Source organism: Klebsiella sp. JB_Kp042, from assembly GCF_040065275.1.
GTDB classification, from domain to species: Bacteria; Pseudomonadota; Gammaproteobacteria; order Enterobacterales; family Enterobacteriaceae; genus Klebsiella; species Klebsiella quasipneumoniae.
In genome coordinates, this window is sequence record NZ_JBEAJL010000026.1 from 165,917 (window position 1) to 328,073 (window position 162,157).

Here is a 162,157-nt window from a genome sequence, read left to right on the forward strand (position 1 = left end):
ATTACACCGACAGCGTAGGCAACATTCTGCGCAGCACCGGTCGTTATCTGGTGCTGTATCTGATCATCGTGGTGGGTATGGCGTGGCTGTTCGTTCGTCTGCCGAGCTCGTTCCTGCCGGACGAAGACCAGGGGGTGTTCCTGAGTATGGCCCAGCTGCCTGCCGGCGCCACCCAGGAGCGCACGCAGAAAGTGCTGGATGAGATGACGAATTACTATCTCACCAAAGAGAAAGACAACGTGGAATCCGTGTTTGCGGTTAACGGCTTCGGCTTCGCCGGCCGCGGCCAGAACACCGGTATCGCGTTCGTCTCGCTGAAAGACTGGAGTCAGCGTCCAGGCGATGAAAACAAAGTTGAAGCGATTACCGGTCGGGCGATGGGCTACTTCTCGCAGATTAAAGACGCGATGGTCTTCGCCTTTAACCTGCCGGCTATCGTTGAACTGGGTACCGCGACCGGCTTTGACTTCCAGCTGATTGACCAGGGCGGCCTGGGACACGAAAAACTGACCCAGGCACGTAACCAGCTGTTTGGCATGGTGGCGCAGCATCCTGACGTGCTGACCGGCGTGCGTCCTAACGGTCTGGAAGATACACCGCAGTTCAAAGTCGATATCGATCAGGAAAAAGCCCAGGCGCTGGGCGTCTCCATCAGCGACATTAACACCACGCTGGGCGCCGCCTGGGGCGGAAGCTATGTCAACGACTTTATCGACCGCGGCCGCGTGAAGAAAGTGTACATCATGTCCGAAGCGAAATACCGTATGCTGCCGGAAGACATCGGCAAGTGGTATGTTCGCGGCAGTGATGGTCAGATGGTGCCGTTCTCCGCCTTCTCCACCTCGCGTTGGGAATACGGTTCGCCGCGTCTGGAACGCTACAACGGTCTGCCATCAATGGAAATTCTTGGCCAGGCAGCGCCAGGCAAGAGTACCGGTGAGGCGATGAGCCTGATGGAAGAGCTGGCGGGTAAACTGCCGTCGGGTATTGGCTACGACTGGACCGGGATGTCTTATCAGGAGCGGCTGTCCGGTAACCAGGCCCCTGCCCTGTATGCCATCTCGCTGATTGTCGTCTTCCTGTGTCTGGCAGCGCTGTATGAGAGCTGGTCGATTCCGTTCTCGGTCATGCTGGTCGTACCGTTGGGTGTGGTCGGCGCGCTGTTAGCCGCCACCTTCCGCGGTTTAACCAATGACGTTTACTTCCAGGTTGGCCTGTTGACCACCATCGGCCTGTCGGCGAAGAACGCGATACTGATCGTTGAATTCGCCAAAGACCTGATGGAGAAAGAGGGCAAAGGGCTGATTGAGGCGACGCTTGAAGCGGTACGTATGCGTCTGCGTCCGATCCTGATGACCTCCCTGGCGTTTATCCTTGGGGTTATGCCGCTGGTTATCAGCTCCGGAGCGGGCTCCGGTGCGCAGAACGCCGTAGGTACAGGCGTAATGGGCGGGATGGTGACCGCGACGATCCTGGCAATCTTCTTCGTGCCGGTGTTCTTTGTGGTGGTGCGACGCCGCTTTAGTAAGAAATCGGAAGATATTGAGCACAGCCATCAGGTTGAGCATCATTAATCTGCACTGATGAACAAAGGGCCGCTACCGCGGCCCTTTTTTTGATCATTACCCACAGGGCACATATTGCCATTGTTTATTTTTCGCGCTGCATTTAATATATATTGATGTGTTCCCGGCTATATCTATCACGCTGTTTAGCCCTTAGGATCTTCTTACGCTCATTTACCAGGAATAATCCTAATATCATCATCACGGCCGGCGGTTTCTGAACGCGACGACTGCCTGCCTTAAGCCAATGATTGATAAGACATCTCTATTTTTCAGGCTGCGCGCCCGGGTCGGAGAATTTAATTCGTCTATTTTTAAGATAATTTCTCTCTGATAATTGTAATTTTTCGTAATAGCACGATGAAATCTGTTGGAGAGTGGATTATAGTTAAATCAGCAGGATTACTCAGTTAGTGTCAGGTCAGTTAGTCGTGTTCATCCCACAACGGTGTTTGTTAGTCGTCGTTTAAACCACTCAAAAGGGGATGCGTTATGGACGAATACTCGCCAAAAAGACATGATATCGCACAACTACGCTTTCTCTGCGAAACGCTGTATCATGACTGCCTTGCAAACCTGGAAGAGAGCAACCATGGCTGGGTCAACGACCCGACATCGGCTGTCAATCTCCAGTTAAATGAACTGATCGAGCACATTGCCACATTCGCCCTTAATTATAAAATTAAGTACGCTGAGGATAATAAGCTGATCGCTCAGGTTGACGAATATCTGGACGATACATTTACATTGTTCAGTAACTACGGCATTAACTCTACGGATTTGCAAAAGTGGAAAAAATCCGGTAATCGGTTATTTCGTTGTTTTGTCAACGCCAGCCGGGAAAATCCGGCCAGTCTTTCGTGTTAGGATTATTACAATCAAAAGGTGGAATTATGTCTGATAAGCCATTAACTAAAACAGACTATTTGATGCGCTTACGCCGTTGCCAGACAATTGACACGCTGGAGCGCGTCATTGAAAAAAACAAATATGAACTTTCTGATAATGAGCTGGCGGTATTTTACTCAGCCGCCGATCATCGTCTGGCTGAACTGACCATGAATAAGCTGTACGATAAGATCCCGACGTCCGTGTGGAAATTTATCCGCTAATTACCGCGCCCGACGCGGTCTGCTGACCGGACGGTAATCGCCAGCCTCAGCAGGGTATCTTTGTGATAGTCATCACATCATTTAGCCAACAGCAAACCTGTAACCGGTTTCTTTTTTATACTGCTGCGGCCATCTAACGTCAGGTATAAGGAAGACCAATGAGTGAAGAAAAACGCAAAATGATCGCCGGTGAGCTCTATTTATCTGGCGACCCAACGCTACGCGCCGATCGTCTGCGCGCCAGACAGCTGCTGCACCGTTACAATCATTCCGCCCCGGATGCGCAGGAAGAACGTCAGCGTATTCTCGCCGAGCTGCTCGGTCGCGCTGGCGATGCGTATATCGAGCCAAGCTTTCGCTGCGACTACGGCTACAATATCTTTCTCGGCGCCGGTTTTTACGCCAATTTTGACTGCGTGATGCTGGACGTCTGCCCTATCCATATTGGCGATAACTGCATGCTGGCCCCGGGCGTCCATGTCTATACCGCCACCCATCCGCTGGATGCTGAGGCCCGAAACAGCGGCCAGGAATATGGCAAACCGGTGACCATTGGCCACAATGTGTGGATTGGCGGTCGGGCGGTGATCAATCCCGGGGTGACCATTGGCGATAATGCGGTCATCGCGTCCGGAGCGGTGGTCACTAAAGACGTCCCCGCCAGTACCGTTGTCGGCGGCAACCCGGCGCAGATCATCAAGCGCCTTCCGCCGCCAAATGCGTAACTGTTATGCTTTTCTGTAACTGATCTGTTACTTTCTCCGCAGAATACTGCAACATAAAATAGCCTTCAGGCTGAGCCTGCCACGCCCGAGCCACCGGGCGCACGGGGCAGGCTTATTGCAGAATTCGGGGACCAAGATGACAGAAATACAACGCCTGCTAACTCACACCATTGACGAACTGAACGTGCAGGAAAAACGCGATAATCGCCCGCGTTTTAGCATCAGTTTTATCCGTAACCATCCGGGCCTGTTTGTTGCCATGTATGCCGCGTTTCTGGCGACGCTGGTGGTGATGCTGCGCTCTGAAACGCTGGTGGATTCGGTCTGGTTGTTGGTGGTGCTGTTCATCCTGTTCAACGCTTTTTTCTTCTTTGACGTCTATCCACGCTATCGTTACGAAGATATCGATGTCCTCGACTTTCGCGTGTGTTACAACGGCGAATGGTACAACACCCGCTTTGTCCCCCGACAGCTGATCGACCGTATTCTGCAGTCGCCGGACGTCGATAGCGAGCAGAAGGCGCAGCTTAAAAAAATGGTCGACACCAAAGGCGATCTCTCCTTTTACGATGTCTTTACGCTGACCCGAGCCGGTACTGCGCAATAAGACGATTCAGCGTCCGCAGCGCCAGCGGATAGCGGGAAGCAGAAGTATTGCCATACCCCAGCACCAGCCCGCTCCGCCCCCGCCGCGGGTCGAGATAGAAATGACTTAGCGCAGCGGGCGCCAGCTGAAACTGACGCGCCTGCTGCGCTATCGCGCGATCGTCGATCCCCTCGATGGCCAGCGTCAGATGGAGCCCCCCTTCCCCACCAAGGACTTCGCACGGCACGGTGATCTCTTGCGCCAGCGCCTCGCGCAGCAGCTGCTGACGTTTGCGGTACAGACGACGCATCGCCGCCAGATGACGCGCATAGTGCCCCTTCTCGATAAAGCTGGCCAGCGCCCGCTGTTCAGCGCGGTGCCCTCCGCGCAGCAGCGCGCCAATGGCCCCCTGAGCGGCATCCGCCAGCGCGGGCGGCATTACCATAAAACCGATACGCAGCGCCGGAAAAAGGGTTTTGCTGAAGGTGCCGAGATAGACCACCGGGGCATCCGGGACCATTCCCAGCATCGCCGGGATCGGCTCTCCGCTGTGGCGAAACTCGCTGTCGTAGTCATCCTCCACAATCCACGCGCCGTGCCGATGGGCATACTCCACCAGCGCCAGACGCCGCGCGGCGCTCATAACGCTCCCAAGGGGATACTGATGAGAGGGAGAGGTGAAAATCAGCCGGGGTGGCTCTGCCGCGCCGTTGGCCATACACATCCCTTCATGATCGACGGCCATCCCACAGACCTGCAGCCCCGCCCGCTGGAAACCACTCCTGGCGCCCAGGTATCCCGGCTCTTCCTGCCACACGGTGTCGCCCGGGTTGGTCAACAGCGAGGCGCATAAGTTGACCCCTTCCAGCGCCCCCTCGGTGATGACGATCTGCCGGATGTCGCACTGAATACCCCGGGAGAGCGCCAGATGGCGAGCGATCGCCTCCCGCAGTTGGGGATCGCCCGCGGCCTCACCGTAACCCAGCAGCATGCTGCCCTCGTCGCGCAAAGCCTTATCCATTAACCGCCGCCACAGCGGCAGCGGGAAATAGTTCACCGCCGGCATGCCAGGGGTAAACGGCAGCGCCGGCGAGTCACGGCGCATAGCGGCTGGCAGCCCCTGCAGCCGCTCAGACAGCACAACGGGTGGCGCGATTACCTCCTGCCGGCGGCTGGCGGCGAGCGGCACAACCTGCGTCCCCTGACGGCTTCGCGTCAGGTATCCTTCCAGCGTCAGCTGCTCCAGTGCGGCATTCACCGTATTGCGCGACAGATGCAGTCGACCGGCAATCACGCGCGATCCTGGCAAACGGCAGCTGGCCGCCAGGGTTCCCTGCAGGATGGCATGGCGCAAAGTGTGGTAAAGGGCGCGCTGCAGGGTTTCGTCCGTTCGCTGCCGCATCCCCTGCGTCACCAATCCATAAAACGCATCGTCCGGTATGTTCATGTCACCTCCTCGTGGATCCATAAGAACATACTCTGGTGGCACTTTTTATGGAACCAGACAGCGCGTACGCTGCCTGTACATCCCCAATAAGGAAACCGCAATGTGTGAATACAATCAGTTTGGACAGGCGCTCGGCGCCGCGCTGCCCGACTGGCAACCCCGCCCCTGGCCAACGCGGCAGGTACTTCAGGGCAGCCGCTGTCGGCTCGAACCGCTCACCCTCGCCCACGCCAGCGATCTGTTTGCTGCCCACCAGCTGGCGCCCGACGCCCGCAGCTGGACGTGGCTGCTGCGCGAACCGGAAACCAGTCTGGCTGAATTTAGCGCCTGGGTGGCGCAGGTTGCGACGCTGACCGATCCTATCCATTTCGCCGTCGTTGACCAGCAGCGCGGGACGGCGGTCGGGTCGCTGGCGTTAATGCGTATCGATGCCAACCACGGCGTGGTCGAGGTGGGGCATGTCCATTTCTCTCCATTGCTGAGCCGAACGGCTATGGCCACCGAAGCGCACTGGCTGTTGATGCAGTATGTTTTCGGGACGCTCGGCTACCGTCGCTATGAATGGAAATGCAATAGCCTCAATACGCCGTCAGGCCGGGCGGCAAGGCGACTGGGATTTCAGTACGAAGGACGTTTTCGTCAGGCGCTGGTGAGCAAAGGACACAACCGGGACACGGACTGGTTTTCAGTGATTGATGGCGAATGGCCGCAGCTGGATAGCGCCATGCGCCAATGGCTGGCCGCCGACAATTTTACCGCCGACGGCCAGCAGCGCCGTCCCCTGGAAAGCTTCCGTTAACGACGTTTTTTGCGCCCCTGCACCGCTTTAAAGCGGGGGTTGCTCTTACAGATCACGTACAGCCGCCCTTTGCGTTTGACCAGTTGGCAATCCGGGTGGCGCTGTTTGGCGCTGCGTAATGAGTTAACGACCTGCATCATGCCTTCCTTTTTGCATCAATAAAGCCGCCGAAACGCTGGCGGAAACGGGCCGCGCTACCCTCGCTGGCGAACGTTTTTTGTTTGCCGGTGTAGTAAGGATGCGATTTCGATGAGACATCGATCGTCACATACGGATACGTCTCACCGTCGAGCTCAATCACGCGTTCGGTGCGGATGGTTGAGCCAACTTTAAAATATTCATTGGCGCTGGTGTCGTGAAACACCACCGTGCGATAGGGAGGATGGATATGGGCTTTCATGATGATCTCGCAATTATGTTATAACATAACAATTAAGTTACGCCGTTCCACGACAAAGATCAACCATGGTTATAGCAGGGGTAATAACAAAGAGGCGAGTTTCCTCGCCTTTGGCTTCAGGGCGCCAGACGGTGAGCGATTGCGCGAAGTTGCTCCGCGATGGCCTGCAGATCTTTCCCCTGCTCGACTCTGGCGCCGCTGGAATGGCGAATCACCAGGCGCGCCGGCAGGATGGATGAGGTATGCGCCGCGCCGCTGGTACTGGCGAGGATCCGCCGCACCGCCTCTTTACCCTGCAGGTCGAGGTCCAGCGATACCGTACTCAATGCCGGATAGAAAAAGGAGCTTTCATAGGTATCGTCATAGCCAATCACCGATTTCTCTCCCGGCACCGCCACCTGATGCTGATGGAAGGCGCTGAGCACCCCCAGCGCCATTTGGTCATTGCCCACCAGCACAGCGCTGAAGTTCGGCGTTTCACGCAGCATCTGCAGCGCGCCGGCGTAGCCGCTTTGCGCATCCCAGTTGCCGTGCAGGACGGTCACCGGCTTCAGGCCGTAGCCATCCAGGGTCTCCAGCCAGCTTTTCAGCCGCAGTTTGGCCGATACGGAGCTGTCCGGCCCCGCCAGCAGCGCGATCTCCCGATGCCCCATCTCGTAGAGATATTTGACGCTGGCCCGGGTGCCGTCCGCCGGGTTAAACGAAACGTTAAACACGGAGCTGTAGGGATCAACATCGAGAAACAGGCAGACGATATCATCGTTGTCAGCGGCGATTTTCTGCGCCTGTTCGGTCTCCAGCGGCACGTTGATAATGACCTTATCCACCCGCTGAGACTTCAGCTCATTGATGGAATCCTGGATGCTTTGGTTGACGCTCTCATCGATCATCGAAATCAGGACCTGGTAACCTTCCAGGTTGGCATAGCGTTTTACCGCCGCCGCCACCTGGGAGGGGGCATGCCAGGCCAGCGAAATCGTCACCAGCCCCACCGTCTGGCTCTCCTTCCCCACCAGCTGCTGCGCCAGCCGGTTGGGCACATAGCGTAGAGCCTCTATCGATTTCTCCACCTTGCGGCGCGTCGCTTCGGATACATTGGCAGATTTGTTGAGTACCCTGGACACGGTCTGGTAAGAGACACCCGCATGACGTGCGACGTCTTCCAGAGTAGCGCTTTTAGACTTCATGGTCCGGTTCCTTATGTTGTTATCCCATGATTGTAACAGGGGCCATTTGAAAAAACGCTCACCGCCACTTCTCACCGCAAAATTAGACCACAAAAAGTATTACGTTCACAACCAGGTTAATTGTGAATCACCTCACTCATCACAACAAAAACCAGCGTTATTATTTGCACTTAGTCACACAATAATCATATCTCGTTTGCCTGAAGTTACATTTAGGCATTTTATGACATCAGTTATGTGAACGTAATACAAAACAATAAGAGGATAGAGATGAATACGACACTGCGCGCCCTTTCCACAGCATTAGCCGCTGCGCTAATCACCCCTTCCGCCTTTGCGGCTACCGCTGCGATCCCGACCGTTGATTTTCATGGCTATTTGCGCGCCGGGGTTGGGGTCTCCGGCGACGGTAGCGAAGCGGAATGGCAAAAGAACAAGCTGGGCCGGTTGGGGAACGAATCGGATACCTATGGCGAACTGGAATTGGGCTCCGAGGTCTACAAAAAAGATGATGTCAGTTTCTATCTCGACAGCATGGTCAGCATGGTCTCCGATGGCTCTAACGATAATGAAACCACGTTGAACGATGACGCGCAGTTCGGCTTACGTCAGCTGAATCTGCAGATCAAAGGGCTGATCCCGGGCGATCCGAATGCGGTGATCTGGGGCGGCAAACGTTACTATCAGCGTCACGATCTGCACATCATCGATACCAAATACTGGAACATTTCCGGCTCCGGGGCCGGGGTGGAAAACTACACCCTTGGCCCGGGCGCCGTCTCGCTGGCGTGGATCCGCGGCGATGCCAACGACGTTGACTATCGCGTCGATGGCGACAGCAACGTCAATATCAACTATATCGATTTACGCTATGCGGGATGGAAGCCGTGGTCCGGGTCGTGGACCGAATTCGGCATCGACTACGCCATGCCGAACACCACCAAAAAACAGGACAGCTACGGCGGGCTGTACGATGCCGAAAATGGCGTGATGCTAACCGGTGAAATCAGTCAGGATATGCTGGGCGGCTATAACAAAACCGTGCTGCAGTATGCCAACAAAGGGCTGGCGCAGAATATGGTCTCCCAGGGCGGCGGCTGGTACGATATGTGGAACTACGTGAATGACGCCACCGGCTATCGCGTGATTAACACCGGTCTGATCCCCATTACCGAGAAGTTCTCCATCAACCACGTTCTGACCTGGGGCTCGGCGGATGATATTACCGACTACACCGACAAAACGCGGATGCTGTCGCTGGTCGCCCGCGGGCAGTATCAGTTCACCGACTACGTGCGCCTGATTGGCGAAGTCGGCGGTTTCTATCAGAAAGACAGCTACAACAATGGCACCAGTTACAAACAGGCCGGTGAGAAATATACCATTGCGCTGGGTCTGGCGGACGGGCCGGACTTTATGTCACGTCCGGAATTACGTATTTTCGCGTCGTATCTGAATGATTCCGAAGATGGTAAACCATTTGAAGACCAGACGGCGAATAATACCTGGAATTTCGGCGTGCAGGTTGAAGCCTGGTGGTAATATCGCTCTGGTAAGAAAAATACGTTATTGATATCTCCAACGCTAAGGTCATTAATTACCCTCCGGTAATCATTATTGCCACTGCTGTCTTTGTCTTATTTTCGGGATAACCTGTTTTCAGGTTATCCCATTTTATTTATTTCCGCGCGGCAAAATGGTCATCCAGCAATTGACGTAGCGCATCGGACTGCTTACCGAAAATAGCATGAACCTGCTGACCAAGAATAATGACGCCCAGCGCGCCCTGCTGCTGTAATGCGTCAGAGTCCACGGCCGCCAGATGACGAACCGTTACCCGCAGACGGGTAATACAGGCGTCCACTTGGGTAATATTCGCTTCACCGCCGAAAGCCTGAATCAGCGCCTCGATTTGCTGTTTTTCCGCTTCGCTTAACGGCTGTGCCGGACGCGCAGGCGAGAAATAGTGCAGGAAAGATTTTAAACTCACCATCATAAACTCCAGGGTAATAGATAAAAAAAAGCCTGCTCGGCAGAGCAGGCGTGGAGAAAAAGGATTACGCGTGGCGACGGAGAATACGGCAATCCCATGCTGACAGGGTCAGCGGGTCCGCCACCGCCGCGTCGGTCAGGCAATCCCGATACCCTGGCGGCAGGCTCAGGGTATGGCTTTGCGCGCTGTAGTTCTGCAGGAAGACAAACGTACTCTCACCGTCGGTGCGCGCGGTGGCCACCACTCCGGGCGGTAAATCCGCCGCGATCGCCCGCGGCAGCGCCAGCTCCTTGCTCAGGGCGGCAAAAAAGTCGCGCTGGAAGGCCAAATCGTTGCGGGAGGCCACATGCCAGGCTTTACCTTTCCCGAAGCCGTTCACCGTCACCGCTGGCCTTCCGGCATAAAAATCATCTCGGTAGGTGGCCAGCGTCTGCGCGCTTTCGGTATGGATCAGTTCACAGAGATGGCGCACCTGATAGGGGCCCTGAAGTCCGCACTGATTCCCGGCCAGGCCCTGCACCAGATTAAACTCGCCGTCATTCAGACAGTCGATCTCCTCCGCCCAGATGCCCAGAAGATTGCGCAGCGGGCCCGGGAAGCCGCCGAGATAGCAGAGATCGGACTCGTTGACGATGCCGGTCCAGTAGGTGGTCACCAGATGGCCGCCGCTGGCGACGAACGCCTCCGCCCGCCCGGCAAAGCCGTCGCGCACCATGTATAACATCGGGGCAATCACCAGCCGATACGGCGTTAAATCAGCGTCGGCGTCAATCACATCGACGGCGATGCCCTGCTCCCAGAACGGACGGTAGTGCTCATTGACCGTCTTCTCATACTCCATACCCAGATTGCGCGGCCCCTGGGCGTCATCAAGCGCCCAGCGGTTCTGCTGGTCGAAAATAATCGCCACTTTCGCCTCGGTGCGACACCCCCTCACCGCCGGCAGCTTGCTGAGGATCTCGCCGAGCTGGCTGACTTCACGGCCAATGCGGGTATCAATATGCCCAACGTGGTCGACCACCGCGCCGTGGAATTTCTCAACCGAACCACGGCTCTTGCGCCACTGGAAATACTGCACCGAGTCGGCGCCATGCGCCACCGCCTGCAGCGAAGAGAGAATATGCATCCCCGGTTTCTTCAGTTTGCTGGTCGGCTGCCAGTTGGTGGCGCCCGGCGTGGACTCCATCAGCACAAACGGCTGGCCGCCCTTCAGGCTGCGCATCATGTCGTGATACATCGCGGTATAGCAGGCCAGCGCGGTTTCGTCTTTGTCGCGGTGCCACATCGGATAGCTGTCCCAGGAGATAAAGTCCAGCACCTCCGCCAGCTGCCAGTAGTCGTAATCGTAAAAATACTCCATAAAGTTGGTGGTCACCGGCAGGGCGGCATTCGCCGCCTTCAGCGGGGCGATTTCATGGCGGCAGAAATCGGTCACCTGGGCGGTATTAAAGCGATGCCAGTCCAGATTCAGGCCGTGGATCGACACCTCGCCCTGCGGCGCAGGCGATTCAATCTGCGACCAGTCGCTGTAGGTATGGCTCCAGAAAGTGCTCCACCAGGCCTGGTTGAGATTCTCCAGGGTCTGGTACCGCGCCTTCAGCCAGTCGCGAAAGCGAGTCTGGCAGCGCTCGCAATGACATTCGCCGCCATATTCATTGGAAATATGCCAGCCCAGCACCGCCGGGTGCGCAGAATAGCGCTCCGCCAACAGGGTATTGATTTTAAGGGTCTTCTCACGATACACCGGCGATGACATACAGTGGTTGTGACGGCCGCCGTGCAGGGCTGGCACCCGATCGCGCCCCACCCGCAGAACCTGCGGATAGCGCTGTGACATCCACGCCGGACGCGCGCCGCTCGGCGTGGCCAGAAAAACATGAATGCCGGCGGCATACAGTTTATCGAGGATAGTATCCAGCCAGGCGAAATCAAATACCCCTTCGCACGGCTCAAGTTTCGCCCAGCTAAATATTCCCACCGACATCACATTACATTTTGCCTGCTGCATCATGGCAATGTCTTTATCAATAATATCGGGGTCATTCTCCCATTGTTCCGGGTTATAATCTGCGCCATGCAGCAGCGTATTAACCTTTGGATGTAAAGGTGCAAATTTATTCATAATAAACTTCCTGAAAAGAACGACAAAAAATTAATTAAATACTTTTACCGACGGCAATACTTTTCCCTGGCAATCAAATAGCGCCTGATTTTCACGCGCATTGCCCTCTTTCCATTCGTCATGGATATATTTCATCCCCGCCGGGGTGGCCCAGGTATTTCCCGGAACGGCAATCCACGTGGGCTCCCAGTAAAAAATCCCTTTGCCGCGCTGGTCGGGAACATCGATAACCGCCTGCATCAGATCGTGGATATAGCGATATTGTCCCTGCACGCTGGCGGGATATCCCCCGTCCTTTTCCTCTTTGGCCTGGAAACTATTTTCCGCGTTATCGCAATTGGCCAGGGTATAGGCATAGGCCGCCTCGACGACAATAACGTCTTTGTTATAGCGTTTGCTGATGTCATCCATATTGGCCTTCAGGGCGCTGATCGGCCCGTTCCAGTAGGTGTACATCGACAAACCGATCACGTCATACGGCACATGGCGTTTCTCTATTTCGTCAAACCACCAGCGGAAGGTATCGTTTTTGGTCCCTTCAGCCAGATGCAGCATGATTTTCACCTGTTCGCCGTTGTGCAGGTTCGCCTTCAGGCCATCAATGGCCGCGTTCAGCAGACCAGCCAACCGGTCGAACTCTCCGCCCCCTTGCCCCCAGCTTTTCCCTTCCGGCCACAGCATACCGCCATTGATCTCATTGCCGATCTGCACCATATCCGGCAGGACGCCCGCCTGCTTAAAGCGGGCGATGGTATCCCGGGTATAGTCATGAATCGCCGTTTTCAGCTGCGGGTAATCCATCTTTTCCCAGGCCTTCGGTTTGAACTGCTTGCCGGGATCGGTCCAGAAATCGCTGTAATGAAAGTCGAGCAGCAGCTTCATTCCCTGGGCTTTCGCGCGTTTCGCCAGCGCCAGGGTCGTGGCCAGATCGTTATTCCCGCCGCCATAGCCCTCGCCGCTTGCCGAATGCGGATCCACCCACAGGCGGAGGCGAACATAGTTGACGCCGTTCTCTTTCAGAATGGCGATCGGATCCTTACGCTGGTTATTCTGGTCGTAGAAGGTCGCCCCGTGCTTTTCAGCATCCAGCAGCGTGGAGATATCCGCGCCTTTAATAAAGTCCGCCGGCATGCCCTGAAAGGCGCGGGTTTCAAGCGCGTCCGCCGCCAGCGAAGGGGGGGAAAAACTGCATGCCAGACAAACCGCAAGCCATGCGGGTGTAAATCTTTTCATGTGCTTATCCTTTAGTACTGCCCGAGGTCAGGCCGGAGACGAAGTATTTTTGTAACGCCAGATAGAGGATCGCGACCGGCACGGCAATCAGCACCGCCCCCGCCGCGTAGGTGGTGTAGCTGGCCCCCATTTTTTGCGCCACCAGGTTATACAGACCGATAGGCAGGGTGTATTTATCCGGGGTACGCAGGATGGTGCTGGAGAGGATGAAATCCCCCAGCGGGCCGGTGAAGGAGAACAGCGCCACCACCGCGAGGATCGGCCTCGACAACGGCATGATGATCTCGATAAAGATGCGAAAGCTGCTGGCGCCGTCCATGCGGGCGGACTCATCCAGATCTTTGGGGATCGCGTCGAGATACCCCTTCATCAGCCAGGTGTTCATCGGGATCATTCCCCCGACGTAGATCAGCACCAGCGCCAGATGGCTGTTAATCAGGCCAAGCAGTTGCGACAGCACAAAGATGGCAATCAGCGCGGAAAACTGCGGGATCATCTGCAGCAGCAGGAACAGCATCAGCCCGTTCTGCCGCCCTTTAAAGCGGAAGCGGGAGAAGGCGTAGGCGGTAAAGCTGACGCTAATCAGGGTCAGCACCATGGTCAGGAAGCTGATTTTCATCGAGTTCCAGTACCAGGTAAGGTAATTCACATTGCCATTGAACAGATCGGCATAGTGCTGGAACGACAGATTTTCCGGAATGATCGAGGTACTCAGCAGGCTATTGCCGGCGTTCAGCGACGCCCCGACGGTCCAGACCAGCGGATAGATAATCACCACCGAGACCAGGATAACCACCAGCCAGGTGAGAGAGAGTCGGATCCACTTTTCGCGTTTAATACTGGGTGATTGAGCCATGTTGCTTCCCTTACGCCATGTCGTCATTTTTGAAGGATTTGGTGGCGCGGAACTGCCACAGCGCCAGGCCGACGACGAAGATCGACAGCAGGATAGTGATGGTCGCCGCGATGGCGTACTGCGACGAGGACATCGTCAGCTTATAGATCCACGACACCAGAATATCCGTCCCGCCGGCGTTAGATCCCGCCACCGCAGGGCCGCCGTTGTTAAACAGATAAATGATGTTGAAATTATTAAAGTTGAAGGTGTACTGGGTGATGATGATCGGCGCGATCGCGTACAGCACCAGCGGCAGGGTGATGGTGCGCAGGCGGGTAAAGGCGCTGGCGCCGTCCATCGTCGCCGCTTCATACAGATCGTCCGGGATCGCCTGCAGCACGCCGGTGGTCATGGCAAAGACAAACGGGAAGCCAAGCCAGGTCTGCATCATGATCAGCGCGGTTTTGGTCCAGAACGGGTCGGTCAGCCATGCCTTTGGACTGATGCCGAAGAATGACAGGATCGCGTTGTTAATCACCCCGAAGGAGTCATTGAACATCCCGGCAAAGACGAGGATGGTGACAAACCCCGGCACCGCCCACGGCAAAATAAAGATAGTGCGGATCAGCGGCTTAAAGCGCAGATCTTTTTGGTTCACCAGAATCGCCAACAGCACGCCCACCGTACACTGCAGGGTGGTCGCCAGCAGCGTCCACACCACGGTCCACTGCAGCACATCCAGGAAGGTGGAGCGCCAGATGGAGAGGGTGAAAATATTGACGAAGTTTTTCAGGCCCACCCAGTCCACCAGCTTCGCCGGCGGCGTGTGGTACAGGTTATAGTTGGTGAAGGCGATGGCGAAACCAAACAGAATGGGAAAGATCACCACAAAGACCAGCAGAATAAAGCCTGGCGTGATCATCAGGTACGGGAAGCCGTCGCTCAGCAGCATCTGGTACTGCTTACGCACGCTGTTCAGCGCGACTCCCTCATCGCGTTTTTTGCCGTTCAGCCACGCGTCCCGCAGCGAGAGAAAATAGATCAGCACGCCAAAAGCGACGATCAGCACGCTGATAATCCCCTCCGCTAACAGGAAGATAGAGTTATCCCGGGGCACCTCTTCACCCAGGGTATAGAGCCCCCACAGCCCCTCGCGCAGGAAATCATAAAAAATACCCAGAAAGCTGCTCAACAACACCAGGAAGACCAGCCCCTTCAGCCACTGGCGATGATAAAACTGGCCGAAACCCGGCACGATTGCCAGCAGCAGGCCGCACCACGCATGGCGCCCGGGCCCGCGCGCGTCGCTAAAATTTTCGCTGGAATGGATGCTCACACTCGACTCCTTCTACAAACGGGAGGTCCCCCTCCCGCTCGGTGACTTCACGTGACGGTAAATTACTGATTGCTGGCCTGCATCGCTTCGATCTGCATCTTGATCTGTTTCACCGCGTTATCGAGCGCGGCCTGCGGCGCCTGCTTGCCGGTGAGGCTCAGTTCAAGCGCGGCATTAGCCGGCCCCCACACTTCCCCCATCTCCGGAATGCCCGGCATGGCCATCGCCCGCGCCGACTGTACGGCGACGGCGCTGGCCTTTTCGTCATTTTTAATCACCGGGTCGTCAATCATCGCCTTCAGCGGCGGGATTTCGCCGGTGGCGACATAGCGGGCTTTTACATACTGCGGCTGGTTGATGAACTCGATAAACTGTTGCGCCAGCGCCTTGTCTTTACTCCAGGTCGATACCACGTAGCCCTTAACGCCGAGGAAGGAGCTCATCGGCTTGCCGTCCGGCAGGGTCGGCAGCGGCACCACGCCATAGTTGATACCGGCGGCTTCATACGGCTGGAAGGCCCAGGGGCCGTTGATCACCGCCGCCGCTTTTTTCTCGGTAAACAGCGAATCAATGGCGTTCAGCCCGTTATCGCCGAGGATCCCTGCAGGGAAAGCCTTCTCGGCATAGAATTTTTTCAGGAAGGTCACGGCTTCCACAGCGCCGGGAGTATTGAGCCCCACCTGCTGCGGGTTGAAACCGCCGCCGTCGTTCTTCGCGAAGATATAGCCGCCCATCGGGCCAATGGCTCCCCAGCTGTAGTAGATCTGATCAAACTTCGCCAGCAGGCCGTATTTGTTCTGCTCGCGCTGGGTCTTCGAGTAGTCCAGCCAGGCCTGCAGGCTGTCCAGCGGTTTGTCGATCAGGTCCTTGTTGTAGATAAGCACCAGGGTTTCCACCGCTTTCGGGATGCCGTACAGCGCGTTGTCCATGCGGAAGGCATTGATAGAGGCTGGCGTAAAGGCATCCTGTTTCGCCTGCTCGACGTTGAGCGGCGAGAGAAGCCCCTGAACGACGGCGCCGCCGAGTTGGTCATTCGGGATCACCAGCACGTCCGGCCCAATGCCCGCCGGGCCGTCGAGGCGCAGTTTTTCCAGCTGCTGGGCATAAGGCATCTCCTGCAGATTGACCTTCACGTTGTACTGCTTCTCAAAATCGCTGACCGCGGTTTTGATGCCAGTGGATTTTTTAATGTCTTCCCAAACGTTGAGCTGCCCGGCGGCATGCGCCTGCAGGCTGGTAAGTTGCCCCGCCGCGAGGGTGGTAAGGATCAGTGCAGCAAGCGTGTTCTTTTTCATTATCAACCTCATGTGAAGGTATAACAATTTAATGGTTTTTATTTGAATTACATCTGACAGTTAGAAAAAAAATCATTTCAAACTGCGTTGTTACATAGAAAACAGACGCTGATTCGCTTTTGTTATACGCTACGCTTTGATTAGGGATAAAACTACCATAAGCTGCCAGTTGTGTGATCATCCTTGCAGAAATGAAACGCCGCTGTATGGCGCAAAATCCGCGGAAGTTATAGTCAGGACATGATTTTAGCGCTGTTGAATATCGTCACGCTGTTTTGTTACACGTAATACAATTTCACTCAACTCAGCGACACGCCAACGGCAAACAACGGCTACTCACTTCGGGGAATGTGGATGTCCAATATACGACTGAGGAATGTCACCAAAAGGTTCGGCAGCACGGTGACGCTGCACCAGGTCAATCTCGATATTGAAGATGGCGAGTTTGCGGTCTTCGTCGGCCCTTCCGGCTGTGGAAAATCGACGCTGTTACGTATGATTGCCGGGCTGGAAGAGGTTAGCGACGGGGAAGTGCTGATCGGCGATGAGGTAATGAACGATGTGGTCCCCGCCCGCCGCGGCGTGGCGATGGTTTTTCAGTCCTATGCGCTCTACCCACACATGACGGTGGCGGAGAATATGGGCTACGGGCTGAAGGTGAATAAAGTGCCGAAAGCGGAGATCCGTCGCCAGGTGGAAATGGTGGCCAAAACGCTGCAGCTCTCTCACCTGCTGGACCGTAAACCGAAGCAGCTCTCCGGCGGCCAGCGGCAGCGCGTGGCCATTGGCCGCGCTATCGTGCGTAATCCCCGGGTGTTTATGTTCGATGAGCCGCTTTCTAACCTCGACGCGGAACTGCGCGTCGATATGCGCCTGCATATTGCCCGCCTGCACCAGGAGCTGAAGACCACCATGGTGTATGTCACGCACGATCAGGTGGAGGCGATGACTCTCGCTGATAAAATCGTGGTCATGAACTACGGAAAGGTTGAACAAATGGGTTCGCCGATGGCGCTTTACTACAATCCGGTCAACAAATTCGTCGCCGGTTTTATCGGCTCGCCAAAGATGAACTTTTTACCCGCCACCGTCAGCGACTGGCAGCCAGAGCGTTTAACGGTCACCCTCGCCCAGGACCATCAGCTCACCCTGAACGTTGCCACCCAACCGCTTAACCCCGGCGCCGCGGTAACGCTGGGGATCCGGCCAGAGCACCTCACGCCTGAAGTCTCCACCGGTACCGTGGTGGAGTTTCAATGTGAAGTGGTGGAACGTCTGGGCAACAATACCTACCTGTTCGGCCAGTGCTATGGTCACGATAACGTCAAGGTTCTGCTGCCCGGCGACGTCCATTTCCGCCCGTGGCAGAAGATTAATCTGGCCTTCGATGACCGCTTCTGCATGGTGTTTGATGAGAACGATCTGCGCATCAGCGCCGATATCACGGCACCAGACGCGCACTAAGCCAACATATTGCTGTCATCTGCGCAGCGTATGCTGCGACTGAATGCCGGAATACATCCTGCCCGGCATTCACACCCTCATTTTTATTCTGCTGCATCGGAATCGTCCTTCTCTCCCGGCATCGCAGGCTATTGTGATGCCGGTTTTTTTCCCCACACAGCGCGATTTCTCCCACTGCGCCCGGTTTATCTTTCGCATATACTGATGACACCCGGCGAACGATAAGGACACAGGCATGAGGACCCGGCATCTGATGGCGCTGTTTACAGGGGTGCTGATACTGGCCATCATCCTGCCCATCTCGCTCAGCATCTGGCAGGCGGCGCGGCAGGCCAAAATGCAGTTCTATCGTGAACTGGATGATTATTCCAACCGCATCGTCGTCCGCACGCTGCAGGTCGCCGATCAGGCCCGGGAAGCGCTGCGGGAGGCCGATGCACATACAGGCTCGTCCTGTAGCCCTGAACATCTGCTCATGCTCCGCCGGATCGCCTATACCCACCGCTACGTTCAGGAAGTGCTCTGGCTGCTGAATTCCGTACCGCAATGTTCCTCGCTGGAAGACCATAGCGTCGCGGTGACCTTCCCGCCACCGGACCACATTGCCTCCGACGGCTATCGCACCTGGCTGACCTCGATTAACGATCTTGGCCTCAATCACCAGATGACGGCCATGGCCAGCCAGCAGCATATGGTAATGATCGATCCCATCTCCTTCATTGATGTGGTGCCCGCCAGCGAGGAGAAGATCCATACCATGCTGTTTGGTTTGGACCATCTGAAAATGGTGATCAGCAGCCAGCCGCTGCCGGCGAAGGTCTGGCAACGGATTAAAGACCCGCACCTGAATATGCTTACCCTGGATAATACGGTCTACCGGATCCAGCGCATTCCTGAGCTGGGATCCGGCATTGTGACCTGGTCATCCACCCTGCCCCTGCAGCAGCACATACGGCAGCAGTTGATCTTCTGGCTCCCGGCCGGCATCTTCACCAGCCTGCTTGCCACCTGGCTGCTGCTGCGCCTGCTGAGACACCTGCGTTCACCGCGCAACAGTATGCTTGACGCCCTCAATTCCCAGGCGATTCAGGTTCACTATCAGCCGATTATTTCATTGCAGGACGGGAAAATCGCCGGAGCCGAAGCGCTGGCGCGCTGGCAGCAACCCGACGGTACCTATTTATCGCCGGATATCTTCATTCCCCTGGCCGAGCAGACCGGACTGATCACCCAGCTGACGGAAGATATCGTCAGGAAAATTTTCGCCGATCTGGGCCCCTGGCTGAGGCAGCGGCCGGAAGTGCATATCTCCATCAACCTGTCGGTGGATGACTTACGCTCTCCCACCCTGCCCACGCTGTTACACGATCAGCTGCAGCACTGGGGGATCGCCGCCGAACAGATCATCCTTGAGATCACCGAGCGCGGGTTTGTCGACCCGGAGACCACCATGCCGGTGATCGCTCACTACCGTCAGGCTGGCCATCGGATCTCGATTGACGATTTCGGTACCGGCTACTCCAGCCTGAGCTATCTGCAGAAGCTGGACGTCGACACGCTGAAAATCGATAAATCCTTTGTCGATACCCTCGAGTACCGGCCGCTGACGCCGCACATTATTGAAATGGCCAAGGCGCTCAATCTGACCACCGTCGCCGAAGGGGTGGAAACCGAAAGCCAGCGCGACTGGCTGCGACAGCATGGCGTTCAGTACGCCCAGGGATGGCTGTACAGCAAAGCACTGCCAAAAGAGTCATTTATTCAGTGGGCGGAAGATAATCTCCATGCGCATTAAGCGGCAGGCAGCCTGCGCAGAAGGTCAGCGGGCGCAGCCTCTTCGCCGCCCTCTGCCGGAGGCTACTTCAGATAGGATTTAATCACCTGCATCACCGTCTCCAGATCCGCTTCACGCTGCGTCTCATCTGGCTCTTTCACCACATGGTCGGTCAGATGCCCCTGGATAACCTGCAGCATCATGCCATTGACCGCGCCGCGGATCGCCGCCAGCTGCTGTAGCACCTCAGCGCACTCATGCTCGCGATTAAGCATTTTCTCTAATGCGGTACTCTGCCCCTGAATTTTCTTCAGCCGGGTCAGTAACTTCTTTTTGTCTCTCACTGTGTGTGACATTGCGCGATCCACCGTTTTATTCTGCCGTCATTGCCCGACCTTCGACGCCGGCAACGCTTGCCAGCATAGCATGATCCCTTTTATCAGCCTCTTTTTCTACTGGGGGGTAGTATTTTACTACTGGGGGGGAGTAGCATAGAGCCACTTTTGGCAAGGATCCCGATATGAACGATTTCACTTCCCTTCTGCAGCAGGGCAATGCCTGGCTGTTTATTCCCAGCGCGATACTGCTCGGCGCGCTGCACGGCCTCGAACCCGGCCACTCAAAAACGATGATGGCCGCCTTTATCGTGGCGGTACGGGGAACCTTAAAGCAGGCGGTTCTGTTGGGGCTGGCGGCGACGGTCTCGCATACCGCGGTGGTCTGGCTGATCGCCATGGCCGGCCTGTGGTTTGGCCGCGGCTGGAACGCCCAGACTTCTGAGCCCTGGTTTCAGCTGATCTCAGGGATTGTCATTGTGTTGATTGCCTGCTGGATGCTCTGGCGCACCTGGCGCGAATCGCGGCCCCACGCCCACCACCATCATCCTCAGCACGGGCACGACCATGACCATGACCATGACCATGACCATGACCATGACCATGACCATGACCATCATCATCATCATGAACATCATGACCACCATCATTCTCACTCCCCTGGCGCGCCGCTGGTGGCGGAGGAGTGGCAGGACGCGCATCAGCGGGCCCATGCTCAGGAGATTAACCGGCGCTTCGATGGCCGCCAGGTGACGACCGGGCAGATTGTGATGTTTGGCCTGACCGGCGGGCTGATCCCCTGCCCGGCGTCCATTACCGTGCTGCTTATCTGTTTACAGCTGAAGAAATTCTCACTGGGCGCCACGCTGGTACTCGGCTTTAGCGTCGGTCTGGCGCTGACGCTGGTGGCTTCCGGGGCTATCGCCGCCCTGAGCATGAAACATGCCACCCGCCGCTGGCCGTGGCTTAACGACATCTCGCGCAAAGCGCCCTGGATCTCAGGCTTACTGATTATTGTGGTGGGGATCTACATGATGCTTCATGGCCTGAGCGGCCTGTAAACCACAATGCGCCCTCTTCTTGACGACGAGGGCGCGGGTTCCCTTCAGGAGACGCTCTCCCGGGGAGTGCTGACCGCCCGGCGGCGGACGGGCTGGCTGAACCACGGCAGGCACAGCTGGATCAGCGGCCCAATCGACAGCGCGTAAATGACGGTTCCGACGCCAAACTTGCCCCCCAGCAGACAGCCAATCAGCAGCACGGAGAGCTCGATCGCCGTACGGATACCGCGCAATGACCAGCCGGTGCGAGCGTGCAGGCCGGTCATCAGGCCATCGCGCGGACCCGGGCCAAAGCCCGCGCCAATGTACATCCCGGTGGCGATAGCGTTCATCACAATCGCCACCACCAGCAGCGCACTGCGCGCCACCAGCGACTCCAGCGGAGGCAGGACGGCCAGCGTGGCGTCCGCCGCCAGCCCCAGCACGATAACATTACTCACCGTGCCGAGCCCCGGCATCTGCCGAATCGGGATCCATAGCAGCAGCACCGCGGCGCCGGTCAGGATAATCACGGTCCCGAAACTGATCCCCAGCTGTTTAGCCACCCCAAGATGAAAAACGTCCCACGGATCGGCGCCGAGATTAGCATGCACGAAGAGCGCCGTGGACACGCCGTAGAGCACAAGACCGATATATAACTGCAGCAGGCGACGAAGCATATTTTTTCCTCAACATCATTGCGAATGCCCTCATCATCAGCAAAAATGGACTGATAATTAATGGCCAGTTTTGGAAAAGTGGATCGCTATGTCAGCCCGACGCTTTGGAACACAGTCCCTGGTACGCCTGCTTGGCAACTGGCAGGAGTCCAGTTCCCGCACACCGCTATGGCGCCAGCTGGCGGAAGCGCTCCGCCTGCTGATCCTCGATGGCCGTCTGACGCTACAGACGCGCCTGCCCGGCGAGCGCGAGCTGGCGGCAGCCCTCAACGTCAGCCGGACGACCATCGCCAGCGCCCTCGGCCAGCTGCGGGAGGAGGGGTTTCTCCATAGCCGCCAGGGGAGCGGGTCGCGCATTGTCCTGCCGGAACGCCCTGCCGATCTGCCGCCGCACTCTGCGACCCCCTCGACGATCAATCTCTCTACCGCTGCCCTCAGCGCCGGTCCGGAGGTCCATCAGGCCTTCCAGCACGCCATGACCCTGCTGCCGCCCTATCTCACCCAGACCGGCTACGATCAGCAGGGGCTCCCGGTGCTGCGGGAAGCGATTGCCCGGCGCTACAGCGAACGTGGCCTGCCGACGCGGCCCGATGAAGTGATGGTGGTCAACGGCGCGCTCAGCGCCTTCGCGCTGATCCTGCGTCTGTTCACCGGCCCCGGTGACCGGGTGGTCATTGACGCCCCGACCTATCCAATGGCCATCAGCGCCATTCAGGGCGCCTCCTGCCGGCCCGTCGGGGTCGCACTCCCCCAGCAGGGATGGGACTGCGATGGATTAGCGGCGACCATTGCGCAGACCGCGCCGCGTCTGGCATGGCTGATGCCGGATTTTCACAACCCTACCGGGCGCTGTATGGATGCCCCTACCCGCCAGCGGGTCGCGGACATCGCGGCCAGGACGCGAACAACGCTGGTGATCGATGAGACCATGGTCGACCTCTGGTATAACGCCCCGCCCCCGCCGCCGCTGGCCTGCTTTAATCCCGACGCCGCGGTGATCACTATCGGTTCGGCCGGGAAAAGTTTCTGGGGGGGACTGCGCATCGGCTGGATCCGCGCCAGCGCGCGAACGATCGCCTCGCTGATTCAGGCCCGCGACTCTCTGGACCTGGGTACGCCGCTGCTGGAGCAGTTGGCCTGCAGCTGGCTGCTGGCAAACGCCGCCACGCTGCTGCCGCCGCGACGGGAGATGCTGCAGGCGCGCCGGGACATGTGCGAAGTACTGATGAAAGAGTATTTTCCCCGCTGGCGCTTTACGCCACCGGAAGGCGGACTCTCTTTTTGGGTGGAACTCCCTGACATGCTGGCCACCCTGTTCTCTGCGCGGGCGGAAAGCCAGGGGATCCATATCGGCACCGGGACGCGGTTTGGTCTGGAGGGCGCGTTCGATCGCTATTTACGTCTGCCGTTTACCTTGCCGGACGAAGCATTGCGCCAGGCCTTCTCCACGCTACAACCATTGTGGCATAGCCTTGCAGAACAGCGGGAAAATACGCGTTTGCGGAAAATAATATAAGAAAATATCGACGGGCTGGCTTCAGCCCGTCAAAAGTCCGTCATCCATGAGGTATATGAGATGTTTTTATAAAATTGCCTGAGTATCCTGCCATCTGGTTATGGCAACCCGGTGACGGAAATAAGGCAATTTCATTAATGCTGGCGCGGAATAGGAAACCCTTTCAGGGAAATAATAAAGCCATCTTCATCTTTTTTAATTTTAGCGCCGGTGTCGCACCAGTCGGAGGCAATGCGAAAGAACTCATCACTACCGATATTCCAGTTCAGGCGAACGTGTTTTACGTATCCTGAGCGCAACATATCGCAGGCTTCGCTATAGTTGCTGGCTGTAGAGAATTGTTGTTTCATTTTTTCTTCTTCAGAAGTTTTCTTAATGCTTTGATTTCTTTAGGGGTTAATGGCGTCGCTTCCTCTTCGGTATGCTGGCTGTCAATGTCCTCTTCCGTCACCCCCGCCTCACCTGCTGATGCCTCCAGCTGAAAAGCCAGCTGCAGCAGCTTTTCCGTTGCCGTACCCAGGTTCTCGTTATTCACTTCCGCATAATGACGCAACTTCTCTTTTAACTCAGCGTCAATTTTTACATTCAAAACCACTGTGGTCATAGCTACGCTTCCCGTGCAATAAAATCATCATAATTAATACACGAAGTTAACATGCTGATCCAGAGATATATTTTATAGCATGGATCTGGCAACAAATTCCCAGCTATAAGATGCGCTTTGTTTATGACACGAAAATGACATTAATATTGCAGTAGCATTTCAGATTTATGACAAGTCAATATTATGGAATAAAAACGGGTTGTTTTAGCAACAAAAAATAATATGTGATCTGTATCAGGTATTAAATATAGCAGGAATAAAGACCGGGAAAATATAAGGGATATATCATGAGGGCGAAATGGGTGGGGGCCCTGCCAGCTACATCCCGGCACACACGTCGTCTGCTCTGGCTGCTTCCTTCCGGACCTGACCTGGTAAACAGAGTAGCGTTGCGGGAGAACCAACAGAGCCCCCATTGAGAGCGTTGTTACCCAACGCGCTGGCGCATTATCCCTGCTGACCTGGTGAATTGCAAGCGCGCCCCGACTGCCTGCTGGTTTATTGCGCAATAACGCGAATAAAACCAGTCACTCACGCTCAATCTGTGAGAGTGAGAGCGTGCGCTCAGCACACAGCCGGGATATCCACCATACTTATCCACCTTATGTTCTCTTTTATCATCAGCGCATTGTCTCTACGGTAATCGAATGACTGACTCATCACCACAGACCATCACTCTGCCTTTACCCGCCATTGAAGGGATGACCATCGCCTTTCAGGGGGTGAATTATCTGCGCCCTGAAAAAATGCTCGACTTCGTGACTATCAGTCAGGCGCCGGTGCGGGCGGTCACGCCGCTGGCGCTGCTCTATTCCACCGTCGGCGTGCTGCGTCAGGTGGAACTGCGCAAGCTACCGGTCTACATCAGCGGTCGGGTGGTCTACCCCATCTCGTCGCTGACCATGCCGGGCCTGCGCGCGAAGCTGATCATCAACGCCACCTCGCAGCGGTTAAAATTCCTGGAGAGCCTCATCGCCAGTTCACCTTCCGACAATGTCCATGGCATGCAGATCCTCGGCCTGGCCCTGACGTTCACCGTCGAACAGCCCGCCTGATCTGCAGGCTGTACAGCCTGCAGATCAGCGCTTATGCTGGCGTTTTTCGGGTAACAGGACTAAATATGGATCCGCTCGATACATTTCCCCAACGTGTCTGGCACATTGTGGCGTCAATACCGGAAGGGTATGTCACGACCTATGGCGATGTCGCCAGGCTGGCCGGTTCTCCGCGCGCGGCGCGCCAGGTGGGCGGTGTGCTGAAGCGTCTGCCGGAAGGGTCCACTCTGCCCTGGCATCGGGTGGTCAATCGCCATGGCGATATCTCCCTCACCGGCCCCGATCTGCAGCGGCAGCGTCAGGCATTGCTGGCCGAAGGGGTACAGGTCTCCGGCAGCGGCCATATCGATCTCCAGCACTATCGCTGGGTTTACTGAAGACAAAAAAAAGCCCCCATCCGGGGGCTCATCGAGCTTACTGTGCGACAGGCACGGCGGTCTGCTGAACCGGAACCAGCGTCAGGTCGGCATGGGTGCCCCCCTGATTGATCACCGTCTGCACGGTATCGGTAATGAACATCAGCTGGCCATTAACCGTAATCGCTGCGCTCAACAGAATGCGGGCGTTCGGTTGAATATCTGCCGGGTTGTAAGGCAGGGCAAAGTTAAATGGCGCCTGCTTGCCTTCGGTACGCACCGCTTTTTGCGACAATACGCGGGCTGGCGCATCTGCCAGAGAAGCATCCGACAGGGTCACCGTCAGCACCGCATCCGGCGGTAATGCGATTCTCTGGCGGATATTAATCGTCCCCGTGACGCTCGGCTGCTGCTGCGCCACGCTCAGCGTCGCAATACCGTAAGGGTCGGGTGCGGCTGCCTGAGCGGAAGAACTGGCGGAGTGGTGATTAGCACAGGCGGTCAGCGTCGCGGCGACGGCTAAGGCACTAAACATATAGGCAAATTTCATGATGTTCTCCTTATCATCCCTTTATACCCAGGAGGATGTTCCGCCGCTTCGCCGGCAGGAACTTTCGTGTCGTCAATAAGTGTGGCACAGATCTCAGATTTCTTCCTGTTGACCGGTTGTTATTCAGATTATTACACCCATCGGACCACTTGCGATTCCAGGTTATACTTTGCCACATTACGCGCACGGCGCCGCCATTGTTAATTGAGGATAAGTATGAGTCAGGCACTCTCTAACCTGCTGGCATTATTAGATCTGGAAAAAATTGAGGAAGGGTTGTTCCGTGGACAGAGCGAAGACCTGGGATTGCGCCAGGTTTTTGGCGGCCAGGTGGTGGGCCAGGCGCTGTATGCCGCAAAAGAGACCGTGCCCGTTGAACGTCTGGTGCATTCGTTTCACAGCTACTTTCTGCGCCCCGGCGACAGTCAAAAACCGATCGTCTACGATGTGGAGGTCCTGCGCGACGGCAACAGCTTTAGCGCCCGCCGGGTCGCCGCTATCCAGAACGGGAAGCCGATCTTCTATATGACCGCCTCCTTCCAGGCGCCAGAGCACGGCTATGAGCATCAGAAAGCGATGCCGGCCGCCCCCTCCCCTGACGGACTGCCTTCGGAAACCGACATCGCCCGCAAGCTGGCGCATCTCCTGCCGCCGCAGGTGAAAGACAAATTCCTCTGCGATAAGCCGCTGGAGATCCGCCCGGTGGAATTTCATAACCCGATGAAAGGCCATATCGCCGAGCCGGCGCGCCAGGTCTGGCTGCGCGCCAACGGCGCCGTTCCCGACGATCTGCGCATTCATCAGTATCTGCTGGGCTATGCCTCGGACTTTAACTTCCTGCCGGTGGCGCTGCAGCCGCACGGCGTTGGTTTCCTTGAGCCCGGCATGCAGGTCGCCACCATCGACCACTCAATGTGGTTCCATCGGCCGTTTAATATCAATGAGTGGCTGCTGTACAGCGTTGAAAGCACCTCGGCCTCCAGCGCCCGCGGCTTCGTTCGCGGCGAGTTTTACACGCAGGATGGCACGCTGGTTGCCTCAACGGTCCAGGAAGGGGTGATGCGCAACCGCAACGCATAAAAAAGCCTCCCTGACGGGAGGCTTTTTGCTACATGGAGAAGGGTTTTCTGTCAGGCGTTGTAGGCGTTTTCGCCATGGCTGTTGACGTCCAGCCCTTCGCGCTCCTGCTCTTCCGGTACGCGCAGCCCTACGGTCATATCCGCCACTTTGTAGCCGATGAAAGCGACGACGCCGGACCAGACCACGGTAATGCCGATACTTTCCAGCTGCACCAGCAGCTGATGGCCCATGGTGACGCCTTCCGCATAACCGACGCCGCCCAGAGAAGTCGCCGCGAAGATACCGGTCAGGATACAGCCGACGATGCCGCAGACGCCGTGGACGCCGAAGACGTCGCAAGGGTCATCCACACGCAGCCAGCGTTTCAGCGCAGTCACGCCCCAGATACCCGCCAGGCCAGAGGCGATACCGACGATCAGCGCGCCGCCGACACCGATATAACCACACGCCGGCGTAACGCCAACCAGACCGGCAATTGCCCCGGAGCAGGCGCCCAGCAGTGAAGGTTTGCCGCGCAGAGCCCATTCGCCAAAGGTCCACGCCAGGATAGCCGCGGCGGTCGCCACGACGGTGTTAACGAACGCCAGGGCCGCGATTTCATTCGCTGCGCTGGCAGAGCCGGCGTTGAAGCCGAACCAGCCCACATAGAGGATAGCGGTGCCGGTGAACACCATCGGCAGGTTATGCGGTTTGAACGCTTCTTTGCCGAAGCCCACGCGTTTGCCCATCATATAGGCGCCCACCAGCCCGGCGACCGCGGCGTTGATGTGCACAACGGTGCCGCCGGCGAAATCCAGCGCGCCATGGGTCGCCAGCAGACCGCCGCCCCAGACCATATGCGCAATCGGCACGTAGGAGAGCGTCATCCACACCACCACGAAAATCAGCACCGCAGAGAAACGGATACGTTCAGCCAGCGCGCCGACGATCAGCCCGACGGTGATGCAGGCGAACGAGCCCTGGAAGGCGACGTGGATATACTGATAGAAGGTGCCCATCAGCGCTTTCAGTTCAATATTTTTCAGCATTACCCAGTCAAAGCTGCCGAAGAAGCTGCCGCCGGTGCCGAAGGCCAGGGTATAGCCATAAATGACCCACAGTACGCAGACGAGGCCAAAGGTGACAATCACCTGCGTCAGCATGGAAAGAACGTTCTTACCGCGGATCAGCCCGCCGTAAAACAGCGCAATCCCCGGGATAGTCATAAACAGAACCAGCGCGGTGCAAATCATCATAAACGCATTATCGGCTTTGTCCGCCACCGCAGGCGCGGCCATCGCCAGCCCCGGAAGAAGGGCTAACGCCCCCAGACCCGATTTCATTGTTGCCATTTTCATTGTTTCGTTCCCCATCACTGTGTGGTCTGGAAATTACAGTGCCGCTTCGTCAGCTTCGCCGGTACGGATGCGAATGACGCGCTGCAATTCAGCGACAAAAATTTTGCCGTCGCCAATTTTTCCGGTGTAAGCCGCTTTGCTGATGACATCGATAACTTCATCCAGCTGATCGTCGGCGATCGCCACATCAATCTTCACTTTTGGCAGAAAGTTGACGCTATACTCGGCGCCGCGGTAGAGCTCCGCATGACCTTTCTGACGGCCAAATCCTTTGACTTCAGTGACCGTCAGGCCCTGAATGCCGATGGAAGACAAGGCTTCACGCACGTCTTCCAGTTTGAATGGTTTGATTACCACGGTAACCAGCTTCATAAGTCCCCTCCAGTCAGTATTCGGTAATGGCCGCAGCTAACACGATGGATATAAAGCAAGGGCTATGCCAGAAATGAAAAAAGGCCGCTGAGCGGCCCTTTGATGGCAAAAAACAGGCGAGAGGTCAGGCATTAGCCTGCGTAAAGGCGTTTAACGGGCAAAAATGCACCACGGCGGTGCATTTGATGTAACGTTTTTGCACCACGACAGGCCGACCCGCCTTCGCTGCCTGCTGGTGGTGCATCAGGCGCTGAGCGACTCTTCTCTGGCGCTGGCCGCCAGCTCTTCACCAGCCAGCTGTAGCTGATACATCTGCCAGTAGCGGCCTTTCGCCGCCAGCAGTTGCTGATGGTTGCCCCGCTCGACGGCCTGACCGCGATGCAGGACCAGAATGGTATCCGCCTCAACGATGGTCGACAGACGATGGGCAATGACCACCAGAGTGGTATGCTGGCGAACCTTCGCCAGCGCCTGCTGGATCGCCTGCTCGGTGCCGGAGTCGATGTTCGCCGTCGCCTCATCCAGAATCAGAACCTGCGGGGTCTCCACCAGCACGCGCGCCAGCGCCAGCAGCTGCTTCTGTCCGACGGAGAGATTATTGCCCTGCTCGCCCAGCTGGGTGTACAGGCCGTCGCTCATGCTGCGCGCCACCGCCGCCAGCTGCACCGCCTCCAGCGCTTCCCAGACCTGTGTTTCGCTGATGTCCCGGCCCAGCGCGACGTTGGCGTAGAAGGTATCCGCCAGCACCACCGGATCCTGTTGCACCATCGCGATGCCCCGACGCAACGCGCTGTGGCTGAGAGAAGAGAGCGGCCGGCCATCGATGCGGATCTCCCCGTGGGTTAACGGGTAATAGCCCATCATCAGACTGGCGAGGGTACTCTTCCCACTGCCGGTATGCCCGACCAGCGCCACAAAACTGCGGGAAGGTATATCCAGCGTGATATCCTGGAGGACCAGACGATCCCCGCGGTAGGCAAAGGAGAGATGGTCGATTTCCACCCGACCGCTGCTCAGCGGCGCGTCATCGGCGCCCCACGCCTGGCGCGGACGGTCCATCAGTTCGAAAACGCGTTCGCCGGCGACCACCGCCTGCTGCAGCATCGACTGCTGGGTGGTCAGCTCAATGAGCGGCTCGTTGAGGCGTCCGAGATAGCTGATAAACGCGTACAGCACCCCGACCTCAATCGTGCCCGCCGCGCTAAAGCCGAACAGCATCAGCAGCCCGCACAGCACCAGCGAGGAAAAGAGGCTCAGCAGCGGACGCAGCAGAAAACCGTCCAGGCGCAGCGTCTGCATCCGCGCCAGGTAGTGGGCGTAGCTGGCCTCGCGCATCCGTTCGCCAAAGCGCGCCTGCTGGCGGAACTGCTGGATGACCCCCATGCCGTTGATCACTTCATTAAAACCATCGTTGATGTCGGCAAGCCAGGCGCGCACCCGGCGCACGATCGGCGTGCTATAGCGCTGATAAATGATCATCACGATCAGCACCGCCGGGAAAATCGCGATCGCCACCAGCGCCATCCGCCAGTCGAGGCTAAACATCGCCACCAGCATCGCGCCGATCAGCGCCGCGCTGCGGAGCACCGTCGCCACTACCGTCACATACAGGTCACGAATGACTTCGGTATCGTTGGTCACGCGTGAGATCAGCTGCCCGACCGGCTGAGTATCAAACTCGCTGAGCGGCTGATGCAGGGCGGCATCCATCACATCGCTGCGTAACTGCTGGACCACGCCGACCGCGGCGCGGTTAAACAGCAGCGACTGGTTATAATGCAGTAGCGCCGCCAGCAGCTGCAGACCGATATAGGCTGCCGCCAGGCCTGCCACCAGCTTCAGCGGCAGAGTCTGTTTCGCCACCATATTGTCGATGAAATAGCTGATAAGCAGCGGGCCGCTCACCTCCGCCGCCGCCGCGATCCACATCATCGCCACCGCGATGGCCAGCGGCTTACGCCACGGTGAACCATAGGCCAGCAGGCGTTTAAGCGTCGGCCAGAGTTCGGTAAAGCTACGCATCCAGGGCCTCCTCTTGCTCCTGGGGAACCTCGTCGAGCGCGGCTTCCAGCTGCTGATACCGATACATGTCGCGGTACCAGCCGGGCTGCACCGCCAGCGCCTCATGGCGGCCGCGCTGGGCGACATGCCCATGCTGCAGCACCAGGATTTCGCTGGTCTCAGTCAGCGCCGACAGGCGGTGGGCGCTGATGATCACCGTCCGCCCCTCTCCCCACTGGCGCAGGTTATGCAGGATCTGGTGTTCGGTGCGGCCATCCACCGCGGATAAAGCATCATCAAGGATCAGAATTTCGGCCTCCAGCAGCAGGGCGCGGGCAATCGAGATGCGCTGTTTCTGGCCGCCGGAGAGCATCACGCCGCGCTCGCCTACTTCGGTATCGTACCCCTGGGGCAGACGCAGAATGTCGTCATGCACGCTGGCCAGCCGCGCCACCCGCTCAATCTGTTCCGGCGTCGCGTCCGGTTTTCCCAGCGCGATATTATTGGCGACGGTATCGGAGAATAAAAACGGCGTCTGATTGACCACCGCCAGCCGTTCGCGCCAGCTGTCGAGCTGCAGACGCGGTAGCGGCAGATCGTGAAAGCGGATCTCGCCGCTGGTGACGTCAAAATGGCGCTGCAGCAGGGCCAGAATGGTGCTTTTGCCAGCGCCCGTCGGCCCGCAGATGCCCAGCATTTGCCCCGGCTGCAGGGTAAAATTAACCTGTTCCAGCGAAGGCTTGCTCGCCTGCGGATAGATGAAATCGCGGATAGCGACCTGCAGGACGCCGCGGCCAGCCGGTACCGTCTCGGTCCCGTCGTCCACCGCCGGCGCCTCTTCGAGCATGGTGCGAATACGGCCATAGGCCGCGCTACCGCGCTCCACGATGTTAAACATCCACGCCAGCGCCAGCATCGGCCAGATCATCAGACCAAGGTACATCACAAAGCTGGTGAGCTGACCCAGCGTCAGGCTACCGTGGATCACCATCCAGCTGCCGCCGCCGATGGCCAGCAGATTCGCCGCCCCGATGGCGATATAGATAGTAGGGTCGAAGCGAGCGTCAATGCGCGCCACGCGCATATTTTTCGCTCCGGTATCGGCCGCATCGGCGGCAAACTGCGCCGACTGGCGATCCTCCAGCCCGAACGCCTTAATCATGCGGATGCTGGTCAGACTCTCCTGCGTGCGATCGTTGAGGCTGGAAAAGGCCGCCTGGGCAACGCGAAAACGTTCGTGAAGGGCATCGCCGTTGCGTTTGATCGCCAGGGCCATCAGCGGCATCGGCAGCAGCGCCAGCAGGGTGAGCTGCCAGCTAATCTGCGTCGACATCACAATCAACACCGCACAGCCCATCACCAGGGAATCCACCAGGGTTAACACCCCTTCACCGGCGGCAAACACCACCCGGTCCACGTCGTTGGTGGCGCGGGCGATCAGATCCCCGGTGCGATGGCGCAAATAGAACGCCGGATGCTGGCGGCTCAGCTGCCGGTAAAAGTCTTCCCGCAGTTCAACCGCCAGCTGGTAAGAGGCGCCGAACAGCAGCACGCGCCAGACATAGCGCAGCAGGTAAACCATCACCGCGATCAGCACCAGCGCGCCGATCCACATCCACACCTTCTCCGCGGTGTAATGTTGTTGCGTCACGCCGTCGACCACAATGCCCACCACCTTCGGCGGAACAAGCTGCAGGACGGCAATAATGGCCAGCAGGGCAATGGCGCCAAGATAGCGGCGCCACTCCCGGCGGAAATACCAGCTGAGTTGTGCAAATAATCGCAAGCAGTAAGATCCTGATTTTGTTATGGGTTACGGCGCAATACCGTTATTCGACAGGCAAGGCGGTGGTGTATTTTATCTGTTCCATGGCAAAACTCGAAGTGACATCCGACAGCCCCGGCACGCTGTTCACCAAACGTTTATAAAAGTCGTCATAGCGCTTCATATCGGCCACCTGCACCCGCAGCAGATAGTCATATTCCCCCGCCATCCGCCAGAAGCCGAGCACTTCAGCCATCTGCGTCACTTCGCTCACAAAATGGCAATACCAGTCGCTGCTGTGATGTTGGGTCTTGATCAGGACAAACGCCGTCAGCCCCAGCCCCACCTTTTCCGCATCCAGTAAGGCGACGCGCCCGCGGAGAATACCGTCATCCTCGAGTCGTTTCAGGCGTTTCCAGCAAGGGGTCGTGGTCAGATTAACGGCATCAGCCAGCGCCTGCAAAGAGAGGGTGCAATCTTCCTGCAGCAGCGCCAGCAGCTTACGGTCAATTTTATCTAACATAAGGCCACCAGAGAGAATAATTTACTCCCGCAATTGTAATTGAAAGGCTAAATAGCAACAATTTTTCCCGCACAATCCGCTAAGCTGGGCACAAAATGACAAACAGGAATCCGAGATGAATAGCGCCTGGGTAAAACACGCCATTAGTGAAATTAACGCCGACTATCAGCGTTCCGCCGATACACACCTGATTCGCCTGGCGCTGCCTGGTTTTCTCGGGATCCCGATTTATCTGAAGGATGAAAGTACGCATCCGACCGGTAGCCTCAAACAGCGTCTGGCGCGGTCGCTGTTTCTCTATGGCCTGTGCAACGGCTGGATCAAAGAAGGCACCACGATTATCGAATCGTCTTCGGGTTCGACCGCGGTTTCTGAAGCCTATTTCGCCCGCCTGCTGGGGCTGCCGTTTATCGCCGTGATGCCCTCCTGCACCGCCAGACGCAAAATCGAACAGATCGAGTTCTACGGTGGACGCTGCCATTTTGTGCAGAACGCCTGCGAAATCTACGCGGCTTCCGAAACGCTGGCGCGCGAGCTGAACGGTCACTATATGGATCAGTTTACCTTCGCCGAGCGGGCCACCGACTGGCGCGGCAATAACAATATCGCCGACAGTATTTTCCGCCAGATGAGCCATGAGCCGCACCCGCAGCCATCGTGGATCGTGATGAGCGCCGGCACCGGCGGCACCTCAGCGACCATTGGCCGCTATATTCGCAGCCAGGGCTACGAGACGCAGCTGATGGTTGTCGACCCGCAAAATTCGGTGTTCCTCGATTACTGGCAGACTCGCGACGCCAGCCTGCGCAGCCCGGTCGGCAGCAAAATTGAAGGCATCGGCCGCCCGCGGGTCGAGCCATCATTTATTCCCGACGTTGTCGATGAGATGCTGCGCGTGCCGGATGCGGCGAGCGTGGCCACTGCTTTGTGGCTGGAAACGCAGCTTGGACGAAAAGTCGGCGCCTCGACCGGGACCAATATGTGGGGGGTGCTGCAGCTGGCCGCGCGGATGCGCGAGGAAGGACGCACGGGTTCTCTCGTGACCCTGCTGTGCGACAGCGGCGAGCGTTATCTGGAAAGCTATTACAACCCACAGTGGGTGGCGGCCAACATCGGCGATATCGCCCCCTGGCAGGCGAAGCTCGCCCGGCTGGTCGGCAGAACATAAAAAAAGCCAGATAAAATGCTATCTGGCTTGCTGGAAGGGTCTCTCTATTCGGGGGAATAAGGAAGATCAGGATTATCCAGCCAATGCGTTAAAAAATGGGAGACCGCCTGATGCCGGCAGTCGCCGATAACCGGGAGATGCGGCAGCTCGGCTTTCAGCTGCGGCATCGCGTTGCCCATGATGAACCCCCGCCCGACGCTGCGAAGCATCTCGCGATCGTTCATCGCATCGCCGAAGGCCATGCACTCCTGTAGGGTGAGGCCCAGATGCTGGCTCAGCCTCGCCAGCGCCGCGCCTTTATTGCAGCCAACCGGCAGCACTTCCAGACAGTCCATCGCCGAGAAGCAGAGAAACGCGCGCTGGCCCAGCGCCTCATTCAGTTGGATCCGCAGGCGGCGCAGATCGTCATGATCGCCGCAGAAGCAGATCTTGGTGACATGATGCGCCGACATACGTTTCGGATCGCACAGTTGATAGCGAAACCCGCTAAAGACATGCGCCTTCAGCAGCTCAGGCCTTGCCTGGCCGGTGAACCAACCGCCGTCATTAAACACGTGCATGCTGGCCCGGGTATCCCATCGACTATGCAGCACTTCTTCCGCTACCTCGGGATTGAGATCCTGACGGTACAGCTCCTCCCCTTCCAGCGAGTGGATGCGCGTCCCGTTGCCCGTGATCAGAAAGGCGTCCAGGGAAAACTCACCCATCACATGGTGCATCTCCAGCGCATGGCGGCCGGTGGCGAACGTCAGGGTGATATCGCGTTCCCGCAGCCGTTTCAGCGCGGTGAGCGTCTTTTCTCCGAGACGATGGTCCGGCATCAGCAAGGTGCCGTCCATATCAAATGCTGCCAGTTTTGCCATGGTGTTTTCCCCAATGTGTGATGGGCTTCGCTTGTGTTGCAGTATCACCTGGGATATACGGAAGTAATAGTGAATAGATAATATAAATTGTTCCGGGTTTATTACGGCCCGGTGGACGACAGCGCTTATGCGACTCTTACACCGTTTAAATCAGTACCAGCGGCTGTGGCAACCCTCAGCCGGGGCGCCGCAGCAGGTCACCGTCGGCGAACTGGCGGAACGCTGTTTTTGCAGCGAACGCCACGTCCGTACCCTGCTGCGTCAGGCGCAAGAGGCCGGATGGTTAAGCTGGCAGGCCCGCTCCGGGCGCGGCAAGCGCGGACTGCTCTCTTTTTATAAAACGCCGGAACGTCTGCGCAATGAGATGATGGAGCTGGCGCTGCATAAAGGTCAGCAGCAAAACGCGCTGGAGCTGGCGCAGCTGGCCCCGGTGGAGCTGAAAGCCCTGCTCCACCCCTTTCTGGGCGGTCAGTGGCAAAACAATACCCCGACGCTGCGTATTCCATACTATCGCCCGCTGGAGCCGCTACGCCCCGGCTTTTTGCCCGGACGCGCCGAGCAGCATCTGGCCGGGCAGATCTATGCCGGGCTGACGCGCTTCGACGAAGGCGACACTATGCCGATCGGTGATCTGGCGCACCACTGGCAGGTCTCCCCTGACGGCCTGCGCTGGCAGTTTTATATCCGCTCCACGCTGTGCTGGCACAACGGCGATGCGGTGGAAACCGCACAGCTGCGGCAGCGCTTACTGCTGCTGCTGGATCTGCCCGCCTTGCGGACCCTCTTCGCCAGCATCAGCCACATCGATGTCACTCACGCCCAGTGCCTCACCATCACGCTGCATCGTCCTGACTACTGGCTGCCGTTCCGCCTCGCCAGCTATTGCAGCGTGCTGGCCCATCCTGACGATCCGGCTATCGGCTGCGGACCGTTCCGCCTGAAGCGGTTTAGTCCGGAACTCGTCCGCCTGGAGAACCATCCCCGCTACCATCTGCGGCATCCGCTGATCCAGGCGGTGGAGTACTGGATCACCCCCCAGCTCTTCGATCGCGATCTCGGGACCAGCTGCCGCCACCCGGTGCAGATCACGATTGGCGATCGCGAAGAGCTCCATAACCTGCGCCAGGTCAGCAACAGCATCAGTCTTGGCTTCTGCTATCTGACCCTGCGTCACAGCCCTCAGCTTAGCAAAGCGCAGGCCCAGCGGCTGGTATCGATAATTCACCGCTCATCGTTGCTGGAAACGCTGCCGCTCGACGAGGATCTGATTACGCCAAGCCATGAGGTGTTGCCGGGATGGTCCATCCCGCAGGGGCCGGAAAACAGCGCGGTGCCGCTGCCGGCCAGGCTCACGCTGCTCTACCATCTGCCGGTCGAACTCCACGCCATGGCCGAACAGCTGAGACAGCGGCTGGCTGTGCTGGGCTGCGAGCTGACGCTTCTGTTTCATGACGCCAAAAACTGGGAGGGCTGCCAGCATCTGGGGCAGGCCGACCTGATGATGGGCGACCGCCTGATCGGCGAAGCGCCAGAGTATGCCCTGGAGCAGTGGCTGCGCTGCGATATGCTGTGGCCCAATTTGCTGACCGGGGCGCAATATGCCCATCTGCAGGCGACATTAGACGCGGTACAGGCGCAGCCGGAAGCCCGCAGCCGCAACGATGCGCTGCGCAACGTATTTAACACACTGATGGAAGACGCCATCATGACGCCGCTGTTTAAATACAACTATCGGATCAGCGCCCCGCCGGGTGTCAATGGCTTGCGCCTCAACGCCCGCGGCTGGTTCGACTTCGCCAGCGCCTGGCTGCCGGCGTCGACGTGAGAGAGCTGGTGGTGGCGGGCGTCTGGCGCTACCATATCGCCTTTACTCATTAAGTCAGGAATTGCCATGAAACGCGCCGTAGTTGTCTTCAGCGGAGGACAAGATTCAACCACCTGTCTGGTGCAGGCTCTGCAACAGTATGATGAAGTGCATTGCGTCACTTTTGATTATGGCCAACGCCACCGCGCGGAAATCGACGTTGCGCGCGAACTCGCCCTGAAACTTGGCGCCGTCGCGCATAAAGTGCTGGACGTTACCCTGCTCAATGAACTGGCGGTCAGCAGCCTGACCCGCGATAACATTCCGGTACCGGACTATCAGCCTGATGCCGAGGGCATTCCCAATACTTTTGTCCCGGGGCGCAATATTCTGTTTTTAACCCTGACGGCAATCTACGCCTATCAGGTAAAAGCCGACGCTATCATCACCGGCGTGTGCGAGACCGATTTCTCCGGCTACCCGGACTGCCGCGATGAGTTTGTCAAAGCGCTGCACCACGCCGTCAGCCTTGGGATGGCGAAAGACATTCGCTTTGAAACCCCGCTGATGTGGCTGAACAAAGCCGAGACCTGGGCGCTGGCCGACTACTGGGGTCAGCTGGATCTGGTGCGCCGGGAAACCCTCACCTGCTACAACGGCATTAAGGGCGATGGCTGCGGCCAGTGCGCCGCCTGCAACCTGCGCGCTAACGGGCTCAACCAGTATCTGGCCGATAAGGTCGGGGTAATGGCGGCGATGAAGCAAAAAACCGGCTTGACACAGGCATAGCCTCCGAAGAGGTATCTGCCCGAAGCTTCAGTCCAAATTCCCCGGTGGCGCTACGCATACCGGGGCAAGGGGTTCATCACTCTCCGGAGGTCGAGGCGCGCCACCGCCCGGCACGCACGCGACGGTTGTCAGCGCAAGTTCATCTGGTCGAGTTTCTCACGCAGTTCCCCTTCCAGCGGCAGCGCCTTCTGGGTTTTCAAATCAATACAGACGAAGGTGATCAGCGCATCGGCCACCACCTCGCCATTGGGGTTGAGGGTGACCACCTGGCTGAGCGTGCCGCTTTTGCCGTTGAGTTGCTCCAGTTTGCTGCTCACCGTCAGCACATCGCCCAGGACCGCCGGACGGCGGTAGTTGATATTAATATTCACCACCACGAAGGCGATGTTTTTCTCGGTCATCCACTGAAACGCCGGACTATTTTCCAGACCATCCCAGCGGGCCTCCTCAAGGAACTCCAGGTAGCGTGCGTTATTCACATGCTGGTAGACGTCCAGATGATAGCCGCGAACTTTAATTTGTGTTTGCATAGCATCAATGCCTTTCTGTTATTGTTGTTTATGAGGTAAGAGGTCACACCACTTAATGCAACCTCTTTATCCTGGCAAAAAATCACCGCTGTGCAAGCGCTGGCATAAAATTTACAGCGTCAGATGGGCTAAATTCCGCTCCACCAGCGCACTGCCCATCCCCGGGACCTGCTTCAGGTCATCAAGGGTTTTGAATGGCCCATACTCCTCACGGTAGCTGACAATCGCCTGGGCTTTTTTCAACCCCACGCCATTCAGAGCCTGCGCCAGCTGCTCGGCGCTGGCGTGGTTAATGCTGACTTTGGTCGCCCCGTTGTCGGCCTCGCCGGGTTCCGCTTTCGCTTTCGCCGAAGAGGACCCCGGGACATGCTCTTTGGTTACCACCGCTTTGCCGCTGGCGGGGGCGGCCAGCGCGCCCTGTGCGCCTACCGCGAAAACCAGAACGCCCGCGGCCATCAGTGCTTTTATTCCATATTTCATGCTGATATCTCCTTGTGTGTAGACAGCAAGGCTACGATAGCGTCAGTGCGGATGGCCGACAAAAGGCAAATCACAGAAATGGAAAGGGCCGCGAAAGCGGCCCCTGAGGATTACATGGTGTTGCGTATTTTTGCGAAACGACGCGAAATTACTGCTGCTGGTCGATGCTGTCGCCCAGCTTAATTTTCGCCGCCTTGCGCAGGTTGCTCATCAGCGCTTCGAAAGCGATTTGGGCATTGTTCTGGGTAATCCCCTGAACCATAGCCTTCTTCTGCTCTTCCGGCATGCTGCCTGCTTTCACTTCATCCAGCGCCACCAGCACCACATCGCCTTGCATGTTGCTGCCAACGCCATAGACCGGTTTGCCCTGCTGCGGCAGCGGCAGAGTGAATGCCAGCTGGCTCAGCGGATCCTGGCCGGTACGGGAAAGCGTCTGCGGCGCGCCAAAGCTCAGGCCAGCCGCCTTCATCGCCTCATCGCCTTTGCCGTCTTTCAGCGCCGCCAGCAGCTTATCGGCATCCAGCTTCGCCTGCTGTTCCGCTTTATTGTGCTTAACGATATCGCTGACCTGCGCCTTAACTTCGGCCAGCGGTTTCACCGCCTCGGCTTTGTGCTCGCTGATACGCAGAACAAAAGCGCGATCGCCATCAACGGTAATGATGTCAGAGTTGCTGCCCGGCGCGCCGTTCACGCCGACCAGACCGCCGTTGAAGATAGCGTCAGCGACCGGTTTAAAGTTCAGCTCTTCCGGCAGGTTATCGCGGCCAAACCAGCCGGTTTCCACCACCTGCACTCCGGCGACCTGCGCCGCGCCCGCCAGCGATTCATTATCGTTGCTGGCCGCATCGCTCACCTTCTGCTGCAGCGCATAGTAAGCATCCAGCGCTTTCTCCTGCTTCACTTTCGCCGCAATGTCATTGCGCACGTCAGCCAGCGGTTTGACCTGCGCCGGCTGGACGTCGTCCAGACGGGCCACCAGGAAGCCAACCGAGGATTTGATCACCCCGGAGAGCTGGCCTTTCTCTTTCAGGCCGGCCTCTTTCAGCTCAGGCACGGTAGAGGCATCTTCCATCCACCCCATATCGCCGCCGTTGCGGGCAGAAATAATATCGGTCGATTTTTCTTTTGCCAGCGTGGCGAAATCAGCGCCTTTTTGCAGCTCGGCCAGCACCGCTTTCGCGTCGGCTTCAGTTTTAGTCTGAATCACGCTGTAGCGATTACGCTGCGGCTGAGTGAACTGATCTTTATGCTGGTCATACCATGACTGGATTTCTTCGTCAGAGGCGTTTTCCTGCATGCTGGCGGCATCCATCTTGATGTAGCTCACGCGGAACTGCTCCGGCGCCATAAAACGGGCCTGATTCTGCTGCCAGAAAGCGTTGATTTCCTCATCGCTGGCGGTCTGTTTTGCCGCCAGAGCGTTGACGTTGATGGTCGCTTCGCGGACGACACGCTGCTGAGACACCAGCGCCGCCAGCTGATCGGACTCGCCCGGCAGCATGAAGTCGGTACCCGCAATGGCGTTAATCAGCTGCTGCGTGGTCAGCTGGTTACGCAGCGCCTGGGCGTACTGATCGGTGGTCATTCCCATCTGGGCGACAATACCGCTGAAACGCTGGTTGTCGAACTTACCGTTCGTCTGGAACGCCTGGGTCTGGAAGATCGCCTGCTTCACCTGCTCATCGCTGATGCTGAGGCCCAGCTCGCGGGCATACTGATCCAGAAGCGACTCATCGATCAGGCGGTTCAGCACCTGCTGGCGCATGGTTTTCATGTAGTTTTCGTTCGCCGCCAGCTCGGAGAACTGGTCGCCAAGCTGCTGCTGCATACGGTTACGTTCGCTGGCGACGGCGTTTTCAAACTGCCCACGGCCAATCTCCTGGCCATTCACTTTTGCGGCATAGTTTTTGCCACCGCCAATCAGGTAACCACTCACCCCGGTCAAAATGAACGAGACGATAATGATACCGAAAATAATCTTGAGCACGACGCTGTTGGCGGCCGTGCGTAGGTTGTCCATCATGGTGTAACAACGCTCCGCTGTAGATGACTTTAGCTCGCGCAGCATAGCACGTGATGGCCGCCGCGCGTGAGGACGTATTTTGACAAGAAAACAGGGTGATTGTCAGCCCACAAGTGGCGATAAACACACATAAAGTGGTCTGAAAAGGCAATAAAAAAGGCACATCTCACGATGCGCCCTTGTACTTCGTCACATTCCCTGACGGGAAAGCCGATCAGTTCACCGCGTCTTTCAGCGCTTTACCAGCACGGAAGCCCGGCACTTTTGCGGCAGCGATAGTAATTTCTTTACCTGTTTGTGGGTTGCGACCAGTACGGGCGGCACGTTCTTTAACAGCAAAGGTACCGAAACCTACCAGCGCAACGTCATCCCCAGCCTGCAGAGATTCAGTAACAGAAGCGATTAAAGCATCTAACGCACGTCCAGCTGCAGCTTTAGAAATGTCCGCACCCGCAGCAATTTTGTCAATCAGTTGAGATTTATTCACTGTTCTCTTCCTCTCTTTATAATTTATATCGCACCAGAGTCCTTCATAGTGCGACCGCGCAGCAGTTATATCAGGACTGTCATGCCCTTACAACAGCAGTTGTCGATGACCCCCCTGCCAGCGATCTAAGTTAGCTACACAAAAAAAGGCTGGCAAGTCCGAAATGACTTACCAGCCCTATTTTTATTAGCGCAATTTGCGCAGAATCACTATTTCGCGGTCACAACCTGCATGCCGAACGGTTCGTTCTGCAGCGCAAGTGTCAGAACTTCCTCGATTCGTTTCACCGGATGGATATCCAAATCGGCGATAACGTTATCCGGAATTTCTTCAAGGTCGCGTTTGTTCTCATCAGGAATCAGAACAGTCTTAATACCGCCGCGATGCGCCGCCAGCAGTTTTTCCTTCAGACCGCCGATCGGCAGCACCTGACCACGCAGCGTAATCTCCCCGGTCATCGCCACATCGGCGCGAACCGGGTTGCCGGTCAGGCAGGAGACCAGCGCCGTACACATGGCGATACCCGCGCTCGGGCCATCCTTCGGCGTCGCCCCTTCCGGTACGTGGACGTGAATATCACGCTTCTCGTAGAAGTCGGCGTTAATGCCCAGCTTGTCCGCCCGCGAACGTACCACGGTCAGCGCAGCCTGAATCGACTCCTGCATCACCTCGCCCAGCGAGCCGGTGTAGGTCAGTTTGCCTTTACCCGGTACGCAGGCGGTTTCGATGGTCAGCAGATCGCCGCCCACTTCCGTCCACGCCAGACCGGTCACCTGACCGACGCGGTTCTCACTATCGGCGCGGCCATAGTCGAAGCGCTGCACGCCGAGATAATCATGCAGATTCTCACCGTTAATTTCGATGTGTTTCAGCGTCTTATCCAGCAACAGCTGCTTAACGGCCTTACGGCACAGCTTGGAGATTTCACGCTCCAGGCTACGAACGCCCGCTTCACGGGTGTAGTAACGAATAATGCCGATAATGGCGCTATCGTCGACGGTCAGTTCACCTTTCTTCAGCGCGTTGCGTTCGATCTGCTTCGGCAGCAGGTGACGCTTGGCGATGTTCAGTTTTTCATCTTCGGTGTAACCCGAGAGGCGAATTACTTCCATACGGTCCAGCAGCGGCGCCGGAATGTTCATGGAGTTGGACGTCGCCACGAACATCACGTCGCTGAGATCGTAATCCACTTCCAGATAGTGGTCGTTAAAGGCCACGTTCTGTTCCGGATCCAGCACCTCAAGCAACGCGGAAGCCGGGTCGCCGCGCATGTCGGAAGACATTTTGTCGATCTCATCCAGCAGGAACAGCGGGTTTTTCACCCCCACTTTCGCCATTTTCTGGATCAGTTTGCCCGGCATCGAGCCAATATAGGTCCGACGATGACCGCGAATTTCCGCTTCATCGCGCACGCCGCCCAGCGCCATGCGGACGTATTTCCGGCCGGTCGCTTTGGCGATAGATTGACCCAACGAGGTTTTACCTACCCCCGGCGGTCCCACCAGGCAGAGGATCGGCCCCTTGATTTTGTTCACCCGGCTCTGCACCGCGAGATACTCAAGGATGCGGTCCTTCACGCGCTCCAGACCATAGTGATCGGTATCGAGGATCTCCTGGGCCTGACGCAGGTCTTTTTTGACCTTACTGCGCGCATTCCACGGCACCTGCACCATCCAGTCGATGTAGCCACGCACGACGGTCGCTTCCGCAGACATCGGCGACATCATCTTCAGCTTCTGCAGTTCCGCTTCGGTTTTCTCTTTCGCCTCTTTCGGCATTTTCGCCGCGTCGATCTTGCGCTTCAGCGCTTCGTTTTCGTCCGGGGCGTCGTCCATCTCGCCGAGTTCTTTCTGAATCGCTTTCATTTGCTCGTTCAGATAGTACTCGCGCTGGGATTTCTCCATCTGCTTTTTGACGCGGTTGCGAATGCGCTTCTCAACCTGCAGCAGATCGATTTCCGATTCCATCATCGCCATCAGATATTCCAGACGTTCGTTGACGTCGGACATCTCCAGCACGGACTGCTTGTCCGCCAGCTTCAGCGGCATATGCGCCGCGATGGTATCCGCCAGGCGCGCCGGATCGTCGATGCTGTTCAGCGACGTCAGCACTTCCGGTGGGATCTTTTTATTCAGCTTGATATAGCCTTCAAACTGGCTGATAGCGGTACGAACCAGCACTTCCTGCTCACGTTCGTCAATCGCCGGCGAGTCGAGATACTCCGCTTTCGCCGAGAAATGCTCGCCATTATCAGACAGCGCAGAAATGCGTGCACGCTGTAGCCCTTCGACCAGCACCTTCACGGTGCCGTCCGGCAGCTTCAGCATCTGCAAAATAGACGCCACGGTTCCAACGGTGAAAAGATCGTTTACACCCGGCTCATCCGTCGACGCTTCTTTCTGCGCAACCAGCATGATTTTTTTATCATGGTCCATGGCCGCTTCGAGGCAACGGATAGATTTTTCCCGCCCTACGAACAGGGGTATGACCATGTGCGGATAAACCACCACATCGCGCAACGGCAATACGGGGATTTCAATGCGTTCAGAACGCTCAGGATTCATAGAGCTCTCTCTTAGTTTAAAGTCCGCCAGGTAGCCGACGACGCCACACTCCACTGCATCGTCGTTAATATGTAATCCAGTATATGGGGATGTATTCCACACATTCAACGGCGGGAATGCAGGAAAAATAAAAGGGGAGATAAAATCCCCCCTTTTTGTTAACTGCTTGAGTGAAATGGCTAATTATTCGCCAGATGCCTGCTGAGCTTCCGGTTTGCCGTAGATCAGCAACGGTTTGCTCTGCCCGGCGATAACCGACTCATCAATGACCACTTTTTCGACATCTTCCATCGAAGGCAGGTCATACATGGTGTCCAGCAGCGCCGCTTCCACAATGGAACGCAGGCCACGGGCCCCGGTTTTACGCGCCATCGCTTTCTTGGCGATGGCATCCAGCGCTTCGTCGCGGAATTCAAGCTCTGCGCCTTCCAGGCTAAACAGCGCCTGATACTGCTTGGTCAGGGCGTTTTTCGGCTCTTTCAGGATCTGGATCAGCGCTTCTTCGCTCAGCTCGTTCAGGGTTGCCACTACCGGCAGACGGCCAATGAATTCCGGAATCAAACCAAACTTGATCAGATCTTCCGGCTCGACCTGGGCCAGCAGTTCGCCTTCGCTCGCTTTGTCGGACTTCGCTTTAACCGTCGCGCCAAAACCAATGCCGGAGCCGGTTTCCACACGGTGGGAAATCACTTTATCCAGACCGGCAAACGCGCCGCCGCAGATAAACAGGATCTTGGAGGTATCAACCTGCAGGAACTCCTGCTGCGGGTGTTTACGCCCGCCCTGCGGCGGAACGGCGGCGACGGTGCCTTCGATAAGCTTCAGCAGCGCCTGCTGCACGCCTTCGCCGGAGACGTCGCGGGTAATCGACGGGTTGTCGGATTTACGCGAAATTTTGTCGATTTCGTCGATATAGACGATACCGCGCTGCGCTTTCTGCACGTCGTAGTCGCACTTCTGCAGCAGTTTCTGAATGATATTTTCGACGTCCTCACCCACATAACCGGCTTCGGTCAGGGTGGTGGCGTCCGCCATGGTAAACGGCACATCCAGCAGGCGCGCCAGCGTTTCCGCCAGCAGCGTTTTACCGGAGCCGGTCGGCCCGATCAGCAGAATGTTGCTTTTACCCAGCTCTACGCCATTGCTGGTATCGCCATTGCGCAGACGTTTGTAGTGGTTGTATACCGCGACCGCCAACACTTTTTTCGCCTGTTCCTGACCGATGACGTAGTCATCAAGGTGGTGGCGAATCTCGTGCGGCGTCGGCAGCGCGCTGCGCTCGCGGTGCGGCGCAACTTCTTTAATCTCTTCGCGAATGATGTCGTTACATAAATCAACGCATTCGTCGCAGATATACACGGATGGCCCGGCGATCAGCTTACGCACTTCATGCTGGCTTTTGCCGCAAAAAGAGCAATACAACAATTTGCCCGATCCATCTTTGCGTTTATCTGTCATGAGTCCAAACCTCTTTTTAAGTTCTTTGTGCCGCACACGACGACGCAAATGCCATTCTCAGGCGCAAGCCGCCATATAGCGTTGTGCCGCCCTTCATTAGTATATACACAAAATCCTTCGCGCTACATCGAGGCGGTAGCGAAGCTACCGGCCGCCTGCCTGCCCGGCAAGCCTCCGGAAAAATGCCAACCGCTTAGCAGACGTGGCGAGAAGGATGCAGCGTAAAGCGGCACCCTTGCGCCTCGGGCATCAATTACGATGGGTCAAAATAGAGTCGACCAGTCCGTACTCCACGGCTTCCGCAGCAGAGAGGAAGCGGTCACGCTCGGTGTCACGCTCAATCTGCTCAAGAGACTGGCCGGTATGATGCGCCATCAGCTCATTCATGCGTCCTTTCACTTTCAGGATTTCACGGGCGTGGATCTCAATATCCGTCGCCTGCCCCTGATAGCCGCCCAGCGGCTGGTGGATCATTACGCGGGAGTTCGGCAGGCAGAAACGCTTGCCCTTCGCCCCGGCGGTCAACAGGAACGCGCCCATGGACGCGGCCTGTCCCATACAGATGGTGCTGACGTCCGGCTTGATGAACTGCATGGTGTCATAGATCGACATCCCGGCGGTGATCACCCCGCCCGGAGAGTTAATGTACAGGTAAATGTCTTTTTCCGGGTTTTCCGCTTCCAGAAACAGCATCTGCGCCACGATCAGGTTTGCCATGTGGTCTTCGACCTGGCCGGTCAGAAAAATGACGCGTTCCTTAAGCAGACGGGAGTAGATATCAAAAGAACGTTCACCGCGTGAGGTCTGTTCAATGACCATCGGCACCAGGGCCATATGGGGTGCAAAGTTGTCTCGTTCGCCACTGTATGACATTTCCGTCTCCTGGAGTAATTTTAAAATACCTGCTGCACTGATTGTAACCTTACGGACGGATTATCAGCCACAGTTTCTATCCGCTGAACGCGTCACCGCCTCTTCAACACGCGTGCAATTGCGGATGCAGTTGCCTCCCCCGGTAATGGGGATGGCGTTGCCATATTTCAAGCATAACAAGCTTTTGCTGTAACGCTATCATGGTAAATGCGTTTTAGCACCGTGCCTGAGGCTGGCATTATCCTAAAAAAAAACCCGCCGCCTTTCGGCAACGGGTTTTTGCCCGAACCTTACACCATCGCGGCGAAATTACGCCTGCTGGTTCATCAGTTCGTTGAAGGAAGTGGCTTTTTCAGACACTTTGGCTTTCGCCAGCACGGCTTCAACAGCCTGCTCTTCCAGCGCCACGTTGCGCATGTTGTCCATCAGCTCTTTGTTCTTGCTGTAGAACTCAACCACTTCTGACGGATCTTCGTAAGCAGAAGCCATCTCTTCGATCAGGCCTTTCACGCGCTCTTCGTCAGCTTTCAGCTCGTTGGTGCGAATCACTTCGCCCAGCAGCAGGCCAACCACTACGCGGCGTTTAGCCTGCTCTTCGAACAGCTCACGCGGCAGTTCCAGAGCCTGTTTCTCGTTGCCACCGAAACGCTGAGCAGCCTGGCGACGCAGCACGTCGATTTCGCTGTCGATCAGGGCCGCCGGAACGTCGATTTCGTTAGCTTTAACCAGACCTTCGATAGCCTGAGACTTCACGCGGTTACGCACGGCGCCTTTCAGCTCGCGTTCCATGTTTTTACGCACTTCAGCGCGCAGGCCAGCGACGGAACCATCTTCCACGCCGAAACGTTTGATGAATTCTTCGGTCAGCTCCGGCAGTTCACGTTCTTCAACTTTCTTCAGGTTGATAACGAACTTAGCCGCTTTACCTTTCAGGTTTTCAGCGTGGTACTCTTCCGGGAAGGTCACGTCGATGGTGAACTCGTCACCCGCTTTGTGGCCTTTGATACCGTCTTCGAAGCCCGGGATCATACGACCCTGCCCCATCGCCAGTACGAAGTCAGACGCTTTGCCGCCTTCGAACTCTTCGCCGTCTACGGAACCGGTGAAGTCGATGGTTACGCGATCTTCAGCGTCAACTGCGCCTTCTTTGTCTTTCCAGGTGGCCTGCTGCTTGCGCAGGGTTTCCAGCATGGTGTCAACGTCAGCGTCGGTCACTTCAACAACCGGTTTTTCTACTTCGATCGCTTCCAGACCCTGCAGTTCAACTTCCGGGTACACTTCGAACTCTACCGCGTAGGTGAAGTCTTCGCCCAGTTTGTATTCGCCCGGAACGTAGTTCGGCGCGCCGGCCGGATTGATTTTTTCTTTGATGATCGCGTCAACGAAATGACGGCTCATCAGGTCGCCCAGCACGTCCTGGCGAACGGATGCGCCATAACGCTGAGCAACAACATTCATCGGCACTTTGCCTTTACGGAAGCCGTCAATGCGAACTTTTTTCGCTACGTTGACCAGCTCGCTTTTGACAGCATTCTCGATGCTGTCAGCGGCGATAGTAATCGTTACACGGCGCCCAAGGCCCTGAGTGGTTTCAACTGAAACTTGCATCTTGTTACCTCAAAAAAATCACAGTGCTCGGTCAACTCTGGAAGCGCGTGTAGGTGGCTTCGCAGAACCGGGATGCCCTCTTCAAATCAGAAACACATTCCCTGTCGTCAGAATCATCCCGAAGACATTCATATATAAGACGCGGCATTATAGCGGCATCACTTTTGTGAGTCGAGAACGGTTGTCGCCTGGTGCTGCGGCATTTTTCACATTTCCCGCTCAATTTTGTCCGCAAAAGCGCTGACTTTGCGCATTTTCCAGGCAAAACAAAACGGCCCGTAGGCCGTTTTTGCTAAATCTGCAAGCAACATACTGGAAAAGCGCCAGCGGTTGCAAATGGGATTTCTAGGCGATGCTCCCCGCGCCGCGGCACGGCGGCGAGGCGAAAACCGTATCCTGTAGCGCTTCCCATTCTTTAATCGTGTAGGTGTGCAACGCCAGGGCGTGCACCGTATTCGACAGCTCCTCGGTTAGCGTGCCGTAGATCATACGGTGGCGATTAAGGAAACGCTCGCCAGTGAAGCGATCGCTCACTAACACCACTTTAAAATGACTTTCAGAGCCCGCAGGGACGTTGTGACGATAACTTTCATCCACGACTTCGAGATACATCGGGTCGAACGCTGCTCTAAGTTTTGCTTCGATCTGTTCACGTATCATCATGAATTTTCTCCTCCGACAACGCTGAGATGCCGCCACTCCTTTTAAATGTTAGCCGCTTTTACCGCTTCCATTAGGAGAAAACAACAAAAAATTAGCATTGTTCTGATATTTTCATTCAAAAGTATCACGTTTACTGGCTCTGGTCGCCAGATCCGCCGGTGAAAGAGCGATTAACCGTAGCGGGGCGCTCAGAAAACCGCCAGGGCGATGGATTTACACGCGTTGCCACTTCCCCTTGCCGTTGGCAATGCTATGATGGCGGTAATTTTCCTTATAACAACACCATGCGTTGAGACCTGAACATGCTTAAGAAGATCCTTTTCCCGTTGGTCGCCATGTTTATGCTGGCAGGATGCGCCACGCCGCCGACCACCATTGAAGTATCGCCGAAAATCACGCTGCCGCAGCAGGATCCGAGCCTGATGGGCGTGACCGTCAGCATCAACGGCGCCGACCAGCGTCCGGACCAGGCGCTGGCGAAAGTGACGCGCGACAACCAACAGGTCACCCTCACCGCCTCCCGCGACCTGCGCTTCCTGCTGCAGGAAGTGCTGGAGAAACAAATGACCGCGCGCGGCTATATGATTGGCCCGAACGGCGCAGTCGATCTGCAGATCATCGTCAACAAACTTTACGCTGACGTCTCCCAGGGCAACGTGCGCTACAACATCGCCACCAAAGCCGATATCGCCATCATCGCCACCGCAGCAAACGGCACGAAGATGACCAAAAACTACCGCGCCAGCTACTCGGTTGAAGGCGCCTTCCAGGCCTCGAACAAAAACATCGCTGATGCCGTCAACAGCGTCCTGACCGATACCATCGCCGATATGGCGCAGGACACCAGCATCCACGATTTCATCAAGCAAAACGCGCGTTAATGCCACCACGAACCCGGCCTCCGCCGGGTTCGTGCTTTATGCTATGTCCAGTCACTACTTACGCATTTTTCAGCAGCCTAAATCAGCGATTTTGCTGATCCTCGGCTTCGCCTCCGGTCTGCCGCTGGCCCTCACCTCCGGTACCCTGCAGGCCTGGATGACGGTGGAAAATATCGATCTGAAAACGATCGGTTTTTTCTCGCTGGTCGGCCAGGCCTATGTCTTTAAATTTCTCTGGTCCCCGCTGATGGACCGCTACACGCCGCCGTTTCTCGGCCGACGTCGCGGCTGGCTGGTCACCACCCAGATCCTGCTCCTGTTGGCCATCGCGGCGATGGGCTTTCTTGAACCCGTCTCCCAGCTGCGCTGGATGGCGGCGCTGGCGGTGGTGATCGCCTTCTGTTCAGCGTCGCAGGACATTGTCTTTGACGCCTGGAAAACCGACGTTCTGCCGGCGGAAGAGCGCGGCGCCGGCGCCGCGATCAGCGTGCTGGGCTATCGCCTCGGGATGCTGGTCTCCGGCGGTCTGGCCCTGTGGCTCGCCGACCGCTATCTCGGCTGGCAGGGGATGTACTGGCTGATGGCGGCGCTGCTGGTGCCCTGCATCATCGCCACGCTGCTGGCGCCCGAGCCGAGCGACGTCATCCCGGTTCCCCGATCGCTGGAGCAGGCGGTGGTTGCACCGCTGCGCGATTTTTTCGGCCGCAACAACGCCTGGCTTATTCTGTTGCTCATCGTTCTTTATAAGCTTGGCGATGCGTTTGCCATGAGCCTGACCACCACCTTTCTCATCCGCGGCGTCGGTTTTGACGCCGGTGAAGTGGGGATGGTGAACAAAACCTTAGGCCTGTTCGCCACCATTCTCGGCGCCCTGTACGGCGGCGTCCTGATGCAGCGGCTGACGCTGTTCCGGGCGCTGCTGATCTTCGGTCTGCTGCAGGGGGTCTCCAACGCCGGCTACTGGCTGCTGTCGATTACCGATAAGCACCTCTATTCCATGGCGACCGCGGTATTCTTTGAGAACCTGTGCGGGGGAATGGGCACGGCGGCGTTTGTGGCGCTGCTGATGACGCTGTGCAACAAGTCGTTCTCCGCCACCCAGTTCGCGCTGCTCTCGGCGCTGTCCGCGGTTGGCCGCGTGTACGTCGGGCCGATTGCCGGCTGGTTCGTCGAGGCCCACGGCTGGTCCACCTTCTATCTCTTCTCTGTGGTCGCGGCGGTGCCGGGGATCGCGCTGCTGCTGCTGTGCCGGCAAACGCTCGAGCATACCCAACGCACGGCAAGCTTTATACCGCGTAGCGAATATCCGCAGGCCTATGCGCTGGCGCTGGGGATCCTGACGCTGGGCTGCCTGCTGCTGGCGGTATGGCTGGGTCTGCTGATCCTCAACGCGCTGGATTATACGTCGTTCAGCTTCCTGTCCGGCCTGCTGGAGGTTGCCGCGCTGACGGCCGTTGGCGGTATTTTGCTCGGCGGCCTGCTCGACTACCTGGCGCTGCGTAAAACCCACCTGATTTAAGGACGCTGCATCATTATTAGCCGTTGTAATTACGAAACGTAATTATAACGGCTTATTAACGCTTTTATATTGCCCGCCGCGCTATTTGTTGTTTTGTGCGTTTTTGTTTTCTGGAAATTATTGACAGTTTTTATTCGATTCTTTAAATAATTTAACCGATTCAGCTAAGCCGATTTTATTTTACGTTTCCACAATGTCTTTTATTTGATAATTAAATGTTAAACAATTGTTCTAATTTTTGGGTGGTTATGCCCATTCGCCGCTAAGCACTCCTTTTCTTATCCCTTTCGTTATCGATCCCACGAAAATCAGGCTTTGCAAGCGATTACGTAACACTACGTAACATATGTGACAAAGCAAGCAGAAGCCGCTAACACAGAACTGACAGAGATCCAATCATGTTTACAGTAATGCAACCTTACCGTAAAATGCCCGTACACTTTAAACGCCACCAGATCCCGTGGAATTGAGGTCGTTCAATGAGACTCAGGAAATACAATAAAAGTTTGGGATGGATGTCATTAATCGCAGGTACTGTATTACTCAGTGGTTGTGATTCTGCACTCCTTGACCCAAAAGGACAGATTGGACTGGAGCAACGCTCTTTGATTCTGACGGCCTTCGGCCTGATGATGATTGTCGTTATTCCCGCCGTCTTGATGGCAGTAGGATTTGCCTGGAAGTATCGCGCGAGCAATAAAGATGCGAAGTATAGCCCGAACTGGTCACACTCCAATAAAGTGGAAGCTGTGGTCTGGACGGTACCTATTCTGATCATCCTGTTCCTGGCCGTTCTGACCTGGAAAACCACTCACGCACTGGAGCCAAGCAAACCGCTTGTCCATGACGAGAAACCAATCACCATCGAAGTCGTATCGATGGACTGGAAATGGTTCTTTATCTATCCGGAACAGGGTATTGCTACCGTTAACGAAATCGCCTTCCCGGCGAACGTACCGGTACACTTCAAAGTGACCTCTAACTCGGTGATGAACTCGTTCTTTATTCCGCGCTTAGGCAGCCAGATCTACGCAATGGCCGGGATGCAGACTCAGCTGCACCTCATTGCTGACGAAGCTGGTACTTATGACGGTATCTCCGCTAGCTACAGTGGCCCGGGCTTCTCTGGTATGAAGTTCAAAGCGATTGCTACCCCGGATCGTGCAACTTTCGATCAGTGGGTTGAAAAAGCGAAACAGTCTCCGAACGCTATGGACTCTATGGCCGCGTTCGAGAAAGTGGCTGTGCCTAGCGAATATAACAAAGTGGAATACTTCTCTAACGTGAAGCCGGATCTGTTCAAAGATGTTGTGAACAAATTCATGTCTCACGAGAGCATGAACATGTCCAAACCTGAAGGCGAGCATGCCGCTCACGACGGGATGGAAGGCATGGACATGAGCCACGCGGAAACCGCTCACTAAGGGGCCGAGGAAGAAAACGATGTTCGGAAAACTTACACTGGATGCAGTGCCCTACCACGAACCTATTATCGTGGTAACGGTGGCTGCGATTATCATTGGGGGACTGGCGCTTCTGGCGGCCATCACTTACTTCGGTAAGTGGTCCTACCTATGGAACGAGTGGCTGACCTCTGTCGACCACAAACGTCTCGGTATCATGTACGTTATCGTGGCAATCGTCATGCTGCTGCGTGGCTTTGCTGACGCCATCATGATGCGTAGCCAGCAGGTGCTGGCCTCGGCCGGGGAAGCAGGCTTCCTGCCGCCTCATCACTACGATCAGATCTTTACCGCCCACGGCGTTATCATGATCTTCTTCGTGGCGATGCCGTTCGTTATCGGTCTGATGAACCTGGTGGTTCCGCTTCAGCTCGGCGCACGCGACGTAGCCTTCCCGTTCCTCAACAACCTGAGCTTCTGGTTCACCGTTGTGGGCGTGATTCTGGTTAACCTGTCTCTGGGCGTCGGTGAGTTCGCGCAGACCGGTTGGCTGGCCTATCCGCCGCTGTCGGGAATTGAGTACAGTCCTGGCGTAGGGGTCGACTACTGGATTTGGGCGCTGCAGCTCTCCGGTATCGGTACTACCCTGACCGGTATTAACTTCTTCGTGACCATTATCAAGATGCGCGCCCCGGGCATGACCATGTTCAAGATGCCGGTATTCTCCTGGGCATCTCTGTGCGCTAACATCCTGATTATCGCCTCTTTCCCAATTCTGACCGTCACCATCGCGCTGCTGACCCTGGATCGTTACCTGGGCACCCATTTCTTTACCAACGATATGGGTGGCAACATGATGATGTACATCAACCTGATTTGGGCCTGGGGTCACCCGGAAGTGTACATCCTGGTTCTGCCGGTGTTCGGGGTCTTCTCCGAAATCGCCGCGACCTTCTCGCGTAAGCGTCTGTTCGGTTACACCTCTCTGGTGTGGGCAACCGTCTGTATTACCGTTCTGTCGTTCATCGTTTGGCTGCACCACTTCTTCACCATGGGTGCCGGCGCGAACGTAAACGCCTTCTTCGGTATTACCACCATGATTATCGCGATCCCGACCGGGGTTAAGATCTTCAACTGGCTGTTCACCATGTATCAGGGTCGCATCGTCTTCAACTCGGCGATGATGTGGACTATCGGCTTTATCGTAACCTTCTCCGTAGGTGGGATGACCGGCGTGCTGCTGGCGGTACCGGGCGCGGACTTCGTTCTGCACAACAGCCTGTTCCTGATCGCGCACTTCCATAACGTTATCATCGGCGGCGTGGTATTCGGTTGCTTCGCAGGTCTGACCTACTGGTGGCCGAAAGCCTTTGGCTTCACCCTGAACGAAACCTGGGGCAAACGCGCTTTCTGGTTCTGGATCATCGGCTTCTTCGTGGCGTTTATGCCGCTGTACGTGCTGGGCTTCATGGGTATGACCCGTCGTCTGAGCCAGCAGATCGATCCGCAGTTCCACCCGATGCTGGTTGTTGCAGCTTGCGGTGCGGCGCTGATCGCTTGCGGTATCCTGTGCCAGCTGATTCAGTTCTACGTCTCTATTCGCGACCGCGATCAGAACCGTGACCTGACCGGTGACCCGTGGGGTGGCCGTACGCTGGAGTGGGCAACCTCTTCTCCACCGCCGTTCTACAACTTCGCTATCGTTCCTCAGGTTCACGAGCGTGACGCCTTCTGGGAAATGAAAGAGAAAGGTGAAGCGTACAAACAGCCTGCTCACTATGAAGAAATTCATATGCCGAAAAACAGCGGCGCCGGCATCGTCATTGCCGCCTTCGCGACGGTATTTGGTTTCGCCATGATCTGGCATATCTGGTGGATGGCGATCGCCAGCTTCATCGGCATCGTAGCGACCTGGATTATTAAGAGCTTTGACGAGGACGTGGATTACTACGTACCGGTTGCAGAAGTCGAAAAACTGGAAAAACAGCATTTCGATGAGATTAACAAAGCAGGGCTGAAAAATGGCAACTGATACTCTTGCGCATACTGCCCACGCGCATGAACACGGGCACCATGATACAGGACCGATGAAGGTATTCGGTTTCTGGATCTACCTGATGAGCGACTGCATTATCTTCGCTACGCTGTTTGCTACCTATGCCGTTCTGGTGAACGGCACGGCCGGCGGACCGACTGGCAAAGATATTTTCGAACTGCCGTTCGTTCTGGTTGAAACCGCACTGCTGCTGTTCAGCTCCATCACCTACGGCATGGCGGCTATCGCCATGTACAAAAACAACAAGAGCCAGGTGGTTTCCTGGCTGGCGTTGACCTGGCTGTTTGGCGCCGGATTTATCGGGATGGAAATCTATGAATTCCATCACCTGATCATGGAAGGCTTTGGTCCGGATCGTAGTGGCTTCCTGTCCGCGTTCTTCGCGCTGGTCGGCACCCACGGTCTGCACGTGACCTCTGGCCTTATCTGGATGGCGGTGCTGATGTTCCAGGTTTCACGTCGTGGCCTGACCAGCACTAACCGCACGCGTATCCTGTGCCTGAGCCTGTTCTGGCACTTCCTGGACGTCGTGTGGATCTGCGTGTTCTCGGTTGTCTATCTGATGGGGGCGATGTAATGAGTCATTCTACCGATCATAGCGGCGCTTCTCACGGCAGCGTGAAGAGCTACATGACAGGATTTATCCTGTCCATCATCCTGACGGTCATTCCGTTCGCCATGGTGATGAGTGGCTCCGCCTCGCATGCGGTTATCCTTGGCACCATTCTGGTGACCGCTGTGGTGCAGATCGTGGTACACCTCGTGTACTTCCTGCATATGAACAGCAAGTCCGATGAAGGCTGGAACCTGACCGCATTTATCTTCACCGTAATCATCATTGCGATCGTGGTTGTCGGCTCCATCTGGATTATGTGGAACCTGAACTACAACATGATGATGCACTAAGAGCGGCGAGTATGTTTAAGCAATACCTGCAAGTTACGAAACCAGGCATTATTTTTGGCAACCTGATCTCCGTGATCGGCGGTTTCCTGCTGGCCTCCAAAGGCCACATCGACTATCCGCTGTTCGTCTGGACGCTCCTTGGAGTATCCCTGGTGGTCGCCTCGGGTTGTGTATTCAACAACTACATCGACCGGGACATCGATCGTAAGATGGAACGGACGAAAAACCGGGTGCTGGTCAAAGGGCTGATCTCGCCAGAAGCTTCGCTGGTGTACGCCACCTTGCTGGGTATTGCTGGCTTTATGCTGCTGTGGTTCGGCGCAAATCCGCTGGCCTGCTGGCTGGGGGTGATGGGGTTCGTGGTTTATGTCGGCGTCTACAGCCTGTACATGAAACGCCACTCTGTCTACGGCACGCTGATTGGCTCACTCTCCGGCGCAGCGCCGCCGGTGATTGGCTACTGCGCGGTCACCGGTGATTTCGACAGCGGTGCGGCGATCCTGCTGGCTATCTTTAGCCTGTGGCAGATGCCTCACTCCTACGCCATCGCGATTTTCCGCTTTAAGGATTATCAGGCGGCGAATATTCCGGTGCTGCCGGTGGTGAAAGGCATTTCGGTCGCCAAAAACCATATTACGCTGTACATCGTCGCCTTTGCCGTTGCGACCCTGATGCTCTCGCTGGGCGGCTACGCCGGGTATAAATACCTGGTCGTGGCGGCAGCGGTCAGCGTCTGGTGGCTGGGCATGGCGCTGCGTGGCTACAAAGTGGCAGATGACAAAGTCTGGGCGCGCAAGCTGTTCGTCTTTTCCATCGTCGCCATCACTGCGCTGTCCGTGATGATGTCCGTTGACTTTATGGTGCCGGATTCACATAGCCTGCTGGCTTACGTGAGATAATCTCGCTCTCCAGTACGATATAAAGCCCCGTTTTGACGGGGCTTTTTCTTTTCTGTTTCAAATTGGTTCCTTTCTCATTTCATACTTCCCCTCCCCTCCCCCGCATCGGTTTCGCTATCTCACGCCCAAAAAATGAGGAAAAAATGAGCTTGTGCTAACCGGGTATCGCTCGCGCCGCACGCGCCCGCGATGCTACTTTTCGCCTCGGGTTTACACCCGTTTGGGAAATATTCACTACAAGGAATCGCAATGAAAGAATTAACACTGAACGAAATGGAGTACATCTCCGGCGGCTTTAACCTGTTCGGCGCGGCCAACGGCTTCGCCAGCTTTGTCGCCAACTCTGCCGTCGGCTTCACCTCGTTTGTCCTCACCTCCGGTACCGCCTTCGCCTCATTCGTTGGCGACAGCGCGATGGCGTTTGGTTCCTTCCTGACCGGTCAGACAAACTGGGAAACCTTTGTGACCACCGGTAAGGAAAACTGGGGTAGCTTCGTCAATACCGCCGGCACCAGCTGGAACACCTTTGTCGATAACGCCGCCAGCGACTGGAGCAGCTTCCTCAACAAAGCGTCAGCCTAAACGACGTCTCGCCGAGGGCAGCGCATCGGCTGCCCTGTTTAACCCACCAGCATCGCCTGCGCGCTATAGAGCAGATCAAGGTGGTCGCGGCATAACGCGTCCAGCGAAGTCCGCGATTGATGACTGGTCAGACTTAACGCTCCCCACCAGGTCCCTTCCCTGTCGGTTAACGGTACCGCCAGCACCAGCATACCAATCTCAAACTCCTGCTCGATAGTGGCATACCCCTGACGCCGCACCTGGGCAATCTTCTCCATCAACGACGCGACGTCGGTCACCGTATAGGGCGTGCGTTGTTCCCGGGTAATGCGCTGTAGAACCGCTTCACACTCTGCTTCCGACAGCGAAGCCAGCCATAACCGTCCCCCGGCGGTACAAAAGATGGGCACCCGCTCCCCAAGCCGAACCGACGTGGAGTTAAATGGCGTGTGACGGCTGCGGGCGATATAGACCAGTTCATCTTCATCCACCACCCCGACCGAGGCGTGCTCCTCGGTCCGGCTGGCGATGTATTCGACAATCGGCCGCACCATGCGGGGAAACTGCGCCGAATCGACGTAGGCCTGACCAAGCCGCAGAGTCTTCGGGGTAAGCCAGTAATAGCTCCCATCGGTTTGCACATAGCGCTCATGCAGCAGCGTCAACAGAAAACGTCGTGCCGCGCTTTGCGTCAGGCCGCTCATTTTCGCCGCCTGAGCGACGGTGAGCTTTGGGCAGGTTTTAGAAAAAAGCTGGATGAGCGCCAACCCTTTTTGTAAACCGACGATCAGATCGCGAGGATGAATGGTGTTTTGCATATTCGCTCACATTTTTGCAACATCATTATCGATTTCCTGCGATTATCGCAGCGATCGTGCGATTAACAACCGACATGTCCGAATTCTGCGTTGTCGCTCCCAGCTTCCACTGAAATACTTTCACAACATTCATTTAACAAATGAGGTTTGCAATGGTCAGTGGAACTACCCAGGTTGTCGCCGTGATTGGTCATCCGATCGCCCAGGTGAAATCACCGGATAACTTCAACCGCTACTTTGCCGAACAGCACATGGACAGCGTCATGATCCCGGTGGATATCGCCCCGGACGCGGTGGCCGCCTACCTCAACGCCCTGCGCGGCTGGCAGAACATGAGCGGCGTGCTGGTGACGGTGCCGCATAAACAACGCGCCGCCGCGCTGGTCGACGAGCTTACGCCGCGCGCCCGCCGACTCAACGCCATCAATGTGATCCGCAAGCTGGCGGATGGCCGGTTACAGGGCGATATGCTGGACGGCGTCGGCTTTCTGCTCGCCGCCGAGGCACAGGGTTTTCAGCCGGCGGGTAAGCAGGCGCTGCTCTCCGGTTGCGGCGGCGTCGGCAGCGCCATCGCCTGGGGATTGTGCGAGGCGGGGCTCCGTCAGCTGGCTCTGCACGATCAAAACCCCGCCACCCGGCAACGCCTGCACGACCTTCTGGCTGAAGCCTTTCCGGCGGTGCGACTGAGCGCGCTGCCGGACACCCTGCACGGCGTCGATCTGCTGGTCAACGGCTCGCCGGCCGGCATGGCCGGATTTGATGCGCTGCCCCTGCCGCAGGCGCTGCTGGAGACCCTCGACAGCGCCACCCACGTGGCTGACGTTGTCACCGCCCCGGTGATGACGCCGTTGCTCACCTTCGCCGCCGCCCGCGGCTGCCGGGTACAGACCGGGCCGGAAATGGCGCTGGCGCAGATGACGCTGATGGGCCAGTTTATCGGCGCCATCCCGCCGGCGCAGGGAGCGGCGGCATGAAGAGCTGGGACGTGATCGTCATCGGCAGCGGCGCCGCTGGCTTTGCCGCCGCGGTCACCGCCAGCTGCAAAGGGCTGTCGGTGCTGATGTTGGAGAAAGCCGGTCAGTTCGGCGGCACCTCGGCCATCTCTGGCGGCGCCGTGTGGCTGCACGATACTGACCAGGCGCGCGCCGCGGGCAAAAGCGGTAGCGCCGAAGCGATCAAAACCTATCTGCGAACCATTATCGGCGAGGCCCACTACCGCGAAGATATCGCCGAGGCGTTTATCAGCGCCGGGCGAGAGGCCCTCGCCTTTCTGGAGCGCGAGGGGGCGGTGAAATATAGCCTGCGCCCACTCTCACCTGATTACTATCCGGATGAGCCCGGCGCCGTCGACGTCGGTCGGGCGCTGGAGGTGGTGGAGTATGACGGCCGTGAACTGGGGGACGCGTTTCGCGACCTGCGTTCGCCGCCGCCGGGGATGCTGCTGTTTGGCGGAATGATGGTCAACCGCGTCGACATTCAACATTTTCTCGATATGCGTCGCTCGCTGCGCTCCCTGGCCCATTGCACCCGACTGCTGCTGCGCTACGCCCGCGACCGGGTGACATACCCTCGCGGCACCCGCCTGGCGATGGGCAATGCGCTGATTGCCCGCATGGCGACCACGGCGCTGCGTAAAGGCATGAGCCTGCGGCTGAATGTCAATGTTCTGGCGCTGCGCGAAGCGCAAGGCGCGGTCACCGGGGTAGAGATCGAGTGTCAGGGGCAAAGAGAGACGCTGCACGCCCGGCGCGGAGTGGTGCTGGCCGCAGGCGGTTTTGCCGCTGGCGCGCTGGCGGCGCGCTATCGGCCTGACACCCGAGAGCACTTCACCATGTCGCCGCCGGCCAATGATGGCGCTGCGCTGCGTCTCGCGGCGGCGCTTAACGCTCGCGAGGGAGCCGATCGGGCATCCAACTTTTTCTGGGCGCCGGTATCGGTGCTGACCCGGGCCGACGGCAGCGAGGAGCGCTTCCCCCACCTGGTGACTGACCGGGCCAAGCCGGGCGTGATTGCCGTCAATCAGCGGGCGGTACGCTTCGTTAATGAGTCCAGCTCCTATCACCATTTTGCCGGCGCGATGCAGCGTGCTGCGGAGAATGCCCCCTGCTTTTTACTGTGCGACGCCCAGGCGATGAAGCGTTACGGCCTCGGGCTGGCGCGCCCGGCGCCGGTGAACAATGACGCCCTGATCGCCGCCGGCTATCTGCACAAAGCCGACACCCTGGCCGCGCTGGCGCAGCAGCTTGGGCTGGATGCCCACGCCCTGAGCGAGACGGTCGCCCGCTACAATCGTGACGCCGCGCAGGGCGTGGACCGTGAGTTTGCCAAAGGCGGCAACAGCTATAACCGGGCGATGGGCGATCCGGGCCATCACCCTGACGCCTGCAACGCTCCCCTGCTCAGCGCGCCTTTCTATGCCATCAAACTCTATACCGGCGATCTGGGGACTTCCCGGGGTCTGGTCACCACCGCCGATGCCCAGGTCGTCAACGCCGAAGGAAAGCCTATCGCGGGGCTGTACGCGGTGGGAAACGACATGGATTCGCTGATGGCCGGCACCTACCCGGGTCCCGGCATCACCCTTGGCCCGGGGCTGACGTTTGGCTACCTCGCCGCCTGCCATCTGGCGCAACCCGCCACCCACTAATCAGGAAAACATCATGATCTACGAAAAACGCACCTACACCATCAATCCGCTGAAAATGGCCGACTGGCTGGCGCTGTACCAAAGCGATGCCCTGGCGGTGCAAACTGACCATCTCGGCAAACTGATCGGCTTCTTTTTTACCGAGATCGGCGTGGTCAATCAGGTAGTGCACATCTGGGCTTACGAAAGCCTGGACGATCGCCTGGTACGCCGCGCGCGGATGGCCCAGGACGAGCGCTGGCAGACCTTCTCGCGGAAAAATCGCGAACTGGCCGCCGTGGAGCGCCTCGAGTCGGTGCTGATGCGCCCCACCGCTTTTTCACCATTGCAGTAAGGAGTCCATCATGAGCGGGCCTGTGAAGGTGGATATGCTGGTGGTCGGCTCCGGCGCGGCGGGACTCTCTGCCGCGGTCACCGCGGCAATGCACGGCGCCAGCGTCATGGTGGCGGAGAAAGCGTCAGTGCTCGGCGGAACCAGCGCCTGGTCCGGCGGCTGGCTGTGGATCCCCCGCAACCCGCTGGCGCGGGCGGAGGGCATCGACGAAGCGGCCGATGCTCCGCTGACCTATCTGCAGCATGAGATGGGGGGCGAAGCCGCCGACGTTCGCCTGCAGACTTTCCTCCGTCACGGGCCGGAAATGGTGGATTTTTTTCATCAGCGGACGGCGGTGAAGTTTCTGTCGGGCAGCGCCATGCCGGACTTTCACGCGTCGCCGGGCGCGGCGAACGGTGGGCGGTCGGTCACCGCTCAGCCCTACGATGGCCGCCTGCTCGGCGACTGGCTCCACCGACTGCGGCCGCCGCTGGAGACCATCAGCCTGGCCGGGATGGGCATCGCCGGCGGCGCGGACATGGCGCATTTTTTTAACGCCACCCGCTCGCCGCGCTCCGCGCTGTATGCCGCCCGCCGCCTGCTGCGCCACGGCTGGCAGCGGCTGCGCGCCGGACGGGGGCAGCATCTGGTCAATGGCAATGCGCTGGTCGCCCGTCTGCTGCGATCCGCCCTCGACGCCGGAGTGCGCTTTCAACTCAATGCGCCTGCGGTTCGGCTGCTGCAGGGGCCGCAGGGCGTGTCCGGCGCGGTGCTGCGCAGCGATGACGGGGAGATGCACGTCGAAGCGGGCGCCGTGGTGCTGGCCTGCGGCGGTTTTCCCCACGATCGGCAGCGCCTGGCGCAAGTGGTGCCTCACGCCGCGGAGGGCTACGGCCATTTCTCCGCCGCGCCGCCTGACAATCAGGGCGAGGGGATCCGTCTTGGCGAATCCGTCGGCGGCCAGTTCGATACCCGCCTGCGCCACCCGCTGGCCTGGGCGCCGGTGTCCCGCGTCACCCTCGCCAGCGGCCAGCAGCTGATGTTTCCCCATCTGGTGGAGCGAGCCAAGCCCGGGGTGATCGCCGTCCTGCCTAACGGCAAACGCTTTGTTAACGAGGCCGACTCCTATCACGACTTTATCGCCGCCCTGCTGGCGGCGACGCCCGTGGGCGACACGCCGCAGGCCTGGCTGCTGGCCGATCGGCGCGCGCTGCGCCGCTATGGCCTGGGCCACGCCAGGCCCTTCCCGTTCACCCCTACCGCCTGGCTGCGTACCGGCTATCTGCTGCGAGGAAACACCCTGGCCGAGCTGGCGAAACGGTGCGCCATCGATACCGATGCGCTGGCGGAAACCGTTGAACGCTTTAATCACTTCGCCAGCACCGGTGAAGACGTCGATTTTCACCGCGGCGCATCGGCCTATAACCGCGCGCAGGGTGACCATCAGGTGACGCTCGGACCGCTGCGCGAAGGGCCGTTCTTCGCGGTGCGCATTCTGCCCGGCTCACTGGGCACCTTCAGCGGATTGCAAACCGACGAACACGCTCGGGTGCTGGACGGGCAGCAGCAGCCGATACCGGGCCTGTTCGCCATCGGCAACGACATGTCGAGCGTGATGCGCGGCTATTACCCCAGCGGAGGGATCACCCTCGGGCCGGCGATGACCTTCGGCTACCTGGTGGGCAAAAAACTGGCAGAAAACACAATAAAAACAAAGCAATAAAAACCAGGGACGGCAATACCCCTGGCTAACTTCACCTGCAACTGAACCGGAGCCATTTATGAACATGCGTACCCTATCGCTCGCCGCGCTGAGCCTGCTCGATGTCTCTCCCCCCGAACAGGTGCGGATAGCGGCCAGAACCGGTTTTACCCACGTGGGTCTGCGGCTGCTGCCCGCCACCCCCGCCGACCCGGACTACGATATGCTGGGCGATACCCCCGCCGTCCGCGCGACCCTGGCCGCGCTGATGGAAACCGGCATCCGCGTCTCGGACGTGGAGATCGTCCGCCTGAGCCCGGGGTTTACCCTCGACGATCGGCTGCAGCGCTTTATGGAGACCGCCGCGCGGCTTGGCGCCGGGCAGGTGTTAGTCGCCGGGAATGACGACAACCTGCAGCGCAGCGCCGACAACCTGGCCACTCTCGCCGCGGCCGGCCGCCCGTTTGGCCTGACCATGAACCTTGAGCCAATGCCCTGGACCCAGCTGCGCACGATCGCCGATGCGCAGGCGCTGATCGCCGCCAGCGGGCGGGAGGATATCGGCATCCTGGTGGACGCCCTTCATTTCTGGCGCGCGGGAGAATCGCTCGCCGCCCTCTCCAGCCTGCCCGCGCATCATCTGAACTATATGCAGCTCTGCGATGGCGCGGCGCAGCGGCCGGAAAGCGAGCAGGAGCTCATCCGCCAGGCCCGCTCAGCGCGCAACGTGCCGGGGGAAGGCGGTTTGGATCTGCACGGTCTGATGTCGGCTCTGCCGGCGATGCTGCCGGTCTCCCTCGAGGTGCCGCTCGACGGCGAGCAGGGCGCCCTGCCGCCCCTCCAGCGGGCGCAATTACTGTTCAATGCCGCGCAGCCCTACCTGCGCTCCTGCGCATAAGGAATCCGCTATGACACAGACTCAACGCCTGGATGTCAGAGAGTTAATTAACCGTAACCCGCTGAGCCGCTTTCAAAAGCAGATTATTTTTCTCGGCTTTTGCGTTATCGCTCTCGATGGGTTTGATATCGCGATCATGGGCTTTATCGCCCCGACGCTGAAGCTGGAGTGGGGGGTAAGCAACCACCAGCTGGGCCTGGTGATCAGCGCCGCCCTGATCGGCCTCGCGCTGGGCGCTATTTTCTCTGGCCCGCTCGCCGACTGGCTGGGACGCAAAAAGATCATCATCAACAGCGTCTTCTTCTTCGGCTTCTGGACCATCGCCACCGCCTTCTCGCACAACATTGAGCAGATGATGTTCTTCCGCTTTATGACCGGCCTTGGACTGGGCGCCGCGATGCCGAACATCGGGACGCTGGTGTCGGAATACGCCCCGGAACGCCAGCGCTCATTTATTATTACCGTCATCTTCTGCGGCTTCACCTTCGGCGCGGCGGCCGGAGGATTCACCGCATCATGGCTGATCCCGCAGTTTGGCTGGCACTCGCTGATGGCGCTCGGCGGCATTCTGCCGCTGCTGTTTGCCCCCCTGCTTATCTGGCGGCTGCCGGAATCGGTTCGTTTTCTGGTGATCAAACAAGCGCCAGCGGCGCGCATTCGCGCCATCCTTAATCGTCTTTATCCCGGACAAATCAGCGACAACGTGACGTTTATCCTGCCGGCGCAGCCGGCGGCCGGCAACGCGATGCGCATTGTGCTCTCCCGCCAGTACGGCTTTGGCTCGTTGATGCTATGGCTGGTCTACTTTATGGGGCTGTTCCTGGTCTATATTCTCGGCAGCTGGCTGCCAACGCTGGTTAAGGAGGTCGGGCTTACCGTCAGCCAGGCGGCCGTGATGACGGCGATCTACCAGGCGGGAGGCACACTCGGCTCGCTGTTTGCCGGCTGGCTGATGGACCGCATCAATCCCCATCGCGCGCTGGGAATGATCTACGCCGTCGGCGGCCTGTTTACCATGGCGATGGGCTACGCCGCGGGCAGCTTTGCCTTGCTCTGTATGCTGGCGTTTATCAGCGGCGCCTGCCTGAACGGCGCCAATACGGGCATGAACGCCCTCTCCGCCCGTTACTACCCCACGCAGGCGCGGGCGACCGGCTCCAGCTGGATGCACGGCGTCGGGCGGATCGGCGCGATCCTCAGCGCCTTTGCCGGCGCTGAGATGATGGCGCTCAACCTGCCCTTCGAAAGCGTCTTTTTGATCCTCGGCATCCCGGCTGCCCTCACCGTCGCAGGCCTGGCGGCGAAAGGCATCTTCGCCGCGGGTAATCCTCCCGCCGCTTCGCCAGCCCCCGCGTCTGTGCGCGGAGCGTAATGCGGTATCCTTCCTCCGGTGCAATCTGCGGATTGCACCGCGCGCTGCGGCTAAAAAGAACATTTATTTCATCTTGCCGTGTAACGAAAAGTACTCCACAACCGTCCGGCCTGCACCCATTGCCGTTGTTTCCCCTCTCCTCTTTTCAAGCCAGCAGAAAATAAACTTCTGCTTATTCGATCCCCTTCGCATATATGAAAAATAAATTCCACATAACAATTGAAACAGAACAAACATTTCCTTAAGTTTAGGTCAGTTTATCCGGATGCGCGTTGCCGCAGGCGTCGGCATTGAGCGCCTCAGAGTGCGAATGATTTCAAAAAGGAGAGCACCATGTTAAACGGTCTGAAACCCTTATCCCGTTCCCTGCGTTGGGGCATGGTCGGCGGCGGGGGAACCAGCCAGATCGGCTACAGCCACCGCTGTGCGGCGCTGCGTGACAATGTTTACATCCTGCTGGCCGGCGCGCTTGACGTTGATGCCGAGCGCGGGCGCGCGTTTGGTGAGCAGCTGGGCATCGCGCCGGAGCGCTGCTACGCCGACTACCAGACCCTGTTTCGTGAAGAAGCCCGCCGTCCTGACGGGATCGAGGTCGTCTCGGTCACCACCCCGAACAATACCCATTTCGCCATCACCAAAGCGGCGCTGGAAGCGGGCCTCCACGTCATCTGTGAAAAGCCCCTCTGCTTTACCGCCGAAGAGGCGCGCGAGCTGGTGGACCTGAGCAAAAAACAGAACAAAATCGTCGGCGTCACCTACGGCTACGCCGGCTATCAGATGATCCAGCAGGCGCGGCAGATGATTGCCGATGGGCTGCTCGGCGAGATCCGCATCGTCAATATGCAGTTCGCCCACGGCTTTCATAACCAGGCCGTCGAGCTGCAGGCAGAATCCACCCGCTGGCGCGTAACGCCGAAGTTCGCCGGGCCCAGCTATGTGCTGGGGGATCTGGCCACCCATCCGCTGTTTGTCGCCGAAACCATGGCGCCGCAGCTCAATATCAAACGGCTGATGTGCTCCCGCCAGAGCTTTGTCACCTCCCGCGCGCCGCTGGAAGATAACGCCTTTGTCCTGATGGAGTATGACAACGGCGCGGTTGGCTCGATGTGGACCAGCGCGGTGAACAGCGGCGCCATGCACTCGCAAAAAGTGCGCATCGTCGGCGAAAAGGCGAGTATCGAATGGTGGGATGAGCATCCTAACCAGCTCAGCTATGAGGTGCAGGGCGAGCCGGCGCGCATTCTGGAACGCGGGATGCCCTACCTGAGCGCAAACGCGCTGGCGGACGATCGCATCGGCGGCGGCCACCCGGAAGGGCTGTTTGAAGCCTGGGCCAATCTCTATCGCCGCTATGCGCAGGCGATTGACGCCACGGACCGTGACGATCGCGCCTTCCTGCAAGACTTCTGGTATCCGGACGTCGAAGCCGGGCTGCACGGCGTCTACTGGGTCGAGCAGTGCGTCAAATCGGCTGATGCCGGCAGCCAGTGGGTTGACTTTACTTTACCTTAATTTTCCCCCTCGCCAGTGGAGTCCCCCTCCACTGGTATATTGATTTTTACCAACTTGTCGCATCACGCAACAGCCCCGTAATATCTGTTAAACAAACATTTATTTACGCTTCTTACCCCCGCCGCTACACTAGGCGCAGTTTTTATATTGAGGTGGTAATGAACGATAACAAAATGACGCCAGGGGAACTGCGCGCGACCTGGGGTTTGGGGACGGTATTCTCCCTGCGCATGCTTGGCATGTTTATGGTCCTGCCGGTTCTGACCACGTATGGCATGGCATTGCAGGGCGCCAGTGAAGCGCTGATTGGCCTGGCGATCGGCATCTACGGTCTGGCGCAGGCGGTGTTCCAGATCCCCTTCGGACTGTTATCTGACCGTATTGGCCGCAAGCCGTTGATCGTCGGCGGCCTGCTTATCTTCGTGCTCGGCAGCGTCATCGCCGCGCTCACCGACTCCATTTGGGGCATCATTCTTGGCCGCGCCCTGCAGGGCTCCGGCGCCATCGCCGCCGCGGTCATGGCCCTGCTCTCCGATCTCACCCGTGAACAGAACCGCACCAAAGCGATGGCGTTTATTGGCGTCAGCTTCGGCGTCACTTTCGCTATCGCCATGGTGCTGGGGCCGATTATTACCCATCAGCTGGGCCTGCACGCCCTGTTCTGGATGATTGCCATCCTGGCGACCGTCGGCATCCTGCTCACCCTGTGGGTGGTTCCCAACAGCCAGAATCATGTGCTTAACCGCGAATCCGGGATGGTGAAGGGCTGCTTTAGCAAGGTGCTGGCGGAGCCGCGCCTGCTGAAGCTCAACTTTGGCATCATGTGCCTGCACATCATGCTGATGTCCACGTTTGTCGCGCTGCCCGGACAGCTGGAGGCTGCCGGCTTCCCGGCCGCCGAGCACTGGAAGATTTACCTGGTCACCATGGTTATCTCCTTCATCTCGGTGGTGCCGTTTATTATCTACGCCGAAGTGAAGCGCAAGATGAAGCGCGTCTTTTTGCTCTGCGTGGCCATCCTGCTGATTGCGGAAATTGTCCTCTGGGGCGCCGGAGGCTACTTTTGGGAGCTGGTAGCGGGCGTTCAGCTCTTCTTCCTGGCGTTTAACCTGCTGGAAGCGCTACTGCCGTCATTGATTAGCAAAGAGTCGCCGGCGGGCTATAAAGGCACCGCGATGGGCGTCTACTCCACCAGCCAGTTCCTCGGGGTGGCGATTGGCGGCGCCCTTGGCGGCTGGGTCGATGGTTTCTTTGATTCACAGACCGTGTTTCTGCTGGGCGCGCTGCTGGCGATGCTGTGGCTGCTGGTGGCCAGCACCATGAGCGAGCCGCCCTACGTCAGCAGTCTGCGGGTGGAGGTACCGGACGGCGTGGTGGTCGACAGCGCGCTGCAGGCGCGTCTGCTCAGCGCCAGCGGGGTTCATCAGGCGCTGGTGGTGCCCGAGGAGCGTTCGGTGTATATCAAAATCGACAGCAAGGTCACCAACCGCTTCGAGATAGAGCAGCTCATCAAAGGGGTATAAAAAAAGCGGGGAATTCCCCGCTTTTTGCTGTCAGTCTGCCGCCTTAGTCGCGGAAGTTTTTGAACTGGAACGGTTGTCCCAGATCGCCACCGCGCACCAGCGCCATCACCGACTGCAGATCGTCGCGGGACTTACCGGTCACGCGGATCTCTTCGCCCTGAATCTGGGCCTGCACTTTCAGCTTGCTGTCTTTGATCAGTTTAACGATCTTCTTCTGCACCGCGCTTTCAATGCCCTGTTTCAGCTTCGCTTCAACAAACCAGGTTTTACCGCTGTGTACGATATCTTCCGGCACGTCGAGGGAGGTGCCTTCAATGCCGCGCTTGAGCAGCTTGGCGCGCAGGATATCCAGCAGCTGATTCACCTGGAAGTCAGACTCGCTCAGCACTTTAATGGTCTTGTTGGCGTCGTTTAATTCAAACGTGGCTTCAACGCCACGAAAATCAAAACGCGACTCGACTTCGCGGCTCGCGTTGTCCACCGCGTTACGGGCTTCCTGAAGATCAACTTCAGAGACAATATCGAAAGATGGCATCTTTTCCTCTCCTTCCGTTTCTTTTGCGTTGCATAATACCTGCAACGCGGCATAACTCAACTTGTTATCCCGGAAGCTTAGCTGATTACGCAACGCTCGCGCTATTTTCCCCATGCTGCCCGACGACGCCGAAACCCCCTTTCCGTCCGACGATGCGAAAAGCGACGAGATATACTTTAGCCATCAGCGCCTGGGGTAGCGGCAGATGAGGAGGAACAATGAAAGTAACCGTACTGGGATGCGGTGCACTGGGACAACTATGGCTGACCGCGTTGTGCAAACAGGGACATGAAGTCCAGGGCTGGCTACGCGTACCGCAGCCATTCTGTAGCGTCAACGTCATTGAAACCGACGGCTCGGTGTTCAACGAGTCGCTGACGGCCAACGACCCCGATTTCCTTGCCAGCAGCGAGCTGCTGATTGTCACCTTAAAAGCCTGGCAGGTTTCAAACGCGGTGAAGCACCTGGCCGCGATCCTGCCGGTCACCACGCCGATTGTGCTGGTGCATAACGGCATGGGAACCGTCGAGGAGCTGCGCAGCGTGAAACAGCCGTTGCTGCTGGCCTCCACCACCCAGGCGGCGCGCCGCGACGGGAATGTCATCATCCACGTCGCCCAGGGCACCACGCATATCGGGCCGGCGAAAAGCTACGAAGAGGACTACAGCTACCTCGCTGAAGTGCTGCAGAGCGTGCTGCCGGATGTCGCCTGGCACAACAATATCTTCTCGGCCACCTGGCGCAAGCTGGCGGTTAACTGCGTGATTAACCCCCTGACCGCGCTAAAAGGATGTAAAAACGGCGATCTGCGCGACTATCCGCAGGAAGTTGCGGCCATTTGTCGCGAGGTGGCGGCAGTGATGGAGCGCGAAGGTATTCATACCTCGGCGGAAAACCTGCTATTTTATGTCGAACAGGTGATTGAAAGTACGGCAGAAAATATCTCATCCATGCTGCAGGACGTTCGCGCCCAGCGGCACACGGAGATCGACTATATCACCGGTTTTCTGCTCAACCGCGCCCGCGCCCACGGCGTTGCCGTACCGGAAAACGCCCGCTTATTTGAACTGGTCAAGCGTAAGGAGAATGAATATGAGCGCGTCGGCACTGATTTGCCTCGCCCCTGGTAGCGAAGAGACCGAAGCGGTCACCACCATCGACCTGCTGGTCCGCGGCGGAGTCAAAGTGACCACCGCCAGCGTCGCCAGCGACGGCAATCTGACCATCCTCTGCTCGCGCGGCGTCAAACTGCTGGCGGATGCCCCGCTGGTCGAGGTGGCCGATGGCGATTTCGATATCATCGTCCTCCCGGGCGGTATCAAGGGCGCAGAGTGCTTCCGCGACAGCCCGTTGCTGGTGGAAACCGTCCGACAGTTCCATCTCTCCGGGCGCATTGTGGCCGCCATCTGTGCCGCCCCGGCGACCGTGCTGGTGCCCCATCAGCTGTTCCCGATCGGCAACATGACCGGTTTTCCGGCGCTGAAGGATCATATCCCCGCCGATCAGTGGCAGGATAAACGGGTGGTCTGGGATCCACGGGTGAATCTGTTAACCAGCCAGGCGCCGGGAACATCGATTGATTTCGCCCTGAAAATGATCGATCTGCTGGTGGGGCGCGAGAAAGCGTATGAGGTCGCCTCGCAGCTGGTGATGGCCGCCGGCATCTATAATTACTACGAAGCCTGATAGCCGGTCCGCGCCGCGGACTGGCTCCCCCTTTTCCTGAGGAGTCGTAGCATGTCCCGAAGCGCAACCGATTCTCGCGATCTTGTTATCAGCCGCCTGCTCAGCGCGCCCGTCCCTGCCCTGTGGCGCGCGTGGGCCGACCCGGCATTACTCAAAACCTGGTGGTGCCCGAAGCCCTGGCAAACCGAGGTGCTGGCCTTTGATTTTCGCGCCGGCGGGGCCTTTCACACCGTGATGCACGGCCCTGACGGTGAACGCAGCGATAACCCCGGCTGTTTTCTTGAGGTTATCCCGCAACAAAAAATCGTCATGACCTCGATGCTGACGGCGGATTATCGTCCCGCCGTTTCCCCCTTCGCGATGACGGCCATCATCACCTTTGCCGATGAACAGGGCGGGTGTCGCTATACGGCCACGGTGCTGCATGCCGACGATGAAACCCGCGAGCAGCATGAGCAGATGGGATTTTTCGAGGGCTGGAATATTGTCATCGATCAGCTGAATGACCTGGCGCTGACCCTGCGCTAATACACGCCCCTGCCAATAGTAAAAAGGCCTTCCATCAGGGAAGGCCTTTTGCATCATAACAACCTGTTACGGGCGATAAACTTTTACGTTGCTGAAACCCTGCTCGCGCAGATAAAGCGCCTGCAGACGGCTCATCACCCCGCGTTCGCACCACAGCAGCCAGGTTTTGCTCTGATCAAGATCGCCAAATTTGGTGCTCAGCTTATAGAACGGCAGGGAAACGACCTCAACCCCCTCGACCTTCAGCGGCTTGTCTTCCTGCTCGTCGATGGAGCGAATATCGAGGATCGCATCGTTGGCGCCAAAGCCGGTCACGGTTTCCACTTCCACCACCGTCTCTTCCGTCTGCTGGGCGATTTCGCGGATATCGATATTGCTCGCCTCTTCCACCACTTTATCGAGGATGCTGAAATCGAAGTGTTCTTCTTCCGCTTCAATCTTCGCCTTCACCGCCTTCACGGTCGGGCTTTTGGAGATCACGCCGCAGTACTCCGGCATGGTGCGGGCGAAATCTTCCGTGCCGATCTCGCGGGCCAGGTCGATGATGTGCTCTTTATCGTGCGAAATCAGCGGACGCAGGATCAGGGTATCGGAGACGTTGTCGATAAGGCGCAGGTTGGTGAGGGTCTGACTGGAGACCTGGCCCAGCGCTTCGCCGGTGACCAGCGCCTGCACGCCGTAGCGTTCGGCGACCTTTGACGCGGCGCGGACCATCATGCGCTTGAGCACCACGCCCATCTGACCATCATCCACTTTTTCGAGGATTTCGCCGACCACCGGCTCAAAGTTAATCGCCACAAAGCGAACGCGGTGCGAGCTGCCGAAGCGGTTCCACAGATAATGCGCGACCTGGCGGACGCCAATCTCATGGGCGGCGCCGCCAAGGTTAAAGAAGCAGTAGTGCACACGGCAGCCGCGGCGCATCAACATGTAGCTGGAGACGCCGGAGTCAAAGCCGCCGGAAATCAGCGACAGCACATCTTCCTGCGTGCCGATCGGGAAGCCGCCGATACCTTCATAGCGGCCTTTCACCAGCAGCAGGCGATCGTTTTCAATCTCAAGATTGACGGTGACGTCCGGGTCGGTCAGCTTCACGCGCGCCGTTTCAATATGCTGATTCAGGCCGCCGCCAACGTAGCGCTCCACCTCAATTGAGGTGAATTCATGTTTGCCGCGACGCTTCACCCGCACGCAGAAGGTTTTGCCTTCCAGCGCCTCGCGCCACAGCGGCAGCGTCTGCTCAAAAATATCGTGCAGCGAGGTGAACGGTACGTCTTCGACTTCCAGAATATGGTGGATGCCGGGAATACGGGTCAGCGCATCGCGAATAGCCGGGCGCTGATTTTCATCTTTCGCGCGAACTTCGATATGATCCCAATGACGAACCACGGCCAGCGTCTCGTCATAGTTTTTGAGAACGTTACGAATGTTCCCGGTTAAGATTTTAATGAAGCGCAACCGCACAGATTGGCTTTTGATGGTGATTTCCGGGAACAATTTAATGATAAACTTCATGGCGACAATAGTTCGTTGGCAAGCCCGACGGGGCTTTAAGCAAAAGTTGTAAAGCAGCGCACACCGGTGCCTGCATCCTGGGCGCGGAGTATATCACCATTGCGCGTTATTTGCTTACACGCGTGACTTCGTTACCATACCCGGTATTGCCGTCGCGACATAACAAGAGTCTACATTCACTATGCCAAAGAAAAATGAGGCCCCGGCCAGCTTTGAAACTGCGCTGGGCGAACTGGAGCAGATCGTTAACCGTCTGGAAAGCGGCGATTTGCCGTTAGAAGAAGCGCTCAGCGAATTTGAGCGCGGGGTCCAGCTGGCCCGCCAGGGGCAAAGCCAGCTACAGCAGGCCGAACAGCGCGTGCAGATCCTGCTGGCGGATAGTGAAGATTCCCCGACCACGCCTTTTACGCCGGACGCTGAATAAATGGATTTCCCGCAACAATTGCAGGCCTGTGTGGAACAGGCTAACGAGGCGCTGCGCCGTTTTATCGCGCCGCAGCCCTTTCAGAACACTCCGCTGGTGGAAGCGATGCATTATGGCGCACTCTTAGGCGGTAAACGCCTGCGTCCCTTCCTTGTCTACGCTACCGGCGAGATGTTCGGCGTGAGCCGCACCACGCTGGACGCCCCTGCCGCCGCGGTCGAATGCATTCATGCTTATTCCCTGATGCATGATGATTTGCCGGCGATGGATGATGACGATCTGCGTCGCGGACTGCCGACCTGCCATATTAAATTTGGCGAAGCCAACGCAATTCTTGCGGGAGATGCCCTGCAAACGCTGGCGTTTTCTATACTCAGTGATGCGCCGATGACGGACGTCCCTGACCGGGATCGTCTGGCGATGGTTTCCGAACTGGCGCAGGCCAGCGGCGTGGCGGGCATGTGCGGCGGCCAGGCGCTGGATCTGCAGGCGGAAGGACAGCAGGTGAATCTGCAGGCGCTGGAGCGTATCCACCGCCACAAAACGGGCGCGCTGATCCGCGCCGCCGTCCGCATGGGGGCGCTGAGCGCCGGCGAACGTGGGCGCGCCGCCCTTCCCGCGCTGGATCGCTATGCGGAAAATATCGGCCTGGCCTTCCAGGTCCAGGATGACATTCTCGACGTGGTAGGGGATACTGCGACCCTTGGCAAACGTCAGGGTGCCGACCAGCAATTGGGTAAAAGCACCTATCCCGCCCTCCTGGGCCTTGAGCAAGCCCGGAAGAAAGCGCACGACCTGATCGCTGATGCCCGCCGGTCGTTAGATGAACTGGCCGCACAATCTCTGGATACTTCGGCACTGGAAGCGCTCGCGAATTACATTATTCAGCGCGATAAATAAACAATAAATGAGTCTCTGATGAGTTTTGATATTGCCAAATACCCGACCCTGGCGCTGGTAGATTCCACCCAGGAGTTGCGCCTGTTGCCAAAAGAGAGCCTGCCGAAGCTGTGTGATGAGCTGCGGCGCTACCTGCTGGACAGCGTCAGCCGCTCCAGCGGTCACTTTGCCTCTGGCCTCGGCACCGTGGAACTGACCGTGGCGCTGCACTACGTCTATAACACGCCCTTCGATCGCCTGATCTGGGACGTCGGCCACCAGGCCTACCCGCATAAAATTCTGACCGGCCGCCGCGACAAAATCGGCACCATTCGCCAGAAAGGCGGCCTGCACCCCTTCCCGTGGCGCGGTGAGAGCGAGTACGACGTACTGAGCGTCGGTCACTCCTCCACCTCCATTTCCGCTGGCATCGGGGTGGCTATCGCCGCCGCGAAAGAGGATAAGCAGCGGCGCGCGGTGTGCGTGATTGGCGACGGGGCGATCACCGCCGGCATGGCGTTTGAGGCGATGAACCACGCCGGAGATATCAAACCCGATCTGCTGGTGGTGCTGAATGACAATGAAATGTCGATCTCCGAGAACGTCGGCGCGCTGAACAATCATCTGGCGCAGCTGCTCTCCGGTAAGCTCTACTCCACCCTGCGCGAAGGCGGCAAAAAGGTCTTCTCCGGCGTACCGCCGATTAAAGAGCTGCTTAAGCGGACCGAAGAGCATATCAAAGGCATGGTGGTGCCTGGGACGCTGTTTGAAGAGCTGGGCTTTAACTACATCGGCCCGGTGGATGGCCACGATGTGCTCGGTCTGGTCAGCACTCTGAAGAACATGCGCGACCTGAAGGGCCCGCAGTTCCTGCATATTATGACCAAAAAAGGCCGCGGCTATGAGCCCGCCGAGAAAGACCCGATCACTTTCCACGCGGTGCCGAAGTTCGACCATACCAGCGGCGTGCTGCCCAAAAGCAGCGGCGGTCTCCCCTCCTACTCGAAAATCTTCGGCGACTGGCTGTGCGAAACGGCGGCCAAAGACAGCAAGCTGATGGCCATCACCCCGGCGATGCGCGAAGGTTCAGGGATGGTGGAATTTTCGAAGAAATTCCCCGATCAGTACTTTGACGTCGCCATCGCCGAGCAGCATGCGGTCACCTTCGCCGCCGGACTGGCGATTGGCGACTACAAGCCCGTCGTCGCCATCTACTCCACGTTCCTGCAGCGAGCCTACGATCAGGTGATCCACGATGTGGCTATTCAGAAGCTGCCGGTGCTGTTTGCCATCGACCGCGCCGGGATTGTCGGCGCAGACGGCCAGACGCATCAGGGGGCGTTCGATCTCTCCTTCCTGCGCTGTATTCCGGATATGGTGGTGATGACGCCGAGCGATGAAAATGAATGCCGCCAGATGCTGCACACCGGCTACCACTACAGCGACGGACCCTGCGCGGTGCGCTATCCGCGCGGCAGCGGCACCGGCGCGACGCTGGAGCCGCTGGCATCGCTGCCGATCGGCAAAGGGGTCGTGAAGCGCCAGGGCGAGAAGGTCGCGATCCTTAACTTCGGCACCCTGCTGCCGGAAGCCGCGGCGGTGGCGGACAAACTCAACGCCACCCTGGTGGATATGCGCTTTGTGAAGCCGCTGGATACCGCGCTGATCCTGCAGCTGGCAGGCGAGCACGACGTTCTGGTGACGCTGGAAGAGAACGCCATTATGGGCGGCGCCGGCAGCGGCGTGAATGAAGTGCTGATGGCCCATCGCAGGGCGGTACCGGTGCTCAATATTGGCCTGCCGGATGTCTTTATTCCGCAGGGCACTCAGGAAGAGATCCGCGCCGACCTCGGCCTTGATGCCGCCGGCATTGAAGCCAAAATCCTCGACTGGCTGGCATAATCGCCCCTCCCGCTCCTGCTATGCTTAAGGGATACCCTTGATGAATAGCAGGAGCGCACTATGCACTATATCCCCCTCGGCGATACTGCCTTACGTGTTTCCCGACTCTGCCTCGGCTGCATGACCTTCGGCGAGCCGGACCGCGGCAGGCACGCCTGGACGCTTCCGGAAGAGAGCAGTCGCCCGCTCATTCAGCACGCCATTGAAGGCGGCATCAACTTCTTCGATACCGCCAACAGCTACTCCGACGGCAGCAGCGAAGAGATCGTCGGCCGCGCCCTGCGCGACTTTGCCCGCCGCGATGAGGTGATTGTCGCCACCAAGGTCTATCATCAGGTCGGCGATCTGGCGGAAGGGCTTTCCCGGGCGCAGATCCTGCGCTCCATCGACGACAGCCTGCGCCGTCTCGGGATGGACTATGTCGACCTGCTGCAGATCCACCGCTGGGACTACAGCACCCCGATTGAAGAGACGCTCGAAGCGCTGGACGAGGTGGTGAAAGCCGGCAAAGCGCGCTATATCGGCGCCTCGTCCATGCATGCCCGGCAGTTTGCCCAGGCGCTGGCGCTTCAGCAGCAGAACGGCTGGGCGCGCTTCGTCACCATGCAGGATCACTACAACCTGATTTACCGGGAAGAAGAGAATGAGATGCTGCCCCTGTGCCAGCGTAACGGCGTGGCGGTGATCCCGTGGAGCCCGCTGGCGCGCGGCAGGCTGACCCGCCCATGGGGTGAGACCACCGCCCGGCTGGTCTCGGATGAGTTCGGCAAATCGCTTTACAGCACCAGCGAAGAGAACGACGCGCAGATCGCCGGGAATCTCGCGGACGTGGCGGAAGAGCTCGACGCCAGTCGCGCACAGGTCGCCCTCGCCTGGCTATTAAGCAAGCCCGGCGTCGCCGCGCCGATTATCGGTCCGTCGCGTCAGGAGCAGCTCGATGACCTGCTGCAGGCGGTGGATTTGACGCTATCTTCGGAACAGATCGACAAACTGGAGGCGCCCTATCAGCCGCATCCGGTGGTGGGATTTAAGTGACGGGCGTGATTTCCCCGACAGCATGGCGCTGCCGGGGAGCAGCGGTCAAAGCAGACCGATCGGCCAGTGATGGCCAATAACATACAGCACGCCGGCGGAGATCACGCCGGCGACGATATCGTCCACCATGATCCCCATTCCGCCGTGAATATTGCGGTCAAACCAGCGAATCGGCCACGGTTTCCACATATCGAAGATACGGAAAATGACGAAGCCGGCGGCCACCCACTGCCAGTCCAGGGTCGGCAGCGCCATCAGGGTGATCCACATCCCGACGAACTCGTCCCAGACGATGCTGCCATGGTCATGGGTGCCCATATCTTTGGCCGTACGATGGCACAGATAGACTCCGATACAGATGCTCATCATCACTACCAGCGAGTAGAGCTGCCAGGGGAGAAAAGTCATCAGATACCAGAACGGGATCGCCGCCAGCGAGCCCATCGTCCCCGGCACCACCGGGCTTAAGCCGCTGCCAAAGCCGGTCGCCAGCAGATGCCACGGATTACGCATACTCAGGCGGCTAAGCGCCTCGTCTCGACTACGCAAAGTGATCGTATCCCTTTAAATCAAGCATGACCGGCTTACCGTCACGGATAAACTGCAAACCTTCGCTCTCCGGCGCAATCTGTCCGATACAGGTAAAACGCGCGCCTAGATGGCCAAGGGCCACGTCCAGCGCCCCGCGGTTCAGTTCCGGTACGGTAAAGCACAGTTCGTAATCTTCTCCACCGGCGAGCGCCCAGCGCAGCGCCTGCTCGGGCTCAACCTGGCGCAGCATGGCTTCGGAGTACGGCATGGCATCAAGATCGATGCGCGCGCCGCAGTCGCTGGCTTTGAGAATATGACCCAGATCGGAGATCAGGCCGTCGGAGAGATCGATGGCCGACGTCGCCAGGTCGCGCAGCGCCTGGCCCTGCAGCACGCGGGGCATCGGACGCAGGTGACGGGCCAGCAGGTAATCGGCATCCGTCGACGCATCCACCGTCAGACGGTTCTGCAATAGCGCCAGGCCGGCGGCGCTGTCCCCCGGAGTGCCGGTGACATAGATCCAGTCTCCCGGCTTCGCGCCTGAACGTTTCATGGCGCGCCCTGGCGGCACAAAGCCGTGGATACCCAGGGTCATGGCGAGCGGGCCGCGGGTGGTGTCGCCGCCAATCAGCTGCATATCGTAGTAGTCAAGCTGGACAAAAAGGCTGTCGCTGAAGGCTTCCAGCCAGGCTTCATCCACCTCCGGCAAGGTCAGCGCCAGGGTGAGCCACGCCGGCTCCGCGCCCATCGCCGCGAGGTCGCTCAGGTTTACCGCCAGCGCTTTATAGGCGAGGTCGGCCGGGTCGATATCGGGTAAGAAGTGATTGCCCGCCACCAGAGTGTCGGTGCTGATTGCCAGCGTTTTTTTCTCGGGAATATTCAGGAGAGCGCAGTCGTCGCCGATACCGGTTTCGACATCAAGACGAGCGCTTTTAACGCGATCAAAATAACGGGCAATCAGGGAGAATTCGCCACATGCCATACGTTATGCCTCAGCAAAATAATAAATAAGGCCGGGTTGCGAGGCGACCCTCGCAAAACCCGGCCTGCAGTTTACTTCTTGTGGGGACGAATTACCGGAGCCGCTTTGTCCAGCACGCCGTTGACGAACTTGTGGCTATCTTCAGCGCCGAAGGTTTTCGCCAGTTCGATAGCTTCATTGATGGCCACTTTATACGGTACGTCATCACGTTTGGATAGCTCAAACAGCGCGATACGCAGCACCGCTTTTTCCACCTGACCCAGCTCTTCCAGCTGACGGGACAGGTAGGGCTTCATCAGGCCGTCGAGGTACGCGCTGTTAGTCGCCACTCCGGACAGCAGTTCGCGGAAATACAGAACATCAACATCTTTTACGTCCTGTTCCGCCAGGAACTGGTATTCGACATCAGCGATGTCGTTGTGGGACAACTGCCAGGAGTAGAGCGCCTGAACGGCACACTCACGGGCGCGGCGACGAGCAGCAGGTTTCACGGAATTCCCCTTACAAAAATCAGGCCTTGATGGCTTTCAATACGTTAATCATTTCCAGCGCGGTCAGCGCAGCTTCTGCGCCTTTGTTACCGGCTTTGGTGCCAGCGCGCTCGATGGCTTGTTCAATACTTTCAGTGGTCAGAACACCAAAGGCTACCGGGATTTCGCTGTCCTGAGCGACGTGCGCCAGGCCATTGCTGGCACCGCCAGCCACATATTCAAAGTGGGCGGTACCGCCGCGAATCACCGTACCCAGCGCAATCACCGCGTCATATTTACCGGTTTTCGCCAGTGCGCCAGCCGCCAGCGGCAGCTCGTACGCGCCTGGAACCCAAACAACGGTGATGTTTTCATCTTTTACCTGACCAATGCGTTTCAGGGCGTCAATCGCACCTTCCAGCAGGCTGTCATTGATAAAGTTGTTGAAACGCGCAATGGTGATGGCGACGCGAGCGTCCGGGGTAGCAACGTTAGCTTCAATAATGTTCATACTCTTCCTTCGGGTTCATGTGCCCCGCAAGGGGGGCGGATTTTATCATATTATTCTGAGCGCTGCTTCCTAATAATCAGGAAAGCCTCACGCAGTGGTTAAATGCAGGCAGACATCCGGGCCAACCTGACGTATCTCATTGAATTTGAAATGGGGCGCCTGACTCAGTTCTTCAAGCCCCGGCAGCGCGCATAATCCACGCGCCGCATTGCCTAACAGTTTAGGCGCAATATAGACGATGAGCTCGTCGACCAGGCCCGCCTGCAGCAGCGCCCCGGCAAGCGTGGCCCCCGCCTCCACCCAGACGCTGTTGATCTGCTGTTTGCCGAGCAGCATCATCAGCAGCACCAGATCGAGATGGCCGTTATGTTCCGGAACCAGTAGCGTGCGCACGCTGTCCGGCCACTGGCGCTCATCGGCGCTCAGGCGGGCAAACAGCGTTTCCCCCGCCTGCTGCACAATACGATGCTCGGGCGTGACGCGGTTCTGGCTGTCGATAACGACGCGCAGCGGCTGGCGCAAATTCGCTTCGGGATACAGCGCCTGGGTATCGGCGCTCAGCTCCTGCCAGCGCACGGTCAGCGCCGGATCGTCCGCCAGCACGGTGGCGCTGCTGGTCAGGATAGCATGGCTCTGGGCGCGCATACGCTGCACGTCGCGTCGCGCCTGCGGGGAGGTGATCCACTGGCTTTCGCCGCTGGCCATCGCCGTGCGGCCGTCCAGCGAGGCGCCCAGCTTGAGCTGGACCCAGGGAAAACCGGTGCGCATCCGCTTCAGGAAGCCCTTATTCAGCGCTTCCGCCTCGTTCATCATCAGCCCGTGGCTGACGTCAATACCGGCCTGCTGCAGACGGTACAGGCCGCGCCCCGCCACCTGCGGGTTCGGATCCTGCATCGCGGCGACCACGCGGCTGACGCCGGCGGCAATCAGGGCGTCGCAGCACGGCGGCGTACGACCGTGGTGGCTGCAGGGCTCGAGGGTGACGTAGGCGGTGGCGCCTCGCGCCTTTTCCCTGGCCATCCGCAGGGCGTGCACTTCGGCATGCGGCTCGCCGGCGCGATAGTGAAACCCTTCGCCGACGATCTCGCCGTCTTTAACAATGACGCAGCCAACGTTAGGGTTAGGATGGGTGGTAAAGCGACCGCGGGCGGCGAGCTTGAGCGCACGCGCCATGTACATTTCGTCCTGCATGGCTTAGTCCTGTAAGCGGGCGATCTCTTCGCCGAATTCTTTGATATCTTCGAAGCTGCGATAGACCGACGCGAAGCGAATATAGGCGACTTTATCCAGTTTTTTCAGCTGCTCCATCACCAGGTTGCCGATCATTTTGCTGGCCACTTCGCGCTCGCCGGTGCCGCGCAGATGGGTTTTGATATGGTTGACCGCCATTTCGACGTCATCGGCGCTGACCGGACGTTTCTCCAGCGCTTTCAGCATCCCACTGCGCAGCTTGTCTTCGTTGAAGGGTTCACGCACATCGTTACTCTTCACCACCCGCGGCATGACCAGCTCCGCCACTTCGAAGGTGGTAAAGCGCTCATTACAGACCAGACACTGCCGACGGCGACGCACGGAAGAGCCTTCCCCTACCAGACGAGAGTCGATCACTTTGGTATCCACGGCGAAACAGAAAGGGCAATGCATAGCGCGTCCTGACAGGTAGTTAAACTGAAGGGTAGTTTACCGCGAAGTGACCTGACTACAAAGAAAGAGCTTTTGAGACAAAGGATCTATGGGAGAGTCAGGCGGTTTGGCTACCATTAAGCATCCTCTGCAAACGGAATCCTGACCATGACAAGACGTTACCTGAAACTCGCCATCGCGGGCAGCCTGTTTACCCTGACCGCCTGCGCCCAGCAAAGCGAAATCCGCCAGATGCACCAGAGCGTGAGTACGCTGAGCCAGGAGATGACCCAGCTCAATCAGCAAACGATCAAAATTACCCAGCAAAACGCGCTGAACGCGAAATCCACCCGCGGCGTCTATCTGCTGCCGGAGGCGAAAACCCCGGCGCGGCTGGAGAGCCAGATCGGCACCCTGCGCATGTCGGTGGCGAGCATTACGCCGGATGGCGACGGGTCACGCCTGACCTTACGTATTCAGGGCGAATCCAACGATCCGCTGCCGGCCTTTACCGCCACCGTCGCCTCCGGACAGATCACCGGCACTACCCACAGCTACCAGGAAGTGAATGTTCAGGATCAATTGATCAGCGCCCCGGCCAGCATTCTCGCCCCCAGCGATGTCGATATCCCGCTGCGCCTGAACGTGACGCCGGACAAAGTCGGTTTTATTCGCGTCCACGATATCCAGCCCGCCGCCGCGCAGTAAGCCTCGCCGCCGGGCTTCCCCCTGCCCGGCGACGCCCTGTCCCGTTATTCTTATCCACTTACAACTTTTCGCAAGAGTTCATTAGAAATCGTTCTGCATCGCGATTTTCAGTAGCATTTTGTCAAGAAATGCATAGAATCGTGAACGCAATCGATTACGCATGTTCTGGTTATGTGAAACAACACGTATTTTTGTGAGCAATGATTCCTATAATAGACCCCCACAGAAACACGAAATATTTAGAAACGCTTCGGCACTTCTTTTAACGCCTTCAGGCTCAATTTAAACAGTGGCATTACTATGAAAAAAACATTACTGGCAGCGGGTGCGGTTGTGGCGCTCTCCACTTCTTTTACCGCGGGCGCGGCAGAAAACGACAAACCGCAGTATCTGTCTGACTGGTGGCACCAGAGTGTTAACGTGGTGGGCAGCTACCACACCCGTTTTGGACCGCAGATCCGTAACGATACCTACCTGGAATACGAAGCGTTCGCCAAAAAAGACTGGTTTGATTTCTACGGTTATATCGATGCCCCGGTATTCTTCGGCGGCAACAGCACGGCAAAAGGTATCTGGAACAACGGCTCCCCGCTGTTTATGGAGATCGAACCGCGCTTCTCTATCGATAAGCTGACCAACACCGACCTGAGCTTCGGGCCGTTCAAAGAGTGGTATTTCGCGAACAACTATATCTACGATATGGGCCGCAATGACTCCCAGGAGCAGAGCACGTGGTATATGGGTCTGGGTACCGATATCGACACCGGCCTGCCGATGAGCCTGTCGCTGAACGTCTACGCCAAATACCAGTGGCAGAACTACGGCGCGTCCAACGAAAACGAGTGGGACGGTTACCGCTTCAAAGTGAAATACTTTGTGCCGCTGACCGACCTGTGGGGCGGTTCGCTGAGCTACATCGGCTTCACCAACTTCGACTGGGGCTCTGACCTCGGCGATGACAACTTCTACGATCTGAACGGGAAGCACGCGCGCACCAGCAACTCCATCGCCTCCAGCCATATCCTAGCGCTGAACTATGCGCACTGGCACTACTCGGTGGTGGCCCGTTACTTCCATAACGGCGGCCAGTGGGCTGACGATGCCAAGCTGAACTTCGGCGATGGCGATTTCAGCGTCCGCTCAACCGGTTGGGGTGGTTACTTCGTGGTTGGTTACAACTTCTGATTGCTGAAACGGCAGGACAGCGCCCGGGCCTCCCGGGCGTTTTTATTTCTCCTACACGTCGCAGCGGACCTTGCGCAGAAAATCGCTTAACGAGCGGTCGGCGCACTCGCTGAATCGACGCTCGGTCGCCCTGACCGCCAGACAGCGGTCGAGGCGAAAGTTGCGATAATCATTGCGCAGCTCGCACCAGGCCACCAGCAGCCAGCGCTCCCCCCAGAAAAACAGCCCCAGCGGCAGCACGTCGCGCTCGGTCACCCGACCGGACTCATCCTGATAGCGCAGCGCCAGCACCTGCTGGCCGGAGACCGCCTGATGAATGACGTCAAAGAAGGTTTTGGCATAGCGATGGGCGCCGAGATCGGGGGCAAACAGGCGGGTCTGCTCCGCCTGGCGCCGGCGCGCCTCCGGCAGGATCGCCAGCATCTTCTCCTGGGCAGACTCCAGCGATTGCGACAGCGCCTCGCCGCCCCAGGTTTTCAGCAGCCGGATCGCGGCGATCAGCGCTTCGGATTCTTTGGTGGTCAGCATTAGCGGCGGCAGATCATAACCCGCCAGCAGGCGATAACCACTCCCCGCCTCGCCCTCCACCGGCACGCCGGAGAGGGAGAGATCGCGAATATCGCGATACACGGTGCGCTCCGACACGCCCAGCCGCTCCGCCAGCAGCGCGGCGGTGGTGAGCCGCCTGCCGCGCAGGATCTGCACAATCTGAAATAAACGGTCGGCGCGTCGGGTCATGTCTCACTTCACAAAAAGTTCAGGTTAAGCCGGTTGGTGCAGGCCGACGCGGTTGCCCTCACTGTCAGTAAACAGCGCGATGGTGCCAATATCATTCGGCAGCGTCAGCGGCCCGAAAACACATGCCCCACCCGCCGAGGCAACGCGGTCGAGGGTGGCGGCAAGATGGTCTGTATGCAGGTAAATAATAGCGCCCTGCGCAGAGGGCGCGATACCCTCAAATTTGGCCAGCGCGCCGCCGGGGGCCGGATCCTGATGCGGGAACACCGCCAGCTCGGCGCAGTCCATGGTTTCGCGACGCAGCGTCACCTGCATCACCGGCTCATAAAACGCGACGGCGCGATCCATATCGGCGACCGGAATTTCAAACCAGTTAATCACGTTATTCATACTTCCTCCTGCTCGTTAGTGAGTTCAGAAGGAGTGTATGGGAGGGCTCCTGACAGCATACTGTCAGCAGGTTTTCTCGCGGGCAAAAAAAATCCCGGCGCCTGGCCGGGATTGCGTTATTTCAACTGAACTGTATTACGGCAGAATAGACGGCTGGTCCGCCCCTTCTTTTTCGACCTTCTGCTGCAGCAGATGCTCGCGCTTCATGCCCAGCTTCAACGCCAGCGCGGAGGCGACGTAGATAGAAGAAGCCGTACCGATGGAGACACCGATCAGCATGGTCAGCGAGAAGCCTTCCAGAATAGGGCCGCCGAACAGGAACAGCATCAGGATCACCATCAGGGTGGTCCCGGAGGTGATCAAGGTACGGTGCAGCGTCTGGGTCAACGACACGTTGAAGATCTCGTACGGCGTACCGCGGCGGATCTTACGGAAGTTTTCACGGATACGGTCCGATACCACGATACTGTCGTTCAGCGAGTAGCCGATAACCGACATCAACGAGGCCACAATGGTCAGGTCGATCTCGATATGGAATAGCGACAGCACCCCCATGGTGATCACCACGTCGTGCGCCAGGGCGATAACCACCCCCGCCGCCAGACGCCATTCGAAGCGGAAGCCGACGTAGATCAGGATACAGACCAGCGCGGCAATCAGCGCCAGGGCGCCGGTTTGCGCAAGGTCCGCGCCGACGCTCGGGCCGACAAACTCAATACGCTTCACCGCCGCGTTCTGGCTGGTCGATTCGTTAATCACCGTCACGACCTTGCTGCCCAGCTCCTGGCTGACGTTGGCGTCATGCACCGGCGGCATACGTACCATGATGTCGCGGCTGCTGCCAAAGTTCTGCACCTGCGGCTCTTCAAAGCCCGCTTTCTGCAGGGAATCGCGCATCTGGTCCAGATCGACCGGCTTCTCAAGGGTAATTTCGATCACCGTACCGCCGGTGAAATCGAGACCCCAGTTAAAGCCGCGGACGCCGATGATGGCGATCGACACAATCAGCAGAAAGCCTGAAATGCCGAAGGCCCAGTAGTCCCAGCGCATAAAGTCCCAGACTTTACGGCCGTGGTTCAATTGTTCAACAGTATATTCCTGTGCCACAACGCACTCCTCAGATAGACAGCTTTTTAACGCGCTTGCCGCCGTACAGCAGGTTCACGATGGCACGGGTGCCGACGATAGCGGTAAACATTGAGGTCGCGATACCGATACCGGTGGTAATCGCAAACCCTTTAATGGCACCGGTACCGACCGCGTACAGGATGATCACTTTGATAAGCGTCGTCACGTTGGCGTCGAAGATCGAGCTGAACGCGCCGCGATAACCTTCGTCAATCGCCTGCTGAACGGTACGCCCGTTGCTCAGCTCTTCTTTGATACGCTCGTTGATCAGAACGTTAGCATCGACCGCCACCGCAAGGGTTAACACGATACCCGCGATGCCCGGCATGGTCAGCGTCGCCCCCGGGATCAGGGACATAATGCCGACAATCAGCACCAGGTTGGCAATCAGCGCCGAGGTCGCAATCAGACCGAACTTCTTATAGAAGAGGATCATGAACAGGATAGAGACCACCAGACCGGCCAGACAGGCTTCCAGACCCTGCTTGATGTTCTGCATGCCAAGGGTTGGGCCGATAGTCCGCTCTTCGACGATCTGAATCGGCGCAATCAACGCGCCGGCACGCAGCAGCAGCGACAGCTGGCGAGCTTCGTTCGGGTTGCTGATACCGGTAATACGGAAGCTGTTGCCCAAGCGCGACTGGATGTTGGCGATGTTAATCACCTCTTCCTCTTTCGCCAGGATAGCGCGACCGTTGGCGTCTTTCTTACCGCTGTCTTTATACTCCACGAACAGGGTCGCCATCGGCTTGCCGATGTTGTCCTTGGTGAAGTTGGACATGATGTTGCCGCCCGCGCTGTCCAGCGAGATGTTGACCTGCGGCTGGTTGTACTCATCCATGCTGGAGGTCGAGTCGGTGATATGGTCACCGGTCAGGATCACCCGCTTGTACAGCACCACCGGCTGGCCTTCACGCGTCTCTTTCACTTCCGAGTCGCCCGGCACGCGGCCAGAGGCGGCGGCGGACTGGTCCACGTTGGTATTGACCAGACGGAACTCGAGGGTCGCGGTCGCGCCAAGGATCTCCTTCGCCCGCGCGGTATCCTGGATACCCGGCAGCTCAACCACGATACGGTCAGCGCCCTGACGCTGAACCAGCGGTTCGGCGACGCCCAGCTGGTTCACACGGTTACGCAGAATGTTAATGTTCTGCTGGACCGCATACTCACGAGCTTCTTTCAGGCGCTCATCGGTCATCACCGCTTTCAGGCTGTTGTCACCCTGAGAGGAGATCACCAGATCGCGATGGCGAGGGCTGAGATAAGAGATAGCCTGGTCGCGCGCCGCGCTGTCGCGGAAGACGATGCTCAGACCATAGTTGTCTTCCTTGCGCACGGTCGCGTAAGGAATGCCTTTGTCGCGCAGCTCGCTGCGCAGGCTATCGATGTTCTGTTCCTGCAGTTTGCCTAACGCGGTGTCCATGTCGACTTCCATCAGGAAGTGCACGCCGCCGCGCAGATCAAGACCCAGCTTCATCGGCTCGGCATAGAGTGCCGCCAGCCAGCGTGGGGTTGCCGGAGCAAGGTTTAGCGCCACGACGTATTTGTCACCCAACACGGTAAGCAGCGCTTCACGCGCGCGCAGCTGGGTATCAGTGGTGTCGAAGCGCGCAAGAATAGCGCCCTCTTCCAGTGCCACAGACTTCGCGGTAATTTTTTCTTCTTGTAAAGTTTTCTGGACCTGGATCAGCGTTTGCTCACTGGCGGCGACGCCGCGCGCGCCAGTGATTTGAACAGCCGGATCCTCACCATACAGGTTGGGAAGCGCATAGATCAGGCCGACGACAATGACGACGACCAGCATGACATACTTCCACAAAGGATAACGGTTTAACACGGCAGTTCCCTTTGGGAAAAGTTAGATTACAGCGCCTTCATGGTGCCTTTCGGCAGAACGGCAGCAACGAAGTCACGTTTGATAACCACTTCAGTGGTATCGTTCAGCGCGATAGCAATGTAGCCAGTTTCCGCTACTTTGGTCACGCGACCGACCAGACCGCCGTTGGTCAGCACTTCATCACCTTTGGCGATGGAGTTCATCAGGTTCTTATGTTCCTTGGTGCGCTTCTGCTGTGGACGCAGGATCATGAAGTAAAAAATCAGACCGAACACCACCAGCATCAGAATCAGAGACATCGGGCTGCCCTGCGCCGGTGCACCCGTTGCCGCTACCGCATCAGAAATAAAAAAGCTCATTGAAATTCCCTCATTATTAAAATTAATCAACGTTCAAAGGAGGCACGGTGCGCCCCTGACGTTGGTAAAAATCGGTCACGAAGCTCTCTAATTTACCCTCTTCGATAGCCTTGCGTAAACCAGCCATTAAACGCTGATAGTAGCGCAGGTTATGAATGGTATTGAGACGCGCGCCCAATATTTCGTTGCAACGGTCAAGGTGATGCAAGTAAGCGCGTGAATAATTGCGACATGTATAGCAATCACACTCGGCGTCCAGCGGCGCGGTATCGCTTTTGTGCTTCGCGTTGCGGATTTTCACCACGCCGTCGGTGACGAACAGGTGGCCGTTACGCGCGTTGCGCGTCGGCATGACGCAGTCGAACATATCGATACCGCGACGTACCCCTTCCACCAGATCTTCCGGCTTCCCGACGCCCATCAGGTATCGTGGTTTATCGGCCGGGATCTGCGGGCAGACGTGCTCCAGAATACGGTGCATGTCTTCCTTCGGCTCGCCGACCGCCAAACCGCCGACAGCGTAGCCATCAAAGCCAATCTCTACCAGACCTTTCACCGAGATATCACGTAAATCTTCGTAAACGCTGCCCTGAATGATGCCGAACAGCGCATTTTTATTGCCAAGGCTATCGAAACGGTCGCGGCTGCGCTTCGCCCAGCGCAGAGACATCTCCATCGAGCGCTTGGCGTAATCCCAGTCCGCCGGGTACGGCGTACATTCGTCGAAGATCATCACGATATCGGAACCGAGATCGTACTGAATCTCCATGGATTTTTCCGGATCGAGGAAAATCGGATCGCCGTTGATCGGGTTACGGAAGTGGACGCCCTGCTCGGTGATCTTACGGATATCGCCAAGGCTGAACACCTGGAAGCCGCCGGAGTCGGTCAGGATCGGTCCTTTCCACTGCATAAAATCGTGCAGATCGCCGTGCAGCTTCATGATCTCCTGACCCGGGCGCAGCCACAGGTGGAAGGTGTTGCCGAGAATAATCTGCGCGCCGGTGGCTTCCACCTCTTCCGGCGTCATCCCTTTGACGGTGCCGTAGGTGCCAACGGGCATAAAGGCCGGTGTTTCCACCACGCCGCGCTCAAACACCAGGCGACCGCGGCGGGCGCGACCGTCGGTGGTATCCAGTTCAAATTTCATGCTTGCTCCTGCGTCAGAAAAACAGTCCGACGTTTTGATACTCGCCACGGAATGATTCCGTGGCTAAAAATGCGTCATGGCGTGCCAAAAGCCGGCGGGCCGGCCTTTTCAGGGACGCTCAGAAATAGCCTGCGGATTGTACGTGATAAACATCGCATCCCCGTAGCTAAAAAAGCGATATTTCTGCTCCACCGCTACCTTATAGGCGTTCATGGTGTGCTGATAACCCGCAAACGCCGACACCAGCATAATCAGTGTGGATTCAGGGAGATGGAAGTTGGTCACCAGCGCATCGATCACCTGGTACTGATAACCCGGATAGATGAAAATCTGCGTATCGTCGAAGAACGGCGCGATCAGGGCGTCTTTCGCCGCCTGCGCCGCGCTCTCCAGCGAGCGTACCGAGGTGGTGCCCACCGCGATCACGCGATTGCCGCGCGCTTTCGCCGCCAGCACCGCATCGACCACCTCCTGCGGCACTTCCGCATATTCTGAGTGCATAGTGTGCTCTTCAATGCTGTCGACGCGCACCGGCTGGAAGGTACCCGCGCCCACGTGCAGGGTGACAAACGCCATCTCAACGCCTTTAGCGCGCAGTTTATCCAGCAGCGGTTCGTCGAAGTGCAGACCCGCGGTCGGGGCGGCTACCGCGCCCGGCCGGGTACCGTAGACGGTTTGATAGAGCTCGCGGTCAGCGTCTTCGTCCGGGCGATCAATGTAGGGCGGCAGCGGCATATGGCCGATCCCGTTAAGGATCTCCAGCACCGGGCGCTCGTCGTTAAATTCCACTTCAAACAGCGCGCCGTGACGCGCCAGCATGGTGGCCTGAATGCTCTCGTCGTCGCCCAGCAGCAGCTCGGCGCCCGGCTTCGGCGCTTTCGAGGCGCGAATATGGGCGAGGATGCGCTTATCATCCAGCATCCGCTCCACCAGCACTTCAATCTTACCGCCGCTGGCCTTGCGGCCGAACAGACGCGCCGGGATCACCCGGGTGTTGTTAAACACCAGCAGATCGCCGGGATTGAGCTTATCGAGGATGTCGGTGAAGGTGCCATGCGTCAGCGCGCCCGTCGGCCCGTCCAGGGAGAGTAAGCGGCAGCTACTGCGCTCAGGCATCGGATAGTGGGCGATCAGGGATTCGGGTAGTTCAAAAGCAAAATCGGTAACGCGCATGACGATAACTCAGACTGAATAAAGAGGCGGGTAGTCTAGTGCCGGGGCGGTCTGCCTGCAACCTTTACCCCTCCGGATGAATGACATAATCTATATTCCAAATCATTCCGAATGCCGCCATGCGGCAGCCGAATGCATCACCGGTGGCAGAGGGCCGCGCGCGGCCAGACAGCACGCCATCCGGGCACCGGGGCTGCCGTTCAGGGCGACGCGCAGCGCTACACCGCTCACTCTGCCCGCCAGAAAGTATTTGAAGGATGTCGTCACTATGAATTTTCTCGCCCACCTGCACCTGGCCCATCTCGCCGACAGTTCGCTGCCCGGCAATCTGATGGCCGACTTTGTGCGCGGCAACCCGCAGGGCGACTATCCGGCGGAGATTGTTGACGGCATCTATATGCATCGGCGGATTGACGTGCTGACTGACAACCTGGCGGAAGTCAAAGAGGCGCGGGAGTGGTTTCGCCCGCAGACCCGCCGCGTCGCCCCGATCACCCTCGACGTCATGTGGGATCATTTCCTGTCGCAGCACTGGGCGCAGCTCTCCCCTGACCTGCCGCTGGAGGAGTTCGTGCGCTACGCCGAGCGGCAGATCGTCCCCATCCTGCCCGACTCGCCGCCCCGCTTCGTCAATCTCAACCAATATCTCTGGTCGGAGCGCTGGCTGGAACGCTATCAGGAGATGGATTTTATTCAGCGCGTGCTTAACGGCATGGCCAGCCGCCGCCCGCGTCTCGAGGCGCTGCGCGACTCCTGGCAGGATCTGGATACCCACTACGACCGGCTGGAGGGGCAGTTCTGGCGCTTTTATCCGCAGATGATGCGTCAGGCGAAAAACAAACAGCTGTAATCGCTGCGACATTGATAGGTAAAAGCTGGCTGAACGATTGTCGGTGCCTCTTTGTGTTATTGGCGGACAGGCTCTATACTTGCCCGCGTTGCGTTCCAAATAACCTTAGTAATTACAGGAGAATCAAATGGTTCTGGTCACTCGTCAAGCGCCGGATTTTACTGCAGCCGCTGTGCTGGGTAATGGTGAGATCGTTGAGAAATTCAATTTCAAACAGCACACCAACGGTAAACCTACCGTTCTGTTCTTCTGGCCGATGGACTTCACCTTCGTTTGCCCGTCTGAGCTGATCGCGTTCGACAAACGTTACGAAGAATTCCAGAAACGCGGCGTGGAAGTGGTTGGCGTTTCCTTCGACTCCGAGTTCGTGCACAACGCATGGCGTAACACCCCGGTAGACCAGGGCGGTATCGGCCCGGTTAAATACGCGATGGTTGCTGACATCAAACGTGAAATCCAGAAAGCTTACGGTATCGAGCATCCGGACGAAGGCGTTGCCCTGCGTGGTTCCTTCCTGATCGACGCTAACGGCGTGGTTCGCCACCAGGTGGTTAACGACCTGCCGCTGGGCCGTAACATCGACGAAATGCTGCGTATGGTTGACGCGCTGCAGTTCCACGAAGAGCACGGCGAAGTTTGCCCGGCGCAGTGGGAAAAAGGAAAAGAAGGTATGGCTGCCTCTCCGGAAGGCGTTGCAAAATACCTGACCGAAAACGTCTCCAGCCTGTAATCGGCACACGTTTTTATAAAAGGCTCGCTCAGGCGGGCCTTTTTTGTTAGCGACGTCAAAATTTAGAAAAATGACCCGGCGATATTTGTGACCAGGAATACACTTCTGCCGAAAAATTTCGCTCTGCCTCTCATTTTTTCTCTGTCAAATTTCAGCGCCAAATCTCAACCACTCCATAACCCACTGAAAATCATATAAATTATTTATATGGTTTTCTGCCGGCACTTTGCCGTCGATGTGATCGCCATCAATATTTAAAACCGCGGATGTGATCTCATCCATCATTTTTATCAATGTATTTGGTCATGATTTTACTCAGGAACAGGAATACGTTCAGGAGAAGAGAATGGATATTATTTTTGACCCGACGTTAATCGCCCTGAAGCAGAATATTTCCCATGCGGAAGAGGCCATCGAACTGGCGGGTTCATTACTCGCCAGGCGTCAGATTTGCAGCGCCGAATATGTCAGCGAGATGCTGACGGTATACGAAGATTTTGGCGCCGCCATCGTGATAGATGACGGGATTGCCATGCCGCACGCCCGCCCGGAAAAAGGGGCATTGCAGACCGGATTTTCGCTTGTCACCACCGCCACGCCAGTGACCTTCGGCCACGATGAGTTCGATCCGGTTAACGTCGTCATCGCCATCGCCGGCGCCGATGCTGACAGTCATATCAAAATGATCCAACTGATAGCCTCGCTGATCGAGTCAGATATCGTGACCTTTCTTCAGCAGGAAACTGACGTGAATTCAGTCTTACATTTCATCCAAAAACAAATGGAGTAGTCATTATGTTAGTTATCAGAACGGTTTGTGGTAACGGTATTGGCAGTTCATTGATGGCTGCGAATAATGTGAAGAAGATCTGTGAAGAATTAGGTATCAAAGCGGACGTCGCCTCGGTCGATTTTGCTAACGCCGTCGGGGAAAAAGCCGACCTTTATGTCACGATCAAAGAACTGGCAAATCAATTTCCGGCCCACTGTCATGTCGCCATTATTCGCAGCTATGTCCATAAAGCAAAAATCGCCGAGGATATTACCGACGCGCTGATGAAAATTGCTGCGACTCACTCTTAATCAGCATAGAGGGAACGACCATGCAGGCTATTCTTAGTTTCTTAACGGAAATATTCAGTCAACCCGCTTTTTTAATGGGGCTTATCGCCTTCGTTGGCTTAGTGGCGCTGCGCTCCCCCGGCAACAAACTCCTTACCGGCACATTAAAGCCGATTTTAGGCTATTTGATGTTGAGCGCTGGCGCAGGCGTTATCGTTGCCAATCTCAACCCGTTGGGCGGCATTATCGAAGCGGGATTTAATATCCGCGGCGTTATTCCGAACAATGAAGCCATTGTCTCCGTCGCCCAGAAGATGCTGGGCGTGGAAACCATGAGTATTTTGCTGTTGGGCTTTATTTTCAATCTGATCATTGCCCGCTGCACAAAATATAAATATATCTTTCTCACCGGTCATCACTCATTCTTTCTCGCCTGCCTGTTCTCCGCCGTCCTGCAGGCGGCGGAGTTCCAGGGCTGGATGTTGATCCTGATCGGCGGATTCCTGCTGGGCTCATGGTCGGCCATCTCCCCCGCCATTGGCCAGCGTTACACCAGGCAGGTGACCGAGGACGGCGGGATCGCCATGGGCCATTTCGGCTCTCTGGGCTACTACCTCTCGGCGTGGATCGCCAGCCGGACCGGTAATCCGGCAAACTCCTTCGCCGATACCGAAATCTCAGAGAAATGGGGTTTTCTGCGCGATACCACCGTCACCACCGGTATCGTGATGTTTGTTATCTACTTTATCTGCAGCGCTGTCGCCGGGTCGGCGTACCTGAGCACCATCACCGACCAGAACATGCTGATCTTCTCCGTGCTGACCGGTCTGCAGTTCGCCGTTGGCGTAGCCATTGTCTACAACGGCGTGCGCTTGATCCTGGGCGATCTGGTGCCGGCATTCCAGGGCATCAGCCAGAAACTGATCCCGGACTCCATCCCGGCCGTTGACTGCGCGGTGTTCTTTACCTTTAGCCCCACCGCGGTGGTGGTGGGATTCATCAGCTCCTTTGTGGGCGGGCTGGTCGGGATGCTCATGCTCGGCGGTCTGGGCATGGCGCTGATTATTCCCGGCATGGTGCCGCACTTCTTCTGCGGCGGTACCTCCGGGGTCTTTGCCGACAAGCTGGGCGGTAAGCGCGGTTGTATCATCGCCGCCTTTATCGGCGGGATCTTCCTGGCCTTCCTGCCGGCGATGCTGCTGCCGGCGCTCGGCAACCTCGGGTTTGAAAACAGCACCTTCGCCGATTTCGACTTCGCGGTGTGGGGCATCATTATCGGTAACGCGTTTACCCAGTTTGGCCAGGTCACTATCTACCTGATTTGTCTGGCGCTGCTCGTCGCGCTGCTGGCGCCTTTCTGCTTCCGTCAGGTTCGGGTGGTGGGCAACACGCTCAGCTATGAGGAGCTTATCGCCAAGCAGAAAAATGAATAAGCGAGGTCATTTTTCCCGGCGGGACGGTCAAGCTTCCCGCCGCTGACAAATAATCAGGAGTGGTTATGGCTATTTTGTCCATTGGATTTGCTTGTTTCGATCAGTTTTTCTTTCTCAATGAATGGCCCCAGGAGAATACTAAAAACTTTTGTCATGATTTTATCGAAAGCGGCGGCGGCCCGGCGGCCAATGCGGCCTGGCTGCTGGGATTATGGGGGGAGGAGGTCTATTACATCGGCCATCTGCATCAGGATCTTTACGGTCAGCGCATTATCGATGAGTTTGCCGAAGCGGGCGTGGATACCAGCCAGGTGGTTTTCTCCGATGACATGATCACCCCGCTGGCCTCGGTGCTCGTCAATCGCTTAACGGGTTCGCGGACGATTATTACCCGCAAGATGCAAACACCGCCTTCCCTGACCTACGATCAAAAGCTCAAACTGGACGATCTCGCCGAGCGACTGATTGCCGCCGAGGAGCCAGTCACTATTTTAATTGACGGCCATGAGGCGGAAATCAGTGAATATTTAATTAAGAAACTGCCCAACGCCAGAGTCGTGATGGACGGCGGGTCACTGCGTGCCAGCAATATTAAACTGGCGGCCTGGACCGACTATTTTGTGGTGAGCGAACATTTTGCCCGCGACTATATGAGCTATCGCTCGCTGAGCACCGAAGCAGAAATTAAAGCGGCGCTGATTGAGCTGAATAAAATTTGCCGCGGCGAGGCATTTATTACCCTTGGCGAAAAAGGCTGCGCTTTTTTAAAAAGCGGAATGCTGCAGATCGTTCCTTCCTGGCTGTGCAATGCCGTGGATACCACCGGAGCCGGGGATGTATTTCACGGCGCCTTCACCTATGGCGTCCACTACTCATGGCACATAGATAATATTATTTTATTTGCCAGCCTCACCGCCGCCATTTCTATTGAGAAAAAAGGGGTACGGGAATCTATGCCGGACCTGGCGGTCGTCCACCACTCGTTAAATAGCTACGAGAGAAACTTAAAGCAATATTTTGAAGAATAACTGTATTTAATAAATATCAAGAGGTGAATATGTTAGTGTCGATGAAGGACATGCTTCAGCATGCCCTGAGGGACGGCTACGCCGTCGGTCAGTTCAACATTAATAATCTGGAGTGGGTTGGCGCCGTATTAAGCACCGCCCAGCAGTGCCGCTCACCGGTTATTTTGGGCGTGTCCGGCGGCACGGTTAAGCATATGCTCGGGTTAAAATGTATTCATGGCATCGTGGTTAACGCCATGGAGTATTTACATATTGATGTTCCGGTGGCGCTGCATCTGGATCATGGCACCACCCGGGAGGCCTGCGAAGCGGCGATCGCCGCCGGCTTCAGTTCCATTATGTTTGATGGCTCACATCTGCCGTTCAGGGAAAACCTGGCCATTACCCGCCACCTGGTGACGCTGGCGCACAGCAAAGGTATCTCCGTGGAGGCCGAACTGGGGACTATCGCCGGTAGCGAAGACGGCATTGTCAATTCCGAAGTCATCTATGCCGATCCGCAGGAGTGCTACACCCTGGTGACAGAAACCCAGGTGGACTGCCTCGCCGCCGCGCTGGGCTCCACCCATGGCCTGTATAAAGGCAAAGCCAGGCTGGGATTTAGCGAGATGAAAGCCATTGCCGAGCGGGTGAAGGTTCCGCTGGTGCTGCATGGCGGCACCGGTATTGCCGATGAGGATATGCGCCGGGCGATTGCCTGCGGCACCGCCAAGATTAACGTTAATACCGAAAATATGTACGCCTGGTGCCAGCAGGTGAAGGCGATCTTCGCTGCCGATACCGGGCACGATGTGAACGATCCGCGGAAAGTGATCGCCCAGGGGCTGCAGCCGGTACGCGAGATGATTGCCCGCCGCATGGCGCTATTTGGCTCACAGCAGCGCTATTGATGCGGGAAAGGTGGCTGAGACCTCCGCCCCTTAGCTACCGGGGCGGAGGCGTCAGGCATCAGAAGGCAAAGCAGGAGCAGCCCAGCACGCCCCAGAAGGCCTGCTCGTCGGAGACCGGGATCGACGATTTCCGCGCGATATCATGCTGATGGCCGTGAACGCCGCAGCTACCGCAGCACTGGTGCATCTGTACCATGGCGCCAATTTTAGCCGCCGCCGGCGGAGCGGAACGGTAATGGCCCGGGACCTTCACCACCGGCGACCACTCCGGCAGCACCGGAATGGGCGGCGGCGCCAGCGGCGAGAAGTGACCGGCGGCATACACCACTTTGCCGTCAACCACCGTCAGCACCGACTCAATGCCTTTGATCTCCTCTTCCGCGACGCTGAAATAGTCCTTCGACAGCACCACCAGATCGGCAAGCTGACCGGCGGCCAGACGGCCCTTTTTCCCCTGCTCGCTGGAGAACCAGGCGCTGCCCGCCGTCCACAGCTCCAGCGCGACATCGCGCGGCAGCCGGTTGTTATCGTCATACATCGCCATCCCGCCGACGGTGCGCCCGGAGACCAGCCAGTACAGCGCGGTCCACGGGTTATAGCTGGCGACGCGGGTGGCATCGGTCCCCAACCCTACCGGTACGTCCAGCTCCAGCATCTTCGCCACCGGCGGCGTATGTTTCACCGCCTCTTTGCCGTAGCGATCGACAAAATATTCGCCCTGGAAGGCCATCCAGTGCTGCACCGCAATGCCGCCCCCCAGCGCCTTCACCCGCTCAATGTTGCGCTCGGTAATGGTCTCGGCATGGTCGAAGAACCAGTGCAGGCCATTAAACGGAATGTCGCGGTTCACCTTCTCAAACACGTCCAGCATCCGGCTGATGGACTCGTCGTAGGTGGCATGCAGGCGGAACGGCCAGCGATGTTCCACCAGGTGGCGCACCACCCGCTCCAGCTCATCCTCCATGCCTTGCGGCAGATCCGGCCGCGGCTGCAGGAAATCTTCAAAATCCGCCGCCGAAAATACCAGCATCTCGCCGGCGCCGTTGGCGCGATAGAAGTCGGTCCCCTGCCCCGGCTTCAGCATGTCGGTCCAGCGTTCGAAGTCCTCCAGCTCCTGCTTCGGCCGCTGGGTAAACAGGTTGTAGGCGATGCGCACGGTCATTTGCTCTTTCGCGTGCAGCTGTTCGATAATTTCGTAATCTTCCGGGTAGTTCTGGAAACCGCCCCCGGCGTCGATGGCGCTGGTCAGCCCCAGCCGGTTCAGCTCGCGCATAAACTGGCGGGTGGAGTTCACCTGCAGATCCAGCGGCAGCTTCGGCCCTTTGGCCAGGGTGGCATAGAGGATCATGGCGTTTGGTTTGGCGATCAGCATCCCGGTCGGGTTGCCGTGGCTATCGCGGACGATCTCGCCGCCCGCCGGATCCGGCGTCTCTTTGGTATATCCCACAGCTTTCAGCGCCGCGCGGTTCAGCAGCGCGCGATCGTAGAGATGCAGCACAAACACCGGCGTATCGGGCGCCGCGTCGTTTAGCTCTTCCAGGGTCGGCATCCGTCGTTCGGCGAACTGGAATTCGCTCCAGCCGCCGACCACCCGCACCCACTGCGGGGAGGGTGTGCGATCCGCCTGCTCCTTGAGCATTCGCAGCGCATCGGCCAGCGAGGGCACCCCCTCCCAGCGGAGCTCAAGGTTGTAGTTCAACCCACCGCGGATCAGGTGCAGGTGAGAATCGTTGAGGCCCGGGATCACCGTATGCCCTTTGAGATCGACGATCTGCGTCCCCTCGGCGGCAAAGCTCATGATCCGATCGTGGCTTCCGGTGGCAACAATTTTTCCGTCGGCGATGGCCACGGCTTCCGCCAGCGGATTCGCGCGATCGAGGGTATGAATCTGGCCGTGGGTCAGAATCAGTGTGGCAGTTTGCGACATAACGCACTCCTTGGGGAGGCTGACTCAGTTTTTCTTCAACCAGCCAGCAAACAGGCGGGTCACGATGGGCATCCAGAACCAGACCACCAGCGCAACCACGCAGGCATCATTGATCAGGTGCAGCAGCAGGCTCCCCTTAAGCGACGGCAACAGCATGCCGGTCACCGCCGGCACCAGGTTGGTGCTGGGGAAAATCACCAGCAGGGTGATCAGAAACTGTTTCCAGCGCCGCGGCTGGCGCACATTCGCCACCGGCGGGGTAAACCAGAAGGCCGGTTCGGTCCGCACCTCCGTCCGATCGCCCTCCGTCAACAGCGGGGCAATCTCCGCCACCAGCTGACGACGGGTTTCCGACTGCGTCCAGGCGTAGAGATGCTCCAGGGTGTCGAAGCGGATAATCACGCTCCACAGATTCTGCCCTGCGGCGGGCCGGATCACATTCGCCCCGAGATGGCCGGGAAATTCAGCCGCGATGGGCATGATTTTGCCGAGCCACTCTTCGTAGCGCTGGCCGTGTTGCGGATCGAGCAGATGGCTGATGACCAGGGTCACCGATTTTTGCTGCGCCATAAAGAGTTCCTTGCTTCAGGGGAATGGCAGGATTGCTCCTGCCATTCGCGATAAATGGCTCTGCACAACATCATTCATGCTGCGTCTGGGCGGACAAACGCAGCCAACAAAGAGGCAGCTTGAAGGATGAAGTGAGTTACGCTTTACGCTCTGGCGCGCCGTGCACCATGGTATAAGCGTAATCCACGCCCATCCCGTAGGCGCCGCTGTGTTCGCGCACCAGGTCCATGACCGCATCGTAAGTCGCTTTGCGCGACCAGTCGCGCTGGTACTCCAGCAACACCTGCTGCCAGGTCACCGGCACCGCACCCGCCTGCACCATCCGGTCAATAGAACGCTCATGGGCGTCGACAGAGGTACCGCCGGAGGTATCGGTGACCACATACACTTCGTAGCCCGCCTCCAGGGCCATCAGCGCCGGAAACGTCAGGCAAACTTCGGTCCACAGAGCGGAGATCACCAGCTTTTTACGGCCGGTCGCTTTCACCGCCGCGACGAAGGCATCGTCTTCCCAGGAGTTCATTGAAGTACGCTCAATCGGCTTGACGTCAGGATGCACGGCCAATAATTCCGGCCAGATATAACCGCTGAAGCTTTTGGTCTCTACGGAAGTGTAAATCACCGGTACATTAAAAATTTTGCCAGCTTTGGCCAGCGCCACGGTGTTATTTTTGAGGGTCTGGCGATCGATATTCGCCACGCCAAATGACATCTGTGGTTGATGATCAATAAAGATAAGGGCGGAATTAGTGGGATCGAGCAGTTCACGAATAGACATTAAATACCTTCTTAATCAATGAGTTAAAAAGATGACATGATGGTTAATGCGTCGTGTAGATCCTGACTGATAAAGCATGGTGAGTATAGCCAGTTATTTCTAACAAGTTATTAAAGTTTTTTTGTGATTTATATTTTGTCGGCGGTGAGTATTGACTCATGCCAGCTTTCATCAAATTTTTACGTCAAACTGTTCTGATTTATTCACTGGCATTGATTATTGCGCTTAGGTACAACAAGGGGAAAATAAATTAATGGAACCCCCTGATGCGCGTAAACTTTGATGTTCTGATGATCCTTGATGCGCTGGACCGACACGGATCCTTCGCCACCGCCGCGGAGTCGCTGTATAAAACCCCCGCCGCGCTGAGCTATATGATCCAGAAGCTGGAGAACGATCTGGATATTGTCTTATTGGATCGCTCCGGTCACCGGGCGAAGTTTACCGATACCGGGCGATTGATGCTCGAGAAAGGACGCCAGCTGTTGAGCGCCGCCAGAGATCTGGAAAAGCAGGCCCAGCAGCTAAGCGCCGGCTGGGAGCGAGAGCTGGCGATCGCCCTCGACGCCTCGTTTCCCTTTTCAGCCCTGCTGCCGCTGATCGCCGAGTTCTACGCGCAAAACCCGCAGACGCGGCTGAACTTCAGTCATCACACCCTCGCCGGTTCGTGGGAAGAGCTGACCCACCATGGCGCGGATATTATCCTCGGCGCCATCAATGAGCCGCCTACCTCCGCCGAGTGGTCATGGCAAACCCTTGGCGCGCTGGATAACATTTTCGTGGTCGCCCCGACCCACCCGCTGGCCGGCGCGGAAGCGCCGCTCAGCAATAAGCAGCTCAGCCAGCACCGGGCGGTAGTGATCCGCGACAGCGCCCGCTATTGCCATCCGCTGAACAGCAACCTGCTTGATGAACAACCGCAAATTGGCGTCGATGATTTCGCCAGCAAAGTCGAACTGCTGTGCGCCGGGCTGGGCTGCGGCTTTCTGCCGCGTCATATCGCCCGCCCGTGGCTGGAAAAAGGCTGTCTGGTGGAGAAAAGCGTCGCCTGCTGGCGGGAAAAAGATATCACCTACATGGCCTGGCGCAGCGGGAATGACGGGCTGGCTCAGCGCTGGTGGCGGGAGGCGCTCCTCCGCGACGACCTGCTGAGCCAGCTCTATCGTTAACGGCCGGACCAGACGCAGGCGGAGATAGCCGGGAGGGTCAGCACCCCGTCATGGAAGGCGCCAGCGCCTTCCTGCAGCGTCCAGGCCCCCACGTCCAGCAGCGGCGAATCCTCAATAACCACCTCGCAGGCTTCGCCGCGGTTAATCGCCACCAGCACCCGCTGCTGTTTATAGACGCGGACAAACACCACCACGTTATCCTCGGCGTAAATCACCTGGCAGCCGCCGTAGCGCAGCGCCTGCTGGGCTTTACGCAGTTTCGCCATCCGCTGATACAGCGCCAGCAGCTGGGTATCCTGCAGCGCCGGATCCCACGGGAACGGTTTACGGCAGAACGGATCGTTATTGCCATCCACGCCCACCTCGTCGCCGTAGTAGATGCACGGTACCCCCGGCCAGCTGAACAGCCACACCACCGCCAGCGGCAGGCGCGCTACGTCTTTGCCAAGGAGAGATTTAAAACGCGCCGTATCATGGCTGTCGAGCTGATTGAACATCCGTAGCTGCTGCTGATGCGACAGCCCGGCGCGATAATTATCCATCCACGCCATACAGGTCTGGGCGTCTATCTTCTGCGGATCGTAAGAGATATCGGTATTGGCAAGGAATCCCCAGATCGGGAAAGTGAAGCCGCGGTAGTTCATTGCCGAATCTTCGGCATCCGCCTGCAGCCACTGGCGCGCGTCGCCAAAATGTTCGCCAAAGACAAAGGCTTCCGGCTGCGTTTGCTTCGCCGCCTGGGTGATGCCGGCGATATGCCGCAGGTTATTTCGCGCCCCGCCGCCTTCGCCGAGCATATGCACCACGTCCAGACGCCAGCCGTCCATGCTCCACGGCGCCTTCAGCCAGTGGCGTACGATGCTGTCCTCGCCGGCATAGATCTCGTTGACCAGGCTGGTCGACCGATAGTCGAGCTTCGGCAGACTGGCATAACCCAGCCAGTTGTGCGCCTGCCCCTCCCCGGAGAAGGTAAACCAGTCGCGCCACGGGGAGTCCGGATGATGGCCGGCGCCGCCGCTGCCCTGCTGGTGACGGTCGAACCAGGGATGGGAATCGCCGGTATGGTTGAACACGCCGTCGAGGATCATGCGCATTCCCGCCCGCTGGGTGTTATGGCGCAAGCGGAGCAGCGCCGCGTCGCCGCCAAACTGCGGATCGACGCGCCGATAATCCTCCGTGTCATATTTATGCACGCTGGGGGCGGCGAAAACCGGGTTCAGATACAGGGCGGTCACGCCGAGCTGCTTCAGGTACGGCAGTTTTTCGCTGATGCCGTCGAGATCGCCGCCGTAGAACGTCGATCCGCCCGCCTCGCCGGTAAGCGGTTCGTCCCACGCCTTGCGCACAATCTCCCGTCCCGCCGCGTGATGGTAATAGACCGCATCCTGTTCGCCGTCACGCGCAGCGCTGCGGGCAAAGCGATCGGGGAAAATCTGATAGAAAACCTGATCGGCCACCCACTGCGGGCCGGCGTCCGGCAGGTCGACGGCGAACTGCTCCAGCCTGGCCGGCGGAAAACGGCTGAAGCCCTGCGGCGTAAACCAGCGCTGATGGTCGGCCCACAGCAGCTTAAAGCTGTAGCGGCGGCGCGGCTGACCGCTGGCGAGATGGATTTCACCGCGCCATGCCACCACCCCCGGCCTCGGCGCCTGGCGGAGGCGCTGCATCGGCAGCGACAGCTCTTCGTTATCTTCTTCCGCGCGCAGCGTGATCCGCTGCGGCAGCGACTCACCGCTTAACCACAGGGTAATAAACAGTCGGTCCGGTTGCACCTTGATAAAGGGTGCAACCGGAAGGTGCCATGCCTTCAACATCGTGAATCCTCATTGTGCAGAATGGGCACACCTTGCCATAGCCGTCAGGCACAGAACTCATCGTCACAGGATTTTTTGGGGGAGGATAACGGGGGAGGACGCGGGTCGGCAAGCCGCCCCGGTCGCGCGATGCTGACCGGGGCGATGTCGATTACTGAGCCTGCGCCAGGCGGCGCTCGCGACGGGTCTTAAAGACCCAGCCCAGCAGCAGCAGCGCAATCCACGCCATACCGACATACAACGAAATGCGGGTGTCCGGATGATAGCCGATCAGGGCGATAATAAACGCCAGGAACACCAGGCCGACAACCGTGGTCGCCACCCCGCCGGGGACTTTGAATTTCAGGGCCTTGACCTCCTCCGGCGACAGACGGCGGCGGAAGGCAATCTGCGACAGCAGGATCATAATCCACACCCACACGGTGGCGAAGGTGGCCAGCGAGGCGATCACCAGGAAGACGTTTTCCGGCATGATGTAATTGAGGTATACCGCAAACAGCAGCGCAATAGTCATCACCATCACCGTCACCCACGGAATACCGCGACGCGAGGTTTTGGCGAACACCTTCGGCGCGCTCCCCTGCTCGGCCATGCCGTGCAGCATACGGCCCACACCGAACACGTCGGAGTTAATCGCCGACAGCGAGGCCGTCAGGACCACGAAGTTAAGAATGCTGGCCGCGAAGGTAATGCCCAGATGCTGGAAGGTCAGGACAAAGGGGCTGCCGTCGGTACCCACCTGGTTCCACGGATAGATAGACATAATGACGAACAGCGTGCCGACATAGAACACCAGAATGCGCATCGGCACCGAGTTGATGGCGCGTGGAATGGATTTCTCCGGATCTTTCGCCTCACCGGCGGTAATGCCGATGATTTCGATACCGCCGTAGGCGAACATCACCATCTGCAGCGACATCACCATTCCCAGCCAACCGTTGCTGAAGAAGCCGCCGTTGCTCCACAGGTTATGAATCCCCGTCGGCTGGCCGCCGTTGCCGATCCCCCAGATAATGATGCCGAACCCGGCGAGGATCATGATGATGATGGTGGCCACTTTGAAGAACGAGAACCAGAACTCCAGCTCGCCAAACACCTTGACGCTCATCAGGTTGACGGCGCAGATGATCAGCACCACGCTGAGCACCCAGATCCAGTGCGGCACCGTCGGGAACCAGACGCCCATGTAGATCCCGAAGGCGGTGACGTCGGCGATGGCGACAATCAGGATTTCAAAGCAGTAGGTCCAGCCCGTGATATACCCCGCCAGTCCGCCGAGGTTTTCCTGGGCATAGCGGGAGAATGAGCTGGCGGAAGGGTTATGCACCGACATCTCACCGAGCGCGCGCATAATGATATATGCCGCAACGCCGCCGATAATGTAGGCCAACAGTACGCTGGGTCCGGCCATTTTAATCGCGTCGGCTGAACCGTAAAAAAGCCCGGTGCCGATGGCGGAACCCAGGGCCATAAAGCGAATGTGCCGGGTGCTTAGCCCGCGCTTAAGCTTGTTACTACTTTCCATCGTGGTTTTTCAATGCCGTTTAACACAAAAAATAAAAAACCACGGAACCCGAAGTCCCGTGGTTAAACGCTTGTCCTCAACGCCGGTTAGTGCGCGCTGGAGGTCACCTGACGTCCGGCGGCACGGTCCCAGATCACCGCGAGAATTGCCATCACGGCGGTCGGCATCAGCCAGGCCAGGCCCTGCTCCGCCAGCGGCAGACGCGCGGTCCAGGCCGGCAGGATAGCGGCAAACGCCGATGACTTAATCCCGTCAATGATACCAAACATCAGACTGATAAACATGGCCGGCGCGATAACACGGGACGAATTATGCCACCAACTGCGGGTAAAGCTTAATACAACCAGTGCGATACACGGCGGGTAGATAGCGGTCAGCACCGGAATCGACACCTGAATCAGGTGGCTCAGACCGAGGTTGGAGACCGCCATCGAGAACAGGCCGAGGATAAAGACCAGCGTGCGATAGGAGAACGGCAGATACTGGGCAAAGAATTCGGCGCAGGCGCAGGTCAGGCCCACCGCCGTCACCAGGCAGGCGATGAAGATCAGCGCCGCCAGCAGGAAGCTGCCCGCCCCGCCGAAGGTATGCTGCACGTAGGCGTGGAGGATCGCCGCGCCGTTAGCGGACTGGTCCACGAGGGTGGCGCTATCAGAGCCCAGACGGAACAGCGCCAGATACAGCAGGGTCAGACCGACGCCTGCCATCAGGCCCGCCCAGACGGTGTAGCGGGTCAACAGACGCGCTTCGCTGACGCCGCGGGAGCGTGCGGCATTAACAATCACGATCCCGAACACCATCGCGCCGAGGGTGTCCATGGTCAGGTAGCCGTTGACGAAGCCATTGGAGAATGGCGCGGTACGATACGCTTCCAGCGCGTCGCTGATCGGGCCTGCCGGCCAGACAATAGCGGCGACCGCCAGCACAATCAGGGCGATAATTTTCAGCGGCGCCAGGAAATTGCCCACCGTATCCAGCAGTTTGCCCGGATAGAGCGAGACCAGGATCACCAGCGCGAAGTAGATAACGCTGTAGATCAGCAGCGGCAGCGGGCCGTCGCCGGTCAGCGGCGCAATCCCGACTTCAAAAGAGACGGTCGCGGTGCGCGGGGTCGCGAACAGCGGTCCCACCGCGAGATAACACACCACCGCCAGCAGGATACCAGCCACTTTACCAATCGGGGTGCTCAGGCTTTCAACGCCGCCGCCGACTTTCGCCAGCGCCACCACCGTCAGCACCGGCAGACCCACCGCGGTGATCAGGAAGCCGATCGCCGCCGTCCAGACGTGCTCGCCCGCCTGTAAGCCAACCATCGGCGGGAAAATAATGTTGCCTGCGCCAACGAACAACGCGAAGGTCATAAAGCCCAACGCTATGATGTCGCGAGATTTTAACTGATGGGTCATAAATTCATTACTGCCTGTGGATGTGGTGTTGTAAAAAATGGAAAAATACCGCGCTACCCTCTCAGGGACGATACAGCGGCGATTGCCGGTAAACTCAGCGAGATATGCTCCCGAAGCGGCGTGGGAAAGAATTGTTTTTGGTATTACCACGCAAAAGCAGTCTGTCATCGACTGCGCAGGCGCAATTTAAACGCTTATAACGTTTTAAAGCAAGGCACGATCGCAAAAGCAGATGATTATGCTGGTTATCAGTTTCACACCAGAATAATTTACCATATTGATGGAAAACCCGTGGCTTATCATGCGAACAAAAAAGCAGCGCGCGTTCATTAAATAGGCGAGAGAAAAACGACTGCCAGGGAAAATGACCAGCCGAAGCTGGTCATTGGCAAGATAAGCTGACAGCGCGCCGCTCAGGCGTCGTTTCTGGCAATTAATCGTTCCGGGAGCAGGAAGCTAAAACGGGTTCCCTTGCCCACCGTGCTGTCGATCTCCAGCCGGCTGTCATGATGGTTGACCGCGTGTTTGACGATCGCCAGCCCCAGGCCGCTGCCCCCGGTTTGCCGGGAGCGAGCCTTATCCACCCGATAGAAGCGCTCAGTCAGACGGGGAATATGCTCCGGCGCAATGCCCGGCCCATTATCCTCGACGCTGAACAGCGCCCCCTGGGGCGTTCGCTGCCAGCTGACGCGAATTTCGGTGCCCGGCGGGGTGTGGTTCACCGCGTTATAGACCAGGTTAGAAATGGCGCTGCGCAGTTGTTCCTCGTTGCCCAGCACCTTGAGCTGCTCATCGACGGTAAAAATCAGCGTCTGCTTATCCTGGCTGAGGGTCTGCGCCTCGCGCTCCACGACCCGCAGCATCATCGGCACGTCGATGCGGTCATTCATCGCCAGCGCCGGCGCGGCTTCAATACGCGACAGCGTGAGCAACTGCTTCACCAGCCCCTCCATACGCTGGGTTTGCTCACGCATGGTGTGCAGGGCCTTTTCACGGGTCGCCCCTTCCAGCACCTGCTCCTGCATCATCTCCAGATAGCCCTGCAGCACCGTCAGCGGGGTGCGCAGCTCATGGCTGACGTTGGCGAAAAAGTTACGCCGCGCCCCTTCCAGCTGATGCATCTGCGTCACGTCGCGCGCCACCATCAACCACTGTTTGTCGCTGTAGGGCATCACGCGAATTTCCAGATGACGGGCATTATTCAGCACCAGATTGAGCGGCTTTGAAAAATCACGCTGTTTCAGGTAGTTGGCGAACTCAGGATAGCGCAGAAGGTTAAGAATGTTTTGCCCACTGTCGTCCGGCCAGCGCAGGTTTAAAATCTGCTGCGCCAGGCCGTTGCACCAGAAAATGGCCCCCTCTTCCGTGGTCAGGACCACCGCGTCCGGCAGGGATTCCGCCCCGCTGCGAAAGCGTTTGATCAGGCTTCCCAGCTCACGTCGACGCTTTTTATTACGCATCTGCATCTGGTGCAGACCATACAGCAGCGGCTCCCAGCTGCCGCGGCCGGGCGGAGGGGTCATGCTCCGGTCCACCCACAGCCACCACGACAGGCGCATCAAATTCCAGAAATGCCAAATCAACAAACCGGTCACTGCCGCCAGTAAAAACCACGGCAAATGACCCACAAACGCCCCCAGAATCAGGGCCGGAATACACGCTAAAAAGAGCTCCAGCGCCAGCCTTTTCCATGACAGCCGTTCCAGCACGGGTCACACTCCTGTCAAAATTCAGAAACGGGCGGAGAAACGATACCCCGTGCCGCGAACCGTTTGCACCATGCGATCATGGCCACTGTGTTCCAGCGCTTTACGCAGGCGGCGAATATGGACGTCTACCGTGCGGTCTTCCACATAGACGTTGGTTCCCCAGACGTGGTTCAGCAGCTGCTCGCGGCTGTACACCCGCTCCGGATGGGTCATAAAGAAGTGCAATAATTTAAATTCCGTTGGCCCCATGTCCAGCGGACTCTCGCCGGTCATCACCCGGTGCGATGAGGGATCGAGGCTCAGCCCCTGCATTTCAATCACCTCTTCCACCGCCATCGGCGAAATACGGCGCATCACCGCTTTGATTCGCGCCACCAGCTCCTTCGGTGAGAAAGGCTTGGTAATGTAGTCGTCCGCCCCGGTCTCCAGGCCGCGAACGCGATCCTCTTCTTCTCCGCGCGCGGTCAGCATCACCACCGGAATATCCCGGGTCATCGCCTCGCGCTTGAGCAGCTTAATAAACTGCAGCCCCGAACCGCCCGGCAGCATCCAGTCAAGGAGAATCAAATCAGGCCAGGGTTCATTGAGTTGATTCACCGCGCTGTCATAATCTTCCGCTTCGACAGGCTGAAAGCCATTTTGCTCCAGAACAAAGCAGACCATTTCGCGGATTGGAGCTTCATCTTCAACGACCAGAATTCTTCTCGCCATTATTTACCCTGTGTTTTTTAGCCATCAGTATAGAAGTGCGGCGTCATTATGCGTCACTTTTGTGACAGATTTATGAAAAAAATGACCGTCTGACGATCGGGTATTTTGAAGCATGACGCGGACTTACCCCTCTCCGACAAATGGTATACTGCCGCTCATGCTTTTTTCGCTAGGGAAGATTTATGCGCATCCTTCACACCTCCGACTGGCACCTGGGCCAGAATTTTTACAGCAAAAGCCGTGCGGCCGAACATGACGCTTTCCTGACCTGGCTGCTGGCCCGCGCGCAGGAGCATGAAGTCGACGCCATCATCGTGGCCGGCGATATTTTTGATACCGGATCGCCGCCGAGCTACGCTCGCGAACTGTATAACCGCTTTGTCGTCCAGCTGCAGCAGACCGGCTGTCGCCTGGTGGTGCTGGCGGGCAACCATGATTCGGTGGCGATGCTCAATGAATCCCGCGATATCCTCGCCTTTTTACACACCACCGTCGTGGCGAACGCCGGCTGCCCGCCCATTGAGCTGCCGCGGCGCGACGGCACCCCAGGCGCTATCTTCTGCCCGGTGCCGTTTTTACGCCCGCGCGAGCTGGTCACCAGCCAGGCCGGCCACTCCGGTCGGGAAAAACAGCGGCAGCTGCTGCACGCCATCAGCGACTATTATCAGGAGCAGTATCAGCAGGCCTGCGCCCTGCGCGGCGATCGCCCGCTGCCCGTGATTGCCAGCGGCCATCTGACCACCGTCGGCGCCAGCAAAACCGATGCCGTTCGCGACATTTATATCGGCACGCTGGATGCCTTCCCGGCGCAGCACTTCCCCCCTGCCGACTACATTGCGCTGGGCCATATTCACCGGGCGCAGGTGGTTGGCGGCTGCGAGCACATCCGCTACAGCGGCTCGCCGCTGCCGCTGAGCTTTGATGAAACCGGTAAAGCGAAATCGGTGCATCTGGTGAGCTTTAGCGATGGGCGACTCAGCGCCGTGGAGACCCTTGAGGTGCCCGTCACCCAGCCGCTGGCGGTCATCAAAGGCGATCTGGCCGCCATCACCGCCCAGCTGGCGCAGTGGCGCGGCGTTGAACAGGACCCGCCGGTGTGGCTGGATATCGAAATCACCACCGAGGAGTACCTGCACGATATTCAGCGTCATATTCAGGCGCTGACGGAGGATCTGCCGGTGGAAGTATTGCTGGTGCGCCGCAGCCGCGAGCAGCGCGAGAAAATACTGCTCAACGCCCAGCGGGAGACCCTCAGCGAACTGAAGGTGGAAGAGGTGTTCGAGCGCCGGCTGGCGCTGACCGAGATTGACGATGAGAAGCGCGCCCGGCTGCACGAGCTGTTCGCCCATACGCTGCATACGCTCACCGCGGAGGACGAAAACGCATGAAAATCCTCAGTCTGCGTCTGAAAAACCTCAACTCCCTGAAAGGGGAATGGAAGATAGACTTTACCGCCGAGCCGTTCGCCAGCAACGGCCTGTTCGCCATTACCGGCGCCACCGGCGCCGGGAAAACCACCCTGCTCGACGCCATTTGCCTCGCGCTCTATCACGAGACGCCGCGCCTGAATAAAGTCTCCCAGTCGCAAAATGACCTGATGACCCGCGATACCGCCGAGTGTCTGGCGGAGGTGGAGTTTGAAGTGAAAGGCATCGCCTACCGCGCCTTCTGGAGCCAGAACCGGGCGCGTAACCAGCCAGATGGCAACCTGCAGGCGCCCCGCGTCGAGCTGGCGCGCTGCGCCGACGGCAAAATCCTCGCCGATAAGGTCTCGGATAAGCTGGAGCAAACCGCGACGCTCACCGGCCTCGACTATGGCCGCTTCACCCGCTCGATGCTGCTCTCCCAGGGGCAATTTGCCGCCTTTCTGAACGCGAAGCCGAGCGATCGCGCGGAGCTGCTGGAGGAGCTGACCGGCACGGAAATCTACGGTCAGATTTCGGCGATGGTCTATGAGCAGCACAAAGCCGCTCGCCATACGCTGGAGAAGTTCGAAGCCCAGGCGGCGGGCATCGTCCTGCTGACGGAGGCCCAGCAGCAGGCGTTGCAGGAAAGTTTGCAGGTACTTACTGACGAAGAGAAAGCCCTGCTGGCGCAGCAGCAAAACCAGCAGCAGCAGCTTCAGTGGCTAACGCGTCGCGATGAGCTGGCGCAGCAGCAGCAGCAGGCGGTCAGCGGCCAGCAGCAGGCCCGTCAGGCGCTGGCCGACGCCGCGCCGGCGCTGGCCAGGCTTGAGCTGGCCCAGCCCGCCGCCCAGTTGCGCCCCTTATGGGAGCGGCAACAGGAGCACGCGGCAGGCCTGGCGCAAACCCGCCAGCGAATCAATGAAGTGAATGCTCGCTTACTTACCAGCACGGCGCTGCGCGCGCGCATTCGCCGTAGCGCCCTGCATACCCAGCGGCAGCGTCAGGCTGAACTGGCCGACCTGGCGCAGTGGCTGGCGGCCCATGAGCGATTTCGCTTATGGGGCCAGGAGATCGCCGGCTGGCGGGCGCAATTTTCGCAGCTGACTCGGGATAAACAGCAGCTGACGGCCCAGACCACCCGCCTGGCCGCGCTGCGCCAGAAGCTGGCCGATCTGCCGGCCAGCCCTCTGTCGCTGACCGCCGATGACGTTGCGGCGGCGATGGCGCAGCAAACCCAGTCGCGACCGCTGCGCCAGCGGCTACTCTCCCTTCATGAACAGCATCAGCTGCTGCGCAAGCGTCTGCGCCAGAACGCCGAAAGCGTACAGCAGGCGCAGGCGGAGCAGGCAAAACTCAACGCCACACTGGCGCAGCGCCGGGAGCAGTACAAAGACAAAAACCAGCACTATCTCGACCTGAAGGCGCTCTGCCAGCGGGAAGAAACGATTAAAGATCTGGAAGGTTACCGCGCCCGGCTAGAGGCCGGTAAGCCCTGCCCGCTGTGCGGCTCCTGTGAACACCCGGCGATTGAACAATACGCCTCGCTGACGGTCACGGATAACCAGCGCCGCCGCGATGCGCTGGAAAAAGAGGTCGCCGCGCTGAAAGAAGAAGGTTTGCTGATCCTCGGGCAGGTCAACGCCCTGACGCAGCAGCTCCAGCGTGAAACCGAAGCGGCCGGGCGGCTCGCTGAGGAAGAGCAAGCGCTCACTAAAGCGTGGCAGGAAACCTGCGCCTCTCTTCAGGTCACGCGGGATATTGCGCAAGAGATAAACGACTGGATACAGGAGCAGGAGCGCTACGAGCAACAGCTCTACCAGCTCAGCCAGCGCCTGATGCTGCAAGGCCAGCTTAACGATCAGGAGGCGCTGGCGCGCCAGGCTCAGCAGCAGCTGACGGCCACGCACCAGGGACTGGAAAGCGCCCTGCAGGCCCTGACGCTCAACCTGCCGGAAGAAGGGACAGAAGCCGCCTGGCTGAACGCTCGCGAAAGCGAATTTGCCCAGTGGCAGGCGCAACAGACCCGGCATGGCGCCATTCAGGAGCAGATTGCCGCCCTGCAGCCGCTGCTGGAGACGCTGCCAGCCAGCGACGAGGCAAAGGCTGAAGCTGAGCCGGTGGTTCCCGACAACTGGCGCGCTATCCATGAGGAGTGCCTGGCGTTGCACAGCCAGCTTGTCGCCCAGCAGCAGCTGGAGACCGAAGAGAAGGCGCGCCTGGACCAGTCGCAGGCGCAATTTACCGCCGCCCTGGCCGCCAGCCGCTTTAGCGATCGGCAGGCGTTTCTCGCCGCGCTGCTGGATGACGAAACCGTCCAGCGGCTGACGCAGTTAAAACAGACGCTGGAGCAGCAGCTCCAGCAGGCGACGGCGCTCTGCGAGCAGGCGACCCGTCAGCAGCAGGCGCACCTGGCGCTGCGTCCGCAAGGGACGGACGCGGACATCCCCGCCCTGCAAACCCAGCTGCAGGCCCTGGCGCAGCGGCTGCGGGACAACACCACCCGCCAGGGCGAGATCCGCCAGCAGCTCAGGCAGGACACAGAGAGCCGTCAACATCAGCAGGCGCTGGGGCGACAGATTGCAGAGGCGGCGCAGCGGGCGGATGACTGGGGCTATCTCAATTCGCTGATCGGCTCCAGCACCGGCGACCGGTTCCGCAAATTCGCCCAGGGGCTGACGCTGGATAATCTGGTCTGGCTGGCAAACCAGCAGCTTAACCGCCTGCACGGGCGCTATCTGCTGCAGCGCAAAGCCAGCGAAGCGCTGGAGCTGGAGGTTGTCGATACCTGGCAGGCCGACGCCGTGCGCGACACCCGCACCCTCTCCGGTGGCGAAAGTTTCCTCGTCAGCCTGGCGCTGGCCCTGGCGCTGTCAGATCTGGTGAGCCATAAGACGCGGATTGATTCCCTGTTTCTTGATGAAGGCTTCGGCACCCTCGACAGCGAAACGCTGGACACGGCGCTGGACGCGCTGGACGCGCTGAACGCCAGCGGCAAGATTATCGGGGTGATCAGCCACGTGGAGGCGATGAAAGATCGCATTCCGGTGCAGATCAAAGTGAAGAAGATCAATGGTCTGGGCTACAGTCGGCTGGACAGAGCGTTTGCGGTGGAGTGAGGTTTGAATCATTGCGATGTCCCCTCACCCTAACCCTCTTCCGGAGCGAGAGAGTCGGGGTGAGGGGGAGCGGTTCAGGTCCCCTGGAGCGGCCACAGCCATGCCGCGCCGCGTACTCCGCTGGAGTCGCCGTGCATCGCTTTGCAGATCGGTGTTGCACACTCGCCGCCGAAGACCCACTGTTTCACCAGGTCCGGCACCGTCTGATACAGCCGCTCGACGTTGCTCATCCCGCCGCCCAGCACGATAACGTCCGGGTCGAGGATATTCACCACGTGGGCCAGCGATTTCGCCAGCCGCTGCTCGTAGCGGCTCAGCGCCAGTTCGGCTTTTTCGTCACCTTCCCCCACCAGGCGCATAATCTCGCTGCCGGTTAACCCCTTGCCGCTCAGCCGCTGGTAGTCAGTGGCAAAGCCGGTGCCGGAGATAAAGGTTTCGATACATCCCTGTTTACCGCAGTAGCAAGGCACTTCCGCACGGTAGCGCAACTCATCGTCGTTCATCCACGGCAATGGGTTATGTCCCCACTCGCCGGCGTTACCATTGCCGCCGATATGCGCCCGCCCGTTGAGCGCCACGCCCGCGCCGCAGCCGGTGCCGATAATCACCGCGAACACCGTGTGCGCCCCCGCCGCCGCGCCGTCCACCGCTTCCGACACCGCCAGACAGTTGGCGTCGTTAGCCAGCCGCACTTCACGGTCGAGGCGCAGGCTGAGGTCCTTATCAAAGGGCTGTCCGTTGAGCCAGGTCGAGTTGGCGTTTTTCACCACCCCGGTATAGGGCGAAATCGTGCCCGGGATCCCCATCCCCACGGTGCCACGCTGTCCGGTCGCCTGCTCGGCCATCGCCACCAGGGTGGCGATAGTCTCGATGGTTTGCCGGTAATCCTCCCGCGGCGTGGGTAACCGATGGCGAAACAGCTGCTCTCCCTGGTCGCTCAGGGCTATCACTTCGGTTTTTGTGCCACCTAAATCAATACCAATACGCACGCTCAGCTCCTCACCCCGATTAACAATGCAAGCATAGCGACAATTCGCTATCATGCCCGCCTGATTTAACGACAAAGCCGTGGAAATTATCATGCTGTGGTTCAAAAATTTAATGGTTTACCGTCTCAGCCGCGATATCGAATTGCGCGCCGAGGAGATGGAAAAACAGCTGGCCGAGCTGACATTTACCCCTTGTGGCAGCCAGGATATGGCGAAAACCGGTTGGGTATCGCCGATGGGATCGCACAGCGACGCGCTGACGCATACGGCGAACGGCCAGATCATTATCTGCGCGCGTAAAGAAGAAAAGATCCTGCCGTCACCGGTGATCAAGCAGGCGCTGGAGGCGAAGATCCAGAAGCTGGAAGCCGATCAGGGGCGCAAGCTGAAGAAAACTGAGAAAGATTCCCTGAAAGATGAAGTGCTGCACTCGCTGCTGCCGCGCGCCTTCAGCCGCTTCAGCCAGACGATGATGTGGATCGACACCGTCAACGGCCTGATCATGGTGGACTGCGCCAGCGCGAAGAAAGCGGAAGATACCCTGGCCCTGCTGCGTAAAACCCTCGGCTCGCTGCCGGTGGTGCCGCTGACCCTGGAGAATCCGATTGAGCTGACGCTGACTGAGTGGGTCCGCTCCGGCACCGTGGCGCAGGGCTTCCAGCTGCTGGACGAAGCCGAGCTGAAAGCGATGCTGGAAGATGGCGGCGTGATCCGCGCCAAGAAGCAGGATCTGGTGAGCGACGAAATCGCTGTGCATATTGAGGCCGGGAAGGTCGTCACCAAGCTGGCGCTGGACTGGCAGCAGCGTATTCAGTTTGTGATCTGCGACGACGCGTCAATTAAGCGCCTCAAGTTCTGCGATGAATTACGCGACCAAAACGAAGATATCGATCGGGAAGATTTCGCCCAGCGCTTTGACGCCGACTTTATATTAATGACCGGCGAACTGGCTGCCCTGATCCAAAGCCTGGTGGAAGGGCTCGGCGGCGAAGCGCAGCGCTAAGCGCCGCTTTCCTTCCTGCCTGGCAGGAAGGAAAAATACAACCCGGCGGCAAGCGCCGGGCGTTACGCTGGCTTACAGATAGCGGCACAGATAAGAGGTTGGCTCAGCCACCTGCAGATGGAATTCGCTGTTGCCTGGCACATTGAAGACTTCGCCGGCGGCGTAAACTTTCCACTCAGTCTCACCCGGCAGCAGGACATTCAGCGCCCCGCTGACCACCGTCATCTCTTCCGGCTGCGCCGTACCAAAGGTGTATTCCCCTTCCGCCATCACGCCAACGCTGGCGCGACCGGTACTGCTGCTGGTGAAGCCAATGGATTTCACTTTTCCGTCAAAGTATTCATTGCTTTGAAGCATAAACAAGCCCTTCTGATCGTCGTTGAAAGGCTCAATATAGGGGGCGCTCCTTGCCCCTGTCACGTGAAATTAACACATTAGACTAATAGTTCTGCCGCCAGTCGGGAAACCAGCACATTCGACAGCAAAACCGGGACATCAAGGGCTTTTTGTAACACATCGCGATGATGCTGATAGTAACCAAGACAGTCGAGGACCAGCACGTCGGCGCCCTGCTCCAGCAGCGCTTTACCGGCGGTTAACAGCTCGCTGTCGCTACCGGTAAACGGGTTGGCCAGCGCGTAGTACGGCGACTTCTCCAGTGAATGCCACTTTTGTCGCTGCATGGGCATGATCTCTTCCACCGGCACGATCACCCCGACCTGGTGCCCATCGACGATCGACGCCACCAGCGGCGGAATGATCCGCTGCGGCTCGAGGAGGATCGCGTGGTGGGTGGTAAAACCGGTCAGCTGTTCGGAGCTGAGCAGCAGGATCACATCAAAATGCTGTCGATCCAGCATGGCGATCACGCTGCGAACATCACGTTCAATTTTTTGTCGCGACACCATCACCAGCTGGTTATCGCTGAGCAGGGTCAAGAGACCCTGTTCGCCGTCACCCACGGCGTACTCTGCCATCACGTCGTCACGCGTCATCTCGCCCAGCAGGCTGATGTGAGCGATCTGTTCTTCCCTGATATGTTCGGTCAGGAGCGGTAATACTCCCGCCAGCGGCACAACGCCGATGGTCAAAATTGCCATCGTTGCACTACTCATATCATGTACCTTTTCACTACCACTGCTTCAACACAGGCTTACCACACACAGCATTCGCCCCCCTGGTGAGTAAAAATCAACCGTCGAGAAGCGTAGCAGCTCCACGCCGCAGTAGAATGTAAAGATTGCTCGGCGGCGGCGGCGCGCCTGAAAAATCCGTGTGTTAGATATTCATTAGTACGACTGATAAATAAAAAGTGTGAGATATGCCCGATACTGCCCGCAGAGCAGGCAATCCGGGCTCAGGGGTTACGACTTGTCAGGATCTTCGTAGCGCCGCTTGGCATCCACGGCTTCCTGCTCGGTAGGATGTTCGCTGATCAGCGAATTGGGTTCAGGATAGTCCGCGCGAAGTTGATACCAAGTGACCGTCTGACCCTGCGGGCCTTTCTCTACCGCAACCACGCGCGCTTCTCTCGGATATGGGGGCCTGTTTGGCATAGTTCTTCCTTCTTCTGGTATCAGAACTATCAAGTATAGGCGCCCCTCGCCGCCTTAATGTAAGTAAATTCTTAACTTACCGGGGTGGCCGCCGCGCCGCACAGCATGGTCATAATCTGTTCCACCACCCGATCCGGGGCGGCCGTAGCATCGACAATATGATGGGCAGCGTCACGGTATAACGCTTCACGCTGCGCCAGCACCTCGCCCACTTCCTCACGCACCGGTTTCCCGGTGAGCGTCGGCCGCTGTTCGGCTTTGGGGTAGGCTTCCAGACGGTCAATCAGCGCCGATACCGACACCTGCAGATAGATCACCACGCCGTTCTCCCGCATAAACTGACGGTTACATTCCGCAAGGATGATGCCGCCGCCGGTGGCGATCACCGTATTCGGCAGGGTCACGGCCTTCAGCGACAGGGTCTCCAGCTCGCGAAAGCGCGCCCATCCTTCCGCCTGCACGATCTCCGCCACCGTCCGCTGCTCATGGGCCTGCAGCCGATGATCGGTATCGGAGAACTGAAAATGCCGCGCTCGCGCCAGCGCATGGCCGACGGTGGTTTTACCGCAGCCGCGTGGCCCGATAAGAAAGATTGGCTGTGTCATAACCGAAGACCCCCTGGTTCCGTCTGTCGCAAAAAAAGGAAAACGAAAGAACGTATTATCGCTGTCTGTTCCGCAACGCATACGTAAAGAAAACGTTACACAACTTCTTTACACCCCATCACCACAGTGAGACAAGGGGTTCTTAATGTAAACTTATCATTGCATGTACTGTTTAACCAGCTTTACTTTCTGCCGGGCGTTATTTTTTATCCGCTGCTGGCGTAAACGGTAACACATTTATGCATAGCTTTACGAAGCAACATATTTACAACATCGTGTTTCAGACGCACCCTGATGCCTATTCGACAGTGTGACAGAGGAATGTAACATGCAATCTGAAGAACAACGCCTTATTGATGGACTGTTTTCCCGGCTGAAAGAGGCTGAGGCGCACAGTGCATCGCGCGATGCCAGCGCCGAGGAGCGGATTGCCCAACACGTGAGCGCGCAGCCGGCGGCCCCCTACTATATGGCGCAAACCATTCTTATCCAGGAAGCCGCGATTAAACAGCTCAACGATCGCATCCAGGCGCTGGAGAGCCAGGTCAGCCAGCTGCAGGCGGCAAAGCCCAGCAGCGGCGGATTCCTCTCCGGCCTGTTTGGCGGCGGCGGCTCGTCACGCGGTTCTGACCCGATCCCGGGCGCGGAGCAATACGGTCGCCCGCAGGCCAGCGCGCAGCCGCAGTATGCCCCACAGCAGCAGCAGAGCTATGCCCCGCAGGCTGCCGCACGCGGCGGCGGCTTTATGGCAGGCGCGCTGCAAACGGCCGCAGGCGTAGCGGGCGGCGTGGTGCTGGGCAATATGCTGACCAATATGTTCAGCGGCTCGCACCCGCAGGAGATTGTTAATATCATCGAAGAGAAGCCGCAGCCTGATGCCGCCGCGCAGGACGCCGCCGCAGGTGACGATCCGTTCCGTCAGGGAGACGATCAGTTCCTTGCCGACAACACCTGGAACGACGACTTCGACGCCGGCTTTGGCGATGATGATATCGGCAGCGATGACGACAGCTGGGTTTAACCCTGCTGACGTTTAACCGCCAGCAACCACTTCTCCAGCTCGGCGGCAAACTGTTGCCGATCGCGCTGCGATAAACTATCCGGGCCGCCGGTCTGAACGCCGCTGGCCCGTAATGTCTCCATAAAATCCCGCATCGTCAGCCGCTCGCGGATCGTCGCCTCGCTGTAGCGCTCTCCGCGCGGATTGAGCGCCGCCCCGCCCTTCGCCAGCACCTCCGCCGCCAGCGGAATATCGGCGGTGATCACTAAATCCCCCGCCGCGCACTGACGGACGATTTCGTTATCCGCCACGTCAAAACCCTGCTCAACCCGCAGGGTGCGGATGAAACGCGACGGCGGTACGCGCAGCGGCTGGTTCGCCACCAGCGTCAGCGGCGTCTGGGTCCGCTCTGCCGCGCGGAACAATATCTCTTTAATCACGTTCGGACACGCGTCTGCATCCACCCAAATGGCCATGCCAGCTCCTGTTACCTGCAATAAGTGCCGCCAATGTTACCTGCTTTTCTCCCCCATGAAAGCGCCAGGATGATAAGCTAATCAGATCGTAACGAAAAAAGCAGAGGGGAATGGTGATGGATAAGAAAATTGGCTTTATCGGCTGCGGCAATATGGGTAAGGCCATTCTGGGTGGACTGATCGCCAGCGGCCAGGTACAGCCGGGACAAATCTGGGTCTACACCCCGTCGCCGGACAAGGTTGCGGCTCTGCGCGACCAGTACGGCATCAACGCCGCCGATAGCGCCCAGGAAGTGGCGCAGATTGCCGATATCGTCTTCGGCGCGGTGAAGCCGGGGATCATGACCAAAGTGCTGGGCGATATCGCCTCCAGCCTGAATAAAGAGTCTCTGGTGGTCTCTATCGCCGCCGGCGTCACGCTTGACCAGCTGGCGCGCGCGCTCGGCCACGATCGCAAAATTATTCGCGCGATGCCCAATACGCCGTCGCTGGTTAACGCCGGCATGACCTCCGTTACGCCAAATGCGCTGGTGAGCAGCGAAGATGTGGCCGAAGTGCTGACCATTTTCCGCTGCTTTGGCCAGGCGGAGCAAATTGCCGAACCGATGATCCATCCGGTGGTCGGCGTTAGCGGCTCGGCGCCGGCCTATGTCTTTATGTTTATCGAAGCGATGGCCGATGCCGCCGTGCTCGGCGGAATGCCGCGCGCTCAGGCTTACAAATTCGCCGCTCAGGCGGTGATGGGCTCCGCCAAAATGGTGCTGGAGAACGGTGAGCATCCGGGGGCGCTGAAAGATATGGTCTGCTCTCCTGGCGGGACCACCATCGAAGCCGTGCGCGTGCTGGAAGAGAAAGGCTTCCGCTCCGCGGTTATCGAAGCCATCACCCAGTGCATGGAAAAATCTGAGAAACTGAGCCGCTCCTGAAGCTGAGCAGGCGGGCTGCAAGCCCTGAGAGGTCAAAGAACAAGGGAGCGCGCGAGCGCTCCCTTTTTTTCAGGCTTTCTTCAGGCAGCTACTCATGAAGGTGTTGCGTTCATCGCCCTTCAGTGATTTTGCCGAAGCCGCTTTGTTGCAGTCGCTCATCTTCTGCTGCTGAGGCGTGAGGGTCTTTCCTTGCGGCGTGGTGGTCTCTTTTTTCAGGCACTGGCTCATAAAGGTTTTGCGCTCATCCCCCTTCAGCGCCTTGGCTGACGCTTGCTGATTGCAGTCCGTCATCTTTTGCTGCTGGGGAGTAGGCGTTTTTTCTGCCGCGCCAACCGCGCTGATAAAGATCAAGCCAAACAGTAGGGTCATCAGTAAGGTTATTTTCATCGCACCATCCTTCTGTGAGTGGAACGTTGTAAGTCTGGACGCAGATAGAAAAAAAACCAGCCGGTGACGCGAATTCGCCACCGGCAGCGACTTATTTGAGACTCAGGGCCGCTTTCATGGTCGAGAAGAGGTCGGTCTGGTCGGTCAGGCCGACGACGTTAGCCGCATGCGGACCGTAGGCCGCAATGCGCAGCTGGGTGCCGGTGTGCTCCATCGACTCTTCCTCGGAGTTACCGTAACTCATCACCATCACCGCGCCATCGTGCGTGTTCAGGGCCTGGGTCAGCCCCGGGGCTTTGCTATCCGCAGGGATAATCTGGCTGGCGTGCGCATGGTCGGCGGTGACGATCACCAGGGTATTGCCGTCTTTTTTGGCAAATTCCAGCGCCTTCTGCACCGCCTCGTCGAGGTCCACGGTTTCGCCGATCTGGCCGCACGGATTCGCCGCATGATCCTGCTTATCGATGGAGGCGCCTTCCACCTGCAGGAAGAAGCCTTTCTCGTTGCGGCTCAGCAGGTCAATCGCTTTCTCCGTCATCTGCGCCAGCGTCGGCACCGAGGCGTCGCGCTTCGGGTTTGGCGTACAGGTCACCGGCGGCTTATCGATATTACCGTGATAAGACGCCTTCGGCCCTTCCCAGCGTACCGGCATATTGCCGTCGGCGAAGAGTCCCAGCAGCGGTTTATCCTGGCTGGCTGCCGTCGCGGCGGCAAGAGAGGCCGCGTCGGTCACAATCTGGTAGCCGCGCGCTTCCGCCTGCTCGCGCAGGGTTTTGCCCTGCCACTCGCCCGCCGTCGCCGTTTCGGCAAAGGTCTTCGCGCCGCCGCCCAGGGTGACATCCGGCCGGGCGTTCAGCAGCTGTTCGGTAATGGAGCCTTTGCCCCCTTTCTCCAGCGCATTGCTGGGGCATTTTTCGCTGGTGACCGTGGGGCCGTAGCATTTACGCGATGTCACATGCGCCACCAGCGCCGCGGGGGTGGCGTCCTGCAGCTCGGCGGTAGAAACGTTGCCGGTGGCCAGGCCCGCCGCTTTCGCCAGCTCGAGGATGGTCTGATGCGCGTTCTCATGAATATCGACGCCCAGCGCGCCGTTATAGGTCTTCACGCCGGTGGTCCAGGCGGTGGCGGAGGCCGCCGAGTCGGTGACGTAGTCCGGTTTACCGGTTTTTTTATCCAGCGAATAGTGCGTGTACTGCCCGGTTAACGGCAGGGCGTCAATGCCTTTAAAGAAACCGCCCGCCCCTTCCGCATAATTTCGCGCAGCGGTAATTTCAGAATCACCCATGCCATCGCCAATCAGCAAAATAACGTTTTTGGCCGGCTTATTGATTATCGAGGCGCGTAGCGCTTCGGTTTGATCGCCCGTTAAACGACGCGCGCCGCCGGGAGTGGTGATATCTCCCTGGGCAGCGCGATTTTCCAGAACCGGCGCGGCAGTAGTTTCCGCATGAATAACCGGCGAGCCCAGCAGAGGCAGCAGGGCAATAAACAGGGCGCTTAATTTCACTTTTGTCATCTCCATGTAAAAAATACTTAAAAAAACAAAACGTGGGAGACTTTATAAAAGGGAGATGACAGAAAAATGACGGCATCCTTGTCGCGTCGCAAAGATTAGCTACGAGGATGCCGCAACAGCTTCTTTAGATATTGCTGCAGCAGGATGGCATCCTGGTCGTTGACCGGCGGACAGGGCGTCACCTGGTCTATCGCCTGCTCAATATCCTGAATCAATGCCTGCTGGGCATCATGCTCCATATGGCGCAATAATGCGGTGACCACGATCTCCAGCGCTTCAACCTGCACCGTCAGTTCCTTTGCTTCTTCTTCTTTTTGCGCCAGTTTAACCAGTAACTCAGCAATGAGATTCTTCATAGCACCAGTTCCTTATGCGAGGTCTGTTTTTCGATTGAGATGTCATACCCGATGACGGACCTCAGAATTACTTAAAATAAGAATCGTCGCAACACCCAATATACAGCGAAACGTTTTACCACAACAAAATACCACTATAAATAGTATTGTTTAATCATGAGCGGCGCTGTTTATAACCAAAGTACGTCGGAAATAATAAAACGGAATAGCGCTCACGCCATGGCGATAACAAAAAGTAATGATAAATCTACTGTCGGTGAAAAACGCTGACGGTATGGCGTTAAATACCGTCAGCCGAGGTTCAGGCCTTCGCCCGGCGGGTGCGGCGCAGCATCCATGCCAGCTGCCAGAGGTTGATGAAGACGATAATGGCAGTGGCAATAAATACCCAGCGGAAGCCGGCCATCGCCGATACGGAGGCGCCAATCAGCGGCCCGGCGACGTTGCCCAGATACATAAACGACTGGTTATAGCCAAAGATGCGCCCGGTGACGCTGTCGCTACTGTATTTCAGCAGCAGGGTCTGCACCGCCGGAAGCATCGCGCCATCGGCAAAGCCGAGCAGAAAACGTAGCGTCCCCAGCTGCAGCGGGGTGGTGACAAAGGACATGGCGAAGAACATCACCACCGCGCAACAGAGCGTCGCCAGCAGGATCCGCGAAGTGCCGATGCGGTCGCCAAGCTTACCCAGCCGTGGGGCAGAGATCAGCGCCGACACCCCGGGCACCGCGGCGATCATCCCGGCCAGAAAAGCGATATTGTTGCTGTCCGGCGCCATCGACTTGATAAACAGCGCCAGGATCGGGCCAATTGAGCCGTTGCACAACTGGATCACCAGGGTGGTGAAAAAGAGGCTGATCACCAGCCCCGGATAGGGCAAGGAGGCAAAGACCTGTTTCCCGGTGAGACGATCGGTTTTGCTGACCGGCGGGCGGCCCCCCTCTTTGATCAGAAACAGGGTGACCAGAAAACTGATGGTCAGCAGGATCGCCGTAATAAAAAAGACCATCCGCAGCCCGACGTGGTCCGCCAGGAAACCGCCCAGCAGCGGGCCGCCGATCACCCCGCTGATTTGCGCCGTCGACAGGGTGCTCAGCGCCCAGCCGCTACGCTCGCGCGGCACCTGGGAGGCCACCAGCGCCATGGCGTTGGGGATATAACCGGAGGTTAAGCCCATGATCGCCCGCAGGATAAACAGCTGCCAGACGTTGGTGGCGAAGGCCTGAAGTAAAATGGCGATCGCCATTCCCAGCGAGGCGCGCAGCAGCATCAGCTTGCGGCCTTTGCGGTCCGCGAGGCTCCCCCACATCGGCGAGACGATCGCCGAGACCAGAAAGGTGACGCTGAAGGTCAGCCCTGACCACATCGACAGCGCTTCATGCGAGGTGACGCCCAGCTGGGAGACGTAGAGGGGTAAAAAGGGGAGAATTTGACTGATCGCCAGGCCGGTAAAAAAGCACCCAAACCAGACGGAGATGAGATTAACCTTCCAGGATTCCATAACTACGCGTATTCATTAATGATTTGCCAATTATTACCTAGCTTAGCAATTTCATTCCACTGGTGTACTACCATAGATGCGCTGGCGGTGAGTTTGGTGTTTTATGAATGCGCATGAGAGGCTGACGAAGTATTTTCTGGTCATTCAGGCTGCTCACAGGGCTTTATGCTCAAAAGCAGAAGCCCTGCCCGCGCATGCCAAAGTGAAAATGGTTGGCGTGCGCCGCGTTGTACTCCGGCCCCAGCGCGTTGCCGAAGTAAGGGCAGCTGTTGCTTAGCAGCGCCGCCAGCCAGGGGTGAGAGCGCTCGCTGCGCCAGCCCTGCAGGACGCTGATGCGTCTGCCGTCCGTCAAGCGGAAGCCGCTAACATCAAGGGCATCCGCCGTCGCGTGTTCACTGCGCCGCGCCTGTTCCCGATGGTAGATATTACGGCAGGCGAAGCTGCCGAGATGATCGATCTGGCGCAGATCGCTGGCCATCAGCTGACGGGTCAGCGGCTTCGCCTGCTGTTCGACGTACAGCGCGCTGCTGAGCGCCAGCGGGCAGCTGGCGAGGAAACTGCTGCTCAGCTGCACCGAGCCAAAATTAGCCACCCGCACCACGTTACGCAGCGGGCAGGCGCCCTCGCTGTCGGCCACCGGCTGGCTGGCGATGAACCGCCGGCGGTTGGCCTCCGCCAGCAGAGAGGCGCACTGGTCGGCCGTCAGGCTGCGCAACTTGAACGACGTCAGCCAGCCCGGGGGATCGTCAAGGGCCAGCGGCGCCAGCGGATTCAGGTGTGGCGGCAGATAGCGATATCCCACCAGGCCCGCGCCGAGCAGCCCGGCCAGCACCAGCAGCGTCTTTCCTCTCACGCCCGCTCCCGTCAATTGATCAGGTAAATATTATGGCAGGCAGGCGGCGGTTTCACATGGTATGTTATGCCCTTTGATGTAATCTGGATGGAAGTTGAAATGGCAAAGATGAGGGTTGGGATCGTTTTTGGCGGTAAGTCGGCAGAGCATGAAGTGTCGCTGCAGTCAGCGAAGAATATCGTGGAAGCGATTGATAAATCACGCTTCGATGTGGTTCTGTTGGGGATTGATAAACAGGGACTATGGCACATCAACGACGCCGGCAACTACCTGCTCAATGCTCAGGATCCTGCCCGCATCGCCCTGCGCCCTTCAACGGTGACCCTGGCGCAGATCCCGGGCCGTGAAGCGCAGCAGCTGATTAACGCCGAAAGCGGCCAGCCGCTGGCGGCCATCGATGTGATTTTCCCCATCGTCCACGGCACGCTGGGCGAAGATGGCTCCCTGCAGGGGATGCTGCGCATGGCCAATCTGCCTTTCGTCGGATCCGATGTGCTGGGCTCTGCGGCCTGTATGGACAAAGATGTGACCAAACGCCTGCTGCGCGACGCCGGGCTCGCCGTCGCGCCGTTTATCACCCTGACCCGCGCCAACCGCGCGCAGTTCAGCTTTGCCGATGTCGAAGCGAAGCTGGGCCTGCCGCTGTTCGTTAAGCCGGCCAACCAGGGATCGTCGGTTGGCGTCAGCAAAGTTAAAAACGAAGAGCAGTACCATCAGGCGGTGGCCCTGGCCTTTGAATTTGACCATAAAGTGGTGGTAGAGCAAGGCATTCAAGGCCGGGAAATTGAGTGTGCGGTGCTGGGTAACGACCACCCGCAGGCCAGTACCTGCGGCGAAATTGTCCTCAACAGCGAGTTTTACGCTTACGACACCAAGTATATCGACGACCAGGGCGCGCAGGTGGTGGTCCCCGCCGCTATCGCCCCGGAGATCAACGACAAGATCCGCGCTATCGCGGTGCAGGCTTACCAGGCCCTGGGCTGCAGCGGCATGGCCCGCGTCGACGTCTTCCTCACCGCCGACAACGAGGTGGTGATCAACGAGATCAACACCCTGCCGGGCTTCACCAACATCAGCATGTATCCGAAGCTGTGGCAGGCCAGCGGCCTCGATTACACCAGTCTGATCACTCGCCTGATTGAGCTGGCGCTGGAGCGCCATGCCGCGGACCGGGCGCTGAAAACCTCCATGAACTAAAACGCGTTTACCCCGCCTGGCAGCGGCGGCCTCAGGCCTCTTCTGCCGGGCGGCGGCGGATCACAAAGCCCGCGATCCAGAAGCTTATCACCCAGGTGACCAGACCGACGGCGTAAGATTGCCAGCCCTGCGTCTCAAACCCCAGCAGCCCCACCACGCCATTTAGAATAAAAATTAACCCCAGCGCCACCGCGTAGTAGTGCCAGTCGCGGCGAATTTTATCAGTGAGCTTCATGCGGCCTCCAACAGCAAAAAATGCATCTTCGCATAGCCGCCCGCGGCGGTCTGTAGCGATATGGAGAATGTTGCTGGATTGCGACGCCGGTCTCCCTTTTCCCTTCCTGTGGCGCGGTTAACACAACGGCGAAAACAGGATTATTCCTGGAGGGCAATTACCAGCAATCTGATACTGGCGACGGCGTCGCACTGCCAGAATACCTGCCATAGAGCTGGAGAAAAAACCAGCAGTACAGAGGTGGGAGGGCCTATGGCTGAATTCAGTTTTTCAAAATCGCTTTTGGGAAATAAAAAAAGAGGGGCGCTGACCGGCAGCCATGTCGCTTACGGACTGTTCGTCCTGATCTGCTGCTGGGCCGGCGCGCAGATGCTCAGCATGCTGATCCACGCCCCGGGAGTTTTTGAGCGCCTGATGCAGGCCCAAGACGCCAGCCGTCCGCAGGTCGATATCAGCCTCGCCGTTGGCACCCTCTTTGGCCTGATCCCTTTTCTGATCGGCTGCTCGTTCATCGGGCTGCTGGCGCTCATTGTGCGCTGGCGTCGGCGCCGTTAACGCCGCGCCATACAGCTTGCCCGCCGCTCATCGACCCGTTTCGCAAACCACGCCGTCGTCAGATTACGGGTGATTTTCGGACTCTCAAGCTGGATCCCCGGCAACATCTCCCGCGGCAGGGTTTTGCCCGTTTTTTTATCCGCGAGGCGGAAAACCTGTTGATAGAGGTCGGTCTTCTCAAACGCCAGGCTGTCGCCCTTTTTCAGCTGGCTATGGATCTCGCTGTCGCTCATCCCCAGCTGGCCCGCCAGGCGGCGCACCGCCAGCTCGGTGCTGCCCGGCTCATCGCTGTCATAGCGGATAAGGTCGCCGTCGAGCGCCAGTTTCACCCCGCTGGCTTTCACCACCGCGTTCTGGAAGGCGGCGTTACGGCTGGCATACCAGCCGGCGTTAAAGTCGGCAAAACGGTACAGCGGCACGCTGTAGCTGGCCGGGTAGTTCAGCAGATGATAGGTGCCAAACCACAGGCCGCCGCGCAGGCTGAAGACCTCCTGGCGCACCGTACCGTTCATTTTCCACGGGTAGCCGGAGGTGTGCTGCTCGGCAAAGGCGATGCTGACCTGCATTGGGCCGCCGGTGTGCACCGGGTTCAGGGAGCCGAACAGCTTCTGCCCCATCGGCACCATCCCGATAAAGTCATCAAAAATAGCGCTCAGCTGCTTTTCCGTCTTCACGTTGTCCAGACGGTCGCTGTAGCTTTTGCCGTTTGGCGAGGTGATCTTCAGCGCGGTATGGACCAGAAACAGCGGAATGTGCATTTTTTCCGCCCGGCGGTCGATCTCCTGCCAGGCGATTTTATTCAGCCCCGGCACCACCGGGTCGGACTGATAATTGGACTCCTGCTGCGCGACCGCCAGCACCGAGCAGACGTTCTCTTCCGTCGGCGCCAGCTTCTGGCTGTCAAAGGCGGTGGCGATGGCTTGCGCCCAGGCCTCCCGATCCTTGACGCTGGCGGGCATTTTCTGCCGCACCACCGACGCCACGTCAACGGGCTTCTCGCCCTCTTTCAACACCGGCGCCTGTTGGCTGGTACAGGCGCTTAGCACCACGGCCGCCAGCAGCGTCAATGAACCGGGTATTATGCGCGATAAACGTGCGGCCATCCTGCTTCCTTGTCTTGATTAACGTAATGTCGGGATCGCTTCCTGCAGCGGCTTGCCGTCCAGTTCGCGCTCAAAGCTGCGCAGACGTTTGTAGATGGACATCAGTTCCACCAGCGTCGTCCACGAGCTGATCAGGTACTGGAACGAACCGCGCACCTGGCCGAAAACGTTGGTAATTTGCGTCATCAGCCCGAGGGTAATCGTACCGGCAACGATCGACGGAAACAGCAGGAAAAGGCCGAAAACGTTATCCACCTGCAGATAGAGAATGCGGGCGATATTGAAATACATATAGTGGAAATAGAGACGGAAATAGTTGCGACGCACCGCGCTGAACAGCTCGCGCACCGTCGGCGGCGTGGCGCGGGTTTCATCGTCCTCGCCGTAGACCAGCTCTTTACGATAGGCCGCTTCCACGCGCTGGTTTTTAAACTCCAGACCCGGCAGCTTAATCCCCACCACCGCCAGCAGGCCGGTCCCCATCAGCGACCAGACGATCGCGGCAATCACCAGGCCATACGGCAAGTGACCGACGATAGGCAGGTCGGGAACGTGTTGCGAGAGCGTCACCAGCACCGGCAGGAAGGCGATCAGGGTCATCACCGCGTTGATAAAGCTCACGCCCATATCCTCCAGGGTGGAGGCGAAGCGCATGGTGTCTTCCTGCACACGTTGCGCGGCGCCTTCGATATGGCGCAGATGCTGCCAGTGGGCCATGTAGTGTTCGTTCATCGCCGTGCGCCAGCGGAAGACGTAGTGGCTGACGAAAAAGTTGTTCATCACGCCGATGATCACCGCGATGAGCGCGATGCCGAGAAAGATGCCGATCTCATGATAAAACTGGTTGATGCTGACCTTATGCGGGGTGGCCAGCGCGCTCTGGATCAGGTCATAGAACGGCGCATACCAGGCGTTGATCGCCACCCCCACTTCCACCAGAAACCAGGTGACGAAGATGATGAGCGACGTGCCGAGAATCGACCAGTACTGCCAGCGATGCGGGCAGTAGACAAACCAGAACAGCGCAAACACGCCGACGCAAAACAGATAGTAAGCGTAGAACACCAGATAGTTGAGCGACCAGAAGCGCGCCGCGCTGATCGCCACATCCTGCGATGCCCCGGTGACCCGCAGCAGCCAGTCGCCGCCGCCCGCCTGCCAAAAGATCACCGCCAGCAGCGACCAGATAAAGGCAGAAATAAAAAACGGCCCCGGTTTGGGGAAAAAAGATTTAAACATCATTGTCTCCTGCTAACTTCTTATCGTTCTGCTATTGCTGTATACGACGCATACGTCGGCCGCCGCGTGAAAGCGTTCTCGCGGGGCAGACGGATGATAAGACCGGATATCAACAGCTTAGTTCTGCTGCCAGGCGTGCAGAATTGTTTCTGTGGGTTTCACCTGTAAAGGATTGCCAGGAACGGTCAGCGTACGCCACACCTCATTGTAGTGGGCGATGAGCGTCGCGGCCTGCGCGGCGGGGCGGTTGGCGGTGGTGTGGGCATCTTCCGCGATAACAATGCCGTACCCGCGGCTGGCGCCGTTTTTAATGGTGGTGTCGAGGCAGTAGTCGGTGGCGCAACCGCAGATGACGAACTGCTGAATGTCGTGTTCCCGCAGCACCTGCTCCAGCGAGGTGTGGTAGAAGGCGTCGCAGGCGGTTTTGGTGACATACAGCGCGCCGGCCGGCTGTTCCAGCTCAGGGAGCAGGGCGAAGCCTTCGCTGCCGGCTTCGAGGCCGCCGGCCTCATCATGCTGAATAAAAATCACTTTATCCGCCGCGCGCACCAGACGATTAATTTGCGCGACGCAGCGCTCGCGCGCCAGACGCGGCGTGGCGAACACGCCGTTTTGCATATCCACGACCATCACTACCCGTTGAGCCGCCATTGTTTTCTCCCGCAAACCTTCAGCCAAACGGTCATCATACGCGCCGGCGAAAAAAGCCGGTATCCGAAAGCGTAAAAAAGTCTTTTTTACGCACCGTTACCTTTTTCCTGCAGGAATGTCGTGAATCCCGCTTTGTTCTGCGCCACTTCGTAGTATAAATACCCTCTTCTTTTTTATTTATTTAATGGATGATCTCCGTTGAAACGTAGTTTGCTCATTTTTGCTGCGCTGTGCGCGGCGTCGTGGACCTCGGTGCAGGCCGCACAGCCTACCGTTGACCCGGTTTTCGCCTCGGATGTGGTCGATCGTTACGCCAATCATATCTACTACGGCAGCGGCGCCACCGGCATGGCGCTGGTGGTGATCGATGGCAATCAGCGTGTGTTTCGCAGCTTTGGCGAAACCCGCCCGGGGAATAATCAGCACCCGCAGCTCGACTCGGTGATCCGTATCGCCTCCCTCAGCAAACTGATGACCAGCGAGATGCTGGTGAAGCTGCTCGACCAGGGGGTGGTGAAACTCAACGATCCGCTGAGCAAATACGCTCCGCCGGGCGCCCGAGTGCCTGACTGGCAGGGAAAACCAATCACTCTGGTGAATCTCGCGACCCATACCAGCGCCCTGCCGCGCGAACAGCCTGGCGGCGCCGCTCATCGTCCGGTGTTTGTCTGGCCAACCCGCCAGCAGCGCTGGAACTGGCTCTCAACCGCCACCCTGAAGACCGCGCCCGGCTCGCAAGCGGCCTACTCCAACCTGGCCTTCGATTTACTGGCGGACGCGCTCTCCACCGCCGCCGGCAAACCTTATCCGCAGCTGTTTGAAGAGCAGATCACCCGGCCGCTGGGGATGAAGGACACTACTTTTACCCCATCGCCGGATCAGTGCCAGCGGCTGATGATCCCGGAGAAAGGCGCCAGCCCGTGTAACAACACCCTGGCGGCGATCGGCAGCGGCGGCGTCTACTCGACGCCGGGGGATATGATGCGCTGGATGCAGCAGTTCCTGTCATCCGATTTCTATACCCGCAGCCAGCAGGCCGACCGGATGCAGACGCTGATTTATCAGCGTAACCAGCTGACTCGGGTGATCGGTATGGACGTGCCTGGCCGCGCCGACGCGCTGGGGCTTGGCTGGGTGTATATGAAGCCGAAGAATGGCCATCCGGGGATTATTCAGAAAACCGGCGGCGGCGGCGGGTTTATCACCTATATGGCGATGAATCCGCAGGCTAACGTCGGCGCTTTTGTGGTGGTGACCCGCTCGCCGTTAACCCGCTTCAACAATATGAGCGATGGCATCAACGACCTGGTCAGCGAGCTGAGCGGCGCGCAGCCCAACATGCAGACGGCCAGCCAGTAAGCCCGGGGGAGGTTTCGCCGATGCGACATAACGATCGTTTTGGCGAAACATCCCGCTGCCATTTCAGTTACACTACCGTCTTTCATTTCACAAAATCAGGCAAACCATGACAGATTTAATCACTCGCCCCCGCCGCCTGCGTCAATCCGCTGCGCTGCGCGCCCTGTTTGAAGAGACAACACTGAGTTTGAACGACCTGGTGTTGCCGATCTTTGTTGAAGAAGAAATTGATGATTACAAAGCGATCGAGGCTATGCCCGGCGTGATGCGTATTCCGGAAAAATATCTGGCGCGTGAGATCGAACGCATCGCCAATGCCGGCATTCGCTCGGTGATGACCTTTGGCATTTCTCATCACACCGACGCCACCGGCAGCGATACCTGGAATGAAAATGGTCTGGTGGCGCGTATGTCGCGGATCTGTAAGTCCACGGTGCCGGAGATGATCGTCATGTCCGATACCTGCTTCTGCGAATACACCTCCCACGGCCACTGTGGCGTGCTGTGCGACCACGGGGTGGACAACGACGCGACCCTGGAAAACCTCGGCAAACAGGCCGTTGTCGCCGCCGCCGCCGGCGCGGACTTCATCGCCCCTTCCGCCGCGATGGATGGTCAGGTGCAGGCGATTCGCCGCTCGCTGGACGCTGCCGGCTTCACCAATACGGCGATCATGTCCTACTCGACCAAGTTCGCGTCTTCCTTCTACGGCCCGTTCCGCGAAGCGGCCGGTACCGCGCTGAAGGGCGATCGTAAAACCTATCAGATGAGCCCGATGAACCGCCGGGAAGCCATTCGCGAGTCGCTGCTCGATGAAGCCCAGGGCGCCGACTGCCTGATGGTGAAACCGGCCGGCGCCTACCTGGATATTCTGCGCGATATCCGCGAGCGCAGCGATCTGCCGCTCGGCGCGTATCAGGTCAGCGGGGAGTACGCGATGATCAAATTCGCCGCCCAGGCGGGCGCTATCGATGAAGAGAAAGTGGTTCTGGAAAGCCTTGGCGCGATCAAACGCGCGGGCGCCGACCTGATCTTCAGCTATTTCGCCCTCGACCTGGCCGAGAAAAAAATCCTCCGTTAAGCCTCCCTCTCCCCGGTGGCGCTGCGCTTACCGGGGCGACCAAACCTCATCCCCGGTGCGCTGTATTTATCGCGACCACCACACCGTAGCCCGGATAAGGCGCTTGCGCCGCTATCCGGGGACAGGCGCTAACCAATATCTGTAGCTAAAACTTTGCGCGCTGCTTTCCACCTTCTGCGCCTTCTCCTTGGCGTACCGGATTTCGCCTTCTAACGTGTTAAACCACATCATAAATACCGAATTCCAGGAGATCCTGTGGTGGCTTATCGACGTTATTACATTAAGGGGGGAACCTGGTTCTTCACTGTTAACCTTAAAGACCGTAGAAGCATGCACCTAACTGAAAACATAGAATTATTGCGCTACTCTGTCGCCGTTGTTAAACAACATCGCCCCTTTATTATTGATGCCTGGGTGGTGTTGCCTGAACATCTGCATTGCATCTGGACACTACCTCATAATGATGACGATTTTTCTTCACGCTGGAGAGATATCAAAGGCTGTTTTACCAGAACGTTAAAACGACAACCCCTCTGGCAACCGCGCTTCTGGGAGCATGCCATACGCGATGAAGATGATTACCGCCGACACGTTGATTACATCCATATCAATCCACTTAAGCATGGCTGGGTCACCCGGGTGATCGATTGGCCATTTTCAACCTTTCATCGCGATGTCCAGCGCGGGCTATATCCCCCAAATTGGGCTGGCGATAGCTTTGATCTTAGCTGCGGTGAACGCCGATAGCCTCTCCCCGGTGGCGCTGACGCTTACCGGGGCTACAAATCGGCGCCAACCGTAGCCCGGATGAGGCGTTAGCCGCTATCCGGGAAACCTCGCTTGCTGCGACCGAATCTTCACCCAACTGTAATCTGAACGACATCTCTACCTTCTACTGTCTGGGCAGGACGGAGGAGGAGCCACTATGTTTAGTCTCGACAACGTACTCGATGACCTGTGGCCTCAGGCGAGGCCCGCACCCTGGCAAAAGAAACTGTTAAAAAAGCTATTTTATGAGGAAGAGTTTCAACAATTTGCCGACCGTCACCGCCACCTGAAGGGGCTTGATACGGTCGAACAGGTGCTGGAATACCTCAATATCCGCTGCGCCATCCCGGCGCACGATCTCGAACAAATCCCCGAATATGGCCCGCTGGTCATTATCGCCAACCACCCCACCGGCACCCTCGACGGCCTGGCGCTCCTGTATGCGGTATCCCGCGTGCGACGCGACGTCAAAGTGGTCACCAACCGCATGCTCACCCACCTTGAGCCCCTGAGCTCGCTGTTTATCCCGGTGGATAATATTCATGGCCGCACCGCTAAAACGGCGCTGCAGCAGATGGACCAGCAGCTACAGGCTGGTGGGGTGCTGATCTTCTTCCCGGCGGGGGAAGTCTCTCGCCTTACCCGTCGCGGCATTCGCGATAAAAAATGGCACTCGGGCTTTATTAAGCTGGCGGCGAAATATCGCGCCCCGCTGCTGCCGGCGTGGATTCATGCCCACAACAGCGCCCTGTTTTACGCCAGCACCCTGGTCTCCGACAACCTGCCGCTGCTCCTGCTGATGCAGCAGATGTTTCGCCGGCGCAACAGCAGCCTGCCGGTGCGTATCGGCCAGCAGATCCCCTGGTCGAGCTGGTTCGATGCCCAGTCCAGCGCTCGCGAACTTACCGGCCGCTGCTATCAGCACCTTGAACAGCTGCGCAAAGGGCTGCCTGGGCAGTTCAAAACTGAAAGCGCCATCGCCCGCCCGGAAGATCGGGCGCGGCTCAAACGTGAACTGCACAAGGCCGAATGCCTGGGCCGCACCGCCGATGGCAAAGTGATTTACCTCTGGCAGCGCAACGGTCAGGAGGAGGCGCCGTTGCTGCGCGAGCTGGGACGCCTGCGGGAAATCGCCTTCCGCGCGGTTGGCGAAGGCAGCGGCAAACGGCGGGATATCGACGGGTATGACGACGACTATTTGCATCTGATCCTGTGGGATGAAGAAGACCTCGAGATCGTCGGCGCTTACCGCTTTATGCCGACGGCCATCCAGCTGGCAAAGCGCGGCCTGGAGGGGATCTACAGCTCCAGTCTGTTCCACTACGACGGGCGAATGGACGACATCCTGCAGCACGGCATTGAGCTGGGGCGCAGCTTTATCCAGCCGCGCTACTGGGGTCGACGCGGGCTGGACTACCTGTGGTCCGGCATCGGCGCTTATCTGGCGCGCTACCCGCACTATCGCTATCTGTTTGGCCCAGTATCGATTTCTGGTGGGCTGCCGCCCGCCGCTCGCGATCTGCTGGTGGCGTTCTACCGGCTGTGGTTCCCGGCCACGCACCCGCTGGCGGAGTCCCGTCGCCCTTATCCGGCGTCGCTGCCCGATGTGCTGGCGCAGTTTGGCGGGGAGGATTACAACGACGACCTGGCCCGGCTGAAGTCCCTGCTCGGCAACCTCGGCTGCGCGATCCCGCCGCTGTATAAGCAGTACTCGGAAGTGTGCGAGCCGGGCGGCGTGCAGTTTATCGATTTCGGCAGCGATCCGGATTTCAATAACTGCGTGGATGGTCTGGTGCTGGTGGATTTGACCTATCTGAAAGCGAATCGCTATCAGCGCTATATTGGCGCGCATTTAGCTTTGCAGGCCGGATAGCCGGTTTACCCTGCCATCCGGCCAGGATGGCGGATGGCAGGGGTAGTCCTGCAGGCAACATTAACCGCGGCTACGACGCCCGGAAATACGGCTTATCGCCGAGGATCGTCGCCCGGTGCATAATGCGCCGCTGCGGCAGATAGTCGGCATTGGCGTAATGCTGGGTTACCCGGTTATCCCAGATAGCGACATCGTTCGGCTGCCAGCGCCAGCGCACCTGAAACTCCGGTTTGGTGATATGGGCAAACAGGAAGCTCAGCAGCGCCGCGCTCTCTTTCTCGGTCACGTCGACAATCCGCGTGGTAAAGCCTTCATTAACGAACAGCGCCTGCTTGCCGGTCACCGGGTGGGTACGCACCACCGGGTGCAGCAGGGGTGGATGCTTCGCCACCGCCTCCTGCCAGCGCCGATGCTCGGCTTCCGTGTGGTTGTACTTATACTCCTGGAACGATTTACGGAAATCGTGTTCCGCATGCAGGCCGCTCAGCAGCTGCCGGAAGGGTTCTGACAGCGCTTCCCAGGCGGCAATGCCGCTGGTCCACAGAGTATCCCCGCCGGTCGCCGGCAGCTCTTTCGCCGCCAGAATGGCGCCGGCGGGCGGCGTGTCGATAAAGGTGACATCGGTATGCCAGTTGTCATTATCCGGCGGATTATCGTTGTGGGTATCGAGGACGATAATCTCTTCCACGCCAGGGGCGTGAGGGTAGACCGGATGAATATGCAGGTCGCCAAACCGCAGCGCCAGGTCGCGCTGTTGCGCCGGGGTGATATTCTGTTCGCGCAGGAATACCACCTGATGACGCAGCACCGCGTGATACAGCTGCTCAAACTGGTTGTCGCTCAACGGACGGGTTAAATCCGCCCCGGTCACCAGCGCGCCAATATACGGCCCCAGCGGGGTAATGCTCAGACGTTCACTCATTGTACTTCTCCATGCCAGGGCGTCAGGCGGCGCTGCAGCGCGCGCAGCCCCAGTTCCAGTAAAAAGGCGATAATGGCAATGACTGCGATCCCCGCCAGCACCACATCGGTGGCGAGAAACTCGCCGGCGGACTGCACCATAAACCCTAACCCACGGGTGGCGGCGATCAGCTCGGCGGCTACCAGCGTTGACCAGCCCACCCCGAGACCAATGCGCAGCCCGGTGAGGATCTCCGGCAGCGCGCCGGGCAGGATCACCAGCCACAGCACCTGCGCCCGGCTGGCGCCCAGCGAACGGGCGGCGCGAATCCGCACCTGCTGCGCGCTTTTCACCCCCGCCAGCGCCGACATCGCTACCGGGGCGAAAATCGCCAGGTAGATCAGCAGGATCTTTGACGTTTCACCAATGCCAAACCAGATCACCATCAGCGGTAAGTAGGCCAGCGGCGGCACCGGACGATAAAGCTCGATCAGCGGATCGAGGATCCCGCGCACCGTTGAGTTGAGCCCCATGGCGATCCCCACCGGTACGCCGATCAGCACCGCCGCCAGCAGCGCGATAACGATCCGCGTCAGGCTCGCCGCCAGGTGCTGCCAGAGCGTCGCATCCATAAAGCCCTGCGGCCCGGCGATGGTGATAAGCTTCTGCAACACCTGTCCTGGCGGCGGCAGAAACAGCGGGCTAATCAGCTGCAGCGCCGCGACCGCCCACCAGACGGCCAGCAGCACCGCCATGGTCGCCACGCTGAGGGTAAGCTGACGGGAGAGCGGCCAGCGCCATTTCAGCGTCGTCTGACGCGGTTTGTCGTTCAGTACCACGCTCATGAGAAAGCCTCCCGTTGGTCAAACACCCGGCTCAAAATGTATTCCCGCTGTTCAATAAACCGCGGGTCGGATTTGATGCTGCGGCAGGGTTCGCCCGCGACAAAGCGGCGGCTGAAATCTAGCGGCAGCCGCTCCACCACCCGCCCCGGCCCGGGCGACAGCAGCACCAGCTCGGTGGCCATAAAGATGGCCTCTTCAATGTCATGAGTGATCAGCAGCACCTGTTTGCCGGTCTCATGCCACAGTTTCAGCAGCAATGTCTGCATCTGCTCGCGGGTAAAAGCGTCAAGCGCGCCGAAGGGCTCATCCAGCAGCAACAGCTGCGGATTCGCCGCCAGCGCCCGGGCGATGCCCACCCGCTGGCGTTGACCGCCGGACAGCTGCCAGATAAAGCGTTTTTCCGCCCCTTCGAGACCCACCTTCTTCAGCATCTGCGCCGCCGCTTGCCGGCGCTGCGCTTTATCCACGCCCGCCAGCTGCAGACCCAGCGCCACGTTATCCTGCACATTGCGCCACGGCAGCAGACCTTCATTCTGGAAGACCACGCCGCGCTCTGCGCCCGGCCCGGTCACCCGCTGACCTTCGAGGGTGATGCTGCCGTGCTGATAGGGCACGAATCCGGCAATCAGGTTCAGCAGGGTAGTTTTACCGCAGCCCGAAGGCCCCAGCACCACCAACAGCTCCCCACTCTCCAGCGTCAGGTTGATATCCGCCAGCGCCGGTTTACCGCCGTAGTCGGCGGAAAGATGCGAGATTTGCAGCATCGCCGCCTCCTTTACTTCACAAAGCGGTCAGTGACGTACTGACGATAATCGGTTCCCGCCGCAGGCACTTTGCCCTGCTCTTTCAGGAAGCGCGCGGTATCCACGATGGCCTGATTGACCGGCCCGTTCAGCGCCTGCGCCTGCTCAGCGGCGGTGAGATAGGTATTGCCCTTCACCAGCCCCGGGACATCGGCTTCCGGCACCCCGCTCAGGCGCGCCAGCTTGCTGATGTTGTCCGGCTGTTTCAGCCATGCCTCCGGGTTGGCGATGTAGGGCTGCTGGGCGTCGATGGCGCTTTTAGCGAACGCTTTGACAATCTCCGGATGCTGCTCGGCGAAGTCCTTACGGACCACCCAGACGTCCAGGGTCGGCGCGCCCCACTCCCCAACCTGCGCGGAATCGGTCAGCACCTTGCCCTCTTTTTCCAGTTCATTAACCGCTGGCGCCCAGACGTAAGCGCCATCGATATCCCCGCGCTGCCAGGCGGCGATAATCGCCGGCGGCTGCAGGTTAATAATCTGCACCTGGCCCGGCTTGATGCCCCAGTGTTTGAGCGCCGACAGCAGGCTATAGTGGGTGGTGGAGATAAACGGCACGGCGATGCGCTTGCCGATCAGATCTTCCGGTTTGGTGATGCTTTTCTTCACCACCAGCGCTTCGGAGTTGCCGAGCTTTGAAGCGAGCAGGAACACTTCAATCGGCACCTGCTGGCTGGCGGCCACCGCCAGCGGGCTGGAGCCGATATTGCCGATCTGCACATCGCCGGAGGCCAGAGCCCGCACCACGCTGGCGCCGCTGTCAAATTTCCGCCAGTCGACGGTCGCCCCGCTGGTTTTGGCGAAGGTGTTGTCCGCCTGGGCGACTTTCGCCGGCTCAGCGGAGGTTTGATACGCCACGGTAACGTTGACCGCCTGCGCCTGGAAGGCGGCGACGGCCAGCGCCGCCAGAAGAGTAATTCGCGATGTGAATGCCATAATGTCTGCTTCCCCTGAGTTGTTATAGGTGCAGTATTTCCGGCATCAGGATGGAGATGAAGTAATTAAAAATTCTGGCTAATAGCGAATCGTTTTTAGAACAAAAGCGGGAAAGGATAGTTGATTTTGAGCGATTGGTTGGTGGCAGATGGTTGGCGCCGGGTGGCGGCTGCGCCTTGCCCGGCCTACAGATCGCGCAAGGTGTAGGCCGGGTAAGCGCAGCGCCACCCGGCACAAAACTCAGCGCTTCGCGTTAAGCTCAGCGATATCCTTCGGCGTGGTGCGGCAGCAGCCGCCGATCAGCCTCGCCCCGGCCGCCAGCCACTGCGGCAGATAATCCGTCAGGCTGGCGCAGGCTTCGCCATGATGGTGCCAGGTCTTGCTCACCGCATCATAATGCTCACCGGAGTTAGGATAGACCACCAGCGGCAGCGCCGTCAGGCTGTGCAGATGCGCCAGCGCCGCGGGCGTATTTTCCAGCGCGATACAGTTGATGCCCACCGCCACCACCTGCGGGTTATCCGCCAGGGCGGCCATCACCTCGCGCAGCGGCGTGCCATCGCTGAGATGTTCGGCGTCGCGCAGCGTGAAGGAGTACCAGGCGCGGGCGCGGGGATACTCCTGCAGCAGGGCTGTCAGGGCCTGGATCTCGGCGAATGACGGCAGGGTTTCACAGGCCAGCAGGTCGGCGCCCGCATCCAGCAGCGCTTCGACGCGCGGGCGGTGGAAAGCCTGGAACTCTGCCGCGCTGCGCCGATAATCGCCGCGATACTCCGAGCCGTCGGCAAGAAACGCGCCATACGGCCCCACCGAACCGGCGACCAGCAGCGTGCCGGCCTGCGGGTTCTCGGCGAGGTACGCCTCGCGCGCTTTGCGCGCCAGCTCGACGCTTTTGCCGATCAGCGCCCGGGACTGCGCATCATCCAGGCCGCGCGCGGCAAAGCCGGCGGGAGTGGCCTGATAGCTGGCGGTGATCGCCACCTGCGCTCCGGCGCGAAAGTAGTCGAGATGCACATCGCGGATCAGCTGCGGGTTCTCCAGCAGCACTTTCGCCGACCACAGGCTGTCAGCCAGATCGCAGCCGCGGGCCTCCAGCTCGGTGGCCATGGCGCCGTCCAGCAGCACAAAAGGCTGGGCGGCAAGCAGGGCGGTAAACGGATTAGTCTGCGACATGTTGAGGCTCCTGAGTCATTTTCCGTGAACGAGTAAGATACCAGGCACCATAGCACAGGGCCACAAAGGGGATCCCGCACCACAGCGCAATTCTCTGGCTCGGGTCAAAAGCGAGGCCCACGCAGGCCACCAGGCACAGCACAAAGCCCAGAATCGGCACCACCGGATACCAGGGGGCGCGATACTGCAGATCGCTCAGCGCCTTACCCTGCTGCAGATGGCGGCGGCGGAACATAAAGTGCGAGGCGCAGATGCTCAACCACACCGCCACCACCGCAAAGCCGGAGATCGCCGACAGCGCCACAAACACCGTATCGGGCGCCACCACGCTGGAGAACAGCGCCAGCACGCCGCCCAGCATACTCACCGACAGCGCGGTCACCGGCACGCCCCGTTTATTGACTTTGGCAAAGCAGGCCGGCAGCGTCTTCTCGTTCGACAGCGACCACAGCATCCGCCCGGAAGCGTACAGGCCGGAGTTGGCCGCCGAGAGGATCGCCGTCAGGATCACGAAGTTGAAAATATCCGCCGCGTAAGGGATGCCCACCTTTTCAAACACCAGCACGAAGGGGCTTTTCTCCACCCCCGCCTGCTGCATTGGGATCAGCGCCGCCAGCACAAACACGGTGCCGATAAAGAAAATAATCAGCCGGGCGATGGTGGTGCGAATGGCGACCGGAATGACCTTATGCGGGTTTTCCGTCTCTCCGGCGGCAATGCCGATAAGCTCCGTCCCGGAGAAGGCGAAGTTCACCGCCACCATGGTCATCAGGATCGGCAGGCCGCCGTGCGGGAACCAGCCTTCGGCGGTGAGATTGCGCAGGCCCGGCGCCGGGGAGCCATCCTGCATCGGAATGATGCCGAAAATGGCCGCGCCGCCGAGAATAATAAACGCGATGATGGTGATCACTTTCACCAGCGAGAACCAGAACTCGCCTTCGGCGAAGAAGCGGGTCGAAATGATGTTAAGACCGAAAATCACCGCGCAGAACACCACGCACCAGATCCAGACCGGCACCTGCGGGAACCAGTACTGCATACAGAAGCCGGCGGCGGTGAAGCTCGAACCCAGCGCCACCGTCCACGTCAGCCAGTAGAGCCACGCCACGGTATAGCCCGTCGCCGGGCCAAGGTAGCGCGCCGCGTAAACGTGGAAGGCGCCGGTCTCCGGCATCGCCACCGACAGTTCGCCGAGGCACTGCATCACCAGCCAGACCACCAGGGCGCCAATCAGATACGCCAGCAGCGTTCCGGCCGCGCCGGTGGTGGAGATGATATAGCCGGTATTAAAGAACAGGCCGGTGCCAATCACGCCGCCCAGCGACAGCATGATCAGATGGCGCGTTTTCATGGTGCGCTTCAGTTGCCCACCTTGTTGTTGTGTTGTGCTTTGCATTTTATTTTCTCACGCCAGCCCGCTTGCCCGGGCCATGATGCGTATAAACGTATAGACATCTAAACATCCAAAAGAAGAAGTGTTATACCGTGCCACCGCGGAAAAAGCAAAGCCGCTGCACCAGGTCGCGCGCCGACAGCGTGCAGCCTGCCCCATTTTTGCGCAGCGCCGGTGAGCGCGTCACGGGCTGGCGCCTCATCGCGGCGGACAACGTTCTGGCACTCTCTTTGCAGCCTGTCGTTCAGAACCTTTCTATCTGGCGAGGCAACACGTATGACAGAGCACACCACCACCTTAAAAAGAACGCTCGGCAGTTTTCGTTTATGGGGGATCGCCGTCGGACTGGTGATATCCGGGGAGTACTTCGGCTGGAGCTACGGCTGGTCGCAGGCGGGCACGATGGGGTTTATGGTCGTCGCCCTGGCGGTCGCCGCCATGTACTGCGCCTTTATTTTCAGCTTTACCGAGCTGACCACCGCCATCCCGCACGCTGGCGGCCCTTTCGCCTACGCCTACCGCGCCTTCGGGCCCACCGGCGGCTTTATCGCCGGTTTTGCCACCCTGATTGAATTCGTCTTCGCCCCGCCGGCCATCGCCATGGCCATCGGCGCCTACCTCAACGTGCAGTTTCCGGCGCTGGATCCGAAATGGGTCGCCTGCGGCGCTTACGTGATCTTTATGACGCTCAATATCCTCGGCGTCGGCATCGCCGCCACCTTCGAGCTGATCGTCACCCTGCTGGCCATCTTCGAGCTGCTGGTGTTTATGGGCGTGGTCGCCCCCGGCTTCTCCTGGAGCCACTTCACCGCCAACGGCTGGGCGGGCGCGGAAAGCTTTAGCGGCCTGGCGCTGCCGGGGATGTTCGCCGCCATTCCGTTCGCTATCTGGTTTTTTCTCGCCATTGAGGGGGCTTCCATGGCCGCCGAAGAGGCCAAAGATCCGCAGCGCACCATTCCGCGCGCCCTGGGCGGCGGCATTCTGACGCTGACGGTGCTGGCGATCGGCGTGATGGTCTTCGCCGGCGGCGTCGGCGACTGGCGCGCGCTGTCCAATATCAACGACCCGCTGCCTCAGGCGATGAAGACGGTGGTGGGCAACGGCAGCGGCTGGCTGCATATGCTGGTGTGGCTGGGGCTGTTTGGCCTCGTCGCCTCCTTCCACGGCATCATTATGGGCTACTCGCGGCAGATCTACTCCCTCGCCCGCGCCGGCTATCTGCCCGCCGGGCTGGCCTCCCTCAACCGCCGCACCCGCACCCCGCATCTGGCGATCCTCGCCGGCGGCGTGGTGGGTATCGCCGCGATCTTCTCCGACTCGCTGATCACCATCAGCGGCATGCCGTTGACCGCCTGCATCGTCACCATGTCGGTATTTGGGGCTATTGTTATGTATATCACTTCCATGGCGGCGCTGTTCAAACTGCGCCGTAGCGAGCCGAAGCTGATCCGTCCGTTCCGCGCGCCGCTCTACCCGCTGGCGCCGGCCTTTGCCCTCGGCATGGCGGTGATCTGCCTGGTGGCGATGGTCTGGTATAACCTGCTGCTGGCGCTGATTTTCGCGGCGATGATGCTCGGCGGCTACCTGTGGTTCCGCAAAACCGCAGCGGCCCGTGAGCGGGCGCCAGTGGATCCTCAACTGCGCACGGTCTCCTGAGGAGGCGGCATGTATAAAACCACGCTATCGGGCCAGGTATGGCGCTTTGATAGTCTGAAAACGCTGATGGCGAAAGCGTCGCCGGCCCGCTCCGGCGACGCCCTGGCGGGCGTTATAGCCCACTCGGCCGAAGAGCGGATGGCGGCGAAAATGACCCTCGCCGAGGTGCCGCTGACCGACATTCTCGACAATCCGCTTATCCCCTACGAGCAGGACGAAGTGACCCGCCTGATCCTCGACACCCATGATGCGCAGGGCTTTGCCGCCCTGCGTCACCTGACGGTCGGCGATTTCCGCGACTGGCTGCTGGACGATGCCACCGATACCGCCACGCTGCAGCGGGTCGCCCGCGCTATCACCCCGGAGATGGCGGCGGCGGTAAGCAAGCTGATGCGCAATCAGGATCTGATCCTCGCCGCCAGCAAATGTCAGGTGGTGACGCGCTTTCGCAACACCATCGGCCTGCCCGGCCACCTCAGCGTGCGCCTGCAGCCCAATCATCCCACCGATGACCTGAAAGGCATCGCCGCCAGTATGCTCGACGGACTGCTGTACGGCGCCGGGGATGCGGTGATCGGCATCAACCCGGCCAGCGACAGCTTACCGGTGCTGGCGCAGCTGAACGTGATGCTGGACGATATTATCCAGCGCTTCGCCATTCCCACCCAGTCCTGCATTCTGACCCACGTCACCAATACGCTGCAGCTGATTGAGCGCGGCGCGCCGGTGGATCTGGTGTTTCAGTCGGTGGCGGGAACCGAAGCGGCCAACAGCGGCTTCGGCATCAACCTTGCCATGCTGCAGGAGGCCCGCGAGGCGGCCCTCAGCCTCGGTCGCGGCACCCTCGGCAACAATGTAATGTATTTTGAGACCGGCCAGGGGAGCTGCCTGTCGGCCAACGCCCACCACGGCGTCGACCAGCAGACCTGCGAGGCGCGGGCCTACGCCGTCGCCCGCCACTTTGAACCGCTGCTGGTCAATACGGTGGTCGGCTTTATCGGTCCGGAGTATCTCTACGACGGTAAGCAGATTATTCGCGCCGGGCTGGAGGATCACTTCTGCGGCAAACTGATGGGCCTGCCGATCGGCTGCGACGTCTGCTATACCAACCATGCGGAAGCGGATCAGGATGATATGGACACCCTGCTGACCCTGCTGTGCGCCGCCGGGCTCACCTTCCTGATCGGCGTGCCAGGGGCGGACGATATCATGCTTAATTACCAGAGCACCTCGTTCCATGACGCGCTCTACGCCCGTCGTCTGCTGGGCTTAAAGCATGCCCCGGAGTTCGCCGACTGGCTGGCGAAGATGCAAATTATCGATCCGCACGGCGCGCTGCGGCTCACCGACGCCCGCCATCCGCTGCTGTCCGTTCTGCCGCAAGGAGCCCCCGTATGAACCGTCCCGACGCCTGGAACCCGCTGCGTGAATTTACCGATGCGCGGATCGCCCTGGGCCGCAGCGGCGCCAGCCTGCCGACCCGCGAAGTCCTTAACTTTGGTCTGGCCCACGCCAGAGCGCGGGACGCCATTCATCAGCCGTTCGCCAGCCAGCAGCTGGTGGCGCCGCTGGCGGCGCTCGGCCTCGACACCCTGACGGTGCACAGCGCCGCGCCGGACCGTCATACCTATCTGCGGCGCCCGGATCTCGGGCGGCAGCTCGCCGACGAGAGTCGCGCCGACCTCGCCGCCAGCGGCGTCCGCCCCGCCGACCTGCTGCTGGTGATCGGCGACGGCCTCTCTTCCTGGGCGGTAGAGCGTCAGGCGGTGCCGTTGATCCGCGCCCTGCTGCCCTGGCTGCAGACGCTGGGGATCGGCCTGGCGCCGGTGGTGCTGGCCCATCAGTCGCGGGTGGCGCTGGGGGATGATATTGGCGAAACCCTGAAAGCCCGCGCGGTGGCGATCCTGATTGGCGAACGACCGGGCCTCTCCTCGCCGGACAGCCTCGGCGTCTACCTCACCTGGCAGCCCCATCGGCAGCGGCTGGAGTCAGAGCGCAACTGTATCTCCAATATTCGCCCGGAAGGGCTGAGCCATGACGCCGCCGCCTTTAAACTGGCCTGGCTGCTGGAGCAGGCTTTTTTACGACGGCTTACCGGCGTGCGCCTGAAAGATGAAAGCGATAATCCGGCGCTGCATGGAAAAATAAAACCATTGACCCCTTTAAAATAATAAGTCACGCGAGCCGAAGAATAGATTTTTAATATTACCTGGCGCACCTGAATATTATATTCGGGTGCGCTGAAATCGCCCGGCGGCGCTTCGCTGGCGCGAGCCTGTGGAAACCGTTCAACCGGTTTATATTGCTTTTTTTCCAGGCCGGATAAGGCGCCAGTCGCCACCTGGGAAAATACGTTCAGCGTATCAAAAGCCGTGTTGTCACCAGCCTTATGCCCATGCCTGCAGGTAATAAGAATATTGCATGAGTAAAAACGAAACGGACGTTGTAAGGTAATTCAGCGCCTTAAAAATACCCGTCATACTTTAAGTTGCATGTGCGTTGGCTGCGTTCTCTCCCCCCAGTCACTGACTTCTGCAAGCGCCTGGGGAATCGCTCACATGCCGCCTTCATGCGACTCGAATTATTTAGGGTATATATCTCGTTATCTATTCAACATAACAGCCAATAATTCGCCAGATACGCTGGCGAATTATTCCTCAATGTTATGCAGTCATTGATGGTTAAAGATAAATAATCGACCGACGGAGAAATACCAATGAAATCGTTTTCCGGGAAAGCGTCTTTAATGGCCACGCTGGTAGCCGCGCTGGCCGGCGCGAGCAGCGCGCAGGCAGCGGAAATTAAAATCGGGGTGGTATTACCCCTGAGCGGCGCCCTCAGCGGCTATGGTCAGCCGTCGCAGAAAGGGCTGGACATTATTCAGACCATCACCCCGACGTTAAAAAATGGCGATACCATCAAGCTTATCGTTATCGATGATAAAAGCGACAAAGTCGAAGCGGCCAACGCCATGCAGCGGCTGGTCTCCAGCGATAAAGTGGATGCCGTGATCGGGGAAGTCACCTCCTCCAACACCCTGGCGATGACCAAGATCGCCGACGACAGCAAAACGCCGCTGGTCTCCTCCACCGCCACCAACGACCGCGTCACCCGCAACCATCCGTACGTCAGCCGGGTCTGCTTCTCGGACAGCTTCCAGGGGGTGGTCGGGGCCAATCTGGCCTCCCGCGATCTGAAAGCCAAAACCGCCGCCATCGTGTTTGACAGTAGCAACGATTACTCCGTCGGCCTGGCGAAAGCGTTCCGCACCCAGTTCCTGAAAAACGGCGGCACCATTCCCATCGAGGTACAGGCCCCGGGCGGCAGCAAGGACTTTAAAGCCCAGCTGGCGAGCGTCAAGGCGAAGAATGTCGACATGATTTATATGCCGATCTACTACACCGAAGGGGCGCTGATTGCCGTGCAGTCAAAACAGCTGGGGCTCAACAAACCGGTGGTGGGCGGCGACGGTCTGGCCGCAGATCAGGTCTTCTTCGATGTGGGTAAAGACGCGGTCAACGGCTATATGACCACCGATTACTACTCGCCGAACGCCAAAGAGCAGACCCCGGCCGGGGAAACCTTCATCAAAGCCTGGGAAGCCAAATACCAGCAGCCGACCCATACCTGGGGCGCAATGGCGGCGGACGCCTATAACGTTATCGTCAACGCCATGAACCAGTGCAGCGATCCCCACGATCGGGTCTGCGTGAATGAAAAAATCCGCGCCACCAAAGATTTCCAGGGCGTGACCGGCACGCTGACGTTACAGAACGGCGACGCCATTCGCAGCGCGGTCATCAACGAAGTGAAAGATGGCAAGCTGGCGTTTCGTACCGTGGTTAACCCTTAAGTTGTGACGAGGCTACAAAATGGACGGCGCCATTTTTCTCCAGCAAGTGGTCAATGGAATGAGTCTTGGGGGCATGTACGCCCTGATTGCCATCGGTTATACGATGGTTTATGGCGTGCTAAGGCTGATCAACTTCGCCCATGCGGACGTGATGATGGTCGGCGCGTTTAGTACGCTGTTTTTATTTTCTTCGGTTGGGCTACCCTTCGGGGTAGCCGTTTTCCTGACCCTCGGGCTGTGCGGCCTGTTTGGCATGCTGATTGACCGGGTCGCCTATCGTCCGCTGCGCCAGGCCTCGAAAATTTCCATGCTGATCACCGCCATCGGCGTCAGCTTCTTCCTCGAAAACCTGTTTAACGTGCTGTTTGGCGGCAGCTCGCGCTTCTTCTCCGCCCCTGACTTTTTCAACCAGACCCGGGCCTTCGGCAGCGTCATCATTACCAACGTGGCGTGGATTGTGCCGCTGATCACCGTCCTGCTGCTGCTGGCGATCCTCTGGCTGCTGTACCGCACCCGCTATGGAATGGCGATCCGCGCGGTAGCCTTTGACGTCAACACCGTGCGTCTGATGGGCATTGACGCCAACCGGATCATCTCCCTGGTCTTCGCCCTCGGCAGCAGCCTCGCGGCGCTCGGCGGCGTGTTCTACTCCATCAGCTACCCGACGATCGATCCCCTGATGGGCGTGCTTATCGGCCTGAAGGCCTTCGCCGCCGCCGTGCTGGGCGGGATCGGCAGCGTCACCGGCGCGGTGCTGGGCGGCTTTATCCTCGGTTTTACCGAGGTGGTCGCGGTGGCGATCTTCCCCGAACTGGGCGGCTATAAAGACGCTTTCGCCTTCCTGTTCTTGATTCTGGTCCTCTTGTTCCGCCCGGTCGGCATTATGGGCGACGAACGTCTGGAAAGGAGCCGTTTCTGATGCTCAACGCGACGACCACCGCCGGGGCGCAGCTGCGCAACCTGGCCATTATTGTCATCTGTATCGCGCTGCTGGCCGGAATCAACGTGGTTTTCAATGACTACATTGTTCGCGTCATCAGCACCATTTTTATCTTTATGATCCTCGCGGTCAGCTACAACCTGATCAACGGCGTGACCGGCCAGCTGTCGCTGGAGCCGAACGGCTTCGTGGCGGTGGGCGCCTACGTCACCGCCCTGCTGATCCTCTCCAGCGACAGCAAGGTAGACATGTTTGAAATGGCCGCCCCCAGCCCGTGGATCCTCAGCCTGCACGCGGGCTTCCTCCCCGCCCTGCTGATAAGCGGCCTGTGCGCGGCGGCGCTGGCGGTGTGCCTCGCCGTGCCGGTCTTCCGGGTGCGCGGCGACTACCTGGCCATCGTCACCCTCGGCTTCGGGTTTATCATCAAGATCCTCGCCATTAACAACCCGCAAATCACCAACGGCGCCATCGGGCTGAACGATATTCCGCAGCAGCCGCATCTCCTGTTCTGGTGCGGCCTGTTCGCCCTGCTGGCTACCGGCATGATCCTCCAGCTGGTGTGGTCGAAGTATGGCCGGATGATGAAAGCCATTCGCGACGATGAAGATGCGGCGATCGCCATGGGGGTCAACACCTTCCGCATTAAAACCTGCGCCTTCGCCACCAGCGCCTTCTTCGAAGGGATCGGCGGCGGTCTGCTGGCTTCCCTGCTGACCACCATTTCCCCGGGGCTGTTCGACTTTATGCTCACCTTCCAGCTGCTGATTATTATCGTCCTCGGCGGGCTCGGCAGCACTACCGGCGCCCTGCTCGGCACCGTGCTGGTGGTCGGCAGCGGCGAGTGGCTGCGCTTTCTCGACCAGCCGCTGCAGTTCTTCGGTCACGATCTCGGCGCCTATCCGGGCCTGAGAATGGTGGTCTTCTCCCTGCTGCTGCTGATCATCATGCTTTTCGCCCGCGAAGGGCTGCTGGGGAAAAAAGAGATTTGGCAGATGGGAAGAAGGAACAGCAGCTATGGCGGAAAATAAAATCATCCTGCAGGTGCAGGACGTCACCATGCAGTTTGGCGGCCTGCGGGCCATCGACAACGTCAGCTTCCATGTAGACGAGGCGGAGATCTTTGGCCTTATCGGCCCGAACGGCGCGGGCAAAACGACCCTGTTTAACGTCATCACCGCCAACTATAAGCCCACCAGCGGCTGCGTCACCCTCGCGGGCACGGCGCTGAAGGGGCTAAAGCCCAACCAGGTGGTGAACGCCGGGATCGCCCGCACCTTCCAGAATATCCGTCTGTTTAACTCGATGACGGTGCTGGAGAACGTGATGGTCGGGCTCGACCGGGCCAGCCGCTATTCGCTGCTGGAGGCGGCCCTGCACATTGGCCGCTACTTTCCGGCCGAGCGGGCGGCGAAGGCCAAAGCGATGGCCATTCTGGAAGACATCGGCATCGCCCACTTCGCCCATATGCAGGCCACGAACCTGAGCTATGGCAACCAGCGCAAAGTGGAGATCGCCCGCGCGCTGGCCACCTCGCCGAAGCTGCTGCTGCTCGATGAGCCGGCCGCCGGGATGAACCCGAAGGAGACCGAGGATCTGGCGGAGCTGATCTTCCGCATGCGCCATGACTATCAGCTCAGCGTCCTGTTAATCGAGCACGATATGCCCTTCGTCAACCGCCTGTGCGAACGGGTGATGGTCCTGGAGTATGGTAAGCCATTGTTCAGCGGCCTGATGGCCGAGGCGATCCAGCATCCGGACGTCATTTCCGCTTATCTGGGAGAAGCCAATTATGCTTAACGCCAGGGAACTGAAGGTCTTTTACGGCGTGATCCAGGGACTGAAAGGCGTCGATATCGATGTTTATGACCGGGAGATCGTCACCCTGATCGGCAGCAATGGCGCCGGTAAAACCTCCACCCTCAATGGGATCGTCAACCTGGTGCGCTCCAGCGGGCGCGTCAGCTTCCTCAACGACGATATCTCGCGCAGCCAGACCCACCAGATCGTACGTCGCGGGCTGGCGCTGGTGCCGGAGGGACGCCGGGTCTTTACCAACCTGACCATCGAAGAGAACCTGCGCATGGGCGCTTACAATAATCTCGCCGGCTACACCCGCCTGCGCGATCGTATGTACGCCCTCTTTCCACGGCTCAAGGAGCGGCGCCATCAGATGGCGGGCACCATGAGCGGCGGCGAGCAGCAGATGCTGGCCATCGCCCGGGCGCTGATGAGCGAGCCGGTGTTATTGATGCTGGATGAACCGAGCCTCGGGCTGGCGCCGAAAATTGTCGGCGAGCTGTTCGGCATCATTAAGCAACTGCGCGAAGAGAATATGACGGTGCTGCTGGTGGAGCAGAATGCGACGGCCGCGCTGGCGATCGCCGATCGGGCGTATGTCCTGGAGAATGGCCGGATCACCTTGTCAGGCGCGGCGCGGGAGATGCTGACTAACCCGGAAATTAAGCGGATGTATCTGGGGGGATAAGGGTGGTTAAAACTGCCTGGGCTGCGGCGGCGCCTCCTGCGATGCCGCAACCTCAGGCAGTCTCTTGCTACACAAAGCACACCTCGTTCCAGTAGGCTTCTCGCGTCCTGCGTCGCTCAGTATGTCTTATCATGACGGAACCACCGGGTTTCCACGTTGCCAATGTCCACGCCGTAGAGGCTGGCCACCGGCAGGATCGCCTCCATGACGCGTTGAGTATCTTGCTGTCCGGCTTCACCGTTGGACAAAAAAGCCAGCCAGCCCGTTAACCGTTGCCACAATGCCACTTTCGTTTTCTCCTCTGTCGGGAAGCGAATCGCCTGGGTCTATTTCAACCACAGTTGGCCGGGCGCGGGAAATATTAATTCCGAATTTGCAATCCTGGCTGGCGCATATTACGCCCGGTCCTGTCACCCTCACCCTCTCTCCGGAGGGAAAGAGGGCCGTTCGGCACTCGTGACTGCGCCGGTAAAACGCTACCAGCGCATAAAGAATACCCACAGGTTTGTTAAGTTCTTTTTCGTTATAGATAAGAATTTTTTCTTCTTTGCCGCCGACGGGCAATGTGTGGGAGCGTGATGTCCACAAAACAAAACAGGGATTCAGGGGAAAAAATATGCGCAACAAAACCACAAAAATCGCACTGGCGCTGGGTATGCTGCTGCTCGCCTCGCAGGCGCAGGCCGACCAGCTGGCTGACATCAAAGCCGCCGGCGTCGTGAAAGTCGCCACCTTTGACGCCAACCCGCCGTTCGGCTCCGTGGACGCCAAAACCCACCATATCGTCGGCTACGACGTCGACTTTGCCCAGGCGCTGGCGAAAGCGCTCGGCGTCAAACTCGAACTGGTGGCCACTAACCCGGCCAACCGTATTCCGCTGCTGCAGTCCGGCAAAGCCGACCTGATCGTCGCCGACATTACCATCACCCCGGAGCGGGCCCAGGTTATTGATTTCTCAACGCCGTATTTCGTCACCGGCCAGCAGTTCCTCGTGCCGGCCGGCTCTCCGGATAAGCTTGATGAGTACAGCAAAGCGCGCATCGGCGCGGTGAAAGGCACCACCGGCGAACAGGCGCTCCACCAGCGTTTCCCGCAGGCTCGCGTCCTCTCCTATGACGATATTCCGCTGGCCCTGACCGCCCTGCGCAACGGCAACGTCCAGGCCATCACCCAGGACAGCACCATCCTTGCCGGTCTGCTGGCGGAAGCGCCGGATAAAGCCAAGTTTAAAATTCTGCCCGACCTGCTCAGCAAAGAAGAGATTGGCGTGGGAGTGAAGAAAGGCGAACCGGCCCTGCTGAAGGCCGTCAACGATGAGCTGGTGAAGCTGGAGAAAACCGGCGAAGCCGCGAAAATTTACGATGTCTGGTTTGGCCCTGCCACTAAAACGCCGCAGCCGCGCGCCTTTACCATAGAAGCGAAATAATATGTTCTCGGGTTTATTCTCCCACTCCGCGGCTCCGGCCGCGGATTTTTCACGTCTGCAGCGCGCCAGCATTACCTTTCGTGAGGTGGCCAAGCGCTACGGCGATCATCAGGTGCTTAACGCCATCAACCTGCAGGTCGATCCCGGCGAAGTGGTGGCGATCCTCGGCCCTTCCGGATCGGGAAAATCGACGCTGATCCGCCTGATCAACCAGCTCGAATCCTTAAGCGGCGGCGAGATCCTGATCGACGGCAAACCCACCAGCCGGCTGAGCGGCAGCGCCTTGCGCCAGCTGCGCAGCCGCGTCGGCTTTGTCTTCCAGCAGTTCAACCTTTACGCCCACCTGACGGCGCAGGAGAACATCACGCTGGCGCTGGAGCGCGTCCACGGCTGGGGAAAAAGCGCGGCACAGGAGCGGGCGCTGGCGCTGCTGCGTCAGGTTGGGCTGGAGGAGAAAGCGCAGCAGATGCCGGCGCAGCTCTCCGGCGGCCAGCAGCAGCGGGTGGCGATCGCCCGCGCCCTGGCCTCCTCGCCGCAGATTATCCTGTTCGATGAGCCCACTTCAGCGCTCGACCCGGAGATGATCGGCGAAGTGCTGCAGGTGATGAAAAACCTCGCCCACAGCGGGATCACCATGCTGGTGGTGACCCACGAGATGCAGTTTGCCCGCGAAATTGCCGACCGGGTGGTGTTTATCGACGGCGGCGACATTCTCGAGGTCGCCCCGCCGGCTGAGTTTTTCGCCCATCCGCAGCATGCCCGCGCGCGGCGTTTTCTGCAGAAGGTGCTGGATCCGCTGCACCAGGAGAGCCTCGAGTGACGCCGATGCTTGACTGGCACGGCGTCCTGAGCGGACAGCCGTTGCAATGGATTATCTCTGGTTTTCTCACCACCGTCTGGGTCAGCGTCGCCGGGATCCTCCTCGCCACCCTGCTGGCGGTTCTGCTGCTGGCCCTGCGTCTCGGCGGCGGCCGCGCGGGGCGCGGGCTGGTGGCCGCGTGGGTCTCGCTGTTTCGCTATACCCCGCTGCTGGTCCAGCTGCTGTTCTGGTACTTTGCCGCCTGGAACCTGCTGCCGCTGGCGGTGAAGAACGTGGTGAACGACGAGCACGCCTGGTCCATTCTGCCGGGCAACGTCTGGTGGCTGACGCCGGAGTTCCTCTGCTCAATGTGGGGGCTGGGGGTTTTTACCTCCGCCTTTCTGGTGGAAGAGATCGCCTCCGGACTGCGCGCCGTCAGCCACGGGCAGCGGGAAGCCGCGCTGTCGCAGGGCTTTACGCCGTGGCAGGAGCTGCGCTTTATCCTTCTGCCGCAGGGGCTGGCCAACGCCTGGCAGCCGATTGTCGGCCAGTATCTCAACCTGATGAAACTCTCATCGCTGGCCAGCGGCATCGGCTTTGCGGAACTGACCTATCAGGTGCGGCAGATTGAGAGCTATAACGCGCACGCCCTGGAGGCTTTTGCCGTCGGCACCGCGCTGTACCTGGCGCTGGGGGTGGCGATGGGCGTGGCGCTAACGCGTCTCGGCCCGGGAAGAAAACTGCAACGGAGCGCCCAACATGAACGCTAATCTGGCGGTGATCGCCGATAACCTTGATTACCTGCTGTGGGGCCGGCTGGCGGAGGGCCAGCCCGGCGGCGTGGCCCTGACCCTGCTGATGGCTATCGGCGCCACGCTGCTGGCGCTGCCGGGAGGCATTGCGCTGGCGGGCCTGGCCTGGCGCTACGGCGGGCTGACGCGGCGTCTGCTGTTTCTGTGGGCGGAAATTATCCGCGGCATCCCGCTGATATTTGTCATCTTCTGGCTGTGGTATCTGCTGCCGATGCTGACCGGCGGCGATCTGCCCGGCGCGGTGACCGTGACCCTGGCGCTGGCGTGGTTTACCGCCGCCTCGGTGATGCACTCGGTGCTGGCCGGGCTGCAGTCGCTGCCGAAAGGTCAGTATGAGGCGGCGCTGACCCAGGGCTTCGCCCCCGGGCAAACGCTGCGCCTGGTGCTGCTCCCGCAGGCGCTGCGCAACGTTCAGCCGTCGCTGGTGGGGATCTTTATCGGCCTGCTGAAGGACACTTCGCTGGCGTTTATCGTCAACGTCCCGGAGCTGACCACCGTGGCCGGCCAGGTCAACAACCGGGTGCAGATCTATCCCCTGGCGATCTTCGTCTTCACCGGCGCGGTGTACTACCTGCTGTGCTGCGGTCTGAGCCTGCTGGCCAGCCGGCGCTTTACCCGCCGCGCGACCGCCGGGTAAGGTTCACTCCGCGGGGTGGGGCTTCAGCGGGCAGGTATCGCTGATCTTAATAAATTTGTCGTTATAGACCAGATAGTGGTTCCCTGGCTGGCGCAGCGCCGGCTGGCGAACCACGTCCCCGGGACGCAGATACCACGCGTCCCCCTCCTCTTCGGTCGAATCGCATCCTGGCTTAATCAGCAGCTTAAACCAGGTATTGCCGGTGTTGCTCACCGTCCCGGCCACTTTATCGAAAGACCATTTAAACTGCACCTCGCGCGGGCGCACCACCAGAATGGTATCCATCACCACCACCGGCTCCATGCTGACCTCGCCGCCGGTCGGGCTGCGCCTCGTCAGGTTGCGGGTGGGGATTTCGCGAAACGAGACCCGATAATAGCGCTCGCGGTTGTCCCGCGGGCCATGATAGTAAAATTTGAAGTATTCGCTCTCCCCGGCCTGCAGCGCCAGCTGACGAGGGGCGAACAGCAGCTCGCCATCCACCGGCCGGGAGCGTACTTCGCTGCCGCCCGGGCGATCGATGGCGCTGACGGCGATGCGGTACAGCCGCGCGCTTTTATTGTTGTTGACCACCCGTTTGCTGGCGAAATCCGCTTCAGCCGGCAGGGAAAAGGTCAGGTTGCCGACCGAGATAGCCTGCGCCAGCGGAGCCACCAGCAGGCAGCCCACCGTCAGCAGGGCCTTAGTTAATGTTGCGCCACGTCGCCTGGACATGAATCTCTCCTGAAGCGCTGACTTCGCCAAACCAGCCGTTATCGTCTACCGTCCGCAGTGAAATGGCGTTATCCATCGGAATCGAGAATTTCACCGTGGTCTTATCCATCTGCCCCACTTCGCCGGAGATATCGGTCCACGGCGTGGTCAGCCACAGCGCATCGGTCATATCCCGCCAGCTGTCATCGCACCCGGCGTCGTAGGTCTGCGTCGCGCCGCTGCGGGTGATAAAAGAGAGCGTCGCCGGGAACGGCACTTTCGCCGTACCGTCATCGGAGCTAAAGAGACAGTAGGAGCGCCCGCCAATCACCTGCGCCGGTCCGGTCACTTTGATCAGCACTTCGTCGGCGGCCGTTTTACCGCTGGTGGTGACGATGTAGCCGAAATCGAGCGCCGGTTCGCCGCTGCCGACATACCCCTCCCGCGACGGCGCCGAGGTATATTCGTCGGAGATAATGCTGATGCTGAAATCACGAGGCTTGATAATCAGCGTATTGGAGGTGGAAAACTCATACCAGCCTGACTCCGGCGAGGTGGTGTTCTGGAAGCGAAAGTTGAACAGATCCTTGGTATTGATATCGCTGATCCCGAGATTCACCATCTGCTTAAAGAAGTTGCTGGAGAAGAACACATAGATCGCGTCTGAGCTCTTCATCTCGTTGAAGGTGTAGTAATAGGCGGTATTGCTCACCGGCTTCCATGAGCTGCCGTTGAGGCTGAACTGCATATCGTACGCCCCGACGGCCGAGGCCAGCGACGAGTTGGCGATCGCCGGGAAAATATGGATCGAGGTGTTGCTTAACCCATTGGTCTGCAAGGTATAGTTGACCATCTTACAGCTTAATCCTGAGCGGCTGCCGATGGTCTGCGTCCGGCAGTCGGCGTTCCCTTCCCCGAGCGTCGGCACGCCATCGCTGTTGATAAACACCTCCGCCAGCGAGTGGGTGTTTATCAACCGCAGGCTCGCGGCTTTGGTGTGGGTGACGTTGCGCACATACCAGTTGCCGGAGGCCTGATCCTTACAGCGCGCGCCGCTGCTGGCGTCGTAGTTCACCGAGGTCTGGCAGGCATTGATGGTCATCGTGAAGCTGCCGCCGACCGGCATCTGCTGCAGATACTGATAGAAGGCGTCCGACATCATACCGTGCATCCACTTCGCGCCGCCGCTGGTCACCGTCGCGCCATAGAACCCGCTGGCGTCGGTGGTTTGCGGCAGGATCAGACTGGTGGCCATATCGCACCCGGCGTACCAGTTGATGCAGCGCAGGCCGGTTAAGGGGTGCGAAACCGGCGAGTTTTCCAGCCACATATCAAACTTCCAGTTGGCATTGAGCCCGGTGTTGTAGCCGTTATCGATATAGCCGAGACTCTGCTGATAGATGGTCCCGGAGCCGGTGTATTTTAAGCCGGTCCAGCGGTTGGCGCCGGTCATGCGCGGATCCAGCGCCCCGCCGGGGGTGACGAAAAAGTTGTCGTCGGAGTTGTTTTCCACAAACACAAACTCGCGCGCCGGCGCATCCGACCAGGTGGTCTTCGACACCGCCGCCCTGAGCGCGGCGACCGGCCAGAGCAGCGCGAGGATCGCCAGGGCGATTAAGGGGTTAACTTTCATTCTCTTCTCCTGTCTGCTGCGCCGCCGCCCACGACGAGAGGCCGCTGCAAACCACATCCCCCACCCAGACGGCGCCGCGCGCCTGGCTGAGCTCCAGCGCCACTTCGCAGGTTTTATTGCCGCCGTAGCTGAAATCGATCGTGGGGTATTTCTTATCCACATCCATGACGAACTCGCCGTTTTCATCGGTGCGGGTACGGCCGATATGGTTGTTAATCCGCGCATTCGCCAGCAGCGTGCCGTCTTCCGCCCGAATACGACCGGAGACGGTGACCATCTGCTTCACCTCAGGCTCAATCACCGCCACGTTGCCGGGATAGAGGGTCAGATGACTCTTGCGCCCGCTGACGATGTCGTAACTGTCGAGCGAGTTTTTGCTGTTTTGCAGCTCCACCTCATAGCGGCCATAGGGTGAGAGCGGCAGATAGTTACGCTTGCCGCTGAGCGGGAAGATCCGCCCGTTGACCCTGGCGCTGATCTGACCGTCATCCTCCAGCCCGGTGTTGAAGATCACCCCGGCGTTGCCGTCGGTTCGTCCGCTGGCGGCGATGTTTTTGCCCTGCCAGCCGACGCTGCCGCTGGCGGTGAGGTTGGTGTTGACGTAGCCGTCCGCCGCGCTGTTAACGTTCAGCGTGCCGCTGGCGTAGCGGGCGTCGAACTGGGCATACGCCCCGCCGCTGAGGGTTTTGTCATCCCCGGTATCGCCGGAGATGGCCCGCGACAGATTGGCGCCGATGGTGCGAATGGTGCCTTCATCAAACTGCTTGCGCGCTGAGAGGTTAGCCATGGTGTAGCCGTTCTGATGGGTCATCCCGGCGCTGAACCAGTTGCCCAGCGGCAGCGACAGATCGAGGGCGATATATTTCCCGGTGTTGGCGCTGCTGTCGCCATTGTTATAGCGCTGGATCCCCGCCCGCAGGCCGAGCGAGCCAAAGGCGCCGCTGTAGACCGTCTGATAGTAATCCGCGGTGTAGTAATGACTGTTGTAGCGACGGTCATCGTTGTAGCTGACGCTGAACGTCCCCAGCTTCGACCACAGCGCGTTGAGGTTGAGGGTGCCGCCGATCGCCCGGTTGTCGGCATCGCTGCGCCGCAACTGATCGCCAATGCGGGTTCTCTCCTGGTTGACCCACACTGAACTAAAGCCCCCCGGCAGCGTGGCGCTGATGCTGCCGACGCTGCTCCACGAGCTGTCGCTGGCCAGCATATTTTGCAGGTTAACGTTGATCGACTCGCCCAGCGGCAGCGTCAGGCGGGTTTCTCCCACCGCCTGGTTGTCGTAGCCATAGCCCGTTGCCGCCCAGCTCAGGGTGCTGAGCGACCCGGAGGCCGAGAGGCCGGCCAGCCAGCTCTCTTTCGCCGGCCGGGTCTTTTTCCCGCTCTCCGACCAGCGATCCATATGAAAACTGCCGCCCCACACCTGCCACGCCAGCGGCGCGCCGGCGCTGCGTCCCCGGCTGAACAGCTTATTGACCCGCTGGGTGCGTTTGCTGACCACCCGCCCGTTGACGATCACCTCCACCTCCACGTCGTAAATACCGTACGGCAGGCCGCGGGTATCCACTTCATGGTTCCCCATGGCGAAGTTCTGGACGCTCAGCAACCGGCCGTCACGAGTGAGATGCACCTCGCCCGCCGCCGGCAGAAAGGCGATCACCGGCGTGGCGGACTGGCTGTTGTCGAAGACGGTGGAGCTGGCCTGGTTCCCCCAGGAAAGGCCGTAAATCTTGCCCGCCGAAATAGCGGTCATCGGCCCCAGGGACTGCAGGTTCCAGGTGTCAAGCATCCCGCCGGCAAAGCGGTGGCCGGCGAAATCCCGTTCATACATGGCCTTATATAATTCACTGTCCTGCTGACCGCTGCCGATCCCGTACAGCGAGCCGTCGAGCACCACATGATGCTCACGCAGCGCCGTGACGTTGTTCAGCGACAGGTAGCTGGAGGTGTTGCTCCCGCCGTTGCGCATCTGGTTGTTATAAACGCCGAGGTTATAGCTCAGGTTGCTGCTGAGGGCGTTGACGCTCGACTGGCCGATGTCTTCGCTGCGCGAGCGCAGCACGGTGCCCAGCGCCTCGCGCTTGACCACCAGCTGCAGCAGCAGCTGGCGCAGGCTGAGATCCAGCTGCGCGCTGTCGGTCAGCGTGATGGTGAGCGCCTCGCTGAACGGGGCGTTGGCGAGGCCAGTCAGCTGCTGGCGGGTCTGTTCGCTGACGCTGGCGTTACCCTCATTGTCCTCCAGCCGGATCTGCCGAACGCGCAGCTGGCCGCCGTCCAGCCAGATAAAGGCGCTGCCGATCCGCTGATCGTCCCGGGTGTCCTGGCTGCCGGCAAGATGAATAAAGAGAGGAACGCTCATGCCGTCCTGCAGCGCCTGGCTGAAGGCCTGCGGAATAATCACCCCGCCAATCTGCTGCGCCCCTGGGGCAGCCGCGCTGGCGTCGGGCTGAACGAACAAAAAAAACATGCCGAAGGCAAGCCGTGTTTTCAGTCCTGGGGAAATCCGTTGTAGAGGCATCGTCGTTATCCATCTGCACAGCTGTCTATTTCACGGGAACAAACTGCTCACCCTGCCAAAGCGCAACCCGTCCTTTTTTATCCGCCGTGTCCACGCGCGTAAAACGGCGTGATTTACCCGGCATCAGGTAGTAGTTCTCTTTACACTCCTTACCCTCGGCGGCCTTCAGGCAAGGGCCGTAGGCGAGGATCCGCAGCGTCGCGTTCCCGGTGTTGGTCAGGGAGCCGTTGGCGTACTGAAAGCGGTAGTTCACCTGCCGGGGCGCCACCACCAGGATGGTGCCGATGCGGGCGGAAGCGGTGGCCACCGCGCTGCGGGTGGCGTTATCGCGCTGGGCATCGCTGAGCGCCTGGTCGAACCAGACAATGCGGTAGTAGCGCTCTTTGTCATCCGCCGGGCCTTTGTAGAAGAAGCGGATCACATCGCTGGCCTGGGCGGGTAACAGCAGGCTGGCGGGAGTGAGCAGCACCTCATCCGGTTTATCCATCGGGATAACCTGTCCGTCATCCAGCGGGGAAGAGAGCCGTTCGAGATGGATATTGATCAGCCGGCCGCTGTCGGTGCTGTTCTTGATCGTTTTGCTCAGCGTGCTGCTGCCGCTGTTCATAAAAGATGAGATATCGCCGACATCCAGCGCCTGCGCCGGCGATACTCCGGCAAGCAGCAGCCCGAGGGCCAGAAGGTGCTTTTTCATAACAATTCCGTCCGTGAAAAAAGCAGGGGGAGCCCCCCCTGCTGGTGCATCAGAAGGATCAGCTGGTCCAGGTGGCGTCGAACTGTACGCTAACGTCGCCGCTCCAGATCCCTTCCGGCAGGGTGCTGTAATCGGTCACGGCGGTGGTGCCGTCAGTGGTGCCGCTGATGATAGAGAAGGTGAAACCATCCTGCGCGGTGGTGCGACCGCTGGCGTTGTAGCCATTAGCCAGCGCGCTGAGGTTGCCGCCCAGAATGTTGTTGGCGGTATCGATCATCACGGTATCACCGGTTTTTTCCACCGCTGCGCCGTTATAATCCACGCCCACGCTCAGCGTGGAGCCGGAGGTATCCAGCTGGGTTAAGGTGTTGGTGATAAGACGCGAGGTCAGCTTAAAGGCGGTCGCCGTTGCGTCACCCTCAATTGCCACGTCAAACAGACCTTTCTGTGAGTTAAAACCTTTCACGCCTTCGGCATACTGGAACGCCAGGCTGCCGAGCGGGGTGACGACCAGTTTGCTGGTGGTGTCTTTTTTGGCGGTCGCAGACCAGGTCGCTACAGCCTGAGCCGTTACGTCAGCAGCCTGCGCCACACCCATACCGGTAAACGCCGTTACCAGAGCTATTGCCAGAACCTTTTTTTTCATCGCTTTTTCTTCCTGAGTTGAATTAAGGACATGATGTCCCGGTGAACCATTCAAAAATTAACTTGCCTGGGTGTTACTGAACTAACTTATATATTTTGGAATACAGCTTGGCCTCAGCATTGCGCCGATGGGTATACACTGTCTTCACGCTACAATTTTCAATTCTGGCGATCGATTTCGGCTGCATGCCCTGGGCGGTCATGCGGATAATTTTCATTTCCCGGTCTGTAATTTTATCTTTCTTAATATCTTTACGGAGAAACCTGCCATTAATCACATAGGCCAGCTCTTTTCGAATATCGCGACTCAGGCCAACATATACCACGCCGCGAATATCGCTATTGTAATACCAGTAATTCGCTAAGGCCTCTGACTTTCTGGCCGCAATTAATACGACCTGTTTCCCCTTTACCGCGGATAGCCATTCGCTGTCGCGCCTGATAAATTCGTTTAACGAAGCCGTATTGAGATTGATAAACACGAAATCTCTTCTGATTTTCTCTAGCGACAGATAAATTAATTCGTCGATATCTACAATCAGTTCGGATAATCCTTTATAGAAGTAGGAGTCATGGGCAGACCAAATATACTTATCGGAACAGCTTTTATATTCCATATAGTTTTTAACCTCATAGTCCTTGAAGTAATCATTTTTACAACTTCACTGCTTGCCAGGCCTATAAAGTTAACTGGCGTATTCCATTCCTTTAATAAATCGCCATTAAATAAGACACGCATTACCTATCAATATTGGATAAGCGGGGTTAAACTATAATTATTTTCTGCTTGGCGTTGAATTTAAGTTTTTTCCTATAGAGTGTCAACATGCGGAAAGGCAATGAATTTCGCGCCCAGGTCAATATTTACAAAAACTGAAAATATAGTTTTTTTGAGGAAAGAAAAAAGACATTTATTTTCATAAGGTTATTGGCAATATTACCGTCGATTCTTAGCTGAATTTTATATTACCCAGGATCTTCACCCTATTATGTTAGGAATATTCTTAATAGAGGGCAGAATGAAGTTGTCGAATAAACCAAATTTATTAAAAAATAAAGAATATAAATCCAAAAAGAAGCAACAACCAGGATGATTCACCAACACATAAGACTCATGAATAGATTAACCTGCCGCACAAAATAGTTATGTATATGTTAATACCTGGGGAATGTTGAATGCTAAACAAAGGCAGACGCATTATCTATTCGATATAACAGTTCTCATCAGCAAGATTAAGCGAAGATTGACGAGGGTTCCGGCCGTCAAGGGGCGCCTGTCTCCGCGCCCCCGAAAGCATAGCCGCTTTTCGGCGCTTCGCCAGCGCGCCGCGCGCGCGCGGGTGGACTGCTCACCGCCGCCCTTTCCCGCCTGTTCACGGTTTGTTCGCAATACCGTCATCGAAATTTCACATAAAGACCTATTAATAGTGGCCAGTTAATGACGAACCTGGACACTCTTATGAACAGCTCTCTTGCCGCGGTGGCCGAAACTGATTTCCAGCCGTTCACCGATCTCAATGCCGGCCGGCAGCGGAAGGTCTTAAGCGTGCGTAACCTGAGTAAAGCCTACGAGGCTCAGCACAAGGTGCTGGACAGCATCAGCTTTGATCTGCACGCCGGTGAAATGGTCGGGGTTATTGGCCGCTCCGGCGCCGGTAAATCGACGCTCCTGCATGTTCTCAATGGCACCCACAGCGCCAGCGGCGGCGAAATTCTTAGCTACCCGGAAGTCGGTACCCCGCACGATGTGTCCCGGCTGAAAGGCCGCGCGCTCAACGCCTGGCGCAGCCACTGCGGGATGATCTTCCAGGACTTCTGCCTGGTGCCGCGCCTCGACGTACTCACCAACGTTCTACTGGGCCGCCTCAGCCAGACTTCAACCCTGAAATCGCTGTTTAAAATCTTTCCCGCAGCCGACCGGGCGCGCGCCATTGCGCTGCTTGAATGGATGAACATGCTGCCGCACGCGCTGCAGCGGGCGGAGAACCTCTCCGGCGGGCAGATGCAGCGGGTGGCGATCTGCCGGGCGCTGATGCAAAACCCCGGGATCTTGCTGGCCGACGAGCCTGTCGCCTCGCTGGATCCGAAAAACACTCAGCGCATCATGGATGTGCTGCGCGAGATTAGCGAGCAGGGCATCAGCGTGATGGTCAACCTGCATTCGGTGGAGCTGGTCAGGTCCTACTGCACCCGGGTTATCGGCGTCGCCAGCGGACAGCTTATTTTTGACGATCACCCCGCCCGGCTGACGCAGGATGTACTGCAGCAGCTGTACGGCGATGACGTTAGCCAATTGCATTAATTTCACTCACACGGGCAACATAATGAAAAAATATATGACTGGCGCAGTTCGTTTATCCGCAATGGTCGCGGGCATGATGATGGCATGGCAGGCAGCGGCGGCGCAGCCGAAAGAGCTGAATCTGGGCATTCTCGGCGGCCAGAACGCCACCCAGCAAATCGGCGATAACCAGTGCGTGAAGACCTTCCTCGATAAAGAGCTGAACGTGGATACCAAACTGCGTAACTCTTCCGACTATTCCGGGGTGATTCAGGGTCTGCTGGGAGGTAAAGTCGACGTGGTGCTGAGCATGTCCCCCTCCTCTTACGCCTCGGTTTATCTCAATAACCCGAAAGCGGTGGATATCGTCGGCATCGCCGTGGACGACAAAGATCAGTCTCGCGGCTATCACTCGGTGGTGATTGTCAAAGCCGACTCCCCATATAAAACGCTGGACGATTTAAAAGGCAAAGCCTTTGGCTTCGCCGACCCGGATTCCACTTCCGGGTATCTGATCCCTAACCATGCGTTTAAAGAAAAATTTGGCGGCAACGCCGACAACAAATACAACAACACCTTCTCCAGCGTCACCTTCTCCGGTGGCCACGAGCAGGACATCCTCGGCGTGCTGAATGGCCAGTTCGCGGGGGCGGTGACCTGGGCCTCGATGGTTGGCGATTACAACACCGGCTACACCACCGGCGCATTCAACCGCCTGATTCGCATGGATCATCCGGATCTGATGAAGCAGATCCGCATTATCTGGCAATCGCCGCTGATCCCGAACGGCCCGATCCTGGTGAGCAATGCGCTGCCGGCGGACTTTAAGGCGAAGGTCGTGGCGGCGGTGAAAAAACTGGATACTGAGGATCACGCCTGCTTTATCAAAGCGATGGGCGGTACGCAGCACATCGGCCCGGGCAGCGTGGCTGATTTCCAGCAGATTATCGATATGAAACGCGAGCTGGTGAGCGCGCGTTAATCCTGCCTCAACGCCGCCGGCTTGCCCCGAGGTGAGCGGAGGCGCTACGTTGAAGATCCCCGACGCATGAAGACGACCCACATCGAATTTGAACGCTATTACCAGCAGATACGCTCGCGGCAAAAACGCGATGCCGTCTGCTGGTCGCTGCTGTTACTGGCGCTCTATTTTGCCGCCGGCAGCGCCGCGGAATTTAATCTGCTGACTATCTGGCACTCGCTGCCCCACTTCCTGGACTATATGGCAGAGACTATTCCGCCCCTGAGCGCCGGCAACCTGTTCGCCGACGTGCAGACCAAAGGGTCGCTGGCCTGGTGGGGCTATCGCCTGCCGATCCAGCTGCCGCTGATCTGGGAAACCCTGCAGCTGGCGCTGGCCTCAACCCTGGTGGCGGTCGCCATTGCCACGGTTTTCGCGTTTCTCGCCGCCAATAACGCCTGGTCCCCGGCGCCGGTGCGCTTTGCCATTCGCGTGCTGGTGGCGTTTTTGCGCACCATGCCCGAGCTGGCGTGGGCGGTGATCTTTGTGATGGCGTTCGGCATCGGCGCGATCCCGGGCTTTCTGGCGCTCATGCTGCATACCGTCGGCAGTCTGACCAAACTGTTCTACGAAGCGGTGGAAAGCGCGCAAAACAAACCGGTACGCGGCCTGGCGGCCTGCGGCGCATCGCCGCTGCAAAAAATTCGCTTCGCCCTGTGGCCGCAGGTGAAACCGCTGTTTCTCTCCTACGGCTTTATGCGGCTTGAAATCAACTTCCGCTCGTCGACCATTCTCGGGCTGGTGGGCGCGGGCGGCATCGGCCAGGAGCTGATGACCAACATCAAGCTCGACCGTTACGATCAGGTGAGCATCACCCTGTTGCTGATCATTCTGGTGGTGTCGGCGCTGGACATGCTGTCCGGTCGTCTGCGCCTGTGGGTACTGGAGGGTAAGAAATGAGCGTCTGGCACATGCAACCGGATATCGCCGCCAGCCGTCGGCAGCATAAACAGCTCTATCAGGTCCAGGGGCGCTACCTGCGCTACGTCGGGCTGGTGGCGCTGGCCTGCGTGCTCTATTACGTCTGGTTTTTTCTGCAGTTCGGCATCAGCGGCGAACAGCTGACCACCGGCCTGCAGCAGATTGGCCGCTATCTGGCGCGGATGTTCGTCTGGCACGACTTCTGGAACTGGCCGTTCGGCTATTACTTCACGCAAATCGGCATTACCCTGGCTATCGTCTTCGCCGGGACGCTCACCGCCACGGTGCTGGCGCTGCTGCTCTCCTTCTTCGCCGCCCGCAACATCATGCGCGGCGTGGTGCTGGGGACCCTCGCCCTGCTGATGCGCCGCCTGTTTGATGTGCTGCGCGGGATCGACATGGCTATCTGGGGGCTGATTTTCGTGCGCGCGGTAGGCCTCGGGCCGCTGGCCGGGGTGCTGGCGATCATCATGCAGGACACCGGTCTGCTGGGACGGCTGTACGCGGAAGGACACGAAGCCGTGGACCGCTCCCCCGGGCGCGGGCTGACCGCCGTGGGCGCGAACGGCCTGCAAAAGCATCGTTTTGGCATTTTTACCCAGTCGTTCCCGACCTTCCTCGCGCTGAGCCTGTACCAGATTGAATCCAACACCCGCTCCGCGGCGGTGCTGGGCTTCGTCGGCGCCGGCGGTATCGGGCTTATCTATGCCGAGAATATGCGCCTGTGGAACTGGGATGTGGTGATGTTTATCACGCTGCTGCTGGTGGCGGTGGTGATGATCATGGACACCCTCTCCGCCTGGTTGCGCCGTCGCTATATCGGCGGCGCCGTAGTGCCGCTGTATCAGAAGGAACGCTAGCGCGCCTTTGTGCCGGGTGGCGGCTGCGCCTTACCCGGCCTGGAGGATCCTCTCACAGGTTCACACCCCGTAGGCCCGCGCAAGCGCAGCGCCGCCGGGCGAGACGCCAGGCGCGGTACCCGGGATGTTGCCGGGTGGCGGCTGCGCCTTACCCGGCCTACGTTCGTACGACCTGTCGTTAATT

164 protein-coding genes, 1 other RNA gene and 1 pseudogene (1 of these 166 only partly in view) are annotated in these 162,157 nt (G+C 58.6%); 78 read left to right on the plus strand and 88 right to left on the minus strand.

Features of this window, described 5'->3' with window-relative positions; all coding sequences use genetic code 11:
* The 4 genes from acrB to maa all read left to right on the plus strand — a co-directional run.
* Positions 1-1,574 carry the 3' portion of a multidrug efflux RND transporter permease subunit AcrB gene (acrB, locus tag ABLV54_RS09095; protein ID WP_023288644.1) on the plus strand. 1,573 nt of this gene lie to the left of the window's left edge, so 1,574 of the gene's 3,147 nt are visible here — the last part of the coding sequence; its start codon lies off the left edge, out of view; its stop codon occupies positions 1,572-1,574.
* A gap of 483 nt (positions 1,575-2,057) precedes the next feature.
* Complete coding sequence (gene tomB, locus ABLV54_RS09100; RefSeq protein ID WP_002892066.1) at positions 2,058-2,432, plus strand: Hha toxicity modulator TomB; 375 nt, start codon at positions 2,058-2,060, stop codon at positions 2,430-2,432.
* A 26-nt stretch (positions 2,433-2,458) separates the two neighbouring features.
* On the plus strand, positions 2,459-2,677 hold the full coding sequence (locus ABLV54_RS09105; RefSeq protein WP_002892050.1) for an HHA domain-containing protein: 219 nt from the start codon (positions 2,459-2,461) through the stop codon (positions 2,675-2,677).
* A gap of 158 nt (positions 2,678-2,835) precedes the next feature.
* A complete protein-coding gene (gene maa, locus ABLV54_RS09110; protein WP_050533075.1) occupies positions 2,836-3,402 on the plus strand; it encodes a maltose O-acetyltransferase in 567 nt (188 codons plus the stop codon).
* Here the strand turns inward: maa and ABLV54_RS09115 are convergent.
* Positions 3,374-3,505 (minus strand): hypothetical protein, encoded by a 132-nt coding sequence (locus tag ABLV54_RS09115; RefSeq protein ID WP_032428629.1) that lies wholly within the window; start codon positions 3,503-3,505, stop codon positions 3,374-3,376. The genes maa and ABLV54_RS09115 overlap by 29 nt on opposite strands.
* A 33-nt stretch (positions 3,506-3,538) precedes the next feature.
* Between ABLV54_RS09115 and ABLV54_RS09120 the strand changes: the two genes are divergently transcribed.
* Positions 3,539-4,009 (plus strand): YlaC family protein, encoded by a 471-nt coding sequence (locus ABLV54_RS09120; RefSeq protein WP_023288642.1) that lies wholly within the window; start codon positions 3,539-3,541, stop codon positions 4,007-4,009.
* On the opposite strand, the gene ABLV54_RS09125 is transcribed toward ABLV54_RS09120, so the two are convergent.
* Positions 3,978-5,435, minus strand: coding sequence for a PLP-dependent aminotransferase family protein (locus ABLV54_RS09125; protein WP_050533076.1), 1,458 nt, complete (start codon positions 5,433-5,435; stop codon positions 3,978-3,980). The two genes, ABLV54_RS09120 and ABLV54_RS09125, sit on opposite strands and share 32 nt — an antisense overlap.
* A 100-nt stretch (positions 5,436-5,535) precedes the next feature.
* On the opposite strand from ABLV54_RS09125, the gene ABLV54_RS09130 reads away from it, so the two are divergent.
* Positions 5,536-6,234 (plus strand): GNAT family protein, encoded by a 699-nt coding sequence (locus ABLV54_RS09130; protein WP_044521289.1) that lies wholly within the window; start codon positions 5,536-5,538, stop codon positions 6,232-6,234.
* On the opposite strand, the gene ykgO is transcribed toward ABLV54_RS09130, so the two are convergent.
* From ykgO to ABLV54_RS09145, 3 genes are all read right to left on the minus strand, one after another.
* On the minus strand, positions 6,231-6,371 hold the full coding sequence (gene ykgO, locus ABLV54_RS09135; protein WP_002892018.1) for a type B 50S ribosomal protein L36: 141 nt from the start codon (positions 6,369-6,371) through the stop codon (positions 6,231-6,233). The two genes, ABLV54_RS09130 and ykgO, sit on opposite strands and share 4 nt — an antisense overlap.
* Entirely contained in the window at positions 6,371-6,634 is a 264-nt protein-coding gene (locus ABLV54_RS09140; protein ID WP_004204754.1) for a type B 50S ribosomal protein L31, read from the minus strand. Before ABLV54_RS09140 ends, ykgO begins: the two co-directional genes overlap by 1 nt.
* Before the next feature lie 116 nt (positions 6,635-6,750).
* A complete protein-coding gene (locus ABLV54_RS09145) occupies positions 6,751-7,821 on the minus strand; it encodes a LacI family DNA-binding transcriptional regulator (protein WP_023288639.1) in 1,071 nt (356 codons plus the stop codon).
* A gap of 270 nt (positions 7,822-8,091) precedes the next feature.
* On the opposite strand from ABLV54_RS09145, the gene ABLV54_RS09150 reads away from it, so the two are divergent.
* On the plus strand, positions 8,092-9,363 hold the full coding sequence (locus ABLV54_RS09150) for a maltoporin (RefSeq protein WP_023288638.1): 1,272 nt from the start codon (positions 8,092-8,094) through the stop codon (positions 9,361-9,363).
* 136 nt (positions 9,364-9,499) lie between these two features.
* Here the strand turns inward: ABLV54_RS09150 and ABLV54_RS09155 are convergent, their stop codons facing one another.
* The 6 genes from ABLV54_RS09155 to ABLV54_RS09180 all read right to left on the minus strand — a co-directional run bounded on the left by ABLV54_RS09155 (position 9,500) and on the right by ABLV54_RS09180 (position 16,638).
* On the minus strand, positions 9,500-9,814 hold the full coding sequence (locus ABLV54_RS09155; protein WP_023288637.1) for a glucose PTS transporter subunit EIIB: 315 nt from the start codon (positions 9,812-9,814) through the stop codon (positions 9,500-9,502).
* Between the two features lie 64 nt (positions 9,815-9,878).
* A complete protein-coding gene (locus tag ABLV54_RS09160) occupies positions 9,879-11,936 on the minus strand; it encodes a beta-galactosidase (RefSeq protein ID WP_050533077.1) in 2,058 nt (685 codons plus the stop codon).
* A 30-nt stretch (positions 11,937-11,966) separates the two neighbouring features.
* On the minus strand, positions 11,967-13,169 hold the full coding sequence (locus ABLV54_RS09165) for an arabinogalactan endo-beta-1,4-galactanase (protein ID WP_050533078.1): 1,203 nt from the start codon (positions 13,167-13,169) through the stop codon (positions 11,967-11,969).
* A gap of 4 nt (positions 13,170-13,173) precedes the next feature.
* Positions 13,174-14,025: a sugar ABC transporter permease gene (locus ABLV54_RS09170; RefSeq protein WP_004204761.1), complete on the minus strand. Its 852-nt coding sequence runs from the start codon at positions 14,023-14,025 to the stop codon at positions 13,174-13,176.
* 10 nt (positions 14,026-14,035) lie between these two features.
* Positions 14,036-15,343, minus strand: a complete 1,308-nt coding sequence (locus ABLV54_RS09175) for a sugar ABC transporter permease (protein WP_017898898.1) — start codon at positions 15,341-15,343, stop codon at positions 14,036-14,038.
* Between the two features lie 62 nt (positions 15,344-15,405).
* Positions 15,406-16,638 carry a maltodextrin ABC transporter substrate-binding protein gene (locus tag ABLV54_RS09180; protein ID WP_017898899.1) on the minus strand — a complete coding sequence of 411 codons (1,233 nt, stop codon included), beginning with the start codon at positions 16,636-16,638 and terminating at the stop codon, positions 15,406-15,408.
* Positions 16,639-16,992: 354 nt separating this feature from the next.
* Between ABLV54_RS09180 and ugpC the strand changes: the two genes are divergently transcribed.
* Together ugpC and ABLV54_RS09190 are read left to right on the plus strand one after the other, a co-directional pair.
* Positions 16,993-18,102, plus strand: a complete 1,110-nt coding sequence (gene ugpC / locus ABLV54_RS09185; RefSeq protein WP_023288632.1) for a sn-glycerol-3-phosphate ABC transporter ATP-binding protein UgpC — start codon at positions 16,993-16,995, stop codon at positions 18,100-18,102.
* Between the two features lie 235 nt (positions 18,103-18,337).
* Entirely contained in the window at positions 18,338-19,897 is a 1,560-nt protein-coding gene (locus ABLV54_RS09190) for an EAL domain-containing protein (RefSeq protein ID WP_050533079.1), read from the plus strand.
* Between the two features lie 62 nt (positions 19,898-19,959).
* Here ABLV54_RS09190 and ABLV54_RS09195 read toward each other — a convergent pair whose 3' ends face one another.
* Positions 19,960-20,232, minus strand: coding sequence for a metal-sensing transcriptional repressor (locus ABLV54_RS09195; RefSeq protein WP_004204767.1), 273 nt, complete (start codon positions 20,230-20,232; stop codon positions 19,960-19,962).
* A 164-nt stretch (positions 20,233-20,396) separates the two neighbouring features.
* On the opposite strand from ABLV54_RS09195, the gene ABLV54_RS09200 reads away from it, so the two are divergent.
* Positions 20,397-21,272, plus strand: a complete 876-nt coding sequence (locus tag ABLV54_RS09200) for a nickel/cobalt efflux protein RcnA (protein ID WP_226563536.1) — start codon at positions 20,397-20,399, stop codon at positions 21,270-21,272.
* A gap of 44 nt (positions 21,273-21,316) precedes the next feature.
* Here ABLV54_RS09200 and ABLV54_RS09205 read toward each other — a convergent pair whose 3' ends face one another.
* Entirely contained in the window at positions 21,317-21,931 is a 615-nt protein-coding gene (locus ABLV54_RS09205) for a membrane protein (protein ID WP_032453862.1), read from the minus strand.
* A gap of 88 nt (positions 21,932-22,019) precedes the next feature.
* On the opposite strand from ABLV54_RS09205, the gene ABLV54_RS09210 reads away from it, so the two are divergent.
* Positions 22,020-23,447, plus strand: coding sequence for a PLP-dependent aminotransferase family protein (locus tag ABLV54_RS09210; protein ID WP_044521273.1), 1,428 nt, complete (start codon positions 22,020-22,022; stop codon positions 23,445-23,447).
* Positions 23,448-23,581: 134 nt separating this feature from the next.
* On the opposite strand, the gene ABLV54_RS09215 is transcribed toward ABLV54_RS09210, so the two are convergent.
* The 3 genes from ABLV54_RS09215 to ffs all read right to left on the minus strand — a co-directional run bounded on the left by ABLV54_RS09215 (position 23,582) and on the right by ffs (position 24,457).
* Positions 23,582-23,797: a hypothetical protein gene (locus ABLV54_RS09215; RefSeq protein WP_004142688.1), complete on the minus strand. Its 216-nt coding sequence runs from the start codon at positions 23,795-23,797 to the stop codon at positions 23,582-23,584.
* Entirely contained in the window at positions 23,794-24,051 is a 258-nt protein-coding gene (locus ABLV54_RS09220; protein ID WP_023288627.1) for a hypothetical protein, read from the minus strand. The genes ABLV54_RS09215 and ABLV54_RS09220 overlap by 4 nt, the downstream gene beginning before the upstream one ends.
* A gap of 309 nt (positions 24,052-24,360) precedes the next feature.
* Positions 24,361-24,457, minus strand: an RNA gene (gene ffs / locus ABLV54_RS09225) — signal recognition particle sRNA small type.
* A 241-nt stretch (positions 24,458-24,698) separates the two neighbouring features.
* Here ffs and ABLV54_RS09230 point away from each other — a divergent pair.
* Together ABLV54_RS09230 and ABLV54_RS09235 are read left to right on the plus strand one after the other, a co-directional pair.
* Positions 24,699-25,106, plus strand: coding sequence for a hypothetical protein (locus ABLV54_RS09230; protein WP_017898905.1), 408 nt, complete (start codon positions 24,699-24,701; stop codon positions 25,104-25,106).
* A 65-nt stretch (positions 25,107-25,171) separates the two neighbouring features.
* A complete protein-coding gene (locus ABLV54_RS09235; RefSeq protein ID WP_023288626.1) occupies positions 25,172-25,483 on the plus strand; it encodes an MGMT family protein in 312 nt (103 codons plus the stop codon).
* A gap of 37 nt (positions 25,484-25,520) precedes the next feature.
* Here ABLV54_RS09235 and ABLV54_RS09240 read toward each other — a convergent pair whose 3' ends face one another.
* Positions 25,521-26,012, minus strand: coding sequence for a YbaY family lipoprotein (locus ABLV54_RS09240; RefSeq protein ID WP_050533082.1), 492 nt, complete (start codon positions 26,010-26,012; stop codon positions 25,521-25,523).
* 216 nt (positions 26,013-26,228) lie between these two features.
* Between ABLV54_RS09240 and tesB the strand changes: the two genes are divergently transcribed.
* Complete coding sequence (tesB, locus tag ABLV54_RS09245; RefSeq protein WP_023288624.1) at positions 26,229-27,092, plus strand: acyl-CoA thioesterase II; 864 nt, start codon at positions 26,229-26,231, stop codon at positions 27,090-27,092.
* A gap of 50 nt (positions 27,093-27,142) precedes the next feature.
* Here tesB and amtB read toward each other — a convergent pair whose 3' ends face one another.
* The 5 genes from amtB to ABLV54_RS09270 form a co-directional block, all read right to left on the minus strand.
* Positions 27,143-28,429, minus strand: a complete 1,287-nt coding sequence (gene amtB / locus ABLV54_RS09250) for an ammonium transporter AmtB (protein ID WP_004204781.1) — start codon at positions 28,427-28,429, stop codon at positions 27,143-27,145.
* A 33-nt stretch (positions 28,430-28,462) separates the two neighbouring features.
* Positions 28,463-28,801, minus strand: a complete 339-nt coding sequence (glnK, locus tag ABLV54_RS09255; RefSeq protein ID WP_002891893.1) for a P-II family nitrogen regulator — start codon at positions 28,799-28,801, stop codon at positions 28,463-28,465.
* Between the two features lie 243 nt (positions 28,802-29,044).
* Positions 29,045-30,823 (minus strand): SmdB family multidrug efflux ABC transporter permease/ATP-binding protein, encoded by a 1,779-nt coding sequence (locus tag ABLV54_RS09260; RefSeq protein WP_023288623.1) that lies wholly within the window; start codon positions 30,821-30,823, stop codon positions 29,045-29,047.
* Positions 30,816-32,588: a SmdA family multidrug ABC transporter permease/ATP-binding protein gene (locus ABLV54_RS09265; RefSeq protein WP_050533083.1), complete on the minus strand. Its 1,773-nt coding sequence runs from the start codon at positions 32,586-32,588 to the stop codon at positions 30,816-30,818. Before ABLV54_RS09265 ends, ABLV54_RS09260 begins: the two co-directional genes overlap by 8 nt.
* Before the next feature lie 43 nt (positions 32,589-32,631).
* Complete coding sequence (locus ABLV54_RS09270) at positions 32,632-33,090, minus strand: Lrp/AsnC family transcriptional regulator (protein WP_048296864.1); 459 nt, start codon at positions 33,088-33,090, stop codon at positions 32,632-32,634.
* A gap of 115 nt (positions 33,091-33,205) precedes the next feature.
* Between ABLV54_RS09270 and ABLV54_RS09275 the strand changes: the two genes are divergently transcribed.
* Positions 33,206-34,258 carry a PLP-dependent cysteine synthase family protein gene (locus ABLV54_RS09275; protein ID WP_348814009.1) on the plus strand — a complete coding sequence of 351 codons (1,053 nt, stop codon included), beginning with the start codon at positions 33,206-33,208 and terminating at the stop codon, positions 34,256-34,258.
* 44 nt (positions 34,259-34,302) lie between these two features.
* Here ABLV54_RS09275 and cof read toward each other — a convergent pair whose 3' ends face one another.
* Entirely contained in the window at positions 34,303-35,121 is an 819-nt protein-coding gene (gene cof, locus ABLV54_RS09280) for an HMP-PP phosphatase (RefSeq protein WP_044521268.1), read from the minus strand.
* A 127-nt stretch (positions 35,122-35,248) separates the two neighbouring features.
* On the opposite strand from cof, the gene ABLV54_RS09285 reads away from it, so the two are divergent.
* Together ABLV54_RS09285 and queC are read left to right on the plus strand one after the other, a co-directional pair.
* Positions 35,249-36,946: an SgrR family transcriptional regulator gene (locus tag ABLV54_RS09285; RefSeq protein WP_050533085.1), complete on the plus strand. Its 1,698-nt coding sequence runs from the start codon at positions 35,249-35,251 to the stop codon at positions 36,944-36,946.
* A gap of 66 nt (positions 36,947-37,012) precedes the next feature.
* Positions 37,013-37,714, plus strand: a complete 702-nt coding sequence (gene queC, locus ABLV54_RS09290; RefSeq protein WP_050533086.1) for a 7-cyano-7-deazaguanine synthase QueC — start codon at positions 37,013-37,015, stop codon at positions 37,712-37,714.
* 128 nt (positions 37,715-37,842) lie between these two features.
* On the opposite strand, the gene ABLV54_RS09295 is transcribed toward queC, so the two are convergent.
* The 9 genes from ABLV54_RS09295 to bolA all read right to left on the minus strand — a co-directional run bounded on the left by ABLV54_RS09295 (position 37,843) and on the right by bolA (position 48,400).
* A complete protein-coding gene (locus ABLV54_RS09295; RefSeq protein ID WP_023288617.1) occupies positions 37,843-38,244 on the minus strand; it encodes a YbgC/FadM family acyl-CoA thioesterase in 402 nt (133 codons plus the stop codon).
* 111 nt (positions 38,245-38,355) lie between these two features.
* Positions 38,356-38,724, minus strand: coding sequence for a helix-hairpin-helix domain-containing protein (locus ABLV54_RS09300; protein WP_048334171.1), 369 nt, complete (start codon positions 38,722-38,724; stop codon positions 38,356-38,358).
* Positions 38,725-38,872: 148 nt separating this feature from the next.
* Complete coding sequence (ppiD, locus tag ABLV54_RS09305; RefSeq protein ID WP_032453854.1) at positions 38,873-40,747, minus strand: peptidylprolyl isomerase; 1,875 nt, start codon at positions 40,745-40,747, stop codon at positions 38,873-38,875.
* 214 nt (positions 40,748-40,961) lie between these two features.
* Positions 40,962-41,234 carry a nucleoid-associated protein HU-beta gene (gene hupB / locus ABLV54_RS09310; protein ID WP_002444653.1) on the minus strand — a complete coding sequence of 91 codons (273 nt, stop codon included), beginning with the start codon at positions 41,232-41,234 and terminating at the stop codon, positions 40,962-40,964.
* A 209-nt stretch (positions 41,235-41,443) separates the two neighbouring features.
* The gene (lon, locus tag ABLV54_RS09315) at positions 41,444-43,798 is read right to left on the minus strand and encodes an endopeptidase La (RefSeq protein ID WP_023288614.1); all 2,355 of its coding nucleotides are present in this window, start codon (positions 43,796-43,798) and stop codon (positions 41,444-41,446) included.
* 183 nt (positions 43,799-43,981) lie between these two features.
* Positions 43,982-45,256 carry an ATP-dependent protease ATP-binding subunit ClpX gene (gene clpX / locus ABLV54_RS09320; RefSeq protein WP_002891807.1) on the minus strand — a complete coding sequence of 425 codons (1,275 nt, stop codon included), beginning with the start codon at positions 45,254-45,256 and terminating at the stop codon, positions 43,982-43,984.
* Positions 45,257-45,505: 249 nt separating this feature from the next.
* Positions 45,506-46,129 (minus strand): ATP-dependent Clp endopeptidase proteolytic subunit ClpP, encoded by a 624-nt coding sequence (clpP, locus tag ABLV54_RS09325; RefSeq protein WP_002891804.1) that lies wholly within the window; start codon positions 46,127-46,129, stop codon positions 45,506-45,508.
* Positions 46,130-46,438: 309 nt separating this feature from the next.
* The gene (gene tig / locus ABLV54_RS09330; protein WP_023288613.1) at positions 46,439-47,737 is read right to left on the minus strand and encodes a trigger factor; all 1,299 of its coding nucleotides are present in this window, start codon (positions 47,735-47,737) and stop codon (positions 46,439-46,441) included.
* 345 nt (positions 47,738-48,082) lie between these two features.
* Positions 48,083-48,400: a transcriptional regulator BolA gene (gene bolA / locus ABLV54_RS09335; RefSeq protein WP_002891649.1), complete on the minus strand. Its 318-nt coding sequence runs from the start codon at positions 48,398-48,400 to the stop codon at positions 48,083-48,085.
* A gap of 302 nt (positions 48,401-48,702) precedes the next feature.
* On the opposite strand from bolA, the gene ABLV54_RS09340 reads away from it, so the two are divergent.
* The 8 genes from ABLV54_RS09340 to ABLV54_RS09375 all read left to right on the plus strand — a co-directional run bounded on the left by ABLV54_RS09340 (position 48,703) and on the right by ABLV54_RS09375 (position 56,646).
* The gene (locus tag ABLV54_RS09340; RefSeq protein ID WP_004204800.1) at positions 48,703-49,281 is read left to right on the plus strand and encodes a lipoprotein; all 579 of its coding nucleotides are present in this window, start codon (positions 48,703-48,705) and stop codon (positions 49,279-49,281) included.
* 43 nt (positions 49,282-49,324) lie between these two features.
* Positions 49,325-50,800, plus strand: coding sequence for a muropeptide MFS transporter AmpG (ampG, locus tag ABLV54_RS09345; protein ID WP_032453853.1), 1,476 nt, complete (start codon positions 49,325-49,327; stop codon positions 50,798-50,800).
* Positions 50,801-51,279: 479 nt separating this feature from the next.
* The gene (gene cyoA / locus ABLV54_RS09350; protein ID WP_004204802.1) at positions 51,280-52,224 is read left to right on the plus strand and encodes a cytochrome o ubiquinol oxidase subunit II; all 945 of its coding nucleotides are present in this window, start codon (positions 51,280-51,282) and stop codon (positions 52,222-52,224) included.
* A gap of 19 nt (positions 52,225-52,243) precedes the next feature.
* Positions 52,244-54,235, plus strand: a complete 1,992-nt coding sequence (gene cyoB, locus ABLV54_RS09355; RefSeq protein ID WP_004204804.1) for a cytochrome o ubiquinol oxidase subunit I — start codon at positions 52,244-52,246, stop codon at positions 54,233-54,235.
* A complete protein-coding gene (locus tag ABLV54_RS09360) occupies positions 54,225-54,836 on the plus strand; it encodes a cytochrome o ubiquinol oxidase subunit III (protein WP_002891635.1) in 612 nt (203 codons plus the stop codon). Before cyoB ends, ABLV54_RS09360 begins: the two co-directional genes overlap by 11 nt.
* Positions 54,836-55,165, plus strand: coding sequence for a cytochrome o ubiquinol oxidase subunit IV (locus ABLV54_RS09365; protein WP_002891634.1), 330 nt, complete (start codon positions 54,836-54,838; stop codon positions 55,163-55,165). Before ABLV54_RS09360 ends, ABLV54_RS09365 begins: the two co-directional genes overlap by 1 nt.
* Positions 55,166-55,176: 11 nt before the next feature.
* The gene (gene cyoE, locus ABLV54_RS09370; RefSeq protein ID WP_002891629.1) at positions 55,177-56,064 is read left to right on the plus strand and encodes a heme o synthase; all 888 of its coding nucleotides are present in this window, start codon (positions 55,177-55,179) and stop codon (positions 56,062-56,064) included.
* Between the two features lie 249 nt (positions 56,065-56,313).
* The gene (locus tag ABLV54_RS09375; protein WP_023288611.1) at positions 56,314-56,646 is read left to right on the plus strand and encodes a hypothetical protein; all 333 of its coding nucleotides are present in this window, start codon (positions 56,314-56,316) and stop codon (positions 56,644-56,646) included.
* A gap of 38 nt (positions 56,647-56,684) precedes the next feature.
* On the opposite strand, the gene ABLV54_RS09380 is transcribed toward ABLV54_RS09375, so the two are convergent.
* The gene (locus ABLV54_RS09380; RefSeq protein ID WP_348814014.1) at positions 56,685-57,443 is read right to left on the minus strand and encodes an IclR family transcriptional regulator C-terminal domain-containing protein; all 759 of its coding nucleotides are present in this window, start codon (positions 57,441-57,443) and stop codon (positions 56,685-56,687) included.
* A 152-nt stretch (positions 57,444-57,595) separates the two neighbouring features.
* Between ABLV54_RS09380 and ABLV54_RS09385 the strand changes: the two genes are divergently transcribed.
* From ABLV54_RS09385 to ABLV54_RS09420, 8 genes are all read left to right on the plus strand, one after another.
* Positions 57,596-58,417 (plus strand): shikimate dehydrogenase, encoded by an 822-nt coding sequence (locus ABLV54_RS09385; RefSeq protein ID WP_044521259.1) that lies wholly within the window; start codon positions 57,596-57,598, stop codon positions 58,415-58,417.
* Positions 58,414-60,090 (plus strand): FAD-dependent oxidoreductase, encoded by a 1,677-nt coding sequence (locus ABLV54_RS09390; protein WP_050533089.1) that lies wholly within the window; start codon positions 58,414-58,416, stop codon positions 60,088-60,090. The genes ABLV54_RS09385 and ABLV54_RS09390 overlap by 4 nt, the downstream gene beginning before the upstream one ends.
* Positions 60,091-60,103: 13 nt before the next feature.
* Positions 60,104-60,424 (plus strand): NIPSNAP family protein, encoded by a 321-nt coding sequence (locus ABLV54_RS09395; protein WP_004204812.1) that lies wholly within the window; start codon positions 60,104-60,106, stop codon positions 60,422-60,424.
* A 10-nt stretch (positions 60,425-60,434) separates the two neighbouring features.
* Complete coding sequence (locus tag ABLV54_RS09400) at positions 60,435-62,126, plus strand: FAD-dependent oxidoreductase (RefSeq protein ID WP_050533090.1); 1,692 nt, start codon at positions 60,435-60,437, stop codon at positions 62,124-62,126.
* Between the two features lie 58 nt (positions 62,127-62,184).
* Positions 62,185-63,003, plus strand: coding sequence for a TIM barrel protein (locus ABLV54_RS09405; RefSeq protein WP_050533091.1), 819 nt, complete (start codon positions 62,185-62,187; stop codon positions 63,001-63,003).
* A 10-nt stretch (positions 63,004-63,013) separates the two neighbouring features.
* The gene (locus ABLV54_RS09410; protein ID WP_017898923.1) at positions 63,014-64,375 is read left to right on the plus strand and encodes an aromatic acid/H+ symport family MFS transporter; all 1,362 of its coding nucleotides are present in this window, start codon (positions 63,014-63,016) and stop codon (positions 64,373-64,375) included.
* Positions 64,376-64,708: 333 nt separating this feature from the next.
* On the plus strand, positions 64,709-65,887 hold the full coding sequence (locus ABLV54_RS09415) for a Gfo/Idh/MocA family oxidoreductase (RefSeq protein ID WP_050533092.1): 1,179 nt from the start codon (positions 64,709-64,711) through the stop codon (positions 65,885-65,887).
* A 158-nt stretch (positions 65,888-66,045) separates the two neighbouring features.
* Complete coding sequence (locus tag ABLV54_RS09420; RefSeq protein ID WP_023288603.1) at positions 66,046-67,410, plus strand: MFS transporter; 1,365 nt, start codon at positions 66,046-66,048, stop codon at positions 67,408-67,410.
* A gap of 43 nt (positions 67,411-67,453) precedes the next feature.
* Here ABLV54_RS09420 and ABLV54_RS09425 read toward each other — a convergent pair whose 3' ends face one another.
* Positions 67,454-67,945 (minus strand): YajQ family cyclic di-GMP-binding protein, encoded by a 492-nt coding sequence (locus ABLV54_RS09425; RefSeq protein WP_002891465.1) that lies wholly within the window; start codon positions 67,943-67,945, stop codon positions 67,454-67,456.
* Positions 67,946-68,163: 218 nt separating this feature from the next.
* Here ABLV54_RS09425 and panE point away from each other — a divergent pair, with 218 nt between their 5' ends.
* From panE to ABLV54_RS09440, 3 genes are read left to right on the plus strand one after another with little or no spacing between them, the layout of a single operon-like run.
* On the plus strand, positions 68,164-69,075 hold the full coding sequence (gene panE / locus ABLV54_RS09430) for a 2-dehydropantoate 2-reductase (protein WP_023288602.1): 912 nt from the start codon (positions 68,164-68,166) through the stop codon (positions 69,073-69,075).
* Complete coding sequence (yajL, locus tag ABLV54_RS09435; protein ID WP_050533094.1) at positions 69,038-69,631, plus strand: protein deglycase YajL; 594 nt, start codon at positions 69,038-69,040, stop codon at positions 69,629-69,631. The genes panE and yajL overlap by 38 nt, the downstream gene beginning before the upstream one ends.
* A 51-nt stretch (positions 69,632-69,682) precedes the next feature.
* Positions 69,683-70,159, plus strand: a complete 477-nt coding sequence (locus tag ABLV54_RS09440) for an SRPBCC family protein (protein WP_023288600.1) — start codon at positions 69,683-69,685, stop codon at positions 70,157-70,159.
* Positions 70,160-70,225: 66 nt separating this feature from the next.
* Here ABLV54_RS09440 and thiI read toward each other — a convergent pair whose 3' ends face one another.
* Positions 70,226-71,674, minus strand: coding sequence for a tRNA uracil 4-sulfurtransferase ThiI (gene thiI / locus ABLV54_RS09445; protein ID WP_004151340.1), 1,449 nt, complete (start codon positions 71,672-71,674; stop codon positions 70,226-70,228).
* A gap of 181 nt (positions 71,675-71,855) precedes the next feature.
* Between thiI and xseB the strand changes: the two genes are divergently transcribed.
* The 4 genes from xseB to ABLV54_RS09465 are packed head-to-tail and all read left to right on the plus strand — an operon-like array spanning position 71,856 to position 75,914.
* Positions 71,856-72,098 carry an exodeoxyribonuclease VII small subunit gene (xseB, locus tag ABLV54_RS09450; protein WP_004204824.1) on the plus strand — a complete coding sequence of 81 codons (243 nt, stop codon included), beginning with the start codon at positions 71,856-71,858 and terminating at the stop codon, positions 72,096-72,098.
* Entirely contained in the window at positions 72,099-72,998 is a 900-nt protein-coding gene (ispA, locus tag ABLV54_RS09455) for a (2E,6E)-farnesyl diphosphate synthase (RefSeq protein WP_004204826.1), read from the plus strand.
* 18 nt (positions 72,999-73,016) lie between these two features.
* Complete coding sequence (gene dxs, locus ABLV54_RS09460; protein ID WP_023288599.1) at positions 73,017-74,879, plus strand: 1-deoxy-D-xylulose-5-phosphate synthase; 1,863 nt, start codon at positions 73,017-73,019, stop codon at positions 74,877-74,879.
* Positions 74,880-74,939: 60 nt separating this feature from the next.
* Positions 74,940-75,914, plus strand: coding sequence for an aldo/keto reductase (locus ABLV54_RS09465; protein WP_023288598.1), 975 nt, complete (start codon positions 74,940-74,942; stop codon positions 75,912-75,914).
* 45 nt (positions 75,915-75,959) lie between these two features.
* Here ABLV54_RS09465 and pgpA read toward each other — a convergent pair whose 3' ends face one another.
* The 6 genes from pgpA to nrdR all read right to left on the minus strand — a co-directional run bounded on the left by pgpA (position 75,960) and on the right by nrdR (position 80,052).
* Positions 75,960-76,463 (minus strand): phosphatidylglycerophosphatase A, encoded by a 504-nt coding sequence (gene pgpA, locus ABLV54_RS09470; protein ID WP_004177266.1) that lies wholly within the window; start codon positions 76,461-76,463, stop codon positions 75,960-75,962.
* A complete protein-coding gene (thiL, locus tag ABLV54_RS09475) occupies positions 76,456-77,427 on the minus strand; it encodes a thiamine-phosphate kinase (protein WP_050533095.1) in 972 nt (323 codons plus the stop codon). Before thiL ends, pgpA begins: the two co-directional genes overlap by 8 nt.
* Before the next feature lie 71 nt (positions 77,428-77,498).
* Positions 77,499-77,918, minus strand: a complete 420-nt coding sequence (nusB, locus tag ABLV54_RS09480; RefSeq protein ID WP_002891356.1) for a transcription antitermination factor NusB — start codon at positions 77,916-77,918, stop codon at positions 77,499-77,501.
* Positions 77,919-77,937: 19 nt separating this feature from the next.
* Positions 77,938-78,408, minus strand: a complete 471-nt coding sequence (gene ribE, locus ABLV54_RS09485; protein WP_001021161.1) for a 6,7-dimethyl-8-ribityllumazine synthase — start codon at positions 78,406-78,408, stop codon at positions 77,938-77,940.
* Between the two features lie 87 nt (positions 78,409-78,495).
* Positions 78,496-79,599: a bifunctional diaminohydroxyphosphoribosylaminopyrimidine deaminase/5-amino-6-(5-phosphoribosylamino)uracil reductase RibD gene (ribD, locus tag ABLV54_RS09490; protein WP_050533096.1), complete on the minus strand. Its 1,104-nt coding sequence runs from the start codon at positions 79,597-79,599 to the stop codon at positions 78,496-78,498.
* A 3-nt stretch (positions 79,600-79,602) separates the two neighbouring features.
* Entirely contained in the window at positions 79,603-80,052 is a 450-nt protein-coding gene (gene nrdR / locus ABLV54_RS09495; RefSeq protein WP_002890417.1) for a transcriptional regulator NrdR, read from the minus strand.
* Positions 80,053-80,199: 147 nt separating this feature from the next.
* On the opposite strand from nrdR, the gene ABLV54_RS09500 reads away from it, so the two are divergent.
* A complete protein-coding gene (locus ABLV54_RS09500; RefSeq protein ID WP_023288595.1) occupies positions 80,200-80,739 on the plus strand; it encodes a DUF3251 domain-containing protein in 540 nt (179 codons plus the stop codon).
* A gap of 300 nt (positions 80,740-81,039) precedes the next feature.
* Positions 81,040-81,924, plus strand: a complete 885-nt coding sequence (locus tag ABLV54_RS09505) for a nucleoside-specific channel-forming protein Tsx (protein ID WP_004204836.1) — start codon at positions 81,040-81,042, stop codon at positions 81,922-81,924.
* A 51-nt stretch (positions 81,925-81,975) separates the two neighbouring features.
* Here the strand turns inward: ABLV54_RS09505 and ABLV54_RS09510 are convergent, their stop codons facing one another.
* The 8 genes and pseudogenes from ABLV54_RS09510 to ABLV54_RS09545 all read right to left on the minus strand — a co-directional run bounded on the left by ABLV54_RS09510 (position 81,976) and on the right by ABLV54_RS09545 (position 88,879).
* Entirely contained in the window at positions 81,976-82,662 is a 687-nt protein-coding gene (locus tag ABLV54_RS09510; protein ID WP_050533097.1) for a YafY family protein, read from the minus strand.
* A 24-nt stretch (positions 82,663-82,686) separates the two neighbouring features.
* Positions 82,687-83,052 carry a VOC family protein gene (locus ABLV54_RS09515; protein ID WP_016160371.1) on the minus strand — a complete coding sequence of 122 codons (366 nt, stop codon included), beginning with the start codon at positions 83,050-83,052 and terminating at the stop codon, positions 82,687-82,689.
* 135 nt (positions 83,053-83,187) lie between these two features.
* Complete coding sequence (gene secF, locus ABLV54_RS09520; protein ID WP_008805371.1) at positions 83,188-84,159, minus strand: protein translocase subunit SecF; 972 nt, start codon at positions 84,157-84,159, stop codon at positions 83,188-83,190.
* A gap of 10 nt (positions 84,160-84,169) precedes the next feature.
* Positions 84,170-86,017, minus strand: a complete 1,848-nt coding sequence (gene secD / locus ABLV54_RS09525) for a protein translocase subunit SecD (protein WP_008805370.1) — start codon at positions 86,015-86,017, stop codon at positions 84,170-84,172.
* A gap of 26 nt (positions 86,018-86,043) precedes the next feature.
* Positions 86,044-86,376, minus strand: a complete 333-nt coding sequence (gene yajC, locus ABLV54_RS09530) for a preprotein translocase subunit YajC (RefSeq protein WP_002890398.1) — start codon at positions 86,374-86,376, stop codon at positions 86,044-86,046.
* A gap of 22 nt (positions 86,377-86,398) precedes the next feature.
* Positions 86,399-87,526 (minus strand): tRNA guanosine(34) transglycosylase Tgt, encoded by a 1,128-nt coding sequence (tgt, locus tag ABLV54_RS09535; protein ID WP_002890395.1) that lies wholly within the window; start codon positions 87,524-87,526, stop codon positions 86,399-86,401.
* A 108-nt stretch (positions 87,527-87,634) separates the two neighbouring features.
* Positions 87,635-88,699 carry a tRNA preQ1(34) S-adenosylmethionine ribosyltransferase-isomerase QueA gene (gene queA / locus ABLV54_RS09540; RefSeq protein ID WP_004204841.1) on the minus strand — a complete coding sequence of 355 codons (1,065 nt, stop codon included), beginning with the start codon at positions 88,697-88,699 and terminating at the stop codon, positions 87,635-87,637.
* A gap of 64 nt (positions 88,700-88,763) precedes the next feature.
* Positions 88,764-88,879, minus strand: a pseudogene (locus tag ABLV54_RS09545) (hypothetical protein).
* Positions 88,880-88,967: 88 nt separating this feature from the next.
* Here ABLV54_RS09545 and acpH point away from each other — a divergent pair.
* Both acpH and ABLV54_RS09555 read left to right on the plus strand, forming a co-directional pair.
* The gene (gene acpH / locus ABLV54_RS09550) at positions 88,968-89,549 is read left to right on the plus strand and encodes an ACP phosphodiesterase (RefSeq protein ID WP_023288592.1); all 582 of its coding nucleotides are present in this window, start codon (positions 88,968-88,970) and stop codon (positions 89,547-89,549) included.
* Positions 89,550-89,676: 127 nt separating this feature from the next.
* Entirely contained in the window at positions 89,677-90,279 is a 603-nt protein-coding gene (locus ABLV54_RS09555) for a peroxiredoxin (RefSeq protein WP_004178733.1), read from the plus strand.
* Between the two features lie 144 nt (positions 90,280-90,423).
* Here ABLV54_RS09555 and ABLV54_RS09560 read toward each other — a convergent pair whose 3' ends face one another.
* On the minus strand, positions 90,424-90,570 hold the full coding sequence (locus ABLV54_RS09560; protein WP_065812714.1) for a hypothetical protein: 147 nt from the start codon (positions 90,568-90,570) through the stop codon (positions 90,424-90,426).
* 55 nt (positions 90,571-90,625) lie between these two features.
* Between ABLV54_RS09560 and ABLV54_RS09565 the strand changes: the two genes are divergently transcribed.
* The 5 genes from ABLV54_RS09565 (at position 90,626) to fba (ending at position 94,692) form a co-directional block, all read left to right on the plus strand.
* Positions 90,626-91,069, plus strand: a complete 444-nt coding sequence (locus ABLV54_RS09565) for a PTS sugar transporter subunit IIA (RefSeq protein ID WP_050533098.1) — start codon at positions 90,626-90,628, stop codon at positions 91,067-91,069.
* A gap of 5 nt (positions 91,070-91,074) precedes the next feature.
* Positions 91,075-91,362: a PTS sugar transporter subunit IIB gene (locus ABLV54_RS09570; protein ID WP_017898931.1), complete on the plus strand. Its 288-nt coding sequence runs from the start codon at positions 91,075-91,077 to the stop codon at positions 91,360-91,362.
* Positions 91,363-91,382: 20 nt separating this feature from the next.
* Entirely contained in the window at positions 91,383-92,774 is a 1,392-nt protein-coding gene (locus tag ABLV54_RS09575) for a PTS ascorbate transporter subunit IIC (protein WP_044521232.1), read from the plus strand.
* 65 nt (positions 92,775-92,839) lie between these two features.
* Entirely contained in the window at positions 92,840-93,802 is a 963-nt protein-coding gene (locus tag ABLV54_RS09580) for a PfkB family carbohydrate kinase (protein WP_032453579.1), read from the plus strand.
* Positions 93,803-93,837: 35 nt separating this feature from the next.
* A complete protein-coding gene (gene fba, locus ABLV54_RS09585; RefSeq protein ID WP_072096509.1) occupies positions 93,838-94,692 on the plus strand; it encodes a class II fructose-1,6-bisphosphate aldolase in 855 nt (284 codons plus the stop codon).
* Between the two features lie 58 nt (positions 94,693-94,750).
* On the opposite strand, the gene ABLV54_RS09590 is transcribed toward fba, so the two are convergent.
* The 3 genes from ABLV54_RS09590 to ABLV54_RS09600 all read right to left on the minus strand — a co-directional run bounded on the left by ABLV54_RS09590 (position 94,751) and on the right by ABLV54_RS09600 (position 97,967).
* Entirely contained in the window at positions 94,751-96,619 is a 1,869-nt protein-coding gene (locus ABLV54_RS09590; RefSeq protein ID WP_050533100.1) for an amidohydrolase, read from the minus strand.
* A 24-nt stretch (positions 96,620-96,643) separates the two neighbouring features.
* Positions 96,644-97,189: an antibiotic biosynthesis monooxygenase gene (locus tag ABLV54_RS09595; RefSeq protein WP_023288586.1), complete on the minus strand. Its 546-nt coding sequence runs from the start codon at positions 97,187-97,189 to the stop codon at positions 96,644-96,646.
* A gap of 136 nt (positions 97,190-97,325) precedes the next feature.
* Positions 97,326-97,967 (minus strand): hydrolase, encoded by a 642-nt coding sequence (locus ABLV54_RS09600; RefSeq protein ID WP_002890357.1) that lies wholly within the window; start codon positions 97,965-97,967, stop codon positions 97,326-97,328.
* Positions 97,968-98,233: 266 nt separating this feature from the next.
* On the opposite strand from ABLV54_RS09600, the gene ABLV54_RS09605 reads away from it, so the two are divergent.
* Positions 98,234-99,136 carry a LysR substrate-binding domain-containing protein gene (locus ABLV54_RS09605; protein WP_023288585.1) on the plus strand — a complete coding sequence of 301 codons (903 nt, stop codon included), beginning with the start codon at positions 98,234-98,236 and terminating at the stop codon, positions 99,134-99,136.
* On the opposite strand, the gene malZ is transcribed toward ABLV54_RS09605, so the two are convergent.
* From malZ to brnQ, 3 genes are all read right to left on the minus strand, one after another.
* Positions 99,133-100,950 carry a maltodextrin glucosidase gene (gene malZ, locus ABLV54_RS09610; protein ID WP_050533101.1) on the minus strand — a complete coding sequence of 606 codons (1,818 nt, stop codon included), beginning with the start codon at positions 100,948-100,950 and terminating at the stop codon, positions 99,133-99,135. The two genes, ABLV54_RS09605 and malZ, sit on opposite strands and share 4 nt — an antisense overlap.
* Positions 100,951-101,101: 151 nt before the next feature.
* Positions 101,102-102,475 (minus strand): proline-specific permease ProY, encoded by a 1,374-nt coding sequence (proY, locus tag ABLV54_RS09615; protein ID WP_023288583.1) that lies wholly within the window; start codon positions 102,473-102,475, stop codon positions 101,102-101,104.
* An 86-nt stretch (positions 102,476-102,561) separates the two neighbouring features.
* The gene (gene brnQ / locus ABLV54_RS09620; protein ID WP_023288582.1) at positions 102,562-103,881 is read right to left on the minus strand and encodes a branched-chain amino acid transporter carrier protein BrnQ; all 1,320 of its coding nucleotides are present in this window, start codon (positions 103,879-103,881) and stop codon (positions 102,562-102,564) included.
* Here brnQ and ABLV54_RS09625 point away from each other — a divergent pair.
* A complete protein-coding gene (locus ABLV54_RS09625; protein WP_156835140.1) occupies positions 103,873-104,214 on the plus strand; it encodes a hypothetical protein in 342 nt (113 codons plus the stop codon). The two genes, brnQ and ABLV54_RS09625, sit on opposite strands and share 9 nt — an antisense overlap.
* Positions 104,215-104,294: 80 nt before the next feature.
* Here ABLV54_RS09625 and phoR read toward each other — a convergent pair whose 3' ends face one another.
* Positions 104,295-105,590, minus strand: a complete 1,296-nt coding sequence (gene phoR, locus ABLV54_RS09630; RefSeq protein WP_023288581.1) for a phosphate regulon sensor histidine kinase PhoR — start codon at positions 105,588-105,590, stop codon at positions 104,295-104,297.
* 21 nt (positions 105,591-105,611) lie between these two features.
* A complete protein-coding gene (phoB, locus tag ABLV54_RS09635) occupies positions 105,612-106,301 on the minus strand; it encodes a phosphate response regulator transcription factor PhoB (protein WP_004204861.1) in 690 nt (229 codons plus the stop codon).
* Between the two features lie 182 nt (positions 106,302-106,483).
* Between phoB and sbcD the strand changes: the two genes are divergently transcribed.
* Complete coding sequence (sbcD, locus tag ABLV54_RS09640; RefSeq protein ID WP_050533102.1) at positions 106,484-107,689, plus strand: exonuclease subunit SbcD; 1,206 nt, start codon at positions 106,484-106,486, stop codon at positions 107,687-107,689.
* On the plus strand, positions 107,686-110,823 hold the full coding sequence (gene sbcC / locus ABLV54_RS09645; RefSeq protein ID WP_050533103.1) for an exonuclease subunit SbcC: 3,138 nt from the start codon (positions 107,686-107,688) through the stop codon (positions 110,821-110,823). Before sbcD ends, sbcC begins: the two co-directional genes overlap by 4 nt.
* A 74-nt stretch (positions 110,824-110,897) precedes the next feature.
* Here the strand turns inward: sbcC and mak are convergent, their stop codons facing one another.
* Positions 110,898-111,812: a fructokinase gene (mak, locus tag ABLV54_RS09650; RefSeq protein ID WP_050533104.1), complete on the minus strand. Its 915-nt coding sequence runs from the start codon at positions 111,810-111,812 to the stop codon at positions 110,898-110,900.
* 91 nt (positions 111,813-111,903) lie between these two features.
* On the opposite strand from mak, the gene rdgC reads away from it, so the two are divergent.
* Positions 111,904-112,815 carry a recombination-associated protein RdgC gene (gene rdgC / locus ABLV54_RS09655; protein ID WP_002890285.1) on the plus strand — a complete coding sequence of 304 codons (912 nt, stop codon included), beginning with the start codon at positions 111,904-111,906 and terminating at the stop codon, positions 112,813-112,815.
* Between the two features lie 72 nt (positions 112,816-112,887).
* On the opposite strand, the gene ppnP is transcribed toward rdgC, so the two are convergent.
* From ppnP to aroL, 4 genes are all read right to left on the minus strand, one after another.
* Positions 112,888-113,172 (minus strand): pyrimidine/purine nucleoside phosphorylase, encoded by a 285-nt coding sequence (gene ppnP, locus ABLV54_RS09660; protein ID WP_002890284.1) that lies wholly within the window; start codon positions 113,170-113,172, stop codon positions 112,888-112,890.
* Between the two features lie 77 nt (positions 113,173-113,249).
* Positions 113,250-113,930 carry an AroM family protein gene (locus ABLV54_RS09665; protein WP_072096489.1) on the minus strand — a complete coding sequence of 227 codons (681 nt, stop codon included), beginning with the start codon at positions 113,928-113,930 and terminating at the stop codon, positions 113,250-113,252.
* Positions 113,931-114,179: 249 nt separating this feature from the next.
* Positions 114,180-114,371, minus strand: a complete 192-nt coding sequence (locus ABLV54_RS09670; RefSeq protein ID WP_008805350.1) for a YaiA family protein — start codon at positions 114,369-114,371, stop codon at positions 114,180-114,182.
* Positions 114,372-114,442: 71 nt separating this feature from the next.
* Positions 114,443-114,976: a shikimate kinase AroL gene (aroL, locus tag ABLV54_RS09675; protein ID WP_050533105.1), complete on the minus strand. Its 534-nt coding sequence runs from the start codon at positions 114,974-114,976 to the stop codon at positions 114,443-114,445.
* A gap of 328 nt (positions 114,977-115,304) precedes the next feature.
* Here aroL and ABLV54_RS09680 point away from each other — a divergent pair, with 328 nt between their 5' ends.
* Complete coding sequence (locus ABLV54_RS09680) at positions 115,305-115,997, plus strand: DUF2076 domain-containing protein (RefSeq protein WP_023288576.1); 693 nt, start codon at positions 115,305-115,307, stop codon at positions 115,995-115,997.
* Here ABLV54_RS09680 and ABLV54_RS09685 read toward each other — a convergent pair.
* Positions 115,994-116,452, minus strand: a complete 459-nt coding sequence (locus tag ABLV54_RS09685) for a YaiI/YqxD family protein (protein ID WP_004204870.1) — start codon at positions 116,450-116,452, stop codon at positions 115,994-115,996. The two genes, ABLV54_RS09680 and ABLV54_RS09685, sit on opposite strands and share 4 nt — an antisense overlap.
* A 116-nt stretch (positions 116,453-116,568) precedes the next feature.
* Between ABLV54_RS09685 and proC the strand changes: the two genes are divergently transcribed.
* Positions 116,569-117,378: a pyrroline-5-carboxylate reductase gene (gene proC / locus ABLV54_RS09690; protein ID WP_050533148.1), complete on the plus strand. Its 810-nt coding sequence runs from the start codon at positions 116,569-116,571 to the stop codon at positions 117,376-117,378.
* 69 nt (positions 117,379-117,447) lie between these two features.
* Here the strand turns inward: proC and psiF are convergent, their stop codons facing one another.
* The 5 genes from psiF to ABLV54_RS09715 all read right to left on the minus strand — a co-directional run bounded on the left by psiF (position 117,448) and on the right by ABLV54_RS09715 (position 121,991).
* Positions 117,448-117,765, minus strand: a complete 318-nt coding sequence (psiF, locus tag ABLV54_RS09695) for a phosphate starvation-inducible protein PsiF (RefSeq protein WP_023288573.1) — start codon at positions 117,763-117,765, stop codon at positions 117,448-117,450.
* A 91-nt stretch (positions 117,766-117,856) separates the two neighbouring features.
* Complete coding sequence (gene phoA, locus ABLV54_RS09700; RefSeq protein WP_032428614.1) at positions 117,857-119,287, minus strand: alkaline phosphatase; 1,431 nt, start codon at positions 119,285-119,287, stop codon at positions 117,857-117,859.
* An 89-nt stretch (positions 119,288-119,376) separates the two neighbouring features.
* Positions 119,377-119,637 (minus strand): anti-adapter protein IraP, encoded by a 261-nt coding sequence (gene iraP / locus ABLV54_RS09705; protein WP_004204875.1) that lies wholly within the window; start codon positions 119,635-119,637, stop codon positions 119,377-119,379.
* A 301-nt stretch (positions 119,638-119,938) separates the two neighbouring features.
* The gene (locus ABLV54_RS09710) at positions 119,939-121,138 is read right to left on the minus strand and encodes a multidrug efflux MFS transporter (protein WP_023288571.1); all 1,200 of its coding nucleotides are present in this window, start codon (positions 121,136-121,138) and stop codon (positions 119,939-119,941) included.
* Positions 121,139-121,307: 169 nt separating this feature from the next.
* Positions 121,308-121,991: an extensin family protein gene (locus ABLV54_RS09715; protein ID WP_050533106.1), complete on the minus strand. Its 684-nt coding sequence runs from the start codon at positions 121,989-121,991 to the stop codon at positions 121,308-121,310.
* A gap of 99 nt (positions 121,992-122,090) precedes the next feature.
* On the opposite strand from ABLV54_RS09715, the gene ddlA reads away from it, so the two are divergent.
* Positions 122,091-123,188, plus strand: coding sequence for a D-alanine--D-alanine ligase (ddlA, locus tag ABLV54_RS09720; protein WP_023288569.1), 1,098 nt, complete (start codon positions 122,091-122,093; stop codon positions 123,186-123,188).
* A 31-nt stretch (positions 123,189-123,219) separates the two neighbouring features.
* On the opposite strand, the gene ABLV54_RS09725 is transcribed toward ddlA, so the two are convergent.
* Entirely contained in the window at positions 123,220-123,423 is a 204-nt protein-coding gene (locus tag ABLV54_RS09725; protein ID WP_004204881.1) for a DUF2754 family protein, read from the minus strand.
* Positions 123,424-123,675: 252 nt separating this feature from the next.
* Here ABLV54_RS09725 and ABLV54_RS09730 point away from each other — a divergent pair, with 252 nt between their 5' ends.
* Entirely contained in the window at positions 123,676-123,978 is a 303-nt protein-coding gene (locus ABLV54_RS09730) for a YaiY family protein (protein WP_023288568.1), read from the plus strand.
* Here ABLV54_RS09730 and ABLV54_RS09735 read toward each other — a convergent pair.
* From ABLV54_RS09735 to ABLV54_RS09745, 3 genes are all read right to left on the minus strand, one after another.
* Positions 123,975-125,081, minus strand: coding sequence for a DUF1615 domain-containing protein (locus ABLV54_RS09735; protein WP_050533107.1), 1,107 nt, complete (start codon positions 125,079-125,081; stop codon positions 123,975-123,977). The two genes, ABLV54_RS09730 and ABLV54_RS09735, sit on opposite strands and share 4 nt — an antisense overlap.
* An 18-nt stretch (positions 125,082-125,099) precedes the next feature.
* A complete protein-coding gene (sbmA, locus tag ABLV54_RS09740) occupies positions 125,100-126,320 on the minus strand; it encodes a peptide antibiotic transporter SbmA (protein WP_032453450.1) in 1,221 nt (406 codons plus the stop codon).
* Between the two features lie 117 nt (positions 126,321-126,437).
* Positions 126,438-126,950: an isochorismatase family protein gene (locus ABLV54_RS09745; RefSeq protein WP_072096510.1), complete on the minus strand. Its 513-nt coding sequence runs from the start codon at positions 126,948-126,950 to the stop codon at positions 126,438-126,440.
* A 219-nt stretch (positions 126,951-127,169) separates the two neighbouring features.
* On the opposite strand from ABLV54_RS09745, the gene ampH reads away from it, so the two are divergent.
* The 4 genes from ampH to ABLV54_RS09765 all read left to right on the plus strand — a co-directional run bounded on the left by ampH (position 127,170) and on the right by ABLV54_RS09765 (position 132,052).
* Positions 127,170-128,330, plus strand: a complete 1,161-nt coding sequence (gene ampH / locus ABLV54_RS09750) for a D-alanyl-D-alanine-carboxypeptidase/endopeptidase AmpH (RefSeq protein ID WP_004178722.1) — start codon at positions 127,170-127,172, stop codon at positions 128,328-128,330.
* Between the two features lie 106 nt (positions 128,331-128,436).
* Positions 128,437-129,411 carry a porphobilinogen synthase gene (hemB, locus tag ABLV54_RS09755; RefSeq protein WP_002890201.1) on the plus strand — a complete coding sequence of 325 codons (975 nt, stop codon included), beginning with the start codon at positions 128,437-128,439 and terminating at the stop codon, positions 129,409-129,411.
* Between the two features lie 255 nt (positions 129,412-129,666).
* Positions 129,667-130,158: a transposase gene (locus ABLV54_RS09760; RefSeq protein WP_072013399.1), complete on the plus strand. Its 492-nt coding sequence runs from the start codon at positions 129,667-129,669 to the stop codon at positions 130,156-130,158.
* Positions 130,159-130,336: 178 nt separating this feature from the next.
* Positions 130,337-132,052, plus strand: coding sequence for a GNAT family N-acyltransferase (locus ABLV54_RS09765; RefSeq protein ID WP_032455618.1), 1,716 nt, complete (start codon positions 130,337-130,339; stop codon positions 132,050-132,052).
* A gap of 70 nt (positions 132,053-132,122) precedes the next feature.
* Here ABLV54_RS09765 and tauD read toward each other — a convergent pair whose 3' ends face one another.
* From tauD to ABLV54_RS09800, 7 genes are all read right to left on the minus strand, one after another.
* Positions 132,123-132,974 (minus strand): taurine dioxygenase, encoded by an 852-nt coding sequence (gene tauD, locus ABLV54_RS09770; protein ID WP_017898949.1) that lies wholly within the window; start codon positions 132,972-132,974, stop codon positions 132,123-132,125.
* Complete coding sequence (gene tauC / locus ABLV54_RS09775) at positions 132,971-133,798, minus strand: taurine ABC transporter permease TauC (protein WP_050533109.1); 828 nt, start codon at positions 133,796-133,798, stop codon at positions 132,971-132,973. Before tauC ends, tauD begins: the two co-directional genes overlap by 4 nt.
* Positions 133,795-134,562, minus strand: coding sequence for a taurine ABC transporter ATP-binding subunit (gene tauB, locus ABLV54_RS09780; protein ID WP_042939276.1), 768 nt, complete (start codon positions 134,560-134,562; stop codon positions 133,795-133,797). The genes tauC and tauB overlap by 4 nt, the downstream gene beginning before the upstream one ends.
* An 11-nt stretch (positions 134,563-134,573) precedes the next feature.
* The gene (tauA, locus tag ABLV54_RS09785) at positions 134,574-135,536 is read right to left on the minus strand and encodes a taurine ABC transporter substrate-binding protein (protein ID WP_004204897.1); all 963 of its coding nucleotides are present in this window, start codon (positions 135,534-135,536) and stop codon (positions 134,574-134,576) included.
* A gap of 240 nt (positions 135,537-135,776) precedes the next feature.
* Entirely contained in the window at positions 135,777-136,709 is a 933-nt protein-coding gene (gene mmuM, locus ABLV54_RS09790; RefSeq protein ID WP_050533110.1) for a homocysteine S-methyltransferase, read from the minus strand.
* Positions 136,696-138,105, minus strand: a complete 1,410-nt coding sequence (mmuP, locus tag ABLV54_RS09795; protein WP_032453383.1) for an S-methylmethionine permease — start codon at positions 138,103-138,105, stop codon at positions 136,696-136,698. The genes mmuM and mmuP overlap by 14 nt, the downstream gene beginning before the upstream one ends.
* 82 nt (positions 138,106-138,187) lie before the next feature.
* On the minus strand, positions 138,188-138,316 hold the full coding sequence (locus ABLV54_RS09800; protein WP_072096491.1) for a hypothetical protein: 129 nt from the start codon (positions 138,314-138,316) through the stop codon (positions 138,188-138,190).
* Between the two features lie 62 nt (positions 138,317-138,378).
* Between ABLV54_RS09800 and eat the strand changes: the two genes are divergently transcribed.
* From eat to eutC, 3 genes are read left to right on the plus strand one after another with little or no spacing between them, the layout of a single operon-like run.
* Complete coding sequence (gene eat, locus ABLV54_RS09805) at positions 138,379-139,758, plus strand: ethanolamine permease (protein ID WP_032453381.1); 1,380 nt, start codon at positions 138,379-138,381, stop codon at positions 139,756-139,758.
* A gap of 9 nt (positions 139,759-139,767) precedes the next feature.
* Complete coding sequence (locus ABLV54_RS09810) at positions 139,768-141,156, plus strand: ethanolamine ammonia-lyase subunit EutB (protein WP_023288556.1); 1,389 nt, start codon at positions 139,768-139,770, stop codon at positions 141,154-141,156.
* A complete protein-coding gene (gene eutC / locus ABLV54_RS09815; RefSeq protein ID WP_023288555.1) occupies positions 141,153-141,929 on the plus strand; it encodes an ethanolamine ammonia-lyase subunit EutC in 777 nt (258 codons plus the stop codon). The genes ABLV54_RS09810 and eutC overlap by 4 nt, the downstream gene beginning before the upstream one ends.
* Positions 141,930-142,368: 439 nt before the next feature.
* Here eutC and ABLV54_RS09820 read toward each other — a convergent pair whose 3' ends face one another.
* Entirely contained in the window at positions 142,369-142,512 is a 144-nt protein-coding gene (locus ABLV54_RS09820; protein WP_032428606.1) for a hypothetical protein, read from the minus strand.
* Between ABLV54_RS09820 and ABLV54_RS09825 the strand changes: the two genes are divergently transcribed.
* The 5 genes from ABLV54_RS09825 to ABLV54_RS09845 are packed head-to-tail and all read left to right on the plus strand — an operon-like array spanning position 142,505 to position 147,036.
* On the plus strand, positions 142,505-143,611 hold the full coding sequence (locus ABLV54_RS09825) for an ABC transporter substrate-binding protein (protein ID WP_072096492.1): 1,107 nt from the start codon (positions 142,505-142,507) through the stop codon (positions 143,609-143,611). The genes ABLV54_RS09820 and ABLV54_RS09825 overlap by 8 nt on opposite strands.
* Before the next feature lie 19 nt (positions 143,612-143,630).
* Positions 143,631-144,530, plus strand: coding sequence for a branched-chain amino acid ABC transporter permease (locus ABLV54_RS09830; RefSeq protein ID WP_002890128.1), 900 nt, complete (start codon positions 143,631-143,633; stop codon positions 144,528-144,530).
* Entirely contained in the window at positions 144,530-145,579 is a 1,050-nt protein-coding gene (locus tag ABLV54_RS09835; protein WP_008805324.1) for a branched-chain amino acid ABC transporter permease, read from the plus strand. Before ABLV54_RS09830 ends, ABLV54_RS09835 begins: the two co-directional genes overlap by 1 nt.
* Complete coding sequence (locus ABLV54_RS09840) at positions 145,566-146,348, plus strand: ABC transporter ATP-binding protein (RefSeq protein WP_050533111.1); 783 nt, start codon at positions 145,566-145,568, stop codon at positions 146,346-146,348. The genes ABLV54_RS09835 and ABLV54_RS09840 overlap by 14 nt, the downstream gene beginning before the upstream one ends.
* Positions 146,341-147,036, plus strand: coding sequence for an ABC transporter ATP-binding protein (locus ABLV54_RS09845; protein ID WP_004204908.1), 696 nt, complete (start codon positions 146,341-146,343; stop codon positions 147,034-147,036). Before ABLV54_RS09840 ends, ABLV54_RS09845 begins: the two co-directional genes overlap by 8 nt.
* A gap of 116 nt (positions 147,037-147,152) precedes the next feature.
* Here the strand turns inward: ABLV54_RS09845 and ABLV54_RS09850 are convergent, their stop codons facing one another.
* Positions 147,153-147,323: a hypothetical protein gene (locus tag ABLV54_RS09850; RefSeq protein ID WP_002890108.1), complete on the minus strand. Its 171-nt coding sequence runs from the start codon at positions 147,321-147,323 to the stop codon at positions 147,153-147,155.
* Positions 147,324-147,652: 329 nt separating this feature from the next.
* On the opposite strand from ABLV54_RS09850, the gene ABLV54_RS09855 reads away from it, so the two are divergent.
* Genes ABLV54_RS09855 through ABLV54_RS09870 form a run of 4 tightly spaced genes read left to right on the plus strand, consistent with a single transcriptional unit; the run spans position 147,653 to position 150,710 of the window.
* Entirely contained in the window at positions 147,653-148,462 is an 810-nt protein-coding gene (locus tag ABLV54_RS09855; protein WP_002890106.1) for an ABC transporter substrate-binding protein, read from the plus strand.
* A gap of 1 nt (position 148,463) precedes the next feature.
* Positions 148,464-149,282 (plus strand): amino acid ABC transporter ATP-binding protein, encoded by an 819-nt coding sequence (locus ABLV54_RS09860; RefSeq protein WP_023288551.1) that lies wholly within the window; start codon positions 148,464-148,466, stop codon positions 149,280-149,282.
* Positions 149,279-150,031, plus strand: coding sequence for an amino acid ABC transporter permease (locus ABLV54_RS09865; protein WP_050533112.1), 753 nt, complete (start codon positions 149,279-149,281; stop codon positions 150,029-150,031). Before ABLV54_RS09860 ends, ABLV54_RS09865 begins: the two co-directional genes overlap by 4 nt.
* Positions 150,021-150,710, plus strand: coding sequence for an amino acid ABC transporter permease (locus ABLV54_RS09870; protein WP_017900979.1), 690 nt, complete (start codon positions 150,021-150,023; stop codon positions 150,708-150,710). The genes ABLV54_RS09865 and ABLV54_RS09870 overlap by 11 nt, the downstream gene beginning before the upstream one ends.
* 3 nt (positions 150,711-150,713) lie before the next feature.
* Here the strand turns inward: ABLV54_RS09870 and ABLV54_RS09875 are convergent, their stop codons facing one another.
* The 6 genes from ABLV54_RS09875 to ABLV54_RS09900 all read right to left on the minus strand — a co-directional run bounded on the left by ABLV54_RS09875 (position 150,714) and on the right by ABLV54_RS09900 (position 157,507).
* Positions 150,714-151,424 (minus strand): fimbria/pilus periplasmic chaperone, encoded by a 711-nt coding sequence (locus ABLV54_RS09875; protein WP_050533113.1) that lies wholly within the window; start codon positions 151,422-151,424, stop codon positions 150,714-150,716.
* The gene (ecpD, locus tag ABLV54_RS09880; RefSeq protein WP_050533114.1) at positions 151,393-153,036 is read right to left on the minus strand and encodes a fimbrial adhesin EcpD; all 1,644 of its coding nucleotides are present in this window, start codon (positions 153,034-153,036) and stop codon (positions 151,393-151,395) included. Before ecpD ends, ABLV54_RS09875 begins: the two co-directional genes overlap by 32 nt.
* Positions 153,026-155,551 carry a fimbrial biogenesis outer membrane usher protein gene (locus tag ABLV54_RS09885; protein WP_050533115.1) on the minus strand — a complete coding sequence of 842 codons (2,526 nt, stop codon included), beginning with the start codon at positions 155,549-155,551 and terminating at the stop codon, positions 153,026-153,028. Before ABLV54_RS09885 ends, ecpD begins: the two co-directional genes overlap by 11 nt.
* A gap of 25 nt (positions 155,552-155,576) precedes the next feature.
* Positions 155,577-156,245: a hypothetical protein gene (locus tag ABLV54_RS09890; RefSeq protein ID WP_023288546.1), complete on the minus strand. Its 669-nt coding sequence runs from the start codon at positions 156,243-156,245 to the stop codon at positions 155,577-155,579.
* A gap of 58 nt (positions 156,246-156,303) precedes the next feature.
* Positions 156,304-156,891 carry a common pilus major fimbrillin subunit EcpA gene (gene ecpA, locus ABLV54_RS09895; protein WP_023288545.1) on the minus strand — a complete coding sequence of 196 codons (588 nt, stop codon included), beginning with the start codon at positions 156,889-156,891 and terminating at the stop codon, positions 156,304-156,306.
* Positions 156,892-156,964: 73 nt separating this feature from the next.
* The gene (locus tag ABLV54_RS09900; protein WP_023288544.1) at positions 156,965-157,507 is read right to left on the minus strand and encodes a helix-turn-helix transcriptional regulator; all 543 of its coding nucleotides are present in this window, start codon (positions 157,505-157,507) and stop codon (positions 156,965-156,967) included.
* A gap of 842 nt (positions 157,508-158,349) precedes the next feature.
* Here ABLV54_RS09900 and phnC point away from each other — a divergent pair.
* The 4 genes from phnC to phnE (ABLV54_RS09920) all read left to right on the plus strand — a co-directional run bounded on the left by phnC (position 158,350) and on the right by phnE (ABLV54_RS09920) (position 161,973).
* Complete coding sequence (gene phnC, locus ABLV54_RS09905) at positions 158,350-159,192, plus strand: phosphonate ABC transporter ATP-binding protein (protein ID WP_050533116.1); 843 nt, start codon at positions 158,350-158,352, stop codon at positions 159,190-159,192.
* A gap of 22 nt (positions 159,193-159,214) precedes the next feature.
* Positions 159,215-160,153, plus strand: a complete 939-nt coding sequence (gene phnD / locus ABLV54_RS09910; RefSeq protein WP_032428601.1) for a phosphonate ABC transporter substrate-binding protein — start codon at positions 159,215-159,217, stop codon at positions 160,151-160,153.
* Positions 160,154-160,219: 66 nt separating this feature from the next.
* The gene (gene phnE / locus ABLV54_RS09915) at positions 160,220-161,092 is read left to right on the plus strand and encodes a phosphonate ABC transporter, permease protein PhnE (protein ID WP_032453208.1); all 873 of its coding nucleotides are present in this window, start codon (positions 160,220-160,222) and stop codon (positions 161,090-161,092) included.
* Positions 161,089-161,973: a phosphonate ABC transporter, permease protein PhnE gene (phnE, locus tag ABLV54_RS09920; RefSeq protein ID WP_050533117.1), complete on the plus strand. Its 885-nt coding sequence runs from the start codon at positions 161,089-161,091 to the stop codon at positions 161,971-161,973. The genes phnE (ABLV54_RS09915) and phnE (ABLV54_RS09920) overlap by 4 nt, the downstream gene beginning before the upstream one ends.
* Positions 161,974-162,157: the final 184 nt, after the last annotated feature.

Excerpts from the sequence above, each read along its gene's own strand:
- ABLV54_RS09860 (WP_023288551.1), top strand. The coding sequence starts at position 148,464 with ATGTTCTCGGGTTTATTCTCCCACTCCGCGGCTCCGGCCGCGGATTTT.
- ABLV54_RS09900 (WP_023288544.1), bottom strand. The coding sequence starts at position 157,507 with ATGGAATATAAAAGCTGTTCCGATAAGTATATTTGGTCTGCCCATGAC.
- ABLV54_RS09840 (WP_050533111.1), top strand. The coding sequence starts at position 145,566 with ATGGCGGAAAATAAAATCATCCTGCAGGTGCAGGACGTCACCATGCAG.
- ABLV54_RS09420 (WP_023288603.1), top strand. The coding sequence starts at position 66,046 with ATGAACGATAACAAAATGACGCCAGGGGAACTGCGCGCGACCTGGGGT.
- tauA (WP_004204897.1), bottom strand. The coding sequence starts at position 135,536 with ATGGCATTCACATCGCGAATTACTCTTCTGGCGGCGCTGGCCGTCGCC.
- psiF (WP_023288573.1), bottom strand. The coding sequence starts at position 117,765 with ATGAAAATAACCTTACTGATGACCCTACTGTTTGGCTTGATCTTTATC.
- tauB (WP_042939276.1), bottom strand. The coding sequence starts at position 134,562 with ATGCTGCAAATCTCGCATCTTTCCGCCGACTACGGCGGTAAACCGGCG.
- ABLV54_RS09140 (WP_004204754.1), bottom strand. The coding sequence starts at position 6,634 with ATGAAAGCCCATATCCATCCTCCCTATCGCACGGTGGTGTTTCACGAC.
- ABLV54_RS09120 (WP_023288642.1), top strand. The coding sequence starts at position 3,539 with ATGACAGAAATACAACGCCTGCTAACTCACACCATTGACGAACTGAAC.
- proY (WP_023288583.1), bottom strand. The coding sequence starts at position 102,475 with ATGGAAAGTAGTAACAAGCTTAAGCGCGGGCTAAGCACCCGGCACATT.
- sbcC (WP_050533103.1), top strand. The coding sequence starts at position 107,686 with ATGAAAATCCTCAGTCTGCGTCTGAAAAACCTCAACTCCCTGAAAGGG.
- ABLV54_RS09160 (WP_050533077.1), bottom strand. The coding sequence starts at position 11,936 with ATGAATAAATTTGCACCTTTACATCCAAAGGTTAATACGCTGCTGCAT.
- ABLV54_RS09215 (WP_004142688.1), bottom strand. The coding sequence starts at position 23,797 with ATGAAACAACAATTCTCTACAGCCAGCAACTATAGCGAAGCCTGCGAT.
- ABLV54_RS09735 (WP_050533107.1), bottom strand. The coding sequence starts at position 125,081 with ATGGCCGCACGTTTATCGCGCATAATACCCGGTTCATTGACGCTGCTG.
- ABLV54_RS09155 (WP_023288637.1), bottom strand. The coding sequence starts at position 9,814 with ATGGTGAGTTTAAAATCTTTCCTGCACTATTTCTCGCCTGCGCGTCCG.
- ABLV54_RS09220 (WP_023288627.1), bottom strand. The coding sequence starts at position 24,051 with ATGACCACAGTGGTTTTGAATGTAAAAATTGACGCTGAGTTAAAAGAG.
- ABLV54_RS09415 (WP_050533092.1), top strand. The coding sequence starts at position 64,709 with ATGTTAAACGGTCTGAAACCCTTATCCCGTTCCCTGCGTTGGGGCATG.
- ABLV54_RS09180 (WP_017898899.1), bottom strand. The coding sequence starts at position 16,638 with ATGAAAAAGAACACGCTTGCTGCACTGATCCTTACCACCCTCGCGGCG.
- ABLV54_RS09440 (WP_023288600.1), top strand. The coding sequence starts at position 69,683 with ATGTCCCGAAGCGCAACCGATTCTCGCGATCTTGTTATCAGCCGCCTG.
- ABLV54_RS09390 (WP_050533089.1), top strand. The coding sequence starts at position 58,414 with ATGAAGAGCTGGGACGTGATCGTCATCGGCAGCGGCGCCGCTGGCTTT.
- hemB (WP_002890201.1), top strand. The coding sequence starts at position 128,437 with ATGACAGATTTAATCACTCGCCCCCGCCGCCTGCGTCAATCCGCTGCG.
- ABLV54_RS09600 (WP_002890357.1), bottom strand. The coding sequence starts at position 97,967 with ATGTCTATTCGTGAACTGCTCGATCCCACTAATTCCGCCCTTATCTTT.
- malZ (WP_050533101.1), bottom strand. The coding sequence starts at position 100,950 with ATGTTGAAGGCATGGCACCTTCCGGTTGCACCCTTTATCAAGGTGCAA.
- ABLV54_RS09680 (WP_023288576.1), top strand. The coding sequence starts at position 115,305 with ATGCAATCTGAAGAACAACGCCTTATTGATGGACTGTTTTCCCGGCTG.
- bolA (WP_002891649.1), bottom strand. The coding sequence starts at position 48,400 with ATGATGATACGTGAACAGATCGAAGCAAAACTTAGAGCAGCGTTCGAC.
- phnC (WP_050533116.1), top strand. The coding sequence starts at position 158,350 with ATGAACAGCTCTCTTGCCGCGGTGGCCGAAACTGATTTCCAGCCGTTC.
- ABLV54_RS09710 (WP_023288571.1), bottom strand. The coding sequence starts at position 121,138 with ATGGAATCCTGGAAGGTTAATCTCATCTCCGTCTGGTTTGGGTGCTTT.
- clpP (WP_002891804.1), bottom strand. The coding sequence starts at position 46,129 with ATGTCATACAGTGGCGAACGAGACAACTTTGCACCCCATATGGCCCTG.
- ABLV54_RS09665 (WP_072096489.1), bottom strand. The coding sequence starts at position 113,930 with ATGAGTAGTGCAACGATGGCAATTTTGACCATCGGCGTTGTGCCGCTG.
- ABLV54_RS09835 (WP_008805324.1), top strand. The coding sequence starts at position 144,530 with ATGCTCAACGCGACGACCACCGCCGGGGCGCAGCTGCGCAACCTGGCC.
- rdgC (WP_002890285.1), top strand. The coding sequence starts at position 111,904 with ATGCTGTGGTTCAAAAATTTAATGGTTTACCGTCTCAGCCGCGATATC.
- ABLV54_RS09150 (WP_023288638.1), top strand. The coding sequence starts at position 8,092 with ATGAATACGACACTGCGCGCCCTTTCCACAGCATTAGCCGCTGCGCTA.
- ugpC (WP_023288632.1), top strand. The coding sequence starts at position 16,993 with ATGTCCAATATACGACTGAGGAATGTCACCAAAAGGTTCGGCAGCACG.
- glnK (WP_002891893.1), bottom strand. The coding sequence starts at position 28,801 with ATGAAGCTGGTTACCGTGGTAATCAAACCATTCAAACTGGAAGACGTG.
- clpX (WP_002891807.1), bottom strand. The coding sequence starts at position 45,256 with ATGACAGATAAACGCAAAGATGGATCGGGCAAATTGTTGTATTGCTCT.
- ABLV54_RS09555 (WP_004178733.1), top strand. The coding sequence starts at position 89,677 with ATGGTTCTGGTCACTCGTCAAGCGCCGGATTTTACTGCAGCCGCTGTG.
- ABLV54_RS09300 (WP_048334171.1), bottom strand. The coding sequence starts at position 38,724 with ATGAAATATGGAATAAAAGCACTGATGGCCGCGGGCGTTCTGGTTTTC.
- phnE (WP_032453208.1), top strand. The coding sequence starts at position 160,220 with ATGAAGACGACCCACATCGAATTTGAACGCTATTACCAGCAGATACGC.
- ABLV54_RS09575 (WP_044521232.1), top strand. The coding sequence starts at position 91,383 with ATGCAGGCTATTCTTAGTTTCTTAACGGAAATATTCAGTCAACCCGCT.
- ABLV54_RS09580 (WP_032453579.1), top strand. The coding sequence starts at position 92,840 with ATGGCTATTTTGTCCATTGGATTTGCTTGTTTCGATCAGTTTTTCTTT.
- ABLV54_RS09745 (WP_072096510.1), bottom strand. The coding sequence starts at position 126,950 with ATGGTCGTGGATATGCAAAACGGCGTGTTCGCCACGCCGCGTCTGGCG.
- ABLV54_RS09625 (WP_156835140.1), top strand. The coding sequence starts at position 103,873 with ATGGGTCATAAATTCATTACTGCCTGTGGATGTGGTGTTGTAAAAAAT.
- yajC (WP_002890398.1), bottom strand. The coding sequence starts at position 86,376 with ATGAGCTTTTTTATTTCTGATGCGGTAGCGGCAACGGGTGCACCGGCG.
- ABLV54_RS09405 (WP_050533091.1), top strand. The coding sequence starts at position 62,185 with ATGAACATGCGTACCCTATCGCTCGCCGCGCTGAGCCTGCTCGATGTC.
- brnQ (WP_023288582.1), bottom strand. The coding sequence starts at position 103,881 with ATGACCCATCAGTTAAAATCTCGCGACATCATAGCGTTGGGCTTTATG.
- proC (WP_050533148.1), top strand. The coding sequence starts at position 116,569 with ATGGATAAGAAAATTGGCTTTATCGGCTGCGGCAATATGGGTAAGGCC.
- ABLV54_RS09730 (WP_023288568.1), top strand. The coding sequence starts at position 123,676 with ATGGCTGAATTCAGTTTTTCAAAATCGCTTTTGGGAAATAAAAAAAGA.
- ppiD (WP_032453854.1), bottom strand. The coding sequence starts at position 40,747 with ATGATGGACAACCTACGCACGGCCGCCAACAGCGTCGTGCTCAAGATT.
- ABLV54_RS09235 (WP_023288626.1), top strand. The coding sequence starts at position 25,172 with ATGGATCCGCTCGATACATTTCCCCAACGTGTCTGGCACATTGTGGCG.
- sbcD (WP_050533102.1), top strand. The coding sequence starts at position 106,484 with ATGCGCATCCTTCACACCTCCGACTGGCACCTGGGCCAGAATTTTTAC.
- phnD (WP_032428601.1), top strand. The coding sequence starts at position 159,215 with ATGAAAAAATATATGACTGGCGCAGTTCGTTTATCCGCAATGGTCGCG.
- ABLV54_RS09765 (WP_032455618.1), top strand. The coding sequence starts at position 130,337 with ATGTTTAGTCTCGACAACGTACTCGATGACCTGTGGCCTCAGGCGAGG.
- ABLV54_RS09360 (WP_002891635.1), top strand. The coding sequence starts at position 54,225 with ATGGCAACTGATACTCTTGCGCATACTGCCCACGCGCATGAACACGGG.
- ABLV54_RS09595 (WP_023288586.1), bottom strand. The coding sequence starts at position 97,189 with ATGGCGCAGCAAAAATCGGTGACCCTGGTCATCAGCCATCTGCTCGAT.
- ABLV54_RS09170 (WP_004204761.1), bottom strand. The coding sequence starts at position 14,025 with ATGGCTCAATCACCCAGTATTAAACGCGAAAAGTGGATCCGACTCTCT.
- cyoE (WP_002891629.1), top strand. The coding sequence starts at position 55,177 with ATGTTTAAGCAATACCTGCAAGTTACGAAACCAGGCATTATTTTTGGC.
- tgt (WP_002890395.1), bottom strand. The coding sequence starts at position 87,526 with ATGAAATTTGAACTGGATACCACCGACGGTCGCGCCCGCCGCGGTCGC.
- panE (WP_023288602.1), top strand. The coding sequence starts at position 68,164 with ATGAAAGTAACCGTACTGGGATGCGGTGCACTGGGACAACTATGGCTG.
- mmuP (WP_032453383.1), bottom strand. The coding sequence starts at position 138,105 with ATGCAAAGCACAACACAACAACAAGGTGGGCAACTGAAGCGCACCATG.
- ddlA (WP_023288569.1), top strand. The coding sequence starts at position 122,091 with ATGGCAAAGATGAGGGTTGGGATCGTTTTTGGCGGTAAGTCGGCAGAG.
- ecpD (WP_050533114.1), bottom strand. The coding sequence starts at position 153,036 with ATGAAAGTTAACCCCTTAATCGCCCTGGCGATCCTCGCGCTGCTCTGG.
- ABLV54_RS09885 (WP_050533115.1), bottom strand. The coding sequence starts at position 155,551 with ATGCCTCTACAACGGATTTCCCCAGGACTGAAAACACGGCTTGCCTTC.
- queC (WP_050533086.1), top strand. The coding sequence starts at position 37,013 with ATGAAACGCGCCGTAGTTGTCTTCAGCGGAGGACAAGATTCAACCACC.
- ABLV54_RS09870 (WP_017900979.1), top strand. The coding sequence starts at position 150,021 with ATGAACGCTAATCTGGCGGTGATCGCCGATAACCTTGATTACCTGCTG.
- lon (WP_023288614.1), bottom strand. The coding sequence starts at position 43,798 with ATGAATCCTGAGCGTTCTGAACGCATTGAAATCCCCGTATTGCCGTTG.
- ribD (WP_050533096.1), bottom strand. The coding sequence starts at position 79,599 with ATGCAGGACGAAATGTACATGGCGCGTGCGCTCAAGCTCGCCGCCCGC.
- ABLV54_RS09190 (WP_050533079.1), top strand. The coding sequence starts at position 18,338 with ATGAGGACCCGGCATCTGATGGCGCTGTTTACAGGGGTGCTGATACTG.
- ABLV54_RS09210 (WP_044521273.1), top strand. The coding sequence starts at position 22,020 with ATGTCAGCCCGACGCTTTGGAACACAGTCCCTGGTACGCCTGCTTGGC.
- phoB (WP_004204861.1), bottom strand. The coding sequence starts at position 106,301 with ATGGCGAGAAGAATTCTGGTCGTTGAAGATGAAGCTCCAATCCGCGAA.
- ABLV54_RS09380 (WP_348814014.1), bottom strand. The coding sequence starts at position 57,443 with ATGCAAAACACCATTCATCCTCGCGATCTGATCGTCGGTTTACAAAAA.
- ABLV54_RS09365 (WP_002891634.1), top strand. The coding sequence starts at position 54,836 with ATGAGTCATTCTACCGATCATAGCGGCGCTTCTCACGGCAGCGTGAAG.
- ampG (WP_032453853.1), top strand. The coding sequence starts at position 49,325 with ATGTCCAGTCACTACTTACGCATTTTTCAGCAGCCTAAATCAGCGATT.
- tauD (WP_017898949.1), bottom strand. The coding sequence starts at position 132,974 with ATGAGTGAACGTCTGAGCATTACCCCGCTGGGGCCGTATATTGGCGCG.
- tesB (WP_023288624.1), top strand. The coding sequence starts at position 26,229 with ATGAGTCAGGCACTCTCTAACCTGCTGGCATTATTAGATCTGGAAAAA.
- ABLV54_RS09130 (WP_044521289.1), top strand. The coding sequence starts at position 5,536 with ATGTGTGAATACAATCAGTTTGGACAGGCGCTCGGCGCCGCGCTGCCC.
- ABLV54_RS09500 (WP_023288595.1), top strand. The coding sequence starts at position 80,200 with ATGACAAGACGTTACCTGAAACTCGCCATCGCGGGCAGCCTGTTTACC.
- ABLV54_RS09565 (WP_050533098.1), top strand. The coding sequence starts at position 90,626 with ATGGATATTATTTTTGACCCGACGTTAATCGCCCTGAAGCAGAATATT.
- ykgO (WP_002892018.1), bottom strand. The coding sequence starts at position 6,371 with ATGCAGGTCGTTAACTCATTACGCAGCGCCAAACAGCGCCACCCGGAT.
- iraP (WP_004204875.1), bottom strand. The coding sequence starts at position 119,637 with ATGAAGAATCTCATTGCTGAGTTACTGGTTAAACTGGCGCAAAAAGAA.
- acpH (WP_023288592.1), top strand. The coding sequence starts at position 88,968 with ATGAATTTTCTCGCCCACCTGCACCTGGCCCATCTCGCCGACAGTTCG.
- ABLV54_RS09340 (WP_004204800.1), top strand. The coding sequence starts at position 48,703 with ATGCTTAAGAAGATCCTTTTCCCGTTGGTCGCCATGTTTATGCTGGCA.
- ABLV54_RS09510 (WP_050533097.1), bottom strand. The coding sequence starts at position 82,662 with ATGACCCGACGCGCCGACCGTTTATTTCAGATTGTGCAGATCCTGCGC.
- ABLV54_RS09410 (WP_017898923.1), top strand. The coding sequence starts at position 63,014 with ATGACACAGACTCAACGCCTGGATGTCAGAGAGTTAATTAACCGTAAC.
- ABLV54_RS09205 (WP_032453862.1), bottom strand. The coding sequence starts at position 21,931 with ATGCTTCGTCGCCTGCTGCAGTTATATATCGGTCTTGTGCTCTACGGC.
- ribE (WP_001021161.1), bottom strand. The coding sequence starts at position 78,408 with ATGAACATTATTGAAGCTAACGTTGCTACCCCGGACGCTCGCGTCGCC.
- ABLV54_RS09240 (WP_050533082.1), bottom strand. The coding sequence starts at position 26,012 with ATGAAATTTGCCTATATGTTTAGTGCCTTAGCCGTCGCCGCGACGCTG.
- ABLV54_RS09855 (WP_002890106.1), top strand. The coding sequence starts at position 147,653 with ATGCGCAACAAAACCACAAAAATCGCACTGGCGCTGGGTATGCTGCTG.
- ABLV54_RS09385 (WP_044521259.1), top strand. The coding sequence starts at position 57,596 with ATGGTCAGTGGAACTACCCAGGTTGTCGCCGTGATTGGTCATCCGATC.
- thiI (WP_004151340.1), bottom strand. The coding sequence starts at position 71,674 with ATGAAGTTTATCATTAAATTGTTCCCGGAAATCACCATCAAAAGCCAA.
- ABLV54_RS09465 (WP_023288598.1), top strand. The coding sequence starts at position 74,940 with ATGCACTATATCCCCCTCGGCGATACTGCCTTACGTGTTTCCCGACTC.
- aroL (WP_050533105.1), bottom strand. The coding sequence starts at position 114,976 with ATGACACAGCCAATCTTTCTTATCGGGCCACGCGGCTGCGGTAAAACC.
- ispA (WP_004204826.1), top strand. The coding sequence starts at position 72,099 with ATGGATTTCCCGCAACAATTGCAGGCCTGTGTGGAACAGGCTAACGAG.
- tig (WP_023288613.1), bottom strand. The coding sequence starts at position 47,737 with ATGCAAGTTTCAGTTGAAACCACTCAGGGCCTTGGGCGCCGTGTAACG.
- ABLV54_RS09425 (WP_002891465.1), bottom strand. The coding sequence starts at position 67,945 with ATGCCATCTTTCGATATTGTCTCTGAAGTTGATCTTCAGGAAGCCCGT.
- ABLV54_RS09145 (WP_023288639.1), bottom strand. The coding sequence starts at position 7,821 with ATGAAGTCTAAAAGCGCTACTCTGGAAGACGTCGCACGTCATGCGGGT.
- nrdR (WP_002890417.1), bottom strand. The coding sequence starts at position 80,052 with ATGCATTGCCCTTTCTGTTTCGCCGTGGATACCAAAGTGATCGACTCT.
- ABLV54_RS09375 (WP_023288611.1), top strand. The coding sequence starts at position 56,314 with ATGAAAGAATTAACACTGAACGAAATGGAGTACATCTCCGGCGGCTTT.
- phoA (WP_032428614.1), bottom strand. The coding sequence starts at position 119,287 with ATGGAGATGACAAAAGTGAAATTAAGCGCCCTGTTTATTGCCCTGCTG.
- ABLV54_RS09505 (WP_004204836.1), top strand. The coding sequence starts at position 81,040 with ATGAAAAAAACATTACTGGCAGCGGGTGCGGTTGTGGCGCTCTCCACT.
- ABLV54_RS09195 (WP_004204767.1), bottom strand. The coding sequence starts at position 20,232 with ATGTCACACACAGTGAGAGACAAAAAGAAGTTACTGACCCGGCTGAAG.
- ABLV54_RS09395 (WP_004204812.1), top strand. The coding sequence starts at position 60,104 with ATGATCTACGAAAAACGCACCTACACCATCAATCCGCTGAAAATGGCC.
- ecpA (WP_023288545.1), bottom strand. The coding sequence starts at position 156,891 with ATGAAAAAAAAGGTTCTGGCAATAGCTCTGGTAACGGCGTTTACCGGT.
- queA (WP_004204841.1), bottom strand. The coding sequence starts at position 88,699 with ATGCGCGTTACCGATTTTGCTTTTGAACTACCCGAATCCCTGATCGCC.
- ABLV54_RS09590 (WP_050533100.1), bottom strand. The coding sequence starts at position 96,619 with ATGTCGCAAACTGCCACACTGATTCTGACCCACGGCCAGATTCATACC.
- ABLV54_RS09890 (WP_023288546.1), bottom strand. The coding sequence starts at position 156,245 with ATGAAAAAGCACCTTCTGGCCCTCGGGCTGCTGCTTGCCGGAGTATCG.
- ABLV54_RS09825 (WP_072096492.1), top strand. The coding sequence starts at position 142,505 with ATGGCCACGCTGGTAGCCGCGCTGGCCGGCGCGAGCAGCGCGCAGGCA.
- ABLV54_RS09515 (WP_016160371.1), bottom strand. The coding sequence starts at position 83,052 with ATGAATAACGTGATTAACTGGTTTGAAATTCCGGTCGCCGATATGGAT.
- ABLV54_RS09165 (WP_050533078.1), bottom strand. The coding sequence starts at position 13,169 with ATGAAAAGATTTACACCCGCATGGCTTGCGGTTTGTCTGGCATGCAGT.
- ABLV54_RS09285 (WP_050533085.1), top strand. The coding sequence starts at position 35,249 with ATGCGACTCTTACACCGTTTAAATCAGTACCAGCGGCTGTGGCAACCC.
- ABLV54_RS09275 (WP_348814009.1), top strand. The coding sequence starts at position 33,206 with ATGAATAGCGCCTGGGTAAAACACGCCATTAGTGAAATTAACGCCGAC.
- ABLV54_RS09105 (WP_002892050.1), top strand. The coding sequence starts at position 2,459 with ATGTCTGATAAGCCATTAACTAAAACAGACTATTTGATGCGCTTACGC.
- ABLV54_RS09830 (WP_002890128.1), top strand. The coding sequence starts at position 143,631 with ATGGACGGCGCCATTTTTCTCCAGCAAGTGGTCAATGGAATGAGTCTT.
- ABLV54_RS09845 (WP_004204908.1), top strand. The coding sequence starts at position 146,341 with ATGCTTAACGCCAGGGAACTGAAGGTCTTTTACGGCGTGATCCAGGGA.
- phnE (WP_050533117.1), top strand. The coding sequence starts at position 161,089 with ATGAGCGTCTGGCACATGCAACCGGATATCGCCGCCAGCCGTCGGCAG.
- cyoA (WP_004204802.1), top strand. The coding sequence starts at position 51,280 with ATGAGACTCAGGAAATACAATAAAAGTTTGGGATGGATGTCATTAATC.
- amtB (WP_004204781.1), bottom strand. The coding sequence starts at position 28,429 with ATGAAAATGGCAACAATGAAATCGGGTCTGGGGGCGTTAGCCCTTCTT.
- cyoB (WP_004204804.1), top strand. The coding sequence starts at position 52,244 with ATGTTCGGAAAACTTACACTGGATGCAGTGCCCTACCACGAACCTATT.
- dxs (WP_023288599.1), top strand. The coding sequence starts at position 73,017 with ATGAGTTTTGATATTGCCAAATACCCGACCCTGGCGCTGGTAGATTCC.
- xseB (WP_004204824.1), top strand. The coding sequence starts at position 71,856 with ATGCCAAAGAAAAATGAGGCCCCGGCCAGCTTTGAAACTGCGCTGGGC.
- ABLV54_RS09230 (WP_017898905.1), top strand. The coding sequence starts at position 24,699 with ATGACTGACTCATCACCACAGACCATCACTCTGCCTTTACCCGCCATT.
- ABLV54_RS09685 (WP_004204870.1), bottom strand. The coding sequence starts at position 116,452 with ATGGCCATTTGGGTGGATGCAGACGCGTGTCCGAACGTGATTAAAGAG.
- ABLV54_RS09875 (WP_050533113.1), bottom strand. The coding sequence starts at position 151,424 with ATGTCCAGGCGACGTGGCGCAACATTAACTAAGGCCCTGCTGACGGTG.
- mmuM (WP_050533110.1), bottom strand. The coding sequence starts at position 136,709 with ATGTCGCAGACTAATCCGTTTACCGCCCTGCTTGCCGCCCAGCCTTTT.
- thiL (WP_050533095.1), bottom strand. The coding sequence starts at position 77,427 with ATGGCATGTGGCGAATTCTCCCTGATTGCCCGTTATTTTGATCGCGTT.
- tomB (WP_002892066.1), top strand. The coding sequence starts at position 2,058 with ATGGACGAATACTCGCCAAAAAGACATGATATCGCACAACTACGCTTT.
- eutC (WP_023288555.1), top strand. The coding sequence starts at position 141,153 with ATGAACCGTCCCGACGCCTGGAACCCGCTGCGTGAATTTACCGATGCG.
- ABLV54_RS09295 (WP_023288617.1), bottom strand. The coding sequence starts at position 38,244 with ATGCAAACACAAATTAAAGTTCGCGGCTATCATCTGGACGTCTACCAG.
- yajL (WP_050533094.1), top strand. The coding sequence starts at position 69,038 with ATGAGCGCGTCGGCACTGATTTGCCTCGCCCCTGGTAGCGAAGAGACC.
- ABLV54_RS09260 (WP_023288623.1), bottom strand. The coding sequence starts at position 30,823 with ATGCGTAGCTTTACCGAACTCTGGCCGACGCTTAAACGCCTGCTGGCC.
- sbmA (WP_032453450.1), bottom strand. The coding sequence starts at position 126,320 with ATGTTTAAATCTTTTTTCCCCAAACCGGGGCCGTTTTTTATTTCTGCC.
- tauC (WP_050533109.1), bottom strand. The coding sequence starts at position 133,798 with ATGAGCGTGGTACTGAACGACAAACCGCGTCAGACGACGCTGAAATGG.
- ABLV54_RS09725 (WP_004204881.1), bottom strand. The coding sequence starts at position 123,423 with ATGAAGCTCACTGATAAAATTCGCCGCGACTGGCACTACTACGCGGTG.
- cof (WP_044521268.1), bottom strand. The coding sequence starts at position 35,121 with ATGGCAAAACTGGCAGCATTTGATATGGACGGCACCTTGCTGATGCCG.
- ABLV54_RS09200 (WP_226563536.1), top strand. The coding sequence starts at position 20,397 with ATGAACGATTTCACTTCCCTTCTGCAGCAGGGCAATGCCTGGCTGTTT.
- ABLV54_RS09270 (WP_048296864.1), bottom strand. The coding sequence starts at position 33,090 with ATGTTAGATAAAATTGACCGTAAGCTGCTGGCGCTGCTGCAGGAAGAT.
- maa (WP_050533075.1), top strand. The coding sequence starts at position 2,836 with ATGAGTGAAGAAAAACGCAAAATGATCGCCGGTGAGCTCTATTTATCT.
- ABLV54_RS09400 (WP_050533090.1), top strand. The coding sequence starts at position 60,435 with ATGAGCGGGCCTGTGAAGGTGGATATGCTGGTGGTCGGCTCCGGCGCG.
- ABLV54_RS09810 (WP_023288556.1), top strand. The coding sequence starts at position 139,768 with ATGTATAAAACCACGCTATCGGGCCAGGTATGGCGCTTTGATAGTCTG.
- ABLV54_RS09670 (WP_008805350.1), bottom strand. The coding sequence starts at position 114,371 with ATGCCAAACAGGCCCCCATATCCGAGAGAAGCGCGCGTGGTTGCGGTA.
- ABLV54_RS09605 (WP_023288585.1), top strand. The coding sequence starts at position 98,234 with ATGCGCGTAAACTTTGATGTTCTGATGATCCTTGATGCGCTGGACCGA.
- ppnP (WP_002890284.1), bottom strand. The coding sequence starts at position 113,172 with ATGCTTCAAAGCAATGAATACTTTGACGGAAAAGTGAAATCCATTGGC.
- eat (WP_032453381.1), top strand. The coding sequence starts at position 138,379 with ATGACAGAGCACACCACCACCTTAAAAAGAACGCTCGGCAGTTTTCGT.
- ABLV54_RS09125 (WP_050533076.1), bottom strand. The coding sequence starts at position 5,435 with ATGAACATACCGGACGATGCGTTTTATGGATTGGTGACGCAGGGGATG.
- ABLV54_RS09570 (WP_017898931.1), top strand. The coding sequence starts at position 91,075 with ATGTTAGTTATCAGAACGGTTTGTGGTAACGGTATTGGCAGTTCATTG.